Consider the following 230,686-nt stretch of genomic DNA (forward strand, 5'->3'; position numbering starts at 1 on the left):
GAGCGGATCAAGACATTGCTGGGCTTATGGGAAGACCGGGATCGTAAAAGCGCCGACGTGAAAGATCTGGCACGCCAGTATATTGCTGAGCTTGAGGAAGACATTCGCAAATTGCAGTCCATCCGCGATCAGCTGCACGAATTGTCCGATTCCTGCCACGGTAACCACAGGCCGGACTGCCCGATACTGGATGACTTGGCCACTACAACCCAGCAAGTTCCCGCTGCTGATTCCCATTCCGATCGAGCAGGCTGCCACCTGGCTCCGGATGTGCAGCAACAACCAGCCCGACGACGCAATAGGACTTGACCTTGCCATGGTTGGAAGGCCTACAGTACCAAACGAATCGTCGGATGATTTATTCGGTGGACCATGGTTATTTTGCCGAGCAGCCGATGCCTTCGTTCAACCTATCAAAGGAGTAAAACCATGTATGAGTTCCAGGTAGAGAAAATGAACTGCGGTGGGTGTGCGAGCAGTGTAAAACGTTCCGTGCAGGGCGTTGACAGCAGTGCCAAAGTGGACATCGACCTGTCGAGTCGCACCGTACGGGTCGACACCGAGGTCGATATCGACAAAGTCAAAGCCGCGATCATCGAAGCTGGATACCCGGTCGCCGGCTCCACGAAGCTTTAATCTGCCAGTCACTGTGGAACGGCTCACGCCGGTCCACGGCCGCTCATCTACACATTTCCCGGAGAATCACCATGATCCGTCATCTCGTCTCGCGCATCGCCACTGCAGGCGCTTTAATCATTCCTCTTCTTGCTCACGCGGCTGCACCAACGATTGAGGTTTTCAAGAGCGCATCTTGCGGATGCTGTGCGAAGTGGGTGAAACACCTCGAAGCAAATGGTTTCAGTGTCAAGACACAGGACGTCGCGAATCCTGCGGACTATCGCCAGAAGGCGGGCATTCCTGACTCTCTGGGTTCATGCCATACCGCACTGGTGCGCGGTTATGCGATCGAAGGCCATGTGCCAGCGGCCGATATAAAGCGCTTGTTGGCTGAAACGCCCAGAGCGAAGGGGCTAGCCGTGCCTGGCATGCCACTCGGCTCTCCTGGCATGGAGGGGCCTCGCAAGGATCCGTATGAGGTTTTGCTAGTCCAGGCTGATGGTCGGACGACCGTATACAAGCGCTATAACTAATTATGGCTGACGGCGGGGCAATCGCCAGAATGCCTCGTGCACAGGTCATGTCGATGGACTGCAGCGAATAATGCTGATCCGGACAGCAGCCATGCCGCATGCGCTTTCCAGCGACAGCGCTCGTGCAAAGACAAATTGTCAGAATTACCAAGAGAATCGCTTTTATGTTTCATTGTAGCGACTTTCTCACGGACTTCGACGAACCCTCGTCGGGCGCGGGGCGTTGGAGCTGACCGAGACGCGCATATAGTGCCGGCAAGACGAACAATGTCAGCAGCGTGGCAGAGAATAACCCGCCAATGACCACCGTTGCCAAGGGCCGCTGCACCTCCGCGCCTGCCCCGGTTGCCAGTGCCATCGGCACGAAGCCCAGCGACGCCACCAGTGCCGTCATCAGAACAGGCCGCAGCCGACGCAAGGCCCCTGCCCTGACGGCTTCACGCCATGGCATGGTCTTGGCCAGGTCGTCGATCGCACCGATCATTACCAGGCCATTGAGCACTGCTACGCCGGACAGGGCAATGAACCCGACAGCGGCCGAGATCGAGAATGGCAGTCCGCGCAGCCAAAGCGCGACAATGCCGCCGATTAGGGCCAGTGGTACGCCGGTAAAAACGACCCCGGCTGCGCGCCAGGTGCCGACCGCCGAGTAAAGTAGAACAATGATCAAGGCGAAACAGGCGGGCACGACCACCGCGAGGCGCAGGCGGGCACGTTCCAGGTTCTCGAATTGACCACCCCACGCCAGCCAGGTCCCAGGAGGCCGCTGCACTTTTGCGTCAATCGCTGCTCGGGCATCCTGAACGACGCCGGCGATATCCCGGCCGCGCACGTTAGCCTGCACAACAATTCGACGCTTACCGTCTTCGCGGCTGATCTGATTGGGCCCCTTCCCGCTCTCGAGCGTGGCGACCGCGCTCAGCGGCACGAAACTGCCCGATGGGGTCAGTATGGGAAGCTGACGCAGCGCCTCGACGTCGTTGCGGTCCTGATCGCCCAGCTTGACGACCACGTCGAAACGGCGATCGCCTTCGTAGATGGTGCCTGCTTCGCGGCCGGCAACTGCGGCGGCCAGCGTAGAAAACACGTCCTCGGCGGTCAGGCCCACGCGCGCCATCGCATCGCGGTCAGGTCGCGCGGCTAATAGCGGCAGCCCTTCGACCTGCTCGACCCTAACGTCCACGGCGCCGTCGACGGCGCGCAGCTGGGTCGCAACTTGCTCGGCCGTCTGTAGCATGGCCGCGAAGTCGTCGCCAAACACTTTGATGGCGATATCGCCACGCACACCGGCCAGCAGTTCGTTAAAACGCATCTGGATCGGCTGCGTCAATTCGTAGTTCTGGCCAGGAACGGCCGCCACCGCATGCTCGATCTTCTCGACCAATTCCGATTTGCTCAACGATGGGTCGGGCCATTGGGCCCGTTCCTTTACGATGACGAAGGTGTCCGTCACATTGGGTGGCATAGGGTCCGATGCCAGTTCGGCCGTGCCCGTGCGCGAAAACACCAGTTTGACTTCGGGCAGTTTGGCGACCGCCTTTTCTACTGCGAACTGCATCGCCTGGCTTTGGTCGACGGATGTGCCGGGAATGCGCGCCACCTGCAGTAACACGTCCTGCTCATCCAGCGTGGGCAGAAACTCCTGCCCGAGCGTTTGAAACAGCAGCAGCGCGCCGGCCAATGCGCCGGCCGCAATGCCACCTGTTACCCACGGGCGCGCGATCGCGCGGTCCAGCCACGGCGCATAGCTGCGTCCGGCGGCAGCGACAATGCGGTTGTCGGCATGGTGCACGCTGCGCGACAGCCACAGAGCGATCACGGCCGGGACCATGGTCAAGGACAGGACGAAAGCACATGTCAGGGCCAGGATGACGGTAACGGCCATCGGGGCAAACATGCGCCCTTCAACGCCCTGGAACGACAGCAGCGGCACGTACACTAGGATGATGATTGCTTGGCCATACACGCTGGGACGGATCATCTCGCGCGCCGCGGCGGCGACGACGGCCATGCGCTCGGCTTTGTCCAGCACCTTCCCTGTCGCCTGCTGCCGCTCACCGATGCGGCGCAATGCGTTCTCCACGATGATGACAGCCCCGTCGACGATCAGCCCGAAGTCGAGCGCCCCAAGGCTCATCAGATTGGCTGAAAGCCCTACTTTCAGCATGCCTGCCGAAGTCAGCAGCATCGTGATGGGAATAACGGCAGCCGCGATTAATGCCGCGCGCAGATTGCCGAGCAATGCGAACAGAACAGCGATCACTAGGAGCGCGCCCTCTGTGAGGTTCGTTGCCACGGTCCGGATGGTGGCATCCACCAGCCGCGTGCGGTCGAGCACCGGCTTGATGACCAAGCCAGGCGGCAGCGACCGTGCGATTTCCTTGAGGCGAGCATCAACGGCGGCGGCCACGGTGCGGCTGTTCTCGCCGATACGCATGACAGCAGTTCCAACAACGACCTCGACGCCACCTTCGGAGGCCGAGCCGAAGCGCATTTCCTGGCCGATGCCGACGGTGGCCACTTGCGATAGCAGGACCGGCATACCGCCGCGGGTGGCAATGACCGTCTTGCCCAGTTCTTCGACACTTCCGACGCGCGCATCCGCCTGGACAGTCAGCGCTTCGCCGTTCTGGACGAGCACGCCCGCGCCTGCGCTGGTGTTGTTGCGTTCGAGTGCTTCGGCCAAGGCCGTCAGGCTGATGCCGAGTGCGGCCAACCGCTGCGTGTCGGGCGAAACCACGTACTGCTTGACGTACCCGCCGATGACATCGACACCAGCTAACCCGGGCGTGTTTTTCAGTTGCGGCGCGACGATCCAGTCCTGCACTGTACGCAGATACGTCGCCTTATCGACCGCCGTGCGCAACGTTTGCCCCTCAGGGGTGACATAGCTGTCGTCGGGCGCCATGCCGGCACCGCCTTTTGCACCATGCGTGTTGGTGAACTCCACGGTCCACATGTACACGTCACCCAGTCCGGTGGCGATCGGGCCGATGGTGGTGGTGACGCCTGAAGGGAGCGAGCGTTCAGCCGCGCGCAGCCGCTCGGCAATCTGCTGCCGGGCAAAGTAAATGTCGGTGCCGTCCTTGAAAATGGTCGTCACCTGTGCAAAGCCGTGCCGGGTCAGCGAGCGCGTCGATTCCAGCCCCGGTATGCCAGCGAAGGCCGTTTCGATCGGATAGGTCACTTGCCGCTCAACGTCGGCCGGTGCCAGTGCGGGGGCCACGACATTGATCTGCACCTGTGTGTTCGTAATGTCGGGCACAGCGTCGATCGGCAAGCGCGCCAATGCCAGAGCGCCAATGATTGCCAGGAACAGGGTGGCCAGCAGCACATGCCAGGGCCGGGCGACGGACATGTTGACGATGCGTGCGATCATGCCGGCTCCTCCTGCAACTCGGCGGCTCGGTACCGATCAATCATGGTCTTCTCCCGCTTCGCCCTTGCCAAGTTCCGCTTTCAGGATATAAGTGTTACTGACGGCGATCTGTTCGTCGCCATGCAGGCCAGACTGCACCGTGACATAGGTACCTGCACTCTGCCCAAGCACGATGGGGCGAACCGAAAAACCGTTCTTGTCCCGAACGAACACGCTTGGCTTGTCCTCGACGGTCTGCACGGCGGTGCGTGGCACAGCCAACTGGCCGGCGCCGTCCGTGCCAAGTGCAATGGCAGCCCGAACGGTTTCGCCAATACGCCAGCGCGCCTGCGGGTTTGGCAGCAACGCGATAGCACGCACCTGACGGGTGGCCGGATCCAGAACCCGCGAGAGGTATGTGATCTTGCCAGTGCTGCTGCGACCATCGGCGGTAACGTCGATGGCTGTGCCGACGGAGACACGCGCGGCGTCCGCCTGGGTCAGTGACAACTCGACCGATAACGTGTTCAGGTCGGCGATCTCGAACAATTTCGCCTGGGCCTCAATGACGTCGCCTCGGGCAACCTGCCGCGCCGTGATGACGCCACTGATCGGCGCGCGAAGCAGTAACCGGCCGGCCTGGTCCGTGCGACCGCCGGCACTGGCGACTTGCTGCTCGGCCAGACGTTGCCGGCTGCGCGCCTCATCGTATGCCGCTTTCGCCACTTCATATTCCTGCCGAGACGAGACCTTCTCTGCGTAGAGACGCTCTTCGCGCTGGAAATTGGCCTCGGCAAGTTCGCGCTGGCGACGGGAGATCGCTGCGTCGGCACCGAACTGGGCCACTTCCCGGCTTTCGATAACAGCAAGCGTATCGCCGCGCGCGACTGTCTCGCCGAGGTTGCGCGTCGCTTCGACTACCCGGCCGCCAACGGTGCTGCTGACTACCGAGGCATGCTGCGGATCGGCCACGATGACGGCTGGAGCATCGATCGCGCCGGCAAAGCCGCGCCGCACAGGGGCAATATCGATGCCAGCAGCCTTGATTTGCTCAGCTGTGAGAGCGATAGCATCGCTATGCTCCTCTTCGTGCTTTTCGCCGTGTTCCTCGTCACGCTTGCCTTCGTGGCGGGACTCAGCCTCACCGGACGACTTGGCGGCGGACGCCGTGTTTGCAGGTGCCGCTTCGGAACGCTCAGCCGATTCAGAGGGCTGTTGGCCTTCCGGGCCGCGGGAGCAGCCGACAACAACGAGCAGCGCGGCGCACGTGCTCAAGCGCGATAACCATTGCATGGTTCAGTCCTTATAGATGGGATCATTACTGCCTTGCAGCCGTGCCAGTCGGGCCCGGGCAAGATGAAACGCTGCAAGAGCATCGACTGCCGCTTCTCGGGTTTCTGCCAGAGAGCGTTCGGCATCGATCAATTCGAGCTGGGGAAACTTGCCGCTGGCATAACCGATGCGGGCGATGCGGGCCACCTCCTGCGCGGCGGCCATGGCCGGCCCGTTCGCCGCCTGTGCAGCGGCCTGGGCATCCGCCACGGCTACCTGGGCGTGCGCAAGCTCCTGACTGGCCTCCTGCGCGGCTGCATCCCGATCAGCGAGGGCGCGGTCATACTCCGCCTTTGATCGGGCCAAGGCCGCAGTGCCCTGGTTGAACAAGGGCAGCGGCACCGAAATACCCAAGACCGCTGCCTTGTCCGAATTGTCGCCATAACGGCGCATGCCAGCCGTTACCGTCACGTCGGGCACGCGCTCGCTCCGCGCGGCGGCAACACGGGCAGCGGCGGTCGCAGCCTGTGCTTCGGCGGCCATCAGCGACAGTGGAGATACGTCAGTGCGCGGCATTGGAGTGGCCTCGGTAACGTCGAACCACGGCGCGGCAATACTGTCCTCCAGGGCACGACCTGTCAGCCGCGCAAGGTCCGCCTCCGCCAGTGCCAGCGACCGCTCTGCCTTGTCCCGTGCCACATCAGCATTGATGCGGACCACGTCTGCGCGCTGCGCCTCGATGGGCGAGGCTTTTCCCACGCCAACCCTCTCTTGTGCAACATGGGCGGCGCGCTGCGCAAGTGCCAGCGCTTCCTCGGCCAACGAAAGTTGGCGCCGCGCCGCGACCGCTGCGACGAATGCTTCAGTTACCCGCTGCACGATGTCAGATCGCGTCATGGCAATGCCCAGCCCGGCGCTGTGCTGTTCGGCCTCGGCCACGCGCCGCCGGGCTGCGCGTTTGCCACCCAGTTCCAGCGGCACCGCTACGGAAAGAGTGCGCTCACCACCACCGAAACCAGCGTAACGCCCGGAACCCATTACATTTTCATGCTCATAGCTCACGGTTGGATTGGGGCGAGCATTTGCCACTGCGATATTGGCTTCTGCGGCGCGCAGCGTGGCCTCGGCCGCAAGTTGGCTCGGCGCACGCTGCAACGACAACGCGACTGCATCTGCCAGCTTCATCGGTTGGCTTTGTGCTGTCGTGGTCGAAAACGCGCCGGCAAGAATCAGGCTGGCCAGAACCCTGGAAACGTGGATGGGCATGAGGAAAGGTCTTGACGGATAGACAGACGGACTTTATAAACCTTGAAGTCACTTCAAGGTCAAGCGCTATGTCTACCTCTTTCACGATTGGCCAGTTGGCCGCTACGGCGCAAATGCCGGCCGCAACGATCCGCTATTACGAAAAAATCGGGCTGCTCTCCGCCCCTGCCCGCACGGGTAGTAATTACCGTCAGTACGACAACGACGACCTGACCCGGCTCGCTTTTGTCCGGCGGGCCCGGGAGATCGGGTTCACAGTTGACCAGGTCCGCAGCCTGCTGACGTTTTCCGATCAACGCGAGGCCGACTGCTGCGCTGTGATGGCGATGACCGACGAGCACCTCCACGCTGTCGAGCAGAAAATCGCTGACCTCTTGCTGCTGCGAGACCATTTGCGCACGCTGCTGGCGTCGTGCCGGGGCGGTACCGTCGCGGATTGCCGCATCATTGATTCATTGTCTCCAGCGGCTTGACTGTCGGCACCTCTCCTGCTTGCGCACGCTTGACGTTGAAGCCGCTTCAAGGTTTATGCTGCGCCGATAGCGATAGCCTGGGAGTGTGCCAATGACAAGTGAAACGGTGAAGCCAGATGGGGCGCGCGTGCGCAGCGTACTGTCGGTATCGAAAATGGACTGTCCGTCCGAGGAGAACCTCGTTCGGATGGCCCTGGACAAACGCGATGACATCACCTCGCTGACGTTCGACCTCGGGGCGCGGACGGTGACGGTTGACCATGCCGGTGACGGAAATGACCTGGTGCATGCGCTCTCCCCTTTGGGGCTGGGGGCACAACTTCGTGAGAGCCATCCCTTATCAGCGGAGACGACAGGCTCGTCCGCGCTGGTTGAGACGGTCATATCGGTACCGAAGATGGACTGCCCCTCCGAAGAGAACATGATTCGCATGGCCCTGGCCAATACCGTCGGGATCCAGGCGCTGGCATTCGATCTGGCTGCGAGGACGCTCCGCGTAGTTCATCAAGGCGATGTCGACCCCATAGCGAAGCAGTTGACTCCTCTTGGTCTGGGAGCGCGCGTGGTGAGCTCGACGCCAGCGACCGGCAGCAGTTTGCCGCTGCCAGATACAGCGGGCGACGCCGCGGAGGCGCGCACGTTGCGCCTGCTGCTGGCCATCAATGGCCTGATGTTCCTGGTCGAGATGGTGTGGGGCGTCATTGCTCAATCGACGGGCCTGATCGCTGATTCCCTCGACATGTTTGCTGACGCGGCCGTGTACGGCTTGGCGCTCTACGCAGTGGGCCGTGCAGCGTCACTCAAGACGCGCGCCGCCCATATGGCGGGGTGGCTGCAGCTGGCACTGGCCTTGGGTGCGCTGGGCGAAGTTATACGCCGCGCCTTTGCCGGCAGCGAGCCCGAATCGGCGTTGATGATGGGTGTCGGTGCGCTAGCCCTGATCGCCAACGTTGCGTGCCTGGTCCTCATCGCGAAAAAGCGCGATCGCGGTGCGCACATGAAAGCCAGTTACATCTTCTCGGCGAATGACGTCATTGCCAACCTGGGTGTGATCGTCGCCGGCGCGCTCGTCACCTGGACCGGGTCGTCGTATCCGGACCTGATCATCGGGACCATCATTGCGGTGATCGTACTCCTTGGCGCTCGCCGTATTCTGGCACTGCGCTAACTTGTCACTGACGGGGCAGCTGATACACGCCCCGTCAGGATGCGCCTTCCCCACCGCTATTCCCGGAAGCAGCGACCGGCCGATCGGCGCCAAACACGGCCTGCTGCAGCTCGGTAATACGCTGCTCCAGCATCTTGGCCTGGCCCATACTGGCCAGCTGCGCTTCCAACCCTGCCTTCTGCTGACGTAGCTCGCTGCACGTCTCTTGCGAGACTGCCAACGATGCTTCGGCCTCCCTTGCGCGCGCGCCTGCGTCGGCCGCCTGGCTTTGGAGCGTAGCTGCGTGGGTTTCGACAGCCTGCAGCTGCTCTACACGACGTTCAAGACGGCGGCTGACCTCCTTCTCCAAGTAGACAGCCTGTTTGCCTGCCGCCAGTTCTGCGGCAAGGGCCGCTGCCTCTCTATTGACTTGAGTTAGCTGCTCCTGCTTCAAGGCCGCGGACGTGCGGGCATTTCAAGCCGAACATGCATGAACCATGCTTGTCGTTCGATGTCGGGATTCCGCCGATCTCGGCCGCTCGACGCAACATAGTAGATCGCTGCGCCTGAAAATTCGCAGACCGTCATCACCGACTGTTCCCCCCTGAGGAGACAGTCGAACGATAAGGTTCGGCGCCACCTAATGGCTGTTAACGGCTCACTTACCTTAGAGGCCCGAACGATCAAAACGCGCCATTCCTGCACGGTGATTGTTTTGTCGGCTGCGGCGGCATGAATAGTTGCACGGACGTCCGCCAACTTAGGAAGTAGGACCAGTGGGTGTAGAAGCCGCAAGAAGGACTCTCGCTAGAGCTCCCGTTAAAATAGCCTAGCAGCCCAACCATCAAGGAGTTTTCGATGCAGAAGATCATCCTGACCCGCCGTACCAAGTCCGACGTCTCCCGCCCCTTCGACAACGAAGTGCGCATTATTCGAAAACCAGGCGCAGTCGTGGCATTCGATACTAGTAAGAGCATCTATGCCCGCATGCTCGCCGACTTCTTGGTCCCAACGCGTCCGTCCTACAGGGGACCCGCAGCGAAAGAAAACGTCAAACCTGCGGCCAATGCCGGCGTTAGTTGCGACAATGGTGACGCATCAGGCGGTGGCTCAGACGACGGTGGTGACGATGGCGATGGGGACGACGGTGATGGTGACAGTGACGGACCCCGACCTTCTACACCCTCCCTGCGTCCTCGTTCCCCTTCATCTCGCGCCAATCGGCGCAAACCTTCCTTAAGATCTCGAACGCCATCCAATTATTGGTGGTTGCTGCTGTTCGCTTCGATCCTCGCGTACTGTGCCAGTCCTACTTTCTCACTACTGTGTGCAGAGTTAGGTCATGCTGACCTTGCCAAAGAAATGCTGCGTTTTCGGCCAGTCCTGTTGATGCCGATTCCGGCAGGTTGGTCCACTTCCCTCTGAGGTAGCTGCGCTGCCTTCTTCCCTAACACCACCTTCGCGAAGACGAGTCAGTCAGATAAGGGCGAACGTTAGCGGCTTGCCGCACAAGCTAGGCAAGCCTTGCGTGATAACAAGGATTATCATGCAAGGATACTGTTGGGCTACCCTGACACTGGCACACCCATCCAATGATTCACCGCGGCGGCCACGCCGGGCGAAAGGAAGCTCCACCAACCAGGCGTATACTGCCGCGCGGGGCGATGCGTTACCCATCCGCCCGTCACGGCTGTCCAGCCACGCCTGCCCTTCGGCCTCGGCGGTGGCGTAGCCCTCGGCCAGCAAACATGCATGGTAGGCGTCGACCGGCCGGGCTGATGCTGCCATCATCAGCCAGCGGCCGCGCTCATGTTCACTGCATCATTCCACCAGGCCGTGCCAGCGTTCGAGTCATCCAAGATTGGAAATGCCCCGCCGCCCATCTCCTCGCCATTCTCCTGTAAGCGCAGCCGCCATCCGCAGCCCAGTTCCGCCGAGCGCGCAGTGATCGCGTAGGTATAGGGGGAAGGATGGTGTCCCCAGGAGTGGTGTATAAGATGTGATTCTCAAGGGGCTGGGCCCCCGATCAGTTAATCACGGCTGAGAGCCGTGCAGGCTGATTGTCGCTCAAGGATAATAATCCTTCAAGCTGCATATAACGGCGCTGCAAGGACCACTCGTCGTCCTGTTCAAGCATCATGGCGCCGACCAGGCGGACGATGGCGGCGTCGTTAGGAAAAAATGCCGATGACGTTTGTTCAGCTTCACGCCACGCAGGCCGCGACGTGTCAGGCCGCGCAGGAAATCTGTCCAGAATGGTTCTGCTTCCGACGGACCGGTTGCGGCTTTGCAATTGCAGGAGCGTAGTGGAATGCCGGATGGCCGCACCTGCACGGGCAGCAGATGCGGTGCCCGCGTCTCGCATCCGATCCTGGCTGCCCAATAGCTCAGGCGTTCCAGGGACAGGTTATTTTGATCGGCATACGCGTGTGCGGTTAGACCGCTGGCACGCCAGTGGCCTACACGCTCGTGCCAGATTGATGCCGGCGTTCGCGGACCGGTCATGGAGGGGCCTTGAAATGGAAAACCCGGGTCTGCCAACAACGACGTTCAAATCACAGTTGGACTGGTTGGACGTATACCGTCTTCCGGCTTTGTGCTCCCTCCCAGCCTCTGCTGCGCTACTCAGGGGCTAAGAAAGGGACTGCGTACCCCAAGAACTCATTGTGCGGGCGGCGGATGACATCCCATCGCTTCTGGTAGTTTGGCGGTTTGGGCCGTTGATCCGCGTAGGTCAGCACTAGCCGGCGCTTTGCCCGCGAGACGCCGACGAAGAACACGCATCGCTCGTCGGCTGGATTGCCAAAAAATACCTCCGCCTCGGTCCCGAGTAGAATCACCGAATCAAATTCAAGGCCCTTGCTCTTGTGGATCGTCAGCAAACGCACCGCCTGATCGTCAGCGAAACGATTCAGTGCCGATGGTAGCACCGGTTCCAGTTGGAGCAACTCCTCGATCTTCGTCTTGACCTGCTGGATCACCTCTCTCAGCCGCGCATGTGCTTGATAGTCCGGCGACAGGGCCACCAGCGTCTCTAGGCCAACCGTACTGAGAAATTGCTTCGCGTGCTCCCACCAACCATCGTAGGGGTCACCTAGCAACTGCGCCACCGCGACTTCTTTCCTCTGCTGCTTCACAAATTGGTGAAAGGCGCGTCGCTTGGCGGACAGCAGGTCGTCATCGTCATATGGCATCAACTGCTCTGACAGCCGTGTCCAGGCCTTTGGCTCGCGCTGCCCATACAGGCAGGCGAGGAAATCGACAATCAGCCGCGTAACCGGTTCTGCCGACAAGTCCTGCAGCTGCGTTTCATTGCGATACGGGATGCCCAAACGTGTGAGCGCCCCCATCAAGTCGAAGGCATATTGATCTGGCAATTTGGACACCAGTACCGCGACCTCGGAGTACGCCAGCTTGCCGCCTTGCGTCCAGCCCGCGATCAGGTTGGCCAGATACTCGGCCTCTTGCCGGCTATCAGCAAAATGCCAAGCAAATACTTCGCCCCCTTCACCGGCCAGCTGTTCCGGGGGCATCACGGACGCCGGGTCCAGGACCCGAATGATATCGTTCTGCATTCGCAGGAGCTTAGGCTGCGAGCGGAAGTTGCGGTACATGTTCAGCGGTACCGCCGCGAAGTCGCGCGCATACAGTTGAAATATCCCCTCCAGCGCGCCGGCCCAGCCCATGATTTTCTGCTTGACGTCACCGACCGCGGTCATGCGGATTGGTGTTCCCATGAATGCCACCTTGATCAGCTCGTATTGGTCGCCCGTACAATCCTGGAACTCATCGAGAAACACGTCGGTGTAGGTCTGGCGAATGGCATGGCGGGCGCTTTGCGACCGCCGCAATATCTTGATGGCGAGGGGGAGGAGGTCTTGGAACGTGATTTGCGAGCGCGCGACGCGATTGTTCCCGATCTGATAGCCAGGATCGAGGGCATCGGCGCCCATGAGCACTGGACGAAACCGGTCGATAATGCGCTTGGCAAAGGCGTGGAAGGTATGACTATCAAACCGGCGCCCCAACACGGCGCCGCAGCGGCGCTTCACGCGCTCTTTCAGATTGGTACTGGCGTCCACCTTGAACGATATGGCCAAGATGCGCTTGGGATAGCGGCACGCGCCCGTTCGCAGCAGGAAGTCTGCTCGTTGCGCCAGCATTTCCGTTTTACCTGCGCCAGGCCCCGCGGTCAACGCCAGGTTCGCTTGCCGCTCCTTGGCGGCGCGCAAGGCGTTCGGTTCCAGTGTTAGCCCGTCGGCCGGCAACCATGCTTCTGGCGCGATCATTCCGGTAACTCCGCTAACCGGGCGATCACGGCGTCGGCAAGTCGCGCTAACGACGGTGGCATGGCCGCCAGCATTACCTCGTCGGTGATCTGTGCCAGTGCCTCGAGGTGCATGGCGGGTTTGCTACCGACTTTGAATAAACGGTGGTACGTGCCAAATAGCTGTAACTGCGGTTGCACGTACTGCTGTGCACCGTGGTGGCTCTTGCCCAGCACCGCCTTGACGGTATCGGCGTCCGGGTCTTCCAGTGTTGCGCCGTATTGAACGGGGAAGGCCGCAAGCAGCGCAAAGTCCAGGTCCATCGGGGAGGAGAAGAAAACACCACGTTGTTCCAACTGCTCGAAATAATTGAAAAAGGTGAGCACTTTTTGCGCGTCATCGGTCCACTCGGGTATAACGAAATTAGCGGGCAATTGCTTGGCGGGCTCGTGCTTTCCGAGCTGGTCATTTACATACTTGATCCGACCCCAGCCACCGCCGAACCTGGCCAGATCCAGATCCAACAATGTGAGGTAGGGTATCTGGAGTTCGGATAGCAGGCGCCAGAAGTGGTTGACATGGCGCCCGCCGAGCGGCGCCACCGTCACGCCCGATTCATCAACGGGCGCACCTTTTGCGTGCAGTAACTTCGGCAGGACGATTTCCTCGCTGTCGCCTTCACCAAGCACGACCAGACGCGAAAAATAGATTTCGGGGAAGGCCTGGACGGCCTCCCGGACGAATTTGTGCGCTTCGTCCTGGGCCTCTGGCAGTCGTATGGATCGCACTTGCGTAGTGCGCGCGGCGTTCAAGCGCAGATACCGGATGTTTTCCGGCGGTACGCGCCGGAGCATCGAGGGCGCATGGGTGGCGATCAGCGCTTGGGCGTCACCGTCGCTGGTAATCTTGGCCAAGGTATTGACGATACGGCCGAGAAAATGCGGCGACAAGCTGTTTTCAGGCTCTTCGATAGCGATGATGGTAAAGACCGGGGGACGCAGTTTCTCGACATCGAAACAGGTGTCTTCTCCTGCGAGGACCTTGCGACCAATGGCGTGGGATGACACCACTAGGGACAGGTACAACATGGACTTCTGGCCGTCGCTCAGCCGCGAGAAATCAGCAACGCGATCGTCGTGGGCAGGGGAGAAGGAGATCGACAGATGGCGAAGTATAGCCTCCACCTCGGAGGCCGCGAAGGTGATTTTCGGATCGGCAAAGTAGCTCCCCTTGTGCAGCGATGTCCATGTGTCGGAAAGGCACCCGCTAAAGGCGCTGATGGACGGATTGCTCGACAGGCGCTCGGTGATCTGGTCTGTCAGTTCCTTGATGCCGGCCCGTTCATTGTCCCAGTTGACCGCCCGCAGCATCCTGCCGAGTAAGGCGTTGGCGCCATACGCGATGTGATCCGCCGGATCACGGCGAGCAGGCAGATAGTGAACGTGAATTTCGTTGCGCTCGGCCTTGGGTACCTGGGCGGTACTTACGATGGTGCCGTCCTCCTTCACGTCGAGGACGTACACCAGCGACTCATCAATTTCACCCGCGTCTGACAGTGTCGCTTCCAGGCGGAAGCGCACGCGGACCAGGCCATCGGCCTCATCGAGCCGCATGTGGCCGAAATTGGGCGCGACGCCGTTGCTTTCATCACCGTCCTCCAGTTCCGGAAAGACGAAATCGACCTCAATCCAGAGCTTGCGCTCGTCCGGCACTTCGGCTTCATCGTGGGGGACATGAAAATCGGATTTCTTGATGCGACGCATAGCCGGATCGAACGCAAACAGACGGCAGATCGCTTGCAGCGCGGCGGTTTTTCCCGAGCCATTGGGGCCAATGAGGTAGCACAACTCGGGGACGGTGAAGCTGACGGGGGCAGGCCCGAAGGATTGAAAATTCGACAGGCGAATGTGGTGCAGGTTCATGGCTGGAAGAGTTACTAGATTGGAGGAGTAGTTTTTTTGTTGTGCTGCATGCCTGGCGGAGAGTATTAATGAAAAGTGATGCCCCAATTCTCTCCATTCGTCACACATGCAACCTGTTTATGACTTTTTGAGGAGATCGGGAATATCGGCGCCGCTGCGATACGCCTTCTGGCGGACGTCTCTAGGACGTCTTCCTAGGCATTGGCGATTCCTCGGGTATGTTTTGGGTTTCGCGCGCAGACGTTCTGATCACGCGAACGTTCCAGCTGTTCGGTTTGAGCAAGGTCCCTCAATTTTCCATTCTTGGGCGATACCCTGCGGGCCGTCCTCCTTCCGGGTTCGCTATGCTCCGTCCCTTGCGGGACCTGCCTGTGGCCGCCTCCAGTCCTCCTATCGCAACGGCATGTTGCCCGCAGCTGCAAGCTGCAGTGGGCACCACTCAAGCCTGAAATGATCGCGCAACGCGAAGCGCAATGCTCAATCTGCGAAGAGCAGGAAACGTCAACAGCGCACTACCCATGATGCCCGCTGCGCGAAAGGCGAGCGACGGCAACATCAACCCCCGCACTGCCCAAAATGAGGCTGGCAAGCTTTTCAAGCTTCATGCCAGCAAAAAGCGCTGTCATGCCCCTTGAGCCGCCGCTTGCGCTATGAAGCCGGCCGCCTTGCCATCCTTGAGCTGACCCCACGAAAAAACGGCGGCAGCGGGGCCACGGAGCCCATCGCGCGCCCCCCCATAAGCCCCCCGGGAAGGGTGAGGGGGAATGCCAATAGCAATCAGTCCGGCATGCCGCGCATGCGCATTTCTGTTTCGCGTTCCGTAACGATCTTCGTCAAGTGCGGTACAACCTGCAGATCATAGACCGCCTTTTGCTTGTCTGTGAGCGAGTCGTATCCTTGATCAAAGCACTGTCTGGCCACACCGTTCGCAGCGGAGCCCTCCTCGATATAGCCGCGATCGATCGTTTCCTGCAGCAGCTCGTTGGATTCTTCGTCGTAGTGGTCCATGTTTTTTCCATCATGTAAGGGTAGTTTGTTCGCGTTCCCGCTTCCGGAACTTGATCTCAGCGTGGCGCACGCCCAGGCTCTGCAGCTCAGCCAGTGCTATATCAATTATGGCAAGGCTGCAGTCGGATGGCGTAGTCTTCGCTCCCGTCACGCGCACTGCGTTTTACTCGGCTTCAGTAACTTTCCCATCCATTCCACAGCTTTGCCATCTACCTGCTTCTGAATTGCAATATGCATCATCGCAGTGTTTGGTGCTCGCCATGCCAGTGTTCGACGCCTGGCGGTGTCCAGATCACGCCGCCAGGACAGATTTCCTCGACCTTACCTGCCCAGCGCTGGACTCGCCCGACGCCTGCAGTCAAAATGAGTGTGGCCCACCGGATGACTATGTTAGGCCGACAGGGCCCCCGGTTGGAAGTTCACGCAGGCTGCTGCTGTACGCAAGGGGGCTGGCGGAAAACAGGGGATCGACGCCGACCGTTCCAGTGACATATCGCCCCGGGCCTTTACCCGCAGCCCGCGTACCGTTACGGCTGATGCCAAGTTCCCCGCCATCACCAGTGCGCACCGCTGGCATGCCGCTAACTGTTCGAAGGCTGGGGCAGCGACGAGTAATGCCATGACTGGTGCAATCAAGCGTCTCATGTTTGGTCGACACGTTGCGCGAGCTGCAGGCGCTCGTGCCTGGATCTGGGAATTGGCGGTCGAGAAAGCTCTAGCTGGTCGACACGTAGGCCATTATCCTGATTCCCAAATTCGATTCGCGGTCTGCCTGGGAGCGCTACATGCATGAACCGGGGTCACGTAGCTCTTGGCGACCGTGTCAAGGATGCGATCGATCTCTCCCGCATGACTGTCGTACAAACGGACGCGTGAACAATTGGTGATGGGATGAACTTGTATTGACGCGTCGCCCCGCAGCAAACCTCGTTAGCCCATGAGCCAACGCAACACATATGGAAGAGATGATGCCGGCATTCGCTTCGCTTGGACCTGCCTGATGTTCAGGACAATTACTTGCACCGGCAGGTGGTTGCTTACGCACACGTAGCAATCCTCTCTTGAGCCAGTAAAGGTCACATGGATTGTGCAGTACGTGTCACAGCTGACGAAAGGCCACCTTCGATTGTGCCAAAACTACAGATTGGATTACCAGCGATTTCGATGCTTGCGCTAACCCATTGATTTATCGCTTAGTCTCGCCGTCAACTGCTGCGCAGTAGCTGGTTTTACACAACCTTGGTGACTTTGCCTCGACTTGGTAGACTCCTTACTCAACTCGAGTGGCCTTTTACGTCACCCATTTGCTGCGTATTGAGGCATTTTGCCTTGGCCCACCCCGATCCGAAGCTCCAAGCGTGTGCACTTGATGCCATTGCCCAGTGTATGGTCGAAGCAAAGCTAGCACTGTAGAGGCGGCGGTAGTGTCGCCGCTCCTTTCGAGCTGTGGAACGGCATAGTGCTAGGATGGCAGCTCCACCATCTAAGAGACGACCATGAACCAAAACCAGACCACAGCGGCAGCAGGCATTTACGAACACGCTTTGATCGCTGTGCTGTACGCGGCACAGAAGGAAGGTGTCAACTTGGAAGCGCTCTTGGCACACGCTAGAAACGATACCGCTGGTCATCCCGGGTTGCGCCCGAACCCTAAAGATTTAGATTCCGTCCTGCAAGCAATCGAGCACACCATCAATGATGTAAAGCTTACAACCAAGTAATTTACTCACTTTGGAGACGCCCGCTGCGTGTTGGCCGCTGATGCCGCCGTGCTCATAGCTGTCGCGCCTGCAAACTGTCTCGCCTAGGCGTTGAGTCAACTGGTCAGCAGGCGATGCAGTCCAGATTGGAGGGAACATGCATCAGCACACGAAGCAACCACACTTCAATTTGTCAGTCGCGGGCGGCTGGCAAGTTGGGTGAAGAGCCCGTTAATCGTAGCATTGGGCGTGCCCAAGTATCGGAAAAATGTGGTTGGGGTCAGTAGATTAGCTGTTGCGTACATTGCGGCTACAGCTTTGTCGAGGAAACAGTATGATGGCCGATATTGCCTTGGATCGATACTATGACTGACCTTATAAATCAGCTGTTGCTTGAGAACGATTTTCGCCAGCAAAGCATCGATAAAATGTTGTCTATGACGGAGTGGATCACGGCGGATGAGTTACAACGGCGTCAAAATCTGGACTTCATATCTTCAAAATTGCTCCGCGAAACTTGGATAAGGCATAAGCAGATCTTTGCGGTAACTAACAGTGACAGACAATTATTTGCAAATTTTCAATTTGACGAAATGGGCAAACCATTGCAAGTAATAGCCAACACTCTCAAGTTTCTTCAGTTGGATGATGGTTGGGCGACCGCAGCTTGGTTCTTGTTCCCGAATGCTTGGGTTCCCCACATTGCTGGTACTGGTTGCGTAGCGCCGGTTGAAGTTCTAGCATTCCCAGAAAAAGTTATTTCGGCTGCTCAATGCTCGCGAAATACTCATTTTTGTTAATACAAACATAGGAACTGACATAGTTACTGTTACTCTTCCAAACGCTGATACCCGGGAATGCATTCTAGCTCATAACGATGCAAAAATTTCTCGCAACCGATTCTGCACAGCTTCGTGGCTAATCCCCGTACTATCCTCCGTTTGAACAAACCTCGATAAATAGTGCTCCGGCCAACCTTCGCAATCATCATCAATAGCACACCAGCGGGTCAAACAATGTCGCACGACGTATTGACGAACCTGCTCTCCTCGAGTAAATAACGCGAATTCATGCCTGGAAATTGCTCGACTATGATAGGTTGCTCCAATTACGCGAGATTGAAGCCCGCTTGGCAAGCAAGATCTGGCGTATTTAAAGCTTCGCATTGGTACCCATGACGTGCTGAGTACAATTTTAATTTTAGGATAAGGAAAAAGAAGCTCCTCGAGTATGCCTGCCCATTCGAACAACTGGTGCCCTTCAGCCAGCAACTGAATACCTCGGCCTGCCACTTTAAACGCTGCATCTGGATGGAGTACCCCATCAAAATCTAGGAAGCAGATGGGCGTTTCTGCGATACCTGACCTTGGACCATAATAATCAACAGCCTCGATCATTCTAGATTCCTGCACTTCATTTCCCAGTCGATCCATGGCAACGAATTAATGCACCAATCACCACCGTGCGTATTTAAGAATGGCTGCGTCCACGATAATTTCATTCTACATCTGTTTTCCGGGCCAAACTCTGATTTTTCTGACAGGCTTACCCCCGGCACGATGAGGCTCTTCGTCTACCTCGGTCCCATCAACACAAACAAACAGGTTTCTTTGCAGCCCTTGGGAGGTAGTTATTTCATAAACTTCTTTAAGATTGGTGATGCTGTATGTTTGGCTGTTTTCACGTCGAGACTGAACGCTGATATTTGCTATTGGCACTTTCTCCTGCATTGAAAAGTCAAGAATGTCACGGAACTTGCTAAATATGAACCTTCGCCAGTAGCCGCCTGCATCCCTCGGCGCAACATCTACGTGGAATACCATATTATTCAATGGTACTTCAACGAATACAAATTGCCGCAGTCCCGGCTGACCAAACAGGCCCTGAAGCAACTCGGATTTTGTCCGATCCTCCCAAGATTCATACGCATGGAACAATCTACGCCCTCCACTCAAATATGGTTTGCTATCGAACGGTTGAATAAAGGCTAAGAAGGAATATTCGTTCCGTTTCGCTCGCCCAGCCTTCGCCTCTTCAGTCATTGCTAGCCCGCAAGGACTCACCCGACATACATCACTGCTCAAGATACCGACCAATCAGGCCTGTGTGCAATCAAACGCGACCTCCCGGCAACTGCATGTATTCGATTTTGGAATAGTCTATTTTGGACTAATTCTGAACATCGCGCAAGCTGTGTTGAATTCTTCAACAACTTGCCCGAATGGAAAAATCGATTCACTCTCAACAGTACGCGCTCATGCTGCGCCTTCTCCGCGAAGAGAGGCTTGCTGCAGGTCTATCGCAAGAGCAACTCGCTACACGACTGCAGGTCACCCAGGTCTTTGTCAGCAAATGCGAGCGTGGGCAGCGGCGAATAGACCCTGTTGAGTTGAGGACATGGTGCATGGCGCTCGGAACTACAGGTGCTAGGTTCTATGAGGCTTTTGAGGAGGCTGCGTTGAAAAATGAAATTCTTTTAGGGAAGAAATCCTAGAGGTGCGCAACTCCACGCGACTAAGACAACCTGCTGTTGGCTTTTGCGTCTACAGTACCACGTCAGGTAACTACAGCGGGCCTACAGCAGTATAGCTATAGAAAAAACGGTCCGCGCGCGAAATGTCAAGAGCCGCAGGGTTCGAGGTTTAGTGCGTAGAATTGCCTCTGCTGGCGCTTTTCTTATAGCCTTCACGGCAACTATAATTATAGGCCGCTGTGGTGATAAGCATGTCAGATCACACTTCGTCAAAAACCGTATACGTCAGCGAGTAGTATTGACGGCTTACTTTACGATGAGCAACAATGGCTGTTTTTTCGTCGCGCGAAGCCAAATTCGTGGAGCTCTAATGATTTAATAACGCTCCATTTTTTGACGACATTAACTTTTCTTCTTCTTATTCACGTCATAGATGGAAACTATATCGTCGGTGCTTTGTTGCTGAGATGGCGACAATGGCTCATTTAGTTTCCTTTCCGAAATTCCTTCTTTCTCGGCATTCTTCACCCATACAAAAAACATAGCGCGATAGTTCTTGCACTCAAGGGCAAGCATCTCATTTTTGGCTTCCAGCTGAGCAATCTTCTTTTGCAGCTCAGCAACGTCGTTGACTACTGAGATAGGACGACCTGCTTCAATTTGTAGCGCACGTTTTCGTATGTTGAATGCGTCAACAATATGTTTATGGTTCGCCAGCGCCTGCCGAGTGTAATCAACCCCAATACCGTCCTTAATAGCAGCTCTCAGCAAGTCCCAGCTCAACTTACCGGACCATTGCCTAAGAATCTCATCTATTACTTCGATAATGTTGTTATCTATGGTCCGCGCCCTATTTTTTGCCATTACGCAGCCTTTCCAACAGCCTGTTTTGACGCGGTTGTCCCGATTTCTCCTCCCTCAAGAATTTCACCTGCTCGACCTTAGAAGCAGACACTACATCGTTTAGCGCAACAAGCGCCCCATCCGCAATTACCGTGCTGTCCAAGATGGAAATAAGTTGTTTGCAATGCTCTAGGGTCTGACGGTGGTGGCTAACCCATCGAGACGCGCCGTACTTAGCCTGGCCCTCGGCGGCTTCCGCCTTTGTTAGCAGCCCTTCGGTTTCATCATGCATACGCTTTATGTTGGCCAGCTTTACGTGCGCACCTTTAACACAGATATGCTCGTGACAATTAAGACAATCGCGATGAATTGGGCATGGAGAAGCGGCGAAATCATGCCGACACATACCATAGAGCGTCGCATGTGCCGTACCGGTTATCAAGCGGCCCGTAGCATCGTCACGGTGGGCCACTACGCGAATTTTCGGTATATCGGTAACTCCCGCAAATAGTTGCGATTTCCCTGCAAGCGCGATTGCTTTGGTTTTGCTTAGAAGTTCACTAGGAGTAACGTGGTCGTATGTACTATTTTGGGAAGGATCTGCGCGCCCCGACCACATTGCGATATCGAGTTGTGAAGCCCCGTTTGACTGAGCAAGAGTATTAAGATAATGGCGTGCTTGATGCGACTTCATCTCTAAAGGTTTGCCATCAGTGTCAGTGTATCCCCGATTTTCAAAGAATGATCGTGCAGTTCCACTGCTAGTTAGCCGGGATGTAATTTCCCCTGGCGAGACTCTTTCGACGATGCAGCAATACGGCATTATTTTGGCATTCAATTCGAATCGTAAGGCAATAAAGAGGCTCTCACTGTACTTGAGATTCGGCGACGGCCGGAGCAAGTCTGGCGGGAGCTTCCTGAGCACTAGTTGCTCAATGTAGGAAAAAGAGCATATCTTGGGAAATTTAAATTTGGAGCCTTTTTCGTCTGTCCAAAACAAGACCTGCCGAGGAAGGCCATATAACATGAGACCGACCTCGTCCAGATTTACATACTGTTGTTCTCGGAGATACTCATATTCTGGTTTCAGATAGATTTTCCCAGGATTCTGCTCATACCAAGCAGCCACCTTGCGTGCCTCACGAGAAGCTTCCTTGAGATTAGCGATTGCCTTGCGGGCTACAGGCTCCATTGTCTCCAAGACCCAGCGCACGGAATCCTGAAAGCCCTTAGAACCAGATTCCCTGAGACCATAATTTGGGTTATTTTCCGCGTCGTACTCGACCTCACAGTTGTACGGCAGTCTCACAACTTCATTGATTCGCTGCGGGAAACAGTACATAAGCGCAACGGCAGAGGTTACGATTCGCTCCGCAGGTGTTTCCGGATTTTGAAATATATAAGCCAACGCCTCGATAGCAGCCTTTGACGGTAGCTTCTCATCTCGAGCTTTCTCTGCCTCTACACCCACCCGAGTTCCGGAGTCCTGACTCCGCTTGAGAGTACTCTTCCAAGGAGTTTTCATTTGGCAGAAACCTAACCTGACTACCAAGTCACAAATTTCGCTTAGTTGCCCTGCAATTTTCGGCGCAGTAATGGACGCATATCCCTGCTGAATTATGCTGCACGCTCGAACGAATGTATCATGCGTCGCGCGAGTAATCCTCCCCTCTTGCCCCTCTAGGACTAACGCGTGGTCCAAAGCACGCAGAGCCGCAATTCGATTTGCCCAAGCTGAACTGCTTCTAAGACTTAGTGAATATCTAAAATAAGCCTTAGCGAAATCCTTAAATTGTGGCGACATCGCCGGCGCGTACCGCTGTGCTTTCGCAGCTTCATAGCTTGAGAAGTACGCACGATTGCGCTTAGTTGCACCCTTTACAGGATAGGTCTCGGTGATGTCCCAGATGTCCTCATCGAAAGCGAGGTCGCCCCCAAAAAGGACAAGGTTCATACGACAATATCGCACGAAGGCAGCCAGGTTTTCTTCTGCTGTTAAGTCCGCCCTCGATTTAAAGAGGAGCGTTTTATTCATGGATATCGTTCTTGTTCATCGCTCTCATACGCGCGCATTCATCAATAACATTTTTGATGGCTAGCATGGTCAAATCGTTGACTGCTGCCATCCGTTCGCCGCTAACTTCCAGCGCTACCTCGCGCTCTCGCTCCAGCTGCTCATAAAGGGCAACATGAGGAGCATCCAACCAAGCCTCGAATTTGGGGCATGTGTAGCACGCGACGGGCGCGTTAAACTTACAATTATATGTTGTACCGCATGCACCGACCTGCTCACCGCTGTTCCTGTAGTCGATAATATCGCTGCTGGCATCGCCAAAACGGGTGGCATCAGAAGGGTTAGCGATTATTTTCCCTACGAAGGCGTTTGCAATCGGCGCCAAATCTTTCGATAAGGCCCTATCGAGGCGTTTGGCGATCTCAGGCACTACAGCTACATAGCATTTGACATTTTGCGTATCTACATGCCCCAGGATCTCAGCGATAACTAGTTCCCCAAAGCCCTCTTGTGCTGCTCGTGTGCCTAGCGTATCCCTGAAGCGGCCAATCACCATATGCATCGGTGCAGAAGTGCGGGGGCTTAGCGGTACTATATGGCTAAGAGTAGACCTGAATGCACGAGCTAATGTGCTAGGCGTCCAATGCTCCGCAAAATCGCTGTCGAGCTGCTCGACCTCTGAATTCACGTCTGTTGGAAACATTGGAGCGTTCTGACCTAAGTGAGGGTAGTGAGCCCGCACATCGGATACATATGCAGCCAACCCCTCTCCAAACTGGCGTAAGAGTGGGCGTACCAGAAACTCATCCCTAATGGAAGCTCCGCGTAGCTTAGCTTTTGGAATGGAAATCTCATACGTGACTGCGCCACTGACATCCTTTTTGACGATTAGGTCACAAACCTTAAGGGCGCAGTACTGCGAGGCCCGCTGGCCGGTCAACATCGCTAGGTAAGTCAAAAAGTAGTACTTTGGAGCAAGCGCGCCATCTACGTAAGCAATATCTAACGCCTGGGTCAGCAGTTGCACTTCCAGGTCTGTGAACGGCCCCTCTATTGGATCCAGAGTTCGAACCGCCTTGCCCTTAACATTTCCCTTCTTTGTCATCCTCCGAAGGACTTCAGCTGCCTCCGCCGATAATCCAGGGAGACCAAGCTCTTCCCATCGAGCAATAAATGCTGAGAGCGTACCTTCTTCACCTTGGTTGTGCCGATGTGCTGCCACGTAATTGAGGACGTGAGCCTCAGTAATCGCCTCTACCTCATCAGTTGCCGTCATGACAATTACGTCGGCTAAACGCGAGAAAACTCGGTACATATTAACTGCGTACGTCGGAGCGTTGCGCTCAAGAAAACTGATCAACACAAATTTCGCATTAAGCACGAGCGGAAAAACTTGAGCAGGCAAATCCGTGAAGTTCATATAGACCTGGTAGATACCGTCAATGAACTTCCAATGATCCCCTTCTGGATTGAATACTGCCTTGCTCCGAAGACGAACAGACAATGGGAGCTGCGCATCAAAAAAGTTTCGCTGGAGGTCGGTTGCAATAATGGAGTTCATTGGAAGATTTTACCTTGAAGCCTCATGAATACCTCCATGGCCTTCTTTTCTACATAGCCTTTGGTATATGTTCGCGATGTATCAGAGTTCTTTGTCCAACCCATCAGATAATTCTGTATGAGCGTCACCAAGTCTGGATCCATGCCCTCGCAGAGTTTCTTGAATCTATCGTTGGTGGTGTGTCGCAAGATATGCGCACAAATCTTAACGAACTCGGGATACGACGCTCTAAGTGAAGAGAAGACGTAGTCAACACCATTGATAGCGAGGGCTCCCCCCTCATCCGAAACAATCAGATAAGGATGAGTCTCAGCAAGACGACGAGTAGAACGTACACCCTCTAAATACTCCAGCACCAGTTTCACTAGCTCATCGTTCAATGTGAGCAAGCGCGGCAGGGTTTTAGTGGTGGCAGGCCGAGTACGCTCATCATCAATGTCGTTTGTGCGTTTAGCAATAAAGATGAGACCGGCTCTGAGATTAATGTCATCTAGCTTAATGCCCAGCAGCTCTCCTTTCCGAATACCGAGCTCTAACAGCAATCTAAGTATTAAATAATTTCGTTTTCGAAGGAAATTAGTCTTCCAGGGATTTCCAGCAAAATCCGGGTGGGTGACTTGAAAAAGCCGAGCTTGCGCTTCTTCAGGTATTCCCCGTCTATCTGACCCCTTTGGAACCGTAGGCTTTTTACTCGACAACGCCTTTATGACAAGATCACTGACTTTCTGAAACTCGGCGTCTCGTGGCGGCACTTTTTGAAGACGCATTCGGTCCGAGAAGTTTTTCAAGAAATCTATGATGTAGAGCAAGCGGATCTTGGCGGTCTTGGAACTGACAGCCTCATCTTTTGAACGAATGAATCGTGCCTTCTTGCGTCTTGCGTTTGCAAGCGAAATCACTCCGAGTGCGGGGTCATCAAGCGCGTCGGCCCTTGTTTTGCACCGATCAGAGATAGCGTTGACCTCCGCTTGGGTCAGCAGTTCGCCACGTGAGGTACGCTCGTAAAGAGAAACGCCTTTCTGCTGAAGAACCTCATACAAGATGAGAACTGCCCGGACGGCAGATTCAATGGTTTTCGCCTTAAGTCCCCTGTCTCGAAGAGACAAGGCATACGTTGCTGCATCAAAATCGCCGAGCCTTGTAGACTTCCTGATGAGTAGTGGCAGTCGCTCTCCATTCCCGAAATCTACAGTTACTAGGCCAAACTCGCTCATCGCTGTTTACACTTCCTCATTAGGTAACGGTACATTTTACCTTGTTACCAGGAAATTTGCAAACAAGAAAAAAGCCCCGCAAATCAAAGACTTGCAGGGCTTTATTTACATCTTTCGCTTATTGGGTCCTAGAATGGAATATCGTCATCCATATCGGAGAAGTTCGGCGCCGGCTTCGGTGCCGGGCGCGGCGCCGGAGCGGCGGACTGCTGCGGGCGCGGGGCCGGACGGCTCGGCGGCGCATCGTAGCCACCCATTTCGTCACCACCCATCGCATCGCCACCGCCCATGCCCTGGCGGCCACCCAGCATCTGCATTTCTTGCGCGATGATGTCGGTTGCGTATTTTTCAACGCCATCCTTGTCCGTGTACTTGCGGGTCTGCAGGCGGCCTTCGACGTAGACCGACGAACCCTTCTTCAGGTACTGGCCGACGATTTCCGCCAGGCGCCCGAAGAACGAGATGCGGTGCCACTCGGTGAGTTCCTTCTGTTCGCCCGTGTTGCGATCCTTTGACTTGAAGGAAGTCGCAACGGCGATGTTGGCGATGGCATCGCCGCTCGGCATGTAGCGGATCTCCGGATCGCGGCCCAGGTTGCCGACGATGATGACTTTATTGACAGATGCCATGTAGTACTCCTGCGTGAATATTTACCAAACGATCATTATAAGACAGCGCCTGTGGACGGCACACCACGCGGCCGATGTATTTGGATGTATTTTTGGAAGCAAAGGGATGCAAAGGGATGCAAGTTAGGGACGTTTTCCGCGTGTGGTGCGCAGCGGATTTTGAATACTGGTATTATATACAGTATTCATCGGCCACGGCTAGTTCGACCCCTGACCCGCATCAAAATGTTCCAACGGTCTTGAAATCGAATCGAACGCCAGCATTGTGGCTAGGTTGGTCTCCGGACGCCGCACACGCCAAGCGGGCGACAGTTCAGGTTGGCCGTCCCTGTCGTTCCCTCGCATACTCAAGGCACATACATACATGGAAGAAATCCGCATTCGCGGCGCGCGTACCCATAACCTGAAGAACATCAACCTCGACCTGCCCCGCAACAAGCTGATCGTGATCACCGGACTTTCCGGCTCCGGCAAGTCGTCGCTGGCATTCGACACGCTGTACGCAGAAGGCCAGCGCCGCTATGTCGAATCGCTGTCGGCCTATGCGCGCCAGTTCCTGCAACTGATGGAAAAGCCCGACGTGGACCTGATCGAAGGCCTGTCGCCGGCCATCTCGATCGAGCAGAAGGCCACGTCGCACAACCCGCGCTCCACCGTTGGCACCGTGACGGAAATCCACGATTACCTGCGCCTGCTGTACGCCCGCGTCGGCACGCCGTATTGCATCAACCATCCGGACCATGCGCTGTCGGCGCAGTCGGTGTCGCAGATGGTCGACGCAGTGCTGGCCATGCCGGAAGGCACGAAGCTGATGATCATGGCGCCCGTGGTGGCGAACCGCAAGGGCGAACATGTGGACCTGTTCGAGCAGATGCAGGCCCAGGGCTTCGTGCGCTTCCGCGTGCAAAGCGGTACGCATGACGCGAAGATCTACGAAGTGGACGACCTGCCAAAGCTGAAGAAAACGGAAAAGCACTCGATCGACGTGGTCATCGACCGCGTGAAGGTGAACCCGGAGATCAAGCAGCGCCTGGCGGAAAGTTTCGAGACGGCGCTGCGCCTGGCCGACGGCCGCGCGATCGCCTACGACATCGACGCCGGCACCGAACATGTTTACTCCAACAAGTTCGCCTGCACCAGCTGCGGCTATTCGCTGCAGGAACTGGAACCGCGCCTGTTCTCGTTCAATAACCCGATGGGCGCCTGCCCCGAGTGCGACGGCCTGGGCCACATCGAATTCTTCGATCCGAAGCGGATCGTGGCATTCCCCAACCTGTCACTCGCTTCCGGCGCCGTGAAGGGCTGGGACCGGCGCAACCAGTTTTACTTCTCGATGCTGCAAAGCCTGGCGAACCATTATGGTTTCGACCTCGATGCACCGTTCGAAAAACTGAACGCCACCGCGCAGAATGCCGTGCTGCACGGGTCGGGCAAGACGACGATCCCGTTCTCCTATGTCAACGAGCGCGGCCGCGCCGTGGTCAAGGAGCACACGTTCGAAGGCGTGGTGAACAACCTGGCGCGCCGCTACCGCGAAACCGATTCGATGGCGGTGAAGGAAGAGCTGGCGAAGTTCATCAACGAGAAGAAGTGCCCTACGTGCGAAGGCGCGCGCCTGCGCGTGGAAGCACGCCACGTGAAGGTGGGTACCGGCAAGCAGGAAAAGGCGATCTACGAGATTGCCGAAAAGCCGCTGCGCGACACGCTGTCGTTCTTCGAGCAGCTGAAACTGAAGGGCGCCAAGCGCGACATCGCCGACCGCATCATCAAGGAAATCGTGGCGCGCCTGTCCTTCCTGAACAACGTGGGCCTGGATTACCTGTCGCTCGACCGTTCGGCCGACACGCTGTCCGGCGGCGAAGCACAGCGCATCCGCCTGGCCTCGCAGATCGGTTCTGGGCTGACGGGCGTGATGTACGTGCTCGACGAGCCGTCGATCGGCCTGCACCAGCGCGACAATGACCGGCTGATCGACACCCTGAAGCACCTGCGCGACATCGGCAACAGCGTGCTGGTGGTGGAACACGACGAGGATGCGATCCGCACCGCCGACTACATCGTCGACATGGGCAAGGGCGCCGGCGTGCATGGCGGCGACGTGATCGCGGCCGGTTCGCTGAAGGACATCCTGAAGAACAAGGAATCGCTGACGGCGCAATACCTGAACGGTTCGCTGAGGATCGAGGTGCCGAAGAAGCGCCAGGCGGCGGACCCGAACCGCCAGCTGGTGATTACCGGAGCCAAGGGCAACAACCTGAAGAACCAGACCCTGTCGGTGCCGGTCGGCCTGCTGACGTGCGTGACGGGTGTTTCCGGTTCCGGCAAGTCGACGCTGGTGAACGATACGCTATACCCGGTCCTGTCGCGCCACCTGTACGGTTCGCAGACGGAGCCGGCGGAACACGATTCGATCAGCGGCCTGGAACACTTCGACAAGGTGATTTCCGTCGACCAGGCGCCGATCGGGCGCACGCCGCGCTCGAATCCGGCCACCTATACCGGCCTGTTCACGCCGATACGCGACCTCTTCTCCACGGTGCCGACGGCGAAGGAACGGGGTTACAGCGCCGGCCGCTTCTCGTTCAACGTCAAGGGCGGCCGTTGCGAAGCGTGCCAGGGCGACGGCGTGCTGAAGGTGGAGATGCACTTCCTGCCGGACGTGTACGTGCCGTGCGACGTGTGCCATGGCAAGCGCTACAACCGCGAAACGCTTGAGGTGCACTACAAGGGCAAGAGCATCACCGAAGTGCTCGACATGACGGTGGAAGACGCGCATACGTTCTTCAAGCCCGTGCCGACGATCGCCCGCAAGCTGCAGACGCTGCTCGACGTGGGTCTCGGCTACATCAAGCTGGGACAAAGCGCCACCACGCTGTCCGGCGGCGAAGCGCAGCGGGTGAAGCTGTCGCTGGAACTGTCGAAACGCGATACGGGGCGCACGCTGTACATCCTCGATGAACCGACGACGGGCCTGCACTTCCACGACATCGACCTGCTGCTGAAGGTGATCCACCGCCTGCGCGACCAGGGCAACACGCTCGTGATCATCGAGCACAACCTGGACGTGATCAAGACAGCCGACTGGCTCGTCGACCTGGGTCCCGAAGGCGGTGCCGGCGGCGGACGCATCATCGCCACCGGTACGCCGGAAGACGTGGCGGCCAATCCCGACAGCGTGACGGGCAAGTACCTGGTGCCGCTGCTGAAGAAGAAGTGAGTACGGCCGGGTCGGCCCCAAGCCGGCGCTGTTAAGCGCCGGCTTTTTTCGCCCGATCGGCATATCGCAGGCCGTTTTCCTATCGAATCCTGAAGTCCAGTGGCCGGCCCAGATACACGGCGATATCGCTGTTCAGGTCCACCTCTCCGGCCGGGAAACCATCATTCCAGTTCACGATGAAGTCGCCAAACGGCGCATAACCCTGACGCCAGATCGCGTGGGGAAAATCACGCTCGAAGAAATACCGGTCCTTCAGGTTCGTACGGAAAAATTCCGCCTTGCAGCCATAGACGAAGTCCAGCACCGGCTGTGCGCGAAATGCGTAGATGGTGTGGAAATACAGGTAAGTGAAGAAATATGGCCGCTCGAACGGGAAATATCCACTCAGCTGGTCTTCGAAACGCAATTTGGATTTGCTGAGGAACAGCGAGTACGATCCGATCCGGTCCATATCGAGCACCGCCTCGACGTGCGACCGGTTCGCAAAGCGTGGCAGGAAATGGTCACGCAGCTTTTTTGACTCGACGTTGGTTGCCCCTTTCGAGTGGAACAGGTAGACATAGTCGAAATCGGTGCGACAACTGTCGCGCAGCTGCGCCAACGCGGCCTGGTAGGCACTGGCATCGCTATTGAGCGTCAACTCTGCCGGAGCAATGCGCAACTCATATGAAAGGCCCGACTGCGCTAGCAATGTCACGAACTGCTCATTGCACTCAGCCTGGTTCAGGCCGACATAAAAATGGCAATCCGAAAAATGCGCTGAAAAATAATCGATGAACTCTTTGCCGACTTGCACAGAGAACGGAGTGGGGAAATATCCGGCGAAGACGACTGCGCTTTTTTTCATATTTAGTTCGGCCAATTCGTAAGTATGAACGTTGCAGGCCATCCCGATCGATCGCGGCTTGGGTCATGCCAGCGCATGGGCTTTCGCTCCATCCGTGACGCCTGGAGTGGAACGCCGGGCCATTTCGGCGGCGCCATCATCGGTGCCAGTGAGACCTGAGCGCCGGCCGCACATTCCAGGTACGGATCGAGACATACTCCGCAAGGTTTGATTATGCTTTTGCTATGTGCCATTACAAGCCGGGAAGCATATCCGGCAGTCATTCTACACCTTGCCTTGGCCGCCCAGATTCCAACGCGCTATAGCGAACATAGCGGCCTCCGGCATGCAGGTAGACCGGCTCTTCAATAGAAGCCGAAATCGTCGTTGCAGTCAGGCAGAGAACTGATCGCTTCGGCGACGACATGCCACAACAGCCCGGCAACGGGCAGTACCAGCAACCATAGAGCGGACATTACAAACTCCTCTTCAGCCGTCGCCGGCAATATTTCGCACAGTCGTGCGAAATTGGGTCAAAAAAATGGGCGTAGTCCGCCCGCGGCACTACTCAGCTTCGTTGAAACTCTTGTACGTCGAAATCAGGCGATTGAAGGCACGTCCCATGCGGCGCGGCGCGGTGGCATCGCGCAGGAAGCGCACGTCGTGCATCACGCCGATGATCAGGCTGTAGATCTCGAACACCAGCTGTTCGGGATCGGTATCGGGCCGCAGGTGGCCTGCTTCCATGGCCTGCAGCACGGTCTTGCGCAGCGATGCGCGCCAGCGCGCCACACCCAGTTCCAGGCGGTCGCGCAGCGGTCCGGCCAGGTCGTCGAATTCAAAGGCGCCCGCGGTGTACAGGCAGGCGCCGCGCGGCGCCTCGTCACTGCCCTTCTTCAGCCACAGGTTGACCTGCATGACGAGCCGCGGCAACCCTTTGGGCGCCGCCATCGACGGCATGAATACCTCGTCCGCGAAGCGGCGGTCGTATTCGTCGAGTACTGCGGCCTGCAATGCCTCCAGCGAGCCGACCCGTGAAAACACGCCGCTCTTGCTGATGCCCGTGCGCTTCGCCAGCTCCCCCAGCGACAGCTTGCCGATGCCCTCGGCGGCCGCCATGTCCATCGCCGCGGCGATGATCGTGGCATAGGTGGTTTCGCTCTTGGCGGTGCTTTGCTGGATATTCATGCAGGAACTTTAGCACAGGTGTGCGAAACAGCAAGCCCTTTCGTCCATCTCGTGCCGGACGCCACGCAGGAAGGAATGGCCCGACAATCGACCTGGGCAGTAAGAAACAGGAAAAACAGGAGAAACAGGAGAAACATGGACGGTATCGCATTGTGGGCCCAGGCGGGCTTCTGGGGCCTGGTGGCGGGCTCGGCGCTGCTGCTGGGGGCCGCCGCCGGCTACTGGATAAGGGTACCGCAGCGGCTGATCGCCGCCATCATGGCGTTCGGCAGTGGCGTGCTGATCTCTGCGCTGTCGTTCGACCTGATGGAGGAAGCATTCCGCCAGGGCGGGTTCAACGCCACCGCGGTCGGCTTCCTTGGTGGCGCCATCGTCTTCACGGTGGCCAACCGGGTGCTGTCCTCCTTCGGCGCCAAGCACCGCAAGCGCTCCAGCGGGCGGCAGGCGGATGAGGGCAACGGGCTTGCACTGGCGGTTGGCGCGCTGATGGATGGCATACCGGAATCGATCGTCATCGGCCTGTCGCTGCTGAAGGGCGGTGCGGTGAGTACGGTAACGGTCGCGGCGATCTTCCTGTCGAACATTCCGGAAGGACTGTCCAGCGCCGCCGGCATGAAGCGGGCGGGCCGTTCGATGCACTATATCTTCGGCATCTGGGGTGGCATCGCGCTGGCATCGGGCGCCGCGGCGCTGCTTGGCTATACGGTGTTCCAGCGTTTCCCGCCCGAGGTCGTCGCTGCCACGACGGCGGTCGCCGCCGGTGCGATCCTGGCAATGCTGGTGGACACGATGATCCCGGAAGCCTTCGAGGAAGCGCACGACTATGCCGGGCTGATCACGGTGACCGGCTTCCTGGCCGCCTTTGCGCTCTCCAAGCTGGGCGGTGCCTGAGACGGCACCGACAGCCAGTCATCGCGGCGGCAGTGCTTCCAGTAACGCGGCGGTGTCGGCTGCGCCCATTTTCCGGGCGGCATCAAGGATCGATACGCCGGCGGCATCGACCGCGAACGGATCCGCTCCCCGCGCCAGCAGCAGCCGGGCAATTTCCACGCGATTGAACATGGCGGCAAACATCAGTGGCGTCTTGCCGTCGCGGCCAGGGCCGTCGGCCTGGGCACCATGCTCGAGCAGCAGCGTGGCGATTGCCAGGTCGCCCCTGAATGCGGCGCCCATCAGCGGGCTCTGGCCGGCGTCGTTCTGCAGTTCGGGATCGGCGCCGTGTTCGAGAAGCGCCCTGGTCGTGTCGGGATGGCCGTTGTAACTGGCCAGCATCAGCAAACTGTCGCCGCGTTCGTTGCGCAGGTTCGCCGGCATCCCCTGCCCCAGCAGCGTGGCCAGCGCTTCCGTCTCGCCGCCGCGGGCCATCTGGAATACCTTGCGCGCGAAAGCGAGGGTATCGTCGTCGAGTTCACTGGCGCCTGCGGTTGGGCGGCTGGATTCGTGACCGTGCATGCTTGCTCCGTGTAGTTGATTGCCTGCTGCATCTTACCGGGGGCAACATGAAAAAAAAAGCGCGCACCTTGCGGCGCGCGCCATTCATCTGTCAGCTTCGCTGGCGGTGTGCGATTACACGCCCAGGCGCTGCTCCAGTTTGGCCTTGTTGGCCAGCAGCTCTTCCGGCAGGCGATAGGCCAGCTTGTCGAACAGCTCGGTGTGCAGCTTCAGCTCTTCGCGCCAGGCATCCTTGTCGATCGACGTGATCGTCTCGAATTCTTCCGGCGAGAACGGAATGCCATCCCAGTGCAGGTCGCCATAGCGCGGCGTGGTGCCGAACAGCGTTTCGATGCCGCCGGCCGTGCCTTCGATGCGTTCCAGCATCCACTTCAGCACGCGCATGTTGTCGCCAAAGCCAGGCCAGACGAAGTGGCCGTGCTCGTCGGTGCGGAACCAGTTGACGCAGAAGATCTTCGGAAGCGCGGCCGGGTTGGCACCGGACACTTTCTTGCCGAGGTCCAGCCAGTGCTGGAAGTATTCGCTCATGTTGTAGCCGATGAACGGCAGCATCGCGAACGGATCGCGGCGCACCACGCCCATCTGGCCGGCGGCGGCGGCGGTGGTTTCCGAACCCATCGTGGCAGCCATGTACACGCCTTCGACCCAGTCGCGCGCCTCGGTGGCCAGCGGCACCGTGGTCGAGCGGCGGCCGCCGAAGATGAAGGCCGAGATCGGCACGCCGGCCGGATCGTCCCAGGCCGGGTCGATGACCGGGTTCTGCACGGCGGACACGGTGAAGCGCGCGTTCGGATGCGCCGCCTTGGTGCCCGATGCCGGCGTCCAGTCCTTGCCCTGCCAGTCGACCAGGTGCGCAGGCGCTTCCTTGGTCATGCCTTCCCACCACACGTCGCCGTCGTCCGTCAGCGCCACGTTGGTGAAGATGACGTTTTCCTTCAGCGAGGCCATGCAGTTGAAGTTGGTCTTTTCGTTCGTGCCCGGGGCCACGCCGAAGTAGCCCGCTTCCGGGTTGATCGCATACAGGCGGCCATCGGCACCCGGCTTGATCCAGGCGATGTCGTCGCCGATCGTGGTGATCTTCCAGCCCTTGAACGAAGCCGGCGGAATCAGCATGGCGAAGTTGGTCTTGCCGCAGGCGGACGGGAACGCCGCCGCCACGTAGTGCTTCTTGCCTTCCGGCGATTCCACGCCGAGGATCAGCATGTGCTCGGCCAGCCAGCCCTTGCCGCCCTGCTGCGCTTCCTGGTAGCCCATGTTCGAGGCGATGCGCAGTGCAAAGCACTTCTTGCCCAGCAGCGCGTTGCCGCCGTAGCCGGAACCGTACGACCAGATTTCACGGGTTTCCGGGAAGTGCACGATGTACTTGGTCTTGTTGCATGGCCACGGCACATCCTGCTGGCCGGCGGCCAGCGGCGCGCCCACGGTATGCACGCATGGCACGAAGTCGCCGTTCTCGCCCAGCACGTCGTACACGGCCTTGCCCATGCGCGTCATGATGCGCATGTTGACGGCCACGTATGGCGAGTCGGACAGTTCCACGCCGATGTGCGCGATCGGCGAACCCAGCGGGCCCATCGAGAATGGCACGACGTACAGCGTACGGCCGACCATGGCGCCGTCGAACAGGCCGTTCAGCGTGCCGCGCATTTCGGTCGGGTCGATCCAGTTGTTGGTGGGGCCGGCGTCTTCCTTCTTCGCCGAGCAGATGAAGGTGCGGTCTTCGACGCGTGCCACGTCGGTAGGATCCGAGCACGCCAGGTAGGAATTCGGCCGCTTGGCCTCGTTCAGCTTTTTCATCGTGCCCGCGGCCACCATCTCGGCGCACAGGCGGTCATACTCTTCCTGCGAGCCGTCGCACCAGTAGATGCGGTCCGGCTTCGTCAGTGCGGCCACTTCGGCCACCCAATTGATCAGCTTTTGATGTTTGATGTAAGCTGGTGCGTTCATTGCAGCAACGCCCTCCATCAGGGGTTGGTTCATGGTACTACCTCCAATGCCAATAAAGAATTCTGTGTCGTCCCGCGGTGTTGTCCCGGCGGCAGGATCGTCGTCAGCTTTTGGCTAGCTCGCTCGGGCCGCATTCGAAGGAAGAATGCGCGGCGGTGTACGGCGGTCTGTCGATGCGCCCGGTTGCAGATCATCGAAACCATTAAAGATCAGCAAAATCGAGGGCGCGCTCCCGGCGCAGTTGTGAGCGCTATACAGGAGAAGGAACGAATAATTGCCGGAGCACAATGATGGCGCTCAACGGCGTGATCGATTGTACACCTGCCCCTAATCCTTTCCGACAAAAATGTAGGAAAAATGGTTGACTAAAGTAGTAAGCTATTTGAGATATTCACAATCTCGTTAACTAGCTACTAATTGAAAAGGAATTTCATCTAACTCCCATGAAAATTGCCATACTCGACGATTACCAGGACGCCGTGCGCGAACTGGACTGCTTTTCGCTTCTCGACAGTCATGACGTAAAAGTATTCAATCACACGACGCGCGGCCTGGGGCAGCTGGTTGCGCGGCTCGCGCCGTTCGACGCGCTGGTGCTGATCCGCGAGCGTACCCAGCTCAACCGTGCATTGCTGGCCAAGTTGCCAAACTTGAAATTGATATCGCAAACAGGCAAGGTGAGCGGGCATATCGACGTGGCCGCCGCCACCGAATTCGGCATCGCGATCGCCGAGGGCGCCGGCTCGCCGGTTGCACCGGCCGAGCTCACATGGGCGCTGATCATGGCGGCGCAACGCAAGATCGTGCCGTATGCCGCGAACCTGAAGGAAGGCACGTGGCAGACCGTGTCGACCAGCCAGCCCTTCAATACGCTCGGCACGGCGCTGAAGGGCCGCACGCTGGCGATCTGGGGCTACGGCAAGATCGGCAAACTGCTGGCCGGTTACGGCAAGGCATTCGGCATGGACGTGCTGGTCTGGGGCAGTGCCGACAGCCGTGCCGCGGCGGCAGCCGATGGCTGGCGTGCCGCATCGTCCCGGCAGGCATTCTTCGAGGAGGCCGATGTGCTGAGCCTGCACTTGCGCCTGGCGGACGCCACCCGCGGCATCGTCACGGCGCAAGACCTGGCCTGGATGAAGCCGACCGCGCTGTTCGTCAACACCAGCCGTGCCGAACTGGTGGCGGCGGGTGCGCTGGAAGCGGCATTGCGTTCGGGCCGCCCGGGCGGCGCCGCGCTGGACGTGTTCGAGAGCGAACCGCTGCCCGCCGACTCGATCCTGCTGCGCATGCCGCACGTGCTGGCGACTCCGCACCTGGGCTATGTGGAGAAGGACAGCTACGAGCTGTACTTCAGCCATGCCTTCCGCAACCTGGTCGATTTCTTCAATGGCGGGTGCGGGGCGATCCTGAATCCGGATTACCGCAACCACCTGCGTAACGATAGAGGGTGAGCCTGTAAAGGCCGAGCTCGTACAGGCTGAGCTCCCGGAACCGGAATCCGGCAGGCCCGGTCAGGTCTCGGGAATCCCGGTGAGATTGATGCGCGGCGCCGGCGGCGCATGCACCTTCGACCACAGCCCGGCCCAGCCGGGAGGCCAGCCGATGTCGGGACCGCTGTACGGCGCCAGCCCGGCGCGCACGGGCACCACCGGCACCGGCGGCATGTCCGTCAGCGGCGTGCCCTGCGGGCGCTGCATGTCCAGGCTGTACATGTAACCCGGCAGCAGCGCATCGCAAACATTGGCGAACCACGCGGTGTGGTCTTCGTCCCGGCCCAGCGCCTGCGCCAGTCCCTGGGGATCGAACTTCGCCAGCGCATGGATCAGCTCCTCCGTGCTGGCACCTGGCGTATCGCCCCAGCCCATCACGGGATTGACGTTGTAGTCGGCACCCGAGCCATACCAGCCTTCGCGCCACGAACGCTGCATCCAGTCGCGCTGCCCGGTGAACATGTGCCAGCGCCAGTGCAGGCCGGAAGGCTTCGGCCACGAATACAGGTACAGCCTCTGGTAGCCGGCCCGGTGCAGCGCGCGCACCAGCGCCATCAGCCGCGCGTGCGGCATGCGGTCCGGCGGGGCGCGGCGGAACAGGATCGCTTCGCCGTCGGCAAACTGCACTTCGTCGGTGGACAGGTTCAGGTCGAGCGTCCGCGACTCGCTGCCGAAGCGGGCCGCGATCCAGCCCGTCAGCAGGTTGACGGCCGTGATCACGCCATAGCCGCGATGGCGATGGAAGATGACGGTTCCCGGGGCGAGCGCTTTCACGGTCATGGCGGAGGCAAGAAATCCATTGGACATGTGGCAATCGAGGTGCCAACCAAGGTGGCAACCGAGCTGGCATCTGAAGCAGCAACCAAGGTCGCAACTGAAGCAGCAACCGAAGGGCGATCGTTGCCAAGCGATCCACCAGTGTACTCAACGACGTGCGATCTTGCCAGCCGAGCACAAATAAACTTTTTGTCGATGCCGCATTGACTTTCCTGCGCACCCGCACGCTATCATTCGATTTTTCTGCAACCTTTTACGAAACACCATGACCTTGCGCATCATCGCCACGGGCGGCACCTTCGACAAGCATTACAACGAACTGAACGGCACGCTGGGCTTTGCCGACAGCCATTTGCCCACCGCCCTCGCGCGCGCCCGCATCACCGCGCCTGTCGAGCTGGAACTGCTGCCCCTGCTCGATTCGCTGGACATGACCGATGCCGACCGGGAACGTGTACTGGCCTCGTGCCAGGCCGCGCCGGAGCGCGCCATCGTCATCGTGCACGGCACCGACACGATGAAGGAAACGGCCGCCGTACTGGGCCCTGCCACGCTGGACAAGACCATCGTCTTCACGGGTGCAATGATTCCCTACGAGATCGACGGCTCCGACGCCTTCTTCAACCTGGGCTTCGCCTGCGGTGTCGCGCAGGCGCTGCCGCCGGGCGTGTACGTGGCCATGAACGGCCGCATTTTTGCGTGGGACAACGTGCAGAAAAACCGCGCGGCGGGAGTCTTCCAGCCGATGTAGCAACGGAAGCGTCTTCGCGCACGCGAAGCATGCGGTGACACCGCAACCAGCGATGCGGGCGATGACGTTCGGGGTGGGATCGGGAACCTGGCGGCTCCCTGGTGTCGAGATAACCACCGCCCGGATGATTCAGGCGGTGGTCTTGTCGAACCGACGCTTCAGGCGGTGGCTTCGCCGCCCAGTGCTTCGACGACGTCCTTCAGCAGCTGCGACAGTTCGCCCGTCATCAGCATGAAGTCGCCGTCGAAACGCTCGTCGTCGTTGCGGGTCACGGCGTCGTTTTCCTTCAGCACGTCGAGCGGCTTGATGCTCTTGATCGCCAGCGATTCGGTCAGCACGAACGAGATCTTGCTCTCCCACGTCATGGCCAGGCGGGTGCACTGCTTGCCGGCCTCGATGTGGCGGCGCACTTCCTCTGGCTCCAGCGTGTGGCGCACGTAGCGCACGGCGGCCTTGCTCTCGCCGGTCGCGCGCAGCTCGGTATCCATGTCGACGGTGAAGCCGGCCGGCGCTTCGTCTTCCTGCAGCCACGCCGTCATCACGCCCACCGGCGAGCGCTGCACGCGCAGGCTTTCCAGCGGCAGGCGGTCGACCGCCTTCAGCAGCAGCTTGATTACGTCGTCCGCCTTTGCCGGGCTCGCCGCATCGACGACCAGCCAGCCGTTGACGGGGTCGATCCACGTCCACACATTGCTGCGGATCGTGAAGGCGCGCGGCAGCAGTTCGTCATGCACGCGCTCCTTCAGTTCCTTCATCGCCTTCTTGCCGGGAGCGAAACCTTGCTGTTCTTCCATCTCGGCGGCACGGGCCTTCGCCACCTGGTTGACGACCGTCGACGGCAGCAGTTTCTTCTCGGTTCCCAGTAACAGCAGCATCTGCTGGTTCACCACGTGCACCAGCGAACCATTGCCGCGCGGCGAATCCCAGCCCTGGCGCAGCATCTCGTTGCTGCTGGCCGGCGTGAACGAATGCGGCCGCAATGCTTCGTCGAGTTTTTCGGGAGCGAATGCCCACGGAGCGGGCAGTCGGTAGATCTGTAGATTCTTGAACCACATGCTCAAATGACCTTGTTTTACGCGTTGCAAAGCTCAGCATTTTACACCCGGCCCGGCGGGGGCACTACCGCGATTTTCGCCATTCCACGCGCCTCCCGGCCATGGCAACCATGCAACTTCGCATCGCACCGGTCCGGTGGCGCTCAGACCGGAAACAGCTCCCCCTGCTCGCCCGCCCGGTACCGTTCGGCCTCGTCCAGCGGTACCAGCGCGCTGACCCGCACGCCCAGCAATCGCAGGCGCTGTTCCAGCGGCACGCGCCGCAGGCATTCGCCGGCGGCGCGCCGGATCGTGGCGGCGTCGGCGGTGGGTGACGGCAAGGTCACGTCGCGCGTCACGGTGCGGAAATCGGCATAGCGCAGCTTGATGCCCACCGTGCGGCCGGCGAAACGCTTGCGGTGCAGGTCGTCCGACAGCTTCGTGCACAGCCGCGTGAAAATCTCGGACAGGGCCTCGCGGTCGTGCTTCGCATGCAGGTCGCGCTCGAACGTGGTTTCGCGGCTCACCCCTTTCGGGTCCGAGCGCGTTACCACCTCCCGCTCGTCGTGCCCGTGCGCCACGCGGTGCAGCCATTCGGCGGAATTGAGGCCGAAATGTTCCTGCAGCAGTTTCGGGTCGGCCCCCGCCAGCTGGCCCACCGTTTCGATGCCAAGCGAAGTCAGCTTGGCAAACGCCTTCGGCCCGATGCCGTTGATCTTTTTCGCCGACAGCGGCCAGATCCGCTTCGGCACATCCTCCAGCGTAATGATCGTCAGGCCATCGGGCTTGTCCAGGTCCGAGCTGATCTTCGCCAGCAGCTTGTTCGGCGCGATGCCGATCGAACACGTCAGCCCCGTCGCGTCCTTCACGGCCGCCTTCAGCCGCATGCCGAGGGCACGCGTTTCTTCCGGATGGCCGGTCAGGTCGAGGTAGATCTCGTCGATGCCGCGGTCTTCGATGTCCGGCACGATCCCGGCCACGGCCTCCTTGAACAGCCGCGAATAGCGCTTGTACGACTCGAAGTCGGTCGGCAGCAGGATCGCCTCGGGCGCCAGCGCCGCCGCCTTCATCGTGCCCATCGCCGAAAACACGCCCAGCGCGCGCGCTTCATAGGTGGAGGTGGTGACGACGCCACGGCCGGCGTAGTCGCGCAGCTTCGAAAAGCGGCGCGTGCCGTCCGGCTGCAGCACCGGCTGGTGCCGCGAGCCGCCGCCCACCACGACCGGCAGGCCGCGCAATTCCGGATAGCGCAGCAGTTCGACCGACGCGAAAAACGCGTCCATGTCGAGGTGGGCAATGCGGCGCGGCGGAACCATGGCTGATCGAAGGCTGGGGCGGCTGTGACGGATACTGGGATTGACCGATACTGGGATTATATACAGTGCGCGGCAGGGTCCGCCAGCGCCCCGCCCAATTGTCTTATTTAGTTTATTTTTCAATCACTTAGCGTGCAATTTCATCCATCGTATTTACGCAACAGTGGCAGCGGATGGGTATCGTGCGAGGGCCGAAGGCGCGTACCATCTGGTCTTTCGACCAGTCACGCGAACATGCCGCCCAACTTCCGTCTTCATTGCCGCACATTGCTGCCTGCCTGCGCCCTGCTTGCCTGCGCCCTGCCCGCCGCGGCGCAAACTTCCATCACGATCATGGGTGGCGTCGATGCCTTCGTGGGGTCGATGAAAAACAGCGGCGATGCGGCGCGCACCACCGTGCTGGGCAGCGGCGGCATGACCACCTCGTGGTTCGGCTTCCGCGGCAAGGAAGACCTGGGAGACGGGCTGTACGCGGAGTTCTACCTGACGGGTTTTTTCCAGACCGATACGGGCGTGTCCGGCCGTTTCGCCGGCGACAACCTGTTTTCGCGCGACGCCAACGTGGCGCTCGTCGGCCGCCTCGGCCGGCTGCAGGTGGGGCGCGCCTCGGCGCCCAGCTTCCTGCCGAACATCCTGTTCAACCCGTTCGGCGATTCGTTCACGTTCTCGCCGCTCGTGCTGCATTCCTATGTGCCCACCGGCCCGTTCGGCGCGCGCACCTGGGCTTCGACGAACGCCGGCGACAGCGGCTGGAGCAACCAGGTGGTGTACACCACGCCATCGTTCGGCGGCCTGCGTGCCGGGCTGCACTACCAGGCCGGCGAGCAGGGCGGCGACTCGGACCGCAACAACCTGGCCGTCAGCACGATGTACAACAAGGGTCCGCTGGCGCTGACGGCGTTCGCGCACCGCGTGCGCGTGAGCAACCCGAACTCGGGCTTGCCCATCATCGATGCCACGCGCAGCCCGGTCGACTATGCGCGGCTGGACGAACAGCGCGCCCTGTTCGTCGGCGCCACCTACGATTTCACGCGCATCAAGCTGTACGGCACCTGGCAGCGCACCGTCAACGACGCGGCAGGCGCAGAAGGGTTGCGCGACCGTACCGTCAGCCTGGGCTTTGCCATGCCGGCCGGCCCCGGTTCCGTGCTGTTCGACGTGGCCGACACGCGCCGCGGCGGCACCCTGTTCGGCAGCGAACGGTCGCGCCGCACGGCATCGCTCGGCTACGACTACCGGCTGTCGAAGCGTACCGATTTCTACACGATCGCGATGCGCGACCGTATTACCACGCTGCCTTCCGCCATGAGCTATGGCGCGGGCGTGCGCCATTCATTCTGATCCTGGGGAACTGATCGTGACTCTTTCCAATATGCGTATCGGTGCCCGCCTGGCCCTCGGCTTCGCGGTGGCCATCGTCATCATGCTCATCATGTCCCTGGTCGGCATCAGCCGCATCCAGGAAGTGGCGGCGCGAACCGACCAGCTCGTCAACGACCGCTATGTCAAGGTCTCGCTGCTCAACAACATGCGCAGCCAGGTCAACCGCGGTGCGCAGGCGGTGCGCAACGCGATGCTGACGCCGGACACCGCGCAGGCCGAGGACTTCCTGCGCCAGATGGCATCTGCCGACGAAGCCGGCGGCGTGTCCGCCGCGGAGATGGCGAAGTCGGACCTGACACCCGACGTGCGCGCCATCTTCGACCAGCAGAACACCGCGTATTACGCCTACAAGGAACGGCTCGACAAGGCGATCGCCCAGTTCCGCGGCGGCGACCGCGACGGTGCCGTGCAAGCCCTGTTCGCCAGCGTGATCCCGGCGCAGACGGTGTACTTCCGCCACCTCGACGAGTTGTTGAAAGTGCAGCGCGACCTGATGACGCACGATGCGCAGGCGGCGACCGCGGCGGCGAAATCGGCGACCACGCTGATGATCGTGCTGCTGGTACTGGCCACCATCGTGTCGGTGGTGATCGGCTGGCTGATCACGCGCTCCGTGACCGGCCCGGTCGACGAAGCGGTGCGGGTGGCGGAAACCGTGGCCTCCGGCGACCTGACCGCGCACATCGTCACGACACGCAAGGACGAGATGGGCCGCCTGCTGGGCGCACTGGGCGACATGACCGCGGCGCTGACCGGTACCGTGCGCACGGTGCGCGACAGTACCGACACGATCAATACCGCGGCAGCCGAGATCGCCAGTGGCAACATGGACCTGTCCAACCGCACCGAGCAGCAGGCCGCCAGCCTGGAGGAAACCGCATCGTCGATGGAGGAACTGACCTCCACCGTGCAGGCCAACGCGGAAAATGCGCGCCAGGCCAACCAGCTGGTGGTATCGGCAGCCAGCCATGCGAACGAAGGCGGCCAGGTCGTCAGCCAGGTCGTCGAGACGATGGGCTCGATCAAGGAAAGCTCGTCGAAGATCGTCGACATCATCGGCGTGATCGACGGCATCGCTTTCCAGACCAACATCCTGGCGCTGAATGCCGCGGTGGAGGCGGCCCGCGCGGGCGAACAGGGCCGCGGCTTCGCGGTCGTCGCGTCGGAAGTGCGCAACCTGGCGCAGCGCTCGGCCAGCGCGGCGCGCGAGATCAAGGAACTGATCAACGACTCGGTCGAGAAGGTCGACGCCGGCAGCCGGCTGGTGGACCAGGCCGGCACGACGATGGACCGCATCGTGACGTCGGTCCAGCAGGTGGCCTCCATCATGAACGAGATCGCCTCCGCCAGCCAGGAGCAGAGCTCCGGCATCGCGCAGGTGAATACGACGATCACCACGATGGACACGGCCACGCAGCAGAATGCCGCGCTGGTCGAGGAAGCCGCTGCCGCCGCGGCCAGCATGCGCGAGCAGGCACAGCGCCTGGTGGCCGCCATCGCCGTGTTCCGCATCGACGACCGCGCCATGGCGCCGGCATTCCCCGCTCCCGTCCATGTAACGTCGCATGCGCCGGCGATTCCGCCCGCCTCCGCGGTGGCGCATCCGCCGCATCCGAAACTGGCAGGCAAGCCGCCGGTGCAGGCCCGCACGGCCGCCGGCACGGGCAGTGCGAAAGCGCGTCCGGCCAAGAAAGCGCCGGAAGGCGACGACTGGGAAGAGTTCTAAGCCGGCCGCAACGCGGCGCTCAGGTACCCTCAAGCGCGCTTAGGGGGCTCTTGCCTGCCCGGTGATTGCCCGCGTGCGAGCACCAGCAGCCCGCCCAGCACCTGGCTGGCCGCGAGCAGCGATATGCCGATGGCGGTGCTGCCGGTGGCATCGCGGATCGCGCCCACCAGGTAGGGGCTGGCGAAGCCGGCCAGGTTGCCGACCGAGTTGATCAGCGCGATGCCGGCCGCCGCCGCGGTGCCGCCCAGCAGCGCCGTCGGCAGGCTCCAGAAAATCGGGAACGTGGTCAGGATGCCGGCGGTCGCAACCGACAGCGCGGCCAGCGCCAGCACGGTATCGCCGGCCCACACGGTGGCCGCCACCAGGCCCGCCGCACCGGCGAAGCCGGCGATCGCGGCATGCCAGCGCCGCTCGCCGCTGCGGTCCGAGTGCCGCGCCGCCAGCACCATGACGACAGCCGCCACGCCATAAGGGATCGCCGTCAGCAGGCCGATGTGGAACACGTCCTGCACGCCGCTGTTCTTCAGCAGCTGCGGCAGCCAGAAACTGACGCCGTACAGTCCCATCACGAACAGGAAATACACCAGCGCCAGCAGCCACACGGTACCGCTGGCGAACACCTGCCGCAGCGGCAGGTGCTGTTTCGATACCGCTTCCGCCGCCAGCTCGCGCTCCAGCGCGGCCTTGTCGGCATCGTCCAGCCAGCGCGCGGAGCGGATACCGTCATCCAGGTAGAACAGGGTCCAGATGCCCAGCACGACTGACGGTATGCCCTCCAGCAGGAACAGCCACTGCCAGCCATGCAGCCCCGCCTTGCCGGCAAACGCCGCCATGATGGCGCCGGACAGCGGCCCGCCCAGCACGCCCGCCACGGCCACGCCGCTCATGAACAGCGCCACGATGCGGGCCCGGCGGTGCGCCGGGTACCAGTAGGTCAGATACAGCACCACGCCCGGGAAGAAGCCCGCTTCGGCCACACCGAGCAGGAAGCGCAGCACGTAGAAGCTTACGGGGCCGGTGGCGAACATGGTGGCAGCCGAGACAAGACCCCAGCTGATCATGATGCGCGCGATCCAGCGCCGCGCGCCCACCTTTTCCAGCACCAGGTTCGACGGCACTTCGAAGACGAAATAACCGATGAAGAAAATGCCCGCGCCGATGCCGTAGACGGTGTCCGACAGCGCCAGATCGGCCTGCATCTGCAGCTTGGCGAAGCCGACATTGACGCGGTCCAGGTAGGCGGCCACGTAGCACAGGAACAGGAATGGCAGCAGGCGGCGGCTCACGCGCCCGTACAGCGCATCGAGGCGGATATCGTCCCTGGCGGCGTTCATCGGTTCTCCCCTGCTGGAAAATCGCAGCGTAGCATTCACTGGATGAGGCCGGATGGAAATTATTTCGCGAAATCCCTTGCGGAATCTCAAAACAGCGCAGTAGAATACGGCCTCTTCTGAACGTTGTGACAAACGTTCGAAGCATCGAAGGTGATGAGGGCGCTTAGCTCAGTTGGTAGAGCGGATCCCTTACAAGGATTAGGTCGGGAGTTCGAGCCTCTCAGCGCCCACCACGCATTCGATGTTGAAGACCTGGAGCGGTAGTTCAGTTGGTTAGAATACCGGCCTGTCACGCCGGGGGTCGCGGGTTCGAGCCCCGTCCGCTCCGCCAGGATTCGAAGAGAGCCCGACACACCGGGCTCTTTTCATGTCGCAGCAGCGACGCAGTTTTTTTCGGTGTTTGTTCACGCAAGCATTGATTGGAGCGGTAGTTCAGTTGGTTAGAATACCGGCCTGTCACGCCGGGGGTCGCGGGTTCGAGCCCCGTCCGCTCCGCCAGCATCAGTAGAAAAGCCCGGTTCGCCGGGCTTTTTTGCGTCTGATGCTGGCGCAGCGGAGTGCTTCCCCTGCGGGAAGCACGGCGGGGATCGAATGGAGTGAGGCAGGGGTTTCGCGAAGCACTGCTTCGCGCCTGCCGAACGCCGCAGCCATGCAGGGCTGCGGCTTCGCTTGCAAGCGAATCCGCGGCCGGCAGGATGTCGGCGAGCCCCAGTCCGCGGGAGCGGCAACATCGCGAAGCAACGCTTCGCGTGCGAGCGAAGCGTGCTTCGCCAAACCCAAACCCGCAACCCCCGCTCACATCGCGCAACCCTCCCCCATCCACACCGCCAGCATCCCAAAATCCCCACCCCCGCACCTTTTTCGCTTTCCTCTCCACTGTGTGCGTCCTGCAACACCATTGCCCATGCAAAACCGGCGACAATGTGAACGCAACCATCCCATCCCTGGAGCCCTTCGTGATTTTCGGTTTTCTCAAGCCGCCCGCACTGTCGCCACGCCTGGCCAGGCTGCGCGAAACTGTCCTCCTCAATTCCCTGACACCGCTCGAACTGAAGATCGTCGATGGCCTGATGCATGAACGGCGCTACCTCGCCGGCGAGATCATTTTCGACGAAGGCGAGGAAGGCCAGGCGCTGTACCTGATCACGGCCGGCCATGTCCAGATCAACCGCCACGTCAACGGCATGCCCGAGATCATCACCGAACTGTCGCCAGGCGCGTTCTTCGGCGACCTGGCCCTGCTGGACAACTCGCCCCGCACCGCGCAGGCGCGCGCGTGGGACGACTGCGAACTGGCGGTATTCTTCCGCGCCGACTTCATGGGCCTGATGGAAACCGACGCCGTGATCGGCTACAAGATCTCGCTGGCGCTGGCACGCCACATCGGCTCCCGGTTGCGCGAACGCATGTCGATCGACTCGCCGCACATCGAGGTGCTGTAATGGTGGATCGGCAGCAGTCCGGGCCCATCGTCTGGTGCGGCATCGTCGCCGCGACCTGCGTGCTGCTTTACCTGCTGCAGCGCGTGCTGTGGCTGTCGGTGCCGTTCCTGCTGGCGATCATCCTGTATTACATGCTGCTGTCGCCGTTCCAGCGCCTGCTGCGGATGGGATTCACACGCAATACCTCCGCCATGCTGGTCGGCGCCGGCTTCGTGCTTGCCATGCTGCTGGCAGTCCTGGTAGCGGCGATATGGATACCGGCCCCGGCAACGAACTGGCAGGACATGCCGGGGCGCTACCTGGATGCGGGCGTGCGCTTCCTGCGCAACGTGCTGGCGGCGATGGAACGGCAGTTCCCGATCCTGCGGCAGGCCCGGCTGGGCGATTCGGTAAACCTGAACCTGGCCGAGTACTCGCGCGAGTTCTTCCAGCGCCACCTGGCGGACGTGGTGGTGGCCGCCGCGGCGTGGGTGCCGTCGCTGCTGCTGGCGCCCTTCCTGGCTTTCTTCTTCCTGCGCGACGGCCGCCGCTTCAAGCGCTTCCTGGCGCGCGCCGTGCCCAATGCGTTCTTCGAGAAGACGCTGTTCCTGCTGCATGAAGTCGACCAGACCGCGCGCCGCTATTTCCACGGCATGCTCAAGCTCACGATCATCGATACCATCGTGCTGGCCATCGGCCTGTGGGCCATCGGCCTGCCCTCCCCGCTGCTGCTCGGCTTCATTGCCGCCATGCTGGCCTGGGTGCCGTACGTGGGCTCGATCGCCGGCTGCCTGCTGGTGGTGCTGGTGGCATCGGCCGATGCGCCGGACAACAATGCCGCGGCCTACAGCGCGATCTTCGTGTTCATCATCGCCCGCCTGCTCGACGACTTCGTCTTCATGCCGATGACGCTGGGCCGCAGCCTGCGCATGCATCCGCTCGTGACAGTGGTGATGCTGTTCGTCGGCGGCGCGCTGGCCGGCGTGACGGGCCTGATGCTGGTGCTGCCGCTGCTGGGCGTGACCATGGTGGTCGGCGAAACCATCGGCGTGCTGATCACCGACGCTCGCCTGCAGGCCCGGCACCGCTACGCCCGCTCCCTGCGGGTCAAGCAGGCCAGCGTCGACCTCAAATAAAAATTCCACCAAAACCGGTAACAGACACCGTTTTTTTTGAAACATTTCCTGAAAACCGGTGACAGACACCAGTTGTTTTGAAACGTTTCCTCAAAACCGGTGACAGACACCGGTTATTTTGAAACATTTCCTCAGAACCGGAGCTGTCACCGGTTTTCGGGAAATAAAAAACGGGAGCCGAGGCTCCCGTTTTTGCTGGCTGCGATGACGCTTTATGCGACAGCGGCGATGGCGGCCTGCTCGGCTTCCACTTCATCGTCACCCGAGCGGATCAGGTGATCGAAGGCGGACAGCGCGGCGGTGGCGCCGGCACCCACGGCGATGACGATCTGCTTGTACGGCACGGTCGTCACGTCGCCGGCGGCGAACACGCCCGGTACCGACGTCTGGCCCTTGGCATCGATCTCGATCTCGCCATGCTTCGACAGCGCCACGGTACCTTTCAGCCACTCCGTGTTCGGCACCAGGCCGATCTGCACGAACACGCCTTCCAGGTCCACGCGGTGCAGCTCGCCCGTGGTGCGGTCCTTGTACGACAGCCCGTTTACTTTCTTGCCGTCGCCATGGATCTCGGTCGTCTGCGCCGACAGGATGATCTTCACGTTCGGCAGCGAGCGCAGCTTGCGCTGCAGGACCGCATCGGCGCGCAGTTCATTGCCGAACTCGATCAGCGTGACGTGCTGCACGATGCCGGCCAGGTCGATCGCCGCTTCCACGCCGGAGTTGCCGCCGCCGATCACCGACACGCGCTTGCCCTTGAACAGCGGGCCATCGCAGTGCGGGCAGTAGGCCACGCCGTGGTTACGGTATTCCTTCTCGCCCGGCACGTTGATCTCGCGCCACCGTGCGCCGGTGGACAGGATCACGGTCTTCGCCTTCAGCACGGCGCCGGTGGCGGTGTGCACCTCGGTCAGCTTGCCCGGCACCAGCTTCACGGCGCGCTGGGTGTTCATGATGTCGACTTCGTATTCCTTGACGTGCTGCTCCAGCGCCACGGCGAATTTCGGGCCGTCGGTTTCCTTGATCGAAATGAAGTTCTCGATCGCCAGCGTATCGAGCACCTGGCCGCCGAAGCGTTCCGCCAGCACGCCGGTCTGGATGCCTTTACGGGCCGCGTAGATCGCGGATGCCGCACCGGCAGGGCCGCCGCCGACGACCAGCACGTCGAACACGTCCTTCTTGTTCAGTTCAGCCGCTTGGCGGGCACCGGCATTGGTGTCCAGCTTGGCGAGGATCTCTTCCACGTTCGTGCGGCCCTGGCCGAAGTGCTGGCCGTTCAGGAACATCATCGGTACCGCCATGATCTGGCGCTCTTCGACTTCTTTCTGGAACACGCCGCCATCGATCGTGGTGACCTTGATGCGCGGATTGATGACCGACATCGCGTTCAGTGCCTGCACCACTTCCGGGCAGTTATGGCACGACAGCGAGATGAAGGTCTCGAATTCGAAATCGCCTTCCAGGTTGCGGATCTGTTCGATCACGGCTTCGTCGAGCTTGATCGTGTGGCCGCCTACCTGCAGCAGGGCCAGCACCAGCGAGGTGAATTCATGGCCCATCGGGATGCCGGCAAAACGCACGCCAATGTCGGTGCCGGCACGGTTGATCGAGAACGACGGCTTGCGCACGTTGGCGGCGTTGTCCTCGACCAGGGTAATCTTGTCGCTCAAGCCATCGATATCGGCGAGCAGTTCCTTCATTTCCCGCGCCTTCGCGGAATCATCCAGCGATGCAACGATCTCAATCGGCTGCACCACTTTTTCCAGATAGGCTTTCAGTTGGGTTTTGAGATTTGCATCCAGCATGACTTTTTTCCTTTTCGATGCGCTGCCGGCACATGCCGGCAGCGTACTGCTCAATAACTACTTACTTAGATCTTGCCGACCAGGTCCAGCGACGGGGTCAGGGTTGCTGCGCCTTCGGACCACTTGGCCGGGCACACTTCGCCTGGGTGGGAAGCAACGTACTGGGCTGCCTTCACTTTGCGCAGCAGTTCCGATGCGTCACGGCCGATGCCGTTGTCGTGGACTTCCAGGACCTTGATGAAGCCTTCCGGATTGATCACGAAGGTGCCGCGCAGTGCCAGGCCTTCTTCTTCGATCATGACCTGGAAGTTACGGGACAGCAGGCCGGTCGGGTCGCCGATCAGCGGGTACTGCACTTTCTTGATCGCGTCGGAGGTGTCGTGCCATGCCTTGTGAGCGAAGTGGGTATCGGTGGAGATACCGTACACTTCCACGCCCAGCTTCGAGAATTCTGCGTAGTTGTCGGCCAGGTCTTCCAGTTCGGTCGGGCAGACGAAGGTGAAGTCAGCCGGGTAGAACACGAACACGGACCACTTGCCCTTCAGGGACTCTTCGCTCAGATCGATGAACTTGCCGTTGTGGTAAGCGGTTGCCTTGAACGGTTTGACTTGGGTGTTGATCAGAGACATTTGTGTTTTCCTCGTGAGGGTTGTGAATCAATGAGATGCTAGTTTAGAGGGATCTCGGCTATTTGGAAAATTGATTGTCACAATAGTTTCAATTGAGTTTGACTATCGGAACGTCATAGCGAGACGGCTATTATCGTCGTTCTTGTCAGATCGTGAAGGTTGAGGGGACGGTAATGGCGCGGCTTCAAGGCCGTGCGCCTGCATGAGGCCAAGCGGCTGGACGATGCGATGCTTAGTGTTCCGGGCAGTCCGGCTCGATGTCATAGCCGAGGTAGTAGTAATAGCTCACGACCGGCTCCTTGTCGCGCAAGGCGCGATAAACCCTGAAGTTGATACCCTCCGTACCGCTGCAATGGCGGACGATGAGCGGCGATGCCCCCGTAAGCCCGACTTCGTAGACGTCCTTGCCAATTTTCTTTGCCGTGGTCATCCCTTCGATGCCGAATGCGAAGTCGTCGATCTCCCTCGGCTTGCCCAGGGGGCGATACGCGCCAGCGAACTGATAGGTTTCCTCACCTTGGGACGATGCCAGCGTCGATGAAGGGGCACCGCTCCGCTGGCCGTCCTTCGGCTGCGCACGTGGCACGAAACAGCATTCCTGCCGGTCATTGCCCAACACGACAAACGGCAGCTTCGCCGCGGGGACCAGTTTTTTTGCTGTCGTGTGTAGCAGGGCTGGGCTGTCGGGCGTGAGATTTAGAACATAAAACTCCGGCTCGGCGGCAAGGCAAGCTACGTGACTGACCAGACTCAATATCAATGCCATTGGCCGTTTCATCGCACCTCCTTTGTTGGGGCTGGTGATACGGGGGATGAACTCGGCTACTAACGGGCTAGCCATCGTGGCAGCCAAGGGATGATTACTTAAGTTTAATCCCGATTTTTTCCTCAAGCTCAAGAACAATCTTAGCTTGCGCAACGCCGTAACCAATCAATTGCACAAAGAATGCGATGATCAATATTGATGGAATCCCACAAGCAAAAAGGCTTACTTCGGGATACACATTTCTCAGAGCCAAACCAATCAGCATGCACGGCACCATCAATATTACACCCTCCAATTTCAACGCTTTTGTGACACGCTCCCACTCCACAGACCCTTGGTCACGATTGAAAGCCTTCTCGAAAATTACATTTCCATTCTTCGCCCACTTCACCGAAAACCTGCGAAAAGCCTCCGCAATATTGCCTAACGAAAGTGGCACGATCAACGCGAACATGAGTGCGCGCATGTACACATTTACATTATCGGCCCACGCGAGTGGCAGGATCAGGCACATCATGAACCAGATCATGGACATGGAGAACGATGCGCCGAACAGCAATTTGAAATATAACCGCTCGCGCCCGAGGATGTACAGGGACGCCTGAAAAAGTAAAATCAGGCAAATAGCCAATATCGATCCGTACGCAAAGTCATAGGAATTGTCCCGGCTGGCGATATTGTCGGTGATCGCCCACCCGCCTGCGCTTCCGATGCACATGATCACTAGTGACAATAATAAAAGCCTTGGTGTAACGTAGCTCATGCTAGCGCATCCATTCTGCACGGCACTACAATTCTAATGTAGAAGTAAATCGATAGCTTGAGGTCAATTATTTCACTAAACTTGGTGCTGTGGTAAATTATCAACCACGACTCCATATCTATCTACTACGCGCCTCGCCTGAATTTGACTTGCAGAATCTGCTGCTTCCGGGTGGCTCGGCGCGCGCGTCGTCGAACATCAGCTGATTGCAGGCGCCAGTGCCGCTCTTGCTGGCCTGCATTGCCTGCGACTTGAAGCCAGACAGCACCGCCGCATGTGCATGGGCACCAGCTTGCCCACGACCATGCTGGTGCTTTGCCATTGCAGCGTGCCGGCATCAGTACATCTTATTGAACTGATTGAATGACAGAGCCCACTTTCTTCTCCAGTTTTCGCACCACTGCGGCTTGCGCCAGATTGTAGGCGATCATTTGGAAAAAAAACGAAACGATTAACAGCGTTGGAATCCCCCACGCAAAGATACTGAAAATCGGATACACGTTGCGCAGACTCAGGCCAGCCAACATCGATGGAATTATCAAAAGCGAAGGAAGCCATACCAACCGCTGCGGAAGTCCTGGGATGAAAATGACACCCGTTAGGTTTAGTGATTTCGTCACCTGATACCAATTAACAGTTGCATGCTCGTGTTTATATTCTTTCGCAAAAAGCTGCTCTCCCCTCTCCGCCCACTTTGCCGAGAATCTACGAAATGCCTCTAAAATATTAGCAATACCGAGTGGAACAAGAAGGGAAAGCATGCCTACACGGAAACACAGGCTCACTGCTTCAATCCACATCACTGGCAACACGAGGCACATCATAAACCAAACAATGGATAGGCCAAACGCTGCCACAAAAATTAGATGAGAATATAATCCTCTTTTCGCTCGGAAACACAATACCGCCTGGATTACCAAAAGTCCGCCTGCAATCAAGATTGACCAGTACACAAATTCAATTGAATCATCCTTGCCAGCAAGCCTGTACGTGACAGCCCAACCTCCAACACTTCCAGCAAATAAAATACCGAGAGATAAAAATAGATATTTTAGGGGGATATTTCTCATATCAGCGCGCCCATCCCGCGACCGTTCCTTTAATATCAAAAATCTCATCGACTAGATCGACAACTGTAGCAGCAAGAATATACCCGCCCACTACAACTGCTACAATGCCCAAGACAGGCGCGCCGGCTGCGCCGAAGATAAACGCGGCGCCTGCCACCACGCCTGCAGATACTTGAATGGCTTATTACTCATGTAAGCGAGCCCATCCGGCAGCCGTCCCTTTGATACCGAAAATCGCATCGAATAAATCAATCCCCGTAGCAGCACCGACAGACAAAACATCAGGCCAAGGAAAACTTTACCTGAATTTTTGTCCATTTTTCGCCTCAAGCTCAAGAACAATTTTGGCTTGCGCAAGTCCGTACCCGATCAATTGAACAAAGAATGCCACGATCAATATTGATGGGATACCCCAAGCAAAAAGACTTACCTCGGGATATACATTCCTCAGAGCCAAACCAATCAACATGCACGGCACAATCAATATAGCGACAACAGATGTCAGCTTTCTTGGAAATCCAGGAATGTAGATTACACCCTCTAAATTCAACGATTTTGTGACTTGCTCCCACTCCACCGACCCCTGGTCACGATTGAAAGCTTTTTCAAAACTTATACTCCCGTTCTTCGCCCATTTCACCGAAAACCGGCGAAAAGCCTCCGCAATATTGCCTAACGAAAGTGGCACGATTAAGGCGAACATGAGTGCGCGCATGTACACATCGACATTATCAGCCCACGCGAGTGGCAGAACCAGGCACATCATGAACCAAATCATGGACATGGAAAACGATGCGCCGAACAGCACTTTAAAATATAACCGTTCGCGTCCAAGGATGTACAGCGATACCTGCAAAAGTAAAATTAGGCAAATCGCGAATATCGATCCGTATGCGAACTCATAGGAATCATCCCGGCTGGCGACATTATCGGTAATGGCCCACCCGCCTACGCTTCCGATGCACATGATTACTAGGGACAATAATAAAAGCCTCGGTGTAACGTTACTCATGCTAGCGCGTCCATTCCGCGACGTTTCCTTTGATATTAAATATCTCATCAGCCTTATCTACAATGGTTGCGGCAAGGATGTATCCAGCCACGACAACCCCTACTACAAGTGCCACAGGAGCTGCTGCCAAGCCTACGGCCGCCGCTGCAGCGGTAACACCGACAACTGCCATGGCTGCAAAGACGCTACCAATCGCTGCAGTTGCCCCTGCCTTTGCGATGGACACCCCAGCCCGCCCCAAAAATTCCGTGAAGTCCTTGCTCCCCTTCTGGTCAAAATAGACGGAATTTACATCTCCCACCAAGTCGATGACTGTGCCAATTATCTGGATTTTTAAGCCGCCGCGAAAATTATCCGCGCTGGTCAGTACCACTCGCTTGACGCCGCCGTAACCGGCTTTTCCTGTTCGTCCCAATCCACCATCTACAAAAGCTGACCCTGGCGCCCCAAGGGGTACTCTCTGGTGCACTACCTTATTGTTTGCGGCCGCACCGAGTAGTTGGCTGGCGATCCTCGTCAGTGGACGCCCCTTGAATAACACACGATATTTTCCATTTACCTTTTTTTCGATGCGAACAGTCATGGAGAGCTTATTGAGGGCTCGCCAGTGCTCTTGCATATAGCCTGCACTCTCCTTGAACCAGTTGGCGGTAAGATGCTCATTGCCAGATATGTATGTAGCTGCGGATGCCAGCGCCACATATAGCGAGGATGGGCTTTGTTCCCTCGTCGGCGCAATAAAGATCTGCTCGGGACTTCCTGCCACAGCGACGCCACTGTCGAGTTGCTTACGGACTTGTGGCTGAATTTCGTGTGGTAAGGCCTCGGTTACGGAAACATACTCCTTTATTTCCGGCACCTCTGGCGAAACCTGATAATTGTACTCGGTACCAAATTCGCGTAAGTAGGATAGCTTAGGGTCTACATAGGGCTTGAACAGTTGCTGATGTGCAACGCCAGCGCCGAACTGATCTTTAATAGTGCATTCAAAGCGTGCAAACAGCGGTTTTTGCCCCATCAAGACCAATAGGGGTTCTGGTTTGATTTTAGGATCGGAACCATATGCCTTCGAATCAAGCTGGTTAACTTTATAAGTCCCCAGCAAACTATTTCCTTGCTTGAGGGATAATTCGTCCTTGAACTCCCTGCCGACCCAGACATGAAAGCGTTCTCCGTCCTGAAAGGTCGACCGGCGCAGCAGTTTTTTATCTCTAGAGCAATAAAATTCCGCGCGGGACTCCACAGTGTAAGTCGCTCCAGGCTTGAGGTTTATCTCGAAAAAGACGTCCCTGTGCTTCCGAAGCACAACTTTAATATTATCGCTGGAGCGCCAGCATCGAACCACCTCGCCAGGCAGGTCAATGCATACTTCCTGCACCGTTGGTTTCACGCTCTGCGCTGTCTTCGACGACATTGATCTCTCCTTTTATTTTCGCCTAGGCTGTTTTGCATGAAACGGCCCTAAAGGTGCATTCTTGATCGTTGCCTTTCCGCTTGCATCAAGGGTAATTCCCTGGTCTGTACCATTAGAGAACTGCATAGCAATCGGCTCATCGGTAAGAACGTTTCCGTCAGCATCCACGTATTCGATTTCCAGATCACGTTTGATGTTCAGTTCGCCAACTTTATGAGCGATATCGACGCTTGAAACGCTTAACGGCCCCGCCAGCTCCTTCTTGCTCGCCTTGAACGCCATCGTCCCCGGCCCCTGGATCGTGATATTCCCACCCTCGATCTTCAGCGAGGCCCCCTGCGCGGTCAGCATCACGTGCGCCTTCCCACTGACCGACACGCTGCCGCCCACGCTCGCCACGGTCACCATCTTGTCGGCCGTAACGCGCACGGCATCGGACTGCGCCTGCACGCTGGCCTTGCCGCTGGCCGCATGCAGCCGGATGCCCGTTTCCTGGTTCGGCTTGGTGGCCGCGCTGGCCTTGCCGTACGTAAACAGGCCGATGCCGCCCTTCACCTGGTGCAGCAAGTTCGCCTGGGAAGCGACATTGATGTCCTGCCCCGCCGCGAAGCTGGTCGTCGTGCCGGCGGAGACGATCGTGCTGGCAGGCGTGGTGGCGGCGATACCGGCCGGGCTGGATAGCTGCAACTGCGGCTCGGTAAAGGCGATGGCATTGCCGCCGCCGCCCTCGTCCGCGCCGCCACCACCGGCGGTCGCATCCAGCACGCTGGTGCCCTTGCGCAATTCAGCAATGGCCGGCAGCTTGGCCGGTTCCGGCTCACTCTTCAGCTTGGCATTGTGCTTTTGCGCGGTATCGGCGAGCGACTGCATCAGCTCCGCGCTGGCGCCGATCTGCGAGACCGCCGCGCGCGCATCGAGCTGCTGGCCGCCGGCGGTTTGTGCTTCGGTCGACAGCAGCAGGCCTTGGCCCGCGCGCAGTGCGGCGCCGTGCGCAGTCTTCAATTCGGCGCCGAAGCCGGCCGTGTCCAGGCGCTGGTTGTCCGCCTGGTGGCGCAGATGGCCGAGGTTCAGTTCATCGGTGCCTTCGTGCGCGCCGGCGTGGCGTTGCAGCGCCACGCGCGGTTCGGCGGGCGAATCGTCGAATACCAGCTGGTTGTAGGCGCCGGTGCCGCTCCGGCTGGTTTGCAGTGCCTGGGACTTGAAGCCGGACAGCACCGCCGCGTGCGCGTGCGCGCCGGATGCGCCGGGGAACCATGCCGGCGCGTTGCCCGTGGCGGCGCCGGTGCCGGCGTTGATGCGGTTGTGCTGCGCATCGGCCTCGCCGCCGCCGTTGTACAGGCTGCCGATCACGATGGGGCGGTCGATGTCGCCGTCGATGAAATCGACCAGCACTTCGCTGCCCACGCGCGGCACGGCGACGGCACCCCAGTTGGCGCCCGCCACCGGGGCCATCGGCGTGGCGATGCGCACCCACGTGCCGCTGCGGTCGTCGGCGGGCGCGCCGGCATGGCCGTCCGGTGCCGGGTGATCGAGGCGGCTGTGGCTTTGCGCGCCGCGCTGCCAGTGGAACTGCACCTTGATGCGGTGGTCGCGGTCGGTGTGGATCACCGCGCCGGGCGGGCCGACCACGATCGCCGTCTGCTGGCCGCGGATCGTCGGTTTCGGGCGCAGCACGAGGCCATGCCCGTCCCTGCCGGTGCTGCGGTACGGCACGCTGCTGCGGATCGCATCGATGCGGTTGCGGTACAGCGGCCGTTCGCCCTTGTCCTTGCCGGTCGCGTGCAGGCTGCCGGCCTGTTCGCGTTCGATCAGCCGGGCCAGCGGGTGTTCGCCCAGCCGCTGCGCCGCATCCTTGACCTCGGCGCTCAGGTTGTTGTGGGCCAGGTGCAGCACGCGCAGTACGGCAAAGGTTTCATTTTCCTCGACCGCGGCGTGCTCGCGCAGCGTGAACGTGGTGCCGGGAACGAGCGTGCGGACGGTACCCGCGCCGACAAAGGTTTCGCGGCTGGTGCGCAGCGCTTCGAGCTGCCGGTCGGCGATGCGCTGGCCGTGCTCGGGCGACGTGTAGGCATACGCGCCCGGCGTGTCGCGCAGCACGGGGCCCGCGCCGTCCTCCGCCGCCGCGCGGCGCATGCCGAGGCCTCGGTAATCCCAGCTGCCGATGTCGACGCCGCCGGCGGTGCCGCGCACTTCGCGCCGCCAGCGGTCCATGCTGTCTTCCCGCATTACGGCGCCGGGCTGGGTGAAGCGCAGGGTGGACTGGGCGGCCGGCTGGAACGCGCCGTTATGGTCGGCGATCACCAGCCTGTGGCTGCCGAATGGGGAGCTGTCAGGCTCGCCGCTGTGCTCGAAGTAGTAGAACAGGCCTTCCTCGTGCATCAGCCGCTCCGCGAATGCCCGGTTCGATTCCTGGTACTGGCATGTCAGCGAGCGTTGCGGATAGATCGTGCGGTCGGCGATGTCGTAGCGCCACTGCGGCACCAGCTTGCCGGGGCCCTGCCAAGAGGCGAACAGCGTATCGAGGATATCGAATACCGTCATGTCCTGGAACACGCGGCTGTCGCGGCCCAGTTCCATGAACGCATACCACGGGCCGATCGTCAGTTCGTAGCGGGCCAGGCCGCCATCGGCCCCCAGCATGCCGGCAGCGGTCACGTACCCGTGGAAGGGGCGCGGCTGGCCGTGGGTCGCGGTCAGCAGTTCCAGCAGCACCGGCTGCCCGAGCAGCGATTTCAGGGCGATGCCCGCGTCGGTCGACAGCGCGGTCACTTTCAACTCGTAAGGCTGGCTGATGGCCTCCTGGGCACGCAGGCACTCGGGTATCAGCCGGTTCGGCCCCAGGGGGGTGGACAGTTGCAGGATACGGGTATCCTGCCGCAGCATCAGGTCGGGCAGTGCAAGCATGAGGAAAGCCTTACCGGGAAGTGATTATTGCAAATAAACCACTATTTTAACCGTCCTCGGCAATAAAGGACGCACCGGTAAGACGATTATTCCGCGGTGAGCATGGCCGCGTGGGAGCGCAGCAAGGCGTCGAATTCCTCGGCCGGCAGCGGCTTGTCGAACAGGTAGCCCTGGCCGTAATCGCAGCCGGCGGCGGCCAGCAGGTCGCGCTGCTGCGGCGTTTCCACGCCTTCCGCGATCACGTGCAGGCCCAGCTTGTGCGCCATCACGATGATCGCTTCCGACAGCGCCAGGTCGCTCGAATCGGGCGCCAGGTTGCGCACGAAGCTGCGGTCGATCTTCAGGTAATCGATGTCGAACTTGTTGAGGTACGACAGCGACGAATAGCCGGTGCCGAAATCGTCCAGCGCCACCTGGATGCCGCCGTCGCGCAGCTGCAGCAGCTTGTCGGTGACCATCTTGCTGGCGTCGAGCAGCAAGCCCTCGGTGATCTCGACCACGATGGCCTGGCCCGGCACGCCGGCCTGGCGCAGCGCGCGCAGCCATACTTCATAGCTGCCGCCCTCGCGCTGGAATTCCACCGGCGACTGGTTCAGGCTCACCTGGAAGTCCGGGTGGACGTCGCTGCGCCAGCGCTGTACCCACTGGATCGACTCGTTGAAGACCCACTGGCCGATGTCGACGATCAGGCCGGAGCTTTCCGCCAGCGGAATGAACTCGAGCGGGCTGACGAGCCCGCGCTGCGGATGCTGCCAGCGCAGCAATGCCTCGGCCTTGCGGATGCGGCCCGTCTCGAGATGCACGATCGGCTGGAAATACAGCTTCAGTTGGTCGCCCTTGACCGCGCTGCGCAGGTCGTTGGTCAGGCGCATGCGGTTCAGCGCCGCCACCTGCAGCGCCGGCGTGAAATAGCTGAAGCGGTTGCGGCCGGCGCCCTTGGCCGCGTACATGGCCTGGTCGGCATGCTTGAGCAGGTCGCTGACGCTCGCCGCGTCGTCCGGATACAGCGTGATGCCGATGCTGGCGGAAACAAAGGCCTGCTCCTGGCCCAGCTGGAACGGCGCCAGCAGGCTGTCGATGATGTTCTGCGCGATCGCATCGACCCGGTCGGTCAGCTGCAGTTCGGTCAGGATCACCGTGAACTCGTCGCCGCCCAGGCGCGCCACCGTGTCGGCCTGCCGCACGCAGCCGGCGATGCGGCGCGCCGCATCGACCAGCAGCACGTCGCCCTGGTGGTGGCCCAGCGTGTCGTTGACTTCCTTGAAGTGGTCGAGGTCGATGAACAGGATCGCGATGCGGGTGCCGTCGCGCCGGCTCTTGACCACGTCATGCTGCAGGCGGTCGAGGAACATGCGGCGGTTCGGCAGCTGCGTCAGCGGGTCGAAGTTGGCCTGCTGCCAGATCAGCGCCTCGGTTTTCTTCTGGTCCGTCACATCCTCGATCATGCACAGCTTCAGGTGCGGCCCGGCCTGCAGCGGCACCACGGACGCTTCCACCCACACGGTCGAGCCGTCGGAGCGGACCAGCCGCAGCGTGGTGCGGAATTCCGGCACGTCGCCGGACGCCAGGCGCGCCATCTGCACCGTCCAGTCGGTCACGTCCTCGGGATGCACGAAATCGAGCCAGCTGTGGGCGGCGAAGGCGTCTTCGGAACGGCCGGCAATCTCGCGGTAGCGGGGATTGACGTCGGAAAATGCGCCGCTGACGCCGTCGATCAGCGCGATACCGATCGGCGACGCTTCGAACATCGTGCGAAAGCGCTCCTCGCCGGCCCGGATCGCATCGGCGGAGCGGCGCCGCTCGCGCGCCAGCAGGGCGAAGTGGATCGCGGCGCCCAGCAGCAGCAGCAGCGCCGCGGCGCCACCGATGCGGTACAGCCACGCGAGGTTGGCGTCCGGTTCGGCGTTGTACAGGAAGCCATTGAACGTGACGCCTTTCGGCAGCAATCCCAGATCGACGTACACGTCGGCGATGTGCTGCCAGCGCTCGGGATTCATGTAGCCGATCTCGACCAGCACAGGCTGGACCAGCGGCACCATCTGGCGCGCTTCGTACAGCAGGTGCTGGCGGTCGTGCCGGCGCGAATACTTCGCCAGGATCAGGTCGGCGATCTCTTCCTGGTGGCTCATCGCGTATTGCCAGCCGCGCAGGCTGGCGGCGCGGAACGCCTTCACCCGTTCCGGGTGCGCATTGAGCTCCTGCTCGCTGGTGAACAGGTTGTCGCCATAGAAATCCACGCCGGCGGCACGCGGGCTGTGGATGTCGTACGCGAAGCCGGCCCGGTCGAAGTAATCCGGTTCGTTGGTGGTGTGGATCGACATGCCATCGACCCGGCCGTTGACCAGGTCGGCAGGATCGTAGGTATGCTCGACGCGGAGCAGGCTTTCCTGCGCCACGCCTTCCCGCTTCAGGTAGGCCGACAGTTCGTCGGCATGGTTCAGCGGAGCCGAGAGCGGCCCCAGCATCACGCGCTTGCCGGCCAGCCGGCGCAGGTCCGGCGTTGCGCCCTGCTGCCGCACCGCCAGCGCGTACGGCGAATGCTGGAAGATCACGCCCAGTGCGACGACGGGCTTGCCGGACAGGCGCGCCAGCAGCAGCGAACTGCTGCCGGTGCCGTACTGGGCGCGGCCGGCCAGCACTTCGCGCAGCGGCGCCTCGCCATCGATGCCCTCGGCGATCTGCACGTCCAGCCCCGCCTCGCGGTAATACCCTTTTTCCACCGCCGCGTAATAGCCGGCGAACTGGAACTGATGGGTATGCTTCAGCTGGAGCACCACGCGGTCCTCGGCATGCACGGGGAATGCAACGATCCCCACCAGCAGCGTCAGGCTGGCGAAGACACGGCGCACGGCAGGAAAGGAGATGGATTCGGGGAGCACGAAGGGCGCCGGAACGTTCGAGGGACGGCCCCTGGCCGCTGTCGTAGTGAGCTACCCGATTGTACCCCCGGCGGGCGCGACTCCATGGCTGAGCGAGTGCCGCCCTTGCCCGGGTGTGGCGTCCGGGCCGCAATCGGGCCAGCCGGGATGTCGAACCGACAACAAGTTATCGGAACCGCCATCCCGCCGGCCGGATGTGCGAACGAATGTTAGCGGCGGCCCTTGGTCGTGGACTGAGCCGGCTTCGCCGCGGTCTTCGGCTTGACCTTGATGGTATCGAGGATCGACGGCCGCGCCTTGGTTTCCACCGTTTCACGCGCCGTCATCGAACCGGTCAGCGCATTCGGGCGGCCGCCGCGTGGCGCAGGGGCGCGGCCACCGGCGGGCTGACCCGGCCGCGCACCGCGCTGTGCGCCCGGCGCCAGCGTCGGCATCGCACGCTTGCCTTCCGGGGCCGCCGTCATGTTTTCCTCGCCCGGCGTCCACGCCGGGATCAGGTGCTTCTCGCCATTGCCGATCAGGTCGCCGCGGCCCATCGCCTTCAGCGTCTCGCGCAGGATCGGCCAGTTGGCCGGATCGTAGTAGCGCAGGAACGCCTTGTGCGCCTTGCGCACCTTGGCCGTGCGCGGCGTTTCCACCACTTCCGAATCGCCGGTGACCTTCTTCAGCGGGTTCTTGCGGCTGTGGTACATCGTGGTCGCCATCGCCATCGGCGTGGGCATGAAGGTCTGCACCTGGTCGAGCCGGAAGTTGTTTTTCTTCAGCCACAGCGCCAGGTTCAGCATGTCTTCGTCCGACGTGCCCGGGTGGGCGGCGATGAAGTACGGGATCAGGTACTGCTTCTTGCCGGCCTCGATCGAAAACTTCTCGAACATCGCCTTGAACTCGTCATAGGCGCCGATGCCCGGCTTCATCATCTTCGACAGCACATTGGTTTCCGTGTGCTCCGGCGCGATCTTCAGCAGGCCGCCCACGTGATGGGTGACGAGCTCCTTCACGTATTCGGGCGAGCGCACCGCGAGGTCGTAGCGCAGGCCGGAACTGATCAGGATCTTCTTCACGCCGGGAATCGCGCGCGCCTTGCGGTACAGCTGGATCAGCTTGCTGTGATCGGTGCCCAGGTTGGAGCAGATCGACGGGTACACGCACGACAGCCGGCGGCACGATTCCTCGATGGTCTTTTCCTTGCAGGCCAGCCGGTACATGTTCGCCGTGGGGCCGCCCAGGTCGGAAATGGTGCCCGTGAAGCCCTTGGTCTTGTCGCGGATGTGCTCGATCTCGCGCAGGATCGACGGTTCCGAGCGGCTCTGGATGATGCGGCCTTCGTGTTCCGTGATCGAGCAGAACGTGCAGCCGCCGAAGCAGCCGCGCATGATGTTCACCGAGAAGCGGATCATTTCCCACGCCGGGATGCGCGCGTTGCCATAGGCCGGGTGCGGCGCGCGCGCGTAGTTCATGTCGTACACGCCGTCCATCTCGTCCATCGCCAGCGGCAGCGGCGGCGGGTTGATCCACACGTCGCGGTCGCCGTGCTGCTGCACCATCGCGCGGGCATTGCCCGGGTTCGATTCCAGGTGGAACACGCGCGAGGCGTGCGCGTACATCACCGGGTCGGTGCTGACGGTGTCATAGGAAGGCAGCCGCACCACGGTGCGGTTGTGCTTTTCCTTCGCCATCGCCTGGCGTTCCTCACGCGTCATGATGCGGATCGGTTTTACGGTCGGTTCGGGCGCGGCGTTCTCGGTGGCGCAGGCTTCCTTGTCTTCCTTGGCCATCGCGTACGGATCGGGATGCGCGTCGATACGGCCCGGCACGTCCACGCGGGTCGAGTTGTGCACGCCCCACTCTTCCGACGGCAGCCAGCCCTGCGGCACCAGGAAGGCGGTGCCGCGCAGGTCCTTGATGGCCTTGATGTCCTCGCCTTTTGCCATGCGGTGCGTCAGGTCCACCAGCGCGCGCTCGGCGTTACCGAAGATCAGCAGGTCGGCCTTCGAATCGATCAGCACCGACTTGCGCACCTTGTCCGACCAGTAATCGTAGTGGGCGATGCGGCGCAGCGATGCCTCGATGCTGCCGATGATCACCGGCGTGCCCGGGAACGCTTCGCGGGCGCGGTGCGCATACACGCTTACCGCGCGGTCGGGGCGCTTGTTCGGCTCGCCGTTCGGGGTGTACGCGTCGTCCGAACGGATCTTGCGGTCCGACGTGTAGCGGTTGACCATCGAATCCATGTTGCCGGCCGTGATGCCGAAATACAGCCGCGGCTTGCCCAGCGCGCGGAAGGCATCGGCCGATTGCCAGTCCGGCTGGCTGATGATGCCGACGCGGAACCCCTGCGCTTCCAGCAGGCGGCCGACCAGCGCCATGCCGAAGCTGGGATGGTCGATATAGGCATCGCCCGTGACGAGGATGACGTCGCATTCGTCCCAGCCGAGCTTTTCCATTTCGGCGCGGGACATGGGCAGGAAAGGCGCGACAGGAGCGCGGGCAGACCGCTTGGGGACGGTCGCGAAGAGGTTCTGGGGGGCGTTCATAAGGCAGGATTGTACCAAAAAGCGTGCCGCGGCGCGCATCGCGCCACTTTTAAGTGGCGAAAAAGCTTTTATTATTCAATAACTTGTGTTGCAGGCAGCGGAAAGGTTGGAAAAGTATCCATGGCGCCATTGCAATGCGCGGGCAGCGGCCTATAAAGAATCAATAAGCGAATCCATAAGCTTACGATACAGTGAGGAGAGACCATGCGACGCCGAATCTACTACGTGCTGCCCGACATCCCGTCCGCGCGCGCCATGCTGGACGAACTCCTGCTGGCGCGCATCGAAGAGCGGCACATCCGCTTCCTGGCCCGCGAGGGCACCCTGCCGGACGATATGCCCGGCTGCAGTTTCATGATGAAAACTGACCTGGTCCACGGCGCGCAGCTGGGCATGCTGATCGGCGGCATCGTCGGCTTCGTGGCCGGCTTCCTTCTCGTGCTGATGCCGCCGGAAGGGCTGACGATGCGTACGGCAACGATCCTGCTGATGGCCCTCGGCGGCGCGCTGTTCGGCGCCTGGGCTTCCGGCATGAACGGCAGCGCGATCCCGAACAAGAAGCTGGAACAGTTCGCGGACCGCGTGCAGCGGGGGCAGGTGCTGATGATCGTGGACGTGCCCGTGCGGCGCATGCGCGAGATCGAGGCGATGATCGCCGAGCGGCATCCCGACTTCAATTTCGGCGGCGAAGAGCCGCCCATGGTGGCGTTCCCGTAGTTCCCGGCAGCTTCCCCGCGGTGCTCCGCGGGGGCGCCGCAGTTCCTCGTCAAATTCCCATATTGCCCAGGATACGGGCCAGTTCGCGCAGCGTCGGCTCCAGGGCCGGATGCTTTGCCGCGAACTTCGCCGAAATTTCCTGGGTGCGCTCGGCCAGGCCGTAAGTCGTGGTGCCTTCCTCGCTGACCGCGCCGTCGTCCGCGCGCTGTTCCAGCACGCGCTCGATATCGCCGTCGAGCTGGCGCAGCAGGTCCTGCAACTCCTCATCCACCGGTGCCCCGCTTGCCAGCGCGGCGTGCACTTCGCGCAGCGATGCCTTCAGGTTGTTGTCCATGGCGTTCCTTCCTGAGTAACGATAACGCCACTTATACACCGAATCGGCCGCTTGCGGCCACGCTGCTCACGGCTGAGCAATACTTGCCGTTGCCGATGTCATCAATGGGTAACTTCGGCTGCTTAATATGCGCCGTCTTTCACTTTCGGCAATTGCCCATCCATGACCCAATCGAACGCACGTCGCAAGTTCATCCGCAATTTTTCCGTCGCCCTGTCCGCCATTCCGCTGGCCGCCTGCGGCGGCGACGATGACGCATCCTACGAGAGCATTACCTACGCCCACGGCGTGGCGAGCGGCGATCCGCTGGCCGACCGCGTGATCCTGTGGACGCGCATCTCGGCGCCTTCCGGCGCGGACGATCTCGACGTGGGCTGGAGCGTGGCGGAAGACAGCGACTTTGCGAAAGTCGTGGCGTCGGGCACCACGCGGACCGGTGCGGCGCGCGACTTCACGGTGAAGGTGGATGCGACGGGCCTGTCGGCCAACCGCCGCTACTACTATCGCTTCCGCTGCCAGGGTGTCGATTCGCCGGTAGGCCGCACGAAGACGCTGCCGACCGGCTCCGTCGCGCAGGCACGCTTCGCCGTGTTCAGCTGCTCGAACTACCCGGCCGGCTACTTCAACGTGTATGGCGACGCGGCCAAGTTCGACGATATCGACGTAGGCCTGCACCTGGGCGACTATATCTACGAATACGCGGCCGGCGGCTACGCCTCGCAGAATGCCGCCGCGATGGGCCGCGTGTCGCAGCCGGCCACCGAGATCATCACGCTCACCGACTATCGCCGCCGCTACCAGCAATACCGTACCGACCCGGACCTGCAGGCCGTGCATGCCCGCATGCCGTTCATCACCGTGTGGGACGACCACGAGCTGACCAACGACACCTGGCGCGACGGCGCCGAGAACCACGATCCGGCCACCGAGGGTTTGTGGGCGGCACGCCGCCAGATGGCCATCCAGGCTTACCACGAATGGATGCCGATCCGCCAGCCCGAGGCGGCACGGCCGGACCGCATCTACCGCTCCTTCGACTTCGGCAACCTGCTGTCGCTGCACATGCTCGATACGCGCGTGATCGGGCGCGACAAGCAGCTGGCCTATGCCGGCTACGTGGGCGCCGACCGCAGCTTCAACGCCGCGGCTTTTACGGCGGACGTGACGAATCCGGCGCGCCAGCTGATGGGCGCAGAGCAGACCACGTGGCTGCAGGGCCAGATGGCGAAGTCCACCGCCACCTGGCAGATCCTCGGCCAGCAGGTGCTGATGGCGCGCATGCTGCTGCCGGCGCCGATGGTGCTGGGCACCGTCGGCTACGCGGCCTACTTCGCCATCGCCGCCAAGGTGCAGGCCGGCGTGGCGCTGAGCGAAACCGAGCAGCAGCAGCTGGCCGCCACGCCGGTGCCGTACAACCTCGACGCCTGGGACGGCTACCCGGCCGCGCGCGAGACGGTGCTGGCCATGGCGCGCACGCTGAACAAGAACCTGGTCGTGCTGGCCGGCGACACGCACAATGCCTGGGCCAGCGACCTGGCCGATGCCAGCGGACAGGCGGTCGGCGTGGAGTTCGGCGTGCCGTCGGTCACCTCGCCCGGCTTCGAGAGCTACTTCCCCACCTTCCCCGCGGCGACCGTGGCACGCGGCATGGAACAGCTGATCGGCCCGCTGCAATACGCGGAAACCGGCGCGCGCGGCTTCGTGGTGCTGACCGTCACGCCAACCGAAACCCGTGCCGAATACCGCTACGTGGACACGATCCGCTCGCAGACCTACACGGCATCGGTCGGCAAGGTGCTGCGCATGCTGCCGGGAGCCGCCAACCGCAAGATCGTGGCGGGCTGACGCGCTTCGGAAGTGTTGCCAAAAATCGGGGACTGTCCCCATTTTCTGGAAACTTTTCCCAGAAATGAGAGGCTATCGACACGGTGTGCACTAGCGCGAAATCGGGCCGTCTCACTTTTGGGAATTGTTGCCAAAAAAAGGGGACTGTCCCGGTGTTGTAAAGCGACCAGCGCGGCAGTTGTGGGGGCGAAAAAAAACCGCGCCGGGTGGCGCGGTTTTGCGGGGGTGGAGCGGGTCAGTCGGTCAAGCCGCGCCGTTCCAGCAGCGGCTCGACTTTCGCGTCGCGCCCGCGGAATTCGCGGAACATCTGCATCGCATCCATCGTGCCGCCTTTCGACAGCAGCTTCTGGCGGAACCAGTCGCCGTTCTTGCGCGACAGGCCGCCGTTTTCCTTGAACCACAACACGCTTTCGGCATCGAGCTTCTCGGCCCACAGGTAGCCGTAGTAACCGGCCGAGTAGCCGCCGGCGAAGACGTGCGAGAAGTACGTGGTGCGATAGCGCGGCGGCACCGGCGCGAAGTCGACGCCGGCATCCTTCAGCGCCTGGGCTTCGAATGCCAGCACGTCGGTGGGGACCTGGCTGGCCGACAGCTGGTGCCATTTCTGGTCGAGGATCGCCGCGGCCAGGTACTCGGTGGTGCGGTGGCCTTCGTTGAACTTCTGCGCGGCCAGCACTTTGTCCAGCAGCTCTTTCGGCATCGGCGCGCCCGTCTGGTAGTGCTTCGCGTAGTTGTTCAGGATCTCCGGCCAGGTGGCCCACATCTCGTTGACCTGCGACGGGAATTCGACGAAGTCGCGCGGCACGCGGGTGCCGGCAAAGCGCGGGTACTTCACATTCGAGAACATGCCGTGCAGCGCGTGACCGAATTCATGGAACGTAGTGCGCACTTCGTCGTACGTCAGCAGCGTGGGTTCGCCGTTCGCCGGCTTGGAGATGTTCAGGTGGTTGGCCACCACCGGCTGCGTGCCGAGCAGCTTGCTCTGGCCCACGTAGGCATTCATCCAGGCGCCGCCGCGCTTGTTGCCGCGCGCATAGAAATCGCCGATGAAGATGGACAGCTGCTTGCCGTCGGCATCGAACACGTCCCACACGCGCACGTCGGCCTGGTACACCGGCAAGTCCTTGCGCTCCTTGAACGTCAGCCCGAACACCTTGTTCGCTGCGAAGAACACGCCGTTTTCCAGCACGCTGTTCAGCTCGAAGTACGGCTTCAGTTCGTTCTGGTCGAATGCGTAACGCTCCTTGCTGACCTTGTCGGCGTAGAACTGCCAGTCGTGCGCCGCCAGCTGGAAGCCACCCTCGCCTTTACTCTTCTGTTCGGCGTCGATGACCTTCTGGATATCGGCCGCTTCACGGCGCGCGTTGCGCACCGCCGGCTGGGCGAATTCGGCCAGCAGCTGGTTCACGGCCGTGGTGTCCTTGGCCGTCTGGTCTTCCAGGTGATATGCCGCATGGCTGGCATAGCCCAGCAGCGCGGCGCGCTCGGCGCGCAGTTTCACCAGTTGCAGCACCAGTTCGCGGTTGTCGAACTCGCCGCCGCGGCTGCCGCGCGCCATCGACGCGGCCAGCAGCCGCTCGCGCGTGGTGCGGTTCTTCAGCACCGACAGCGGCGCCTGGCCGGTGGTGTTGACGACCGGGATCGCGAACTTGCCTTCCTGGCCGCGTGCCTTCGCATCGGCCGCCGCCTTGGCGATCGCCGCGTCGGACATGCCGTCCAGCTCTTCCTTCGTGTCGACGACCAGCGCGGAAGCGTTCATCTCCTTCAGCACATTCTGCGCGAACGCCGTCTGCAATTCAGCCAGCTTCGCGTTGTAGGCCTTGAGCTTTTCCTTGTCGGCCGCCGACAGTTTCGCACCGGCGCGCACGTAGTCGGTGTGATAGCGCTCGAGCAGGTATTTCGATTCCGGGTCCAGCTTCAGCTTGTCGCGCTTGTCGTACAGGGCCTTGATGCGGGCGTACATCTTCGGATTGAGCAGCATCGCATCGCTGTGCGCCGACAGCTTCGGCGCAAGGGTACGGTCCAGCGCCTGCAGCGTGTCGTTGGTGTTGGCGCCGTTCAGGCTGAAGAACACGGTCGATACGCGGTTCAGCAGGCGGCCCGAGCGTTCCATCGCCACGATCGTGTTTTCGAACGTGGGCGCGGCCTTGTTGCTGGCGATTTTTTCGATCTCGGCGGCTTGCGCCTTCATGCCTTCGTCAAACGCCGGCGCGTAGTCGGCATCGCCGATCCTGTCGAACTGCGGATATTGCAGCGGCAGCGTGCTGGGCGCGGCGAACGGATTGGCGGCCGGCAGCGCGGCCTGGGCCTGGCCGGCGAAGGCCAGGCTGGCGAAGGCCAGGCTGACGGCGGAGGTCATCAGTTTCGGGTATTTCAACATTATTCCTTGGTTGGCTGGACATTCAGGCCGCGGCGTTCCAGCAGCGGTTCGATGGCGGCATCGCGGCCGCGGAAGTTGCGGAACAGTTCCATCGCATCGGCGGTGCCGCCGCGCGACAGCAGCGTCTTGCGGAACCAGTCGCCGTTCTTGCGTTGCAGGCCGCCGTTTTCCTTGAACCACAGCACGCTTTCGGCATCGAGCTTCTCGGCCCACAGGTAGGCGTAGTAGCCGGCCGAATAGCCGCCGGAGAAGCTGTGCGAGAAATACGTGGTGCGGTAGCGCGGCGGTACCAGCGCGTAGTCGACGCCGGCTTCCTTCAGCGCGGCCGCTTCGAAGGCCAGCACGTCGTCCGGCACCTGGTCCGGCTGCAGCTGGTGCCATTTCTGGTCGAGCAGCGAGGCGGCCAGGTATTCGGTGGTGGCAAAGCCCTTGTTGAACTTGCGCGACGCGGTGATCTTGTCCAGCAGTTCCTTCGGCATCGGCGCGCCGGTCTGGTGGTGCTTCGCATAGTTGGCCAGCACTTCCGGCCACACGGCCCACATCTCGTTGACCTGCGACGGATACTCGACGAAATCGCGCGGCACGCTGGTGCCCGAGAAGCGCGGGTACTTCACGTTCGAGAACATGCCGTGCAGCGCATGGCCGAATTCGTGGAACATGGTCGTGACTTCATCGAACGTCAGCAGCGTCGGCTCGCCGGCCGGCGGCTTGGGAATGCTCTGGTGGTTGCCCACCACCGGCTTCTCGCCCAGCAGCGACGATTGCGACACGTATTCGTTCATCCACGCGCCACCCTGCTTGTTCGGGCGGGCGTACAGGTCGGCCAGGAAGATCGCCAGCGGCTTGCCGTCGGCATCGGCCACGTCGAACACGCGCACGTCCGGGTCGTAGACCGGCAGGTCCTTGCGTTCCTTGAAGGTGATGCCGTACAGCCTGGTGGCGGCGAAGAACACGCCGTTCACCAGCACGTTGTTCAGTTCGAAGTAGGGCTTGAGCTGCTTTTCGTCGAATGCAAAGCGCTGGGCGCGCACCTTATCGGTATAAAAATCCCAGTCGGCCGCCGTGACGGGGGCGCCGGCGATCGCCGCCAGGTCGGCGCCTTCGCGGCGCGCATTGTCGACGGCCGGTTTCGCCAGCTCGGCCAGCAGCTTGTTGACGTTGGCCGTGTTCTTCGCCGTCTGGTTGGCCAGCGAATAGGCGGCGAAGTTTTCATAGCCCAGCAGGCGGGCCTGTTCGGCGCGCAGGCGTGCCAGTTTCTTCACGACTTCACGGTTGTCGAACTCGCCGCCGCGGCTGCCGCGCGCCAGCGATGCCGCCATCAGCCGGGCACGCACCTGTGGATTCGTCAGCTCGGCGAGCGGCGGCTGGCCGGTGGTGTTCTGCAGCGGGACCAGGTATTTACCCTTCAAACCCTTCTCGTTGGCCGCGGTGGCGGCGGCATTGATCGCCGCTTCCGGCATGCCGGCCAGCTCCTCGCGCGTATCGACGACCAGCGCGGATGCGTTGATTTCCTTCAGCACGTTCTGCGTGAAGGTGGTCTGCAGGGTGGCGATCTCGCCGTTCAGGCGTTTCAGCTTTTCCTTGTCCTGCGCCGACAGTTTCGCGCCGGCCAGCACGAAGTCTTCGTGATAGCGCTCGATCAGGTAGCGGGATTCGGCGTCCAGCCCCAGCTTGTCGCGCTTTGCGTACAGCGCATCGATACGCTTGAACAGTTGCGGGTTCAAGTGGATCGCATCGCTGTGCGCGGCCAGCTTCGGCGACATCTCGCGGTCGATCGCGTCCAGCTTGTCGTTCGTGTTGGCGCCGACCAGGTTCGCGAAGGTGCTGTGCACGCGGTGCAGCGTGCGCCCGCCCCGCTCCATCGCCACGATCGTGTTCTCGAAGGTGGGCGCCGCCTTGCTGTTGGCGATGCGGTCGATTTCCTTCAGTTCCTCGGCCATGCCGGCCTGGAACGCTGGCAGGAAATGCTCGTCGCGGATCTGGTCGAACTGCGGATAATGCAGCGGCAGCGCGCTGGCTTTGAGCAGAGGATTCATCGTGGGCACCTGGGAAGCCGCCTGTGAAGCCGCCTGGGCGGCTGGCGCGGCATGCGCTGCCGGGATGATGGCCAGCGCAAGGCTGGCCGCGAGAACGAGCATACGTGGAGGGGTCATATCGTCTTTCGATTAACCGTTGCAGCCGGCGAGATCGTCGCCGGCTCCGTGTCGGGAAACGCCTGCCCGGTGGCAAGCATGAAGGCAAGATAATAATGCAAACCGCGCTCCCCGCTCCAGCAGCGTGTAGCATGGCGGCCATGGCTTCCTTCCACCCCCATTACGACGCGATCGTCGTCGGCAGCGGCCCCGGCGGCGCCAGCGTGGCGCGCACGCTGGCGGCCACCGGGGCGCGCGTGCTGATCCTGGAACGCGGCAGCGCCGCGCCGGTGGCCGGCACGCTGACGCAGATGACGGCCATGGCGGCCATTCCCGGCAAGGGCGCATTCTTCCACCGCGACGCTTCGCTGCTGGTGCGCGGCGTCACGGCGGGCGGCAGTTCCACGATCAACTTTGCCACCGCGGCGTCCCCGCCCGCAGCCTTCGCACGCCTGGGCATCGACCTGGCGGACGACGAACGGGCGCTGCGCGCCGAACTGCCGCTCGGTCCGCTGCCCGACGACCTCATCGGACCGATGGCGCGGCGCATCATGACGGCCGCGCAGGACGCCGGCCTGGGCTGGCGCAAGCTGGACAAGATGATCCGCCCCGCCCTCTGCCGCACCGGCTGCTGGCGCTGCATGTATGGCTGCCCGTTCGGCGCCAAGTGGACCGCCCGCGATTTCCTGGACGAAGCCTGCCGCCACGGCGCGCAACTGGTGGCCGATGCGCGCGTGGAGCGGGTGATCGTGGAACATGGCCGCGCGGCGGGTGTGGAAGTCACGGTCGGCGGCACGGTGCACGCGGTGCGTGCGCCCGTGGTCGTGCTGGCCGCCGGCGGCATCGGCAGCCCGCGCCTGCTGCACCGCTCGGGACTGGCGCCGGCCGCCGTGCCGTTCTTCAGCGATCCGGTGGTGGCGGTGATGGGCAGCGTGGACGATCTCGACGGCGGCGCCGAGGTGCCGATGGCGGCCGGCCTGGCGCTGCCTGGCGAGGGGATATCGTTCGCCGACCTCGCGTTGCCGCGGCCGATGTACAGCGCATTCGCCGCCCAGGTGGGCCGCTTCGACCGGCTGCACGCCCATGCGCGCACACTGTCGATCATGGTGAAGATCGCCGACGAAGCGGGTGGCGCCGTCGCCCGCGCTGGGTCGACAAGACGCTGACGGCGCCCGACAAGGCCAGGCTGGACCGCGGCACGGCGCTCGCGCGCGACATCCTGCGCCAGGCCGGCGCGAAGCATGTATTTAGCAGCCATCACTTTGCCGCGCACCCGGGCGGCACCGCGGCGATCGGCACGGTGGTCGACAGCAAGCTGCAAACCGGCACCGCCGGCCTGTTCGTCTGCGATGCCGCCGTACTGCCGGCGCCGTGGGGCCTGCCGCCGACTCTTACGCTGCTGTGCCTGGGCCGGCGGCTGGGGCGGCAACTGGCCGCCGCTACCGGGATGACGGGGAATCAGTAATGCGGTGGCCGTTCGTTGAGCGGCGCCTGGGCGGTGTCGCGCGTGCGCATGTGCTCGATCAGCCGGGCGACCATCGCTTCGAGCTGGTCGATCTGCTTTTGCTGTTCGTAGACTCGGGCATTGAGCGACTCGACCAGGTCTTCTTGGTGGGCCAGCTTGATTTCGATGTCGACGAAGCGCGACTCTTGTTCTTCTTCCGGGTTCACGTGATTTCCTTTGGTTTCGAGGTGGCCAGCAGTTCCTTCATGCGGGCCAGGCGTTCGCGCGGCGAGATCACCTCGGTTTCCTTCGGCGGCGCATCGCCCACGTCCAGCTGCATCTCGGCGATGAAGCGGGAAACGTCGCAGTGTACCTGCTCGCCGGCGCGTTTTCGTTTCTTGCACCAGGTGAGCTGCAGCGTGCGCTGCGCACGCGTGATGCCCACGTACATCAGGCGGCGCTCCTCCTCGATGCGCTGGGCCAGCGTTTCGACCGGCGCGTCCGGATCGCCCTTGTGCGGCAGGATGCCCTCCTCCACGCCGACCAGGAACACGTGCGGATACTCCAGGCCTTTCGACGCGTGCAGGGTGGACATGCGGATCGCATCCGGGTCTTCGTCCTTCCCTTCGAGCATCGACATCAGCGCCACCATCTGCGTCAGCTCCAGCACGTTCTTTTCCTCGCCGTCGCGGTCCTTGCCGCCGCGGCCCCGGTCCTTCAGCCAGCCCATGAAATCGAGCACGTTCTGCCACCGGCTCTGCGCGGCCCGCTCCTCGAGCGTGTCGTACAGGTAGTGTTCGTAGTGGATCGCTTCCATCATGTCGTCCAGCACCTGGGCGGCGTTGTCGCCGCTGCCGGCGGCACCGGGGCGGCTGGCGCGCGATTCCAGGTCGTTGATGAAGTTGCAGAAGTCGCGCAGCGGCTGCAGCTGGCGGTCCGTCAGCTTTGCCTCGATGCCGCCCTTGAACACGGCCTCGAACAGCGAGCATTGCCACTGGCCGGAGAAGGCGCCCAGCACTTCCAGCGTGGACTGGCCGATGCCGCGGCGCGGCGTCGTCACGGCGCGGATGAAGGCGGGATCGTCGTCCTGGTTGGCCAGCAGGCGCAGGTAGGCGATGATGTCCTTGATCTCGGCCTTGTCGAAGAAGCTCTGGCCGCCCGAGATCGTGTACGGGATGCGCTGGTTGCGCAGCGCCTGCTCGATGATGCGGGCCTGGTGGTTGCCGCGGTACAGGATCGCATAATCCGACCATTTATTGCGGCGCTCGAAGTGGTCGGCCGAGATCATGATCGCCACCTGGTCGGCCTCCTGCTCGTCGTTGGCCATCGCGTGCACCTTGATCGGTTCGCCCAGGCCATGCTCGGACCACAGCGCCTTCTCGAACAGCTTCGGGTTGTTCGAGATGACCGCGTTGGCGGCCTGCAGGATGCGGGTGGTGGAGCGGTAATTCTGCTCCAGCTTGATCAGGCGGAGGTCGGGGAAGTCCACCTGCAGGTTGGCCAGGTTCTCCACCGAGGCGCCGCGCCACGCGTAGATCGCCTGGTCGTCGTCGCCCACCGCGGTAAACATCGGCTTCTTGCCGATCCCGGTCACCATCAGCTTCAGCAACTCGTACTGGCAGGTGTTGGTGTCCTGGTATTCGTCGACCAGCAGGTAGCGCAGCCGGCGCTGCCACTTGTCGCGCACCGGATCGTTGTCGCGGAACAGTTCCACCGGCAGGCGGATCAGGTCGTCGAAGTCGACCGCCTGGTAGGCCGACAGCGTGCTCACGTAGCTGGCATAGATGCGCGCCGACTGCGCCTCGTCTTCATCCTTGGCGTTGCGGATCGCCAGTTCCGGCGTCACCAGCGCGTTCTTCCACAGCGAGATGTCGTTCTGGATGCGGCGGATCAGCCCCTTGTCGGTGGTGAGCGCCATGTCCTGCACCAGCGAATAGCAGTCGTCGCTGTCCATGATGGAAAAGCGGTCCTTCAGGCCCAGGTGGTTGGCTTCCTGCCGCAGGATCCTCACGCCCAGCGAATGGAAGGTGGAGACCGTGAGCTGCTTGGCCTGCTTCGGCTGCTTCAGCAGCTTGGCGACCCGTTCCTGCATCTCCAGCGCGGCCTTGTTGGTGAACGTGAGGGCGGCGATGGTGCGGGGGTCGTAGCCGCGTTCCTCGATCATGTAGGTGATCTTTTGCGTGATCACGCGTGTCTTCCCGGAGCCGGCGCCGGCCAGCACGAGGGCGGGTCCGTCGAGATACAGCACGGCTTCGCTTTGCGGCCCGTTCAGGCCGAATCTGGGTGCATTGGACATGTTGAAAGAGGATCAAGTGCGGGGTTGAAAGCGGGGTTGCAGGCGCCGGCGAGACAAGCACGGCCGAGCACGCAAGCCCGCCATTCTAACGCCTTGGCATTGATATTTCCGGCTCCGGAGGAATATAGTGGCATTCGGCTCACGACATTCTTGCCACGCTATGAAATTCGAACATCTGATAGAAATCAACGATCCCATGAACCCGTTGATCGATTCCCTTACCCACGAGCAGGTCTGGCGCGGGCTCGTGCTGCGCGCCGAATCGCCCAAGCTGTTCGTGCCGCACCTGGACGAGGTGCGCATCGGCGAGCGCACCAGCAAGGGGTTCAAGCGCACGCAGCGCTATGGCGACCTGGTGATCGAGGATACCGTGGTGCTGGAATACCCGAACCTGATCCGCTACGAGGTGGCCGCGCAGGGGGAGATCAGCAAGTCGAGCCTGACGATGACGATCGAATCGCATGGCCAGGAGCGCCTGTTCGTGCGCTTCGAATACGAGGATGCGCACAACGCCCGCGAAGACGAGGAAAACGCGATGTTCGACGAGTTCCGCCGCTCGGCCTACCAGGAATCGGATATCGACACGATCCGCGTGCTGCGCGAACTGGCCGAAGAAGGCCGGCTGGATGCGACATTGAACTGACAAAACCCCGGAGCGCCTGACAAAGCCTCAGGGCAGCGCCGTCCTGCCCCATACCTGGTCCATCCGGATGGTGGCATCGACCTGGTCGGCGCTGAGCACGTCGCGGATGCCGGACAGGTCGGCACGCGTGTCGCGTTGCAGGAACACGTCGAGCGGCGCGCCGCGCGGGCCGATGAACGTCTGCACGTACGGCGTCGTCGAATTCAGGCCGCGGCGCGACACGACACCCACCTCGCCGTTGAGCAGCCGCACGAAGGTGCCGACGGGGTAGATGCCCAGTTCGCGGATCAGCACGGCGCCCAGCTGGGTATCCAGCGCATGGCGCGCATCGAGCAGGATATCGCGCAGCGCCGCGTTCGGCAGCATCGCCTTGCGGTAGGGCCGGTCCGAGATGCGCGCGCAATAGCGGTCGGCCAGCGCGATCAGCTTGGCCGGCAAGGCGATCGCATCGCCCACCAGCCGGTGCGGGTAGCCGCTGCCATTCTCGTTTTCATGGTGCGACAGGACGCAGGACAGCCACACCGGGTCGCTCACGCCGGCCTGGCGCAGCAGCGCCACGCCCCGCTCCGGGTGGCTGCGCACGAGCGCCCTGTCCTCTTCGGTCAGCGCGCCGCGATCGTCGTGCAGCCCCAGCATTCCCACGTTCATCGTCAGCGCCGCCAGCGACATCGACAGCGTTTCGGCAGGCGACAGCTTGACCGCGCGCGCCAGGATCTGCGCCACCACGGACGTATCGATGCAATGCCGTACCGCATACGCCGCGGCACGCTGGTTGTGCAGGATGCAGGCCGCGGCCACCTCCGAATTGATGTCCACGGCTTGCGCGACGAGCAGCGCCACCTGCTCCAGTTCGGCCTGCACGCCGCCGCCGCCGGCGGCGATCCGGTGCAGCAGCGGCGCCAGCTCCGCGACCGCGTGGTTCAGCAGGCGCAGCACGGATGGCGGCTCGGCGCTGGCTGTCTTCGCAACGGATAACGCCGGATCGTCGATGAAGCCGCGGTCGACAAGGTTGTTGGCCTGCGCATCCGAAGACGGCATGAAGCCCTTGCGCACCAGCAGTGCGCCGTTTTCGCCGTACACATCCCAGGCGAGCAGTTCGCCCACGCGGATGTCGCCGCTGCTTAGTCGCCGTATCGTCATGTTGCCCCCAAATATTGCCTGCGCGTATCACTCTAGGATGCACGTGCATTTCAGCTTTTGCTTTATATCAATAGTCTATAGCAATAAGGTAAGGCACCGACCATGTCCTTGAGGAAAATCAAGCGACATTGCTGAAAGATTCACACCAGTTTCGGCTCCGCTTATGTTCCTTCTTATGTTCCCGGCGTGCAGTCCGGGCAAGGCTGCAGCGGCTCCGGCGGCGGATGCTTCAACGCCTCGGCCAGGTCGCGCAGCGCCGTGCGCACGCCTTCTTCGACGACCGGGTGGTAGAACGGCATCTCCAGCATCGCGGCCACGGTCAGCCCGGCCTGCACGGCCCACGCCAGCAAGTGGCCGATGTGCTCGGCGCGCGGGCCGATCATTTCCGCTCCCAGGAAACGGCCGCTGCCATACTCGCCGTACACGCGCAGCATGCCGTGGTTTTGCAGCATGACGCGGCTGCGGCCCTGGTTCGCGAACGACACTTCGCCGACGGCAAAGCGGCCCTCATGGCTGTGGGACAGCGCGCGCCAGCCGGCACCCAGGGTGGCGATCTGCGGCTCGGTGAAGGCGATCGCCAGCGGCGTGCGGCGCAGGCCGGGCTGCACGTCCGGGTACAGCGCGGCATTGTGGCCGGCGATTTTTCCCTGGTCGGCCGCTTCCGGCAACAGCGGCAACTCGTCGTTGGCGTCGCCGGCGATGAAGATCGGGCTGGTGCCGCATTGCATCGTGGTGTGGTTGTACAGCGGCACGCCGCGGCGGTCGCGCTCGATGCCGGCCAGGTCCAGCCGCAGCGCCTGCACGTTCGGCGCGCGGCCGATCGCCACCAGCACATGGTCGTAAAGCTCGCGCTGCTCGTTGCCGGCGGCGTCGCGCGTGACCAGCGCCAGTGCCTCGCCTTCCGGCTGTACCGACACCACCTGGGTCTGGAAGCGTATGTCGAGCTCCTGCTTCAGCACCCCGGTGGCCTCGGCCAGCACGGCCGGGTCGCTCAACTGGGCCACGCTGTTGCCGCGGGCGTACAGCGCGACGCGCACGCCGAGCCGGTGCAGCGCCTGGCCCAGCTCCAGCCCGATCACGCCGGTGCCGATGACGGCCACGGATGCCGGCAGGTCGGTCCAGTCGAACACGGCATCGCTGTGGATCACGCGCGGCCCCGCGCGTGCCCATTCCTCGGGCACGACCGGCGTCGATCCGGTGGCGATGACGATCCGTTCGGCATGCACTTCGGTATGGTCGTCGACCAGCAGGCGATCGGGTGCCGCGAAGCGGGCATAGCCGCGGATCTTGTCGGCGGCCGGCAAGCCCTCGATATTCTCGACGACGAAGCCGACGAAGCGGTCGCGCTCGCGGCGCACGCGCGCCATCACGGCCGGGCCGTCGATCCGCACGGTCCCGGCATGCACGCCGAAGCCGGGCGCCACCTGCAGCGCATGGGCGGCCTCGGCGGCCGAGATCAGCAGCTTGCTGGGCATGCACCCCACGCGTGCGCAGGTGGTGCCGTAGGGTCCGCCTTCGATCAGCACCGCATGCTTGCCGGCCGCGCGCGCGGCCCGGTAGGCGGACAGGCCGGCGCTGCCGGCGCCGATGACAGCCACATCGCAACGAATCGTCTTCATAGTTCCTCCAGGAATGCTGACGGCATCGTACACCACCGAACCCGGCAAGCTGCGTCCGGCGCTCAGATATCGACCGGGTCCACTTCCAGCGACCATTTCACGCGCGACTTCATCTCCCGCAGCCGCGCCATCCATTCTTTCAGGAAGGCCTGCAATGCCGGCCGCGATGGCGACTCCACCAGCAGTTGCGCGCGGTCGACGTTGTACACCCGCGTCATGCTCATCGGGATCGGATCGTTGATCGTGATGCCCTCGACGATATCCTCCCCCTGCAGGCAGTCGCGGGCGGCCTGCAGGAATTCCAGCGCCTTGGCCAGTTCCGGCGCCTCGGCCCGCAGCATGGCCTGGTACAGGTAGGGCGGCAGGCCGGCCTGCCCGCGCTCGGCCAGCAGCGCGCCGGCAAAACGGTCGTAATCGTGGTTGACCACGGCGCCATACAGCGGATGTTCGGGGTAGCGGGTCTGCACCAGCACTTCGCTGGCGCTGCCGCCTTCGGCCTGCGCGGTGCGGCCGGCGCGGCCCGCCACCTGCATCAGCTGCGCGAACAGCCGTTCACTGGCGCGGTAATCCTGCGAGAACAGCGCCGTGTCCGGATTGAGGATGCCGACCAGCGTCAGCTTTTTGAAATCGTGGCCCTTGGCGACCATCTGCGTGCCGATCAGGATATCGACGTCGCCGCGGTGCACCGTATCGAATGCTTCCTGCGCGCTGCCCTTGCGGCGCGTGGAATCGGCATCGATGCGCAGGATGCGCGCTTCCGGGAACATGGCCTGCAGGCCTTCCTCGATGCGCTGCGTGCCGCGCCCCAGCGGCTGCAGGTCGATATTGCCGCAGGTGGGGCAATGGCGGGGAATGCGCATTTCCAGGCTGCAGTGGTGGCAGCGCAGCTTGAACTCGCCCTTGTGCAGCACCATGAACGCGGTGCAGCGCTGGCAGTCGCTGACCCAGCCGCAGGAATCGCAGCAGATCACCGGCGCATAGCCGCGCCGGTTCAGGAACAGCAGCGATTGTTCGCCCCGTTCGAGCCGCAGTTTCAACGCATCGATCAGGGGCGTGGTCAGGCCGTCGCGCGGCTTGTCGTGCTCCATGTTCACCAGTTTCACGGCCGGCAGCACGGCCTGCTTCACGGCGCGTTCGCGCAGCTCCAGCTTGCGGTAGCGCCCGGATTGCGCGTGGTGCCAGCTTTCCAGCGACGGCGTGGCCGAACCCAGCACGACGGGGATCTTCAGTTGCCAGGCACGCCACACGGCCAGGTCGCGCGCCGAATAGCGCAAGCCTTCCTGCTGCTTGTACGACGGATCGTGTTCCTCGTCGATCACGATCAGCTTCAGGTGCGGCAGCGAGGCGAGGATCGCCAGGCGCGTGCCGAGCACGATGCGGGCCTGGCCCTGGTGCGCGGCCAGCCAGTGCAGCATGCGCTCGCCCTCGGCAAGGCTGCTGTGCAGCGTGGCCACCATGACGCCGGGGAAGCGGGCACGGATGTTCGATTCCAGCTGCGGTGTCAGGTTGATCTCGGGCACCAGCACGAGGATCTGCCCGTCCGGCTCGCGCGCCAGCACCTGGGCGCAGGCTTGCAGGTACACCTCGGTCTTGCCGCTGCCTGTCACCCCGTACAGCAACAGCGGCGCGAATCCCTGCGCGGCGCCGATCGCATCGGCGGCCTGTTGTTGCTCGGGATTGAGCACCGGCATGCCGGCCGGCGTCGGGTCATGCCCGGGGTCCAGCTTCGCCAGTTTCTTGATGGCGCGATCCAGCGCCACGGTGGTCGGCAGGCGCAGGTTCTTCGGTACGCCCGGCAGCGCTACCTCGCCCAGCGGACGCTGGTAATACTCGGCCGCGAAACCGGCCAGCGCCAGCCATTGCGCCGGCAGCGGGGCCAGTTGCGTGCGCACCGCCAGCGCATCCTTGAGCTTTTCCTCGGGTACATCGGTATCGTCGGCAACGCCGACGATGATGCCGACGACCTCGCGCGTGCCGAACGGCACCAGTGCAAGGTGGCCTACCTGGGGCCGTGCCGTCTCGACGCACGGCCAGCGATAGTCGAACACCGCATGCAGCGGCGTGTCGAGTGCGATCCGGAGTATGCAATGCGGCATCAGATCACCGGTGAACTATCCACAAATTCTGGGGATAACTTTGTGGACATTGACGTTGTAATTGATGGAAACCGGCGTTACCGAGCCAAAGATGAAGCATGGAAACGTCAAATTTCACAATTTTTTTCTTTTAAAATCAGTTACTTAAAAATAGCCCCAGAGAGCACCGAATTTGCAGGAATTTTTAATCTTGCTGTGCATAAGTCACCTGTGCTCAATCGCCTGATCGATCGATGACAAGGTAAATCGGCCGGCGAAACCGGCTATTTTACCAAGCAGGCTCTTCCATGACGAGCGCCATTGCCTGCTTAAAATTCGTGCAGCGCCGCATAAAAAAGCTTAAGTCGCGGTTTACTAAGCGCTTTTGTCAATTTTCCACAGTTTTTGTGGATAACTTTGTGGAGAATGCCCCGACAACATTGGAACAGGGCGGGGATAAGGTTTACTTATCGCAAAGAACACTAACTTTCATCCGGGATTTTACCCAGTCAAATCAAGCACTTGTGTTTTTTGCCGCAGCCAAACTTTCCCAGTTGCCTTTTACTTTGGCAACCAGAAAAATTGTGCATAAGTCGGGTTTGCCTGCTGGCTGGAACGGCGATTCAGCCGCCGATACGCAGGTTGCGGCTATGGGAATGCACCGTGTCCACCATCACGGCCACGGACTCCGGCGGCGTGAATTGGGAAATGCCGTGGCCGAGGTTGAAGACGTGGCCGGTAGTGTGGGGGCCGTAGGCGTCGAGCACGCGGCACACCTCGGCCTGGATCTGTTCCGCCCCGGCAAACAGGATGGCAGGATCGAGGTTGCCCTGCAGCGCGACCTTGTCGCCCACCGCGGCGCGCACCTTGCCGATGTCGGCAGTCCAGTCCAGGCCGATCGCATCGGCGCCGATCGCGGCGATTTCTTCCGCCCAGTGCGCGCCGCCCTTCGTGAACACGATCGCCGGAATGCGCACGCCGTCATGCTCGCGCTTCAGCTGCGCCAGCACGCGCTGCATGTAGTGCAGGGAGAACTGCTGATAGGCGCCGTCGGCCAGCGCGCCGCCCCACGAATCGAAGATCATCACCGCCTGGGCGCCCGCCTCGATCTGCGCGTTCAGGTACTCGGCCACCGCGCGCGCATTCACGTCGAGGATGTGGTGCATCAGGTCCGGCCGGCTGTACAGCATCTTCTTGATGGTGTGGAACTCGCGCGACCCCTGGCCCTCGACCATGTAGCAGGCCAGCGTCCACGGACTGCCGGAAAAGCCGATCAGCGGCACGCGGCCGTTCAGCGCGGTGCGGATCTGCGTGACCGCCTTGAACACGTAGTCGAGCGAGCCGGGTTCGGGCATGCGCAGCGCCTGCACGTCGGCCTCGGTTTTCAGCGGCCGTTCGAACTTCGGGCCTTCGCCTTCGACGAAATACAGGCCCAGGCCCATCGCGTCGGGCACCGTCAGGATGTCGGAAAACAGGATCGCCGCATCCAGCGGGTAGCGGTCGAGCGGCTGCAGCGTGACTTCGGTGGCCAGGTCCGGATTGGTGGCCAGGCCCATGAACGAGCCCGCCTTCTCGCGCGTGGCCTTGTATTCCGGCAAGTAGCGGCCCGCCTGGCGCATCAGCCACACAGGCGTGTAATCGGTCGGCTGGCGCAGCAGCGCACGCAGGAAGGTGTCGTTCTGGAGCGGGGCGAATTGTGGCATGGATGGCAATGAAAGGCGGGACGAAAGAAGGTATTATCGCATCCCCCCGTTCTTTTCACCCGTCCCGGAAATGACCGCTCAAAGCTCCTTGCAAACCGCTTCCTTCGGTACCTGGCCGTCGCCGATCGGCGCCGCCATGGTGGCCGCCGGCGCCACCCCGCTGTCCTCCATCGCAGTGCACGGCAACGATATCCTGTGGCTGGCCGGCCGCGCCAGCGAAGGGGGGCGCAACACGCTGCTGCGGCGCCGCGCAGGGCGGGTGGACGAGCTGACGCCCCTGCCGCTGAATGTGCGCAGCCGCGTGCACGAGTATGGCGGCGGCGCCTATGCCGTGGAGGGCGACACCGTGTTCTTTTCCCATGCCGGCGACAACCGGCTGTACCGGAAAGATGGCAGCGCGAACGCGGTCCCCTTCACCGCCGAAGGCCGCCAGCGCTTCGCCGATTTCGTCGTCGACCGTGCGCGGGGCCGGCTGGTCGCCGTGCGCGAGCAGCATCCGGCCAGTCCAGCCGACCCGGCCGCCCATGCGCAGCCGGAAAACACGCTGTGCGCGGTGGCTTTCGACGGCACTGAAACGGTCCTGGCGCAGGGGCACGACTTTTATTCGTCGCCGCGGCTGTCGCCGGACGGCCGCCAACTGGCCTGGCTGACGTGGGACCATCCGCGCATGCCGTGGCAGGGCACCGAACTGTGGCTGGCCGAGGTGGCGGCCGACGGCACGCTGGCCGCACCCACCCTGGTCGCGGGCGGCCCTGAAGAGGCGGTCTGCCAGCCCGAATGGTCGCCGGACGGACGGCTGTACTTCGTTTCCGACCGCAGCGGCTGGTGGAACCTGTACCGCCACGGCGACCAGGCCGGCCAGGTCGACGCCATCTGCCCGCTGGCGGCGGAATTCGCCGGCCCGCAGTGGACCTTCGGCAACGCCATGTACGGCTTCCTGTCCGCCGGCGAAATCGCCTGCACGTATATCGAGGAAGGCGTCAGCAGGCTGGCGCGCCTGGCGATCGGCACCGGCAAACTGGAGCCGATCGCCAACCCGTACCAGGAAATCCGCGAACTGCGTACCGGCGACGGCTTCATCGTGGTGCTGGGCGGCAGCCCGACCATCCCGGCCGAGATCGCGCACATCGATCTGGGAAACGGCGTGGCCAACGGCGAACCGCAGGTGCTGGCCCGTTCGATCGAGACGCTGCCGGACGCCGGCTACCTGTCCGTTCCGGAGAGCATCCGCTACCCCAGCGCGCAAGGCCGAACCGCGTACGCATTCTTCTACCCGCCACACAATCGCGACTGCGCCGCGCCGGCCGGTGAAAAGCCGCCGGTGATCGTGATCGGCCACGGCGGCCCGACCGGCATGGCGGCCAGCACGCTGAAGCTGGCCACGCAGTTCTGGACCAGCCGCGGATTCGGCGTGCTGGACGTGAACTATGGCGGCAGCACCGGTTTCGGCCGCGCTTACCGCGACCTGCTGAAGGGGCAATGGGGCGTGGTCGACGTGAAGGATTGCGTGGCCGGTGCGCGCTGGCTCGTCGACCAGGGCCGCGCCGACGGCGACCGGCTGATCATCCGCGGCAGCAGCGCCGGCGGCTATACCACCCTGTGCGCGCTGGCCTTCCATGACGTGTTCAAGCTGGGCGCCAGCTACTACGGCGTTTCCGACCTGCAGGGGCTGGACGACGATTCGCACAAGTTCGAATCGCACTACAACGAATACCTGATCGCGCCGCAGCCGCAGGCGCGGCAGGTGTACCTGGAACGCTCGCCCAGCCACCACGCCGACAAGCTGGCACGCCCGATGATCTTCTTCCAGGGCCTGGACGACATGGTGGTGCCGCCGCAGCAGTCGGCGGCGATGGTGCAGGCATTGCGCGAGCGCGGCGTGCCGGTCGCCTACGTGGAGCTGGAAGGCGAAGGACATGGGTTCCGCAAGGCCGAGACCATCGTGCGCACGCTGGAAGCCGAGCTGTATTTCTACCGCCGCATGTTCGGGCTGCACGATACTGCGGCACCTGCGCCGGTGGAGATCCATAACCTGGACGGCGCGGCATGAACGACCGGGCTTTGCAGGACCAGTCATTGCAGGATCAATTCGGCGCGCTGCATCGCCACGAAAAAACCGTGCTGGCGCTGCTGGCGCTGGTGGGCGAGCCGATGGGCAAATCGGCGGTGCACGAGCACATCGCCAAGCTGGACCTGCAGGACGACGACGGCCATTCCATCAGGCAGGCCGCCAGCGACGAGATGCTGTTCCACCTGGAACGCCTGGCTTTCACGAGCCTCGTCGTCGGCCGCGGCTATGTCTGCAATGCCAGGCTGCGCTGGCCGGCGATCCGCGCCGCCATCAGTGCCCACATGCTCGGCGACATCTGCCAGGCCTACGAAGCGGTCACCCCGATGCGCCGCAGCTGGGATGGCACGCCGGAACCGCGCAGCTACCGGCACGGCGTGGCGCGGCTGCGCATGGCACTGCTGCGCGGCCAGCCGCCGCAGGACGTGGCGCCGCTGCTGGCGGCCTGCCTGCGCTCCTACGAAGCGGCGCAGCTGCACCCGATCGTCGACATTTTCGCGCGGCCGTTCGAAGCCGGCATGCTGCTGCTGGTGCACCCGTCGATGCAGGACGACATCCTGATGCTGCTGCTCCAGCATGCGCAGCGCGAGCCGGCGCTGGCACCGCCCGTGCGCGGTGCCGCCGAGCGCCACTTCGACCGCCGGCACAAGGCTGGCGACGACGTGTCGGGCGCGTTGCGGCTGGCGCTGGGCGAGGACGCGATCCTGTCCGGCAACCTGCCGCAGGCGGTCGCGTATCTGGAAGCGGTGCAAAGCCCGCTGGCGCTGTTCCATGCCAGCGCGCTGATGCTGCTGCGCGGCCATGTGGCCGATGCCGTCTCCGGCTTCGAAAACGCGCTGAAGTCGATCCGCCGCGAAACGGGCAAGCGCAAGCAGGTGTTCGCCGGCTTCGGCGGCTACCTGTACGTGCTGGCGCTGCTGCGCGCCGGCGATGCGAAAGCACTGAAGACGGCCGAAAGCTACCTCGAGGTGGCCGTGCACGCGCAGCAGAATCCCGACAGCAATACCTACAGCATGCTGTCGATGCTGCGCCAGGTGCGCGCCGGCACGCTGCAGGCCGACGTGGTGTTGTCCCGCGCCTGGGATACGCCGCTGCAGGCGCAACTGTTCCAGGCGCTGGTGTACTGGTGGCTGGGACTGCCGCAGCTGGAAAAGCGCCGCGCCGAATTGCAGGACCTGGCGCAGAACGCCGGCGCCGCCGGCTACACTCTCATTGCCGCGCAGGCGGAAAGCCTGCTGGGGCACCTGGGCGACGAAGCGGCCGAAGCCCGCGCCGGCGACATGCTGGCGGCGCTGGGCCTGCCGGACATGGCCACCTGGTTCGAGCGGCAGGAAGGCTGGCAGCGCCAGCTCGACGCGCTGATCAACCTGCACCAGCTGGCGTCGCCGGCCGCGAGCGAGACGCGGCTGGTGTGGATGATCACCTGGAGCGACCGCTCCGGCATCGGCGAACTCGAACCGCGCGAACAGAAGCGCAGCGCCAAGGGCCAATGGAGCAACGGCCGCCCGATCGCGCTGAAGCGGCTGGCCGAGGATGCGGCGGAGCTGGATTTCCTGACGGCGCAGGACGTCCGCCTGAGCACGCACATCGCGCCGTCGCGGCAGGCCTATTCGTCGGGCCTGCGCTACGACATCGATCCGCTCGAGGCCCTGCCGGCGCTGGTCGGCCATCCGCTGGTGTTCTGGATGGACGCGCCGGAAACCCGCGTGGAGATCGGCGGCGGCGAGCCGGAACTGCTGGTGCAGGAGACCAAGGGCAAGCTGCGCCTGTCGCTGCACCCCAGCCTGTCCAGCACCGACCGGGTCGTCACGCTGCGCGAAGCGCCGAACCGTATCCGCGTGATCGCCGTCAATGACGAGCACCGCCGCATCGCCACCATCGTCGGCGATGGCCTGACGGTGCCGCTGCATGCGAAGGACCAGGTATTGAAGGCGATCGGCACGGTGGCCGCCAGCGTGACCGTGCAATCGGACATCGGCGGCGGCAGTGCCGGTGCCGGCGCGGCCGATGCCGATATCCGCCTGCACGTGCACCTGCTGCCCTACCAGCAAGGCTTGCGGATGCAGGTGCAGGTGCGCCCCCTGCCCGATGCGGGACCCTACTATGCGCCCGGCGCGGGGGCCGAAACCGTCATCACGGACGTCGGCGGCAAGCCGGTGCAGGTGCGCCGCGACCTGGCCGGCGAGCGCGATGCCGAGCGCCAGCTGGTGCTCCGGTGCACTGCGCTGGAAGGGGCCGAGCAGGAACACGGCGAATGGCTGATCGGCCAGCCGGCGCTGTGCCTGCAACTGTTGACGGAACTGCAGGAACTGGGGCCGGAGCGCGTGCTGGTCGGCTGGCCCGAGGGAGAAAAGTTCAGGGTCTCGCCGACCCTGCATACCAAGCAGCTGAAGCTGTCGATCAAGAGCAAAAAAGACTGGTTCGCCGTCAGCGGCCAGCTGCAGGTGGACGAAGAACGCGTGGTGGACCTGCGCTCGCTGCTGGAGCTGATCCGCGCCGGCAAGAGCCGCTTCATCGAATTGAAGGACCGGCAGTTCCTGGCCCTGTCGGAAGAGCTGTACCGGCGCCTGTCGGAACTCGACGCCTATGGCGAGGACGACGATGCCGGTGCGAAAGTCCATCAGCTGGCCGCCTTCGTGCTGGAAGAACTGGCTGGCGAAGTGGGCGGCCTGGAAGCGGACAGGCTGTGGCGCGAGCATATCGCCCGCATCGCCGCCCAGGCGGAATACCGGCCGCTGGTGCCGTCCACCCTGCAGGCCGAGCTGCGCGACTACCAGCGCGAAGGCTTCGAATGGCTGGCCCGGCTGGCCCACTGGGGCGTGGGCGCCTGCCTGGCCGACGACATGGGCCTGGGCAAGACGGTGCAGGCGCTGGCACTGGCGCTGCTGCGCGCGCCGCACGGTCCGGCGCTGGTGGTGGCGCCCACGTCCGTGTGCCTGAACTGGGTCAGCGAAGCGGCGCGCTTCGCCCCGACGCTGAACGTGAAGCTGTTCGGCAGCGGCGACCGGGCGGAAATGATCGACAACGCCGGCCCGTTCGACCTGGTGATCGTCAGCTACGGCCTGCTGCAGCTGGAATCGGAGCGGTTCACCAAGCCGCGCTGGCATACCATCGTGCTCGATGAAGCGCAGGCGATCAAGAACGCCGCCACCAAGCGCTCGCAGGCCGTGATGGCGCTGTCGGGCGACTTCCGCATGGCCTGCACCGGCACGCCGCTGGAAAACCACCTGGGCGAATTGTGGAACCTGTTCCGCTTCATCAATCCGGGCCTGCTGGGATCGCTGGACCAGTTCAACCTGCGCTTTGCCGGGCCGATCGAGCGCCAGCAGGACCGCAAGGCCGAAGTGGGCGCGCGCAACCGGCTGCGCCGGCTGATCGGGCCGTTCATCCTGCGCCGTACCAAGGCGCAAGTGCTGACGGAACTGCCGGCGCGCACCGAGATCGTGCTGGAAGTGGATCTGTCGGCGGAAGAAACGGCGCTGTACGAATCGCTGCGCCGCGAGGCGCTGGACAAGCTGGCCGCCATCGATGCGCCGGCGGACAGGAAGTCGATCCAGATCCTGGCCGAGATCATGAAGCTGCGGCGCGCCTGCTGCAATCCGAACCTGGTGGCGCCGGAACTGAAACTCGACAGCAGCAAGCTGGCCGCGTTCGCCGAGCTGCTAGGCGGCCTGCTGGAAAACCGGCACAAGGTGCTGGTGTTCAGCCAGTTCGTCGACCACCTGGGACTGATCCGCGCCCATCTCGACCGCAACGGCATCGCCTACCAGTACCTGGACGGTTCGACGCCGCCGGCGGTCCGCAAGGCCCGCGTGGATGCGTTCCAAGCCGGCGAAGGCGACGTGTTCCTGATCAGCCTGAAAGCGGGCGGCGTGGGTATCAACCTGACCGCGGCGGACTACGTGATCCACATGGACCCGTGGTGGAATCCGGCCGTGGAAGACCAGGCTTCCGACCGGGCCCACCGGATGGGCCAGCAGCGCCCCGTGACGATCTACCGGCTGGTGGCGCGCCACACGATCGAGGAAGGCATCGTCGACCTGCACGGGCACAAGCGCGAGCTGGCCGACAGCCTGCTGGACGGCAGCGAAATGGCGGCGCGGATGAAAGCCGAGGACATGCTGGCGATGCTGGAGGAAGGGCTGCGGCGTTAAAAATTTTCCTGAAGCTAACGGGACGCTGCCGCCGGCCAGCCTTCGCTATGATGATTGCAATCACCTATCCCACCAGGAGAACATCATGGCCGACACCCTGCTACGCGTATTCGACAGCATGGAAGTGGCGGAGCAGGCGCGCGAGGCGCTGATCGCCTCCGGCATCGCCGCTTCCGCCATCTCCATGAACATCCATGAAGATGAAGCCGGCCCCGTCGAAGGCAATTTCGTCGTCGACCTCACCGAAAAACCCACGCCGTCGTTCGACAATCCGAACCGGCAATCCGCCAATAGCGAAATGCGCACGCCGGTCCAGCGCAGCAATTGCCTGCTGCAGGTAGAGGTGGACAACGACCGCGACGGCACGCGCGCGGCCGGCATCCTCGACCGTTTCGCCGGCCGCGACCATGCCGAGCGGCTGGACAGCCGGCAGGGACCGGTTTGAACGGTGACCGGTTGACCTGCTTGACCGGTTAGCCGGCGAAGCGCCTGCCCGCCTGCCCCTTTCCCGAAACGGCCGTTCCATGCAATCATCCGGGCATGGAACGACACAAGGAAACCGACCTCTCCGCCGCCACGCACGGCATCCCGCTGTGCCGCAAGGCCTGGACCGCCTACATCCCGCCCTTCCTGATGGCGGTGATCATGGTGTTCGTGCTGCGGCTCGCTTTCAATCATTCGCAGCTGGCCGCCGCCGGCGTACTGGCCGCGTCCACGCTGCTGATCGGCTACCGGGTATTGCTGATCCGCAGCGTGCAGCTGTATTACGACGACACGGGTGTCTGGCTGTATTCCGGCGTGCTGCCGTGGCAGCGCGGCGTGCGCGGCATCAAGTGGCGCGACCTGGACGGGGCGTCCTACGTGCAGTCGTTCCGCAGCTGGCTGCTGCGCTCGTGGAAGGTCCGCGTGTCCCACCGTTTCACGGATGCCAATGACATCGTACTGTCCGACATGGCGCGCGGCCGCGAGGCCGTGACGCTCATCAACGAGCGCCACCAGCAGGCGCTGCGGGACGACCGGCTGGCGTGAGGGTTTGTACCGTCGTGTAACATGCCGGGTCCAGGCGGGATGATTAATGATAATCTCGCCCCCTGCATGACCCCCGGTAAGAGAAAGTTACACGATGATCAAGACAAAACTCGCGCTGGCCGCCATGATGGCGGCCCTGGCGTTCGCGCCTGCCGAGGCGGCCAGGAAGCCGTCGAAGGCGAAGACCAGCAAGTCCGTCCCGTCCAAGAAGTCCTCGAAAACCAAGTCCAAGGCGAAGAAGGCCGTGGTTGCCGCCGCTGCCACCACGGTGGCCGCGACAGCGCTGGCGTCCGAAAGCCGCGCCGACCGCACCTTCAATGCGCAGTCCAACCAGTTCCTCACGGCGCTGTGGCGGATGGACCCGGAAACGGCGATCACGGTGGGCAAATACGATACCGCCGCCACGCTGACGGTGCCCGACATGGCCACCCGCCAGCTGCAGCTGGCCTTCATCGACGAGTGGCTGGGCCGCTTCGGCAAGATCGACGCGCGGCAGCTGTCGTCGCGCCAGCGCACCGACATGGCGCTGCTGGTCAACAAGCTCAATGCGGACCGCTGGTACCTGACCACGTTCCGCGAATTCGAGTGGAACCCGGCCATGTACAACATCGCCGGCCCGATCGACTACATCCTGCACACCGAATACGCGGCGCGGGCACAGCGCCTGCGCACGCTGCTGCGGCGCATCGCCAACGTGCCGGCTTATTACGAGGCGGCGCGCAACAACCTCACCACACCCACGCGCGAGCACACCCAGCTGGCGATCGCCCAGGCACCGGGCGTGATCGCGCTGCTCGACGAGCTGGGCCGGGAAGCACAGGCTTCCTCGCTGGCCGCCAACGAGAAAGGCCTGTTCGAGCAGCGCATCGCCGCGGCGAAGACCGCCGTCGAAGCCTATGCCGCCTGGCTGGGCGAGACGGACAAGCTGCTGGCGGTGTCCGGCGCCCGCCCGTTCCGCATCGGCCGCGAACTGTATGAACAGAAATTCGCGTTCGACATCCAGTCGGCCAGCACCGGCGAGCAGACCTACCGCAAGGCCCTGGTGGCGCGCGACGAACTGCTGGCGAACATGGACCGCATCAGCGACGAGCTGTGGCCGAAATACCTGGCCGGCGTGCAAAAACCGGCCGACCGCTACGCCAAGATCGGCATGATGATCGACAAGCTTTCGGCCAATCACGTGGCCCCCGAGCGCTTCGTCGAAGAGATCAAGGCGCAGATCCCGAAGCTGCAGGAATGGGTGACGAAGAACGACCTGCTGACGCTGGATGCGAACAAGCCGCTGGTGGTGCGCGAAACGCCCGCCTACCAGCGCGGCGTGGCCGGCGCCAGCATCGAGGCGCCCGGCCCCTACCGCCCGCAGGACCGCACCTACTACAACGTGACGCCGCTGACGGGCGCCACGCCGGAACAGGCCGAAAGCAGCCTGCGCGAATACAACCACTGGATCTTGCAGATCCTGAACATGCACGAGGCGATCCCCGGCCACTATGCGCAGCTGGTATATGCGAACAAGTCGCCGTCGCTGGTGAAGTCGATCTTCGGCAATGGCGCGATGGTCGAAGGCTGGGCCGTGTTCAGCGAACGGATGATGCTGGAATCGGGCTACGACAATTCGCCCGAGATGTGGCTGATGTATTCGAAGTGGAACCTGCGCAGCGTGACCAACACGATCCTCGACTACAGCGTGCACGTGCTGGACATGCCGAAGGAACAGGCGCTCGACCTGCTGACCCGGCAGGCGTTCCAGACGCAGCAGGAAGCAGCCGAAAAATGGCGCCGCGCCACGCTCACGTCGGTGCAGCTGACGTCGTACTTCAGCGGCTACAGCGAAATCATGGAATTGCGCGAACAGCGCCGCGCCGCGCTGGGCGACAAGTTCTCGCAAAAGGCGTTCAACGAGCAATTCCTCGGCTACGGCAGCGCGCCGGTGAAGGTGATCCGGGAACTGATGCAGTAACGACGCCGCGCGAATACTTCGTTCGCACAAAAAAAACGGGAGCCGGCGCTCCCGTTTTTTTTCGCCCGATGCGCGCTGCGGCGACCTTTCGCTGTCGCCGAAATATCCTGGCGGAAGCGTGTGCCGCTGCTGAAAGCGCTGGCTTAGCATGGCCTCCTTGTCAAACGAAAGGAGGAATCATGCAGTTCGAGTTGAAAGATGTACTGGGCGCTGTCGGTCCGACCGCCAGCCTGGTGTTCGCATCGTGGATCTTCATGACGTTCCTGCAGGCGCGCTACAGCGCCGCGTACGAACGGTATCGGGACATGATCGAGGAATTCAGGACCGGCAAGGACACCAGGCGGCGCGAGCTGATCGGCAACCAGATCAAGCTGTATCGCAAGCGGGTGGAGCAGATGCGCTGGGCGACCAGCCTGGGCCTGTGGGCGGCGATCCTGCTGCTGCTGGCATTGATCTCGGGCGCGCTCGACGCGGTCTTCAAGGGCAGCCCGGTGCTGAAGTACGTGGGGCTCGTCGGCACCGTGGCCGGGCTGTCCATGGTCATCGGATCGGCGACCCTGGTGATTCTTGAAAACACCTCGATCAAGCGGGCGATGGATGAGGAGCTGAAGGACGTGCCCGAACTGGAGGGCACGGCGCGCAGTTAGGCGCTTTCCTTGGGCGCCTGCGTCATCCTGACGAACATCGGCGACACCAGCAGCCCCAGTTCGAACAGCATCCACATCGGGATGGCCAGCGCGAACTGGCTGACGACGTCCGGCGGCGTGACGATCGCGGCGATGACGAACGCGCCGACGATCACGTACGGCCGCCACTCGCGCAGCTTGGCCAGCGACACGATGCCCATGCGCACCAGGATCACGACGACGATCGGCACTTCGAACGCGGCGCCAAACGCCAGGCACATCGACATCACGAAATCGAGGTAATTCTCGATGTCCGGCGTGACGGCGATCGACGATGGCGCGAACGTGGCGATGAAGTGGAACACGCGGCCGAACACGAAGAAATAGCAGAACGCCACGCCCGCCATGAACAGCAGCGAGGAGGAAATCACCAGCGGCGCGACCAGGCGTTTTTCATGCGTGTACAGGCCGGGTGCGACGAAGGCCCAAGCCTGGTACAGCACCCATGGCAGCGCCAGGATAATGCCCAGCATCAGCGTGACCTTCATCGGCACGAGGAATGGGGCGGTCACGCCGGTGGCGATGATCTTGGCGCCGGTGGGCAGCGCATCGATCATCGGCTGGGCCAGGAAATCGTACAGGACGGTGGGGCCCGGCCACGCCATCAGCAGGGCGGTGACGATCAGGACGCCGATGGAAGCCTTCAGCAGCCGGTCGCGCAGTTCGACGAGGTGGCTGATGAAGGTTTCTTCGGCGGGTTGTTCAGTGCTCATCAGTAAAAGGAGGCGGGAGGTTTACCGTTGCGCGGACGGAAGCGCGCCACGCGCGCGGCGCCGGACACCACGTGCATGCGGCCGCCGTTGCGCTGCTTGTACCACTGCGGCACGGCCGAGGTGCGCACCAGCCGTTTGCGGCGGAATTCCTTGGCCTTGCGCGCCTGGTCCTCGGTGGAGGCCGAATGGAAGTCCGGCGTATAGCTGGTCGACGCGTCGGAAGATGAGTGGATGCCGCCTTCGATATCGAAGGCGCTCTCCACTTCGGACATGTTCTTCTGGATCGAATTCTCGACATCGGCCTTGATGTTCTGCGCCTGTTCCTGCACGTTCTTTTGCAGGTTGCGCAGCTCGTCCAGCTCGATTTCGCGGCTGACCTCGCTCTTCACATCGTGAAGATAACGCTGCGCGCGGCCGTACAGCGTGCCGGCCATGCGCGCCACCTTGGGCAATTTTTCGGGACCGATGACGATCAGCGCAACGACGCCGATGATGGCCAGTTTGGAAAGACCGAGATCGATCATGAATCAGATTGCGATCAGTGCTTGTTCTTTTCCTTGGCGTCGACCTCGATCGTGCCCTTGTCGGTCACGTGCGCGGGCGGCGGCGCGGGCTGGTCGGCCGCTTCCTTGTCGTCGGTCTTCACGCCATCCTTGAAACCCTTGACGGCCTTGCCCAGGTCCGAGCCGATATTGCCCAGTTTTTTGGTGCCGAAAACCAGCATGACGACGACCAGCACGATCACCCAATGCCAGATGCTCATGGAACCCATAGTATTCTCCTTGCAGGGCGACAACGCCCGAATTCGGTAAGAACAAACAGTTTACACGACTCTTGTGTTGTCATGTTCCTGTCACGATAACGGCCGGAAATAACTCTTCCGCTTGCTTGTTCGACTATCCAGCCAGCGCCACCTGGCGCCCGGGCGCCTGCCCCGGCGCCCTGCCCGGCTCAATGCATGCCGCGCCACGGCCGCGGGCCGCCATAGATATGCATGTGCAGGTGATAAATCACCTGCCCGCCGTCCGGGCCGCTGTTGATGAGCGTCTTGTAGCCGCGCGTCGGGCTGCCATCGGCACCGTATACCACCGAGACGCCATGTTCCTCGGCCAGCTTCGGCGCCAGCGCCAGCAGCTTGCCCAGCAATGGCGTGTCTTCCGGCTGGGCCTCGGTCAGCGTCGAGATATGCTTTTTCGGGATCACCAGCAAATGCACCGGCGCGGCCGGGTTGATGTCCTTGAACGCCAGCAGGTCATCGTCTTCGTAGACGATGCTTGCCGGTACTTGTTTGGCGGCGATCTTGCAGAACAGGCAGTTATCCACGGTTATCCTTGTTTCAGCTGTCTTGACGGGCGGCTTTTTCGGCGATGCCGGAGATACCCTCGCGGCGCGCCAGTTCATCGAGCACCTGCTGCGGCGACAGGTCGAACTGCGCCAGCAGCACCAGCGAATGGAACCACAGATCGGCCACTTCGTACAGCACCTTCGCGCCATCGCCAGAGACGCGGGCATCCTTGGCGGCCATTACGGTCTCGGTGGCTTCCTCGCCGATCTTTTTCAGGATCGCGTCGTCGCCCTTCGAGAACAGCTTGGCCACGTACGACGTGGAGGGATCGGCGCCCTTGCGCGATTCGATCGTGGCGGCCACGCGGCCCAGGATGCCAGCCTCGTCATTCGGGCTGCCTGCGTTACCTGTGCTCATTTCTTCTTTTCCGTATAAATGGTGTCCGGATCCTTCAGCACCGGCTCCACGCTGTTCCAGTCGCCGTCCTTGGCATCGCCGTCGAACTGCTGGAAGAAGCATGAATGCCGCCCCGTGTGGCAGGCGATGCCGCCGGCCTGCTCCACCTTCAGCAGCACCACGTCCTCGTCGCAGTCGAGGCGGATATCGAGCACCTTCTGCACGTGGCCGGATTCCTCGCCCTTGTGCCACAGCTTCTTGCGGGAACGGCTCCAGTACACGGCCTCGTGCAGCTCCACCGTCTTGTACAGCGCGTCGCGGTTCATCCAGGCGAACATCAGCACGTCGTTGCTGCCGTTTTCCTGCACGATCACAGGCACCAGGCCATGCTCGTCCCAGTGCACGCGGTTCAGCCATTTTGCCTTGGCTACGCTAGGCGTCGTCGTCGGGATACTCATATCGTTCTCTCAGGCCTCGCGCATTGGTATGCCCTGCAGCGCCATGAAGCGTTTGGCTTCCTGTACCGTGTGCTGGCCATAGTGGAAGATGCTGGCGGCCAGTACCGCATCGGCATGGCCTTTCGTCACGCCGTCGGCCAGGTCCTGCAGGCCGCCCACGCCGCCCGAGGCGATCACGGGAATGCCCACGGCATCGGAAACGGCGCGCGTCAGCGCCAGGTCGAAGCCGCTCTTGGTGCCGTCGCGGTCCATACTGGTCAGCAGCAGTTCGCCGGCGCCCAGCGACGCCATCTTCTGCGCCCATTCGACGGCATCGAGCCCGGTGGCATTGCGCCCGCCGTGCGTGAACACCTGCCACTTGCCGGGCGCAACCTGCTTGGCGTCGATCGCCACCACGATACACTGCGAGCCGTGCTTCTGGGAGGCGTCGAACACCAGCTGGGGGTTGCTGACGGCCGAGGTATTCAGGCTGATCTTGTCGGCGCCGGCGTTCAGCAGGCGCTGCACGTCCTCCACCTTGCGCACGCCGCCGCCGACCGTCAGCGGAATGAAGACCTGGGCGGCGACCCGTTCGATGATGTCGAGGATCAGCCCGCGGTTGTCGGACGATGCGGTGATGTCGAGGAACGTCAGCTCGTCGGCGCCCTGCTCGTCGTAGCGGCGCGCGATCTCGACCGGATCGCCGGCGTCGCGCAGCTCGGTGAAATTGACACCCTTGACGACGCGGCCGTCGGTCACGTCCAGGCAGGGGATGATGCGTTTGGCCAGCATATTATTTTTCGCCCGCGTCGGACGTCTCGTCCGCGACTTCGTCGAGGATTTCGCCAGTGAGTTCGTCGGCGCGCAGTTGCGCCTCGTTCAGGTTGATCGTGCCTTCGTAGATCGAACGGCCGCAGATGACACCTTCGATGCCTTCGTCCTGCACCGCGCACAGCGCTTCCACGTCGGCCAGGTTGTGCAGGCCGCCGGAGGCGATGATCGGGATGCGCACGGCCTGCGCCAGGCGCACGGTGGCTTCGATGTTCACGCCGCCCATCATGCCGTCGCGGCCGATGTCGGTGTAGACGATCGATTCCACGCCGTACTGCTCGAACTTCTGTGCCAGGTCGATCACCTCGTGGCCGGACATCTTGCTCCAGCCGTCCGTCGCCACCTTGCCGTCCTTGGCATCCAGGCCGACGATGATGTGGCCGGGGAAGGCGCCGCACGCATCGTGCAGGAAGCCGGGGCTCTTCACGGCGGCGGTGCCGATGATGATGTAGCTGATGCCGTCATCGAGGTAGCGCTCGATCGTGTCCAGGTCGCGGATGCCGCCGCCCAGCTGCACGGGAATCTCGTCGATATCGTTCTCCAGCGCGAACTCCTGCACCGTTTTCAGGATCGCCTTCACGGCGCCTTCGTTCTTCGGCTTGCCGGCGAACGCGCCGTTCAGGTCGACCAGGTGCAGGCGGCGTGCGCCCTGCTCCAGCCAGTGGCGGGCCATCGCGGCGGGGTCGTCGGAAAACACGGTGGACTGTTCCATGTCGCCTTGTTTCAGGCGAACGCAGTGACCGTCCTTGAGGTCGATGGCGGGAATGAGCAGCATGGTGGTTTGAAAGGTCGAGTAAGTGGGTGAATGGACGCTGTCGGAGCGCTCAGGGATTCCAGTGAACGAAGTTCTTGTACAGCTGCAGTCCCGTGGCCGCGCTCTTCTCCGGGTGGAACTGGGTGGCGAAAATGTTGTCGCGCGCGATCACGCAGCAGAACGGCGTGCCGTACACGGTTTCGCCCACGCTGTGCGCCGGGTTCTCCGGCCGCGCGTAATAGCTGTGGACGAAATAGAAATAGGCGTCGTCGGGAATGCCGGCCCACATCGCATGGGGCGCGGTCTGCTTGACCTTGTTCCAGCCGATCTGCGGCACCTTGAAGCGCGAACCGTCTTCCTGCAGCTGCCCGTCGAGCTGGAAGCGCACCACCGCGCCCGGGAACAGGCCCAGGCCTTCGGCATTGCGTTCCTCGCTGCGTTCGAGCAGCATCTGCTCGCCAACGCAGACGCCCATCAGCGGTTTCGTCTGCGCGGCGCGCATCAGCGCATCGTGCACGCCCGATTCGCGCAGGTGGGTCATACAGTCGAGCATCGAGCCCTGGCCGGGCAGCACGATGCGGTCGGCCGCGTCGATATCGGCCGGTACGCCGGAAATGGACACGTCGGCTTCCGGCGCGACGGCGCGCAGGGCCTGCGCAACGGAGCGCACGTTACCCATGCCGTAGTCAACTACAACGATTTTTTTCATGGTGTGAAAGCCGAGTATCAGCTAGCGGCGGGTTTAAAGGCTTCCTTTGGTGGAGGGGATCGTGCCGGCGGCACGCTCGTCGAACTCGGCAGCCATGCGCAGTGCGCGCCCGAACGCCTTGAACACCGTTTCGCACTGGTGGTGGGCATTGGTGCCGCGCAGGTTATCGATGTGCAGCGTGATGCCGGCATGGTTGACGAAGCCGCGGAAGAACTCCAGCGTCAGGTCGACGTCGAACGTGCCGATCATCGCACGGGTGAACGGGATGTGGTACTCGATGCCCGGGCGCCCGGAAAAATCGATGACGACGCGCGACAGCGCCTCGTCCAGCGGCACGTAGGCATGGCCGTAGCGGCGGATGCCCTTGCGGTCGCCGATGGCCTTGGCCACCGCCATGCCCAGCGTGATGCCCACGTCCTCGACGGTATGGTGGTTGTCGATGTGCGTGTCGCCGGTAGCCTTGACGTCCAGGTCGATCAGGCCGTGGCGCGCGATCTGGTCCAGCATGTGGTCCAGGAAAGGCACGCCGGTATCGAGCTTCTGCACCCCGGTACCGTCCAGGTTCAGGGCGACGCGGATCTGCGTCTCGTTGGTGTTGCGGATGACTTCTGCAATGCGGGCTGCGGGCAAATTCATGGGAAACTCAGGGTTAGGATGGGGCGCGAACTCGGTTTCGACTCAGCGTCGGTTCAGCTTCTGATTCACTAAGCTTTAACTCAACCTCAGCTCAGCGAGTCTTTCAGGGCGTCGAGGAAAGCGGCGTTCTCGTCCGGCGTGCTGACGGTGACGCGAAGGCAGTTCGCCAGCACACTGTGCATTTTACTCAAATTTTTAATCAGGATTTTACGACTTACCAGTTTGGCATGGACACTGTCGGCATCCGGCACACGGATCGTGATGAAATTGGCCGCCGACGGGAACACCTGCACGCCCGGCAGCGCGGCCAGCGCGGCGGAAAGTGCCGTGCGCTGTTCGCGCAGCAGGCGGGCCTGCTCGTTCAGTACCTCGACATGGTCGAGCGCGAACTCGGCCGCCGCCTGCGTCATCACGTTGATGTTGTAGGGCGGACGCACCTTCTCGAACTGCTCCAGCAGCGCCGGCGCCGCGCTCATGTAGCCCAGCCGGATACCGGCCAGCCCCAGCTTGGACAGGGTGCGCATCACGATCAGGTTGGCGAATTCCGGCAGGCGCGGCATGAAACTCTGCTGCGCGAACGGCTCGTAGGCTTCGTCGACCACCACCAGGCCCTGCTCGCCCTGGGCGCGCAGGATCGCTTCGATGTCGGCCGTGTCGAACAGGTTGCCGGTAGGGTTGTTCGGGTAGGCCAGGAAGATCAGCGTCGGCCGGTGCCGCTCGATCGCCGCCAGCATCGCCGGCAGGTCGAGCGCCAGGTCCGCCTTCAGGGGGATGCCGACGAAATCCATGCCGGCCACCTGGGCCGAACGCTGGAACATCACGAAGGCCGGCACGGGCGCCAGCATCACGGCGCGGCGGTCCTGCCAGGCGCAGGTGGCGGCCATGATGGCGATCAGTTCGTCGGAACCATTGCCCAGAAGCACGTCGTAGCCGGCCGGGATGCCGAGCTTCGCGCGAATGCGCTCCTTCAGCGGGCCGTAGGCCGCAGCCGGGTAACGGTTCAGCGCCACCTCGGCGAGCCGGCCGGCCAGTTCGCGGCGCAGCTCCTCCGGCAGCTGGTACGGGTTTTCCATCGCGTCCAGCTTCACGAAGCCGCTCGCATCCGGCACGTGGTAGCTCTTGTCGCTGCGCACGTCGGGGCGGATGGTGTTGGCAATCAGGCTGTCGAGGGACATGCTTTCAGTTACTCCAGTTCGTTATTCGGGGCTGCCGACGGGGCGACGGCCCTGGCAGGCGTTTTCCTGACTGCGCGCTTCTTAGGCGGCGCTGCCGGAAAACCGGGATCAGACCCCGGATCGGTGGCGCGGACCTTGGACCGGCCGCGGGCCTTGGGGTCAGACCCCAGCTGCTCGGCGGGCGGTGGCTCCGCCAGGCGCTCCGCCAGGATCCTGCAATAGTCGGGATTCAGTTCAAAGCCGGTGAAGTGGCGGCCCGTGTTGCGCGCCGCGACGGCCGTGGTGCCGCTGCCCATGAACAGGTCGAGCACCACGCCGCCGGGCGGACACGATGCCTTCACCATCCGTTCGATGATCTCGAGCGGCTTTTGCGTGGGGTGATCGACCCGCTCCGCATGTTGCCTGTGCAAGCGCGATACGCTCCACAGGTCTTTCGGGTTGTAGCCCTGTTCCAGCCATTTCGCACCGATGAAGATCGAGCGCGACCGGGCCTTCTTGGTTTCGGCGTCGTACGGGATGCGCACGGCGTCGAGGTCGAAATAATAATCCTTGCGGCGCACGAACAGGCCGATCGTGTCGTGTACCGACGTAAAACTGCGCACGGTACCGCCCATCGACGGCACCCGGCGGTCCCAGATGATCTCGTTGATCATCGTCATCCGCCGTTTCAGCATCACGAAGATTTCCGGCGCCGAACGCCACGTCGTGAAGATATACAGGCTGCCGTTTTCCTTCAGCTTCGGCAGCGCGGCATCGACCCATTGCTCGGTCCACGCCAGGAAATCGTCCACCGGCTGCTGGTCGGAGGCGTTGCCGTAATCCTTGCCCAGGTTGTACGGCGGGTCCGTCAGGATCAGGTCGATCGAGCCATCCGGGATGCGGTGCAAGCCTTCCAGTGCATCCTCGCAGAACACCTGATCGAGCCAGGCGCTCATGATTTCAGCCGCAGCTCCGCGCTGCGGGCGTGCGCCTGCAAGCCTTCGCCGTAGGCCAGCTCGGCGGCGATCCTGCCCAGCGTCTGGGCGCCCGCCTCGCTGACCTGGATGACCGACGAGCGCTTCTGGAAGTCGTACACGCCCAGCGGCGACGAGAAGCGCGCCGTGCGCGACGTCGGCAGAACGTGGTTCGGCCCGCAGCAGTAGTCGCCCAGCGATTCGGACGAGAAGCGGCCGAGGAACATCGCGCCGGCATGGCGGATCTTGTCGGCCCACTGCTGCGGCTCCTCGGCGGAAATCTCCAGGTGCTCGGCGGCGATGGCGTTGGCGATCTCGCATGCCTCGTCCATGTCGCGAACTTTCACCAGCGCGCCGCGGTCGGTCAGCGACGTGCGGATGGTTTCCTGGCGCGGCATCGTCGGCAGCAATTTCTGGATCGAAGCCTCGACTTGCGCGATGTAGTCCGCGTCCGGGCACAGCAGGATCGCCTGCGCCAGTTCGTCGTGCTCGGCCTGAGAGAACAGGTCCATCGCAACCCAGTCCGGGTCCGTGGTGCCGTCGCACACCACCAGGATTTCCGACGGACCAGCGATCATGTCGATGCCCACCGCGCCGAATACGCGGCGCTTGGCGGCCGCCACGTACGCGTTGCCGGGGCCGACGATCTTGTCGACCGGCTGGATCGACTCGGTACCGTAGGCCAGCGCGGCCACGGCCTGCGCACCGCCGATGCCGATCACGCGATCGACGCCGGCGATCGCCGCGGCGGCCAATACCATCTGGTTCTTGATACCGTCCGGTGTCGGCACCACCATCACGATTTCGCCGACGCCGGCCACCTTCGCGGGAATCGCGTTCATCAGCACCGACGACGGGTAGGCCGCTTTGCCGCCGGGCACGTAGATGCCCACGCGGTCCAGCGCCGTGATGCGCTGGCCCAGGATCGTGCCGTCCGCTTCCGTGTAGGTAAAGCCCTGCAGTTCCTGCTTCTGGCGCTCGTGGAACACGCGGATGCGCTCGGCCGCGGTCTGCAATGCCGCGCGCTGCGCATCGGGCAATGCCGCCAGCGCGGCTTCCAGGTCGGCCTGGCCGATGTCGAATGCCTGCAGGTCGGCCGCGCCGCCGTTGGGGATGCGGTCGAATTTGTTGGTGTACTCGACCACCGCTTCGTCGCCGCGCGCGCGTACCTGCGCGATGATCTCGGTGACGGCCTGTTCGATGGCGAAATCGGTTTCCGCTTCGAACGCGAGCAGCGCGTCGAGCGTTTCCTGGAAGTCGATGGCGGTGGAGTCGAGCTTGCGGATCTGGATCATGATGGCTGGCTTCAGGGGTTTTACTGGCGTTTTACTGGTTTTACTTGGCTTGCGAGGCTTTTTCGAACGCCTCGAGAATCGGCTGCAGGCGGGCGCGCTTCAGTTTCAGCGCGGCCTGGTTGACGACCAGGCGCGACGAGATGTCGCAGATCTCTTCCACTTCCACCAGGTTGTTGGCGCGCAGCGTGCTGCCGGTGCTGACCAGGTCGACGATCGCGTCGGACAGCCCCACCAGCGGCGCCAGTTCCATCGAGCCATACAGCTTGATCAGGTCGACGTGCACGCCCTTCTTGGCAAAGTGCTGGCGCGCCATCTCGGTGAACTTGGTGGCCACGCGCAGGCGCGCGCCCTGGCGCACCGCGGTTTCGTAGTCGAAGCCCGCCTTCACCGCCACCGACATGCGGCAGCGCGCGATGTTCAGGTCGATCGGCTGGTACAGGCCTTCGCCGCCATGCTCGAACAGCACGTCCTTGCCGGCCACGCCGAAATCGGCGGCACCATGCTGCACATAGGTCGGCACGTCGGTGGCACGCACGATCAGCACGCGCACGTGCGGGTCGTTGGTCGGCAGGATCAGCTTGCGCGAGGTTTCCGGGTTTTCCGTGACGGTGATGCCGGCTGCCGCCAGCAGCGGCAGCGTGTCCTCGAAGATCCGGCCCTTCGACAGGGCGAGGATCAGTTGCGAGCGGTCGGTGGCCTGGGCGGGAAGTGTACTCATGGTGATCTGGCGAATTTACTTGATGCGGGTGATGTTGGCGCCGACGGCGGAGAGCTTCACTTCCATGCGGTCGTAGCCGCGATCGAGGTGATAGATGCGGTCGACCAGCGTTTCGCCCTTCGCGGCCAGGCCGGCAATGACGAGCGAGGCCGAAGCGCGCAGGTCGGTCGCCATCACAGGCGCGCCGATCAGCTGCGGCACGCCGTCGATCCACGCGGTATTGCCGTCGATGCGAATGTGCGCGCCCAGGCGATTCATTTCCTGCACGTGCATGAAGCGGTTTTCGAAGATCGTTTCCGTCACGCTGCTGTGGCCGCTGGCGATGGTGTTGACGGCCATGAACTGCGCCTGCATGTCGGTCGGGAAGCCCGGGTATTCGGTGGTGCGGAACGAGGCCGGCGTGGGGCGGCCATCCATCTGCGCGCGGATCCACGTGTCGCCCACGGTCAGGCGCACGCCCATCTCGCGCAGCTTTTCCAGCGCCGCGTCGAGGATGTCGGTACGGGTATTGCGGATCGTGACGTCGCCGCCGGCGGCCGCCACGGCGCACAGGAACGTGGCGGCTTCGATACGGTCGGAAATCACCGCATGGGCCGCGCCGTTCAGCGCCGGTACGCCCTGGATCACCAGGCGGTTGGTGCCGATGCCGTCGATCTTCGCGCCCATCGCCACCAGCAGGTTGGCCAGGTCCGTCACTTCCGGCTCGCACGCGGCGTTTTCCAGGATCGTCTCGCCTTCGGCCAGCGTGGCGGCCATCAGCAGGTTTTCCGTGCCGGTCACCGTGATCATGTCGGTCGCGACGCGGGTGCCTTGCAGTTTTTTCGCCTTCGCATAGATGTAGCCGGCGTCGATCGAGATCTCGGCACCCAGCGCACGCAGGCCCTTGATATGCTGGTCGACAGGGCGCGAACCGATCGCGCAGCCGCCCGGCAGCGACACCTTGGCTTCGCCGAAGCGCGCCAGCAGCGGGCCGAGCACGAGGATCGACGCGCGCATCGTCTTCACCATCTCGTACGGCGCTTCCAGCTTGTTGATGGCCGCGCCGTTCAGCGTGACCTTGTCGCCATCCTGCGCGACCGCCAGGCCGGTCTGGCGCAGCAGCTTGAGCATCGTGGACACGTCGTGCAGGTTCGGCACGTTCGACAGTTGCAGGTCGCCGGCGGTCAGCAGCCCCGCGCACAGGATGGGCAGCGCCGCGTTCTTGGCGCCGGAGATCTGGATGTCCCCGACCAGGCGCTTGCCGCCGGTGATGAGCAGTTTGTCCATCGATTTTCCTTGGTGTTCGTTATTCTTGTTTTTTCCTGTTACGCCTTGGCCGCGAATTCTTCGGGGGTCAGCGTCTTCATCGACAGCGCGTGGATCTCCTCGCGCATGCGGTCGCCCAGCGCCGCGTAGACGATCTGGTGGCGCTGGATCGGGCGCTTGCCCGCGAACGCGGTCGAGACGATGACGGCGGTGAAGTGCTGGCCGTCGCCCTCCACTTCCAGGTGGGTGCAGTCGAGGCCGGCGGCGATGTAGCCGTGGATTGCTTCAGGGGTCGTGGTCATGTTGGTACCTCTTTCATGTCGCTTGATGTTTCTAATGTCTGCTCAGTGCCTGAGCCTGTAGCCGCTCTTGAGCAGGCGGATCGCCAGCAGCGCCAGCACCACCAGGAAGGCGGACACGATGGCCAGGCTGGTCCAGGGATTGATGTCGGACTGGCCGAAGAAGCCGTAGCGGAAGCCGTCGATCATGTAGAAGAACGGGTTCAGGTGCGAGACGGTCAGCCAGAACGGCGGCAGCGAGTGAATCGAATAGAACACGCCGGACAGGAACGTCAGCGGCATGATCAGGAAATTCTGGAAGGCGGCCAGCTGGTCGAATTTTTCGGCCCAGATGCCGGCGATCAGGCCCATCGTGCCGAGGATGGCGGCGCCCAGCAGCGCGAACACGGCGATCCACAGCGGCCAGGCGAACGACATGTGCGCGAACCAGGCGGTGGCGATGAACACGCCCAGGCCCACCACCAGGCCGCGCACCATCGCGGCGATCGTGTAGGCCGAGAAGATTTCCCAGTGAGACAGGGGTGTGAGCAGCACGAACACCAGGTTGCCGGTGATCTTCGACTGGATCAGCGACGACGACGAATTGGCGAACGAGTTCTGCAATACGCTCATCATCACCAGGCCGGGGACCAGGAACGACGTGTACGACACGCCTTCGTACACCTGCACGCGGCCTTCGAGCACGTGGCCGAAGATCAGCAGGTACAGCATGGCGGTCAGGATCGGCGCGGCGATCGTCTGCGTGGCCACCTTGTAGAAGCGCAGCGTTTCCTTGTATACAAGGGTGCGGAAGCCCGTCGACATCATTGCGCGGCCCCTCCACCCGTGATTTCCAGGAAGATGTCTTCCAGGTCGGCCTGCTGCAGCTGCATCTCGTCGATGACGGCGCCGCTCTCGCGCAGGCGCGCCAGGATGGTTTCCACTTCCATGTATTCGTTGACCTTCAGGCTGTACTGGCGGCCGGAGGCGGACAGTTGCGAACCGGTCTCGGCGTGCAGCACCAGGTGCTGCAGGTCCTGCGGCAGGTCGCCCTGCTTCAGGTGCACGATCAGCTGCGAGCCGGAGATGCGGCGGATCAGCGACGACATCGTGTCCAGCGCCACCACCTTGCCCAGCTTCATCATCGCCACGCGCTTGCACATCGCCTGCGCTTCTTCCAGGTAGTGCGTGGTCAGCACGATGGTGTGGCCTTCGCGGTTCAGGCGCGAGATGAATTTCCACAGCGTCTGGCGCAGCTCGACGTCCACGCCCGCGGTCGGCTCGTCGAGCACGATGACGGGCGGCTTGTGCACCAGCGCCTGCGCCACCAGCACGCGGCGCTTCATGCCGCCGGACAGTGCGCGCATGTTGGTGTCGGCCTTGTTGGTCAGGTCGAGGTTCTCCATCACCTCGTCGATCCATTTGTCGTTGTTCGGCAGGCCGAAGTAGCCGGACTGCAGGCGCAGCGTTTCGCGCACCGTGAAGAACGGGTCGAACACCAGTTCCTGCGGCACCACGCCGAGCTTCCTGCGCGCCGCGCGGAAATCGGACACCACGTCGTGGCCATGGATCGACACGGAACCGCCGTCGGCGCGGATCAGGCCCGCGATGATGGAGATCAGCGTGGTCTTGCCGGCACCGTTCGGGCCGAGCAGCCCGAAGAATTCGCCTTCCTCGATCGAGAGCGACACGCCGCCCAGCGCCTGCAGCGATTGGTAGCGCTTCTGGACATTGCTGATTTGGATTGCTGTCATGCCTTGTTTGTATTCTGTGCAACGCCGACCGTTGCGCTGGCGGTTCGCCTGGTGCCAAGCTGCGGCGCCTTCATGCCGAACCGGCGCCGAGTTGGGGTCGAATCGGCGTCGAACCTGCGTCGATGCTGCGCATTGGACCTGCATCGGAGTCATTCATGCGGACGCTCCGGCCAATCTGGCAAGAGCAACGGTCAATTATATTGGAATTTCGACCCGATCATGCCCGGGCCGGCGGAAATACAGCGGAGAGGGGGAGAAGGCGAGGGTCAATGGTGGTGCAGTTCGGCAGCCGTGCAGGCTTCCGGCGAGACGAGGGAGCAGACGCCGTACAGCTTGGTCAGGCTTTGCAGCATCGGCGGCAGGTTCACGAGGCGCAGCGTGACGCCGGCCGCATGGGCGGCGCGCTGCCACGCCAGCATCACGGAAACGGCGGCCGAATCGACGGCCACCACGTTGCGCATGTCGAACACGCTCTGGCCGGCCTGCAGCGCCACGAGGCCGTGCTCCAACGCCGCCGTGGCGTTATCGACGGTCAATGCGGTCAGGGACAGCATGTTGTTGGCGGCGTCGTTCATGGTCTCGGGAGTTGGTTTTCGTCGAAGAACGGGCCGGATGCGATCCGGCCCGGGAGTGATCACTTCTTGGCGGTAGCCAGCGGCTTGTTTGCCAGCTGCTTGTTCTTCGCGGCCAGCGTCTTGATCAGGCCATCGATGCCGCCCTTGCTGATCTCGGTGTTGAAGGTGCCCTTGTAGGTTTCCACCAGCCAGGCGCCCAGCACGTTGATGTCGTAGATCTTCCAGCCGGAGGCCGTCTTCGCCACGCGGTAGTTCAGCAGGACCGGTTCGCCGCGGGTCATGTTGACCTGGGAGCGCACTTCCACTTCGGTGTCGGCCGGGTCGGCGCGCAGCGGCTTGAATTCGATCGTTTCGTTACGCACCTGCGACAGCGCGCCGGAATACGTGTAGATCAGCAGCGTGCGGAATTCGGTGGACAGCGCGCGCTTCTGTTCCGGCGTGGCTTCGCGCCAGTAGCGGCCGGCGGCCAGCGCGGTCATGCGCTCGAAATCCACGTACGGCAGGATCTTGGTTTCCACCAGGTCCATCACCTTGCGGGTGTTGCCGGCCTGGATTTCCTTGTCGTTCTTGGCGGTGTTCAGCACTTCCGAGCTGATGCGCTTGACCAGTTGGTCCGGTGCTTCGTTCGCGGTCTGCGCCGAGGCGACGCCGGTGGCGGCGAACGCGAAGGTGGCGATGGCGAGCAGTTGCTTGATCAGTTTCATGAGTTCTACCCAGGTTGGTTGTACCGATATTGGTTGCACGACAATCACAGGCCGGTGCCATGCCCGGCCGGTGCGCCATTATAGCGGCGGGCGGGCCGAGGCGCGCCCGGCCGTTACTGTCCCTTACCGTGCGTTACGGTCCGTTACGTTGCCGGCTGCGCCGTGCCTTCGCCGGTCGGGTTCACCGAAGGCTGTGCCGGCACGTTTTCTTCCGCCTTGGTCTCCGGCACGTCGCCGTCATAGACCTGGCTCTGGCGGCGCTGCAGGAAACCGTCGCGGTAGAACTCGTAGCGGTCCAGTGCGGCCTCTTCCAGCAGGGTCGACGCATCGAGCAGCGACGCGCGCTGGTCGATCACGCGCACCACGCCGCCGATCGTGCGGACATGCGTGGGATCCTTGTACGACCACGGGTCGGCCACGATGTCCAGCGGCAGGCCGGCGGTGTCACGCAAGGTGGACGGCCCCAGCAGCGGCAGTACCACGTACGGGCCGGGCTGCACGCCCCAGCGGCCCAGGGTCTGGCCGAAGTCTTCCTTGTGCTTGCGCAGGCCGGCTTCGGAGGCGATGTCGAACAGGCCCAGCACGCCGAACGTGGAGTTCAGCGCGAAACGGCCGATGTCGGACACGGCGTCGCCGCCCTTGCCTTGCAGCAGATTATTGCCGCCGGTCCACAGGTCCTGCAGGTTGCCGAAGAAATTGTTGACGCCGGTCTGCACGAACGACGGCGTGACATTCTTGTATCCGGTGGCGACCGGCTTCAGCGCATAGGTGTCGACCTTGTCGTTGAAATTGAAGACGGCGCGGTTCCAGTTTTCCATCGGATCGCGCTTGTCCGGGCCAACGGCGCAACCGGACAATGCGGCCGTGGCGGCCAAGGCGGCCAATATCGGCAAAACGGAGGTTTGACGGCGCATCGGTTTCAGTCCTTTCCTTCAGCGGCTTTGCTGTAGATGAATTGGTTGATCAGGTCTTCCAGCACCGCGGCGGACTGCGTACGGGCGATCCTGTCGCCCTGGGCCAGGTTGTTTTCGTCGCCACCGGCTTCGATGCCGACATATTGCTCGCCCAGCAGGCCGGCCGTGAGGATCTTGGCCGAGCTGTCTTTCGGGAATTTGTACGTCGAGTCCATCTCCAGCGTCACGGCCGCCTTGTACGATTTGTCGTCGAAGGCGATCCGCGCCACGCGCCCGACCACCACGCCGGAAGCCTTGACGGCCGCCTGCGGGCGCAGGCTGCCGATATTGTCGAACTTGGCGGTGATTTCATACGTCTTCGCGAGCGAGAACGTGCCGCTGTTGCCGGCCTTCAAAGCCAGGAACATCAGCGCGGCGACACCGAAGACGACGAACAGGCCGACCCACACATCCAGAGATTTGCGTTGCATTTTTACTTATCCTATCTGTTTTTCCATAAGTGCGCCGGGCATTCCCACGAAGCAATTATTTATTCATCACTTGCTGAACATCAGTGCCGTCAGCATGAAGTCGAGCCACCAGATCATCAGCGACGACACGACCACCGTGCGGGTGGTGGCACCGGCCACGTCTTCCGGCGTCGGCCGCGTCTCGTAGCCCTGGTACAGGGCGATGAAGGTGATCGCGATGCCGAACACCACGCTCTTGACGAAGCCGTTGCCCACGTCCTTCCACAGGTCGATGCCGGCTTCCATCTGCGACCAGAACGCCCCCGCATCGACGCCGATCAGGCCCACGCCGACCAGGTAGCCGCCCAGGATGCCGACCGCGGAAAAGATCGACGCCAGCAGCGGCACGGCGATCACGCCGGCCCAGAACCGCGGTGCCAGCACGCGCTGGATCGGATTCACGGCCATCATTTCCATCGCCGACAGCTGCTCGCCGGCCTTCATCAAGCCGATCTCGGCCGTCAGCGACGTGCCGGCGCGGCCCGCAAACAGCAGGCCCGTGATGACGGGACCGAGTTCACGCGTCAGGCCCAGCGCCACCAGCAAGCCCAGCGATTCGGAGGCGCCGTACTTGTTCAGCGTGTAATACCCCTGCAGGCCCAGCACCATGCCGACGAACAGGCCGGACAGCGTGATGATCAGCAGCGAATAATTGCCGATGAAATGCAGTTGCTCGATGACGAGGTGGGGCCGGCGCATCATGCCGGGCGACAGGCCCAGCATCGTGAAGAACGTGCGCGTGGCATAGCCGACGCTTTCCACGTAATCGCGCACGGTATTGCCGACGCCGGCCAGCACGCGGCGGCCGATCATTTGCGCACTCCCAGGCCGAGGTCATCGGCCAGCGACTTGCCGGGATAGTGGAACGGCACCGGGCCGTCCGCTTCGGCGTGGACGAATTGTTTCACGTAAGGGTCGGTCGATACCATCATTTCAGCCGGGGTGCCGTGGGCAACGATCTTGCCCTGCGACAGGAAATACACATAGTCCGCGATCGTGAACGACTCCTTCACGTCGTGCGACACCAGGATGCTGGTGGAACCGAGCGCGTCGTTCAGGTTGCGGATCAGGTTCGCTGTCACGCCCATCGAAATCGGGTCGAGGCCGGCGAACGGCTCGTCATACATGATCAGCTGCGGGTCGAGCGCGATGGAACGGGCCAGCGCCACCCGGCGCGCCATGCCGCCGGAAATCTCGCCCGGCTTGAGCGGCGCAGCGTTGCGCAGGCCGACGGCGTTCAGCTTCATCAGCACGAGATCGCGGATCAGCTCCTCCGGCAGGTCGGTATGCTCGCGCAGCGGGAACGCCACGTTTTCAAATACGGTCAGGTCCGTAAACAGCGCGCCATGCTGGAACAGCATGCCCATTTTGCGGCGCAGCAAATACAGTTCGTTGGTTTTCAGCTTGTGGACGATCTGGCCGTCGACGCTGACCTGCCCTTTGCTGGGCCGGATCTGCCCGCCGATCAGGCGCAGCACCGTTGTCTTGCCGCTCCCGGAACCGCCCATGACCGCGATGACCTTCCCCTTTGGAAAGTCCATGTGGAGCCCCGCCAGGATGGGGCGCTTCCCATACGAGAAGTGCAGATCACGGATTTCAACGAGGTTTGCCACGGCAGACAGTCTTTATTTTTAATGCCATATTGTAATGCAGAAAGCCGATACTCTGCTGCGCATGCCTTGAGAATGGCTTATATGACAACGGTTAAGCATTCGATGATACAACACTACCAACCGTCGATTTGGTAATTTACATCTGGCAAACCATGTTAATTTTGTGCAGAGCAGCATTCGTCGACCAAGCCCCCGCAGCAGTTGCTCTCGTTGCGGCGAAGCCATGACAAAAAACGCCAGCATCGTGCTGGCGTTTCCGGTCCGGCTGGCCTGGTTATTTCTTCTTCGCGGGTTTCTTCGCCGGGGCCGGGGCCGCCGACAATGCCGGCGTGGCCGGCGGCGTGATGCCACCCTGGACGCCCAGCGCGCCACCGGTACCCAGGCCGCCCGCCACTTCCTGCGCTTTGTAGTTGCGCACCGCCTGCACCAGCTGGTTGTACGAATCCATGAAGGCGGCGATCAGGATCTTGCCTTCAGGCGTATTCGAATAGGCGCCGCCAGTACCGAAGGCACCGCCGCCGAACAGGCCGCCGAACATATTGAAGTCGAAGTTCCTGGCGCTGCCCTCGGCGGCGGCCAGCTGCACGCCGGAGCGGTTGTCCACCATCAACAGCGTGGTCGACGCTTCATTGGCCTTCAGGCCGCCGGCCACCATGCCGGCAACGCTGCCGATCAGGCCGAAGCCGCCCAGCGCGCCGCCAACGCCCTGGGTACCCTTCTGGCTGAAGTTGATGGTCGGGCTCATCGTATAGTCCGCAGCCACCATCTGGCCCTTGCCGAACTGGCTGCCGGCGCGCATTTCGCCGGAGGCGGCCAGTTCGCGCTCGGCCATCACGTTGTTCATCGCGGCGCCCCGTTCGACAACGACGAAGCAGTTCGATTGCTGGATCAGCTTGCGCAGCACAGGCACGGTCGAGCCCAGTTTATATTGCGACAGCTGGAGGTACCACGACGAGGCCTGGTCTTCGACGACGCTCAGGGTACCCAGCGAACGGTCGCATTTTTCCAGCGCCGTGTTGGCGTTGTTCGCGGTGGCGCCGCCAGCCGAACCAGTAGCCACGGTCGGCGCGCCGCCCAGTTGGGGGGCAGTGCCGGCGCATCCGGCCAGGGTGAGCAGCGCGCCAAGTGCCAGCGCTTGGCCGGCGATCTTCGACGGTTTCAGGGAGGAGAAGGAGGTTTTCATGGAATGTGGATGCCGGCGCTGGCTTGTCAAGACGAAGCCACGATCTTAATACGCAAGCATTGCTTAAATTCTCACGAATTGTCGCAATTACAAGTTTCCACAAATTCTCGGACAAAAAAATGGGGTACCGAGACCTGTTGTAGAAATTCGGGGACTGTCCCCGATGTGGATTTACAACAAAAAAGCCCGCCGCGGCGGAACCGGGCGGGCTTTCGGGGGGCGCTGGTGGATCAGCGTGGCAGGACGGAGTGGCCCATCAGGTACTCGTCCACCGCGCGGGCGCATTGGCGGCCTTCGCGGATGGCCCACACGACCAGCGACTGGCCGCGGCGGATGTCGCCGGCCGCGAAGATGCCAGGCTTGCTGGTAACGTAGGCATTGCTGCCTTCGGTGGCGGCGCGGGCGTTGCCGCGGCCGTCTTTTTCGATGCCGAAGGCTTCCAGCACTTGTTGTACCGGCGACACAAAGCCCATCGCCAGCAGCACCAGGTCGGCCTTCATCTCGAATTCCGAATCCGGCACTTCCACCATCTTGCCGTCTTTCCACTCGACGCGGCAGGCGACCAGCTTCTCGACTTTGCCGTTCTTGCCTTCCAGGCGCTTGGTGGCCACCGCCCAGTCGCGCTCGCAACCTTCTTCGTGCGACGACGACGTGCGCAGCTTGGTCGGCCAGTACGGCCAGACCAGCGGCTTGTTTTCCTGCTCCGGCGGCATTGGCATCAGTTCGAACTGCGTGATGGCCGCGGCGCCATGGCGGTTCGACGTGCCCACGCAGTCGGAACCCGTATCGCCGCCGCCAATCACGACCACGTGCTTGCCGGTGGCCTTGATCTGGTCTTTCACCTTGTCGCCGGCGTTGACCTTGTTCTGCAGCGGCAGGAAGTCCATCGCGAAATGCACGCCCTTCAGCTCGCGGCCCGGCACCGGCAGGTCGCGCGGCTGCTCCGCGCCACCGGCGATCACGACGGCGTCGAATTCCTTCTCCAGGTCTTCCGGGAAGATGGTTTCCTTGGCCCAGTTGTTGACGTTGGCCGGGAAGTCCTTGCCCACCAGCGTGTTCATGCGGAACTTCACGCCTTCCGCTTCCATCTGCTCGATGCGGCGGTCGATGTGGAACTTTTCCAGCTTGAAGTCGGGGATACCGTAGCGCAGCAGGCCGCCGGCACGGTCCGATTTCTCGAACACGGTCACGTCATGGCCGGCGCGTGCCAGCTGCTGGGCGGCGGCCAGGCCGGCAGGGCCGGAACCGATGATCGCCACTTTCCTGCCCGTCTTGTGGTCGGCCGGCTGCGGCTTGACCCAGCCGTTTTCCCAGCCTTCGTCGATGATCTTGTGCTCGATCGACTTGATGCCCACCGGGTCGTCGTTGATGCCCAGCGTGCAGGCGCTTTCGCATGGCGCCGGGCAGATGCGGCCCGTGAACTCCGGGAAGTTGTTGGTCGAATGCAGCACGTCCAGCGCCTGGCGATAGTGGTGGCGGTACACCAGGTCGTTCCAGTCCGGAATGATGTTGTTGACCGGGCAGCCCGTGTTGCAGAACGGGATGCCGCAATCCATGCAGCGTGCGCCCTGCACCTTGGCCTGCTCGTCCGTGAGCTTGAGCACGAACTCCTTGTAGTTCTTCAGGCGCGATTCCGGGGCCAGGTAGCTTTCGTCCTGGCGCTGGAATTCCATGAAACCGGTGATTTTTCCCATTTTCTCTACTTCCTTCCTTAAGCGGCGATGGCCTGGGTTTCAGCTTCGATCGAGGCGTTATCCGCCAGTTCGACCAGAGCGCGCTTGTATTCGTTCGGGAACACCTTGACGAACTTGCCGCGGCTTTCGGCCCAGTTATCCAGCAACAGGCGGGCGCGGGTGCTGCCCGTGTGCTTGAAGTGGCGTTCGATCAGGCGCTTCAGGATCGCTTCGTCCGACTCCGGCGTGCCGTTGCGGTGCTGGGCGTGCCAGGTCGCCTTGTCGTCGTGCTCGGCGGCCGGCAGCACTTCTTCCAGGCTGACCATCGACAGGTTGCAGCGCTTCTCGAAATCGCCGTCCGGGTCGTACACGTAGGCGATACCGCCCGACATGCCCGCCGCGAAGTTGCGGCCCGTGTGGCCCAGTACCACCACCGTACCGCCGGTCATGTACTCGCAACCGTGGTCGCCCGTGCCTTCGACAACGGCCGTGGCACCCGAGTTACGCACCGCGAAACGCTCGCCGGCCACGCCGTTGAAGAAGGCTTCGCCGGCGATCGCGCCGTACAGCACCGTGTTGCCGATGATGATGTTGTTGACGGCCCAGCCGCGGAACTCGGTGTTCGGACGGACGATGATGCGGCCGCCAGACAGGCCCTTGCCCACGTAGTCGTTGCCTTCGCCCACCAGGTCGATCGTGATGCCATGCGCCAGGAAGGCGCAGGCCGACTGGCCGGCGGTACCCTGCAGCTGGATGTGGATCGTGTCGTCCGGCAGGCCGGCATGGCCGTAGCGCGCCGCCACTTCGCCCGACAGCATCGTGCCCACGGTGCGGTTGCGGTTCTTCACCGGCGAGATGAACGATACGCGCTCGCCCTTCTCCAGCGCGGCCTTGGCTTGCGCGATCAGCTTGTGATCGAGCGCGTTTTCCAGGCCGTGCTCCTGCTCTTCGTTGTGGTACATGCACAGGCCTTCGTTGACCCGCGGCTGGTAGAAGATGGCGGAGAAGTCCAGGCCCTGCGCCTTCCAGTGCGTGATCGCCTTCGACTTGTCGAGCAGGTCGGCACGGCCGATCAGTTCATCGTACGTGCGGATGCCCAGCTGCGCCATCAGTTGACGCGCTTCTTCAGCAACGAAGAAGAAGTAGTTCACCACGTGTTCCGGCTTGCCCTGGAACTTGGCGCGCAGCACCGGGTCCTGCGTGGCCACACCCACCGGGCAGGTGTTCAAGTGGCACTTGCGCATCATGATGCAGCCTTCTACCACCAGCGGTGCCGTGGCAAAGCCGATTTCGTCGGCGCCCAGCAGCGCGGCGATGACCACGTCTCGGCCGGTACGCATCTGGCCGTCGGCCTGCACGCGGATCCGGTTGCGCAGGCCGTTCAGCACCAGGGTTTGCTGGGTCTCTGCGAGACCCAGCTCCCACGGCGTGCCGGCGTGCTTCACCGACGACAGCGGCGAGGCACCGGTACCGCCGTCATGGCCGGCCACCACCACGTGGTCCGCCTTGGCTTTCGAGACGCCGGCGGCCACGGTGCCGATACCCACTTCGGACACCAGCTTCACCGAGATCGATGCGCGCGGGTTGACGTTCTTCAGGTCGTGGATCAGCTGCGCCAGGTCTTCGATCGAGTAGATGTCGTGGTGCGGCGGCGGCGAGATCAGGCCGACGCCCGGTACCGCGAAACGCAGCGTGGCGATATAGCCGGAGACCTTGTGGCCCGGCAGCTGGCCGCCTTCGCCCGGCTTGGCGCCCTGCGCCATCTTGATCTGGATCTGGTCCGCGGAATTCAGGTATTCCGCCGTCACGCCGAAGCGGCCGGAAGCCACTTGCTTGATCTTCGAGCGCAGCGAATCGCCTTCCAGCAGCGGAATGTCGACCACCACCTGGTCCTTGCCGATGACGTCGGCCATCGTCGCGCCCTGCTTGATCGGGATGCCTTTCAGCTCGGCCTTGAAGCGGTTCGGATCCTCGCCGCCTTCGCCGGTGTTCGACTTGCCGCCGATGCGGTTCATCGCGATCGCCAGCGTGGCGTGCGCTTCGGTGGAGATCGAGCCCATCGACATGGCGCCGGTGGCGAAACGCTTGACGATTTCCTTGGCCGGTTCGACTTCTTCCAGCGGGATGGCCTTCGACGGATCGATCTTGAACTCGAACAGGCCACGCAGCGTCAGGTGACGGCGGCTCTGGTCGTTGATGATCTGCGCGTACTCTTTATAGGTGTTGAAATTGTTCGCGCGGGTCGAGTGCTGCAGCTTGGCGATCGCATCCGGCGTCCACAGGTGGTCTTCGCCGCGCACGCGGTAGGCGTATTCGCCGCCGGCGTCCAGCGATTCGGCCAGCACCGGGTCGTTGCCGAAGGCCAGGTTATGCAGGCGCAGCGCTTCGTCGGCGATCTCGAACAGGCCGATGCCTTCCACGTTCGACGCGGTGCCCTTGAAGTACTTGTTCACCACCGCCTTGTTCAGGCCGACGGCTTCGAAGATCTGCGCGCCGCAGTACGACATGTAGGTGGAGATGCCCATCTTCGACATCACCTTCATCAGGCCCTTGCCGACGGCTTTCGTGTAGTTGTACAGCGCGGTTTCCGGCGTCAGGTCGCCCGGCATCGCGTGGGCCAGCTCGGCCAGCGTTTCCATCGCCAGGTACGGGTGCACGGCTTCGGCACCGTAGCCCGCCAGCAGCGCGAAGTGGTGCGTTTCGCGGGCCGAACCGGTTTCGACGACCAGGCCGGTCGAGGCGCGCAGGCCCTTGCTGACCAGGTGCTGGTGGATCGCGGACGTTGCCAGCAGCGCCGGGATCGCCACGCGGTCGGCGCACACGGCGCGGTCGGACACGATCAGGATGTTGTGGCCGGACTTGATCGCATCGACGGCTTCCGCGCACAGCGATGCCAGCGACGCTTCCACGCCTTCCTTGCCCCAGGCCAGCGGATAGCAGATCGACAGTTCGTACGACTTGAACTTGCCGCCCGTGTGCTGGCTGATGTGGCGCAGGCGCGCCATGTCATCGAACGACAGCACCGGCTGCGACACTTCGAGGCGCATCGGCGGATTGACGTTGTTGGTGTCCAGCAGGTTCGGTTTCGGGCCGATGAACGACACCAGCGACATCACCATCGCTTCGCGGATCGGATCGATCGGCGGGTTCGTCACCTGGGCGAACAGCTGCTTGAAGTAGTTATACAGCGGCTTCAGCTTGTTGGACATGACGGCCAGCGGCGAGTCGTTGCCCATCGAGCCGGTGGCTTCCTCGCCGGCGGCGGCCATCGGCGCCAGCAGGAAGCGCAGGTCTTCCTGGGTATAGCCGAACGCCTGCTGGCGGTCCAGCAGCGATGCCGGCAGCTTTTCGCCCTGGGCGGTGTACTTGGCCGCGTTGTGCGCCAGCTGGCTTTCGGCCAGCTTCAGGCTGTTCAGCTTGATGCGGACAGCGTTGATCCACGCCTTGTACGGCTTGGCGTTGGCGTACGTATCCTTCAGTTCCTTGTCGTCGATGATGCGGCCCGCTTCCAGGTCGATCAGGAACATCTTGCCCGGCTGCAGGCGCCATTTCTGGATGATCTTCGATTCCGGGATCGGCAGCACGCCCGATTCCGATGCCATCACCACCAGGTCGTCGTCCGTGACGATGTAGCGCGCGGGGCGCAGGCCATTGCGGTCCAGCGTGCCGCCGATATAGCGGCCGTCGGTGAAGGCCATGGCGGCGGGGCCGTCCCACGGCTCCATCATCGCGGCGTGGTATTCGTAGAACGCCTTGCGGTTGTCGTCCATCAGCGTGTGGTTTTCCCACGCTTCCGGAATCATCATCATCATGGCCTGTGCCAGCGGGTAGCCCGCCATCAGCAGCAGTTCCAGCGCATTGTCGAAGCAGGCGGTGTCCGACTGGCCTTCATAGATCAGCGGGAACAGCTTCTGCAGGTCGTCGCCCAGCACGGCCGACTTCATCACGCCTTCGCGGGCGCGCATCCAGTTGAAGTTGCCCTTGACCGTGTTGATCTCGCCGTTGTGCGCGATCAGGCGGTACGGGTGGGCCAGCGGCCATTCCGGGAAGGTGTTCGTGGAGAAGCGCTGGTGCACCAGTGCCAGCGCGGAGATGCAGCGCGGATCCTGCAGGTCGCGGTAGTACACGCCGACCTGGTCGGCCAGCAGCAGGCCTTTGTAGACAACGGTACGGGCCGACATCGACGGCACGAAGAATTCGTTACCGTGTTGCAGCTTCAGTGCCTGGATCGCGTGGCCGGACGACTTGCGGATGACGTACAGCTTGCGCTCGAGCGCATCGGTCACCATGATGTCCGCGCCGCGGCCGATGAAGATCTGGCGGATCACCGGCTCTTTCGCACGCACCAGCGGCGACATCGGCATTTCCGTATCGACCGGCACATTGCGCCAGCCCAGCACGACCTGGCCTTCGATGCGCACGGCGCGCTCGATTTCCTGTTCGCAGGCGATGCGCGAAGCGCTTTCCTTCGGCAGGAACACCATGCCCACGCCGTATTCACCCGGCGGCGGCAGTTCCACGCCCTGCTTGCCCATCTCGTCGCGGTAGAACTGGTCCGGGATCTGGATCAGGATGCCGGCACCGTCGCCCATCAGCTTGTCGGCACCCACGGCGCCGCGGTGGTCGATGTTCTTCAGGATCTGCAGACCCTGTTCGATGATGGAATGGCTTTTCTGGCCTTTGATATGGGCTACGAAGCCGACACCGCAGGCATCGTGTTCGTTGGCTGGGTCGTACAAACCTTGCGCGTTCATGGGCTTTCTCCGAAGCTGGAAGCCGTGAACACCTACCGTGGCGGGTACGCATGGCTCCGGTTTTGCAAATTGAAGACCGAGAATAGTGCATCGCACAAGTAAACTCAACTTAATTAATTAGGGTCGGAGTCGAATTAAATGCACTATTTTTGCGCAAAATTTTAATTAGGGACAGAGTGGGATACATGAAAGAAGATTGCTCGCCCGTTGCAATAGCGCTGTCCTGATGGCAAATATTGCCAAAAACCGGGGTCTGACCCCGATTTTTAGCAACATCCGTGAAATCAGAAGGTTAGGAACGAGGACGCGCTGTTGAGCTGGTTGTTAAACAACAGATAACACGTTTGGGCGGGGAATCAGGCCGATGGAGGCTGCTTGAATGGCCGGCCGCGCTTGGCGGGCAGGACTTGCCGCTTGGCCTTCTGCTCAAGTTCTTTCTTGTACTTGTCGGTGCCCAGCGGCCATCCTTTCAGGACGGCGGCTTCGACCACAGCGGTCTGCGCGGCGGGCAAATGCTGCGTAGAAAGCTCGATGTAGGCGGCCTCGCGCTGGAACGGCGTATTGCCGAGCGACCAGTAGGCCGGGTGATCGGTGACGACATTGTCCGACCGGATCCCGGCATGGTGGGCGTAGCTGGACCATGGATACGCGTCGACGGCCGGGACCAGCCCGGCACGCACCGGGGCCGCCTCGAGGTAGCGGCAGCAGGTCAGCAGGAAGTTCGCGGCCTCGACGACGGCAGTCTTGTAGCGCCCGTGCCACAGCGTGCCGGCGCGGCCGTATTTCTGGTTGTAGTACGGCACATAGCAGCGGCCCAGCCATTGCATCATCTGGCCCAGGCCCTCTTCGTCGGACGGCGTCGCCAGCAGGTGCAGCCCGTCCGGCAACAGCACATAGGCGTGGATGGCGACCTTGTAGGTCCGCGCCGCCGTGCGCAGCCAGGCAAGAAAGGTCGTGTAATCGTCCGTGTCCTGGAAAACGCTCTGGCCGTTCAGGCCGCGCTGGATCACATAATGGGGCTGGGAGGGAACGATGAGACGGGGGAGTCGGGCCATGCCAGGTTGGAATCGATTGAAACAGCCATGATAACCCGCTGCAACGACCCTGTCCCCGATTGCTTTCAAGAAACTAGAATTTCCCGTCGGCTCTGTCCCTATTTAGTCTTCATCCTTACCTGTCGCCGCGGCTGGACATTGCCGCCGCGGTCACGACAGGTTGAAACTGGTCGACAGGCTGTACCCCTCGCCATAGGCGCTGCGCAGCGGCAGGTCCTGCCCCAGGCCCGTACGGGCTTTCTTGCGCAGCCGGTAGACCAGCATGTCCACGCGGCGGCCCGCATCGGGATCGTCGCCGCCGATGCCGGCCACGATCACCTGCCGCGGCACGGGCCGGGTATTGATGGTCAGCAGGTGCAGGAAATTGCATTCCTTTTCCGTCAGCGTGATGGCCTGGCCCTGCAGTTCGAGCTGGCGGGCCGACAGGCGCAGTGTCCATTTGCTGGGCGCGGGCGCGGTTTCCTGCGGACCGACGCGGCGATCGAGCGCCTCGATATGCGCGGCCAGTTCCGGGAACTTGATGGGTTTGGTCAGGTAATGATCGGCGCCCAGGCGCAGGCCCAGGATGCGGCTGTCGAAATTGACACGTCCGGTAAGCACAAGCAGGCCGATCTGGGGGTACAATTGGCGCATCCTCGGTATCACATTGATACCGTCCTCATCGGGAAGACCGAGGTCCAGCACCACGACGCCGACATTGCCCTGGCTCAACGCGGACCACATTTCGCCGGCATTGTTGGTGATGCTGACACCGTGTCCCAGCTCTCCCAGGTAATCCGCCATTTCTTCGGCGTATTCCAGGTTGTCTTCCACGATCAATATCTGCGTCATCGATAGCCATTAAGTGTTGTTCGCTACTCAAAGAATTATCACGGGAGTAACGATACGGCGCAAGGTTTATACGGCGACCGGAAGCCAAATCCGGAACTTCTTGCCGCTTTCAGGCAAGTTCTGCACGCTGAGAGTACCACCGTGCACTTCGATGACCGCTTTTGCCATGTACAGGCCGATGCCGGAGCCGGCGATGCCCGCGGCGGCACTGCCCCGGTAACCCTTGTCGAACAGCCGGCCGATTTCCCCTTCCGGGATGGCCGGACCGCGATCGGCGACGGTAAACTCCACGCCGCCGCCGGTTGCCTTGCCGGCCCACAGGTCGATCGGCGAGTCCGGCGGCGTGTACTTGATGGCATTGTCCAGCAGCACGTCGAGGCACATCCGCATGCCATCGGGATCGGCGCGCACCCACGCCGGCGCATCGCCCGTGTGCACGACGATGCCGGCGCGCCGCGCCCGCACCGGCCCGGCAGCCGCTTCCATCAGTTCCGCCGGCGCGATGCCATTCCCGCGCCGGGGCCGCCCGATGGCCGCCAGCCGTTCCGGCGACAGGTATTCGTCGACCATGCCGAGCAGCCGGTCCACCGCGGACTGGATCTTGTGGTAGCGCTTCGTGGCGCCTTCGTCCGCGCCCTTGTCCGTCATCACCAGGCGCTGGATGGCGCCATCGATGGTGGCCAGCGGCGAGCGGAACTCATGCGACAGCATCGACGCGAATTTTTTCTGCTGCTGCTCGAAGTCGCGGCGCGCCGTGATATCGCGCACCACGCCGACCAGCCGGGTTTCATTGACCAGCGTCGATTCGATCTCGAAGGGAACGCCTTCCACTTCCGCTTCGCGCAGCAGGGTGCGGCGGCTGTCGTCGCCCTGCCGGAAGCGCTCCAGCCGCTCCGGCAAATCCTGCAACAGCGGCGCGGCGATGGCCTGGGCACGGGCCAGGGCGCCGTCCGGCGGCCAACCGAAGCGCCGTGCGGCGAGCGGGCTAACGTACAGCAACTGTCCCGTCGCACAGTCCAGCATCCAGGAGATCCCGGTGCCGTGCTCGAGCATCATTCTGTAGTCGGCCTCGTCCATCATGCCGCCCGTCAGTCGACCAGCGGGGCAAAGATCTGCTGCAGGTCTTCCTGCGTCAACGCCATCTTCTGCGACTCGCCTTCGGCCAGCACGGACTGCGCCAGGTCGGCTTTCTTCTGCTGCAGCACCTGGATCTTTTCTTCCAGCGTGCCCTTGGCAATCAGTTTATAGACGAACACCGGCTTGTCCTGCCCGATGCGCCAGGCGCGGTCGGTGGCCTGCTGTTCGGCGGCCGGATTCCACCACGGATCGTAGTGGATCACCGTATCGGCCGCGGTCAGGTTCAGGCCCACGCCGCCCGCCTTCAGGCTGATCAGGAAGATCGGCACCGCCCCTTGCTGGAACGCGGCCACCTGGGCGCCGCGGTCGCGGGTTTCGCCGGTCAGCAGCGCATACGGGATATCGCGCGAATCGAGCTCTTCCTGGATCAGTTCCAGCATCGACGTGAACTGCGAGAACACGAGGATCTTGCGCTTTTCTTCCAGCAAGTCTTCCAGCATCTGCATCAGGTCGGCCAGCTTGGCGGAACCGGCGGCCTGCTGCTTGCGGGTCGACAGCGACTTGACCAGCCGCGGATCGCAGCATACCTGCCGCAGTTTCAGCAAGGCTTCCAGGATCACGATCTGGCTGCGCGCCACGCCCTTGCGGTCGATTTCCTCGCGTACTTTCTGGTCCATCGCCAGCCGCACCGTTTCGTACAGGTCGCGCTGGGCGCCGGTCAGTTCGACCTTGCGCACCATCTCTGTCTTCGGCGGCAGTTCCTTGGCCACGCTGTCCTTGGTGCGGCGCAGCAGGAACGGCTTGATCCGGCGATTGAGCAACATCCTGCGCAGCGGGTCGTCCTGCCGCTCGATCGGGTGGCGGAACTGCGAGTTGAACGATTTTTCGTCGCCCAGCAGGCCCGGCAGCAGGAAGTGGAACTGCGACCACAGTTCGCCCAGGTGATTCTCCAGCGGCGTGCCGGACAGGCACAGCCGGTGCTTGGTACGCAGCAGGCTGGCGCTTTGCGCCGCCTTCGAGCGGGTGTTCTTGATGTAATGCGACTCGTCCAGGATCACCATGTGGAAATCGTGCTCGCGCAGCTTTTCCTCGTCGCGCGGCAGCAGCGCATACGTGGTCAGCACCAGGTCCGCTTCCGGAACCTTGTCGAACAGCTCGGCGCGGTCCTTGCCCTGCAACAGCAGCACCTTCAGGCTGGGCGCGAAGCGGGCAGTCTCGTCCTGCCAGTTGCCCATCAGCGAGGTCGGCGCGATCACCAGCGTCGGGTGCGTCATCCGGCCCGATTCCTTTTCGACCAGAATGTGCGCCAGCGTCTGCACCGTCTTGCCCAGGCCCATATCATCGGCCAGGATGCCGGCCAGGCCGTATTCGCGCAGGAACTGCATCCACGACAGGCCTTCGGTCTGGTAATCGCGCAGCGTGGCCTGCAGGCCGGCCGGAGTGGAGACGCGCTTGACGGACGAGAACTGATTGAGCCGGCGGCCCATGTCGCGCAGCTCTTCGCCGCCCGTCCAGTTGAACTCGCCCGTACGGGCCAGCTCGTCCAGCCGTGCCGCGTCCAGCGTGCTCATGCGCACCGAATGGCGGATCTTGTCGTTGAAATACAGTTCGCCCAGCGTGCCCAGGATCGGTTTCACGCGCGCCCACGGCAGCGCCACGCGGGTACCGCCGGGCAGCGTGGCCAGCATCTGGTCCGTTTCACCGTGGACGGACAGCGCCTTGGCGCTGAAATCGTTCGGCATGTTGCGGATCATCTGCACCAGCACCGGCAGCAGCGGCACGCGCTCGTCGCCCACGGTGATGCCCAGTTCCAGCTCGAACCACGCATTGCCCGTTTCCGCGCCCTCTTCCTCGATTTCGGCATACCACTCGTCGACCACCGTCATGTCATAGCGGTATTTCGACGTTTTCTCGACTTGCCAGCCTTGCGCCTGCAGCGCCGCGATGCCGGACTCGGCAAAGCGGATCCAGTCGGCCTGGTTCGCCAGCAGCAGGCCGCCGCGGACGGACGACAGCGGCAGCGCGGTCGGCTTGCGGAAGCCAAGGTGCGTCAGCGTATCGAGCGCGGCGTTCTCGAGTTCCTCGTTGCGGACGATGATTTCGGTGACTTCGCCGCGCTGGCGCACCACCCGCTGCGACGGATCGAACGATACGCGCTCGCCATCGTAGTCATAGGACAGCACCGCGTAGTCGTGCCATTTCTGCACCGAACCATCGGACAGCTGCGCCGCGTCGAGCACCAGGATCGGGCGCGGCTTGACGTCTTCGCGCAGGCGCTGTGGCAGCGGCTGTGGCAGCGGCATCAGTTGCTGCAAGCCATGCGCCAGCAGCAGCTGCGATACACGCATTTTGTCGTTAGGCATTAACAGTGGTGCTTGAGCAACCAGCGCCTGCAGTTCGGCCAGCGCGATATCGGCGCCGCCCTGGTTCAGGTGCAGCACGCCGCACGACAGGTTGTCGATATACCACGGCGGTTCGGTCGGCAGCATGTAGTCGATCTGGTCGGCGCCGGCGTGGCGCGCGCCGCCCGGCACGTTTTCCGGCGCTTCCACCTTCCAGCCCAGCCGCAGGCCCTTGCCCTCTTCGCGCCACGCCAGGTTGGCCGTGCGCACCTGGCCCGCCTTCATCGGGTAGACCAGGCCATTGCCGACATCCGCCCAGGAGTTGGCCCACAGCAGTTTTTCCTGCTCGGACAGCATCTGCAACAGCGCCGCGCCGATCTTGCCGCGCGGTTCCGTCGCGCTGCCGGTCGGCGAATTGGGGCCGGTGCGCATCGCCACGAAGAAACGCACCAGGTCTTCGTCGCCCGGTTCCAGGAACGGCGGCGGCGCGGACAGCAGCGAAAACACTTCGTTGACGGGGCTGGCGGCGGCCACGTCGCCGTTCGGGCGCAGCCGTGCCTTGTACAGCGCCAGCGCCACATGGCGGCCGCCCGAGGTAGGAGCGAGAACGTAGATCAGCTTGTAGCTGGTTTGCTTCGGATCGGAATCGACCGGGGCCAGTTTCGCCTTCGGGTGCGCAGCCGCGTCGACCCGCTGCAGCCAGATGGCGACCGCGTACGGCAGCTGGGTCGCTGGCGGGCTGGGGGGAGCGGAGGCAGGGGCAGCAGGAGTTGCGGGAGCTTCGTCGCGGGTCAAATCCATTGGTCGCATCGTTGTATTCAGGACGGTTCAAAAACAGCAACATGCAATATTATCCGCCAACAGCCTTCCTGTGTTTGCTTATGTTCTAACTTATGTTCCAACTTATGTTCCAGCGACCGGCTTCGCTCCATGGCGGGGTGCCGTCATGTATGATTAAAAGCTTGTCTGTTGAGAACTGAACACATGCTGCCTTCCATCGAACAACGCCTGGCCGTCGAGCTGGCCGCCAAGCCGGCCCAGGTGGCCGCCGCGATCGCCCTGCTGGACGAGGGCGCCACCGTCCCCTTCATCGCCCGCTACCGCAAGGAAGCGACCGGCGGCCTCGACGATATCCAGCTGCGCCTGCTCGAAGAGCGCCTGCGCTACCTGCGCGAGCTGGAAGAACGCCGCAATACGATCGTGGCGTCGATCACCGAGCAGAACAAGATGACGCCGGAACTGCTGGACGCCATCCTGCACGCCGAAGACAAGACCCGGCTGGAAGATCTGTACCTGCCGTATAAGCAAAAACGCCGCACGAAGGCGCAGATCGCCATCGAGGCGGGCCTGGCGCCGCTGGCCGACAGCCTGCTGGCCGATCCGGCGCTGGATCCGGAAGCCATGGCGGCCGGCTACCTGCGCGAAGCGTTCACCACGCCGGACGGCAACAATCCCGGCGTGGCCGACACCAAGGCCGCGCTGGACGGCGCCCGCCAGATCCTGATGGAGCGCTTTGCCGAAGACGCGAACCTGGTGCAATCGCTGCGCGAATACGTGCAGGACCATGGCGTCGTGGAATCCAAAGTTATCGAAGGAAAACAGGATGAAGGCGAGAAATTCGCCGATTACTTCGATTATTCGGAGCCGCTGGCCAGCGTTCCGTCGCACCGTGCGCTGGCGCTGATGCGGGGCCGCCGCGAAGGCGTGCTGGACGTGACGCTGCGCCTCGACACCGAAGCGGAAAAGCCGAAATGGGATGCGCCGCACAATCCGTGCGAAAGCCGCATCGCCGCACGCTTCGGCATCAAGGCTGCTGGCCGCCCGGCCGACAAGTGGCTGACCGACACCGTGCGCTGGACCTGGCGCGTGAAAAGCTTCATGCACCTGGAAACGGAACTGATGGGTGCGTTGCGCGAAAAGGCCGAGCTCGATGCGATCAATGTGTTCGCGACCAACCTGAAAGCGCTGCTGCTGGCGGCGCCGGCCGGGCCCCGTGCCACGATGGGACTGGACCCCGGCCTGCGCACCGGCGTGAAGGTGGCCGTGGTCGACGCCACCGGCAAGGTGGTCGATACCGCCACCGTGTATCCGCACCAGCCGCGCAACGACTGGGAAGGCGCGCTGCACACGCTGGGCCAGCTGGCCGCGAAGCACGGCGTGTCGCTGATTTCGATCGGCAACGGCACCGCGTCGCGCGAGACGGACAAACTGGCGCAGGACCTGATCAAACGCCACGCGGAGATGAAGCTGACGAAGATCGTCGTTTCCGAAGCGGGCGCGTCGGTGTACTCGGCATCCGAATTCGCGTCGCGCGAACTGCCGGACATGGACGTGTCGCTGCGCGGCGCCGTATCGATCGCGCGCCGCCTGCAGGATCCGCTGGCCGAACTGGTGAAAATCGATCCGAAATCGATCGGCGTGGGGCAATACCAGCATGACGTGAGCCAGACGCAGCTGGCGCGCAGTCTGGATGCGGTGGTCGAGGATTGCGTGAACGCCGTCGGCGTGGACGTGAATACCGCATCGGCGCCGCTGCTGGCGCGGGTGTCCGGCCTGTCCGCCAGCGTGGCGCAGAGCATCGTCAGCTACCGCGACCTGAAGGGCGCGTTCACGTCGCGCATGGCACTGAAGAAAGTGCCGCGGCTGGGCGACAAGACGTTCGAACAGGCGGCCGGCTTCCTGCGCGTGATGAACGGCGACAACCCGCTCGATGCATCCGCCGTGCACCCGGAATCGTATCCGGTCGTGGAAAAGATCCTGGCCGACATCAAGAAGGACATCAAGTCCGTGATCGGCGCGGCACCGGTACTGAAGGCGCTGTCGCCGGCGCGGTATGCCGATGAAAAATTCGGCGTGCCGACGGTGACCGATATCCTGAAGGAACTGGAAAAGCCGGGCCGCGATCCACGGCCCGAGTTCACCACCGCCACGTTCAAGGAAGGCGTGGAAGAAATTGCCGACCTGCGCCCGGACATGATCCTGGAAGGCGTGGTCACCAACGTGGCCGCGTTCGGCGCCTTTGTCGACATCGGCGTGCACCAGGACGGCCTGGTGCACATCTCGGCACTGTCGAACACCTTCGTGAAAGACCCGCACACGGTGGTGAAGGCCGGCCAGGTCGTCAAGGTCAAGGTGCTGGAAGTGGATGCGAAGCGCAAGCGGATCGCCCTGACGATGCGCCTGTCGGATAGCGCGCCCACGCCGGGTTCCCGGCCGGAACAGCGCGGCGGCAGTAACGAGGATCGCCGCAACGACCGCCGCGCCATCGGCCAGCAGCAGAAGAACACCGCGCGCGAACCGGCCATGGGCGGTTCGATGGCGGCCGCGTTCGCCAAGCTGCGCGGCTGAAGAAACACAATACGTCCCAGGGGGAGGCGCCACCCTTCCCCTCGTTCCGGTCAGGAGTCCTTCACGCTGAGCAGCCGCCCCGCCACGCGGGCCAGCGCATACAGCGCCAGCGACATCACGGCCGAAGACAGGATCAGCACTCCGGCCCAGGGCAGTTTGTCGAGCTGGCGCAGCGCCAGCGTGCCGCTGACCAGCGGCGGCACCTGGATGCCGGCAATGATCAGCATCGCGATGGCCTGGCGGCGATAGGTCGTTACGCGGGCCGGGGCATGCGTGAAGATATCGCGTGCTTCCCCCTTGGGGGCGCGCCACAGCATCCAGCTCATCGAGTGGCCCGCCAGCTTCCAGCCGGCGGCGGTGGGCGCTTCCCCGTAATGCGGGTCTTCGATTTCCCGGGTCGACGCGAAGTCGATCCGGTAGTCGTGCGGTTCGGGCAAATCGGCGTGGAAGGTATAGATGCCGAATGGCCCCACCGATTCCAGGTGCAGCCCCTGGGCTGACTGGCTTTCCAGCCAGCGCTCGATACGCTCGGGATGCCAGGTGGCGCCCAGCTTCACTTTCCTGACCCGCTTGTTGCCCCGGTCCCCGTCCATCCCGCAATCCTCCTGTCACCGTTCAGAGAGCGCTACCAGCGGATTATGGTAGCACGGAGGCAACTGTGCACCGCAGCGCAACATCTACAGTGCGGCAGCGGTACGCCACACGCCCGCGGCGTGTTGCCATGCGGTCAAGCCGGGCCGTGCGGGGCCTTTTCGCCAAGCGGCGGCGGTCTGCAGCGGGTCCGCGAATCCCTGTAAAATGCCGCTATTCCGAAGTTTTTCTTACGTTTTTTTTCTTACGAATTTTCTTATTGAGGCAGCTATGAGCGACGTACAACAGTGGATCAAGGAAACCGTGACGAGCACCCCGGTGGTGCTGTTCATGAAAGGCACCGCGCAATTCCCGCAGTGCGGTTTTTCCGGCCGTGCGATCCAGATCCTGAAGGCATGCGGCGTCGAGAACATCGCCACCGTCAACGTGCTGGAAGACGGCGAAGTGCGCCAGGGCATCAAGGAATACTCGAACTGGCCGACCATCCCGCAGCTGTATGTGCGCGGCGAATTCGTCGGCGGTTCCGACATCATGAGCGAGATGTACGAGTCGGGCGAACTGAAGAAGCTGCTGGACAATCAAGCGTGATTGCAGCTCGGCAGCGGCTGACACCATGACCGGACGTCCGCGACGGATCGTCGTCGCCATCACGGGCGCCACCGGCGCCGTGTATGGCGTCCGGCTGCTGCAGGCGCTGCAAAGCTTGCCCGGTGTCGAGACTCACCTGGTGATTTCGGACGCCGCAGTACTGACCCTGCACGAGGAAACGGGCCTGGCCCGGCGCGAAGTGGAAGCGTTCGCGCACGTCGTGCACAAGGCCCACAATGTGGGTGCCTCGATCGCCAGCGGATCGTTCCTGACCGACGCGATGGTGATCGCGCCCTGCTCGATGAAGACGCTGGCCGCCGTGGCCCATGGCCTGGCGGACAACCTGATCGCGCGCGCCGCGGATGTGATGCTGAAAGAACGCCGCCGCCTGGTGCTGATGGTGCGCGAGACACCGTTCAACCTGGCACACCTGCGCAATATGACGGCCGTCACGGAAATAGGCGGCATCGTTTTCCCACCGCTGCCTGCCTTTTATCACCGGCCGCAGACGATCGACGACCTGGTCGATCACACGGTGGCGCGCGTCCTCGACCTGATTGGCCTGGAAGGGGCAAACGGGGCGACGCCGCGCTGGAATGGGCTGACCGGCTGACGGGCTGGCCGGCTGACGGGCTGGCCGCTGGCCGGCTGGCCAGCCGGAGCCCGTGATCCCGCCTCGAGTGCCTCTTTATGGCGCCTAACTCATCGCGCGTAACGGATCACGCGTAATTTTTTACGCGTAATCCGTTTCATATAATTTATTTCGGGTAATTGACGCGCACGAGCATGCGGATGAATTCACGCGCGATCTGCCGGTGATGCTCATCGAGGCGCTGCAGGTCCGCGATCAGCTTCACGTCGGCAGACTCGAAGCGCGACGGGCTGTTGCCGCCTTCGCTGGCCGGCGCCGCCGATTCCGGCCCGCCAAACCGCAACCACTCCGCCGGCACGCCCAGCCACTGGGCGATCATGCGCAGTTTTTCCTGCGTGGGGATCGCCTCGCCGACAAGCCACTTGCGTGCCGCGTGCACGGTGATCGGCCGCCCTTCGAACCGGATGTTGAATTCCCGCGCCAGCCGTGTAGGGCTGTCCGGGGAGTAGTGGGCGTTTTTTAAAGCCTGCTGAAGCCGCTGGCTGAAGCTTTCGCGTTCATTCGAAGAATTCATAGTTGCACTATTTCATGTCACGATCTGAATGTCAGTCTCAACCATACTCAGACCAAATGTGACAAAATCGGGGTGGATACAATTAACATTGTAACCTCCAATCAATCACCGATTCCAGCCCTTCACCTACCTTTAATGCAATTATTTTGCGCAATATGTTGCTTTATTGCACGGGATTGCCAAGGTGTAAAGATGTCAGCTGGTGCCCTTGCCTGTCTAAACAGACACATCAGTTATGATTCATGCAACCACGGGAATACGACAAAACGGGGTTGCGCCTGCGGGCACATCCCATCCAGTCTATCCCCAGGAAATTGGCCAGATGCCTGCTGAAAATCCGCGAAAAATGCGCTGAAAAATTCGCTGAAAAAAACCGGCTGGCAAACCCGCCGCGTCTACCGCTGCTTTGTCGGCTTCAGGTGCGGAAACGTATCATGCCGCCACTATCCGTTTCACGTCGCACGATACCATCGCGCCATAATTTGTGAAGGTGAGCGAGCGCTTCGCCGAGCGCAAAGCTGAGCATGTGGGCGTCCAGCGGACGGCGGAACATCAGTGGGACGATTTCGGCGGCCGAGCGGGGCTGTGCGCAGGCCGCCACCACTTCCGCCAGCCGTGCGGCATGGTGGTCCTGCAACTGCCCGATCCGGGTATGCAGGCCGCGGAACGGCTTGCCATGCGCCGGCAGCACCAGCACATCGTCCGGCAGGCCGGCGAAACGCTCCAGCGAATCGAGGTACTGCTGCAGCGGATTGCCTTCCGGTTCGATGGCGAACACGGACACGTTGGTGGAAATACGGGGCAGCACCATGTCGCCGGAAATCAGTACGTTCAATGCGGCGCAATACAGCGACGCGTGTTCGGGCGAGTGACCGAACCCGGTGATCACTTGCCAGGCGTGGCCGCCGATGTCCACCTCTTGCCCATGTTCCAGGCGGAAGTAGGAATGCGGCACGGAGGGCACCAGCGATGGATAGTAATTCTTGCGGCTCTGCATTTTCTCCAGCATGTCCGGGTCGGACAGGCCATGGCGCCGGAAATGCTCGACCGCGCCGGTGCCATCGACGCCGGGCAGCGCGGCCGCCATCATCCGCGCGAAGCCGTATTCGCCGGCCGTCATCGCCAGTGGCGCGCCCCAGCGCGTGCACAGCCAGTCGGCCAGGCCCACATGATCGGGATGGCAATGCGTAACGAGCACGCGGCCCAGCGCCTTGCCGCCGAAATGGCTGGACATCACGTCTTCCCACCCGGCCCGGCTGGCATCGGTGGCGGCGCCGCAATCGACCACGGTATACGTATCCTCGGCGTCGTCGAGCAGCCACAGGTTGATGTGGTCCAGCGCGAACGGCAGCGGCAGGCGCAGCCAGCGCATGCCCGGTGCGATATCGATGGCGTCGCCGGGCGCCGGAATGATGTCGCCGAATGGATAATGCAGCTGGGCTTCGAGCGGGTTCATGATTCTCCTGGGAGGCAGTGCGCTACAATGCTCGTGACGTTTTGACGTTACGTAAACGGAAGTCACCCATTGTAAGCCATGCCAACCTATACCATCACCGAGCTGGCGCGCGAGTTCGACATCACGCCCCGCGCCATCCGCTTCTATGAAGACCAGGGCATTCTCTCGCCATCGCGCGAAGGCGCCGGCGGCCGCAACCGCGTGTACACGCCGCGCGACCGCACGCGGCTGAAGCTGACACTGCGCGGCAAGCGCCTCGGGCTGTCGCTCTCCGAGATCAAGAGCCTGGTCGACATGTATGAATCACCGAAGGACACCGCGGCGCAGATGCATCGCTTCCTCACGGTACTCGCGCAGCACCGCGAAACGCTGGAACAGCAGCGCGAGGATATCGAGATGTCGCTGGCTGAAATCGCCGCGCACGAGGACGAATGCCGGCGGCTGCTGGCGGCACAGGAGACGGCAAACGGCTGAGCTCGGAGGGTCACGAGGCCCTTGCCTGCGCGGTGGTTTACGTTTACGTTAACGTCAATGAGCGCAAATGAGCGTCAATGAGCGTAAACAAGCGTAAGGCGGCACAGATCTGCGTGGATGCGCTTCACTGAACGTCATTGAGCGTCATTGAGCGTCATTGCGCGTCATTTGCTAAAACCATTCGAGAAGACGAGGAAGACATGCTGCATCTCCCAGGCCTGACCTTTGACCATGGCGAGGACATCGCCGCGCTGCGCGAAGCCGTCCAGCAATTCGCCGCGGCGGAAATCGCCCCGCGCGCAGCGGAAATCGACCGCACCGACCAGTTCCCGATGGACCTGTGGCGCAAGATGGGCGAACTGGGTTTGCTCGGCATTACCGTCGGCGAGGAATACGGCGGCGCGGGCATGGGCTACCTGGCCCATATCGTGGCGATGGAAGAGATTTCGCGCGCTTCCGCCTCCGTCGGGCTGTCGTATGGCGCCCATTCGAACCTGTGCGTCAACCAGATCAAGCGCAACGGCAACGAAGCGCAGAAGCGCAAGTACCTGCCGAAGCTGATCTCCGGCGAACACGTCGGCGCGCTGGCCATGTCGGAGCCGAACGCGGGGTCGGACGTGGTCAGCATGAAGCTGCGCGCCGACCGCAAGGGCGACCACTATGTACTGAACGGCACGAAGATGTGGATCACCAACGGGCCGGACGCGGACACGCTCGTCGTCTACGCGAAAACCGACCTGGCGGCCGGGCCGCGGGGCATGACCGCCTTCCTGATCGAAAAAGGTTTCAAGGGCTTCTCGATCGCGCAAAAGCTGGACAAGCTGGGCATGCGCGGCTCGCACACGGGCGAACTGGTGTTCGAGGATTGCGAGGTGCCCGTCGACAACGTGCTGGGTGGCGAAGGCAAAGGCGTCAATGTGCTGATGTCCGGCCTGGATTTCGAGCGTACCGTGCTGTCCGGCGGGCCGCTGGGCATCATGCAGGCGTGCATGGATGCCGTCATCCCCTACGTGCATGACCGCAAGCAGTTCGGCCAGGCGATCGGCGAATTCCAGCTGATGCAGGGAAAACTGGCGGACATGTATTCCACCATGATGGCCTGCAAGGCCTATGTGTATGCGGTGGGCCAGGCCTGCGACCGTGCGACAGCGCCGGATCAGGTGCGCGCGCTGCGCAAGGATGCGGCCGGCGCGATCCTGTACAGCGCCGAGAAGGCCACGTGGATGGCCGGCGAGGCGATCCAGGCACTGGGCGGCAACGGCTACATCAACGAATACCCGGTGGGGCGGTTGTGGCGCGACGCGAAGCTCTACGAAATCGGCGCGGGCACCAGCGAAATCCGCCGCATGCTGATCGGCCGCGAACTGTTCGCGGAAACGATGTAATCGAAGCCCACGGCTGAGATGGCGATGATCCAGCCCGCCTTCCCCAAACTGCTGTCTTCGCAGATCGCGTTCGACATCGCGCGGACGATCCTCGAAGGCTTCGACAAGCATTACCGCCTGTTCCGCCAGGCCAGCCAGGACGCGCGCGGCCATTTCGAGCGCGGCGAGTGGGCGGTGGCGCAGGCGGCGGCGCGCGAGCGGATCGGGTTCTACGACCGCCGGGTGGAAGAATGCGTGCACTTGCTGGAAGACGATTACGCGCCCGAGGACCTGACCGATGAAGCATGGCGCGAGTCGAAGCTGCACTACATCGGCCTGCTCACGCGCCACAAGCGCCCGGAGCTGGCCGAAACGTTCTTCAATTCCGTCTGCTGCAAGATGCTGCACCGGCGTTACTTCAACAACGAGTTCATCTTCGTTCGCCCCGTCGTCTCCACCGAGTACATCGAGACCGACGAGATGGCGCCGACCTATCGCGTCTACTATCCGCAAGCCGACGGCATGCGGCCCACGCTGACCCGCATCGTCACCGACTTCCAGTTCGGCGCCCCGTTCGCCGACCTGGCGCGCGACGTCGCCCGGGTCGAAGAGCGGCTGGCGCCGTTTTTCGACGAGATGGCGCCGAATGCGCAGTTCCAGGTCCTGTCCAGCCCCTTTTTCCGCAACAAGGGCGCCTATATCGTCGGCAAGGCCGTGAACGGCGACCGCGAACTGCCGTTCGTGGTGCCGGTCCTGCACGACAGCCCTGGCCGGCTGGCCGTCGATGCCGTGCTGATCGACCGGCAGCAAGTCGAGAGCGTGTTCTCGTACACCCGGGCCTACTTCATGGTGGACATGGAGGTGCCGTCCGCCTGCGTGCAATTCCTCCGCACGCTGCTGCCCCACAAGCCCCGCAGCGAGATCTATACGGTGCTGGGCCTGCAAAAGCAGGGCAAGACGGCGTTCTACCGCGACTTCCTGCAGCACCTGAAACACTCGTCGGACCGGTTCGAGACCGCGCCCGGCATCCGCGGCCTCGTGATGCTGGTGTTCACGCTGCCGTCCTTTCCGTATGTATTCAAGGTGATCAAGGATTTCTACCCGCCGCCGAAGGACACCACGCCTGCCCAGGTAAAGGAAAAATACCTGCTGGTCAAATACCACGACCGCGTGGGCCGCATGGCGGACACGCTCGAGTACTCGTACGTGGCGTTTCCCCGCACGCGCTTCGCCGAGGCGCTGGTGGCCGAGCTGAAGCAGCACGCGCCGTCGCAGGTCGAAGAAGAAGGCGACCAGCTGATCATCCGGCACCTGTACATCGAGCGCCGCATGACGCCGCTGAACATCTGGCTGTCGCAGGCGGAAGGGTGCGGCAACGAGGCCGATCTGGAGCATGGCATCGTCGAATACGGCAACGCGATCCGCGACCTGGTGGCCGCCAATATTTTCCCGGGCGACATGCTGTACAAGAACTTCGGCGTGACCCGCCATCGCCGCGTGGTGTTCTACGACTACGACGAGATCGAGTACGTCACCGACTGCAACTTCCGCGCGATCCCGGCGGCACGCAACGAGGAGGATGAAATGGCTTCCGAACCGTGGTACCCGGTGGCCCGGCACGACGTCTTTCCCGAACAGTTCGGCCAGTTCCTGCTGGGTAATCCGAACATCCGCCGCTGTTTCCTGCGCCACCATGCCGAGCTGCTGACGCCCGGCTGGTGGCAGCAGCGCAAGGAACGCATTCTCGACGGCATTGTCGAGGATGTGTTTCCTTACCCGCAATCCATCCGATTTCGCCATTCCCCGGCACCGGCAACGGTGCCATCCTTACCGGAGACTTGAAATGAATGATCCTGTCGTAATCGTCGGCGCCGCGCGCACCCCGATGGGCGCCTTCCAGGGCGATTTTTCCAGCCTGTCCGCCAACGACCTGGGCGCCGTGGCGATCCGCGCCGCCGTGGAACGCGCCGGCATCGCGCCCGAACTCGTCGAGCACGTGTACTTCGGCAACTGCCTGATGGCGGGCCAGGGGCAGGCGCCGGCCCGCCAGGCCCTGCTGAAGGCGGGATTGCCGACTTCCACCGGCGCCGTCACGCTATCGAAGATGTGCGGTTCCGCGATGCAGGCGACCATCTTCGCGCACGACCAGCTGGTGGCCGGCAGCGCGGAAGTCGTCGTCGCCGGCGGCATGGAGTCGATGACCAATGCGCCCTACCTGGTACCGAAAGGCCGCGGCGGCTACCGCATCGGCCACGGCATGCTGTTCGACCACATGATGCTCGACGGCCTGGAAGACGCCTACAGCAAGGACGAAAAGACCGGTGGCGGCCGCTCGATGGGCACCTTCGCCGAGGAATGCGCGACGCAGTTCGGCTTTACGCGCGAGCAGCAGGACGCTTATGCGATCGAATCCGTGCAGCGTGCCAAGGCGGCAGCGGCCGGCGGCAGGTTCGCTTGGGAAATCGCGCCCGTCACGGTACCGGGCCGCGCCGGCGACACCGTCATCGACAAGGACGAAGGTCCCGCCAAGGCGAAGGTGGAAAAGATTCCGTCCCTGCGGCCGGCGTTTAAGAAAGACGGGACGATCACGGCGGCCTCGTCGTCGTCGATCAACGACGGCGCGGCGGCACTGGTGCTGATGCGCGAATCGACTGCCCGGAAACTGGGTGCACCGATCCTCGCGAAGCTGGTCGGCCATGCGACCAATGCGCTGGCGCCGAACGAATTCACCACGGCGCCCGTCGGCGCGATCAGGAAGCTGCTGGACAAGAACGGCTGGAAGGTGGCGGACGTGGACCTGTTCGAGATCAACGAAGCCTTCGCGGCGGTGCCGATGGCGGCCATGCACGAGCTGGACATCGCCCATGCCAAGGTCAACGTGCACGGCGGCGCCTGCGCGCTGGGCCACCCGATCGGCGCTTCCGGCGCGCGCATCATCGTCACGCTGCTGGGGGCGCTGAAGGAGCGCGGCGGCAGGCGCGGCGTGGCGGCGCTGTGCATCGGCGGCGGCGAAGCGACGGCGGTCGGCGTGGAGCTCGTGTAATGGCGGTGGCACTGATCATCGGCGCGTCGCGCGGCATCGGCCACGAACTGGCGCGCCAGTACGTGCAGGACGGCTGGCGCGTGATCGCCACCGCCCGCAAGACGGACGATTGCGCGGCACTGGCCGCGCTGGGCGCGGAAACGCACGTGCTGGACGTCAACAACGTCGAGGCGGTGGCGGGCCTGGGCTGGAAGCTCGATGGCGAACACCTCGACGTGGCGATCCTCAACGCCGGCGTGTACGGCCCGCGGCACGACGGCTTTCCCGTGCAGGCCGATTTCGACAACGTCATGCACACCAACGTGCTGGCGGCGATGCGGCTGTTGCCGATCGCCGCGCCGCTGGTCGCTGCCGCCGGCGGCAAGCTGGCCGTGATGTCGTCGAAGATGGGCTCGCTGAGCGAACGCCAGAGCGCAGCCGGTTCGCTGTACCGCGCCAGCAAGGCGGCGCTCAATTCCGTGCTGGTCGATACCGCGCTGGCGTTCGGCGGCCAGGGCGCCACCTGCGTGGCCCTGCACCCCGGCTGGGTGCGCACCGACATGGGCGGCGCGGAGGCCGACCTGGACCCGGCCGACAGCGCCAGCGGCATCCGCGCCACGCTCGCCGCCCTGCCCGCTTCCACCCAGCCGGTCTTCGTCGCGTACGACGGGCAGCCGATCGGGTGGTAGATGCTTCACCTGCTGCAAGGCTGGACAATAGAGAGAACAGGGAGACCTCATGGTATTGAACGAAGAACACCGGATGATCCGCGATGCGCTGCGCGACTATGCGCGCGAGCGCCTGGCGCCCCAGGCGGCGCGCTGGGACAGGGAGCATCACTTTCCGCAGGAAGAACTGAAGGAGCTGGCGGCGCTGGGCGCGTTCGGCGTGGCGGTGCCGGAAGAATTCGGCGGTGCCGGTCTCGACTACGTGTCGCTGGCCCTGGTACTGGAAGAAATCGCGGCGGGCGACGGCGGCACGTCGACCATCATCTCCGTCAACAACTGCCCGGTCTGCAGCATCGGGATGATGTACGCGAACGCGGCGCAAAAGGAGCAATGGCTGCGCCCGCTTGCGGGGGGCGCGATGCTGGGCGCGTTCTGCCTGACGGAGCCGCACACCGGCAGCGACGCGGCGGCACTGCGCACCACGGCCACGCGCGATGGCGATCATTACGTGATCAACGGCGTCAAGCAGTTCATCACCTCGGGCAAATACGCCGACGTGGCGATCGTGCTGGCCGTGACCGACAAGGCCGCCGGCAAGAAAGGCATCAGCGCGTTCTGGGTGCCGACCGATGCGCCCGGCTATATCGTTGCCGGCCTGGAGCAGAAGATGGGCCAGCATTCGTCCGATACCGCGCAGATCGTGTTCGACAATTGCCGCATCCCGGCGGAAAACCTGATCGGCGAGGAAGGCATGGGCTACAAGATCGCCCTGTCCGGCCTGGAAGGCGGGCGCATCGGCATCGCCTCGCAGGCGGTGGGCATGGCGCGGGCCGCATTCGACGCCGCGCTCGCCTATGCGAAAGAGCGTGAGACATTTGGGCAACCAATCTTCCAGCACCAGTCGGTACAATTCAAACTCTCCGAGATGGCAACGCAGATCGAGGCCGCGCGCCAATTGATCCTGCACGCGGCGTCGATGAAGGATGCCGGACTGCCCTGCCTGAAGGAAGCGGCGATGGCCAAGCTGTTCGCGTCCGAAATGGCGGAACGTGTGTGCTCCGATGCAATCCAGGTGCACGGCGGCTATGGGTATGTGTCCGACTTCCCCGTGGAACGGATCTATCGCGACGTTCGCGTCTGCCAGATCTACGAGGGCACTTCCGACATCCAGAAACTGCTGATCGCCCGGGCGCTGTGAGTTGTCACGAAACTGTATGGTTTTGTACACCAGCCGTACCGGATGATCTTTTTTTGCCATTGCTCTTATACAATAGACAAATAGGAGATTTGCTATGTATCGAGTGATGCTGGTGGAAGACGATGCCCGGCTGGCCGACCTGGTCACGGAATATCTTGCGGGCTACGAGTTCAAGGTGGACGTGGTGAGCCGGGGCGACGAAGCGCTGGCGCGCTTCAAGGCGAGCCCGCCCGACATCGTGGTGCTGGACCTGATGCTGCCCGGACTGGACGGCATGCTGGTGTGCCGCCAGCTGCGCGACATCACCAAGGTGCCGATCCTGATCATGACGGCGCGCGAGGATTCCTACGACGAGGTATCGCTGCTGGAACAGGGCGCGGACGACTTCATCAACAAGCCCGTGCAGCCGCGCGTGCTGCTGGCCCGCCTGCGCGCACTGCTGCGCCGCGCCCAGGGCAAGGGCGCAAGCGACCAGCTGACGTTCGGCGCGCTGTCGATCGCCACCAGCGACCGCACGGTGACGTGGCGCGGCGAACCCTGCGTGCTGAGCAATACGGAATACAAGCTGCTGCTGGTGCTGGCCGAATCGGCGGGCACCGTGCTGTCGCGCGATGCGCTGCTGAAGAAAATGCGCGGCATCGAATTTGACGGCCTCGACCGCAGTATCGACAACAGCATCTCGAAACTGCGCCGCAAGTTCGACGATACGGATTCCGAAAAGATCAAGACCGTGTGGGGCGAGGGCTACCTGTTCTCCCCTTCCGCGTGGGCGCAGTAAGCATCCGGCCTTCCTGGTGACGATCGGCCGCCTGTCGCGCCAGGGCGGCGATTGAACCGTCTGCGGCGCAACTGTACCGGATTGGGTACAGTCCCTGTCCAGTTACGCTCCGCCACGCATGGCATGTAATTAGCTTCAGGATAAGACTCAGCGTTATTGCCACCAGCGAGTCTTATCTTGAAGAGTCCGAAAGCCGGCCGGCCCCTCCAGCAAGTTTCCCGTCCGCTGTTACGTTTACTGGTGCGCACGCCGCTCGCCACCGGCGCGGTACTTCTTGCTCCGGCTGCCATCTCGGGCACGCCGGACTTCCCCCTCGGTCCGCTGCCCATCGTGGAAATCGTCGGCATCGCGCCGCAATCGGCCGCCGCCATCGAGCGCGACCGCCTGCCCTACGCGGTGCAGCGCGCCACCGACCAGGATGTCACGCAGGCGCGCGCCGACACGCTGGCCGACTACCTGTCGCGCCACGCGGCCGGCATCCATGTCAACGATATTTCCGGCAGCCCGTTCCAGACCGACGTCACGTTCCGCGGCTACCGGGCGTCGCCGGTGCTGGGCTCGGGCCAGGGGCTGTCCGTGTACCTCGACGGCGTGCGCGTCAACGAGCCGTTCGGCGACGTGATCAACTGGGACATGGTGCCCGAAGCGGCGCTGGGCGCGATCCTGCTGGTGCCCGGCTCGAATCCCCTGTATGGCCTGAATACGCTGGGCGGCGCGCTGTCGCTGACGACCAAGTCGGGCCGCAGCCATCCCGGCCTGATGGTGGAAGCCACGCTGGGCAGCGGCGCGCGCCGCCGGCTCGACATGTCCTATGGCACCGCATCGGCCGGATGGCATACGCTGCTGGCGGCAACGGCCTTCGACGAAGACGGCTGGCGCGACCATTCGGCGGGCCGGCTCGGCAACGTCTTCCTGAAAGTGGGCCGCGCCGCCGGCGGGTCGGACTGGAGCGTTTCGCTGCTGGGCGGACGCAGCAGGCTGCTCGGCAACGGGCTGCTGCCGGGGGGCTCGGCGGACGCGCCCGGCCTGTACGACCTGGACCGTCGCGCCGTGTATACCTACCCCGACCGCACGCGCAACCGGCTCGGCCAGCTGGCCTTCAACCTGCAACAGGAACTGGGCAGCGGCGCCGTAATGACGGCCGCCGCGTACGTCCGCCACAGCCGGCGCGACACCGTCAATGGCGATGTCAACGACGATGCCGGCGAGGAAGCCGATACCGGCGACTGTGCCGCGGAGCCGGACGATCCGGACTGCGAAGAGGCGCCCCATCCGGCGGTCCTGAATACCACAGCGTCTCGGCAGCGTGGCGAAGGCGCCAGCGTCCAGCTGGCCGTCACGCGCGGCGATCACCAGCTGAGCGCGGGCCTGTCGTTCGACCGCAACCGTGTGCGCTTTGCCCAGTTCGAGCAGGAAGGCTTCTTCAGCGCCGCGCGCGAGGTGCTGGCCGATCCGGAAGAAGAACGTGAACCGTCATCGTCGGTCACCGGCCGTGCCCGCATGGCGGGACTCTACGCGAGCGATACGTGGCGGCTGGCACCGGGTACCTATGTGACGCTGTCGGCGCGGTTCAACCACGCCCGGGTGGCCAATACGCTCACGAACGACAATGGCGTTCAGCCGCGCGAGGCATTCACTTACCGCAAGCTCAACCCGTCGCTCGGCATTGCCCGGCAGGTCGATGCCGCGCTGACGCTGTTTGCCAACGTGGCGCAAAGCAACCGCGTGCCGACCGTGATCGAGCTGGGTTGTGCCGATCCGGAGCAGCCCTGCCGCCTGCCGGTGGGGCTGCAGGCCGATCCCTACCTGAGCCAGGTGGTATCGCGGACCGTGGAAGCCGGCGCGCGCTGGCGCACGGCCAGGGCGGACGCGGCGCTGTCGCTGTACCGCACCGTGAATCGCGACGACATCCTGTTCCACAGTGCCGGCACCAGCCAGCAGGGCTATTTCGCCAATTTCCCGCGCACGCGCCACGCCGGTGTCGATGCCGGCGGTACGGCGCGGCTGGGCGACGTCACGCTGCGGGCCAGCTACAGTTACCTGGCCGCCGTGTATGCCGCCGATGGCGTGCTGTTTACCGGCGCCCGCAATGTGCGCGCAACCTCGGGGACGCGGCTGGCGGGCCTGCCGCGGCACACGCTGAAACTGGGCGCCGACTGGGCTCCCGCGCCCGGCTGGACCCTGGGCGTGGATGTGCTGGCGGTGTCGAACCTGCTCACGCAGGGCAACGAGGACGGCCTGACGGAAGACGCGGAAGACGACGAGCCGCCGCAACGGGCCGACTGGCGCATCCGCGGCCATGCCCTGCTGCACCTGCGTGCCGGCTGGCAGCCGGCGCCCGGCTGGGAAGTGTTTGTGCGTGTCAACAATGTGTTCGACCGGCGCTTTGAAACCTACGGCACCGTGGCGGACGATGCCTTCCCGGGCGGCCGGCCGCTGGCGCCCGGCGCCGATGCGGCACCGGCACGCTTTGTCGCACCCGGTGCGCCGCGCACGGTGCTGGCCGGCCTGCGCTACCGTTTCTGACACGCCCCGGAAACGGAACAGCGGCGGCGCCGGGTGATCCGATCCTGCACAACCGCGCCGCCCGATGCCGCGTTCAAGGCACGCTCCCCGCACGATCCCCCGTATTTGTCCTCTCAGGAGCATTGGCACGCAATTTGCCATTACCTCGTTGCGGCCGCCGTGCGCCGCGCCATGGCACCGGAACGGTCCGGTGCCCCAGGAGAGACAGACGATGAAGACAAAAGCTGCCATTGCGTGGCAGGCGGGCGCCCCGCTGACGATCGAGACCGTGGACCTCGCGCCGCCGCAGGCCGGCGAGGTGCTGGTGGAAATCAAGGCCACCGGCATCTGCCATACCGACTACTACACCCTGTCGGGCGCCGATCCCGAAGGCCTGTTCCCGGCGATCCTGGGCCATGAAGGCGCCGGCGTCGTGCTGGAAACGGGGCCGGGCGTGACGTCGGTGCGGGCCGGCGACCATGTGATCCCGCTCTACACGCCGGAGTGCCGTCAGTGCAAGTTCTGCCTGTCCCGCAAGACCAACCTGTGCCAGTCGATCCGGGCGACGCAGGGGCGCGGCCTGATGCCGGACGGCACCAGCCGCTTCACCCTCGACGGCAAGCCCATCCTGCACTACATGGGCACGTCGACCTTCTCGAACTACATCGTGGTGCCGGAGATCGCGCTGGCGAAGATCCGCGCGGATGCACCGTTCGACAAGGCGTGCTACATCGGCTGCGGCGTGACCACGGGCGTCGGCGCCGTCGTGTTCTCGGCCAAGGTGGAAGCGGGTACCAACGTGGCCGTGTTCGGGCTGGGCGGGATCGGGCTGAACGTCATCCAGGGCGCGAAGATGGTCGGCGCGGACCGGATCATCGGCATCGACATCAATCCGGGCCGTGTCGACATCGCGCGCCGCTTCGGCATGACGGACTTCGTCAATCCGCGCGACGTCGAGAACGTCGTCGACCACATCGTGCAGCTGACGGGTGGCGGCGCCGATTACTCGTTCGAATGCGTCGGCAATACGGCGCTGATGCGGCAGGCGCTCGAGTGCACGCACAAGGGCTGGGGCCAGTCGTTCATCATCGGCGTAGCGGCCGCCGGCGAGGAAATCGCCACGCGGCCGTTCCAGCTCGTCACCGGGCGCCAGTGGAAAGGCTCGGCCTTCGGCGGCGCGCGCGGCCGCACCGACGTGCCGAAGATCGTCGACTGGTACATGGACGGCAAGCTCAACATCGACGACCTGATCACCCACACCCTGCCGCTCGAGCGCATCAACGAAGGCTTCGACCTGATGAAACGGGGCGAATCGATCCGTTCCGTCGTCCTGTACTGACCCAACACGCATCACGAACAAATCACCACAAGGAGACAGCATGGCCATCCACATCCATCCCGCCATCGATGCGGGCATCGCCCCGGAAACGCCGGGCTTCCAGGGCGGCACGCTGGCGTGCCGCTGCGCCACCGATCCCGTCACCGTGCGCATCGGCAGCCAGGTGGCGCACAACCACGCCTGCGGCTGCACCAAGTGCTGGAAGCCGGACGGCGCGCTGTTTTCGCAGATCGCCGTGGTCGGCCGCGACCAGGTCGAAGTCACCGCCAACGGCCACAAGCTGCAGGTGGTGGACCCGGCCGCCACCATCCGCCGCCACGCCTGCACCGGCTGCGGCGTGCACCTGTATGGGCGCATCGACAACGCGCAGCACGCGTTCTACGGTCTGGACTTCGTGCACACGGAACTGTCGCGCGAAGCCGGCTGGGCACCACCCACGTTCGCCGCGTTCGTCTCGTCCGTCATCGAGTCGGGCGCCGACCCGGAACAGATGGGGGCGATCCGCGCGCGCCTGAACGAGCTCGGGCTGCCGCCCTACGATTGCCTGTCGCCGCCGCTGATGGACGCGCTGGCCGCCAACGCCGCGAAACTGGCGGGCACGCCGCGCCAGGCCGGCTGAGGAGGCGCGCATGAAGCCGATCCTTGCCGCGGCGCTGCTGCTCCCGTTGCTTGCGGGAGGGGCGCCTGTCGCGCCCGCGAATGATTTTCCCACCGTGGCACGGGTCGAGTACGTGCTCGAGTGCATGAACAACCATGGCGGCAAGCAGGAAACCCTGTACCAGTGCGCCTGCGTGATCGACCGGGTCGGCGCGCAACTGGCGTACGACGACTATGTGACGATGTCCGCCGCGCTGCGCTACCAGACGCTGGAAGGGCCGCGCGGCGCCGAGTTCCGCGACCCGCAGAGCGTCAAGACGATGGCCGCGAAGTACAAGACGATCCAGGCCGATGCGGCAAAGGCCTGCATGCTGCGCTAGCGCGTGCAAATTGACAGGAATCCGATGTGACCAAACTCTCATTTCTCCGTTGTGTACCTTGTGTACGTTGGGTACGTTGCCTGCGCTGCGCGGTGCATGGCATGGCGCTGGCCATGTGCATGGCCGCGCCGGCGGCCCTGGCCGACGCCACGCCCTACCAGGTCGTGGATGGCAACAAGGTCGATGCGCAAACCCTGAGCGGCTGGCGCACCTGGCGCGCGCTGGCCTGCGAGCGGTGCCACGGCGCGCAGCAGGAAGGCGCCGTCGGCCCCGCGCTGACCGCAAGCATGAAGGGGCTGTCGAAGGAAGACTTCAGGAAGACGGTGCTGCAGGGCCGGGTCGACAAGGGCATGCCCAACTTCGATGGCAGCAAGCAGGTGGTCGACAATATCGACAACCTGTACGCCTACCTGAAGGGCCGCTCGGATGGCGCCATCGCGCCCGGCAAGCTGCAGGAGGCCGGCAAATGACGCCCCGGCTCGCGGCGCTGCTGGGCGCTGCCATGCTGTGCTTGGCCGTGCCGGCGGCATCGCAGCCTGCCGGGCAGGCCGTGCCTGCGGTGGAGCCCACGATGGAACCCAACGCGCGGCCCGTGCTGCGGGTCTGCCAGGACCCGAACAACCTGCCCTTCTCGCGGCGCGACCTGGCCGGCTTCGAGAACCGCATCGCCGCGCTGTTCGCGCAGGAACTGGGCTGGGACATCGCCTACACATGGTTCCCGCAACGCATGGGCTTCATCCGCAACACGCTGCGCGCGAAGGAGCCGGGCACGGACCGTTTCAAGTGCGACCTGGTCACCGGCGTGGCGACCGGGTTCGACCTGGGCGCCGTGACGCGGCCCTATTACCGTTCCACCTATGCGATGGCCTATGTGGGCGGCAACGGTCTCGACGGCGTGCGCACGCTGGACGACCTGCTGGCGCTGCCGCCGGAACGGCGTGCGCGGCTCAAGCTGGGGGTATTCGGCGGCTCGCCGGTGGCGGACTGGCTGCTGGCGCACGGCATGATGGGGCAGGTCGTGTCGTACCAGCCGCAATCGGGCGATGCCGAGCAATATCCCGGCCAGATCGTCGAGAACGACCTGGCCGAGGGCAAGGTCGATATCGCCTTCGTCTGGGGGCCGATCGCCGGATATTTCGCCGGACGGTCGCCGCAGCACCGCATCGTGGCCGTGCCCCTCGCATCGCCACCGGGCAGCCGCTTCGACTTCGAGATCGCGATGGCGGTGCGCTTCGGCGACAAGGAACTGAAACAGCGCATCGACGGCCTGATCGACAGCAACCGGCAACGCATCGGCGCCATCCTTGCCGAATACGGCGTGCCGCAGCTCGATGAACAGGGACGGCTGATCGAAACGAAACTGGCGCGCTGACGCGTGGCGCCGGCACGTGCCATGGCGGAGGCCGCAGGTGGCGACATTGAAAGTCTTCGCATTCGATCATGCCTGCGCCGGCGCGGCGGGCGCGACGCGGCCGTCGGCGGCGCAGCGCTTCGACGGCGAGCTGATGCTGCGCGCGCTGTGCGCCGACCTGCGGCGGCTGCCCGGTGTCGAACTCGTAACGCTCGACGAGGCGGCCGCGCGCCCTGCCGGCGGCGCCTTCGACCGGTGCTTCACCGACTGCGTGCTGGCGGCCGACGCCGTGTGGCCGCTGGCGCCCGTGGGCAGCGGCGTGCTGGAACGGTTGTCGGGGGAGGTGCTGCGGCACGGGCGGATCCTGCTCGGCAGCACCCCCGCCGCGGTACGGCTCGCCGGCAGCAAGCGGGCAGCCTGCCATGCGTTACTGGGCGCGGGCATTCCCACCGTGGCAACCTTCGGCCAGGGCGATACGCTGCCGGCGACGCCCGGCGCCTGGGTCGTGAAGCCGGACGACGGCGCCGGCTGCCTCGATACCCGGCTGTTCCACGACCGCGGCGCGGCGCAACTGGCGGCCGCCGCGCACGCCGGGCGGGAACTCGTGCTGCAACCGTTCGTCGCCGGCCGCGTGGGCAGCCTGTCGCTGCTGTGCCGCGACGGCATGGCCAGCGTGCTGGCCTGCAACGAGCAGCGCATGGCCGTGCACGACAATCACTTCCGCTTCCTCGGCGTCACGGTCAACGGCCTGGCCGGCATCGCACCCCGGCTCGAAGCGCTGGGGATGGCCGTCGCCGCCGCGCTGCCCGGCCTGTGGGGCTACGCGGGCGTCGACTTCATCCTGGCCGACAGCGGGCCGCTGGTACTGGACGTGAACCCGCGGCTGACGATTTCGTATGCCGGCCTGCACGCCTCGACCGGCATCAATCCGGCCGGGGCGGTGCTGGCGCTGCTGCAGCCGGGGATGCCGATCTCGACACCGGGGCGGATGCCGGCGTGCATCGTGGATGTGCCGGCGTTTGCACCGGGCTAGGCATCCATTGCAGGCGCCCTCAGGAGATAAATTATTCGCCATTGTCGCGTCACGGACGTAGACTTGCTTTCTCGGAGGCCTGCGATCGGCCGGAAGCAGACCTCCGCTGACGAATGTCCCAATCACAGCAGGACTACAACGAAAGCACAATAGACGATGAGCTTGTCATTTCACATTGACTACAACGGCGAGTGCGAAGAGGCATTCAACTTCTATGCAGCGTGCCTCGGAGGGAAGATTGGTACGATGCTCAAGATCGCAGATTCACCGATCCCGGCATCGACGACGCGTCCGGGACGTCACATTGTTCATGCCAATATCTCCATCGATGGGGTTGAGCTGGCCGGTGCCGATGTTGAAGCACATAACTACAAAAGACCAACGGGCTTCTATGTTTTGCTCGGTGTCGATTCGGAAGAAAAGGTCGATTCTTATTTCAGTGCGCTACAGACCGATGGGCAGGTGATCCTGGCGCCGCAGCAGACTTTCTGGTCTTCCCGCTACGCCATCGTGATCGACAGGTTTGGCGTGCCTTGGAAGATCAATCGCGGAACGTGACAAGGTCTGCTTTGGGCCGGTAGCGGTCACCGAGCAAGGACCGCTACCGGCCTGTGTAAAAACGCGAGTTCGCTTCCCTCAATGCGCCGAACCCGGGCCGCATCACCCTCACCGCACCACCACCCCCCACGGCAGCTTGCCCACCGCAATATCGCGCAGCTTTTCATTGCGCGCCGTATCGATCACCGACACGCTGCCCGAGCGGCCGTTCGCCACGTACAGCTTGGCGCCATCGGGCGTCAGCGCCATGTTCCACGGCCGTTCGCCGACACCGACGGTGGCCACCACCCGGTTGGTCTTCGTGTCGATCACGGACACGCTGGCGGCACCGCCGTTGGACACATAGACCCGGCTGCCGTCCGGGTGCACGGCCACGCCGTTGGCGCGCAGGCCTGCCGGGATGCGGGCGACGATGGCATGGCTGGCCGCGTCGATCACGTACACCTCGTTGGCGTTCTCGGCCGCCACGTAGGCGCGGCTGCCGTCCGGCAGGAAGCCGATGCCGCGCGGCCGCGCGCCCACGGCGACCTGGGCCACCTGCTTGCGCGCCGCCATGTCGATGATGTCGACGGCGTCGCCGTTCTCGGCGCTGACGAACAGCTGCTTGCCGTCCGGGCTGAACACGGCATGTTCGGGATTGCGGCCCTTCACTGGAATGGCGAATGCGCGCGTGTTCGTGCGGGTGTCGGTGACGACGATCTCGTGCTTTTCCTCGACGGCGGCGACGACCCAGCGGCCATCCGGCGACAGCGCCACGCCCTCGGGCGATTCGCCCAGGTCCACGGTGCCTTCCGGTGCGCGGCGCTCCAGGCTGACGATCTGCAGCCGGTTTTTCGGCTGGTCGCTGACGTAGAGCCAGCGGGCATCCCGGCTTACCGCCAGACCGCGCGGCTTGCTGCCACCGGGTATCTCTGCAACGACTTCGTCGGTGGCCGTATCGATCACGGAGATCGTGCCGGATCCTTCATTCGGCACATAGGCGAATGGCGCGGCGAACAAGGAGGGTACACAGGCCAGCAGGACGGCGGGAACAAGGTGGCGGCAAAGCGGCGGCATGGGCGTTCCTTTCCAGGGAAAATGGCAATTCAGGGCAAATGGCAAATGTGGCGGCGCCGATAGCGCTCCCACGACCAGGATCGTCAGGTCAGCACGGCACGGCCTTGCCGGGATGACGGATATGCAGCCGCTGCACCTTGCGATACAGCGTGTTGCGGCTGATGTGGAGCTGCCGCGCCACCGTGGAAATGTTCCAGCCGTGCCGCTGAAGCTCGCGCAGCAAGGCATCGCGTTCGGCATGTTCCAGCGGGTTCAGGGCGTACGAATCCAGGCCATCCGGTTCAGTGGCAAGTGGATCAGGCGCAAGCGGATCGGTGCCATGTGATTCAGGGGCATGTGATTCGGCGCCAAGCAAATCGTCCAGGGGCAGGCCGGCGGCCAGCGGGCCAGCGCCGTGCAGGCCGGGATCGGGCGTGTTCGCCGCTGCCTCTCCGCTGTCCCGCGCGGGGACTTCCGGCGCCACGATACCGGTGCGGTACTCCGGCGGCAGGTCGTGCACCGTCAGGTGATCCGATTCGCGCAGCGCGATCATCGCGCGCAGCAGGTGCCGCAACTGGCGCAGGTTGCCCGGCCAGCGCTGCCGTTCCAGCGCGGCCAGCAGCATTTCGTCGAGCGACAGCGGCGCGCCGTCATCGCTTTCCTCGCTGACGATCAGGCTGATGAGGGCCCGCAAGTCGGTGCGTTCGCGCAGGGGCGGCAGCCGCAGCGTGATGCCCTGCAGGCGGTAGAACAGGTCTTCGCGGAACGTGCCGTCGGCGATCATCTGCTGCAGGTCGCAGTGCGTGGCGCTGGTCACCTGGATATCCAGCGGCAACGGGGCACCGCCGCCCAGCGGCACGATGGTGCGCTCTTCGAGCACGCGCAGCAGCCGGGCCTGCAAGGGATAAGGCATGTCGCCGATCTCGTCGAGGAACAGCGTGCCGCCATTGGCCTGGTACAGCTTGCCTTGCTGGCCTTCCTTGCTGGCGCCCGTGAAGGCGCCAGCCCGGTATCCGAACAGTTCGCTTTCGATCAGTGTTTCCGGAATGGCCGCGCAGTTGATCGCCACGAACGGCTTGCCGGCGCGCGGTCCGGACCGGTGCAGCGCCTGGGCGAAGACTTCCTTGCCCGTGCCCGTTTCCCCGACCAGCATGATCGCCACGTTGCGCTCGCACACGCGGGTGGCGATGCGCACGTTGGCGGCCATGGCCGCGTCGCCGAAATGCACGCGCTCCAATGGCGACGGCGCTTGCGTCGCCGGCACGGCCGCTTGCCTCCCGGCGGGCGACGTCACGCGCACCGGCGGCAGCATCACGCTGTAGAACCGGGCGCCATTGCGCAGGCCGAAGATCGGCACCGCGTGGAACGCCTTGCGTACCGTACTGTCCACCAGGCCCGGGAAGGAACTGTTGAACAGTTCCGTGATGTCGCGGCCGACGATGTCCGCCGGCGCCGTAAAGCCCAGCTGGAACAGCGCGCAACGGGTGGCGGCCAGCACCTTGCCGGCGGGGTCCAGCGCGATCGCCCCCTCGCTCAGCGTGCCGATGAACTCGGGGCGGTTATGGAACCGCAGGATGTAGTCGTGCCGGAAGCGGTCGAGGAAGACGCGGTTCTCGATCATCTGCACGGACATCGTGACCAGCGCCAGCGTGTGCTGCTGCGCCAGGCGCGACTCGCCGGACGCATCGAGCGCCGCGACGATTTCGCCTTCATGGTCGAAGATGGGGGCGCCGGCACAGCTGAGGCCGATGTGGCGGACCAGGTAATGCTCGTCCTGGTGGACGGTGACGGGCCGGCGCTCGACCAGGCAGGTGCCCATGCCGTTGGTGCCCTGCGCCCGTTCGCTCCATACCGCGCCGGGCATCAGGCCCGACCGGGATGCCGCGTGGGTAAAGCCGGGGTCGCCGAAATAATTGAGCAGCACGCCGGCGGCGTCGGTCAGCACGATCGCGTAGCCCGAACCGGCCAGCTGCTGGTACAGGTTGGCCATCTCGACCTTGGCGACGGCCTGCACGCCCGCCAGCCGCTCGCGCCGCTCGGCCAGTTCGGCCGCATCGACCACCTCCGGCTCCTCGCGCCGGCCGGGGTCGAGCTGGTAATCGTGCAGGCAACGGATCCACGAACGGGTAATGGCGTTGCTGGGGCCGGTCGCCTCGGAGCCGTCGCGGCCCTGGACGATCGAACGCACCCGCCGGACATGGGCCAGGGCACAATCGGACATGCTGTCTCCTTCGCCGCTGGCGGTGCCGGCATCGGCATCCTGCCGCGGCTGTTGTCTACGCGTTGCGCGTGTGTTCACGATAGTACGCTGCCGTACAAAAATAAATAAGGAAATTACAAAAATGTGGACAGCCGTGCGACACCTGCACGGTGCCGTTGCCACGGATGCGGGACAGTGGCGCACCCCGGCTGGTCTGATTTTGAACATTTCGCGCGGCGCGCGCCCTGCGTGCCGCTGGCACGTTCCATGCGCGTGTCCCTGGGCTAGTGCTCGTCCACCACCGTGCCGGGCCAAAAAACCAAGGAGACCCCCCATGTTCCTGCTGAACCGTGTCACCCGTGCCACGCGGCCCGGCCGCTGGTGGCCATGCCTCGCGCTGGCCATCCTGCCCGCATTCGCCATGGCCGACTCGGATGTCGAGAAACTGACGAAGGACCCGAAGAACTGGGCGATGCAGGCCGGCGACCTGGCCAACCAGCGCTACAGCGAACTGAAACAGATCAACGCCGGCAATGCCAGCCAGCTGACCGTGGCATGGACGTTTTCCACCGGTGTGCTGCGCGGGCACGAGGGCGGACCGCTGGTCATCGGCGACATGATGTACGTGCACAGCCCGTTCCCGAACAAGGTCTTCGCGATCGCGCTGGAAGACCAGAGCATCAAGTGGAAATACGAGCCGAAGCAGGACCCGTCCGTGATTCCCGTGATGTGCTGCGACGTCGTCAACCGCGGTGTCGCGTATGCGAACGGCAAGATCTTCCTGCAGCAGGCCGACACCACCCTCGTGGCGCTCGATGCGAAGACGGGCCAGGAAATCTGGAAGGTCAAGACGGGCGACCCGAAAAAGGGCGAAACGACGACCAACACGCCGCACATCTTCAAGGACAAGGTGCTGACCGGCGTGAGCGGCGGCGAATTCGGCGTGCGCGGCCGCCTCACCGCCTATGACATGAATACGGGCAAGCTGGTGTGGCAGGCCCACAGCACCGGGCCGGACAAGGACATGCTGATCGACCCGGCAAAGACGATGACCTGGACCAACGGCAAGATGGCGCCCGTCGGCAAGGATTCGTCGCTGAAGAGCTGGAAGGGCGACCAGTGGAAACTGGGCGGCGGCACCACGTGGGGCTGGTACAGCTACGATCCGGAACTGAACACGGTGTACTACGGCACCGGCAACCCCAGCACGTGGAACCCGCGCCAGCGCCCGGGCGACAACAAATGGTCGATGACGATCTTCGCGCGCGACCTCGACACGGGTATGGCGAAATGGGCATTCCAGATGACGCCGCACGACGAATGGGATTACGACGGTGTCAATGAAATGATCCTGGCAGACCTGAAGGTGAAGGGCAAGATGCGCAAGGCGCTCGTGCACCTGGACCGCAACGGCTTCGGCTACACGATGGACCGCGTCAGCGGCGAACTGCTGATTGCCGAGAAATTCGACCCGGCCGTCAACTGGGCCACGCACGTCGACATGAAGACGGGCCGGCCGCAGGTGGTCGCCAAGTACAGCACCGACCAGAACGGCGAGGAAGTCAATTCGAAGGGCGTGTGCCCCGCGGCGCTGGGTTCGAAGGACCAGCAGCCGGCCACCTACTCGCGCAAGACCGGGCTGTTCTACGTGCCGACCAACCACGTGTGCATGGATTACGAGCCGTTCAAGGTGGAGTACGTGGCGGGCCAGCCGTACGTGGGCGCGACGCTGGAAATGTACCCGGCGCCGAACAGCCATGGCGGCCTGGGTAATTTCATCGCCTGGGATGCCGGTACCGGCAAGATCGTCTGGTCGAAGCCGGAGAAATTCTCCGTGTGGAGCGGCGCGCTGTCCACCGCCGGCGACGTGGTGTTCTACGGCACGCTGGAAGGTTACCTGAAGGCCGTCGACCACAACGGCAAGGAGCTCTGGAAATTCAAGACCCCGTCCGGCATCATCGGCAACATCAACACGTGGGAATACAAGGGGAGGCAGTACGTGGGCGTCCTGTCCGGCATCGGCGGCTGGGCCGGCATCGGGCTTGCGGCCGGCCTGACGAAGAGCACGGATGGACTCGGCGCCGCCGGCGGCTACAAGGACCTGGCGAAATACACCGAGCTCGGTGGCGTGCTGACCGTGTTCGCGTTGCCTGAGACCGCGGTGCCTGCCGGCGAGAGGACAGCGGCGAAGGACCAGTAAGCGTCGCCGGACCGGTCAGCGCCGGATTGTTTAACGCCCCACCGTCACGGGTGCGCCAGGCGCAGTGCCTTGCGGTGCTTCGGCATCGCAAGGCACTCCGAGGCCAGCCTTACTCGATCACCGGTGCAATCGCCACCGGTGCATTCTGGCTGATCACCTGCACCTTTTCCGGCCACTCGGCAAACCGGTACACCATCACCCGGAAACCGCTGTTGGCATCGCCATCGAACGCGGCCCCCTCGCCGACCGGCAGCGCCGATTCGCGCAGCGGATCGCGTACCCGCACCGCGGCGTCGCTTTTCGGCAGGAAGGCAAAGCGCGCGCCGGCACAGTGGCGGTTGCCGTAGCTGGCATCCGTATGGCGCAGGTATTGCAGCGCCTGGTCGCACGCGGCGCGCAGGTCGGCACTTTCATACACGCCGTCGACCCGCGCGACGATCGAGATGCGCGGCCCGAAGGTGTAATGGTTGATCTTGCGATTCAGTACCAGCATCGCATTCTCGTCGTAAGCCGCTTTCAGCAGCGGGAACGTGGTGCGGCCCGTCGCATCGAGCGGCAGGTTGAGCTGCGTAGTGCGGCCGGACAGCGTCAGCCGCAGGCCGTCGAGCGGCTGGCTGCCATCCTTCGGCGCCACCTGGTAATGACTCTGCAGCAGATTCTTTGCCTTGCCGTATTTGGCGAACGCCACCATGGACCGGTAGGCATCGCGGTAGCTGACCCAGCCCGCTTCCTGTGCCTGCACCTGTGCCAGGCAGCCGCCCGCGCCGAAACACAGGGCGAGCAGCAACGGGACACGCGCGGCAAGGAATCGGGTCGCGGCCATCATCAGAACCGGTAGACCAGCGCCGTCGATACGGAAACGTTGGTCGGCCGCTCCACCAGCGGACTTTTCCTGGCATCGCCCACCAGGCGGCTGACCTGCAGGCCCGTCGTCACCATCCATGCCGGCGCCAGCGCCCAGTTCCAGCGCGCGCCGGCGCGCACATCCTCGATGCCGCCATCGGGATGGTATTCGGCATGGAAACCGAAATTGTCGGCCTCTTCCCGGGTCACGCCGAAGTACGCCATGTTGTAGGCGCGGTTGACGAGCGTGACGCCGGCCGACAGCGCCACCGTGTGGTGCGGCGCGATATCCTGCTGCAGGTGCTGCAAGGCTACGTGGACACGCAAACCGTTGCGGTCGTTGCCGGCACCGTACAGCGCATTGGTGGTCAGGCGCAGCTGCGGCGTCAGGTAGAAATTGGCGAACCCGCCATACAGCACGCGGCGTTTGATGGTGTGCACGCCGTCCAGCAGGTTGACGGTGTTGTCGGGCGTGATGCCGTCACCGCCCTGCGCGGCCTCGTCTCCCTTGACGGCATCGCCGGTTTCGGTGGGCGGCAGGTCGTCGGTGGGCGGGAACTCGGTGGTAGGCGGCGGCAAGCCGACGATTGGCGGCGGCAGCCACGTGGAAGGGCCGCCCGGATTGCCGGCGTTGTCGCCAACGGTGCCGAGCCGGAACATTTTCGTGCCCGACGCGTCGCGCCCCGGCGCCAGTGCCAGGAGGGGACCAAATTCGACGGAAGGAGAACTCGACAGATGCATGCCCATGCTCATTCCCGAAATGAAGATACCGTTGCTCCACTGGACCTGCAGCATCGGCATGGCGGTGGTACGGCGATCGGCCGCTCCCTCGTAGCGGGGAGCGTATTGCGCGCCGAGACCCACGTACATATCGCGGCTACCGTCGGGCATGGGATTGATGGCGGGAGTCTGCGCGTGGGCAGCACTGCACGCGCCCGCCAGGGCAAGTACGCAAAGCTTGTACATGTGTGCATTCTGAAAGAGCAATGCCTCCCATTTTATATGGCTTGCGGCCCAAGGTTGAACGTTGTCAAGTAACAGTGTGTCACGACACTACTTCCAGTTAGCCACCGACGCGGCACCGCCGCAGCCGGAAGCGGCAATGGGGAGGACAGTCGACAACGGCGATGGTCGTGATTGCGGGTCGATAAGACGCATCGCTAGCTCCTGGAAACAAGTCTTGCCATCCTATCCAGCGAAGCAATACCTGTCCGCACGCACATGTCGGCTTTTTGTCATAAATTTGTCGGCCTGGATTTTGACGGCATTGATTCTTATACAATGGCAACATGAATCGCCTGTTCCTACGCTTCTTCATCCTTGTGGTGCTGTCGATCAGCGTGGCGGCGTTCATCGTGTACTTCACCATCGACCGCCTGTTCGGCGACCCGCTGGAAAACATCGCCCGCAACCAGGCGGCGGCGCAGATCTTCCTGCTCGAGCAATACGTCGACCAGGCTCCGGCCGACGGCTGGCTCGACCGTCTGAACAAGGTGCGCGAAGTCTCCGAAGTCCGCTTCGACCTCGTGCCGCTCGCCGCCGTGCGCGAACACCTTTCCGCCGCCGAGCGCGCCGCGTTCGACCGGGGCGAAGTGGTGATCGACCTGGCCGACCGGTCGCTGTACCGCCGGGTCGACCTGACCGGCGACCGCTACATCGGCAGCGACGAGGAAGCGATCCACGCGCAAAACCTGCCGATCGACATCAAGGTGGCGCTGCAGATGGAAGCGGTGCGCTACCTGATCGTGGCGCTGGCGCTGCTGGTGCCGATCGGAGTCTGGTCGCGCTCGCACTGGCGCGGCCTGCAGGAGCTGATGAAGGTAGCCGACAGCTTCGGCGCCGGGCAGCTGAAGGCACGCGCGGAGGTAAAGCCGGGCGACAGCATCTACCCGCTGGCGGAACGGATCAACCACATGGCGGGCCGCATCGAAACGCTGCTGGAATCGCAGCGCGGCCTGCTGCACTCGGTCTCGCACGAGATCCGCACGCCGATCGCGCGGCTGGAATTCGCCTTCGAGCTGCTGCACGACACGGCCGGGGACATGCTGCTGCAAAAGCGCATCGGCAGCATGCAGGGCGACCTGACGGAGCTGAAGTCGCTGGTCAACGAGCTGCTGGGCATGGCCCGGCTCGACAGCGACCAGCCGCTGCACTATGAAACCTTCGACCTGACCGAGGCGCTGCGCAGCTGCGCCAATTCGCTGCCGCCCGCCAGTGTGTCGCTGGATGTTTCCGTGCCCGACGGCATGGGGACCTATTACGGCGACTGCCGCCTGCTGATGCGCGCCACCGGCAACCTGCTGCGCAATGCGCAAAAATATGGCAACAGCAAAGTGGCCCTGTCCGCCACGCGCAAGCTGGGCGGCGTGACGATCACCGTCGACGACGACGGCCCCGGCATCCCGGAAGAAGAGCGGGACAAGGTGTTCGAACCGTTTTACCGCCTCGACCGTTCACGCGACCGGAACACGGGCGGCTTCGGGCTCGGGCTGTCGATTGCCGGCAAGGCTGTTTCGCTGCATGGCGGGTCGCTGGTTATCGAGACGTCGCCGCTGGGTGGGGCGAGGTTCCTGATCAGTTTGCCGCCGGCTTAGCATGCACACTCCGTTGTGCACTGCAGCATTCACTTCCTGCACCGCAGCATTTCAGATGCTCGCTATCTTCGCTGCCAAAAGCCGGCATTTCTTCGACAGTTTCTAACCGAAAAACTGCAAATCAGCTCGCCTCCTGCGTCGGCGCCGTCAACTGCGTCACCACATCCCCCGAGCCATCCACCACCTTCTCGTACTCGGCAATCACCTGCGCGCCGAACAGCAGCAACGTCGCGCCGATTTCCAGGCTGAACATCACCACGATCGCCGTCGTCATCGAGCCATACACCACGTTCACCTGCGACAGTGTCGAGAAGTACCACACCAGCACGTGCCGGGCGATTTCCCACAGCACGGTGGCCGTCACGCCGCCGATCAGCGCGTGCTGCCAGCTCAGCCGGCCCACCGGCATCACCATGTAGATCGACGACAGCAGCAGCACTTCGCCGCCCAGCCCCAGCAGGTACAGCAACGCGCCGGACAGCCCCTCCAGCGACCACTCGACACCGAACAGGCGCACGCTTTCGGCACCGATCACCTGCAGGCTGCCGGCCACCAGGGTGACGATCAGCGCGCCGACGCCCAGGCACAGGATGTAGCAGTACGGCAGGATGGCCGAGGTCAGGTAATGGCGCCGCCGTGCGCCCACGCGGTGGATGAAGATCACCTTCATCGCGTTTTCCAGCACGGTGAAGGCCAGCGAGCTGAAAAACAGCATCGTCAGCACCAGCAGCCAGCCGACCAGGTCGCGGTGTTCAAGGAAGTGCGCCACCTCGGTCACGATCGCGCTGGACTGGCCCGGCACCAGCCACTCCAGGTAGTGGCCGATGGTTTCCAGCAGGTCGGCCGGATCGATCACGTGCGACAGCGCCACGACCACCAGCATCAGCAGCGGCACGATCGACAGCAGCGAGTAATACGCTACCGCACCGGCCAGCAGCAGGCCCTGGTTCGCGCGGAAGCCTTTCAGGCAGCGCAGCGTGAAGCGCAGCGGATGGCCGAGCACGATGGCGACGGCCTGGCGGTTGAGGATAGGCATGATGCCGATTCTATCGGGGCGGCAGCGGACGCGACGCGCTGCTGGGCCGTACCGCCCCGCTAACGCCCCATTACCGCACCGCCGCCTCCAGCAAGGTCAGCGTCTGCCGGGCCGTATCCATGCAGGCCCGGATCCCCATCGGCAACGTGAACTGGTGGCGGATATGCCCGAAAGACCAGCCGGTGACGGCCGGGATGGCCAGAGGCCGCAGGTGCTGGTCGGTGGTCTCGTCCAGCGTCAGCGACGGGCCGTCGCCGGCCGGGCCGCAGCCTTCGAAGATGCCCGGCATGATGCCGGCGGCGCTGCGGAACGGCTGGTTCAGGTTCAGCTGCATCAGCATCCGGTCGACGCGGTACGGCTCCTCGTTGACTTCCTCGAGGAACAGCAGCGCGTCGCGGATGTCGGCCGCATACGGCGTGCCGGCCAGCGCGCTGACCATCGCCAGGTTGCCGCCCATCAGCCGCCCGGTGCCAGTGCCGGGCACCACGGTGCGCAGCGCGAAATGGGCGTTGTCCGGTTCATAGAAAGCCTTGCGGCTGTTGTCCAGCGCCATCGGGATCACATAGCTGTCTTCGGGCCGCATCAGCACGTTCAGCAGATGTTCGGTCGAGTAATCGGACAGCGTGGACATGCCCACCGGGCCGTGGAACGTCACCAGCCCGGCGTGGCGGTGGATCGCCAGGTGCAGCGCCGTGATGTCGGAATAGCCGACCAGGATCTTCGGATGGCGCCGCATCAGGCCGTAATCCAGGTGGGGCAGCAGCTGCATCGCGCCGGAGCCGCCGCGGATCGCCCAGATCGCCTTCACGTCCGGGTCGGCGAACATGGCGTGCAGGTCGTCCACGCGGTGCTGCCAGGGGCCGGCGTAGTTGCCGTTCACTTCTTCCAGGTAGCGGCCCAGTTTCACCTGGAAGCCGAGCGTTTCGGTGTTGGCGATGGCCTTCTCGATCGCCGCGCGCGACACCTGGCCGGCGGGCGTCACGAGGCCGATGGTATCGCCGGGCAGCAGCCGCGGCGGTTTGATGAGTTGCATGGTTTTTTTCGGAGAGGTCGGCGTGGCCGCCGCCATCGGAAAGGCGGCGGCGGCCAACGCGGCGGCCAGCGAGCTTCCCAGTGAGCGGCCGAAGCCGCGCCGGTCCATCACACGGTCAGAAGAACTTGTACTTCAGGTTGAACGACAGCGCCCGCCCGCGCGGATCGGCCACGCGGGGATCCCAGCCGGCGCCCACCACCTCGTCCACGTTGTGCGCCGTGAACGGCGGGTCTTCGTCGAGCAGGTTCTGGATGCCGACCGTCAGCGTGGTGTTTTTAAAGCCGGTGTACGTGGCCGACACGTCGTACTTCGTGTAATGGTGCACGCGCGGATCGAAACCGGCCGGGAAGCCGCCCTTGCCGCCGTTCGGCACCTGGTCGTTGTAGCCCGAGGCATAGCGTTGCAGCAGCAGTCCGCTCCAGTTGCCTTTCGAGACCGTCACGCTGGCGCTGTGCTTCCAGCGCAGGTACACGTCGCGCGTGTTGAACTGGCTGACCTGCTCCTTGTAATCCTGGCCCTCGAACTCGGCGAACTTGAAGCTGTCCATGTAGGTGCCGTCCAGTACCGCCGCGTACTTGAAGCCGCCGAATTGACTCCCTGCTGTTCCGTCATAGCGAAGCCCGACGTCCACGCCCCGCGTCTTCAGGCCCGCCGCATTGATCCAGCCCGCCTCCACGTGGTCGATCACGCCGGAGGCCGGGTCGCGCACGATGTACTGCTGCAGGTACTGCCAGTTCTGCAGCACCACCTGCGGCGTGCGGTTCAGGATGCGGTCCTTGATGTTGATCGCCCACCAGTCCAGCGACAGCGAGAAATTCCTGAACGGCTCGGCCACGATGCCCAGCGTGCCCTGCTTCGACGTTTCCGGCCGCAGGCCCGGATTGCCGCCCGTGTTGTAGTCGAGGCGGGGGATGGCGCAGAAGTCCGGGTTACCCGGGTTGCGCGCGCAGCCTTCCTGGTCGATCACGCCGTTCGGCAGTTCCTGCGACAGCCGGCCCGCGTACAGCTGGGTGAAGCTGGGCGCCAGGAAGCCCTTGCTGGCCGAGCCGCGGAACATCAGCCGTTCGGTCGGCTGGTAGCGGAACGCCACCTTCGGGTTGGTGGTGGCGCCGATCAGGCTGTAGTTGTCCTTGCGGATGGCCAGCTGCACTTCGAGGTCCTTGATGACCGGCACCAGCGCTTCGGCATACACGGCGCGGATGTAGCGCGTGGCCTGGTCCAGGTTCGCGTTGCCCGGGGCCTGCCAGATCCGCGTGGCATCCACGACCTGCGCGAACGAATACGTTTCCTTGCGCAGGTCGAAGCCGGCCGCCATCGACACGGCGCCGGCAGGCAGGTCGAACACTTCACCGGAGATCGCGCCGTCGAACTGCGTCATTGTGGTACGCCCCTGGTTCAGGCGGCCGTAGAACTTGGCCGATTCGATCAGGTCCATCGCCTGCTGCGTCTGCGACTGCCCAGGGCCGGTCCACGGATTGATGATGCCGGTCCCCATCGCGGCGTACAGCTTGTCCGTCCACGCATAGCCGTCGACCAGGTCCACCGAAGACTTGCTGCCGGACTTCGACAGCCCCAGCTTGTAGTCGTACTTGCCGCCCAGCGTGCCTTCCAGCGCCACCAGCGCGCGGTAGTTATCCATCACCACGTCCTGCGTGCGGTTGCCGACCGGCGTGGCGCGCCATTTGTACAGGATCGGCCTGGTGCGGTCGTAGCTGGCGATGTAGGCCGACAGGTCCTGGTAGTACGGGCCACCCACCGGATAGGCGTTGCCGGCGGCCAGCGTGGTGGAAATCTGCAGCGGCGTCAGCTCGGCGGTGGTTTCCGTGCGCGAGCCTAGCAGCTCGACGAACATGCGGTGGTCGGCATTGAGCTTGAACGTACCGCGCGACACGCCCGTGGTGCGCTCGACCGGGAACGACATCACGTAGTCGCCGCCGTAGTCATAGGCGCAGGAGTATTTCGTGCGCGTGATCGGCGTGACATTGGTCCACAGTTCGCTTGCGTATTGCGACATGCCGGGCACGGAATCGCAATTGCCCTGCAGGCTCAGGAGGTTGGCCTGCAGGTAGGTGGTGCTGTCGCCCGGCATGAGGAAACCGGTGCCCAGCGCACTGCCGGCGCCGGTGAGCAGGTTGGCGTACGGCGTGCCGGTGGTGTCCGGCGACAGGCCGCGCCACGGCTGGTAGCCGTTGGCGAAATCGCGCTGGCTCGATGCCAGCTTCTCGTTCACGTCGCGCGTCACGCTGGCCATCACATTCCAGCCATCGGTGTCCAGGTTGCCCACGCCACCCAGCAGCGTGTAGCGGCGTTCCATGCCGCCACCGGCTTCGGTGCCGTTCAGCGTGGTCGACGCTTCCAGGCCTTCGTAATCGGTCTTCAGGATGAAGTTGACCACGCCGCCGATCGCATCGGTGCCGTAGATCGCCGAGGCGCCGTCCTTGAGGATTTCCACCCGCGCGATCGCCGCCAGCGGGATCGAATTCAGGTCGACGGCCTTGCCGCTGCCGCCATTGTTGCCCATGCGGCGGCCGTTCAGCAGCACCAGCGTGGCGTTCGGGCCGAGGCCGCGCAGCGAGGCGAACGAAGCGCCTCCGGAGGTACGGTCGGCGTCCGCACCGAAGACGTTGTTCCCCGACGTCATGTTGTCGGCCCCCGTGCCGTTGGCCGACACCAGCCGCAGCAACTGCTCGGCACTGGTCACGCCGGCCTTCTGGATCGTGTCGAGCGTGATCGTCTGCACCGGCAGCGCGCCTTCCTTGGCCACCCGCTTGATGCTCGAACCGGTGATTTCCACGCGCTGCATCGGCTGCGCCGCTTACTGGGCGATGGCAGGACCCACGACACCCATCAGCGCGATCATGTGCGCCAGTTTCTTTACTTTCACAAGCTTCTCCCGATGTTCAAGTGGTGCTTGCCGGCCCTCGCCTTCCGGTTCGCGTCGATCGGGCGGCGCTGTCGATGCAGCAGCCTGTCCCGCGCATTCATGTTCATGCATGGAATGCATATCTTTATGCTATTCCTTCCGGGACATTTTAGCGGCACGATCCCGGCTGGATGGCTGCACGTCCAGATATCGCCAGTTGGTGAATTCGACGGGGTGCCGCTTGTAGTTTTTTAACCACGGTTGGCGGATGTCCGCCGAGATCGGGTGCGTCAGCAGCACCCATGGATTGTAGGCATGCAGCAGGTCGGCCATTTCGCCGTACAGCTTCGTGCGGGCCGGGCTGTCGGACATTTGCCGCGCCTGTTCGTAGCGCACGTTGTAGGCCGGCAGGTTGAAGCGGGCATAGTTGGCGCGCCCCACGTTGGCGCCATACAGCAGCTGGTAGAAGTTGTCGCCATCGGGGAAGTCGGCCACCCAGTTCGTCTCGAACATCATCACCTTGCCCAGCCGGGAAGCCTTGATGATCTCGGTCTTCTTGTCGGTCACGAAGGCCACGCGCAGGTGCAGCGATTCGAACGTCTTGCGCCACATCTCGTCGCGCAGGCGGCCGACCATCGTCGGTTCGCTGTGCATCGTCAGCACCAGCGCCCGGCCGTCGGGCTGCGTGCGGTAGCCATCGCTGCCCTGTTTCAAATTGCGGCGGTAGCCATACCGGTCCAGCAGCGCGCGTGCCAGCGGCAGGTCGTGGACGACGGGGCTGCGGTACGCCGGATCGTAGCCCAGCACGTTCGGCGGCAGCGGCGACTGCGCCGGGATGGCCAGCCCCTTCTTCAGCAGGGCCACGTCCTGCGCGCCGTCGTAGGCCAGCGCGATGGCCCGGCGCAGCGCCACCTTGTCCGGCGTGTAGCCGCCGATGACGGGGTGCTCCATGTTCATCCACAGGTAATACGTCTGCAGCACGGGAAATGGTTCGAGCACCATGCCGCGGCGCGCCAGGCCAGGCTTGAGCACCGGCGTTTGCGAGCCTGGGTCGAGTACCAGGTCGCGCATCGATTCGGGCACCTGCTCGATGTAGTCGAATTCTCCGTTCAGGTAGCCGAGCACGCGCGACTGGTACTCCTCCATGATCTTCACCTCGACGCGGTCGACCAGCGGCAGTTGTTTTCCCTGCCAGCGCTGGTGGTAGCCGGGGTTGGCCAGCAGCGTGATCCGGTCGCTGCGCTTCCATTCGCCGATGCGGAACGGTCCGCTGCCGACCGGGTGGCTGCCCACCTGGCTGCCGTATTTTTCCGCCACTTCGCGGGCCACGGCGCCGGTGGCCGGCAGCGCCAGATAGAACGGCAGGCCCGGATCGGGCGCGCGCAGGCGCAATTGCAGCGTGTAGCGGTCGATGGCCCGCAGGCCGGCAATTTCCGTCGCATGGTCGAATTTTCGCCGCAGCGCATCATCGCCCAGCAGCTTGCCCTCGAACAGGAACAGCCACGGCGACTTCAGCGCCGGGTCGTACAATCGCCTGATCGCATACACGTAGTCGGCCGCCGTCACCTCGCGCGGCTTGCCGCCGAACGCGGGATCGGGGGCGAAATACATGCCGGGCCTGAGCCGCATGGTCCACGTGGTGCCGGCCGCATCGACGGACGGCATGGCCGCCAGCGAGTTGGCACGCAACTTCACCGGGCGCGCCAGGTAGTCGTAGCGCAGCATCGGATCGAACAGGTTTTCCAGCAGCGACAGGCTGGCCAGGTCCGAGGCGACGGCCGGATCGAGGCCGGTTTCACCGGTGGACAACAGCGCGCGTAACACTTTCGGTTGCGCGGCGCAGGTGCCGGCTGATATCGCTGCAAAAGCGGCGGCCAGCACGATGGCGGTCGCGAATTGGCGGACTCGGTTCATGTGGCGCAGCATAAACCAGCGGCGGGGATGGCGCCTGCCGCGACAATTTTTTCGCATGCGCGACCGGCACTTTGCCACCGAGCACTCTATACTTTGCCTGCAAAATCGCGTTCCACTATCCTTTCGCTTATGTCTCTTAACTATATCTGGGCCGGTTTCTTCCTCGTCGGCTTCGCGGCCGCCCTCGCCCAGTGGATCTTCCTCGGCGATACGGAGATCTTCAAGAAGATCATCGACGGCACGTTCGAATCGGCGCGCAGCGGCGTGATGGACATCGCACTGCCGCTGGCCGGCGTGATGACGCTGTGGCTGGGCATCATGAACATCGGCGAAAAGGCCGGCGCCATCGCCTGGTTCGCGAAGATGATCGCGCCGTTCTTCTCGCGCATCTTCCCCGAGGTACCGAAGGACCACCCGGCCACCGGCCACATGGTGATGAATTTCTCGGCCAACTTGCTCGGCCTGGACAACGCCGCCACGCCGTTCGGCCTGAAGGCGATGGAAAGCCTGCAGTCGCTGAACCCGGACAAGGATACCGCCAGCAACGCGCAGATCATGTTCCTGGTGCTGCACACCTCCGGCCTCACGCTGATCCCGCTGGCGATCATGGCGCAGCGCTCGATCCTCGGCGCGGCCGACCCGTCGGACATCTTCATTCCCTGCATGATCGCCACCTATGTCGCCACCGTGGCCGGCATCATCGCGGTGTCGATCCGCCAGAAAATCAACCTGTTCGATTCCGTGCTGCTGTCGTGGATCGGCGGCATCACGGCGGCGATCGTGGCGATGATCTGGTACTTCACCAATTTCCTGACGAAGCCGGAAATCGAAACGGTGTCGAAGGTGGCCAGCAACCTGATCCTGATGGGCGTGATCACCGTGTTCCTGGTCGGCGCGATGCGCAAGAAGGTCAATGTCTACGAGGCGTTCATCGAGGGTGCGAAAGGCGGCATCCAGACCTCGCTCACCGTGATTCCCTACCTGGTCGGCATGCTGGTGGCGATCGGCGTGTTCCGCAACGCCGGCGTGTTCGGCTTCCTCGTCAGCGGCTTCGAATGGTTCTTCTCGGCGCTCGGCATGAACACCGATTTCGTGCCGGCGCTGCCGACCGCGCTGATGAAGCCCCTGTCCGGCAGCGGCTCGAAGGCGATGATGATCGATGCGATGCAGACCTACGGCCCCGATTCGTTCGTCGGCCGCCTGGCCTGCATCTTCCAGGGCTCGGCGGACACCACGTTCTACATCGTGGCGCTGTACTTCGGTTCGGTGGGCATCCGCAGGACGCGCTACGCGATCTCGTGCGGCCTGATCGCCGACCTGGCCGGCGTGATCACCGCGATCTGCGTGGCCTACGTGTTCTTTGGTTGAGGGAGTAGCGATGCGAGTGACGATGCGGCTGCGTACACTGGCCCTGGTCGGCCTGTTCGTCTTCACGGGCGCGCGCGCCGAACTGCCCGAACCGGTGGCCAGGCTGGCCTACGCGGCCGGCATTCCCGAGGAAGCGATCGGCGCCATCGTGCTGCGCGGCGACACGATCCTCGTCTCCAACGAGGCCGACCGGCCGATGCTGCCGGCGTCGACGATGAAGGTGATCACGTCCGTCGTTGCGCTCGACCAGCTGGGGCCCGCGTTCCGCGGCCGTACGGAATTGCGCAGCAGTGGCGATATCGTCAACGGCACGCTGAAGGGCGACCTGCTGGTGCGCGGCGGCGCCGACCTGGACTTCACCGAGGATGCGCTGGTCCACCTGCTGGAGCGCCTGCGTGCCCAGGGCGTGCGCAGGATCGCCGGCGACCTGGTGCTGGACCGCCAGCTGTTCCAGCCGCCCCGCGCCGACGTGGGCAAGCCGCAGTTCGACGAGGCGCCGGAAGCGTATTACAACGTCATCCCCGACGCGCTGCTGCTGAACATGAACCTGCTGACGGTGGACATGGATTCGCACGGCAACGGTGCCGTGAAGGCGGCGATCCTGCCGGAGCTGGACCGTGTCGACGTGCGCTCCGGCCAGGCGCTGGTGAATGCCGACTGCGCCGCCTGGGAAGATGGCTGGAAGCCGCCCACCGTTGCCAGGAATGGCGGGCGGCTGACGGTTACGCTGCACGGCACCTTCCCCCGCAACTGCCGGCAGAGCTACCGCATCAACGTGCTCGATCGCGACGATTACGCGGACCGCCTGTTCCGCGCCACGTGGAAGCGGCTGGGCGGCACCATCGCCGGCAAGACGCGCACGGTGGACCTGGCCGAGCACACGTCCGCGCTGGCCGCGGCCGCCGCGGCGCAGGGCGCGATCGGCAGCGCGGACGGCACCGCGTCTTCAGCCGCGTCCTCATCCTCGTCCCCGGGCGGCACCGACGTGGACGGCACGCGGCTGCTGGCGCAGCACCTCTCGCGCGCGCTGCCGGAACTGGTGCGCGACACGATGAAGGTATCCGACAACGCGTGGGCCAGGACGCTGTTCCTGTCGCTGGGCAGCCTGCAGGGCGATGAGACGCTGGGCAGCCGCCCGCTGCCGGCCGGGCAGCGGCTGGCGATGCTGATGGCGGCGAACGGGGGCGACACGTCGATGCCGTCCAGCACGCAGGCGCGCGCCGAAGCCGTGGTGCGCGACTGGTTCAAGCGGCACGGCATCGACGACAGCGGCATGGTGGTGGAAAACGGTTCCGGGCTGTCGCGCATCGAGCGGCTGCGCCCCGTGCAGCTGGCCGCCGTGCTGGCCGCCGCGGAGGAATCGCCGTGGGCGCCGGAATTCCAGGCCAGCCTGCCGATCGTCGGCGTCGACGGCACGATGAAGCGGCGGCTGAAGGGCACCGTGGCGGCCTCGCGGGCCCGCATCAAGACCGGCACCCTGCGCAGCGGCGTGGCGGTCGCCGGCTACGTGCCGGACGCGAATGGCGAGCAGTGCATCGTGGTCGCCATCATTAACCACGACAACATCGACCACGCCACCGGGCGGGGCATCGTCGACGCGCTGATCGAGTGGACCGCCAACAGCAGCGCCGCGTCGCCGATGTAACCCGGTTCCAGCCCCAGGAAATGTTGCCGGAAAAATGGGGACGTACCCCATTTTTCGAGCAACATTTTCTTTCTACAGCACCCGGATCAGAAAAATAGGTGTCTGTCACCGGTTTTGGAGAAATGTTTCAAAAAAGCCGGTGTCTGTCACCGGTTTTCGCTACAGCACCCGGGTAAATCCTGCGCGCACGGCTTCCCGGTCGCCGCAGTCGAAATGCCACCACTCGCTGTTGATGCCGACGAAGCCGGCACCGAGCATGGCGTCGCGCAGCAGCTGGCGGTTGGCGGCCTGCTGCGCGGTCAACCGGCCGGCGGCCAGCATTTCCCGCTCCAGGGCCGGGTGCGACAGCTCCGTCATGTCGTCGAAACCGGTGCCCATGTCGAGTTCCCGGCCGGCTTCGTCGACGATCGTCGCGTCCACCGCCATGCCGTACGAATGGATCGAGCCGCGCGCCGGGTCGGCCAGGTACATGCGCAGCCCGGTGCCGGCCAGCGCTTCCCATAACTGTTCCTGCACGCGGTGGGGGCGCAGCGCGTCGAGGATCAGCAGCGTGCAGCCGGGCCGCCGCGCCGCCAGCCACGCCGCGGCGCGCTCGACCGCGTCGGCCGCCTCGCGGTGCAGCCAGGCGCAATCGAGCGGGGAGTACAGGTCGCGGCCGACGAAGTTGTGCGGCGTCGCATAGCGCAGGTCGATGCCGATGCCGGCGATCGTCGACAGGTGGCGGTAGTCCGGGTGGGCCGGTACCTGCTCGCTGGTGATCGTACGCGTCATGCCGATCCTTCCGTGCACTGTCAGGGTGGGGAAACCCTACGGTTCAACGCTTCAGGACGTGACAGCCCCGGTGGCGGCCGGTGCCGGCTGCGATGTTGGCTGAGGCGCGGCCGGAGATGCGGGCTTCGGCGTGGTCAGAACTTCCAGGATCGCCGCGCTCTCGGCATCCGGCCAGCCATCCCAGTTCGCCTGCCGGTACTTGGTCTGGAACGCCACCAGCACATTGTGCGTGGCTTCATCCAGCACCCCGGTATTCGGCACCGCGTAGCCGTGCTGTCCCAGCTTTTTCTGGAACCAGGCGATATCCGGCATGGCCGCTTCGAAGCGCGCCTTGTGCTGCGCCACCGCGTTCGCGTCCGGCCACAGGATCAGGCCGGCGTCGGCCAGCTGCTTCCACGGGAACAGCGGGCCGGGATCCTGCTTGCGCTGGGGTGCGATGTCCGAGTGGGCCAGGAAGTTTTCCGGGGCCACGTTGTGGCGCCTGGCCAGGTCCTTCAGCAGGAGGATCAGCTGGTCGATCTGCGCCTGCGGGAACGGGTAGTACTGGCGGCGGCCGTCCGGCGTCAGCGTGAAACCCGGGTTGACGATCTCGATGCCGATCGAGCTGTTGTTCAGGTTCGTGTAGCTCTTCCAGCTCGACAGGCCGGCATGCCAGGCCGCGTTCTTTTCATCCACCAGCGCGTAGAACTTCGGCTGTGCCTCGTCGGTCAGCAGGTAGTGGGCGCTGACTTCCCTCTCCGTCAGGATCATGATGGAGCGCTGCAGGTCCGACACCGTGTAGTGCAGCACGATGAAGCGCACGCGGCTCGCCTGGCCCTTCGATGTCAGCGAGTGATCGACCTTGTACGGCGGTGCCGGGGGCGTGGTGGCGCAGCCGGCCAGCGCGGCGGCGAACAGGGTGGCAAGAAGGATTTTCTTCATCGGTCAGGTCTTCGTTGGTTCGGGCCGGATGGCCAGGCGGGCGGCCGCCGCGTGCGGCCGCACCGTTCTTTGTTCGATCGACAGTATCGCGTGTCCAGGCACCTGCAGCGCTTCCCGCATCGCCTGCGCGATCAGCGGATGCAATGCCGCGGCCCGCCCCGACAGCACGATGGGCCGCACGCCGAAGCGCGCCACCAGCGCCTGCGCCAGCCGGGCCAGTTCGACGCCGGCCTGCCGCAGGATCTCGCGCGCCTCTTCATCCTCGTCCGCGCTGCGGGCCACGGCCAATGCCAGCTGGCCGATCTCGCCCCGTTCGCGCGTGTAGATGAACTGCCGCGAGAACGACCAGTCGCTACCGCCCACGTGGTCGAACACCGCGTGCGCCAGCGGCGAATCGCGCCATGCGCCAGGCTGCTCGTCCTCGCGGCGCCAGATGCGGCGCATCGCTTCGCGCGCGATCCAGAAGCCGCCGCCGCCATCGTCGAGCACGACGCCGCGGCCGCCGGCGCGGTGCAGGGTGCCCTCCGCATCGATGAACGCGGCGATCGAGCCGGTACCGGCATAAACGAGGTAGCCGGCACCCGGCTCGAACGCGTCGCGGCAGGCGATCTCGATATCGTTGCACAGGCTGACGTCTTGCGGCGCCACGCCGAGCAGTTCAGTGAGCCAGCCGGCCAGCAATGGCGCATCGCCGCCGAACCCCGTCAGCCCGGCGTTGATGCGCCGCGGCCGGCCATGCACCCGCGCCGCATCCAGTACCTCGTGCGCCAGCGCCTCGAAGGTGGCGCGCAGCCGCTCCCGCCCTGCCGCGCTGGCCATCTGCAGCGCGGACAATCCGGCCACCTGCCCCTCGGCCACGATCGCGCCGGCGGCATCGGCCAGCGCCCAGCGCGTTTGCGTGCCGCCCGCGTCGATGCCGAGACCGGTGTCCATGGGCGCCCTACACTTTCGCGCCGGCGCGCGCGCTTTCGAGGCCGACGCGGTCGACGGCCGTGACGACCACCGCGCGCGCCGGCACGCCGGCCAGGTCGCGCAGCACCACTTCGTTCTTCGTTGCCGGCATGGCGGTAAAGCGCCATTCGTCGCCATAGCGGGCCCAGATCGCATAGGTTACAGCGTTCTTCGCGGTACCCAGCGCCACCGCCAGGCCGCTTTCGCTCCGCTTCACGGCCACCGTCGGCGCCTCGGGCGGACGCTCGCCCAGCCACGGCGAGGCCGGTACCAGCGCGGCGCTCTGGTAGCTCTGCGCCTTCAGCCGGTCGTACAGGCCGCCGCGGTTCTGCATCAGCGGCGCGATCGAGAAGTGCACGTGGCCCTGCGCGGCAGGCCGGCTGCGCGTGACGTCGATCTGCTGCACGATCTCGTCCGGCCCGAACGGCTTGGCGGAACCGTCGGCGGTGCGGCTGGTGAACAGGCCGGGCCACACATGGCGGCCACGCGTGTTCTGCGCCAGCCAGTAGTCGAGCAGCACCGGGTAGGCCTGCGGCGCCTGCCTGATCGGCCAGTACAGCTGCGGCGCCAGGTAATCGAGCCAGCCCTTCTGCAGCCACAGTTCGGCATCCGCGAACAGCTTGTCGTACTGGGAGAAGCCGGCGATGCCGCGCGGCCGGCGGTCCGGGCGGCCGATGCCGAACGGGCTGATGCCGAACTTGACCCACGCCTTCTCGCGGCGAATGCCCAGGTAGATCCGTTCGATCAGCCGGTCGACGTTCTGGCGCCGCCACGACGATCGGTCGAGCGTGCCGCCGCCGCGCACGTAGCGCTGCCACGACGGTTCGTCGGGGAACGGCAGCTCCGGCTTCTGCCACGATGGCGCATCGAGTGCCGCCGCCTCGCCGCCCGCATTGGCCGGCGCCTCGATCGGGTAGGGATAGAAATAATCGTCGATGTGCACGCCGTCGATGTCGTAGCGGCGCACCACGTCGAGGATCACGTCCAGCGTGCGCTGCGCGGCCGATTCCTCGCCCGGGTCCATCCACAGCAGCCTGCCGTAGGTTTTCACGGCCTGCGGATTGGTGTTCGCGAAATGCTCTTTCGCCAGCGGCGTGCGGGCCGCCGCGTGGCGTGCGCGGTAGGGATTGAACCAGGCATGCAGTTCCATGCCGCGGGCGTGCGCCTGGGCGATCCAGAACTGCAGCGGATCCCACATCGGCGACGGCTCCTTGCCCGAGCGGCCGGTCATGAATTCCGACCACGGTTCCAGCTTCGACGGATAGATCGCATCGGCGCTGGGGCGCACCTGCAGCACGATCGCGTTCAGGTTCAGCGCCTTGGCGCGGTCGAGGATCGCGATCGCTTCCGCCTGCTGCTTGGCCGGCGGCGCATTGCTGCGGCTGGGCCAGTCGATGTTGGCAACGGTGGACACCCAGGCGGCGCGGAACTCGCGCGGCGCCGGGGGCGGTTCGTCGCCCGTGTAGCGCGGCGGTTCGGGATGCGGCACCGGGCCGGCGGCATCGGGGCCGGGGGCGGGCGCCTCGGGGCGTGTCGGGGATGTCGAGCATGCGCTCATGATTGCCGCCAGCACGCCGGCACCGCCGGCGGAAAGCAGCAGCCGCTTGTTACGATCGAAAGCCAAAGCCACTCCTGTGAAATAAGCGGCGATATTGTAATCCCAGCCAGCGCCGGGGCCGCGCCCTGATCAGTTTCGCCCGAACTGCGGGTCGATCTTCACCAGCGCCGTCATCGCGAACGCGGGGATCGTGGCCAGGCATGCCCAGATGAAGAAGTTCGGGTAGCCCATGATCTCCTGCAGGTAGCCGCTGGCCATCTGCGGCACCATCATGCCCAGCGCCATGAAGCCGGTGCAGATCGCGTAATGCGCCGTCTTGTGCTCGCCCTCGCACACCATGATCATGTACATCAGGTAGGAAGCGAAGCCGAAGCCGTAGCCGAACTGCTCGACCGCCATGGCCACCGTGATCAGGCCGATATTGTCTGGCTGGGCATGCGACAGATAGACGAACACGAGGCCGGGCAGGTGCAGGATGAACGCCATCGGCCACAGGCAGCGCTTCAGGCCGAAGCGCGCGATGGCCAGGCCGCCCAGCAGGCCGCCCACGGTCAGCGCGATGATGCCGACGGTGCCGTAGACGAAACCGACTTCCGTGTTGTCCAGCCCCAGGCCGCCTTCGGCGACGGGATCGAGCAGGAAAGGCACCGCCATTTTCAGCAGCTGCGATTCGCCGAGGCGGAACAGCAGCAGGAAGCCGAGGATCGTGAGGATGCCCTCCTTGCGGAAGAATGCCGCGAAGGTCAGGAAGAATTCGGCGAACGGACTGCCCTTCAGGCGCGCCGGCGCATCCGCGGCGGGGCGCGGCAGCATGAAGAAGTGCCAGGCGCACAGCAGCGCGAACACGCCCCCGAGCAGGCCGAACACGACAGACCATGCGGTACGCGGATCGCCGGTGCGGGCGATCAGGATGCCGGCGAGTGCCACCAGCGCGCCCTGCCCGGTGATGTTGGCCAGCCGGTAGAACGTGCTGCGCACGCCCACATAGGCCGCCTGTTCCTTCTGCTGCAGGGACAGCATGTAGTAACCGTCCGCGGCGATATCGTGCGTGGCCGATGCAAAGGCCATCAGCCACAGCACCGCAAGGCTGATCTGGAAGAACCCGGGCAGGTGGGTAGTGAAGGCCACCAGCGCCAGCGCCACGCCGACGACGCCCTGCAGCACCACCGTCCATTGGCGCTTGGTGCCGAACATTTCCACGACCGGCGCCCACAGCGGCTTGATCACCCACGGCAGGTACAGCCATGACGTATAGAACGCGATGTCGGTATTGGAGAAGCCGGTGTTCTTGTACATCACCAGCGACAGGGACATGACGGCGAAATAGGGAATGCCCTGGCCGAAGTAGAGGGTGGGCACCCACCACCAGGGACTGCGCTGCACTGCTTTCATTACATCCTTAATTGCGAAGACTGATCGATCCGCGGCGCAGGCACTGGATCAGGCATTGAGTGCCCCGCGCACGCTGCCTCCGGCTTGCGCCAGCAGGCTTTCCGCCTGCGGCACCGGCACCTTCTTCAGCAGTGCGACGATGGCCACCTTGACGTGGAACCCGCACTCTTCCAGCACGGCCCGCGCGGCGGCTTCACCGGCGCCGGTGGCATGCACCGTCAGGCGCACCGTGCGCGCGAACAGCTTGGCGTTGGTGGGTTTCAAGTCTACCATCAAGTTCCGGTACACCTTGTGCAGCCGGACCATGATGGCGCTGGAAATCGTGTTCAGCACGATCTTCTGCGACGTGCCGGCCTTCAGGCGCGTGCTGCCGGAAATGACTTCGGCGCCGGTATCGAGCACGATGCCGACATGGGCCTCGTCGGCCACAGGCGAATGGGTGTTGTTGGCGATGCCGACCGTCAGTGCGCCGGCCTCGCGCGCGGCGTGCAGGGCGCCCAGCACATACGGCGTGCCGCCCGAAGCGGCCAGCAGCAGCACCACGTCGTTCGCGGTGGGCGCCGCCGCCAGCAAGTCGCGCGCGCCCTGTTCGCGGTCATCCTCGGCTCCTTCGATGGCAACGAACATGGCGGCCTCGCCACCCGCCAGCAGCGCCACGGCGCGCTCGCGCGGCCACGAGAAAGTGGGATACAGCTCCACGCTGTCGAGCACACCGAGCCGGCCGGACGTTCCGGCGCCCACGTAGACCAGGCGCCCGCCCGACGCGATGCGGGGCACCGCGGCCTCGATCGCAGCGGCGATTTGCGGCGCGGCCGCGCGCACCGACCGCACGGCATTGAACTGGTCGTCGACGAACGCCGCCACCAGCTCGGGAAGCGGATACTGGTCCAGCTGCGGGTGTTCGCTGCTCGGGGTCTCGGTCTTCAGCATCCGGCCAGTTTAATACCAAAGTTCAGCCGCGCCGCATCTCGGCCACGAAATCGTAGTGGTCGCTGCGGCAATAGGAATGGGTCAGCTCGACCGCCTCGCCATTCGCGAGGTAGGCGATGCGGGTGATGAACAGCACGGCGTGGCCTTCGGGCACGTCGAGCTGCCTTGCCAGGTCGGCCGGGGCGTTCATCGCACGGATGTGCTGCAGCGCGCGCACCGGCGGCTTGCCGATGCTCTCGAGGTACTGGTACAGCGAATCGCCGACGGCGGCCGGATCGGGCACCACGGTGGCGGGCAGCACGCTGACCTCGTAGGCCATCGCCACGTCGTCGGCGAGGCGCAGCCGTTCCAGCCGCGCCACGCGCGTGTTCGGCGACAGCGCAAGGCTCATCTGCTCATCCGCGCCGGCGATGACGATCTCCCGCCGCAGCCAGCGCGAGCCGGGCCGGTAGCCGCGCTGCTGCAACTGCTCGGAAAAGCTGGACAGGTTCGACAGCGGCTGCTCGATGCGCGGCGCGATGTAGTTGCCGGACCCCCGCTTGCGCACGACGAGGCCCTGCTCCACCAGCTGGTCGATGGCCTTGCGCGCCGTGACGCGCGAGATGTTCAGCTGCTCGGACAGCGTGCGCTCGGACGGCAGCGCCTGGTCCACCTGGTAGCGGCCCGCGCGCACGTCGTCCGTCAGCTTGCGCGCGATCTGCATGTACAGGGGGGACGTATCCAGTTTCGACCCTTCGGGCTTCGAACCATCGCGCTGCTGGACGGCGGTTTCCTGGGCTTGCTGCAAAATCATGACAATTCTCCTATACCTTCTAGTGTAACGGCGAAGGACAATGCCCGCTTCTTTCATCCCTGCAGGAAACATCGCCGGGCATCTCCTCCTTCCGCGACGGCAGCCCGTGGCGCCCTGACAAGAGGTTACAAATGAAGCTGTTCCACACCATTTCCGCCGTGTTTCTCGCTGCCGGTATCGCCTGCTCCGGCGCGGCCGGCGCGGCAAAGCTCGATCCCGACCATTACCTGCTGTCCGCGGACGTCATGAACAAGATGAAGGCGATCGAGGTCGAGTTCGAGAAAAACGGCCATAAGTCGTCGACCAGCGACGACGAAGATGACGACGGTGCCGGCAAGCGCGATGGAAAAAACAAGAACGGCAACCCGACGCCCGAGGAACTGGTGCGCGAGATCGAGCAGGACAAGGTGGCGATGGCGGCGTTGAAGCGCCATGGCCTGACGAGCCGGGACTACGCGCTGACTTCGTTCGCGATGCTGCACGCCGGCTTCTACGTGATGTTCGAGGAGTCGATGGACAAGAAAGGCGCCGCCGACATGCTGGCCAAGTTCACCCGGGAACAGCGCGCCAACGTGGCCTTCGTGCGGGCGATGAATCCCGGGAAGAAGAAGTAATCGGCAAGGGGTGCGTGACGGGCAAGGTTTCATTGGATCGCAACGGGGTGGGCAACGGAGCGCGGCGCATCGTATCCTGCCTGGACTTCCCTCACCCGCACGGATAACGGCAGCATGCAGCAGAATGAACACCAGGTGGTCGTCATCGGCGGCGGTGTCGTCGGCCTCGCTTCGGCCTGGTGGCTGCTGGACGCGGGCTTTCGCGTCGTGCTGCTCGAACGGGCGCCCGCTGTCGGCAACGGCGCCAGCTATCGCAACGGCGGACAGCTGAGCTATCGCTACGTGGCGCCACTGGCCGATGCGGGCGTGCCATGGAAGGCGCTGCAGTGGCTGTTCCAGGAAGCGGGCCCGCTGCGTTTCAGGCCGGAAGCGGACCTGCGCCAGTGGCGCTGGCTCGGCCGGTTCCTGGCCAACTGCAACGCGGCCAGCAACCGGCGCACCACCGCCAAGCTGCTGGAACTGGGAGAGCACAGCCGGCGCATGATGGCCCAGCTGGAAGCGGCGGTACCGCTGGCGGAATTCGGCTGGCGCGACGCGGGCAAACTGGTCGTGTACCGCTCGCGGGCATCGTTCGATGCCGCCATCGCCCGGCCCGATCCCGAAAACCGCCGCCGCGTGCTGACCGGCGCGGAAACCGCTGTGCTGGAGCTGGCGCTGGCCGAGCTGGCACCGCGCCTTGCCGGCGGCATCTTCAATGCCGGCGAGGCGGTGGCGGACTGCCATCGCTTCTGCCTGGCGCTGGAACGGCGGCTGCGGGCGCATCCCCGCTTCGATGGCGTCATCCACGCCAACGCGACTTGCCTGTTCACGGAAAACGGCAAGGTGTCGGCGGTGCAGACGGAGACCGGCTGGGTGACGGGCGAGCATTTCGTGCTGGCGGCCGGCATCGGCAGCCGCGGCCTGGCCGCCACCGCGGGCATCGACCTGCCGCTGTATCCATTGAAGGGCTACAGCCTGACCGCGCCGGTCGGCGCCCAGCACACGGCGCCGGAGGTCAGCGTGACCGATTTCGACCGCAAGACGCTGTATGCCCGCATCGGCAACCAGCTGCGCGTGGCGGCAATGGTCGACATGGTCGGCGAAGACACGTCGCTGGATCCGCGCCGCATTGCCGGCCTGGCGCGCCTGGTACGCGAAACGATGCCGGCCGCCGCCGACTACTCCCGCCTCGAACCATGGGCCGGCCTGCGCCCCGCCACCCCGAACAGCGCGCCCCTCCTCGGCCCCACCCGGCACGGTAACCTGTGGCTGAACGTGGGCCACGGCCCGCTCGGCTTCACCTTCGCCTGTGGCACCGCCGCCCTGCTCGCCGACCTGATGACCGGCCGCCCCACCCCGTTCGCCCTCGACTTCCTCGCCTGGCCCCGGTAAATATTTCCTGAAACCGGGGTCAGACCCCGGTTTTGGGCAACTTTTTGGGGTGCGAGCGGTGGCGGGGCGATATGGCGGATAATGTCGCCTTTTCATTGTCCGACCTGCCATGTCCAAGACGAAGACCCCGGCCGGGTGCCCTTGCGGCGGCGGGCCGTCGCTGGCGGCCTGCTGCGGCCCGTACATCGAGGGCAGCGCGCTGCCGGCCACGGCCGAGCTGCTGATGCGCTCCCGCTACACGGCCTACACGCTGAAGAACGAGCCCTACCTGCTGGTCACCTGGCATCCCAGCACCCGCCCGACCGAGCGGATCGTCGATCCGGACGAGCCGTTGCAATGGCTGGGACTTGAGGTAAAATCGACTTTACGTTTACGTCAACGTAAAGCAGATTTCGCGGGCCAGGATCATCCGGACCAGGACTACGTGGAATTCGTGGCCCGCTTCCGCCAGGGCGGCAAGGGCCAGCGGCTGCACGAGATCAGCCGCTTCCTGCGCGAGCCCGACCCGAGCCTCGGCGGCACGCCGCGCTGGTTCTACGTCGACGGAGATTTTCCGACCAAAGAATAAAGGGGACACCGCATGCCGCACATCGACAGCAAACTCAATCCGCGCAGCGAAGACTTCCGCGCCAACGCCGCCGCCATGGGGGCGCTGGTGGACGACCTGCGCGCCCGCGTCGCCAAGGTGGCCGAAGGCGGCGGCGCGGCGGCCAGCGCGAAGCACACCGCGCGCGGCAAGCTGCTGCCGCGCGAGCGCGTGCGCCTGCTGCTCGATCCCGGCACCCCGTTCCTCGAATTCTCGCAGCTTGCTGCATTTGATATGTACGACGATGCGGCGCCGTCGGCCGGCATCATCACCGGCATCGGCCGCGTGTCCGGCCAGGAATGCGTCATCGTCTGCAACGACGCCACGGTGAAAGGCGGCACGTATTACCCGATGACGGTGAAAAAACACCTGCGCGCGCAGGAAATCGCCGACCAGAACCGGCTGCCGTGCATCTACCTGGTCGATTCCGGCGGTGCCAACCTGCCGAACCAGGACGAAGTCTTCCCCGACCGCGACCACTTCGGCCGCATCTTCTACAACCAGGCCAACCTGTCCGCGCAGGGCATCCCGCAGATCGCCGTGGTGATGGGCTCCTGCACCGCCGGCGGCGCCTACGTGCCGGCGATGAGCGACGAATCGATCATCGTCAAGGAACAGGGCACGATCTTCCTGGGCGGCCCGCCGCTGGTGAAGGCGGCCACCGGCGAAGTGGTCAGCAGCGAAGACCTGGGCGGCGGCGACGTGCACACGCGCCTCTCCGGCGTGGCCGATCACCTGGCACAGAACGACACCCATGCGCTGGCGCTGGCCCGCAACATCGTCTCGCACCTGAACCGGCAGAAACCGCCAACTGCCATGCGCGAGGTCGTCGAACCCAAATACGCGCCCGAAGAACTGTACGGCGTGATCCCCGTGGATACCCGCAAGCCGTTCGACATCCGCGAAGTCATCGCGCGCATCGTCGACGGCAGCGAGTTCGACGAATTCAAGGCCCGCTACGGCACCACGCTGGTGTGCGGCTTCGCCCACATCCACGGCATGCAGGTGGGGATCATCGCCAACAACGGCATCCTGTTCTCGGAATCGGCGCTGAAGGGTACCCACTTCATCGAGCTGTGCTGCCAGAGGAAGATCCCGCTGGTGTTCCTGCAGAACATCACCGGCTTCATGGTCGGCCGCAAGTACGAGAACGAAGGCATCGCCCGCAACGGCGCCAAGATGGTGACGGCGGTAGCCACCGCCGCCGTGCCGAAATTCACCGTGATCATCGGCGGCAGTTTCGGCGCCGGCAACTACGGCATGTGCGGCCGCGCCTACTCGCCGCGCTTCCTGTGGATGTGGCCGAACGCCCGGATCTCGGTGATGGGCGGCGAGCAGGCCGCGTCGGTGCTGGCCACCGTGAAGCGCGACGGCATCGAGGCCAAGGGCGGACAATGGTCGCAGGACGAGGAAGCCGCGTTCAAGCAGCCGATCAAGGAACAGTATGAACACCAGGGCCACCCGTACTATGCCAGCGCGCGGCTGTGGGACGACGGTATCATCGACCCGGCCGACACCCGCATGGTGCTGGGCCTGGGCCTGTCGGCGGCGCTGAACGCCCCGATTCCCGACACGAAGTTCGGTGTCTTCCGCATGTAAGGAACCAAGCATGAACTACGACACCCTCACCCTCGACACGGCGGGCACGATCGCCACGGTCACGCTGAACCGCCCCGGCGTGCGCAACGCGTTCGACGAACAGTCGATCGCCGAGCTGACGGCCGCCTTCGCGGCGCTGGGCCAGGTCGACGGGATCCGCGCCATCGTGCTGGCCGCGAACGGCACGGCCTACTGCGCCGGCGCGGACCTGAACTGGATGAAGAAGATGGCCGGCTACTCGGAAGACGAGAACCGCGCCGACGCGATGCAGCTGGCGAACATGCTGCGCACCATCCATGCGTGCCCCAAGCCGGTGGTGGCGAAAGTGCACGGCGACTGCTTCGGCGGCGGCGTCGGCCTGGTGGCTGCCTGCGATATCGCGATCGCCGCCGAGGATGCGCATTTCTGCCTCAGCGAGGTGAAGCTGGGCCTGATCCCCGCCACCATCTCGCCGTATGTCATCAAGGCGATGGGCGAGAACGCCGCACGGCGCTACTTCCTCACTGCCGAACGTTTCAATGCCAGGGAAGCGCTGCGCATCGGCTTCGTGCACGAACTGGCCACCGCGGCGTCGCTGGACGGCCAGGTGGCCGCCGTGGCCAATGCGCTGGCCGCGAACAGCCCGAACGCCGTGCGCGAAGCCAAGGCGCTGGTGCGCGAGATCGCCAGCCAGCCCGTCACGGATGCGCTGGTGGCCGACACCGCCCACCGCATCGCGCACATCCGCGCCTCGGGCGAAGGCCGCGAAGGCGTGGCCGCGTTCCTCGAGAAGAGGAAGCCTTCCTGGCTCACCTGATTTTTGGAGTTTCAGTCTTGACAGATCAAACCAGCGACTGGGTGTCGCGCAGCCTGAAGAGCGTATGGCACCCATGTACCCAGATGCAGCACCACGCGCGTGATCAAGATCGTGTGCCGCTGATTCCCGTCAGCCATGGCCGCGGCGCCTGGCTGTACGACCATGACGGCCGGCGCTACCTCGACGCGATCAGCTCGTGGTGGGTCAACCTGTTCGGCCACGCCAATCCGCGCATCAACGCGGCGCTGCGCGACCAGCTCGACATGCTGGAGCACGCAATGCTGGCCGGCTTTACCCATGAGCCGGTGATCCGCCTGTCCGAGCGGCTGTCCGCGCTGACCGGCGGCGTGCTGGGCCACGCCTTCTACGCGTCGGACGGCGCCTCGGCCGTCGAGATCGCGCTGAAGATGAGTTTTCATGCGTGGCGCAACGCCGGCCGGTCCGACAAACAGGAATTCGTCTGCCTGCAGGGCAGCTACCACGGCGAAACGATCGGCGCGCTGGCCGTCACCGACGTGGCGCTGTTCAAGGATGCCTACGGCCCGCTGCTGCGCGCCACGCAAACGGTGATGTCGCCCGATGCGCGCCAGGCCCGCGATGGCGAAACGGCCCAGGACGTGGCACGCCGCGCCGCGGCCGACGTGCAGCGCCTGTTCGAACAGAAGGCGGACCGCATCGCCGCCATCATCATCGAGCCGCTGGTGCAGTGCGCGGCCGGCATGGCGATGCACGATCCGCTCTACCTCCAGCTGGTCCGCGAGCTGTGCGACAGGCATGAAGTACACCTGATCCTCGATGAAATCGCGGTGGGCTGCGGCCGCACCGGCACCTTCTTCGCGTGCGAGCAGGCCGGCATCTGGCCAGACTTCGTCACGCTGTCGAAGGGCATCAGCGGCGGCTACCTGCCGCTGTCGCTGGTGCTGACGAAGGACCAGGTCTACCAGGCTTTCTACAGTGCCGACATCACGCGCGGTTTCCTGCATTCGCACTCGTACACCGGCAACCCGCTGGCGTGCCGCGCGGCGCTGGCCACGCTCGACATTTTCGAAGAAGACAACGTCCTCGAAGCGAACCGCGCCCGTGCCGCCAGCCTGGGCGCGGCGATGGCGCCGCTGGCCGACCACCCGCGCGTAAAAAACCTGCGCCAGCGCGGCATGATCCTGGCGTTCGATGCCGCCGGCGTGGACAAGACGTTCTCGCGCCGCTTCTTCGCCAACGCCACGCGCAACGAACTGCTGCTGAGGCCGATCGGCTCGACCGTGTACCTGATGCCGCCCTACATCCTGGACGACGAGGAAATCGCCGGCCTGGCCGCGCGCACGCGGGCCGTCTTCGAACAGACACTGGCGGAGGCATCATGAAACTGCTGGACCAGCTGGCGTCCAGCCTGGATGCACTGCGCAAGCAAAGCCTGATCCGCACGCGCCGCACGGTCGATACGCCGTGCGGCCCGCGCGTGACGGTGGAGGGCCGCGAACTGCTGGCCTTCTGCAGCAACGACTACCTGGGCCTGGCCGCGCACCCGGCCATCACGGCCGCGCTGCGCGAGGGTACCGAACTGTATGGCGCCGGCAGCGGCGCCTCGCACCTGATCAGCGGCCACTTCCGCGCCCACGCGGCACTGGAAGAGCGGCTGGCCGATTTCGCCGGCCCGCACCTCGTCGATGCGCGCGCGCTGTACTTCAGCACCGGCTACATGGCCAACCTTGCCGTGCTGACGGCGCTCGCAGTAGGCGACAGGGACACGGAAATCTTCAGCGAAGCGCTGAACCATGCATCGCTGATCGACGGCGCGCGCCTGTCGCGCAAGACGGTCAAGGTGTATCCGCACGCGAACGTCGAGGCGCTGGACGAACTGCTGGGCACCAGCCAGGCGAGCAACAAGATCGTCGTCACCGATTCGGTGTTCTCGATGGATGGCAACCTGGCCCCGCTGCCGGCATTGCTGGCGCTGTGCGAGAAACATGGCGCCTGGCTGGTCGTCGACGATGCCCACGGCTTCGGCACGCTGGGCGAGAACGGCCGGGGCGCCCTCGAGCACTTCGGCCTGCGCTCGCCTTACCTGGTCTACGTGGGCACGCTGGGCAAGGCGGCCGGGGTGGGCGGCGCCTTCGTTGCCGCGCACGCTACCGTGATCGACACGCTGGTCCAGCGCGCCCGGCCCTACATCTTCACGACCGCGGCGCCGCCGGCGCTGGCGCATGCCCTGCTGGCCAGCCTTGACATCATCGCCGGCGGCGAGGGCCGGGAGCGCCGTTCGCACCTGGCCGGTTTGGTGGCACAATGGCACGATGGCCTGCGGCTGGCACGCTGGACGGCGCTGCCGTCGCAGACCGCGATCCAGCCCGTGATCATCGGCGCCAACGACGCGACGATGGAAGCGGCCGCGGCGCTGTACGAGCGCGGCATCTGGGTCGGCGGCATCCGCCCGCCCACGGTGCCGGCGGATTCGGCGCGGCTGCGCGTCACGCTGTCGGCCGGCCACACCACGGCCGACGTGGCGCGGCTGCTCGACAACATCAATGAAGTCAATGCCCACATGGAAAGGAGCCGCGATGGCGCTTGAAGACCCGGTGATCGCTCCGGTACGGGAAGCCGCGGTGGCGGACGACGCCGTCGAAGAAGTGCAAGCCGCGCCGGCGGTGGCCGCCAGCGGCATTCCGCCCCGCTTCGCCTGCTTCGTGACGGGCACCGATACGGAAATCGGCAAGACGCTGATCTCGTCCGCCATGCTGCACGCGCTGGTCAGCCAGGGCGTGAAGGCGTGCGGCATGAAGCCGGTGGCGGCGGGCGCGGTCATGCGCGACGGCACGCTGCGCAACGACGATTGCGACCAGCTGGAATCCGCCGGCAACGTGCGCCTGCCGCAATCGATCACCACGCCGTTCCTGCTGAAGGAACCGGCCGCGCCGCACATCGCGGCCGCGCTGGAACGCGTCACCATCGACCCGGTGCCGATCCTGGCGTCGTATCTCGAGATCGCCGCCGCCAGCGACGCCACCGTGGTCGAAGGCGTGGGCGGCTTCCGCGTGCCGTTGACCGATACCTACGACACCGCCGACCTGGCGCAGCAGCTCGACTTGCCGATGGTGCTGGTGGTGGGCATGCGCCTGGGCTGCATCAACCACGCGCTGCTGACCGTCGAAGCGATTGCCGCGCGCGGCCTGAAGCTGGCTGGCTGGGTGGCCAATGCGCTGGAGCCGGAGATGGCGTTCGCCGATGAAAACATCGAAGCGCTGGCCGATCGCATCGGCGCGCCGCTGCTGGGCCGCGTGCCGCGCCTGGCCGATGCGAGCGCCGCCGCCGCCGCCGCGTACCTCGATTTCACGAGCCTGCCGAACTGGCCGGCTCACCGCAACACGAAGTAAAAAGTAAATATTAAGGAAAACACGATGTCCCTGCATGAACCGAAAACCGTCGCCCTGCACCGCCCGACCGCCGCCATCAAGCTGCCGGAATCGGCCACCTGGCCGCGCGAGGAAGTGCTGGCCCTGTTCGAACTGCCGTTCAACGAACTGATGTTCCGCGCGCAGGAAGCGCACCGCGCCAATTTCCCGGATGGCGACGTGGAACTGGCCACGCTGCTGTCGATCAAGACCGGCGGCTGCGAAGAAGACTGCGGCTACTGCCCGCAGGCCGCGCGCTACGATACCGGCGTGGAAGCCAAGAAGATCCTCGATACCGAAACGGTGCTGGAAGCGGCAAGGCAGGCCAAGCAAAACGGTGCCACCCGCTTCTGCATGGGTGCCGCATGGCGCAGCCCGAAAGAGCGCGACATGGAAAAAGTCGAAACCATGGTGCGCGAAGTGAAGGCGCTGGGCCTGGAAACCTGCGCCACGCTGGGCATGCTGGAAGCGGACCAGGCCGAGCGCCTGAAGGCCGCCGGCCTCGATTACTACAACCACAACCTCGACACGGCGCCCGAGTTCTACGACAACGTGATCTCCACCCGCCAGTACCAGGACCGCCTGGACACGCTTGGCCACGTGCGCGACGCCGGCCTGAAAGTGTGCTGCGGCGGCATCGTGGGCATGGGTGAAACGCGCGACCAGCGCGCCGGCCTGATCGCCCAGCTGGCGAACCTGAACCCGTATCCGGAATCGGTGCCGATCAACCACCTGGTGCAGGTGGAAGGCACGCCGCTGCACGGCCTGGACCGCCTCGACCCGCTGGAATTCGTGCGCACCATCGCCGTGGCGCGCATCACGATGCCGAAGGCGCGTGTGCGCCTGTCCGCCGGCCGCCGCGAACTGGGCGAAGCCGTGCAGGCCATGTGCTTCATGGCCGGCGCCAACTCGATCTTCTACGGCGACAAGCTGCTGACCACCGACAACCCGGAAGCGAACGACGACCGTGCGCTGCTGGCCAAGCTGGGCCTGTCCACCCGTGCCGCCATGCTGGAGTCGGTGCAGAAGGAAGCCTGCGGCTGCTGAGATATCGAATAGTTCGAATAGATCGAATAGTTCGACGGGATCGAATGGCCGCAGAGCCAGATTGCCGAGCCGGCGGCACATGCCGCATGCAGCGCCCAACGGTTGAATTCCCGGGCCGGACTCACGAGGTCCGGCCCGGAAATTCGCCTCGGGTTCATAAGACTGGAGACATATCGATGTTCAAGAAAATCCTGATCGCCAACCGCGGCGAGATCGCCTGCCGCGTGGCCGCCACCGCCCGCAAGATGGGCATCCGCACCGTGGCCGTGTATTCGGAAGCCGATGCCAATGCGAAGCACGTGGCGGTCTGCGACGAGGCCGTGCTGCTGGGCCCCGCGCCGGCCAAGGAAAGCTACCTGTGCGGCGACAAGATCATCGCCATCGCGCTGGCCACCGGCGCGCAGGCGATCCATCCCGGCTATGGCTTCCTGTCCGAGAATGCGGAATTCGCCGAAGCCTGCGCCGAAGCGGGCCTGGTGTTCATCGGCCCGCCCGCCGCGGCGATGCGCGCGATGGGCTCGAAATCGGCGGCGAAATCATTGATGGAAAAGGCCGGCGTGCCGCTGGTGCCCGGCTACCACGGCGACGAGCAGGAGGCCACCTTCCTGCAGCGCGAAGCGGACCGCATCGGCTACCCGGTGCTGCTGAAGGCTTCGGCCGGCGGCGGCGGCAAGGGCATGCGCGTGGTCGACAGCGCCGCCGCCTTCGCCGAAGCGCTGGCTTCCTGCAAGCGCGAGGCGATCAGCTCCTTCGGCGACGACAAGGTACTGGCCGAAAAATACCTGCAGCGCCCGCGCCACATCGAGATCCAGGTATTCGCCGACACGCACGGCAACTGCATCTACCTGTTCGAGCGCGATTGCTCGGTCCAGCGCCGTCACCAGAAGGTGCTGGAGGAAGCGCCGGCGCCGGGCATGACCGATGCGCGGCGCGCGGCCATGGGCGATGCGGCCGTGGCCGCGGCACAGGCGGTCGGTTATGTGGGCGCCGGCACTGTGGAATTCATCGCCAACCAGGACGGCAGCTTCTATTTCATGGAGATGAACACGCGGCTGCAGGTCGAGCACCCGGTGACGGAAATGATCACCGGCACCGACCTCGTCGAATGGCAGTTGCGCGTGGCGGCCGGCGAGCCGCTGCCGAAACGGCAGGACGAACTGAAGATCCGCGGCCACGCGCTGGAGGCGCGGATCTACGCCGAGAATCCCGACAAGGGCTTCCTGCCGTCGATCGGCACGCTGCGCCACCTCGACACGCCGGATGCGGTGCAGTTCGAAGTGGGCGGCACGCCCGGCCAGCCGGCCGCGGTGCGCGTCGATTCCGGCGTGCGCGAGGGCGATGCGATCTCGCCGTTCTACGATCCGATGATCGCCAAGCTGATCGTCTGGGGCGCCGACCGCAAGCAGGCGCTGGCGCGCATGGCGCAGGCGCTGTCGCAATACCAGATCGTCGGCCTGGCCGGCAACGTGGCATTCCTCAAGCGCCTGGTGGAAAGCGCCGCGTTTGCCGATGCGGACCTGGATACGGGCCTGATCGAACGCAATGTCGATGTGCTGTTCGCGCCGGCCCGTTCGGTGCCCGTGGCGGCGCTCGCGCTGGCCGCCGTGGCACTGATCGAGCATGAGAAAACCCGGGCGCGCGGCACCAACGCGGGCGACCCGTGGAGCCAGGCACTGGGCTGGCGCCTGAACTCCCGCTACGCCCGCACGCTGGCGTTCCGCGACGAAGGCGGCAGGAACTACGCGCCCGTGTTCACGTACCTGCCGCACGGCTGGGAGCTGTCGATCGAGGGCATGTCCGTCGACGTGGCGCTGCTGGCGCGCGATGGCGTGGACCTGTCGGTGCGGCTGGGCGACGCGTCGGTGCACGGCACCGTGCGCCGCGATGGCGACACCTTCCACGTGTTCACCGGCGGCGGCCATTACGTGCTGCACCATGAGGACCCGCTGGCGCATGCCGGCGAAAGCGAGGCCGATGGCGGCCGGCTGACCGCGCCGATGCCGGGCAAGGTCGTCGCCGTGCTGGCATCGCGCGGACAGGACGTCAGGAAGGGCGAGCCGCTGGTGATCATGGAAGCGATGAAGATGGAACACACGATCGCGGCGCCGCACGACGGCACCGTGGACGAGATACTGTACGCCGTCGGCGACCAGGTAGCGGATGGCGCGCCGCTGCTGGCCTTCCGGACGGCAGCCTGAGGAAACAACGATGCGTATTCTGCTGTACCGTTCGGATGACAACACCGGCCCGTGGGCCGACGATTTTGCGCGCCACCTGCCGCAGGCGCAGTGCGTGACATGGCGCGAGGGTGAGAAACTGCCACCCTGCGACTACGCTGTGGTGTGGGCGCCGCCCGAGGCGATGCTGCGCGAACTGGCCGAAGTCAAGGCGGTCTTCCTGATGGGGGCCGGTGCCGATGCGATCCTGAAGCAGGGCAGCGCCCTGCCCGCCCACGTGCCGATCGTGCGCCTGGGCGACGCGGGCATGGGCGTGCAGATGGGCGAGTACGTGGTGCATGCGGTGCTGCGCTACTTCCGCCGCTTCGACCAGTACGAGGACCAGGCGGCCGTCGGCGACTGGCGGCCGCTGGCTGCGCACGAGCGCGAATCGTTCAGCATCGGCGTGATGGGCGCCGGCGTGCTGGGCCTGCGCGTGCTGGAATGCCTGCGTCCGTTCGGTTTCCCGTTGCAGGCATGGTCGCGCAGCGCGAAGGAGATCGACGGCGTGCGCTGCTTCGCCGGCGACGACGGGCTCGACGCTTTCCTGCGCAGCACCCGCGTGGTGGTGTGCATGCTGCCGCTGACGGACGCCACGGCCAATATCCTGAACCGCGCCAACCTGGGCAAGCTGCCACAGGGCGCCTACGTGATCAACGTGGCGCGCGGCGCCCATGTAGCGGAGCCGGACCTGCTGGCGTTCATCCAGTCGGGCCACATCGCCGGCGCCACGCTGGACGCGTTCCGCAACGAACCGCTGCCGCGGCAGCATCCGTTCTGGGACGAGCCGCGCATCACCATCACGCCGCATATCGCCGCGCTGACCCTGCGTAGCGAAAGCGTGCGGCAGATCGCCGGCAAGATCGGCCTGCTGGAGCGGGGCGAACCGGTTGCCGACGTCATCGACCGCGAACTGGGATATTGATTGGGGAACTGACATGAACCTGCCGAAAAAAGTGAAGATCGTCGAAGTGGGCCCGCGCGACGGCCTGCAGAACGAAAAGGAAAACGTGCCGGCCGAGGTGAAGATCGCGCTGGTCGACCGCCTGTCCGCCGCCGGCTTCCCGAACGTGGAAGCGGCGGCGTTCGTGTCGCCGAAATGGGTGCCGCAGATGGCCACCAGCCGCGCGGTCATGGACGGCATCGCACGCAGGGACGGCGTGATCTACTCGGCGCTGACGCCGAACATGCAGGGCTTCGAAGCCGCGCTTGCAGCGAAGGCCGACGAGGTGGTGATCTTCGGCTCGGCGTCGGAAGCCTTCTCGCAGCGAAACATCAACTGCTCGATCGCCGAATCGATCGCCCGCTTCGAACCGGTGGCGAAGGCGGCGAAGGACCATGGCGTGCGGCTGCGCGGCAGCATCAGCACGGCGTTCGGCTGCCCGTACCAGGGCGAGGTCCCGCTGGAGGCCGTGGCGGACGTGGTGGCGCGGATGCGCGACCTGGGCTGCGACGAGATCGACATCGCCGACACGATCGGCGTGGCCACGCCGCGGCATGCCCAGGCGGTGATGGCAACGGCGATCCGCGCCTTCCGCGTCGATGCGCTGGCCGGCCACTTCCATGACACATATGGACAGGCGCTGGCCAACATCTACGCATCGCTGGAATTGGGGATTTCGATCTTCCACTCGTCCGTGGCCGGCCTGGGCGGCTGCCCGTATGCAAAGGGTGCCACCGGCAATATCGCCACCGAGGACGTTCTCTACATGATGAACGGCCTGGGCATCGACACGGGCGTCGACCTGGATGCCGTGGTGGATGCGGGCGCTTATATTTCGCAGTTCCTTGGGCGCAAGAGTTCCAGCCGCGCCGGGAATGCCCTGCTGGCCAAACGCAACGGCTGATATATAGCTGAGCCCGTGTCACCGTGCCTGGCACGCGGACACGCCACGAGGACATGCATAGCCCGGCTGAGCCCGTGTCACCGTGCCTGGCACGCGGACACGCATGAGGACACGGATTGTCCGGCTGAGCCCGTGTCACCGTGCCTGGCACGCGGACACGCATGAGGACACGGATTGTCCGGCTGAGCTCGTGTCACCGTGCCTGGCACGCGGACACGCATGAGGACACGGATTTTCCGGCTGAGCTCGTGTCACCGTGCCTGGCACGCGGACATGGGCTCGACAACATGGAAAACACGAGTAACACAGGCAATAACTGGCTGTGCCATAAGTTTTATTCAAAACCGTCCGCACAAACAAAAACCCCCGCAAGCCTAAACTTGCAGGGGTTCCTGATGAATCTTGGTCGGAGTACAAGGATTCGAACCTTGGACCCTCTGGTCCCAAACCAGATGCGCTACCGGGCTGCGCTACACTCCGAAGAAGCAAGATAATACCGCTCGAACTCGATTGCGTCAAGGGTCTCTTAAAATATTCGTTGTGGTGCTCACATAGCAAATGAGCAATATGCGAATATAAGCATCCCTGTTCCAGGACTTGGAGCCATGCAACAGACCCTGACTTACCCCAGTGGACCGCGCCGCAGCAGGCTGGTAGCGGGCATTGCCGTCTCGATCTTGCTGCACGCGCTGCTGCTGGCGCTGTGGCGCACGCCGGGGGTGCCGCCCGTTCAGGTCGACGAGCGGCGCTGGACGCAGCCGTTGACGATCCGGATCGTGCCACCGCCTCCGCCGCCGGAACCGGTGGTGCGTGCCGAGCCCCCGCCGCCCCGGGCGAAGCCGGACAAGCCGGCGGCCCGTCCGGCACCGGCACGCGCCGAGTCCATCACCGCCGAGCGCCCCGAGCCCGACCGCACCGGGCCGGCCATGACGGTTGTCCCGGCAAGGCCTGCCGATCCCGCCGAGCCGGCGCCGGCCGACAGCACGCCGCGCTTCGATCCCGACGCGGCGCGCTCCGCCGCCCGGGCGATGGCAAACGATCTCGATACGCCGTCGGGCAACTGGGTGGGGGAAAAACTGAAGAAGGAGCGCGAATTGCAGGAAACGCGCGAAGCCCGGCTGGGCCGCAATATTGCGAACTCGGCGCGGCCCGACTGCAAGACCGCGTATGCCGGTGCAGGCCTGCTGGCACCGCTGATCATGTTGATGGACAAAAAAGACAGTGGCTGCAAATTCTGACGAAAGGACAACAATGCTGACAATCCTCGGGAAGCTCCCATCGATCAACGTGCGCAAGGTGCTGTGGACTTGCCGCCTGCTGGAATTGCCGTACGAACTCGAACCGTGGGGCAAGGGGGAGCGCGATCCGAACGTGCCGGAATTCCTGGCGCTCAATCCGAACGCCCAGGTGCCGGTGCTGCGCGACGGCGATACCGTGCTGTGGGAGTCGAACACGATCTGCCGCTACCTCGCGCACGACAGCTTCCTGCTGCCGGCCGACCGCCTGCAGCGCGCCCGCATCGAGCAGTGGATGGACTGGCAGGCCACTGAGCTGAATGCCGCGTGGCGGCCGGCGGCCATGACGCTGCTGCGCGGCAGTACGCAATTCAGCCCGGAAGTGGTCGCCGCAAGCGTGCGCGACTGGAACACGAAGATGACCTTGCTGGACCGTCACCTGGAGCGCACCGGCGCCTTCGTGGCCGGCGACACCCTTTCCCTGGCCGACGTGGTCATCGGCGTTTCCGTGCATCGCTGGAGTGCCACGCCGATCGAACGCGCCGAGCTGCCCGCCGTGGCTGCCTACATGGAGCGCCTGGCGCAAGTGCCCGGCCATGCCGAGAACTGCGGAGCAGGAACACCATGAATTTCATTTCTGAATAATTGATCTAAATCAATAAATTTTTACGCCCGGCTTGCTTTAATGCCGGGCATGATTTGCGACATGTTCGAGGCGGCCGACCCAATAGCCGCCAACCTGAAATTCCGCCAACCGGTTCCAGCTTGCGGCGATACCTGCCCTGCCGCGATCGACGAGCGCGACGTGCGCCTGTTGCGCGAGCGCGAGGAACTGTACCGGCTGACATTCAACCAGGCCGCCGTCGGCATCGCCCACGTGGCCGCCAATGGCCGGCCGGTGCGCGTCAACCGCAAGTATTGCGCCATCACGGGCTACAGCGAGGTCGAACTGCAGCGGCTGACGACCTGCGAGCTGACCCATCCGGACGACCGCGCCCAGGACGAATCGCTGCAGCAGCGCCTGCGTTCCGGCGACATCGCCGAATATTCGCGCGAAAAACGCTACCTGCACAAGAACGGGCACGCGGTGTGGATCAATGTCACCGTGTCGGCCCTGTTCGATGCCGCCGGCGAGCGTCGCTACATCACCGTGGTGGAAGACATCTCGCGCCGCAAGGGCGCCGAGGAAACGCTGCTGCGGATGGCCAGCCACGATGCGCTGACGGGCCTGCCCAACCGCCTGCTGCTGGAAGACCGGCTGTCGCACGCGATCGCGCACGCGCAGCGCACGCAGACGCTGGTGGCGGTGATGTTCGTCGACCTCGACCGCTTCAAGAACATCAACGACAGCCTGGGTCACGATGCCGGCGACGAAGTGATCGTCGAGGCCGGCCGGCGCATCGCGCGCCACCTGCGCGACGGCGATACGGCGGCGCGGCAGGGCGGCGACGAATTCGTCGTCGTGCTGGGCGGCCTGGCGCGGGAGGCCGATGCCTGTACCGTTGCGCAGGACATCCTCGACACGCTATGCCAGCCAATGCTGCTGCGCGGACAGGAAATCTTCCCGGCCGGCAGCATCGGCATCGGCCTATATCCGCGCGATGGCACCGATACCCCGACCCTGCTGAAGAACGCCGATACGGCGATGTACCGCGCCAAGGGCGACGGCGGCAACAAGTACCAGTTCTATGCCAACAGCATGAGCCTGGATGCGCTGGACAGCCTGCGCATGGAAGGCGCACTGCGCCGCGCGCTGGAGCGTGACGAATTCCGGCTGTATTACCAGCCCCAGGTGGATATCGCTACCGGTGCCGTGATCGGCGTCGAGGCGCTGCTGCGCTGGCAGCCGCAACTGGGACCGATGATCGCGCCCGACGACTTCATCCCGCTCGCGGAGCAGACCGGCCTTATCGTGCCGATCGGCGACTGGGTACTGGCCACTGCATGCGCGCAGCAAAAGTCCTGGCGCGACGCCGGGCTGCCGCCGCTGACGGTGAGCGTGAACCTGTCCGCACGGCAATTCCAGCACCGTGACCTGGTCGGACTGGTGGCCCGGCTGGTGCGTGACACGGGTTGCGATGCATCGTCGCTGGCGCTGGAAATCACCGAAACGGCAGTGATGGAAAACCCCCAGGCGGCGGTGGCGATCTTCCGCCAGCTCAGCAAGATGGGCGTGCGGCTGGCGATCGACGATTTCGGCACCGGCTATTCGAGCCTGGCCTACCTGAAGCGCTTCCCGATCGACAGCCTGAAGATCGACCGCTCGTTCGTGCGCGACATCACGGACGACACCGACGACGCGGCCATCGTCCATTCCGTGATCGCGCTGGCGCACAGCATGAAGCTGAAGGTGGTGGCCGAAGGCGTGGAAGACGCGCGCCAGCTGCAGTTCCTGCGCGAGCACGGCTGCGACCAGATGCAGGGGTATTACATCAGCAAGCCCGTGCCACCGGCCGGCATCGAATCACTGCTGCAAAACCGGTAGGGAAGCAGGGGTTCGGGGAGCACCGCCAATCAAAACCGGTGACAGGCTCCAGTTATTCTGAAACGAATATTTCAAATTAACTGGTGTCTGTCACCGGTTTTCCGGAAACATTTCAAAAAAACTGGACGGTCCGCCGCCGCGGTCTGTCACCGGTTTTCGTCCTTCAGCGCCAGCGCGCGGTCGTACAGGGCGTTCTTCTTGGCGCCCGTGATCTGCGCGGCAATGCTGGCGGCCTGCTTGAGCGGCAGTTCGGCCAGCAGGATCTTCAGCACCCGCTCGGCCTCGGCCTCCTGCGCATCCGATTGCGCGGCGGCGCCTTCCAGCAGCACGACGAACTCGCCCTTCTCGCGGTGCGCGTCGCCGGCCAGCCATGCTTCGGCTTCGGACAGCGGGCAGCGGTGGATCTCTTCGAACAGCTTGGTGAGCTCGCGCGCGAACACCACCTGCCGGGTGGGCTCGAACACGGCCACCAGCGACTGCGCAAACTCGGCGATGCGGTGCGGCGCCTCGTAGAACACCATCGTGGCGGTCACGTTGCGCAGGGCGCCCAGCGCGGTGTCGCGCTGCTTCGGCTTGGCCGGCAGGAAGCCGACGAAGTAGAACTGATCGTTGACCAGCCCGCTGGCCGACAGTGCCGCGACGGCGGCCGATGCGCCGGGCAGCGGCACCACGCGCAGGCCCGCCGCGCGCACCGCGTCGACGATCTTCGCGCCCGGGTCGGAGACGGCCGGCGTGCCCGCATCCGACACCAGCGCGATGCGCTCGCCGGCCTGCAGGCGCCGCACGATCGTCTCGCCGGCTTCCCTTTCGTTATGCATGTGCGCGGCCAGCAGGGGCTTGCTGATACCGAAGCGCCCCATCAGGTGGGCGGTGTTGCGGGTATCCTCGCAGGCGACCGCATCGACCAGTCCGAGAACGTGCAACGCGCGCAGGCCAATGTCGGTAACATTGCCGATGGGAGTGGCCACTACATACAATGTTGCCGTAGGATACGTCTGAAGTGCGGTCTCGCCGAGCACCGGCAAGGCGGCGATCGGGCTGGATTCGTGAACTGTCATTGGGGGTAGGATGCTCGCTGAAAAGATCAAAACACTGCTGTCGTGCGTGGTGGCCGCGCTTTCCGTGTCGGCGTGCAGCACACCCTGCGGCAGTCCGGGGGCATTGTGCGCGCCAATCGAAACCGTGACAAGTCCGCCGCCGCGCGTGACCGCGCCGCCCGAACGCAAGCCGCCGCCACCGCCCGAGGAATCGGCGCAGGTCGAAACGTTCGCCGTGGCGATGCCCGGCACGGTCCCCGAAGGCCAGGATGCTGCCGCGGTGCCGGGACAGACCGTTCGCATCGGCCTGATGCTGCCGCTGCGCTCCGAAGCGCTGGGCCGCGCCGCGGACGCCGTGCGCGCCGGCTTCATGGCGGCCTGGGAACGCGACCGCGCCGGCTTCGAAGTCACCGTCGTGGAAACCGGCGATGCCGCCGGCGAGATCCTCTCAACCTACCAGTCCACGCTGGCGCAGCAGGACATCATCGTCGGCCCGCTGGCCCGTTCCGCCGTCACCGCGCTGGCCGCCAGCCCGGCGGTGACCAAGCCCACCATCGCGCTGAACCATCCCGAGGACCGCGACGGCACTGCGCTGCCGCCGCAAATGCTGTCGATCGGCCTGTCGATCGAGGACGAGGCGCGCCAGGTGGCCGAATGGGCCGCGCGCGAGCACCCGGGCGCCAACGTGATGATCCTGTCCGGCAGCGCCGCGTGGCAGGACCGCATCGCCAAGGCGTTCGCCGCGCACGCGTCGCAGGTGGGCATGGCCACGAAGACGCTGGAACTGACCGCGCTGAACGGCTACCTGAGCGACGGCGAAATGGTGGCGCTGCGCGCCCGCCTCGCCGAACAGCCGGTGGACCTGCTGTTTGCCGCGCTCGATGCCGACCAGGCGCGCCAGCTCCGCGTAGCACTCTCCGCGCCGCCGCTGGGCGATATTCCGGTGTACGGCACGTCGTCGCTGAACTCGGGCCGCGTGTCGCTGTACCAGGGCGCCGAACTCGATGGCGTGAAGCTGCTCGACCTGCCCTGGCAGATCCAGCGCGACAGCCCCACGGTGGCAAGCTACCCGCAGCCGGCGCCGCGCGACGAGGAACGCCTCACCGCCGACATGGAGCGCCTGTACGCGCTGGGCATCGACGCCTTCCGCGTGGCGCGCGAAATCGCGCTGCGCCCCGGCCAGCCGATCGCGCTGGATGGCGTCACGGGCCAGCTGTCGATCGACTTCGGCAACGGTCCGGCGCGCATGAAGCGCGTCGAGCCGACGGCGATCTACCGCAACGGCGTACCGGTTCCCGTTACCGCACCGCTCACCACGCCATGATCCATCCATGGCCCGGACCGACCTGCAGCGCAAGGGCCAGCTGGGCGAAGATGCCGCCCTCGACCACCTGCGGCTGCATGGGCTGGTGCTGGTCGAACGCAACTTCAGCTGCAAGGGCGGTGAGCTCGACCTGATCATGCGCGATGGCGCCCACCTCGTGTTCGTCGAGGTGCGGCGCCGCCGCAGCCGTGCCTTCGGCGGTGCCGCCGCCAGCATCACACCGGCCAAGCAGCGCCGCATGAAGATCGCCGCGCAGGTGTTCCTGCTGCGCTACCGGAGCCTGCCGCCGTGCCGCTTCGACGTGGTAGCGATCGACGGCGACACGATCGGCTGGCTGAAGAACGTGCTCGATTGAGCCGCCGTCACGGGGCACCAGGTTTGCAAGCCGTATTCCAGTGATACCATACCCAGCTGATCAATCACCCGCGAGTCTGCCCGGGCGGCGCATGCCCGCCCGCCTGTACCATGAAGACACGCACTTACCTCCTGATGATGCTGGTGGCGATCATCGTTCCCGTCGCCGGCCTGTCGATACTCGGACTGTCGATGCTGCTGGAATCCGAACGCGAATCGCGCTTGCGCGGCATCCAGGAGGTAGCGAATTCCACGACCCTGCTGATCGACAGCGAAGTGGCCAGGGCCGAAGGCGCGCTCCGGGTCGCCGCGAATTCCCGCGAGATCCTGACCGAGGATTTCGAAGGCCTGTACCGCCTGCTGGCGGCGACCCGGACTTCGCCGTTGACCTGGACGATGGTCGCGGATTACTCGGGCAGTGGCGTCATCAACACACTGCTGCCCTATGGCGCGCCGCTGGCGAAAAATACCGGCAAGTGGGCTGCCAATATCTACGATGGGCAGACCAGCCGGATAGGCGGCTATTTCATCGGCGCGAGTTCGAAACGCGGCGTGGTATCGGTCAACGTTCCCGTTCCAGCGGCGGCCGGCAGGAAATATGTCGTCGTGCAGATCTTCGACCCGAACTACTTCAACAAGATCCTGCACCGCGATGCGCTGAAGCCGGAATGGATCGTCGGCCTCTTCGATGCGAACGGAATCTCGATGGCACGCAACAAGGGCGCCGCGCAGTTCGTCGGCAAGCCGGTCCGTCCGGAACTGTGGGAAGCCTCGCGCCGGCAGCCGAGCGGCATGCTGAAGAACACCACACGCGACGGCGTCCAGGTCTACAACATGTTCGTGCGTTCCAGCCTGACCGGCTGGACCCTGGCAATCGGCGTGCCCGTCGAGGAGATCGAGTCGGCCGCGCGGCTGGTCACCTGGTATGCCGCCGCCGCGCTGCTGGCGATCCTGGGCGGCGCGGTCAGCATCGCGGTCTTTTTCGCGCGCCGTATCGACCGGGCATTCGAGGGCGCGACTTCGGCGGCCCAGGCATTGGCCAGGGGCACGGTGGTCACGGTCGCCCCTTCGGGCCTGCAGGAAGTGGATGCGCTGCTGCACGTGCTGCACGGCAGCGGCCTGGCGCTTGCACGTGAAAGCGCGGCGCGCGCCGCACTGGAGGAGGAGCGCGAACGGCTGCTCGCCATGGAACGGTCGGCACGCCAGCGTGCCGAGGCGCAGGACCATGCCAAGGACAACTTCATTTCCATGCTGAGCCACGAGCTGCGCAATCCACTGGCGGCGATCACCAACGGCATTGCCGTGGGCCGCATGCCGGCCATGCCGGAACCGAACCGCGAAAAGGCCTGGAACATCGTCCATCGCCAGCTCGCCCACCTGACCCACATGGTGGGCGACCTGCTCGACGTACGGCGCGTCCTGTCGGGCAAGGTGACGTTGCAGACAGAGCGCGTCAACGTCGGCGAACTGGTGAAATTCTGCTGCGATTCGAAGCGCGTGTCGAATGCCAAGGAGCACGAATGGGCGGTCTCCGTCGTCGATGCCCATGTGATCGGCGATGCCAACCGGCTCGCGCAAATCGTCGACAACATCCTGGCCAATGCCATCAAGTACACCCCGGATGGCGGAAAGATCGCGGTGCGCACCTGCTGCGCCGGAGGCACGATCGTCATCGAGGTAGCCGATACGGGCGTGGGCATCGCGCCGGAAGTGCTGCCGACGATCTTCGATTCGCTCGTGCAGGGGCCGACCACCATCGACCGCTCCCAGGGCGGCCTCGGGCTCGGGCTATCCATCGCGCGGGGCCTGGTGCTGATGCATGGCGGAACGATCGACGCCGCCAGCGACGGCCCTGGCGAAGGCAGCACGTTTACCGTCCGCCTGCCGCAGGATGCCGGGGATCGATGATCTTTCGCATCGCCGGGATCCTGCTGTTTGTTTCGATGGCCTGCCGGGGGTTGGCCTGCGCCGCGGTACCGGCACCCGCTGGTCAAGCTACGGCGGTTCAGGCATCCGCGGGCCAGGCCGGATTACTCACCGACTACACCCACACCGCCTGGACCGATCTGGATGGCGCGCCGGTGGGCGTCACGAAATTCGCCCAGGGCCCGGACGGCTGGCTGTGGATCGGTACCCCGACCGGCCTGTACCGCTACGACGGCGTGCAGTTCGAACGCACCGACACCGTGTACGGACACGCTCTCCAGTCCAGCAACATCATGGCGCTGACCACCACGCCGGATGGCGCCCTGTGGGTCGGCTACCGGGTCGGCGGCATTTCCGTGTTCAGCAAGGAAGGCACGCATACGTACATGGAGAACGACGGCGTGCAGCCGGCCGGCGTGATGCACCTGGAAGCGGCGCCGGACGGCGCGATCTGGGCAGCGATGCGCGATGGCGTGGCCGTACTGCCGCCGGGCGGCAAGCGCTTCCGTTACCTGAAGGACGAAGCCGGCCTGCCCGCCCGCGGCGTGTTCCAGGTGCTGTTCGCGCGCGACGGCACGACCTGGATCGGGACCAACTCGGGGGCGTATTTCCGCCGGCCGGGCGAAACCCGCTTCACGCAAGCGTGGCCGCGCAAGACGCTCGTCTGGCTGGCCGAAGCGCCGGACGGCACGCTGTGGGGCAACGATTTCGAACACGGCTATCACCGGGTGCATACCGCGCCGCCCGCCGGCCCGGCGGCCAGGCCTGAGCTCGCCGGTGTCGGCATGTATTTCGACCGGCAGGGGACGATGTGGATGCTGCATACCGACAGCCTGGAGCGCAAGCTGCCGCAGGATGGCGCAGGCCGGCCGGACCAGTTCCTGTCGCCGCTGAACGGCATCAGCGGCGCCATCCTGGGCGCGATCTTCCAGGACCGCGAAGGCAACCTGTGGATCGGCACCTCGCGCGGCATCGACCGGCTGCGGCCGAACCGGCTGCACACCGTACCGGTCGCCACGCAGCTCGAGTATCCAGCGCTGGTGGCCGGACCATCCGGCGACATGTGGGTCGGCGACTACGCCCGCGACCTGTGGCGCTACGGCCCCGGCGGGCGCATCGCACGCGAAGTGCCGGGCGCCCTGACGGCCAGCTACACGGCACCCGATGGCGTGATGTGGCTGGGCGGGATGGAGGGCATCGTGCGGCGCGCCCCGGATGGCACGCTGGCGACGATTCCGTACCCGGGCGGCCTGAAGACATATCGGGTCCATGCCATGCAGCAGGATCGCGACGGCGCACTGTGGGCGTCCTTCAACACCGGCGACGGCGTCTACAAGCTCGTCGCGGACAACTGGATAAAGTCGGGCGTCTTGCCGGGCATTCCCGGGCTGCTCACCACATCGATGGCCCGCGATGGCGAAGGCGCGTTATGGATGGCGCAACAGCGCAGCCAGGTTACCGTCGTCAACGGCGGCACGGTACGCACGCTCGGCCCCGCCCAGGGCCTGGCCCTGGGCACCGTCCTGTATCTCTGCTTCGACGGCAAGGCCGGCGCCGGCGCGGTATGGGCAGGCGGGGAATACGGCGTCGCCCTGTATCGCAACGGCCGCTTCATCGCCCTGCACGGCGCGCGCGACGAACGTTTCAGGGGCGTGTCGGGCATCGTCCGGCTGCCGGACGGCGACCTGTGGCTGCACGGCGCCGACGGCCTGTACCGCATCGCCGCCACCGAACTGGACGCGTGGCTGAACAGCGGACGTGCCGTGGACTTCGAGCGTTTCGATGCGCGCGACGGCATGCAGGGCCATGCGGCGCAACTGCGCCCGGTACCGTCGCTGCGGCGTTCGCGCGACGGCCTGCTCTGGTATGCCACCACGGGCTCGGTGGGCACCATCGACCCGGCCGGCATCCCGCGCAACCGGCTGGCGCCGCCGGTCGACATCACCGCCATCCTCGCCGACGGCGTGCGCCATGCCATCGCCGGACCGGCGCTGCGCCTGCCGCAGGGCACCCGCAGCCTGCAGGTCGACTTCACCGCGCTTTCCCTGTCGATCCCGGAACGGGTGCGCCTGCGCTACCGGCTGGTCGGGCTGGACCGCGCGTGGCAGGAGACCAGCGGGCAGGCCGGACGCCGCCAGGCAAACTACACCAACCTGGCGCCGGGCCATTACCGCTTCGAAGTCATCGCCGCCAACGAGGATGGCCTGTGGAACACGGAAGGCGCCGCGCTGGACATCGGCATTCCGCCCACGTTCGTGCAAAGCGCCTGGTTCAAGCTGCTGCTGGCGGCGGCCGGCCTGCTGCTGCTGTACGCCGCCTACGCCTTGCGGATCCGCTACCTCACGCGGCGCATGCGGGAGCGCCTGCACGAACGCCTGGCCGAGCGCACGCGCATCGCGCGCACCCTGCACGACACGCTGCTGCAAAGCATGCAATCGCTGCTGCTGTCGTTCGACGCGCACAGCCGCTACCTGAAGGAAGGCTCGCTGGAACGCACGCGCCTGGACCAGACGCTGGACCTGGCCGAGCGGCTGCTTGTCGAAGGGCGCGACCAGATCATGGAATTGCGCGAGACGGCCGCGCCGGAAGTGCTGGAACTGACGCTCGGCCGGTATGGCAAGGGCCTGGCCGATCACGGAACGCACGCCTTCGACATGCACGTGACCGGCACGCCGCGGCAACTGCGGCCGGACGTGCACGAGGAAATCTACGCCATCGCACGCGAGGCGCTGTTCAACGCATCGCGCTATGCGGATGCCACCCGGATCGAGCTCGGCCTGGATTACGGCAGCCGCTCGTTCGCCGTGCGCATCCGCGACAACGGCCGCGGCCTGGCCGAATCCGTCGCCGCGGCGGGCGGCCGGCCCGGCCACTGGGGGCTGGTGGGCATGCGCGAGCGCGCCGCCAGCATCGGCGCCACGCTCGATATCGACAGCAAGCCGGGTGCCGGCACGGACATCACGGTGACGCTGCCGGCCCGCAAGGCTTACTGAACGGCCCGGCCGCATGGCCGAAAGCACACTCTTAACCTTTTCATAAGCTGCTTTTGTAAGCATTATTAACAGGCGTTGCCGGTCGCGACGGTGCGCAGCACTATATAATTTCAAGACTATGACGAACCAACGCATCCTCTCGCACTTCCACGAAAGTGCCGAAACCAAGATCCAGTCCGCCACCGTGCTCGCGCAACCGCTGGCGCAGGCGATCGAACTGATGTTCTCAGCCCTTTCCAACGGCAACAAGATTCTCGCCTGCGGCAACGGCGGCTCGGCTGCCGACTCCCAGCATTTCGCGGCGGAGCTGGTGGGCCGTTTCGAGCGCGAGCGCTTTCCGCTGCCCGCGCTGGCACTGACCACCGATACGTCGCTGCTGACGGCGGTGGCGAACGATTACAGCTATCGCGAAATCTTCAGCAAGCAGGTGCAGGCGTTCGGCCAGGCCGGCGATATCCTGCTGGCCATCTCCACGTCCGGCAATTCGGCCAACGTGATGGCCGCGATCGAAGCGGCGCTGGAGCGTGAGATGCGCGTGGTGGCGCTGACCGGCAAGGGCGGCGGCGCCATCGGCAAGATGCTGACCGATGCCGACGTGCACATCTGCGTCCCCGCCGAACGCACGGCCCGTATCCAGGAAGTACACCTGACGTGTATCCATTGCATTTGCGACGGCATCGATGTCGCCCTGTTCGGAGGAGATGTGCATGAGTAATGCCTTGCTGAGCCGTCTGCAGCGCCCGGTCGCGATCGCCCTGCTGGGTGGCGTGTTGATGAGCAGCCTGTCGGGCTGCGTCGGCCTGGTGGTCGGCGGTGCCGTCGCCGGCACGATGGCGGCGTCGGACCGCCGCACGTTCGGCGCGCAAACCGAAGACAAGACCATTGGGGTCAAGGCCAGCACGCGGCTGCGCAATATCCTCGACGATACCGGCCATGTGAACGTCAATGCCTTCAACCGCAAGGTGCTGATCACCGGCGAAGTGCCCGACCAGGCGAAGAAGGATGCCGTCGAGCGCGAAGTGAAGGCCATCGAAGGCGTGCAGTCGGTCACCAACGAGCTGGCGATCGCCGGCCCGGCCAGCTACACGTCGCGCTCGAACGACGCGCTGCTGACCACGAAGGTGAAGGCCAGCCTGGTCGACGCAAAGGACATTTCCGCCAATTCGTTCAAGGTGATCACCGAGCGCGGCGAGGTATACCTGATGGGCCGCGTAACGCAGTTCGAGGCCAACCGCGCCACCGAAATCGCCCGCGGCGTCAGCGGCGTGACGAAAGTGGTGCGCGTGTTCGAATACATCTCGGAAGAAGAGTACAAGCAGTACCAGACCACGCCGGCCCCGGCGCAGGCATCGAACTAACGGCGCGAACTGACGGGCATCCAGCATGAGCAGCTCTTCCAAAGCGTGGGTCAAGCCGGCGCTCGCGGCCGCCGTGATCGCCGGCCTGGGCTTCGCCGCCTACACGTCGCTGACCAGCGCGCCGGCCGCGCCGCAGGTCACGTTCACCGGCATCAAGGGTGAACGCATCACGCCGGCTGACCTGCGCGGCAAGGTGGTGATGGTCAATTTCTGGGCCACCTCGTGCGTCACCTGCGTGGCCGAAATGCCGGAAATGGTCGACACGTACAACAAGTTCAAGGGCCAGGGCCTGGAATTCATCGCCGTGGCGATGAAGTACGACCCGCCGAACTACGTGGTGAAATTCACCGAAACGCGGCAGCTGCCGTTCAAGGTCGCACTCGACATCACCGGCGAAGCCGCCAGGGCCTACGGCGACGTGTCGCTGACGCCGACCACCTTCGTCATCGGCAAGGATGGCAGGATCATCAAGCGCTACGTGGGCAAGCCGGAATTCGCCGCGCTGCACGAGCTGCTGGCGAAGGCGCTGAAGGGATAGAAAAAAGACGCCGCGGCGTCTTTTTTTTTCATCAGCGCAGGCGGCGCACGGACGACGCCTGGTTGTTCAGCCCTTCGAGCGCCGGATAGCGGCCCGGCCCATAGACCAGGCAGCGGCCGCGGTAGTCGTCATGCTCGCAGACTTCCCACTGGCCTTCGCGCACGATCAGCGAGCCTGCGCGGTCATTGAAATCCTTCGAGCGCAGGGAGCCCGTGTCTCCCCCCACGACGACGCGGTCTCCACCGAAATTGCGGGCCGCATACAGCTCGACCGGCGGGCCGCGCCGCTCGTCGTTCCTGCGGTCGCGCCAGTCCTCCCTGCGCTCGTCGCGGTCGCGGCGGATGTCGTCCCGGTATTCACCCCGATCTTCGCCCCGACCTTCGCCCCAGTTTCCACCGCGGCCATCGCCGCGGTCGCGCCGGCGATCCACTTCCCGAACCGACGAGATCTGGTCGTTGAAGCGGCCCAGCGTCGGGTACTCGCCCCTCTCCAGCACCAGGCAACGGCCGCCGAAGTCCTTGTGTTCGCACACTTCCCAGGCACCCGAATGGACGACGACCGACGACGCGCGATCGTTGAAGCTGCGATGGACGAAGTTCGGGTCGGTGTCGCGCACGGTCACTTTCGGCCCGCGAAAATCGGCATCCGTATACAGCGATATCTCGCCGGCGGCGGCGTGGCCAGCGTGGATCATGGTTGCCAGCAAGGCTGCGGTGGCGAACAGGTGTTTCATAAATACTCCATCTGATGCGTTATCCGGCGCGATGCGCGCACGGAACGTGGTTTGCTGATTTGTTCTTGGTCGTTCCCTGATTTATTCCATAACGCAACAGCACTGCGGACGGTGCACGCGCCAGCTGTAACAAATTCCTACGGCCCGTCCGGGCCGGCATGAACCGGTCACGCAACCGATGGCCCCTGGCCGCTCGTCCCATGCTTTTCGGCCCCTGTCACAGCGGCGATTTCACCGGCGGCACGCGTCCCTATACTCGGGCTCTCCCGACATGGCGGCACCGCGCCGCATGCGATACCAAACCTGGGACCTGGAACCGATGAGACCTGGAACGACCATTTTCGCCAGCCTGTGCGCACTCCTTGCGCTGCCGCCAGCGCGCGCCGGGGAGCCGCCGATCGCGACGGTCACCGTGACGGCGAGGAAGGAGCCCGTCGTGAAGAAACTCGACAGGACGGTTTACGACGTCTCCAGCATGGCCAGGGCCGCAAACGGGACCGCGCAGGACGTACTGCAGGCAACGCCCGAGGTATCGGTAACGGCCGACGGGCACATCGCCGTCAAGGGCAATGCCCAGGTCACGGTGCTGGTCGATGGCAAGCCGACGGCGGCGCTGTCGGGCGACGAGCGGGCCGTCGCGCTGCAGACCATGAGCGGCGCCGACATCGCCAGCGTCGAGGTCATCACCAATCCCTCCGCCGCCCAGCAGGCCAACGGCGGTGCGATCGTCAATATCGTCCTGAAGCGCGACCGCAAGCCGGGCGCCCGCGCGCAGCTGCGGGGCAGCGCCGCGGACCAGGGGCTGTGGAATGCCGCGGCGTCCGGCGACATGACAACGAAGGATCTCAGCGTGCATGGCAGCCTGGCATACCGCCATGACGGCACGCGCAAATCGCGCCGGTCGGCGGTCGACCGGCACGATCCGCTCAGCGGCGAGAGCGGGCAGACACTGCAGGCTTCGGAAGTCTTCGTCCGCCGCATCGTCCAGAACGCGGCATTGGGCGTCGATTACACGTTGAGCGAAACCGATAGCGTCAGCCTGTCGGCACGGCATGACGAACGCCGCTCGCGCCCGCTGCTGGACACGCTCAACATGGTACGAACCGGGGCCGGCGACACGATCTACCACCGCATTTCGCACGGCCCCAACGAGCAGTCCGACGACAGCGCCAGCCTGGCCTATACGCACCGGGGCCGCGGCACCGCACTCAAGGCAACCGTCCAGCGCAGCAGGACGAACGGGCTGGTCGACAAGTCCTACCAGGACGTATTCGTCGCACCGCTACGCGCCGCGGGCTACGGCCGTGGCGCCACCCGGTCGGCGCGCCGGCTCGACCAGGCCACGCTCGACTGGAGCCGCAGGAGCGAACACGGCCAGTGGGGCATGGGACTGGATCTCCAGGACGAGGTCATCGACCTCGCCAACTACCAGGCGGCCGTCGATCCTGCGACCGGCGTGGAAGCCCCCGATGCCGATACGACCAACGCCTATGCCGTGACGACGCGGCTGGCCGCCGCCTGGCTGACCCGCCAGATCACGCACAGCCAATGGCAAGTGCTGCTGGGCGGCCGCTTCGAACGCATGGCGCTGCGGGTGGGGCCGGCGCAGGGCAGCGCGCTGGCCAGGCACTGGCAGGCGTTCAACCCCAGCCTTCACGTGAAATACGCGATCACCGGTAAGGCCGACCTGACGCTGGCCTATCGCCGCAGCCTGCAGCGCCCCGATCCGCGCGACCTCAATCCGTTCACCACCTACGTCGATGCGCAAAACCTGAGCCGGGGCAATCCCGGCCTGGACCCGCAACGCCTGACAGCATGGGAGATCGGCACCGATGCGGCAGGCGATCACCTGAACGGCAGCCTGGGCGCTTTCCACCGCGTCAGCCGCAGCACGGTGACCGATGCACGGTGACCGATGCACGCAGCTTTACCGATCACGTGCTGGTGACGTCGAAGCAGAATGGCGGACAGGCCCGCTCCACCGGCGTCACCGGCGCCATCGACTGGACGCCAGATGCGAAGCTGCGCCTGGGCATGGACGGCGGCATGTACCGCCTCATGCTGGCGACACCCGACTTTGCCGGCATGGTGCGCCAGGACGATATCGCGGGCTACCTCAACCTCAGGGCGGCGTACCGCGCCGGTCATGACGACGTGTCGCTCGATGCGCATGTCCAGTCGGCCACCATCGCCCCGCTCGGCCGGCGCGGGGCGACCAGCAGCGTGAACTTGACCTGGAAGCGCGCATTGACCGGCACGCTGAGCCTGACCGTCAACGCCAGCGATATCCTCGACGGCAGCAAGCGCACTTATTGGACGGACACCGGCACCTTCCGCCAGGCCGGCTTCGATCATTTCGTCGCGCGGCGCGTTTATGTGGGATTTGTTAAAAGAATGGACTAAGCAGATAACGCATATGCTTAGGAGATCACTGATCCTGAAAATCTGAATTGAATTAGAGCCGAGCTTTCTTCGAAGGGTAATTTTACCCTTAAAATAAGGTATTGGAGTAGACTTTGGCACTTCAATATACCCGGCCTATCGTACATATTGACTGCAATTCTCTAAGTAAACGCATAACCAAATAATAATTATCCGCCCACCTCATACTGTAGATAACTAGACACAAACAACTTCCAAATAAATTTACATCTCTGGACCAATGTATCGCGGCTTGACTGTGATTTTTTTAACCGATCGTTCACGTTCGGTATGTTGTTCCTTAGTTTCTACTTTGCTATCCGAATTTATATTCTTTTGTCCGGCAACAAAATTAAAAACCAAAAAACCAGCGATGTAAAGGAGTAAGAAAGACCAAAGCATTTTATTCCACCAACTGGCATACTTATCTATTTGTTTTTGCAATTGAACTTTGTTTTCGGCGATAGCTGGCGTCACTGATCTATTGATTTCATTTGGTAACAAAACGCCCTGATAATTTGTTTGCAAGACATTTGCCAGCGTAACCGATGCAACTTCAAATCTATCATTGACATCGCTGCGCATCAGCCGAAGCCAAATCCAAGATGTTGCAGATAGAAATACCACAATAATTAAGTAGGGCCAAGAAAATACTGAATTTACGCTAAGATCTTTGACACCATTTATTATCACTACTGTCAGTAAAAAAGTAATTATTATTAAGGCGTTGTTCTTAAGGGAATCTAGCATACTTTCAGACAAAACATTTGTTTTGTTAATAGCATCAAGTAACATCTCTGCTATTTTCCCTTTAACCTCTAAGTAGCTTTCAATATTTCCTTTTAAATAGATCTGGTAATTGGAATGAATGGCATCCAAAACTGCCTGACTAAAAATAGGATGGCCGTTTTGATTCAAATGTAAAGATATTACATTTCTAGCCAATCCGAGACGGTCTGCCACAGTATCGGTGTCATATACCCAACGGTAAATCTTGTACAACATCGGCGCATTTTGAATAACATAATCTGTGTCGATATTTTCAATAATTACCGCTTTGTATCCATACATCCTCAATGAAAGCTTCCCATCACGGTCTAGATCGGAAACATTCGAGAGATACACTAGTGATAGTGTTCCACAAGCAAGCGCGAAGAACCTATCGAAGGCGGCACGACCACACGGATCACGAAAATGAAAGTCGTTCGGGAGAAGTGCAAATCCGCTTACTCCAGAAAATGATGAACCTTCTTTAAAATTGCCAATTATTGCTCTTCGGTCCAAATTCTGCGTTCGTACATTGGACGGGCTTTGCCCAAAGGAAAGCGTATGCGTAGAAAATTCACCAATACTATCCATTACATTAAAATGGAGTATCCCTTCCAATAAGCTAGATAAGGTGGCGAGTACTGCAGTAAATTTAGCCGATGATAGATATTTTTCAAATTCTGCAATGGAGTAGATCGAAATAACATCATTCACCTTATTTTTCGTTATTTTCAACGATACCGATATTTCACCTACTTCCTCCGCTTCAATTGCAAAGGCGTTTACTTCGGCAGTATCGAACGGGATCGTATTAATAGTAAGGTGTGAGCCGCCAGCCTCGATGTGTAATTCAAACGTATCACGAACTGCAATTGTCGATAAGGTCGCGATTACTGCATTTACTGGCTGAACATCTTGGATTGAAATTATGTACGATAACAGAAAACTAGTAATAGTCTCCTGTACTTCAACAGTATCCGCATTAACTAAAGATGAAATGAAGTGGTTAAACATTCACTTAACCTCTGAAATCAAAATCCTTGATGTTTTCGGTCTGAATCACAAGAACATTCCGACCATCGTCCGTTTTGGACGCCCAGATTTTATCCTTTAAATTTTCGACGCCTTCCTTAATCGACAATGTAATCTCCGGTGACAGTACGACTTTTCGTTGATTATAGGAAACCACTGAAGGATCAAGCGTAAACTGCGCGTCGAAATTTTTTGTTATCGGTAAATTTCTTAGTTTTTGCTCGACAATTGCTAGCTTAGGTTTCGCATTTCCATCGATTGGGACATAGCTCTTTAATAAATTATCGACAAAATTACCGAATCGCATCTCAGATTTTTGCTTAAACGCGGCTATAGTCGCATTCCTGAGTACACTATAGTCAGCAGGGAATTCACGCTTGAGAATACCGACTGTCTTAATAACAGCATCTACCGCATTCTTGGTGTTCTCTGAATCACTTCGCTTAACAACAAGCTCTAAAAAATATTTCCACCAGTAAACAGCCGGCGTTCCATTAGTATCAAACACTTGGACATCAAATGGCCCAGAGAGTGTATCAATATTTACACTCACAGCTTTATATAGTTTTCGATCTTCAGCCAAACCTGATCGACGAATTAACGCATTTATATCGATAAACGAACTATGTTCAATTTTTACGCCAAGGTACCACGTGAACCCGGAGTCTGTATAAATAAATTGCAGCAGACTACCTTTCGTAACAGGGTTTAAGTTCGGGTGCCTAGCTTCGCTAGCAGTTTCTTCGCGCATTAATCGTTGCGCAAGTAAATCAGCAGATGGGTTAGAATCTAACCTTTGATTAACTAAAAAACTTTTTAGGCACGTCACAAATTCTGTCGCAACGCTGACAGGTGAGTAAACTCTTTTGTGAGATTGTTCTTGAATCTCATTAAGAAGTTTCGACAAATACCCATGAAGATCATTAGCCGTTGCACTGATCGGAACTTTTTGAACAGAGTTACTATGTGAATCTATATGGTGCATAACCGAGCTAAGAATACTTCTGCCAACAACTATACCTGAGCCGTCCATACCATCCTTTAGGAAATTATGTAAGATTAATCCTACATTATGCTCGTAGTGGCCAGCAAGAAATCTCTCCAATTGTCACGGAGAGAAGTAGTATTATGTCAAACTTGCTGCTTTACTCAAGAATCCGGCCTTATTCCATGCATGAGTTATGCTTTTCGCTGATCTGTAAATCGTGTGCTTTGGGTACCTAAAGAGGAATTGCACGCAATCGCTCACAGCCACATCGCCAGCGCCGAATACACCGTCAACGCCACCATCACCGCGCAGAACACCTTGCGCCACAGCGGCTGCGACAGGTAGCGCCGCAGCAGTGCGCCGGCGCCGGTCCACACGGAGATGCAGGGCAGGTTGACGGCGCAGAAGACCAGGCAGAACACGGCGATCGCGAGCAAAGCCGGCATGCCTTGCGGCAGGAAGGCCGAGCTGCCGGTGATCGCCATGACCCAGGCCTTCGGATTGCAGAACTGGAAAACGGCCGCCGCCATGAAACCCATCGGCTTGCGTGCCTGCTCGGCCTCGCCGTCGAACCGCATGTCGCGCAGTTGCCACGCCAGGTACAGCAGGTAGCCCGAACCCGCCACCCTGAGCGCGAACCGGGCCGCGGGCACCGCCATCACCAGCGCACCGATACCGGTCGCGCAAATGGCCAGCAGCACGCCGAAGCCGACCGTAATGCCCAGCATGTGCGGGATCGAACGGCGGAAGCCGAACCAGATGCCGGAAGAGGTCAGCATGATGTTGTTCGGCCCGGGCGTGATCGACGACACGAACGCGAACATCATCAGCGGCAGGTACGGGATCAGGGTGTGCATGGCATGGTTCCTTGGACGAGGATCCATGCTAATCGAACTGGCTCGTACAGTACCGATACAGTGGTGACGATCACCCCTGGCTACGTGACGGAAGTTGTACCAGTACACTTCGGCACCGCTTCAACGCCCCGGAGTGCTAATGCCGCCCGCGCTTCTCCTTCTCCTGCTTCTCCTTTTTCTCCTCATCCTTGCGCTTGCGATGCTCGCTCCATTCCCGCACGATCGGCGCCAGCGCCGCCATGATTCCCGCAACGATGATCGCTATCGCCGCGTACAGCATGTCATTTCGGGTACAGCACCATCTGCGTGCAGCGGAACAGCGCGATCGTCTTGCCGGTCGCCTTGTTGCTGACGGTGGCATCCCACACCTGGGTGGTCTTGCCCATGTGGACGGCCCTGGCCGTGACGGCGATCGTGCCTTCGCGCACGGTGCCCAGGTGGTTCGATTTCAGCTCGATCGTGGTGAAATTCTCGGCGCCTTCCGGCAGGCTGACAAAGCAGCCGTAGCCGCAAGCCGTATCGGCCAGCGTGACCACGGTGCCGGCATGGAGAAAGCCGTTCGGCGCCAGGTGATGCTTCCGGATTTCGATCTCGGCGGAGAGCTCGCCCTGCGCAGCCGCGGTGAAGCGGATATTCATGTGGTCCGGCAGCGTGCCGTTGGCGCGGCTGTTGAAGCGTTCGAGTTTTTGCTGGATGTCGTCCATGGTGTGTCCCCGGTGTGAATGCTGCATCATAAACCCGGGAACACGCCATGCCAGCCGAGCGGCTGTTCTAAACGCTCAATCGGCCTTGAAATTCTGCCCCAGCGACATCGGCTTGTTGAGCAGGATGGTCTTCGGATCGCGGCAGATGATCACCAGGATCACGATCGTGGCGAGATACGGCAGCATCGACAGGAATTGCGATGGTACATCCAGCCCCATGCCCTGGCCGTGGAACTGCAGCACGGTGACGCCGCCGAACAGGTAGGCGCCGAGCACCACGTTGCGCGGCTTCCACGTGGCGAACACCACCTGCGCCAGCGCGATCCAGCCGCGGCCGGCCGTCATGCCCTCCACCCACATCGGCGTCAATGCCAGCGACATGTAGGCGCCGCCCACGCCCGCCATGGCGCCGCCGAACAGCACGGCCGCGTAGCGCAGCTTGATCACCGGCATGCCGATCGCGTGGGCGCTGTGCGGCGCCTCGCCGACGGCACGGATCTGCAGGCCGATGCGCGTGCGCGCCAGCATCCAGCCCACCGCGGCGACCAGCAGCAGCGACAGGTAGACGACCGCATCGAAGCGGAACAGCAGCGGCCCGATGAACGGCAGGTCCGACAGGACCGGGAACGACAGCTTTGCGATCGGCTCCACCGTCTGGCCCACCAGGTCGCGGCCGAGGAAGGCCGACAGGCCGATGCCGAACAGCGTCAGCGCGAGACCCGTCGCCACCTGGTTGGTCTGCAGCGTCAGCACGAGGAAGCCGAACACCAGCGACATCGCCATGCCGGCCAGCAGCGCGGCCAGCAGGCCCATGGTGAGCGAGCCGGTGTGCAGCGTTGCCATGAAGCCCGTCACGGCGCCCACCAGCATGATGCCTTCGAGCCCCAGGTTCAGCACGCCGGAGCGTTCGGCCACCAGTTCGCCGGACGACGCCAGCACGAGCGGCGTGGCGGCACCGGCGGTGCTGGCCAGGAATGCGATTACATAGTCGGGATTCATGCGGCGATCTCCGGAGTTGCCGCCGTTTTCGCGGCGGATGCCACGCGCACGCGCGGCTTGAAGCGGTAGTGGATGAACAGGTCGGCCGCCAGCAGGTAGAACAGCAGCAGGCCCTGGAACAGGCCGGTGATGGCCGATGGCAGCTGCAGTTCGATCTGCGCGGCCTCGCCGCCGATGTACAGCAGCGACATCAGCAGCGCGGCCAGCAGCACGCCGACCGGATGCAGCCGGCCGACATAGGCGACGATGATCGCGGCGAAGCCGTAGCCCGGCGATACGGAAGGCTGCAGCTGCCCGATCGGACCGGCCACCTCCCCTACCCCTGCCAGCCCGGCCATCGCGCCGCTGACGAGGAACGCCAGCCACACGTTGCGCGGCGCCGAGAAGCCCGCATACAGCGCGGCGGCCGGCGCCATGCCGCTGACCTGCATCCGGTAGCCGGCGAACGTGTGGCGGCAGAAGAACCATGCGCCCACGACACCCACCAGCGACAGCAGGAACGCCGCATTGACGCGCAGGCCTTCGACCAGCAGCGGCAGCGTTGCCGAGTCGCCGAACATCTTCGATTGCGGGAAATTGAAACCGTCCGGGTCGCGCAGCGGGCCATGCACCAGGTAGCTCAACAGCAGGTAAGCCACGTACACCAGCATCAGGCTGACCAGGATCTCGCTGGTATTGAAGCGCGTGCGCAGCAGTGCGGGAATCGCCGCCCACGCCATGCCGCCCAGCGCGCCGGCGACCAGCATCAGCGGCAGTACCCACGGCGCCTCGACGCCATCGAAATACAGCGCCACGCAACCGGCGGCGATGGCGCCCACCGTCAGCTGGCCGTCCGCGCCGATGTTGTGCACGTCGGCCCGGAAGCCGATCGCCAGGCCCACGCCGCACAGGATCAGCGGGGTGGCTTTCAGCAGCAGTTCGCCCACGCCGTACAGCGTGGTGGCGGGCTTGATGAAGTACACGTAGAACGCGTGCAGCGGCTCCTGGCCCAGGAACAGGAACAGGATCGAACCGGTGACGAGCATCGCCAGCGCGGCGAGCAGCGGCGACGCGAGCATCATCGCGCGCGAGGGTGCGGGGCGGGCTTCAAGCCGGGACATGGCGGTTTCCTTCCTGGTTCGTGGCAGCGGGTTGCGCGGCTGTGGAAAAGTCGCCACTCATCCACACCCCGATCTGGTTGACGGTGGCGTCTTCGACGGCGACGGCGCGCGACAGGCGCCCCTTGGCCAGCACGGCGATGCGGTCGCACATCATGAACAGCTCGTCGAGCTCCTCGGAGATCACCAGCACGGCCACGCCCTGGTCGCGCAGGTCGATGATGGCCTGGCGGATCAGCATCGCCGCGCCGATGTCGACGCCCCAGGTGGGCTGCGCCAGCACCATCACCTTCGGCGCCAGCGCGATTTCACGGCCGACGATGAATTTCTGCAGGTTGCCGCCGGAAAGGCTGGAGGCCGCCGATCCCGAACCGCCGCACTTCACCTTGAAACGGCCGATGACGCTGTCGGCAAAGCCGCGGATCGCGCCGCGGCGGATCAGGCCTCCCAACAAACCGTTGCGCAGCATGCCGGCGCCGTCGGCCAGGTATCCCGTCAGCAGCGCGTTGTCGGCCAGCGACATGGCGGGTACGGCGCCGCGCCCCAGCCGCTCTTCCGGCACGAAGCCGAGGCCGAGCCGGCGGCGCGCGGCCGCGTTCAGCCGCCCCGCTTCCACGCCGAACAGGCGGATGCCTTTTGCCTGGCGCAGCGGCACCTCGCCGGAAATCGCCTTCATCAATTCCTGCTGGCCGTTACCGGACACGCCCGCCAGCCCGACGATCTCGCCGGCATGGATATCGAGCGTGATGTCGTGCAGGTCGGTGCCGAACGGATCCGGGCTGGGCAAGGACAGCTTGTCCAGCGCCAGCCGCACTTCCCCCGGTTCGCGCGGTGCCAGCGTGCAGGTCGGCAGGTCGCCGCCGATCATCAGTTCGGCCAGTTCGTGCGCGGTCTGCGTCTTTGGCGTGGCGGTGCCGGAAACGCGGCCGGCACGCAGCACGGTCGCCTTGTCGCACAGCGCCTGGATCTCGTCGAGCTTGTGGCTGATATAGAGAATGCTGACGCCCTCCGCCGCCAGCTGGCGCAGCGACACGAACAGCTTCTGCACCGCATCCGGCGTCAGCACCGACGTCGGTTCGTCCATGATCAGCAGGCGCGGCGACTGCAGCAGGCAGCGCACGATTTCCACGCGCTGGCGTTCGCCGACGGACATGCTGTGCACGCGGCGCTCCGGATCGAGCGGCAGGCCATAGCGGGCCGATACTTCGCGGATTTGCGGCGCCAGCCTGGCCGGCGAGGTCTTGCCGTCCAGCGCCAGCGCGATGTTCTCGGCCACGGTCAGCGTTTCGAACAGCGCGAAGTGCTGGAATACCATGCCGATGCCGAGCCGGCGCGCGGCGGCCGGCGACGGGATCGTGACCTGTTTGCCTTCCCACAGGATCTCGCCCGCATCGGGCCGCGTCACGCCATAGATCATCTTCATCAGCGTGCTCTTGCCGGCACCGTTCTCGCCCAGCACCGCGTGGATTTCGCCCGGCATCACCGTCAGGTCCACGCTGTCGTTGGCGACGACGGAAGGATAGATCTTGGAAATTCCCAGCAGCCGCAGCCGCGGTTCGGCTTTTTGCCGCCCGGGCGGCGTGGCCCTTGGCTGGCTGATCTCAGGTTCGCTCATCTGCGGCTCCATCAGGGGTAACGGCAAATCCTGTGCAAGTTGCATGCCATCATTTCCACTGGCAGGAAAAGCAGAGCCGGCCGTCACGGAACACTGGACGCGCCAACTTGTATACAAACTGCACCATGAAATGTGCACTATTGCGCCAATACCGTGCGTCCGCGACAGCATCGCATCGCCACTGCCGTGCACGGTTCCTGCTTTGCCATTACGATCGCGTGCGGATCGATCCCGCCCGATCCCGAACCGAAAGCGGAGACTGTCAATGACGAAGCACACCCCAGCGGAGCGCCCACCAGGCCGCCGCGCTCGTACCGCCAAACCGGCCGCCAACCCGGCGGCCGCCAATGAAGCAACCATCGAAAGCGCCATCGATGCCGCAGACACGCCCGCCGACAAGGCAGTAGGCAATACAGCAGTCAAGACAGCAGCCAAGACGGCGGCCGGCAAGCGCGGCGCCGCCGCCGTCGACCTGCGCATCTATAGCGCGGTCGTGAACGCGGTAATGAGCCACAAGCTGCCGCCCGGTACGCGGCTGGGCGAGGCCGAGTTCTGCGAACTGTATGAAGTGAGCCGCACCACGGTGCGCAAGGCGCTGCAGCGGCTGGCGCACGACCATATCGTGGTGCTGCGGCCGAACCGCGGCGCGGTGGTGGCATCGCCGTCGCCACAGGAAGCGCGCGACGTGTTTACGGCGCGCCGCGCCATCGAGCGGGCCATCGTGCCGCTGGTGATCCGCCACGTCACGCCCGCCTCGCTCGGCCGCATCCGCGCCGCGCTGGATGCCGAGGAAGCAGCGCGCCGCAGCGGCGACCGTGCGGCATGGATCCGCCTGGGCGGCGAGTTCCACCTGTTGCTGGCCGAGCTGGCCGGCAACGCGGTGCTGCAGCGCTTCATGGTGGAACTGGTATCGCGCTCGTCGCTGATCATTGCCGTCTACGAGAACCCGGGCGTACCGATGTGCGGCAACCACGAACACCACGACCTGCTGGCGCTGATCGAGCAAGGCGACGAGCATGGCGCCACCGCGATGATCGAGCATCACTTGCAGGAAATCGAGGCGCGCCTGCATTTGGGCACACCGGAACGCAAATTAAGCCTGGCCGAAGCACTGGCCGGGTGCTGAAAAATTGTATACAAAACGCTCCAAAATTGTGTGCATAATGCACCGGCAATGCACATCGGCAGCGTTGGAGCGATCCGTCTTGGTGCGGCGTGACACAGCGACGGACATTTCGTAGAGGAGACAGCGGGGTGGCCCGGTACTTGCTAAAGGTACTGTCGTGTTGCATGCAATCGATCGGCACATTGGATGCAATCCGTGACACAACACTTACAAGGACCCCGCATGAAACCCATTCGTCTTGCTGCTGCCTTCACCCTCGCCGCCACCTGCGCCTGCGCCGCCCAGGCCGCCGACTGGAGCGATACCTCGCTGAGCTACCGCTACGGCTCGAAATTCTCGGAACCGTTCAACGGCAAGGATATCGTCAAGCACGTGGTGAACTTCAGCCACGCCAGCGGCTACAAGTACGGCAGCAATTTCTTCAGTGTCGATTACCTGGTGTCGGACGAGAACGACCCGTCCGCGGTCGGCGCCCGCTCGGGCGCCCATGAAGCCTATGCGCTGTACCGCCATACCCTGGACCTGGGCAAGGTCACCGGCCGGAAGCTCGCCTTTGGCCCCGTGCGCGGCGTGGGCATCACGGCCGGCTTCGACATCAACAGCAAGACGGACGCCGGCTACAACTCGAAGAAGCGCATGCTGGTCCTTGGCCCGACGGTGATGTTCGACGTGCCGGGCTTCCTGAACGTGAGCCTGGTGGCGTTGCATGAATCCAACGCGCCGTACAACGGCTTCACGCAGACCGCCACCAACCGCTACCGCTACGACACGCACGCGGCGCTGTTCAGCTCCTGGAGCATTCCGGTGCCGAACGTGCCGCTGGAATTCGAGGGCTATGCGAACTACATCGGCGCCAAGGGCCTCAACGAGTTCGGCAGGCCGTCGGCGGTGGAGATCAACGTCGACATGAAGCTGATGTACGACGTCAGTTCCCTGCTCGGCGCCAATCCGAAGACCTTCAAGGTCGGCGTGGCCTACCAGTACTGGAAGAACAAGTTCGGTAATCCGGAGGACACGGTGCGCGGCGCCACCGCACGGACCCCGATGGTGCGTGCCGAATACCACTTCTGACCAACCTGAAAGAGGAACATCATGAATCGTCGCAAGCTGCTCGCCTTTGCATCCCTGTCCGCCGCGCTGGGCGCGGCCGCCATCGCACCGGCCCAGGCGCAGGAACCTCTGAAGGTGGGGTTCATCTATATCGGCCCGGTCGGCGATGCCGGCTGGACCTACGCGCATGAACAGGGCCGCCTGGAAATGGAGAAGGCCCTGGGCGGCAAGGTGAAGTCCACCTACGTCGAGAACGTGCCGGAAGGCGCGGACTCCGAGCGTGTGATCCGCAAGCTTGCGGCGGATGGCAACAAGCTCATTTTCACCACCTCGTTCGGCTACATGAACCCGACGGAAAAGGTGGCGAAGGCGTTTCCGAACGTGGTGTTCCAGCACGCCACCGGCTTCAAGACCACGAAGAACATGGGCGCCTACGAGGCACGCCTGTTCGAAGGCTCCTACCTGCAGGGCATCATCGCCGGCAAGATGACGAAGACCAATACCCTCGGCTTCGTGGGATCGTTCCCGGTGCCGGAAGTGATCCGCAACATCAACGCGTTCACGCTGGGCGCGCAAAGCGTGAACCCGAAGATCAAGACCCGGATCATCTGGGTCAACAGCTGGTATGACCCGGCCAAGGAACGCCAGGCGGCCGAAACGCTGATCGCCCAGGGCGCCGACGTGCTGACGCAGAACACCGATTCCCCGGCCACGCTGCAGGCGGCCCAGGAAAAGGGCAAGTACGCATTCGGCTGGGATTCGGACATGCAGCGCTTCGCACCGAAGGCGCACCTGACGGCCGCCACCAACCAGTGGGGCGGCTACTACACCGAGGTGGCGAAGGCCGTGCTGGCCGGAACATGGAAACCGGGCCACGTGCACGGCGGCCTGAAGGAAGGCATGGTGAAGATGTCGCCGCTGAACCCGGTGGTACCTGCCGACGCCGCGAAAATCTTCGACGCGAAGAAGGCGGCCTTCACGGCCGGCACGGCGGCACCGTTCACGGGACCGATCAAGGACCAGTCGGGCGCCGTCAAGGTGGCCGCCGGCGTGCAGATGCCGTGGAAGGAACTGATGTCGATGAACTTCTACGTGCAGGGCGTGGAAGGGACGATTCCGAAGTAATCACCCTGTTGCGGGGCGGGTTCGCCCGTCCCGCGTTTTTCGAGAGACCATATGACCGAAGCCACAACGCGCGACCACCAGTTCCTGACGGACGTGCTCGCGCTGGCCCAGCGCTCGCGCGACGAGGGCCATCACCCGTTCGCCGCCATCATTGCCGATGCCGAAGGCAACGTCATCGCGCAGGCGATGAACGCATCGAGCAGCGACCGCACCGCGCACGCGGAAATGAACGCGCTGCGCATCGCCTCGTCGCAGCATGCGCCGGAAAAACTCGCCGGCGCCACGATGTACACGAACGCCGAACCGTGCGCGATGTGCGCCGGCGGCACTTACTGGAGCGGCGTGGGGCGCGTGGTGTATGCGATGTCCGAAGCGACGCTGCTGTCGCTGACCGGCAGCGATCCGGAAAACCCGACGCTGTCGCTGCCGTGCCGCGAAGTATTCGCCGCCGGGCAGCGGCCCACCGAGGTCATCGGACCGCTGCGCGAAGAGGAAGCGAAGCTGTCGCACGCGGGATTCTGGCGCAAGGATCAGTAAAACAAGCCAATAGCGGTGAAGGGCCAGGTGTCTGACACTATTTTCCGGTTTTCATCGGAAAATAGTGTCAGACACCGGTTTTCCGCATCCCATGTCACGCCGCCCGCAGCCGCATCGCCAGCGGCGTGGGCCCCATCACGAAGCCCAGCACTTCCGCCGGCTCGATACGGTCGCGCGCCCGTACCTCGACGATGTCGAAGCGCCCCAGCAGCACGGCCATCGCCACCTTCAATTCCATCAGCGACAGGTAACGCCCCGGACACGTGCGCGGTCCGGCGCCGAACGGCAGCGCTACCTGCCGGTTTCCCCCTCCTCCCGGCAGCCACCGTTCGGGATCGAAGCGCTGCGGCTCGGGAAATACGCCGGCGTCGACGCTGTCGTGGCGCAGCGCACACCACAGCAGCGTACCTTTCGGCAGGTGCACGTTCATCACCGTGGTGTCGCGCAGCGCCTGCAGCGGCAGGAACGGCGCGGGCGGTTTCAGCCGCATCGCTTCGAGTGCGCAGGCCTCCAGGTAGTCGAGCGCGCCGATGCTTTCCACGGTCAGCGCAGGCGCATGCAGCCGGACTTCCCGCTGCGCGCGCGCCAGCGCTTCCGGGTTTTGCCACAACAGCCAGATCAGCCACGCCAGCGCGCTGGCCGTGGTGTCCTCGCCCGCCAGCAGCATCGTCGTGACATTGCCCGCGACGGCGCTTTCGTCCACGCCGCTGCCCGGCTGGTCGGCCGCGGCCAGCATGGCCTGCAGCATGTTGGCGGGCCGTTCGCGCAGCGTGGGATCGGCAGCCATCGCGGCGCGTGCCTCGGCGATGAAACCATCCGTGGCGTCGCGTACCGCCCGCACGCTGCGCTCCAGCCGGCGGTCCGCCGGCAGCTTGAACCAGCGCCAGTAGGCAAAGGGCAGCAGCGAACGGCGCGCGACACCGGCCATGACGGTTTCCACGTGCTCCTGGATCGCATCGCCGCCGCTGTCGAGCGTATTGATGTCGGCGCCGAACGCCAGCCCGGCAACCACGTCCACCGTATAGCGTTTCAGGTCGCCGGACAGGTCGATTTCCCGTTCGCCGGCCGCCCTCCACCGGTGCTCCAGGCGCTGCGCCACCTGCGCCATGCGCTCGAAATAGGCCCTGATCGCGGTGGGCGAAAACGCGCTCATCACCATGCGGCGCTGGTTGCGCCAGGCATCGCCCTCGGCAATGAAGACGCCCACCTGCCCGCCCAGTTCGGCCGACACCTCGGCGGTGATGACGGGGCGCCGGAAGCCGTCCGGCCGGTCGCGCAGCACGGCGGCAATGGCATCGCTGTCGGCCAATACCACCGTTTCATATCGGCCAAGCCGCGCGCGGAATATCGGCCCATAGCGGCGGCACCACCGTTCCATCGCCAGGTGCACGGTGGATGGTTTCATTTGCAGCGCATTGCCCAGCAGCGGCAGGCCGGGCGGCGCCGGCAGGTCGGCAATGGTGCGTGGGGCGGGTGCCTTCAGGGCGGCAGTGCTCATGCGGACTCCGTTTGACTCGATGTGGTGCCAGTGTGCCTCGCCGCACGGCAATTGTCTTGAACGTTTGCGACATGGGCAGGGCACCGGTCGGACGACATGATCAGCAGGTGCCGCCCTCACCCCCAGGCAATCGGTTCCTTCCCCGCCGCCCTCAGGTACTCGTTCGCCTTTGAAAACGGCCTGCTGCCGAAGAACCCTTTGTGCGCCGAGAACGGCGAAGGGTGCGGCGACGTGATGACGAGGTGCTTCTTCGTGTCGATCAGCGCCTTCTTGGCGATCGCGTAACTGCCCCACAGGATGAACACCAGCTGTTCGCGTTCCTCGGACAGCATGCGGATCGCCGTGTCCGTGAACGTCTCCCAGCCCTTGCCGGCATGCGAACCGGCGGCGCGGGCGCGCACGGTCAGCACGGCGTTCAGCAGGAACACGCCCTGCTCCGCCCAGTCGGACAGGTCGGTGCGGGTACGCCGCACACCCAGGTCGCTTTCCAGCTCCTGGAAAATGTTCTGCAGGCTGGGTTGCGGGCGGTTGCCATCGGGGACGGAAAAACAGAAGCCCATCGCGGCGCCGGGCGTGTGGTATGGATCCTGCCCGAGGATCACGACCTTGACCTTGTCGAACGGCGTCAGGTCGAAGGCCCGGAAGATATCCTTGCCCGGCGGGCAGCAGTGGCCGGCTTGGTATTCGGCGCGCACGAAACCCGTGAGCTCGGTCCAGTAAGGTTTGTCGAACTCGGCGTGCAGGTGCTGCTTCCAGGAGGGTTCGATGCGTACGGTCATGGTCGGGTCCGTTGATGAAAACGGCGGCAAGTGCCGAGGCACCCAGTGAAGCGCCGCCGTCCGTACAGACAGTCATCGATGAGCCAGCGTCGCGCAGGTCGACCGCGGTGGATCGCAGCTCGGCTGTGTGCAGCGGAGCCCCGATTATACGGGCGCCTGTCGAAACGTCCAGGCGGCGCCCGAAGCGTGCGGCCTCAGGTTCCGGAACCGGGCTCGATCGACTTCACGACCTTGCCCTGCTCGTCCAGCATCTGGATCTGCGCCTTGCCGTCGGCGCTGACCAGCAGCAGCATCCGGGTGCGGCCCCTGGCATCCTTCAACTGCAGGGACGAGCCTTTATCGCCGGTATTGCCGAGCCAGATGCGGTTCACGCTCAGGCGCCCCTCGTCCTTCAGCTTCTGCCAGTAGGCGCGCCGTTCGGCTTCGGGCAACTTGCGCGCATCCTCGCCGAAGCGCGTCACGTCCTCCATCGAGGTGACCTTATAATGCGGTACGTCATTGATGCCGAAGGCTGTCATCTGGTGGCTGGCGCTATCGGTATTGATCAGCTGTAGTGCCTGGTCCTGGCGGAAGCGGTCGAACGTCAGCGACAGGCCGGACGACACCTTGCCGTCGGCAGCGATGCTGCCTTTCTGGATCAGGCCGCCGTTTTCCGTGCCCTCCTCGTTGATGAACAACATGCCGGCGAACGCGCGGCGGTCCGGGCGCTCGCGTTCCTTGCCCTGCTGGAAATCACCGGGAAACTGGGCCTTGTTGGAAATGACGATGCGCCGGGTGCCGTCCGGCTCGACGATATTGATGCGGCCCACGGTAATTTCATCGAACGTTTCCTTGCGTTCGGTCTTGGCGCCCGTCAGCGCGGCTACGGCGGCCAGGGCGGCGGCCATGGCGGTGGCGCCGCTGAGGAAGGTACGGATCTGCGACATGCGGGTCTCCTTTCTGGTTGATTAATGAAGCTGCTTAATGAAGCTGCTTAATGAAGCTGCTTAATGAAGCTGCTTAGTGAAGCTGCTTAGTGAAGCTGATTACCGAAGCCTGGTGCGGATACGGCGCAGGCGCCATTCGATGAAGACGCCGGCGAAGCCGCTGGCAAAGACGATCGCGCCAAGGAACTGGAGGATGCGGTTGCCGAAGGCCTGCACGTGCTGGGTCTTGAGCAGGTCGAAGCGGCGATAGCCATTGCGCTCCGGCTGCCGGAAAGAGTTCCCGCGGTAGGCGGGCAACTCCACGGTCACGGGCCTGACCCGGTTGGCCTTGAAATCAGCCAGCTGGCTGGCGAACTGCTCATGCGTAATCACCCTGGCCATCTGCCGCAGGCTGAGGATTTCATCCTGCTTCTCGAAAATGGTTTCCGGTTCCCCGGCCAGGATGACCCCGAGCGAAACGTAGCGATACACCTTGTTTGAAAAGAAAATGCCATCGTTCGCGGCCAGCATCATGGCAAAGCCGAGGATCCATGCCGCCGCGGAGCCGTACACCCAGCGCCTGTAGCGATGCACCTGCACCGCCACGGCGTGCCTGTTCAACTGGTCGACCGCCGGGATATGGCGCAGGGTCGTGGCCAGGACGTCCTTGTCCACGTCTTGCAGGAATGTCGCCGTGTCCATGCCGATCCCGGCAAGGATGCTTGTCAACATCTCCGCGGAAGGCACCGATTTGTCGTTTTCCAGCTTGGAGAGATAGGACTGTTCGATGCCGAGCTGTTCCGCGAACTGCGGTTGGGTGAGGCCGCGCTGGGTGCGGATCTGCTTGAGTTTCTCGCCGAAATTCATCACATCGTTTCCTGTATGTCATCGAATAGCCGTATTCTTCGGCATTCATGCGGGACTTGGAAGCTGAATAGTGATGAATTAACAAGAATTTCAAAGAAACTCAGCGCGCCGAGCGGATGGCGCGGGGGTGGCTGCAGAGCCATCACCGGCTTTGACTGTTGTATGCAAGCCTTGTATTCCGGCTTTCTGTTAGTTCCACACGGAAACTTATCGACTTGCGAACTGCAATCCACTACAGTCGCAGTTCGCGCGGTCCCCCGATCCCGTACCGCCACCCATTGCCGAACTACCCGCAGCACGCTTGGCTGCCCCTGCTCCCTTTTTGCTAAAACAGTAGAACTTTGCCATTGCGCGCATCCCTGCGCCTGGCCCAGGAAAACATGTCATCTGATCTTCGCGTTTCATTCCAGCGCAGAGCCGGTTGCATTGCGGCGCTCGCCCTCGCGTGCGCGCACGGCGGTGCGCACGCACAGGCCAGGTGGACGTTCGGCGGCTTCGGCACGCTGGCGGCCGTCCACTCGACGGAAAAGCAGGCCGACTATACGGCCAGCCCGATTTACCGTGGCCAGGCCGGCCATGGCAAGGAATGGGCATTCGACGTCGACAGCCGGCTCGGCGCGCAGCTCGGCGTCCAGTTCGACAAGCGGTGGTCGGCCGTGGTGCAGGTGGTGCACGAAAAAGGCGTCGGGCACGCCTACGAACCGCATCTCGAGTGGGCGAACGTGAAGTTCCAGGTCACGCCGGAGCTGTCGATCCGGGCCGGCCGTATCGCGCTGCCGCTGTTCCTGGCCGCGGACTACCGCAAGGCGAGCTACGCGCTGCCATGGCTGCGTACCCCGGTCGAGTTGTACAACCTGATGCCGATATCGAGCAACGACGGCGTCGATGCGACCTACCGCTGGAATGCATGGGGTGCCAAGCATGAAACCCAGGTCACGGTCGGCGTCGCGGACGTGCAGATCACACCCGACATCCGCGGCAAGTCCCGCAACGCCTATGCCGTCACGCACAATGCGACGATGGGCGCGCTGACGATGCGTGCCACCGCCGCCTCGACGACGATGGACATCGCCGGCGCCGAACCGTTTTTCGACGCCTTCCGCAGCTTCGGGCCAACCGGGCAGGCCCTGGCGGACCGCTACGACATCGCCTCGCGCAAGATCCGCATCTTCAACGCGGGCTTCAGCTACGATCCGGGCAACTGGTTCCTGATGGGCGAGATCGGCCGCGTCAATACCCGCTCGATGCTGGGCGACCAGACCGCGGGCTACCTGAGCGCGGGATACCGCTTCGGCACGGTGGCACCGTATGCCACGCTTGCCCGGGTCGACGCCAACATGGCGACGCACGTCGAGGGGCTGCCCACCGCGGGCCTGCCGCCCGCCGTCGCCGGGCTGACCACGCTGCTGAACGACGAGCTGAACGCCCAGCTGCGCTCGATCGGCATCCAGGACACCGCCAGTATCGGCATGCGCTGGGACGTTGCGCCCGATTACGCGGTGAAGGCGCAGTTCGACCGCGTGCGCCCGCGCGGCGGGTCGACCGGCACGCTGACCAATGTGCAGCCGGGCTTCCGCTCCGGCCAGGCGTTCGGCGTCGTCAGCGCCGGCGTGGATTTCGTTTTCTGAACGGGGCCGGCATGCTGAAGCGCAAACTCCCTTTGCCAGGACTCTGTTGTGCACTGGCGGCCATGCTGGTCTTCGGCAGTGCCGGCGCCGCCGACCTGGTGGTCATTGTCTCGGCCCGGGCGCCGGTGCCGGCCCTGCGTGCCGAGCAGGTCGCCGATATCTTCCTTTCCGAGTCGCACCGCTTTCCGGACGGGAGCGAAGCGACGCCGGTCGACCAGCAGATCGGCACGGCGCCGCGCGATGAATTCTATGAAAAGGTGGTCCGGCGCTCCCCTGCGCTCCTGCGGGCTTACTGGACCAAGATGATCTTCACCGGCCGCGGCCAGCCGCCCCGTGAAGCGTCCGGCAATGCGGGGGTGAAGAAACTGGTTGCCGAGAACCCCGGCATGATCGGCTACATCGATCGCTCGGCGCTCGATCCGACCGTGCGTGCGGTGCTGACGGTGCACTGATGGCAGCCGGGCGCCCCGCACCCCGCAAGATGCGATGGCTCCGGCTTGGTCTGGAGACCTATGTCTCGCTGCCGCTGTTCACGCTCGTCCTGCTGGGCGTGATCTGGACCGCGACCCTGCATTTCATCCGCAACGAGCGGACGGCCGCGCAGGAGGCGGCACGCGACTCCGTCAACGAGCTGCTCGACACGTACGAAGCGCAGATGGCGCGCAACCTGAACGGCATCGACCAGACGCTGAAACTGATCAAATATGCTTCCGAGCGCAAGGGCGCAACCGCCGCGCTGCCGGAACTGGCGCAGGAAGGCCTGCTGCCGCCGGCCCTGGTGTTCGCCGTCAGCATCGCCGATGCATCCGGCCGCATCGTTGCCAGCAACCCCGCGTCGCCCGAACAGACGGTGGCCGGCCAGGGATATTTCGAGTATCACCGGCAGCGCGATACCGGTCAGGCCTACGTGGCCGAAACGCAGCGCGATACTGCCCGCAACGACTGGCACATCCACTTCACGCGCCGCCTGAACGGCCCGGACGGGCAGTTTGCCGGCGTGGCGATCCTGGAAGTGGATCCATCGTATTTCACCAGCGGCTACGAGCGTTCGCGCCAGGGCGACCATGGCCTGCTGGCCATCGCCGGCACGGACGGCGTGGTGCGCACCGCACGGATCGGCGAGCGTACCTCGTGGGGACAGCTTCTCGACCTGGCGGCGTTGCAGCAGGCATCCGGGCTGCCGCGAACCACCCTGCTCGACGGCGTGCACCGCTACACCGCCATGCGCACGCTGCGCACGTATGGCCTGGCGGTCGTGGTCGGCCTGGCCGAGGCCGAGCAGATGGCGGCCTTCGACGCAAGGCGCGTGACCCACCTGTGGGAAGCCGGGACGGCATCGGCAGTGCTGCTCATCCTGGTCGCGCTGGTGTGGATATGGTCATGGCAGGGGGCGAAAGCCCGCCGCCGCGTGCGCCGTGCGCAGGAAACCTACGCCGCCGCGTCGGAAGCGAACCTCGACGCCTTCTTTGTCCTGCGCGCCGTGTACGACAAGGACCAGCGGATCACCGACTTCCGCATCGTCTCGACCAATACCCGTGCCGAGCTGATGACGGCGCGCAGCAAGGAACAGATGCGCAACAGCACGCTGCTGCAATGGCTGCCGCGCGCGCGCGAAACCGGCATGTTCGATACGCTTTGCCGCATCGCGGCCAAGGGCGGCGTGCACCAGGAAGAGTGGCACAACGACATGCCCGAGTTCAGGGCCGAATGGCTGCACTGGCAAGTGGTGGGCGTGGAACGCGGCGCGGTGGCGATCCTGCGCGACATCACCGAAAGCAAGCGCGATGCGGAACGCATCTTCCACATGGCGCAGCACGACGCGCTGACCGGGCTGCCGAACCGCAACCTGATCGGCGACCGCATCGAGCAGTCGATCCTGCATGCGGAACGCGAGCGGCAGGAAGTGATGGTGGCGTTCGTGGACCTGGACAGCTTCAAGCTCGTCAACGACACGCTGGGCCACACGGCCGGCGACGAACTGCTCAAGACAGTGGCCAGCCGCATGGTCGACTGCGTGCGCAAGAGCGACACCGTGGGCCGCTTCGGCGGCGACGAGTTCGTGCTGGTGCTGCCGCAGTCCGATGCGGACGATACCGACCGCGCGGTGCTGCTGGAAAAGATCCTCGCCGCCGTGGTGCGGCCGGTCGTGCTGGACGGGCAGGAAGTGCAGGTCAGCTGCTCGATCGGCGCGGCCATCTATCCGCGCGACGGCGGCAACCGCGATACGCTGATGATGAATGCCGATGCCGCCATGTACCGTGCCAAGGAAATGGGCAAGAACAACTGCCAGTTCTATGCGCACGAGATGAACGCATCGCTGGAGGAAAAGCTGGCCCTGATGGAAGGGCTGCGCCGCGCCGTCGACGAGAACCAGCTGCGCCTGCTGTACCAGCCGAAGGTGGACCTGGCGACGGGACGCGTGTTCGGCGTCGAGGCGCTGGTGCGCTGGCAGCATCCGGAACGGGGCATGGTGCGCCCGGACGTGTTCATTCCGCTGGCCGAAGAGAGCGGCATGATCGTCGCGATCGGCGAATGGGTGCTGCGCGAAGCCTGCCGCCAGGCGCGGCGCTGGCAGGACGCCGGGCTGCCGCCGATCGGCATGTCGGTCAACGTGTCGCCGCGCCAGTTCGACGACCCGCGCCTGGTGAAGCGGGTGGCAGCCGCCCTGGCCGAAGCGGGCCTCGATGCACGGTGGCTGGAACTGGAGGTGACGGAAAGCCTGATCATGCGCGACGTGCAGCAGGCCGTCGACAAGATGCGCGAACTGGAAACGATGAACATCGCGCTGTCGATCGACGACTTCGGCACCGGTTACTCGAGCCTCGCGGCATTGAAGTCGTTCCCCATCAGCCGCCTGAAGATCGACAAGTCGTTCGTGCGCGACCTGGCGCACAGCGCGGACGACCAGGCGATCGCGCGGGCCATCATCTCGCTGTCGCACCAGTTGCAGATGCGGGTGATCGCCGAAGGGGTGGAAACCGAGCAGCAGCGCGATTTCCTGGTGCAGTACGGCTGCGACGAGATGCAGGGTTACCTGTTCAGCAAGCCGGTACCGCCGGAGGAGATCGAGGCCATGCTGGCGTAGGCCGGCGTGGCTGCCCGGGCAGGCGTGTCTCAGCCGTGCAGGGCGTGATTCAGATAGATCACGGCGGGATAGGTGGCGACGAAGGAGAAGACGAAGCTGTTGAGCCCCATGAGGAAGGCATTCGCCACGTGAAAAGCCGCGCCGAGGAACAGCAGGAGCGACATCACTTGCTGGTCCGCCCCGAGCACCAGGACAAACAGGCACTGGAAAGCGATCACGCTCCACGACACGGCCATTCCGGCGCCAGGATAGGCACGAAACAGGTGCCCGGCGAACTTGCGGCCATAGATCTGCGTGCTGAACACGCCAGCCAGGGCGGTACCTCTTCGCCACTCGGGACCGGACAGCTTGGCCAGCCCTGACACGAGATACGACGACACCGACTGAAGGCCCACGTAGAACAGGCAGGCATTGCGTGCGAACGAGTCCGCCGGGCTTGCGTAGAAAAGTGTCGCGGCAAGGAATATCACGATATTCATGTGGTCCGACCCGTCCATGCCATAGCTGGTTCGCGCCTTGAGGATCAGCAGCGTGAACAGGACGGTGCCACACAGGATGGCGGTCGGCACAGGACTGGCCGGGCCCAGGGCGAGCGAGCATCCGAGCAATCCTGCCGCGATCAGCTTGACCGACAGGATGTAGTGGAAGTCGACGGATGAGAAAAACCGGTTCGTCAACCATGAGAACCATCGCGGGACGCCGCTTCCGCCGGCATAGCGCAGGACCGACCAGCTCAGCAGTCCGGTCTCGCTGAAGACGTCGCGCCGGTGCAGCTCTTCGGCCGCGGAAATACAGATGCCGGCCACCGCGATGAGCACCACCAGGCCCATGGCGTCTTCAGCGGAGGTGAGCGGCAGCATGCTCATAGCCGGTGCAGCTCCGAGCAGAACAGGACCTGGCAGGGCTCGTCGAGATACTTCTTCATCACGAGAAATTGCGTTTCCCGGGAGTCGGCAATTCTCGGCAGTGCCGCGAGATGACTGATGATGAGCAGGTACGCGGTCGTCAGTTTGAACAGTTGCGGGTCCGTCTCGTTCAAGGGGTAAGGCAGGCTCGTGATCAAGTCATGCAGGGCCTTGCGAAGCCTTCTGTCCGGGTTCCAGATAAAGGTGTACCAATCCCTGTCGTGGTCCATGGCATGCAGGATCAGCCAGGGTGTCAGCGATCCATCGGCACATCGGTCGCGATACAGCAGATAGAGATTGAACGTGCCGGGGTTGGGCGCGAAGAATTTCCACTTGGGCACGAGCGCCAGCGCCTCGAGACGAGCAAGTGGCCGGCCATGCAGGCCGATATTGTGCGCCAGCGTCGCCAGCAGCAAACCTGCGAGCGCCGCCGTGACCAGGCAATCCCATGCGGTAATGCTCATCCCGCCTCCCGGACTCCACCGTCTCGCATCGGAAAACCCGTCCGTCAGAATCCGTACTGCTCGAAAACCTCCCGGCGCACCGCCAGCAGTTCGCTGGCCGAAGAGAGCGGCCCGAGCTGGCGAAGCTGGTCTGCCGTCAGCGAGATTTTTCCCAGTTGCCTCTCGAGTTCCGCGCACCCGCCGGCGCAGGTGACCAGCGCGATCACGATCGCGGCGATGCCGACGCACGCCACGGGACACATGGTGGCATGCCCGATATTCGATTCCCAGGACTCCGGCGGCACCAGCGCAAGCGCTTCCCGCTCGATCTCCGAAAGCTCCGGTGGCACCTTCACGATCAGGGTTTCATAGCCCTGCCGCTCGAACGGCTTGCTGTACTCGAGCAGGGCGAAGCTTTCGTTTCTCAGGGAGCCGCCGTTGTAGGCGAACCCGACGGCGCCATATTCGATCCCGTCCGGCAGGGCCAGGCGGGAGATCAACTGCTTGGCGCCATAGACCAGATCAAAATACATCGTCGTCGCGAAGAGTTTTTCGAATCCCTCCTTCAGCGGCACGACGGGCCGGCGTTCGAACTGATCGGCAAAGCCGGCGCTGATACGCTCCAGTGCCGCTTCGTCCCCGGTCGCATAAGCTCGTTCGAGTGCCGGAATCAGGTCGGAACATTGCCTGCCCCAGAAAAGCATGACGGAGCCCTGGATCGGCTTGAGCCAGTAACTTTTCTTCGACAAGGTCAAGTCACGCGAAGCGGTGACGATGGCACCCGGCTGGGTCTTTCGCAGGACGCGGCGCTGTTCGTCCGCCCGCATTGCCGCCAGTTGCCTTGCCAGCTCCGGCTTGTCGTATTCGCTGCGGATCAATTCGATCTTGCTCTTTTTTTGTTTGGCCACGATGAATCTCCTTGCGCCCCGAAAGGCCAAAAGTCGATCGACAACGAAAGCTGCAAATCAAAGACCCGGCAGCATCCAATCTAAGGCAGGAAACGTTCGCGCAATTGTTGGCCCAATTCTTCCGGCGGTAACGTGCAGTGATCGCGTTTGCCGAACAGGGCGTATCGGCGCCGGGCAAACTGCCTGTAGCAAAAATCGCGCACCTTCCTCGGCACTATCCGGAGCACCGAAGCCATGGCCCACATACCGCCAAGGCGTGAAACGATGGCCAGGACCGCGTCCGAATTCAACAGCCGGCGATCGCCGTCGACCAGGATGATGGACTCCACGTCATCGGGGTCCATGCCGGCCGCACGAACGATCGGCGATCCGGTGATGGAATGGGTCGTCGCGAAATTGAACAGACCAGCTTTGTCGCGTTTCGCTACGAAACGAACCCATCCGTTACAGAAGTTGCAGTGGCCGTCAAAGATGATGAGCATGGTTGGTTTGAAGGGCGCGCCACTGGGCGGAACAGGACTTTCCGGAGGCTGCCAATCGGCTCGCGAATGGACATTTCGATCATCAGCTTAGTGAGCATCCGGCTAAACAACAATGCCGGCACCGATATTTCCATTGCCGAGTAGCGCCTCAACCACACGGGCTGTGGGAGCGCCGGAGAAGCAGCATGAAGGGAGGGGAATTGGAGGACGGAAGGCGGGATCGACCGGTTCGGGAAGGCCGGTTCACCGAACCGATCGATACGCCATGAATTTCCGTCTTTGGGCGGGGCCCGGACTGAAGGTCGGTGGCTGTCTCACCAACCTCCGATTTATCGCATTAACTTTAACCGTTGACCGCTTCCAGCAGGTTATGCGCCTGCACATCCGCATGGTACGAGCTGCGCACCATGGCGCCCACGGCGGCGTGGCCGAAGCCCATCTTGTAGGCTTCTTCCTCGAACATCTTGAACACGTCCGGGTGCACGTAGCGGCGCACCGGCAGGTGGCTGTTCGACGGCGCCAGGTACTGGCCGATCGTCAGCATGTCGATGTCGTGCTCGCGCATGTCGCGCATCACCTGCAGGATTTCCTCGTCCGTTTCGCCCAGGCCGACCATCAGGCCGGACTTGGTCTTGACGTGCGGGTAGCGTGCCTTGAAGTCCTTCAGCAGCTTCAGCGAGTGCAGGTAGTCGGCGCCGGGGCGGGCTTCCTTGTACAGGCGCGGCACCGTTTCCAGGTTGTGGTTCATCACGTCCGGCAGGCCGCCGGCGAAGATGTCCAGCGCCTTGTCGAGGCGGCCGCGGAAGTCCGGCACCAGCACTTCGATCTGGGTTTTCGGCGACAGCGCCTTGGTCTTCGTGATGCACTCGACGAAGTGGCCGGCACCGCCGTCGCGCAGGTCGTCGCGGTCCACCGACGTGATCACCACGTAGGACAGGCGCAGCTTGGCGATCGTGTTGGCCAGGTTGCCCGGCTCGTCCACGTCCAGCGGGTCGGGGCGGCCGTGGCCCACGTCGCAGAACGGGCAGCGGCGCGTGCACTTGTCGCCCATGATCATGAAGGTGGCCGTGCCCTTGCCGAAGCACTCGCCGATGTTCGGGCAGGACGCTTCCTCGCACACCGTCACCAGCTTGTTCTCGCGCAGGATGTCCTTGATCTCGTAGAAGCGGCTGGAAGCCGATGCCGCCTTGACGCGGATCCACTCCGGCTTCTTCAGGCGCTCCACCTGCTCGATCGGCACGATCTTGATCGGGATGCGCGACGTCTTGCTGGCGCCTTTCTGCTTTTCGCTCGGGTTGTAAGCGGGGGCGGCGGTCGTGGTTTCGGTCGTCATAAGGTTCTCTAGTTGATACGTTCAGGCGGCGGCGGAGAGGCTGGACGGCGCGGTGTCCTGCGCAACGTCGAGCTGGCGCACCAGTTCATCGGCCAGCGCCAGCTGCACGGCGGCCAGTGGTACGTCGACACCCATCGAACGCATGTCGATGGTTTCCAGGCCGGCGTAGCCGCAGGGGTTGATCCAGGTGAACGGCGCCAGGTCCATGGCCACGTTCAGAGATACGCCGTGGTAGGTGCAGCCGTTGCCCCGGACTTTCAATCCGAGCGCGGCGATTTTCGCGCCGCGCTTCGGGCCGTCGGCGATGTAGATGCCGGGCGCGCCTTCGACGCGTTCGCCGGCCAGGCCATGGGCGGCGAGCACGTTGATGATCGCCGCCTCGATGCGGTGCACGAACTGCCGGGCATACAGCTTGCCGCCCGGCTTGTTGCGGCGCAGGTCCATCAGCAGGTAGATGACGACCTGGCCGGGGCCGTGGAACGTCACTTCGCCGCCACGGTCCGTCTGCACCACGGGAATCCGCGCGGCACCGCCCAGCAGGTGGCCCCGGTCGGCGCCCAGGCCCAGCGTGTAGACGGGCGGGTGCTCGACGATCCACAGCTCGTCGGGCGTATCGGGCGTGCGCGCGTCCGTGAACGCGCGCATCGCGGCGAACGTGGGTTCGTAGTCGGCGTGGCCAAGGTGGCGAATGACGGCCGGTCCGGGTTGTGCCGGCCCGGGTTCTACCGGCCGGGGTTCTACCGGTTCTGGTCGTGCCGCTTCAAGGCGTGCCGCTTCAAGGAGTGTCTCGGACATGGCGGGGCTGCGGGTGGCTACAGGAGTCAAAGCCCTGCCATTATACGCCTGGGACCTTGCGCTTGCTCAAAGACCGGGCAGTTGCGCTGTTGCAATTACAGTACGATCTTGACCATCGGGTGGCCGGACAGTTCGGAATACAGCGCGTCGAGCTGTTCGCGGCTGGTGGCCCGCACGGTCACGGTCAGGCCCGTGTACTTGCCGCCGGACGACGGACGCGTTTCGACCTTGCCTTCATGGAAAGTCGGATCGTGCTTCGTGATGACTTCGATGATCGTGACGGTGAAGGCATCGTGGGTGGGGCCCATCACCTTGATCGGGAAGTCGCTCGGGTATTCGATGAGGGACTCTTTCGGAGGGAGCGCAGCCATATTATTTCCAATCGACGGTGAGACAAAACAGCGGATGAGTGAGCGGCGCGCATCGCGATGCGCCGCCGCGCCAATCCTCTATTTTATCCAAACGCACCGGGACCGGGGCGCGGCAAAAAAAAGGCCAGCCCTGAGGCTGGCCGAAAAACTATTCTGGGCTGAAAAACTGCGCTCGGAATAGTTGGGACATCGGTACAGTCACGGGATTGGCTTGCTGCGGACCATCGGGGGCCTGTCGTGCGTGCTTTCCCGGCATTTCCACACTGTAGACAGTGTACAAATCGTCCGCTACGGCTTTGTGACAGGCTGCACGAAAATGCGGATGAACGAACAAAATTCCGGACTGGGCCGCAAAACCGGGGCCCAGCCGTGGAATGTTCCGCTTATTCCGATTGTTAGCGCTCGCGGACGCCTTCCGAACGGTCGGGACGTCCACCGCGCGGCTGCACGCTGGGCGCCGGCGCCGCCGGTGCCGGCTGGGCAACCGGTGCGGGACGGGGTTGCATCGCGGGCGGCGGAGGTGCTGGCTGGGCAACCGGTGCCGGACGTGGCTGCATGACCGGCGCCGGCATCGGCACTGGTGCCGGCCGCGGCTGGGCGGCCGGTGCCTGCTGCTGGATGGACATGCGCTGCTGGGCCGCAGCCGCGGCTTGCCGGCGGCTTTCCATGTCGCGGAACGCTTCACCGCGCTCCTGCGCCCGCTCCTGCATCCGCTCTTCCCTGATTTCGCGCTGCCGCTCCAGGCGCTCGTTCCGGAAGGCGCTGGCCGGCGCCTGCTCCAGCTGCGGGCGCGGCTGGGGTGCGGGCTGCGGTGCCGCCACCGGCGGAGCGTTGAAGACCGGCTGGCTCACGGGCCGTTCGATCTGCGGACGTTCGACTTGCGGCCGCTCCACGCGCGGCCGTTCGGTAACGATCACGTTGCCGCGGTTCGGCGCCTCGAAGCGTTCCCGCTGCATCCGTTCGGCTACGCTGTCGACGCTGCGCTCCGCCTGGAACCGGTTGACCGTGGCATCGCGGCCGCGGTCGATGCGGTCCGGCGTACCGTCGCCATCGCGATCCGTCTGGATGCGGTTGACGGCCGGTGCCTCGCGATTGCGGTCGGTCTGCAGCCGATCGGGCGTGCCGTCACGGTTGCGGTCGGTGTAGGGGCGCTCGGCAATGCTTTCGCGCTCGGTCTGCAGCCGGTTTGTCTGAGGTCCATTGATTGGAGCGCCATTAATCTGTGTCCCGGTGATCTGCGGGCGGTTGACCTGCACGCCGCCCGCCTGCGGCCGGTCGGCGATGCCGTCGCGGTTGCGGTCCGGCGAGCGGGCGAAACCGGGCACCACCGGCGCGGCGACCGGCAGGTTGCCCGGGTTCGCCGCCACGGAGGCACGCGGCAGATTGTTGACGCGCACGCTGCGGCGGTCTTCGAACTGCTCACGCGGCACGATCGTGATGCCTTCCCTGCGCACCTGCGTGTTCTTCCACCGCTCGTTGCCGCGGTATTGCCAGCCCAGGCGGCGCTCATGCTCCGGCGACACCTGGTAGTGCGGCACGTAGCGGTCGCGCGGCGTCAGCGGATACCAGCCCAGGCCGGGACGGCGGCGGCGGTCGTTGAACGCCACGGACCAGCCGTCGCCGCCCACCCAGCCCACCAGCGCCGGTGCCCACACGGGCCGGCCGACGATGCGGCCGGGCGCCCAGTACCAGCGGTTGCGCACCGTCACCCAGCGGCCGTAATGGAACGGGGCATAGCCCCACGGCGCATTGTCGACCCAGGTCCAGCCCCACGGTGCCACCCAGGCCCAGCGGCCATCGCTGTACGGCGACCAGCCCGAAGAGATGGAGCTGGGCGCCCACAGCGGGCCGTAGTCGTCGTTGACCGTCCAGCTGCCGTAATGGTCCAGCTCTTCGTAGCCGGTCACGTAGCTGGGAATGTAGCGGGTGGCGATCGCGGCATCGTCGCGGCGGTCGCGCGCGAAGGCCCAGGAATCGAACGAGTCCTGCAGCGCCTGCCCGGTGCGCACGTCGTCGCCCCGGATCTCGGCGCGTTTGCCGGTGCGCAGCGTGAGCGCCGTGCCCGCTGCTTCCAGCCGGGCGATGCCCGTCAGCACGGAAACGGTAGTGGTGTCCGGCTCGCGGTCGGTATCGACGCGCACGGTGCCGGGTTCGGTCAGCAGTACGCGGCCGTGCGGGGTGGCCAGCTCGAAGCCGGACAGCGCCTGCGCATCGCGGATGCGCACGCTGGCCGCGCCATAGTTCAGGCGCAGCCGCATCACGTCTTCGTCCAGCTCCTCGATATCGAGCGCGCTGTCGCCGTCGAGGCGCACGGCCACCGGCCCCACGCGAAATTCGGTGCGGGCGCCGCGCGCGGTGGCGATGCGGTCGCCGCCCTTGACGGGCCAGTTCAGCAGGTTACCGGTTTCGTCGCCGTCATCGGTCCGCACCGTGACCTGGCCCTCGGCAGCGGAAATGCGGCCCACCAGCGTCGGCGGCTCGGCGGCCAGCGCCAACGACGAGGCGGCCACCACGGCCGCCAGCAACAGGAAGTGCAAGAATTTGCGGGACATCAGTATCTCCGGCGACGTTATGTGGATCGTTATGTGGTTCAGCTACCTACCTGATATAACGCCGGAAACACGCCGAAGTGGACGTCCGTTACAAATAATTTCCAATCGTCGTTCAGGCGTTACGTTTGACGAAGAACAGCGCGGCACCCACCCCCATCAGCAGCCCGCCGAACACGCGGTTCTGCAGGCGCATGGCCCGCGCATCGCGGAAATAGCCTTGCATCGTGGAAGCCAGGAACGCATAACCATGCATGACCGTCATGTCGATCGCCACCATCGTCGCGGCCAGGATCAGCAGCTGCGGCAGCACCGGTTCGCCCTGCGTGATGAACTGGGGCAGCACGGCGACCATGAAGATGATGCCTTTCGGGTTCGTGGCGTTGGTGAGGAAGCCCGTCAGCAGGCGGCGCTTCACGGACGGCGCCGCGGCACGCGCCACCGCCACTTCCGCGCCTTCCTTGACCTTGGCGCGCCATTGCGACAGCCCCAGGTAGATCAGGTACAGCGCGCCCACCGTCTTGACAATATTGAATGCCACTTCGGACGCCAGCAGCAGCGAACCGACGCCGGCGCCGGCGATGAACAGCACCAGCAGCAGGCCCAACTGCAGGCCGATCACCGTGGCGCTGGCTTTCTTCACGCCATACGACAGGCCGTGCGACATCGACAGCACCGCGCCGGAGCCGGGCGACAGCGCGATGATGATGGCGGAAATGGCGAAACCGAGCCAGGTGGCGAAACTCATATCGATCCTTGGTAAAGAGGTCCTGCTGAAAAGAGGCGATTGTAGCGTGGGGCTGGCCGGCGAACGAGTAAGGTAAGATTGCCGCATTATCATTATTGAGAGATTTTCCGATGGCCGGATCCAGCCTGCTTGCCCTGATCGACGATATTGCCACCATCCTCGACGACGTTGCCGCCATGAGCAAAATCGCCGCGAAGAAAACCGCCGGCGTGCTGGGCGACGACCTGGCCCTGAACGCGCAGCAGGTCGCCGGCGTGAAAGCTGACCGCGAACTGCCGGTGGTGTGGGCGGTGGCCGTCGGCTCGATGAAGAACAAGGCCATCCTGGTGCCCGCCGCGCTGGCGATCAGCGCCTTCGCACCGTGGGCCATCACGCCGCTGCTGATGATCGGCGGCGCCTACCTGTGCTTCGAGGGGTTCGAGAAGCTGGCCCACAAGTTCTTGCACAGCAAGGAAGAAGACGAGGCGCACCATGCCGAACTCGTTTCCGCCGTGGCCAACCCGCAAGTGGACCTGGTGGCGCTGGAAAAGGAAAAGATCAAGGGTGCCGTGCGCACCGACTTCATCCTGTCCGCCGAGATCATCGTGATCGCGCTGGGCACCGTGGCCGGCGTGCCGTTCAGCCAGCAGGTGGCGGTGCTGGTCGCCATCGCGCTGGGCATGACGGTCGGCGTGTATGGCCTGGTGGCGGGCATCGTCAAGATGGACGATGCCGGCCTGTACCTCACGCAGCGCACCGGCGCCGGCATGGCGGTGCCGCGCGCCATCGGCCGCGGCCTGCTGGCCGCCGCGCCGAAACTGATGAAACTGCTGTCGGTGCTGGGCACCGTGGCGATGTTCATGGTGGGCGGCAGCATCATCACGCACGGCGCGCCGTTCCTGCATCACGCGATCGAAAGCGCCGCGGCGGCCGGCGGCCCGGTCCTGGGCGCGATCACGCCGCACGTGGCGGACATCGTCGTCGGCGTCATCACCGGCGCGATCGTGCTGGCGGTCGTGACCGTCGTTGGCAAGATGCTGCGCGGCATCAAGCGCAAGGCGTGATGGTTCTGGTCTGATCCGGAAGCGGCGCATCCGACGCCGCTGTCCGCATCGACACCATTCCTGAAGGAGTATCCATGGCAATCACGCAACGTCCCACTTCCGCCTTCGTCGGCGCTTCCTGGCTGGCACTGCTGGTCGGCGTCATCACCTACCTGGCCGGCCTGTGGAATGCCACGATGCAGCTGAACGAAAAGGGCTACTACTTCACGCTGCTGCTGTATGGCCTGTTTGCCGCCGTCTCGCTGCAAAAGTCCGTGCGCGACCGCCTGGAAGGCATCCGCGTCACGTCGCTGTACTTCGGCCTGTGCTGGGTTTCCGTGCTGGCCGCGCTGGTGCTGCTGGGCGTGGGCCTGTGGAATGCCGCGCTGGCGCCGAGCGAAAAAGGGTTCTATGCGATGTCGTTCGCGCTCAGC

The 230,686-nt window shown here is 63.7% G+C and carries 199 protein-coding genes, 4 tRNA genes and 2 pseudogenes (2 of these 205 only partly in view); 87 read left to right on the plus strand and 118 right to left on the minus strand.

Annotated elements, in window-relative coordinates:
• The 3 genes from cueR to FHS02_RS14430 all read left to right on the plus strand — a co-directional run.
• On the plus strand, positions 1-309 hold the 3' portion of the coding sequence (gene cueR, locus FHS02_RS14420) for a Cu(I)-responsive transcriptional regulator (RefSeq protein ID WP_137315174.1). 180 nt of this gene lie to the left of the window's left edge; only the last 309 of its 489 coding nucleotides appear in the window; its start codon lies beyond the left edge, outside the window; the stop codon is at positions 307-309.
• A gap of 120 nt (positions 310-429) precedes the next feature.
• The gene (locus tag FHS02_RS14425) at positions 430-636 is read left to right on the plus strand and encodes a heavy-metal-associated domain-containing protein (RefSeq protein ID WP_137315175.1); all 207 of its coding nucleotides are present in this window, start codon (positions 430-432) and stop codon (positions 634-636) included.
• Between the two features lie 71 nt (positions 637-707).
• On the plus strand, positions 708-1,151 hold the full coding sequence (locus FHS02_RS14430; RefSeq protein ID WP_137315176.1) for a DUF411 domain-containing protein: 444 nt from the start codon (positions 708-710) through the stop codon (positions 1,149-1,151).
• A 169-nt stretch (positions 1,152-1,320) separates the two neighbouring features.
• On the opposite strand, the gene FHS02_RS14435 is transcribed toward FHS02_RS14430, so the two are convergent.
• Genes FHS02_RS14435 through FHS02_RS14445 form a run of 3 tightly spaced genes read right to left on the minus strand, consistent with a single transcriptional unit; the run spans position 1,321 to position 7,047 of the window.
• Positions 1,321-4,530, minus strand: a complete 3,210-nt coding sequence (locus tag FHS02_RS14435) for an efflux RND transporter permease subunit (RefSeq protein ID WP_137315177.1) — start codon at positions 4,528-4,530, stop codon at positions 1,321-1,323.
• 36 nt (positions 4,531-4,566) lie between these two features.
• Entirely contained in the window at positions 4,567-5,802 is a 1,236-nt protein-coding gene (locus tag FHS02_RS14440) for an efflux RND transporter periplasmic adaptor subunit (protein ID WP_137315178.1), read from the minus strand.
• Positions 5,803-5,805: 3 nt separating this feature from the next.
• Positions 5,806-7,047: a TolC family protein gene (locus FHS02_RS14445; protein ID WP_137315179.1), complete on the minus strand. Its 1,242-nt coding sequence runs from the start codon at positions 7,045-7,047 to the stop codon at positions 5,806-5,808.
• A 68-nt stretch (positions 7,048-7,115) separates the two neighbouring features.
• Between FHS02_RS14445 and FHS02_RS14450 the strand changes: the two genes are divergently transcribed.
• On the plus strand, positions 7,116-7,520 hold the full coding sequence (locus tag FHS02_RS14450) for a MerR family transcriptional regulator (protein ID WP_137315180.1): 405 nt from the start codon (positions 7,116-7,118) through the stop codon (positions 7,518-7,520).
• A 91-nt stretch (positions 7,521-7,611) separates the two neighbouring features.
• Positions 7,612-8,688, plus strand: a complete 1,077-nt coding sequence (locus FHS02_RS14455) for a cation efflux transmembrane domain-containing protein (protein WP_175424864.1) — start codon at positions 7,612-7,614, stop codon at positions 8,686-8,688.
• A 34-nt stretch (positions 8,689-8,722) separates the two neighbouring features.
• On the opposite strand, the gene FHS02_RS14460 is transcribed toward FHS02_RS14455, so the two are convergent.
• Positions 8,723-9,121, minus strand: coding sequence for a hypothetical protein (locus FHS02_RS14460; protein WP_137315181.1), 399 nt, complete (start codon positions 9,119-9,121; stop codon positions 8,723-8,725).
• Between the two features lie 404 nt (positions 9,122-9,525).
• Between FHS02_RS14460 and FHS02_RS14465 the strand changes: the two genes are divergently transcribed.
• A complete protein-coding gene (locus FHS02_RS14465; protein ID WP_137315182.1) occupies positions 9,526-10,092 on the plus strand; it encodes a hypothetical protein in 567 nt (188 codons plus the stop codon).
• Positions 10,093-10,693: 601 nt separating this feature from the next.
• On the opposite strand, the pseudogene FHS02_RS14470 reads toward FHS02_RS14465, so the two are convergent.
• From FHS02_RS14470 to FHS02_RS14485, 5 genes and pseudogenes are all read right to left on the minus strand, one after another.
• Positions 10,694-10,846, minus strand: a pseudogene (locus FHS02_RS14470) (IS256 family transposase); the annotation flags it as partial.
• 194 nt (positions 10,847-11,040) lie between these two features.
• Positions 11,041-11,172: pseudogene (gene tnpA / locus FHS02_RS32180) on the minus strand (IS66 family insertion sequence element accessory protein TnpA); the annotation flags it as partial.
• Positions 11,173-11,288: 116 nt separating this feature from the next.
• Positions 11,289-12,956, minus strand: a complete 1,668-nt coding sequence (locus FHS02_RS14475; protein ID WP_137315183.1) for a UvrD-helicase domain-containing protein — start codon at positions 12,954-12,956, stop codon at positions 11,289-11,291.
• A complete protein-coding gene (locus FHS02_RS14480) occupies positions 12,953-14,857 on the minus strand; it encodes an ATP-dependent nuclease (protein WP_137315184.1) in 1,905 nt (634 codons plus the stop codon). Before FHS02_RS14480 ends, FHS02_RS14475 begins: the two co-directional genes overlap by 4 nt.
• Before the next feature lie 777 nt (positions 14,858-15,634).
• Complete coding sequence (locus tag FHS02_RS14485; protein ID WP_137315185.1) at positions 15,635-15,865, minus strand: hypothetical protein; 231 nt, start codon at positions 15,863-15,865, stop codon at positions 15,635-15,637.
• A 1,496-nt stretch (positions 15,866-17,361) separates the two neighbouring features.
• Between FHS02_RS14485 and FHS02_RS14490 the strand changes: the two genes are divergently transcribed.
• Complete coding sequence (locus tag FHS02_RS14490) at positions 17,362-17,586, plus strand: hypothetical protein (protein WP_137315186.1); 225 nt, start codon at positions 17,362-17,364, stop codon at positions 17,584-17,586.
• Positions 17,587-17,930: 344 nt separating this feature from the next.
• The gene (locus FHS02_RS14495; RefSeq protein WP_137315187.1) at positions 17,931-18,365 is read left to right on the plus strand and encodes a hypothetical protein; all 435 of its coding nucleotides are present in this window, start codon (positions 17,931-17,933) and stop codon (positions 18,363-18,365) included.
• 69 nt (positions 18,366-18,434) lie between these two features.
• Here FHS02_RS14495 and FHS02_RS14500 read toward each other — a convergent pair whose 3' ends face one another.
• Together FHS02_RS14500 and FHS02_RS14505 are read right to left on the minus strand one after the other, a co-directional pair.
• Positions 18,435-18,962 (minus strand): HAD domain-containing protein, encoded by a 528-nt coding sequence (locus tag FHS02_RS14500; RefSeq protein ID WP_137315188.1) that lies wholly within the window; start codon positions 18,960-18,962, stop codon positions 18,435-18,437.
• A gap of 105 nt (positions 18,963-19,067) precedes the next feature.
• A complete protein-coding gene (locus tag FHS02_RS14505) occupies positions 19,068-19,607 on the minus strand; it encodes a hypothetical protein (protein WP_137315189.1) in 540 nt (179 codons plus the stop codon).
• Positions 19,608-19,822: 215 nt separating this feature from the next.
• Between FHS02_RS14505 and FHS02_RS14510 the strand changes: the two genes are divergently transcribed.
• Positions 19,823-20,059, plus strand: a complete 237-nt coding sequence (locus FHS02_RS14510; protein WP_229422856.1) for a helix-turn-helix domain-containing protein — start codon at positions 19,823-19,825, stop codon at positions 20,057-20,059.
• A 381-nt stretch (positions 20,060-20,440) separates the two neighbouring features.
• On the opposite strand, the gene FHS02_RS14515 is transcribed toward FHS02_RS14510, so the two are convergent.
• The 5 genes from FHS02_RS14515 to ssb all read right to left on the minus strand — a co-directional run bounded on the left by FHS02_RS14515 (position 20,441) and on the right by ssb (position 26,299).
• Entirely contained in the window at positions 20,441-20,902 is a 462-nt protein-coding gene (locus FHS02_RS14515; protein ID WP_137315191.1) for a hypothetical protein, read from the minus strand.
• The gene (locus tag FHS02_RS14520) at positions 20,889-22,916 is read right to left on the minus strand and encodes a hypothetical protein (protein WP_137315192.1); all 2,028 of its coding nucleotides are present in this window, start codon (positions 22,914-22,916) and stop codon (positions 20,889-20,891) included. The genes FHS02_RS14515 and FHS02_RS14520 overlap by 14 nt, the downstream gene beginning before the upstream one ends.
• A complete protein-coding gene (locus FHS02_RS14525) occupies positions 22,909-24,456 on the minus strand; it encodes a site-specific integrase (RefSeq protein WP_137315193.1) in 1,548 nt (515 codons plus the stop codon). Before FHS02_RS14525 ends, FHS02_RS14520 begins: the two co-directional genes overlap by 8 nt.
• On the minus strand, positions 24,453-25,670 hold the full coding sequence (locus tag FHS02_RS14530) for a tyrosine-type recombinase/integrase (RefSeq protein WP_137315194.1): 1,218 nt from the start codon (positions 25,668-25,670) through the stop codon (positions 24,453-24,455). The genes FHS02_RS14525 and FHS02_RS14530 overlap by 4 nt, the downstream gene beginning before the upstream one ends.
• 128 nt (positions 25,671-25,798) lie before the next feature.
• Positions 25,799-26,299 (minus strand): single-stranded DNA-binding protein, encoded by a 501-nt coding sequence (ssb, locus tag FHS02_RS14535; RefSeq protein ID WP_137315195.1) that lies wholly within the window; start codon positions 26,297-26,299, stop codon positions 25,799-25,801.
• Between the two features lie 364 nt (positions 26,300-26,663).
• Here ssb and uvrA point away from each other — a divergent pair, with 364 nt between their 5' ends.
• A complete protein-coding gene (uvrA, locus tag FHS02_RS14540) occupies positions 26,664-29,516 on the plus strand; it encodes an excinuclease ABC subunit UvrA (RefSeq protein WP_137315196.1) in 2,853 nt (950 codons plus the stop codon).
• A 79-nt stretch (positions 29,517-29,595) separates the two neighbouring features.
• On the opposite strand, the gene FHS02_RS14545 is transcribed toward uvrA, so the two are convergent.
• Positions 29,596-30,363, minus strand: a complete 768-nt coding sequence (locus FHS02_RS14545) for a hypothetical protein (RefSeq protein WP_137315197.1) — start codon at positions 30,361-30,363, stop codon at positions 29,596-29,598.
• A gap of 543 nt (positions 30,364-30,906) precedes the next feature.
• Positions 30,907-31,530, minus strand: a complete 624-nt coding sequence (locus FHS02_RS14550; protein ID WP_175424865.1) for a TetR/AcrR family transcriptional regulator — start codon at positions 31,528-31,530, stop codon at positions 30,907-30,909.
• 135 nt (positions 31,531-31,665) lie between these two features.
• Between FHS02_RS14550 and FHS02_RS14555 the strand changes: the two genes are divergently transcribed.
• On the plus strand, positions 31,666-32,421 hold the full coding sequence (locus FHS02_RS14555; RefSeq protein WP_137315198.1) for a ZIP family metal transporter: 756 nt from the start codon (positions 31,666-31,668) through the stop codon (positions 32,419-32,421).
• Between the two features lie 18 nt (positions 32,422-32,439).
• Here FHS02_RS14555 and FHS02_RS14560 read toward each other — a convergent pair whose 3' ends face one another.
• Both FHS02_RS14560 and FHS02_RS14565 read right to left on the minus strand, forming a co-directional pair.
• Complete coding sequence (locus tag FHS02_RS14560) at positions 32,440-32,982, minus strand: ankyrin repeat domain-containing protein (protein ID WP_137315199.1); 543 nt, start codon at positions 32,980-32,982, stop codon at positions 32,440-32,442.
• A 114-nt stretch (positions 32,983-33,096) separates the two neighbouring features.
• Entirely contained in the window at positions 33,097-34,962 is a 1,866-nt protein-coding gene (locus FHS02_RS14565; protein ID WP_137315200.1) for a phosphoenolpyruvate carboxykinase (GTP), read from the minus strand.
• Positions 34,963-35,372: 410 nt separating this feature from the next.
• Between FHS02_RS14565 and FHS02_RS14570 the strand changes: the two genes are divergently transcribed.
• Complete coding sequence (locus tag FHS02_RS14570) at positions 35,373-36,380, plus strand: D-2-hydroxyacid dehydrogenase family protein (RefSeq protein WP_137315201.1); 1,008 nt, start codon at positions 35,373-35,375, stop codon at positions 36,378-36,380.
• 60 nt (positions 36,381-36,440) lie between these two features.
• Here the strand turns inward: FHS02_RS14570 and FHS02_RS14575 are convergent, their stop codons facing one another.
• A complete protein-coding gene (locus tag FHS02_RS14575) occupies positions 36,441-37,193 on the minus strand; it encodes an L-asparaginase (protein WP_137317571.1) in 753 nt (250 codons plus the stop codon).
• Positions 37,194-37,461: 268 nt separating this feature from the next.
• Between FHS02_RS14575 and FHS02_RS14580 the strand changes: the two genes are divergently transcribed.
• Positions 37,462-37,947 (plus strand): asparaginase domain-containing protein, encoded by a 486-nt coding sequence (locus FHS02_RS14580; protein WP_137315202.1) that lies wholly within the window; start codon positions 37,462-37,464, stop codon positions 37,945-37,947.
• 158 nt (positions 37,948-38,105) lie between these two features.
• On the opposite strand, the gene FHS02_RS14585 is transcribed toward FHS02_RS14580, so the two are convergent.
• Positions 38,106-39,002, minus strand: coding sequence for a recombination-associated protein RdgC (locus tag FHS02_RS14585; RefSeq protein WP_137315203.1), 897 nt, complete (start codon positions 39,000-39,002; stop codon positions 38,106-38,108).
• A 143-nt stretch (positions 39,003-39,145) separates the two neighbouring features.
• Positions 39,146-40,297 carry a DNA polymerase IV gene (gene dinB / locus FHS02_RS14590; RefSeq protein ID WP_137315204.1) on the minus strand — a complete coding sequence of 384 codons (1,152 nt, stop codon included), beginning with the start codon at positions 40,295-40,297 and terminating at the stop codon, positions 39,146-39,148.
• 234 nt (positions 40,298-40,531) lie between these two features.
• Between dinB and FHS02_RS14595 the strand changes: the two genes are divergently transcribed.
• Together FHS02_RS14595 and FHS02_RS31955 are read left to right on the plus strand one after the other, a co-directional pair.
• Positions 40,532-41,638 (plus strand): porin, encoded by a 1,107-nt coding sequence (locus tag FHS02_RS14595; RefSeq protein WP_137315205.1) that lies wholly within the window; start codon positions 40,532-40,534, stop codon positions 41,636-41,638.
• A 16-nt stretch (positions 41,639-41,654) separates the two neighbouring features.
• Positions 41,655-43,406, plus strand: coding sequence for a methyl-accepting chemotaxis protein (locus FHS02_RS31955; RefSeq protein WP_137315206.1), 1,752 nt, complete (start codon positions 41,655-41,657; stop codon positions 43,404-43,406).
• 29 nt (positions 43,407-43,435) lie between these two features.
• On the opposite strand, the gene FHS02_RS14605 is transcribed toward FHS02_RS31955, so the two are convergent.
• The gene (locus FHS02_RS14605; RefSeq protein ID WP_137315207.1) at positions 43,436-44,740 is read right to left on the minus strand and encodes an MFS transporter; all 1,305 of its coding nucleotides are present in this window, start codon (positions 44,738-44,740) and stop codon (positions 43,436-43,438) included.
• Between the two features lie 157 nt (positions 44,741-44,897).
• Between FHS02_RS14605 and FHS02_RS14610 the strand changes: the two genes are divergently transcribed.
• From FHS02_RS14610 to FHS02_RS14630, 5 genes are all read left to right on the plus strand, one after another.
• Positions 44,898-44,973: transfer RNA gene (locus tag FHS02_RS14610), tRNA-Val, on the plus strand.
• Positions 44,974-44,994: 21 nt separating this feature from the next.
• Positions 44,995-45,071: transfer RNA gene (locus FHS02_RS14615), tRNA-Asp, on the plus strand.
• A gap of 90 nt (positions 45,072-45,161) precedes the next feature.
• Positions 45,162-45,238: transfer RNA gene (locus FHS02_RS14620), tRNA-Asp, on the plus strand.
• 458 nt (positions 45,239-45,696) lie between these two features.
• The gene (locus FHS02_RS31575; protein WP_137315208.1) at positions 45,697-46,182 is read left to right on the plus strand and encodes a cyclic nucleotide-binding domain-containing protein; all 486 of its coding nucleotides are present in this window, start codon (positions 45,697-45,699) and stop codon (positions 46,180-46,182) included.
• On the plus strand, positions 46,182-47,297 hold the full coding sequence (locus FHS02_RS14630) for an AI-2E family transporter (RefSeq protein WP_137315209.1): 1,116 nt from the start codon (positions 46,182-46,184) through the stop codon (positions 47,295-47,297). Before FHS02_RS31575 ends, FHS02_RS14630 begins: the two co-directional genes overlap by 1 nt.
• Before the next feature lie 212 nt (positions 47,298-47,509).
• Here FHS02_RS14630 and ahpF read toward each other — a convergent pair whose 3' ends face one another.
• The 11 genes from ahpF to FHS02_RS14685 all read right to left on the minus strand — a co-directional run bounded on the left by ahpF (position 47,510) and on the right by FHS02_RS14685 (position 63,073).
• Complete coding sequence (ahpF, locus tag FHS02_RS14635; RefSeq protein ID WP_137315210.1) at positions 47,510-49,102, minus strand: alkyl hydroperoxide reductase subunit F; 1,593 nt, start codon at positions 49,100-49,102, stop codon at positions 47,510-47,512.
• Positions 49,103-49,167: 65 nt separating this feature from the next.
• Entirely contained in the window at positions 49,168-49,731 is a 564-nt protein-coding gene (ahpC, locus tag FHS02_RS14640) for an alkyl hydroperoxide reductase subunit C (protein ID WP_131148669.1), read from the minus strand.
• Between the two features lie 232 nt (positions 49,732-49,963).
• Positions 49,964-50,509, minus strand: a complete 546-nt coding sequence (locus tag FHS02_RS14645) for a hypothetical protein (protein WP_137315211.1) — start codon at positions 50,507-50,509, stop codon at positions 49,964-49,966.
• Positions 50,510-50,591: 82 nt separating this feature from the next.
• Entirely contained in the window at positions 50,592-51,260 is a 669-nt protein-coding gene (locus FHS02_RS14650; protein ID WP_137315212.1) for a hypothetical protein, read from the minus strand.
• A gap of 347 nt (positions 51,261-51,607) precedes the next feature.
• Complete coding sequence (locus tag FHS02_RS14655; protein WP_137315213.1) at positions 51,608-52,330, minus strand: hypothetical protein; 723 nt, start codon at positions 52,328-52,330, stop codon at positions 51,608-51,610.
• A gap of 99 nt (positions 52,331-52,429) precedes the next feature.
• A complete protein-coding gene (locus FHS02_RS14660; RefSeq protein ID WP_137315214.1) occupies positions 52,430-52,648 on the minus strand; it encodes a hypothetical protein in 219 nt (72 codons plus the stop codon).
• Complete coding sequence (locus FHS02_RS14665; protein ID WP_137315215.1) at positions 52,629-53,342, minus strand: hypothetical protein; 714 nt, start codon at positions 53,340-53,342, stop codon at positions 52,629-52,631. Before FHS02_RS14665 ends, FHS02_RS14660 begins: the two co-directional genes overlap by 20 nt.
• Before the next feature lies 1 nt (position 53,343).
• On the minus strand, positions 53,344-54,756 hold the full coding sequence (locus FHS02_RS14670; protein WP_137315216.1) for a hypothetical protein: 1,413 nt from the start codon (positions 54,754-54,756) through the stop codon (positions 53,344-53,346).
• A 12-nt stretch (positions 54,757-54,768) separates the two neighbouring features.
• Entirely contained in the window at positions 54,769-57,660 is a 2,892-nt protein-coding gene (locus FHS02_RS14675; RefSeq protein WP_137315217.1) for a type VI secretion system Vgr family protein, read from the minus strand.
• A gap of 86 nt (positions 57,661-57,746) precedes the next feature.
• Positions 57,747-60,539, minus strand: coding sequence for an EAL domain-containing protein (locus FHS02_RS14680; protein ID WP_137315218.1), 2,793 nt, complete (start codon positions 60,537-60,539; stop codon positions 57,747-57,749).
• 209 nt (positions 60,540-60,748) lie between these two features.
• Positions 60,749-63,073 (minus strand): YgiQ family radical SAM protein, encoded by a 2,325-nt coding sequence (locus FHS02_RS14685; protein WP_137315219.1) that lies wholly within the window; start codon positions 63,071-63,073, stop codon positions 60,749-60,751.
• 204 nt (positions 63,074-63,277) lie between these two features.
• On the opposite strand from FHS02_RS14685, the gene FHS02_RS14690 reads away from it, so the two are divergent.
• A complete protein-coding gene (locus FHS02_RS14690; protein WP_175424867.1) occupies positions 63,278-63,790 on the plus strand; it encodes a DUF1269 domain-containing protein in 513 nt (170 codons plus the stop codon).
• 49 nt (positions 63,791-63,839) lie between these two features.
• On the opposite strand, the gene FHS02_RS14695 is transcribed toward FHS02_RS14690, so the two are convergent.
• Positions 63,840-64,124: a DUF4404 family protein gene (locus tag FHS02_RS14695; protein ID WP_137315220.1), complete on the minus strand. Its 285-nt coding sequence runs from the start codon at positions 64,122-64,124 to the stop codon at positions 63,840-63,842.
• A gap of 162 nt (positions 64,125-64,286) precedes the next feature.
• Here FHS02_RS14695 and FHS02_RS14700 point away from each other — a divergent pair, with 162 nt between their 5' ends.
• Positions 64,287-65,969, plus strand: coding sequence for an alkaline phosphatase D family protein (locus FHS02_RS14700; protein WP_137315221.1), 1,683 nt, complete (start codon positions 64,287-64,289; stop codon positions 65,967-65,969).
• A gap of 235 nt (positions 65,970-66,204) precedes the next feature.
• On the opposite strand, the gene FHS02_RS14705 is transcribed toward FHS02_RS14700, so the two are convergent.
• Both FHS02_RS14705 and FHS02_RS14710 read right to left on the minus strand, forming a co-directional pair.
• Positions 66,205-68,349, minus strand: a complete 2,145-nt coding sequence (locus FHS02_RS14705; RefSeq protein ID WP_137315222.1) for a M3 family metallopeptidase — start codon at positions 68,347-68,349, stop codon at positions 66,205-66,207.
• On the minus strand, positions 68,349-70,502 hold the full coding sequence (locus tag FHS02_RS14710) for a M3 family metallopeptidase (RefSeq protein ID WP_307722161.1): 2,154 nt from the start codon (positions 70,500-70,502) through the stop codon (positions 68,349-68,351). The genes FHS02_RS14705 and FHS02_RS14710 overlap by 1 nt, the downstream gene beginning before the upstream one ends.
• 140 nt (positions 70,503-70,642) lie before the next feature.
• On the opposite strand from FHS02_RS14710, the gene FHS02_RS14715 reads away from it, so the two are divergent.
• Positions 70,643-71,647: a GMC family oxidoreductase N-terminal domain-containing protein gene (locus FHS02_RS14715; RefSeq protein ID WP_229422274.1), complete on the plus strand. Its 1,005-nt coding sequence runs from the start codon at positions 70,643-70,645 to the stop codon at positions 71,645-71,647.
• A 53-nt stretch (positions 71,648-71,700) separates the two neighbouring features.
• Complete coding sequence (locus FHS02_RS31580; protein ID WP_229422858.1) at positions 71,701-71,946, plus strand: GMC oxidoreductase; 246 nt, start codon at positions 71,701-71,703, stop codon at positions 71,944-71,946.
• Here FHS02_RS31580 and FHS02_RS14720 read toward each other — a convergent pair.
• Positions 71,940-72,152, minus strand: coding sequence for a SlyX family protein (locus FHS02_RS14720; protein ID WP_137315223.1), 213 nt, complete (start codon positions 72,150-72,152; stop codon positions 71,940-71,942). The genes FHS02_RS31580 and FHS02_RS14720 overlap by 7 nt on opposite strands.
• Complete coding sequence (locus tag FHS02_RS14725; RefSeq protein WP_137315224.1) at positions 72,149-74,221, minus strand: UvrD-helicase domain-containing protein; 2,073 nt, start codon at positions 74,219-74,221, stop codon at positions 72,149-72,151. The genes FHS02_RS14720 and FHS02_RS14725 overlap by 4 nt, the downstream gene beginning before the upstream one ends.
• A gap of 160 nt (positions 74,222-74,381) precedes the next feature.
• On the opposite strand from FHS02_RS14725, the gene FHS02_RS14730 reads away from it, so the two are divergent.
• Positions 74,382-74,864: an AtaL-like protein gene (locus FHS02_RS14730; RefSeq protein ID WP_137315225.1), complete on the plus strand. Its 483-nt coding sequence runs from the start codon at positions 74,382-74,384 to the stop codon at positions 74,862-74,864.
• 27 nt (positions 74,865-74,891) lie between these two features.
• On the opposite strand, the gene FHS02_RS14735 is transcribed toward FHS02_RS14730, so the two are convergent.
• From FHS02_RS14735 to FHS02_RS14745, 3 genes are all read right to left on the minus strand, one after another.
• Entirely contained in the window at positions 74,892-76,004 is a 1,113-nt protein-coding gene (locus FHS02_RS14735; protein WP_137315226.1) for an HD-GYP domain-containing protein, read from the minus strand.
• 173 nt (positions 76,005-76,177) lie between these two features.
• Positions 76,178-77,623: a dihydrolipoyl dehydrogenase gene (locus FHS02_RS14740; protein WP_137315227.1), complete on the minus strand. Its 1,446-nt coding sequence runs from the start codon at positions 77,621-77,623 to the stop codon at positions 76,178-76,180.
• Positions 77,624-77,685: 62 nt separating this feature from the next.
• A complete protein-coding gene (locus tag FHS02_RS14745) occupies positions 77,686-79,719 on the minus strand; it encodes a primosomal protein N' (RefSeq protein WP_137315228.1) in 2,034 nt (677 codons plus the stop codon).
• Here FHS02_RS14745 and FHS02_RS14750 point away from each other — a divergent pair.
• Positions 79,711-79,956 carry a hypothetical protein gene (locus FHS02_RS14750; protein WP_137315229.1) on the plus strand — a complete coding sequence of 82 codons (246 nt, stop codon included), beginning with the start codon at positions 79,711-79,713 and terminating at the stop codon, positions 79,954-79,956. The genes FHS02_RS14745 and FHS02_RS14750 overlap by 9 nt on opposite strands.
• A 365-nt stretch (positions 79,957-80,321) precedes the next feature.
• Here the strand turns inward: FHS02_RS14750 and hemE are convergent, their stop codons facing one another.
• On the minus strand, positions 80,322-81,401 hold the full coding sequence (gene hemE / locus FHS02_RS14755) for a uroporphyrinogen decarboxylase (protein ID WP_137315230.1): 1,080 nt from the start codon (positions 81,399-81,401) through the stop codon (positions 80,322-80,324).
• 70 nt (positions 81,402-81,471) lie between these two features.
• Between hemE and FHS02_RS14760 the strand changes: the two genes are divergently transcribed.
• The 6 genes from FHS02_RS14760 (at position 81,472) to FHS02_RS14785 (ending at position 91,259) form a co-directional block, all read left to right on the plus strand.
• Positions 81,472-83,451, plus strand: a complete 1,980-nt coding sequence (locus tag FHS02_RS14760) for a S9 family peptidase (RefSeq protein WP_137315231.1) — start codon at positions 81,472-81,474, stop codon at positions 83,449-83,451.
• Complete coding sequence (locus FHS02_RS14765) at positions 83,448-87,623, plus strand: DEAD/DEAH box helicase (RefSeq protein WP_137315232.1); 4,176 nt, start codon at positions 83,448-83,450, stop codon at positions 87,621-87,623. Before FHS02_RS14760 ends, FHS02_RS14765 begins: the two co-directional genes overlap by 4 nt.
• Before the next feature lie 85 nt (positions 87,624-87,708).
• The gene (locus tag FHS02_RS14770; protein WP_137315233.1) at positions 87,709-88,068 is read left to right on the plus strand and encodes a hypothetical protein; all 360 of its coding nucleotides are present in this window, start codon (positions 87,709-87,711) and stop codon (positions 88,066-88,068) included.
• A gap of 95 nt (positions 88,069-88,163) precedes the next feature.
• Complete coding sequence (locus tag FHS02_RS14775) at positions 88,164-88,652, plus strand: hypothetical protein (RefSeq protein WP_137315234.1); 489 nt, start codon at positions 88,164-88,166, stop codon at positions 88,650-88,652.
• A gap of 94 nt (positions 88,653-88,746) precedes the next feature.
• Complete coding sequence (locus tag FHS02_RS14780; RefSeq protein ID WP_137315235.1) at positions 88,747-90,612, plus strand: DUF885 domain-containing protein; 1,866 nt, start codon at positions 88,747-88,749, stop codon at positions 90,610-90,612.
• Between the two features lie 179 nt (positions 90,613-90,791).
• Positions 90,792-91,259, plus strand: coding sequence for a DUF2721 domain-containing protein (locus FHS02_RS14785; RefSeq protein WP_175424868.1), 468 nt, complete (start codon positions 90,792-90,794; stop codon positions 91,257-91,259).
• On the opposite strand, the gene tatC is transcribed toward FHS02_RS14785, so the two are convergent.
• From tatC to FHS02_RS14940, 31 genes are all read right to left on the minus strand, one after another.
• Positions 91,256-92,011, minus strand: a complete 756-nt coding sequence (tatC, locus tag FHS02_RS14790; RefSeq protein ID WP_137315237.1) for a twin-arginine translocase subunit TatC — start codon at positions 92,009-92,011, stop codon at positions 91,256-91,258. The genes FHS02_RS14785 and tatC overlap by 4 nt on opposite strands.
• A complete protein-coding gene (gene tatB / locus FHS02_RS14795) occupies positions 92,011-92,535 on the minus strand; it encodes a Sec-independent protein translocase protein TatB (protein WP_137315238.1) in 525 nt (174 codons plus the stop codon). Before tatB ends, tatC begins: the two co-directional genes overlap by 1 nt.
• Positions 92,536-92,549: 14 nt before the next feature.
• On the minus strand, positions 92,550-92,783 hold the full coding sequence (tatA, locus tag FHS02_RS14800) for a Sec-independent protein translocase subunit TatA (protein ID WP_137315239.1): 234 nt from the start codon (positions 92,781-92,783) through the stop codon (positions 92,550-92,552).
• A gap of 179 nt (positions 92,784-92,962) precedes the next feature.
• Entirely contained in the window at positions 92,963-93,334 is a 372-nt protein-coding gene (locus FHS02_RS14805) for a histidine triad nucleotide-binding protein (protein ID WP_137315240.1), read from the minus strand.
• Positions 93,335-93,347: 13 nt separating this feature from the next.
• Positions 93,348-93,713, minus strand: a complete 366-nt coding sequence (locus FHS02_RS14810; protein ID WP_137315241.1) for a phosphoribosyl-ATP diphosphatase — start codon at positions 93,711-93,713, stop codon at positions 93,348-93,350.
• A complete protein-coding gene (hisI, locus tag FHS02_RS14815) occupies positions 93,710-94,150 on the minus strand; it encodes a phosphoribosyl-AMP cyclohydrolase (RefSeq protein ID WP_137315242.1) in 441 nt (146 codons plus the stop codon). The genes FHS02_RS14810 and hisI overlap by 4 nt, the downstream gene beginning before the upstream one ends.
• 9 nt (positions 94,151-94,159) lie before the next feature.
• Positions 94,160-94,921 carry an imidazole glycerol phosphate synthase subunit HisF gene (gene hisF, locus FHS02_RS14820; RefSeq protein WP_137315243.1) on the minus strand — a complete coding sequence of 254 codons (762 nt, stop codon included), beginning with the start codon at positions 94,919-94,921 and terminating at the stop codon, positions 94,160-94,162.
• 1 nt (position 94,922) lies between these two features.
• Positions 94,923-95,735 carry a 1-(5-phosphoribosyl)-5-[(5-phosphoribosylamino)methylideneamino]imidazole-4-carboxamide isomerase gene (gene hisA / locus FHS02_RS14825; protein WP_137315244.1) on the minus strand — a complete coding sequence of 271 codons (813 nt, stop codon included), beginning with the start codon at positions 95,733-95,735 and terminating at the stop codon, positions 94,923-94,925.
• Positions 95,736-95,784: 49 nt separating this feature from the next.
• On the minus strand, positions 95,785-96,423 hold the full coding sequence (hisH, locus tag FHS02_RS14830) for an imidazole glycerol phosphate synthase subunit HisH (RefSeq protein ID WP_137315245.1): 639 nt from the start codon (positions 96,421-96,423) through the stop codon (positions 95,785-95,787).
• A gap of 33 nt (positions 96,424-96,456) precedes the next feature.
• The gene (gene hisB / locus FHS02_RS14835) at positions 96,457-97,059 is read right to left on the minus strand and encodes an imidazoleglycerol-phosphate dehydratase HisB (protein ID WP_137315246.1); all 603 of its coding nucleotides are present in this window, start codon (positions 97,057-97,059) and stop codon (positions 96,457-96,459) included.
• Positions 97,060-97,145: 86 nt separating this feature from the next.
• A complete protein-coding gene (hisC, locus tag FHS02_RS14840; protein WP_137315247.1) occupies positions 97,146-98,234 on the minus strand; it encodes a histidinol-phosphate transaminase in 1,089 nt (362 codons plus the stop codon).
• Between the two features lie 8 nt (positions 98,235-98,242).
• Positions 98,243-99,169 (minus strand): DNA-methyltransferase, encoded by a 927-nt coding sequence (locus FHS02_RS14845; RefSeq protein WP_137315248.1) that lies wholly within the window; start codon positions 99,167-99,169, stop codon positions 98,243-98,245.
• A complete protein-coding gene (hisD, locus tag FHS02_RS14850) occupies positions 99,166-100,485 on the minus strand; it encodes a histidinol dehydrogenase (RefSeq protein WP_137315249.1) in 1,320 nt (439 codons plus the stop codon). Before hisD ends, FHS02_RS14845 begins: the two co-directional genes overlap by 4 nt.
• Positions 100,486-100,522: 37 nt before the next feature.
• Positions 100,523-101,200, minus strand: coding sequence for an ATP phosphoribosyltransferase (gene hisG, locus FHS02_RS14855; RefSeq protein WP_131148621.1), 678 nt, complete (start codon positions 101,198-101,200; stop codon positions 100,523-100,525).
• A 15-nt stretch (positions 101,201-101,215) separates the two neighbouring features.
• Positions 101,216-102,466 carry a UDP-N-acetylglucosamine 1-carboxyvinyltransferase gene (gene murA / locus FHS02_RS14860; RefSeq protein WP_137315250.1) on the minus strand — a complete coding sequence of 417 codons (1,251 nt, stop codon included), beginning with the start codon at positions 102,464-102,466 and terminating at the stop codon, positions 101,216-101,218.
• A 38-nt stretch (positions 102,467-102,504) separates the two neighbouring features.
• Positions 102,505-102,747: a BolA family protein gene (locus FHS02_RS14865; protein ID WP_137315251.1), complete on the minus strand. Its 243-nt coding sequence runs from the start codon at positions 102,745-102,747 to the stop codon at positions 102,505-102,507.
• Positions 102,748-102,789: 42 nt separating this feature from the next.
• Entirely contained in the window at positions 102,790-103,551 is a 762-nt protein-coding gene (locus FHS02_RS14870) for an ABC transporter permease (RefSeq protein ID WP_137315252.1), read from the minus strand.
• Complete coding sequence (locus FHS02_RS14875; RefSeq protein WP_137315253.1) at positions 103,548-104,477, minus strand: ABC transporter ATP-binding protein; 930 nt, start codon at positions 104,475-104,477, stop codon at positions 103,548-103,550. The genes FHS02_RS14870 and FHS02_RS14875 overlap by 4 nt, the downstream gene beginning before the upstream one ends.
• A 266-nt stretch (positions 104,478-104,743) precedes the next feature.
• Positions 104,744-105,052: an STAS domain-containing protein gene (locus FHS02_RS14880; RefSeq protein ID WP_137315254.1), complete on the minus strand. Its 309-nt coding sequence runs from the start codon at positions 105,050-105,052 to the stop codon at positions 104,744-104,746.
• 59 nt (positions 105,053-105,111) lie between these two features.
• The gene (locus FHS02_RS14885) at positions 105,112-105,756 is read right to left on the minus strand and encodes an MlaC/ttg2D family ABC transporter substrate-binding protein (protein ID WP_137315255.1); all 645 of its coding nucleotides are present in this window, start codon (positions 105,754-105,756) and stop codon (positions 105,112-105,114) included.
• Positions 105,757-105,899: 143 nt separating this feature from the next.
• The gene (locus tag FHS02_RS14890; protein ID WP_137315256.1) at positions 105,900-106,670 is read right to left on the minus strand and encodes an MlaA family lipoprotein; all 771 of its coding nucleotides are present in this window, start codon (positions 106,668-106,670) and stop codon (positions 105,900-105,902) included.
• 5 nt (positions 106,671-106,675) lie between these two features.
• Positions 106,676-107,140: an outer membrane lipid asymmetry maintenance protein MlaD gene (mlaD, locus tag FHS02_RS14895; protein ID WP_137315257.1), complete on the minus strand. Its 465-nt coding sequence runs from the start codon at positions 107,138-107,140 to the stop codon at positions 106,676-106,678.
• A gap of 66 nt (positions 107,141-107,206) precedes the next feature.
• Positions 107,207-107,992 (minus strand): lipid asymmetry maintenance ABC transporter permease subunit MlaE, encoded by a 786-nt coding sequence (gene mlaE, locus FHS02_RS14900; RefSeq protein ID WP_137315258.1) that lies wholly within the window; start codon positions 107,990-107,992, stop codon positions 107,207-107,209.
• A complete protein-coding gene (locus FHS02_RS14905) occupies positions 107,989-108,792 on the minus strand; it encodes an ABC transporter ATP-binding protein (RefSeq protein ID WP_137315259.1) in 804 nt (267 codons plus the stop codon). The genes mlaE and FHS02_RS14905 overlap by 4 nt, the downstream gene beginning before the upstream one ends.
• 274 nt (positions 108,793-109,066) lie before the next feature.
• The gene (locus FHS02_RS14910; RefSeq protein WP_137315260.1) at positions 109,067-109,975 is read right to left on the minus strand and encodes a CsgG/HfaB family protein; all 909 of its coding nucleotides are present in this window, start codon (positions 109,973-109,975) and stop codon (positions 109,067-109,069) included.
• Positions 109,976-110,205: 230 nt separating this feature from the next.
• The gene (locus FHS02_RS14915; protein WP_137315261.1) at positions 110,206-111,669 is read right to left on the minus strand and encodes a glutamate synthase subunit beta; all 1,464 of its coding nucleotides are present in this window, start codon (positions 111,667-111,669) and stop codon (positions 110,206-110,208) included.
• Positions 111,670-111,686: 17 nt separating this feature from the next.
• The gene (locus FHS02_RS14920; protein ID WP_137315262.1) at positions 111,687-116,402 is read right to left on the minus strand and encodes a glutamate synthase-related protein; all 4,716 of its coding nucleotides are present in this window, start codon (positions 116,400-116,402) and stop codon (positions 111,687-111,689) included.
• Positions 116,403-116,758: 356 nt separating this feature from the next.
• Entirely contained in the window at positions 116,759-117,457 is a 699-nt protein-coding gene (locus FHS02_RS14925) for a transposase (RefSeq protein WP_137315263.1), read from the minus strand.
• Positions 117,458-117,607: 150 nt separating this feature from the next.
• Positions 117,608-118,288: a response regulator transcription factor gene (locus FHS02_RS14930; protein ID WP_137315264.1), complete on the minus strand. Its 681-nt coding sequence runs from the start codon at positions 118,286-118,288 to the stop codon at positions 117,608-117,610.
• Between the two features lie 66 nt (positions 118,289-118,354).
• Positions 118,355-119,368 (minus strand): PAS domain-containing sensor histidine kinase, encoded by a 1,014-nt coding sequence (locus tag FHS02_RS14935; RefSeq protein ID WP_137315265.1) that lies wholly within the window; start codon positions 119,366-119,368, stop codon positions 118,355-118,357.
• 8 nt (positions 119,369-119,376) lie between these two features.
• A complete protein-coding gene (locus FHS02_RS14940; protein WP_137315266.1) occupies positions 119,377-122,508 on the minus strand; it encodes a DEAD/DEAH box helicase in 3,132 nt (1,043 codons plus the stop codon).
• Between the two features lie 183 nt (positions 122,509-122,691).
• On the opposite strand from FHS02_RS14940, the gene FHS02_RS14945 reads away from it, so the two are divergent.
• Positions 122,692-125,055: a Tex family protein gene (locus tag FHS02_RS14945; protein WP_137315267.1), complete on the plus strand. Its 2,364-nt coding sequence runs from the start codon at positions 122,692-122,694 to the stop codon at positions 125,053-125,055.
• 50 nt (positions 125,056-125,105) lie between these two features.
• Here the strand turns inward: FHS02_RS14945 and FHS02_RS14950 are convergent, their stop codons facing one another.
• Positions 125,106-125,648 (minus strand): DUF2812 domain-containing protein, encoded by a 543-nt coding sequence (locus tag FHS02_RS14950; protein ID WP_137315268.1) that lies wholly within the window; start codon positions 125,646-125,648, stop codon positions 125,106-125,108.
• Positions 125,649-125,916: 268 nt separating this feature from the next.
• Between FHS02_RS14950 and grxD the strand changes: the two genes are divergently transcribed.
• Both grxD and FHS02_RS14960 read left to right on the plus strand, forming a co-directional pair.
• Entirely contained in the window at positions 125,917-126,234 is a 318-nt protein-coding gene (gene grxD, locus FHS02_RS14955; RefSeq protein ID WP_137315269.1) for a Grx4 family monothiol glutaredoxin, read from the plus strand.
• 25 nt (positions 126,235-126,259) lie between these two features.
• Positions 126,260-126,847 carry a UbiX family flavin prenyltransferase gene (locus tag FHS02_RS14960; protein WP_137315270.1) on the plus strand — a complete coding sequence of 196 codons (588 nt, stop codon included), beginning with the start codon at positions 126,260-126,262 and terminating at the stop codon, positions 126,845-126,847.
• Between the two features lie 145 nt (positions 126,848-126,992).
• Here FHS02_RS14960 and FHS02_RS14965 read toward each other — a convergent pair whose 3' ends face one another.
• Positions 126,993-127,400 (minus strand): hypothetical protein, encoded by a 408-nt coding sequence (locus FHS02_RS14965; RefSeq protein WP_137315271.1) that lies wholly within the window; start codon positions 127,398-127,400, stop codon positions 126,993-126,995.
• Positions 127,401-127,815: 415 nt separating this feature from the next.
• A complete protein-coding gene (locus tag FHS02_RS14970; RefSeq protein WP_137315272.1) occupies positions 127,816-128,856 on the minus strand; it encodes an MBL fold metallo-hydrolase in 1,041 nt (346 codons plus the stop codon).
• Between the two features lie 78 nt (positions 128,857-128,934).
• Here FHS02_RS14970 and FHS02_RS14975 point away from each other — a divergent pair, with 78 nt between their 5' ends.
• The 15 genes from FHS02_RS14975 to FHS02_RS15045 all read left to right on the plus strand — a co-directional run bounded on the left by FHS02_RS14975 (position 128,935) and on the right by FHS02_RS15045 (position 144,123).
• Complete coding sequence (locus tag FHS02_RS14975) at positions 128,935-129,330, plus strand: MerR family transcriptional regulator (RefSeq protein ID WP_137315273.1); 396 nt, start codon at positions 128,935-128,937, stop codon at positions 129,328-129,330.
• Positions 129,331-129,530: 200 nt separating this feature from the next.
• Entirely contained in the window at positions 129,531-130,715 is a 1,185-nt protein-coding gene (locus FHS02_RS14980) for an isovaleryl-CoA dehydrogenase (protein WP_137315274.1), read from the plus strand.
• A gap of 24 nt (positions 130,716-130,739) precedes the next feature.
• Positions 130,740-132,536 carry a bifunctional isocitrate dehydrogenase kinase/phosphatase gene (gene aceK, locus FHS02_RS14985; protein WP_137315275.1) on the plus strand — a complete coding sequence of 599 codons (1,797 nt, stop codon included), beginning with the start codon at positions 130,740-130,742 and terminating at the stop codon, positions 132,534-132,536.
• A 1-nt stretch (position 132,537) separates the two neighbouring features.
• The gene (locus FHS02_RS14990; protein WP_137315276.1) at positions 132,538-133,737 is read left to right on the plus strand and encodes an acetyl-CoA C-acyltransferase; all 1,200 of its coding nucleotides are present in this window, start codon (positions 132,538-132,540) and stop codon (positions 133,735-133,737) included.
• Positions 133,737-134,405: an SDR family oxidoreductase gene (locus FHS02_RS14995; protein ID WP_137315277.1), complete on the plus strand. Its 669-nt coding sequence runs from the start codon at positions 133,737-133,739 to the stop codon at positions 134,403-134,405. The genes FHS02_RS14990 and FHS02_RS14995 overlap by 1 nt, the downstream gene beginning before the upstream one ends.
• A 49-nt stretch (positions 134,406-134,454) precedes the next feature.
• Positions 134,455-135,582 (plus strand): acyl-CoA dehydrogenase family protein, encoded by a 1,128-nt coding sequence (locus tag FHS02_RS15000; protein ID WP_137315278.1) that lies wholly within the window; start codon positions 134,455-134,457, stop codon positions 135,580-135,582.
• Positions 135,583-135,676: 94 nt separating this feature from the next.
• Positions 135,677-136,360 (plus strand): response regulator, encoded by a 684-nt coding sequence (locus FHS02_RS15005; protein ID WP_137315279.1) that lies wholly within the window; start codon positions 135,677-135,679, stop codon positions 136,358-136,360.
• Positions 136,361-136,537: 177 nt separating this feature from the next.
• Positions 136,538-138,886 (plus strand): TonB-dependent receptor, encoded by a 2,349-nt coding sequence (locus tag FHS02_RS15010; protein ID WP_229422275.1) that lies wholly within the window; start codon positions 136,538-136,540, stop codon positions 138,884-138,886.
• 211 nt (positions 138,887-139,097) lie between these two features.
• Positions 139,098-140,204: an S-(hydroxymethyl)glutathione dehydrogenase/class III alcohol dehydrogenase gene (locus FHS02_RS15015; protein ID WP_137315281.1), complete on the plus strand. Its 1,107-nt coding sequence runs from the start codon at positions 139,098-139,100 to the stop codon at positions 140,202-140,204.
• 40 nt (positions 140,205-140,244) lie between these two features.
• On the plus strand, positions 140,245-140,823 hold the full coding sequence (gene gfa / locus FHS02_RS15020; protein WP_137315282.1) for an S-(hydroxymethyl)glutathione synthase: 579 nt from the start codon (positions 140,245-140,247) through the stop codon (positions 140,821-140,823).
• Between the two features lie 10 nt (positions 140,824-140,833).
• Complete coding sequence (locus tag FHS02_RS15025; protein ID WP_137315283.1) at positions 140,834-141,181, plus strand: hypothetical protein; 348 nt, start codon at positions 140,834-140,836, stop codon at positions 141,179-141,181.
• Positions 141,182-141,282: 101 nt separating this feature from the next.
• Positions 141,283-141,651, plus strand: coding sequence for a c-type cytochrome (locus FHS02_RS15030; protein ID WP_137315284.1), 369 nt, complete (start codon positions 141,283-141,285; stop codon positions 141,649-141,651).
• Entirely contained in the window at positions 141,648-142,553 is a 906-nt protein-coding gene (locus FHS02_RS15035) for a quinoprotein dehydrogenase-associated putative ABC transporter substrate-binding protein (protein WP_137315285.1), read from the plus strand. The genes FHS02_RS15030 and FHS02_RS15035 overlap by 4 nt, the downstream gene beginning before the upstream one ends.
• 46 nt (positions 142,554-142,599) lie before the next feature.
• Positions 142,600-143,565 carry an ATP-grasp domain-containing protein gene (locus tag FHS02_RS15040; RefSeq protein WP_137315286.1) on the plus strand — a complete coding sequence of 322 codons (966 nt, stop codon included), beginning with the start codon at positions 142,600-142,602 and terminating at the stop codon, positions 143,563-143,565.
• A 156-nt stretch (positions 143,566-143,721) separates the two neighbouring features.
• The gene (locus FHS02_RS15045) at positions 143,722-144,123 is read left to right on the plus strand and encodes a VOC family protein (RefSeq protein ID WP_137315287.1); all 402 of its coding nucleotides are present in this window, start codon (positions 143,722-143,724) and stop codon (positions 144,121-144,123) included.
• 108 nt (positions 144,124-144,231) lie between these two features.
• On the opposite strand, the gene FHS02_RS15050 is transcribed toward FHS02_RS15045, so the two are convergent.
• Positions 144,232-145,179 carry a beta-propeller fold lactonase family protein gene (locus FHS02_RS15050; protein ID WP_137315288.1) on the minus strand — a complete coding sequence of 316 codons (948 nt, stop codon included), beginning with the start codon at positions 145,177-145,179 and terminating at the stop codon, positions 144,232-144,234.
• Positions 145,180-145,267: 88 nt separating this feature from the next.
• On the minus strand, positions 145,268-147,379 hold the full coding sequence (locus FHS02_RS15055; protein WP_175424869.1) for a sigma-54-dependent Fis family transcriptional regulator: 2,112 nt from the start codon (positions 147,377-147,379) through the stop codon (positions 145,268-145,270).
• A 313-nt stretch (positions 147,380-147,692) separates the two neighbouring features.
• On the opposite strand from FHS02_RS15055, the gene FHS02_RS15060 reads away from it, so the two are divergent.
• The gene (locus FHS02_RS15060; RefSeq protein ID WP_137315290.1) at positions 147,693-149,558 is read left to right on the plus strand and encodes a methanol/ethanol family PQQ-dependent dehydrogenase; all 1,866 of its coding nucleotides are present in this window, start codon (positions 147,693-147,695) and stop codon (positions 149,556-149,558) included.
• Positions 149,559-149,667: 109 nt separating this feature from the next.
• Here FHS02_RS15060 and FHS02_RS15065 read toward each other — a convergent pair whose 3' ends face one another.
• Both FHS02_RS15065 and FHS02_RS15070 read right to left on the minus strand, forming a co-directional pair.
• The gene (locus tag FHS02_RS15065; protein ID WP_229422276.1) at positions 149,668-150,384 is read right to left on the minus strand and encodes a hypothetical protein; all 717 of its coding nucleotides are present in this window, start codon (positions 150,382-150,384) and stop codon (positions 149,668-149,670) included.
• Complete coding sequence (locus tag FHS02_RS15070) at positions 150,384-151,367, minus strand: MipA/OmpV family protein (RefSeq protein WP_137315291.1); 984 nt, start codon at positions 151,365-151,367, stop codon at positions 150,384-150,386. Before FHS02_RS15070 ends, FHS02_RS15065 begins: the two co-directional genes overlap by 1 nt.
• Before the next feature lie 323 nt (positions 151,368-151,690).
• Here FHS02_RS15070 and FHS02_RS15075 point away from each other — a divergent pair, with 323 nt between their 5' ends.
• A complete protein-coding gene (locus tag FHS02_RS15075) occupies positions 151,691-152,995 on the plus strand; it encodes an ATP-binding protein (protein ID WP_137315292.1) in 1,305 nt (434 codons plus the stop codon).
• 121 nt (positions 152,996-153,116) lie between these two features.
• Here FHS02_RS15075 and FHS02_RS15080 read toward each other — a convergent pair whose 3' ends face one another.
• The 5 genes from FHS02_RS15080 to FHS02_RS15095 all read right to left on the minus strand — a co-directional run bounded on the left by FHS02_RS15080 (position 153,117) and on the right by FHS02_RS15095 (position 159,841).
• Positions 153,117-154,031 carry a YihY/virulence factor BrkB family protein gene (locus tag FHS02_RS15080; protein ID WP_137315293.1) on the minus strand — a complete coding sequence of 305 codons (915 nt, stop codon included), beginning with the start codon at positions 154,029-154,031 and terminating at the stop codon, positions 153,117-153,119.
• A 70-nt stretch (positions 154,032-154,101) separates the two neighbouring features.
• Entirely contained in the window at positions 154,102-155,064 is a 963-nt protein-coding gene (locus FHS02_RS15085; RefSeq protein ID WP_229422277.1) for a S66 peptidase family protein, read from the minus strand.
• 115 nt (positions 155,065-155,179) lie between these two features.
• A complete protein-coding gene (locus FHS02_RS15090; RefSeq protein WP_229422278.1) occupies positions 155,180-157,867 on the minus strand; it encodes a TonB-dependent receptor domain-containing protein in 2,688 nt (895 codons plus the stop codon).
• 12 nt (positions 157,868-157,879) lie between these two features.
• Positions 157,880-158,059 carry a hypothetical protein gene (locus tag FHS02_RS31585; protein ID WP_229422279.1) on the minus strand — a complete coding sequence of 60 codons (180 nt, stop codon included), beginning with the start codon at positions 158,057-158,059 and terminating at the stop codon, positions 157,880-157,882.
• An 18-nt stretch (positions 158,060-158,077) separates the two neighbouring features.
• The gene (locus FHS02_RS15095) at positions 158,078-159,841 is read right to left on the minus strand and encodes an ABC transporter substrate-binding protein (RefSeq protein WP_137315295.1); all 1,764 of its coding nucleotides are present in this window, start codon (positions 159,839-159,841) and stop codon (positions 158,078-158,080) included.
• A gap of 129 nt (positions 159,842-159,970) precedes the next feature.
• On the opposite strand from FHS02_RS15095, the gene FHS02_RS15100 reads away from it, so the two are divergent.
• A complete protein-coding gene (locus FHS02_RS15100) occupies positions 159,971-161,209 on the plus strand; it encodes a spore maturation protein (protein WP_137315296.1) in 1,239 nt (412 codons plus the stop codon).
• Between the two features lie 10 nt (positions 161,210-161,219).
• Positions 161,220-162,854, plus strand: coding sequence for a D-alanyl-D-alanine carboxypeptidase/D-alanyl-D-alanine endopeptidase (dacB, locus tag FHS02_RS15105; protein WP_229422280.1), 1,635 nt, complete (start codon positions 161,220-161,222; stop codon positions 162,852-162,854).
• 159 nt (positions 162,855-163,013) lie between these two features.
• Here dacB and FHS02_RS15110 read toward each other — a convergent pair whose 3' ends face one another.
• The 7 genes from FHS02_RS15110 to FHS02_RS15140 are packed head-to-tail and all read right to left on the minus strand — an operon-like array spanning position 163,014 to position 170,080.
• A complete protein-coding gene (locus FHS02_RS15110) occupies positions 163,014-163,625 on the minus strand; it encodes a M15 family metallopeptidase (protein WP_137315297.1) in 612 nt (203 codons plus the stop codon).
• Positions 163,626-163,676: 51 nt separating this feature from the next.
• Positions 163,677-164,546: an N-acetylmuramoyl-L-alanine amidase gene (locus FHS02_RS15115; protein ID WP_137315298.1), complete on the minus strand. Its 870-nt coding sequence runs from the start codon at positions 164,544-164,546 to the stop codon at positions 163,677-163,679.
• Between the two features lie 3 nt (positions 164,547-164,549).
• Complete coding sequence (locus FHS02_RS15120; RefSeq protein WP_137315299.1) at positions 164,550-165,479, minus strand: N-acetylglucosamine kinase; 930 nt, start codon at positions 165,477-165,479, stop codon at positions 164,550-164,552.
• A 7-nt stretch (positions 165,480-165,486) separates the two neighbouring features.
• Positions 165,487-167,127 (minus strand): glycoside hydrolase family 10-like protein, encoded by a 1,641-nt coding sequence (locus tag FHS02_RS15125; protein WP_229422281.1) that lies wholly within the window; start codon positions 167,125-167,127, stop codon positions 165,487-165,489.
• Positions 167,128-167,184: 57 nt separating this feature from the next.
• Entirely contained in the window at positions 167,185-168,447 is a 1,263-nt protein-coding gene (locus FHS02_RS15130) for an MFS transporter (protein WP_137315300.1), read from the minus strand.
• A gap of 48 nt (positions 168,448-168,495) precedes the next feature.
• Entirely contained in the window at positions 168,496-169,377 is an 882-nt protein-coding gene (locus FHS02_RS15135) for an N-acetylmuramic acid 6-phosphate etherase (protein ID WP_137315301.1), read from the minus strand.
• Positions 169,378-169,399: 22 nt separating this feature from the next.
• The gene (locus tag FHS02_RS15140; RefSeq protein WP_217496982.1) at positions 169,400-170,080 is read right to left on the minus strand and encodes a GntR family transcriptional regulator; all 681 of its coding nucleotides are present in this window, start codon (positions 170,078-170,080) and stop codon (positions 169,400-169,402) included.
• 221 nt (positions 170,081-170,301) lie between these two features.
• Between FHS02_RS15140 and FHS02_RS15145 the strand changes: the two genes are divergently transcribed.
• From FHS02_RS15145 to FHS02_RS15200, 12 genes are all read left to right on the plus strand, one after another.
• Positions 170,302-170,784: a hypothetical protein gene (locus tag FHS02_RS15145; RefSeq protein ID WP_137315303.1), complete on the plus strand. Its 483-nt coding sequence runs from the start codon at positions 170,302-170,304 to the stop codon at positions 170,782-170,784.
• Positions 170,785-170,898: 114 nt separating this feature from the next.
• Positions 170,899-172,155 carry a D-amino acid dehydrogenase gene (locus FHS02_RS15150; protein ID WP_137315304.1) on the plus strand — a complete coding sequence of 419 codons (1,257 nt, stop codon included), beginning with the start codon at positions 170,899-170,901 and terminating at the stop codon, positions 172,153-172,155.
• A gap of 109 nt (positions 172,156-172,264) precedes the next feature.
• Positions 172,265-172,723, plus strand: coding sequence for a YchJ family protein (locus tag FHS02_RS15155; RefSeq protein ID WP_137315305.1), 459 nt, complete (start codon positions 172,265-172,267; stop codon positions 172,721-172,723).
• Between the two features lie 12 nt (positions 172,724-172,735).
• The gene (locus FHS02_RS15160) at positions 172,736-174,340 is read left to right on the plus strand and encodes a carboxyl transferase domain-containing protein (protein ID WP_137315306.1); all 1,605 of its coding nucleotides are present in this window, start codon (positions 172,736-172,738) and stop codon (positions 174,338-174,340) included.
• Between the two features lie 10 nt (positions 174,341-174,350).
• On the plus strand, positions 174,351-175,136 hold the full coding sequence (locus tag FHS02_RS15165) for an enoyl-CoA hydratase/isomerase family protein (RefSeq protein ID WP_137315307.1): 786 nt from the start codon (positions 174,351-174,353) through the stop codon (positions 175,134-175,136).
• 17 nt (positions 175,137-175,153) lie between these two features.
• Positions 175,154-176,497 (plus strand): adenosylmethionine--8-amino-7-oxononanoate transaminase, encoded by a 1,344-nt coding sequence (locus FHS02_RS15170; RefSeq protein ID WP_137315308.1) that lies wholly within the window; start codon positions 175,154-175,156, stop codon positions 176,495-176,497.
• On the plus strand, positions 176,494-177,702 hold the full coding sequence (bioF, locus tag FHS02_RS15175) for an 8-amino-7-oxononanoate synthase (RefSeq protein ID WP_137315309.1): 1,209 nt from the start codon (positions 176,494-176,496) through the stop codon (positions 177,700-177,702). The genes FHS02_RS15170 and bioF overlap by 4 nt, the downstream gene beginning before the upstream one ends.
• Complete coding sequence (bioD, locus tag FHS02_RS15180) at positions 177,692-178,504, plus strand: dethiobiotin synthase (protein WP_137315310.1); 813 nt, start codon at positions 177,692-177,694, stop codon at positions 178,502-178,504. The genes bioF and bioD overlap by 11 nt, the downstream gene beginning before the upstream one ends.
• 24 nt (positions 178,505-178,528) lie before the next feature.
• The gene (gene bioB, locus FHS02_RS15185) at positions 178,529-179,569 is read left to right on the plus strand and encodes a biotin synthase BioB (protein ID WP_137315311.1); all 1,041 of its coding nucleotides are present in this window, start codon (positions 178,529-178,531) and stop codon (positions 179,567-179,569) included.
• Between the two features lie 176 nt (positions 179,570-179,745).
• The gene (locus FHS02_RS15190; RefSeq protein ID WP_137315312.1) at positions 179,746-181,767 is read left to right on the plus strand and encodes an acetyl/propionyl/methylcrotonyl-CoA carboxylase subunit alpha; all 2,022 of its coding nucleotides are present in this window, start codon (positions 179,746-179,748) and stop codon (positions 181,765-181,767) included.
• 10 nt (positions 181,768-181,777) lie between these two features.
• A complete protein-coding gene (locus FHS02_RS15195; RefSeq protein WP_137315313.1) occupies positions 181,778-182,710 on the plus strand; it encodes a 2-hydroxyacid dehydrogenase in 933 nt (310 codons plus the stop codon).
• Between the two features lie 13 nt (positions 182,711-182,723).
• The gene (locus tag FHS02_RS15200) at positions 182,724-183,632 is read left to right on the plus strand and encodes a hydroxymethylglutaryl-CoA lyase (RefSeq protein ID WP_137315314.1); all 909 of its coding nucleotides are present in this window, start codon (positions 182,724-182,726) and stop codon (positions 183,630-183,632) included.
• Positions 183,633-184,035: 403 nt separating this feature from the next.
• On the opposite strand, the gene FHS02_RS15205 is transcribed toward FHS02_RS15200, so the two are convergent.
• Positions 184,036-184,112, minus strand: a tRNA-Pro gene (locus tag FHS02_RS15205).
• A gap of 125 nt (positions 184,113-184,237) precedes the next feature.
• Here FHS02_RS15205 and FHS02_RS15210 point away from each other — a divergent pair.
• Genes FHS02_RS15210 through FHS02_RS15220 form a run of 3 tightly spaced genes read left to right on the plus strand, consistent with a single transcriptional unit; the run spans position 184,238 to position 187,352 of the window.
• Positions 184,238-184,870, plus strand: a complete 633-nt coding sequence (locus tag FHS02_RS15210) for a hypothetical protein (RefSeq protein WP_137315315.1) — start codon at positions 184,238-184,240, stop codon at positions 184,868-184,870.
• A 13-nt stretch (positions 184,871-184,883) separates the two neighbouring features.
• Positions 184,884-185,495, plus strand: coding sequence for a glutathione S-transferase family protein (locus FHS02_RS15215; RefSeq protein ID WP_137315316.1), 612 nt, complete (start codon positions 184,884-184,886; stop codon positions 185,493-185,495).
• A 57-nt stretch (positions 185,496-185,552) separates the two neighbouring features.
• The gene (locus tag FHS02_RS15220) at positions 185,553-187,352 is read left to right on the plus strand and encodes a putative bifunctional diguanylate cyclase/phosphodiesterase (protein ID WP_137315317.1); all 1,800 of its coding nucleotides are present in this window, start codon (positions 185,553-185,555) and stop codon (positions 187,350-187,352) included.
• A 146-nt stretch (positions 187,353-187,498) separates the two neighbouring features.
• On the opposite strand, the gene rsmI is transcribed toward FHS02_RS15220, so the two are convergent.
• Entirely contained in the window at positions 187,499-188,410 is a 912-nt protein-coding gene (rsmI, locus tag FHS02_RS15225) for a 16S rRNA (cytidine(1402)-2'-O)-methyltransferase (protein ID WP_137315318.1), read from the minus strand.
• A gap of 124 nt (positions 188,411-188,534) precedes the next feature.
• Here rsmI and FHS02_RS15230 point away from each other — a divergent pair, with 124 nt between their 5' ends.
• From FHS02_RS15230 to FHS02_RS15260, 7 genes are all read left to right on the plus strand, one after another.
• Positions 188,535-189,713, plus strand: a complete 1,179-nt coding sequence (locus FHS02_RS15230) for a penicillin-binding protein activator (RefSeq protein WP_229422282.1) — start codon at positions 188,535-188,537, stop codon at positions 189,711-189,713.
• Between the two features lie 7 nt (positions 189,714-189,720).
• Complete coding sequence (locus tag FHS02_RS15235) at positions 189,721-190,068, plus strand: YraN family protein (RefSeq protein ID WP_137315320.1); 348 nt, start codon at positions 189,721-189,723, stop codon at positions 190,066-190,068.
• Between the two features lie 110 nt (positions 190,069-190,178).
• The gene (locus tag FHS02_RS15240) at positions 190,179-191,975 is read left to right on the plus strand and encodes a sensor histidine kinase (protein ID WP_137315321.1); all 1,797 of its coding nucleotides are present in this window, start codon (positions 190,179-190,181) and stop codon (positions 191,973-191,975) included.
• Positions 191,972-194,986 (plus strand): sensor histidine kinase, encoded by a 3,015-nt coding sequence (locus tag FHS02_RS15245; protein ID WP_137315322.1) that lies wholly within the window; start codon positions 191,972-191,974, stop codon positions 194,984-194,986. Before FHS02_RS15240 ends, FHS02_RS15245 begins: the two co-directional genes overlap by 4 nt.
• A gap of 118 nt (positions 194,987-195,104) precedes the next feature.
• Positions 195,105-195,701: a phosphoheptose isomerase gene (locus FHS02_RS15250; protein ID WP_137315323.1), complete on the plus strand. Its 597-nt coding sequence runs from the start codon at positions 195,105-195,107 to the stop codon at positions 195,699-195,701.
• On the plus strand, positions 195,694-196,344 hold the full coding sequence (locus FHS02_RS15255) for a BON domain-containing protein (RefSeq protein ID WP_229422283.1): 651 nt from the start codon (positions 195,694-195,696) through the stop codon (positions 196,342-196,344). Before FHS02_RS15250 ends, FHS02_RS15255 begins: the two co-directional genes overlap by 8 nt.
• Before the next feature lie 25 nt (positions 196,345-196,369).
• Positions 196,370-196,882, plus strand: a complete 513-nt coding sequence (locus FHS02_RS15260) for a peroxiredoxin family protein (RefSeq protein WP_137315325.1) — start codon at positions 196,370-196,372, stop codon at positions 196,880-196,882.
• Between the two features lie 31 nt (positions 196,883-196,913).
• Here the strand turns inward: FHS02_RS15260 and FHS02_RS15265 are convergent, their stop codons facing one another.
• A complete protein-coding gene (locus FHS02_RS15265; RefSeq protein ID WP_137315326.1) occupies positions 196,914-197,615 on the minus strand; it encodes a beta/gamma crystallin family protein in 702 nt (233 codons plus the stop codon).
• Between the two features lie 289 nt (positions 197,616-197,904).
• Between FHS02_RS15265 and FHS02_RS15270 the strand changes: the two genes are divergently transcribed.
• Together FHS02_RS15270 and FHS02_RS31855 are read left to right on the plus strand one after the other, a co-directional pair.
• A complete protein-coding gene (locus tag FHS02_RS15270) occupies positions 197,905-199,527 on the plus strand; it encodes a TonB-dependent receptor (protein ID WP_175424870.1) in 1,623 nt (540 codons plus the stop codon).
• Entirely contained in the window at positions 199,524-200,018 is a 495-nt protein-coding gene (locus FHS02_RS31855; RefSeq protein ID WP_175424871.1) for an outer membrane beta-barrel protein, read from the plus strand. Before FHS02_RS15270 ends, FHS02_RS31855 begins: the two co-directional genes overlap by 4 nt.
• A gap of 243 nt (positions 200,019-200,261) precedes the next feature.
• Here the strand turns inward: FHS02_RS31855 and FHS02_RS15280 are convergent, their stop codons facing one another.
• From FHS02_RS15280 to FHS02_RS15315, 8 genes are all read right to left on the minus strand, one after another.
• Positions 200,262-201,818: a hypothetical protein gene (locus FHS02_RS15280; protein WP_137315329.1), complete on the minus strand. Its 1,557-nt coding sequence runs from the start codon at positions 201,816-201,818 to the stop codon at positions 200,262-200,264.
• Positions 201,819-201,822: 4 nt separating this feature from the next.
• Positions 201,823-202,869, minus strand: coding sequence for a nucleoid-associated protein (locus FHS02_RS15285; protein ID WP_137315330.1), 1,047 nt, complete (start codon positions 202,867-202,869; stop codon positions 201,823-201,825).
• Positions 202,870-203,081: 212 nt separating this feature from the next.
• Entirely contained in the window at positions 203,082-203,681 is a 600-nt protein-coding gene (locus FHS02_RS15290) for a LysE family translocator (RefSeq protein ID WP_229422284.1), read from the minus strand.
• A gap of 136 nt (positions 203,682-203,817) precedes the next feature.
• Positions 203,818-203,961, minus strand: coding sequence for a hypothetical protein (locus FHS02_RS15295; RefSeq protein ID WP_175424872.1), 144 nt, complete (start codon positions 203,959-203,961; stop codon positions 203,818-203,820).
• A 1-nt stretch (position 203,962) separates the two neighbouring features.
• Positions 203,963-204,385 (minus strand): PaaI family thioesterase, encoded by a 423-nt coding sequence (locus tag FHS02_RS15300; protein WP_137315331.1) that lies wholly within the window; start codon positions 204,383-204,385, stop codon positions 203,963-203,965.
• Positions 204,386-204,460: 75 nt separating this feature from the next.
• Positions 204,461-205,384: an ABC transporter permease gene (locus tag FHS02_RS15305; protein ID WP_137315332.1), complete on the minus strand. Its 924-nt coding sequence runs from the start codon at positions 205,382-205,384 to the stop codon at positions 204,461-204,463.
• Complete coding sequence (locus tag FHS02_RS15310) at positions 205,381-206,484, minus strand: ABC transporter permease (protein ID WP_137315333.1); 1,104 nt, start codon at positions 206,482-206,484, stop codon at positions 205,381-205,383. Before FHS02_RS15310 ends, FHS02_RS15305 begins: the two co-directional genes overlap by 4 nt.
• Entirely contained in the window at positions 206,471-208,096 is a 1,626-nt protein-coding gene (locus FHS02_RS15315; RefSeq protein ID WP_137315334.1) for an ABC transporter ATP-binding protein, read from the minus strand. The genes FHS02_RS15310 and FHS02_RS15315 overlap by 14 nt, the downstream gene beginning before the upstream one ends.
• 265 nt (positions 208,097-208,361) lie before the next feature.
• Between FHS02_RS15315 and FHS02_RS15320 the strand changes: the two genes are divergently transcribed.
• The 4 genes from FHS02_RS15320 (at position 208,362) to FHS02_RS15335 (ending at position 211,934) form a co-directional block, all read left to right on the plus strand.
• The gene (locus FHS02_RS15320) at positions 208,362-209,222 is read left to right on the plus strand and encodes a GntR family transcriptional regulator (RefSeq protein ID WP_137315335.1); all 861 of its coding nucleotides are present in this window, start codon (positions 208,362-208,364) and stop codon (positions 209,220-209,222) included.
• A 222-nt stretch (positions 209,223-209,444) separates the two neighbouring features.
• Positions 209,445-210,293, plus strand: a complete 849-nt coding sequence (locus FHS02_RS15325; RefSeq protein ID WP_137315336.1) for an outer envelope protein — start codon at positions 209,445-209,447, stop codon at positions 210,291-210,293.
• A gap of 21 nt (positions 210,294-210,314) precedes the next feature.
• Entirely contained in the window at positions 210,315-211,397 is a 1,083-nt protein-coding gene (locus tag FHS02_RS15330) for a BMP family ABC transporter substrate-binding protein (RefSeq protein ID WP_137315337.1), read from the plus strand.
• A 51-nt stretch (positions 211,398-211,448) separates the two neighbouring features.
• Positions 211,449-211,934, plus strand: a complete 486-nt coding sequence (locus tag FHS02_RS15335) for a nucleoside deaminase (RefSeq protein ID WP_137315338.1) — start codon at positions 211,449-211,451, stop codon at positions 211,932-211,934.
• Positions 211,935-212,028: 94 nt separating this feature from the next.
• On the opposite strand, the gene FHS02_RS15340 is transcribed toward FHS02_RS15335, so the two are convergent.
• From FHS02_RS15340 to FHS02_RS15355, 4 genes are all read right to left on the minus strand, one after another.
• A complete protein-coding gene (locus tag FHS02_RS15340) occupies positions 212,029-213,432 on the minus strand; it encodes a cytochrome P450 (protein ID WP_137315339.1) in 1,404 nt (467 codons plus the stop codon).
• Positions 213,433-213,548: 116 nt separating this feature from the next.
• Complete coding sequence (locus tag FHS02_RS15345) at positions 213,549-214,211, minus strand: uracil-DNA glycosylase (protein WP_137315340.1); 663 nt, start codon at positions 214,209-214,211, stop codon at positions 213,549-213,551.
• A 194-nt stretch (positions 214,212-214,405) separates the two neighbouring features.
• Positions 214,406-215,137, minus strand: coding sequence for a hypothetical protein (locus tag FHS02_RS15350; RefSeq protein WP_137315341.1), 732 nt, complete (start codon positions 215,135-215,137; stop codon positions 214,406-214,408).
• Positions 215,138-215,236: 99 nt separating this feature from the next.
• Positions 215,237-215,983 carry a helix-turn-helix domain-containing protein gene (locus tag FHS02_RS15355; protein ID WP_137317578.1) on the minus strand — a complete coding sequence of 249 codons (747 nt, stop codon included), beginning with the start codon at positions 215,981-215,983 and terminating at the stop codon, positions 215,237-215,239.
• A 380-nt stretch (positions 215,984-216,363) separates the two neighbouring features.
• Between FHS02_RS15355 and FHS02_RS15360 the strand changes: the two genes are divergently transcribed.
• The 3 genes from FHS02_RS15360 to FHS02_RS15370 are packed head-to-tail and all read left to right on the plus strand — an operon-like array spanning position 216,364 to position 220,696.
• Positions 216,364-217,611, plus strand: coding sequence for a hypothetical protein (locus FHS02_RS15360; protein ID WP_137315342.1), 1,248 nt, complete (start codon positions 216,364-216,366; stop codon positions 217,609-217,611).
• A gap of 11 nt (positions 217,612-217,622) precedes the next feature.
• Positions 217,623-218,063 (plus strand): type 2 periplasmic-binding domain-containing protein, encoded by a 441-nt coding sequence (locus FHS02_RS15365; protein WP_229422285.1) that lies wholly within the window; start codon positions 217,623-217,625, stop codon positions 218,061-218,063.
• A complete protein-coding gene (locus FHS02_RS15370) occupies positions 218,063-220,696 on the plus strand; it encodes a bifunctional diguanylate cyclase/phosphodiesterase (RefSeq protein WP_137315343.1) in 2,634 nt (877 codons plus the stop codon). The genes FHS02_RS15365 and FHS02_RS15370 overlap by 1 nt, the downstream gene beginning before the upstream one ends.
• A 29-nt stretch (positions 220,697-220,725) precedes the next feature.
• On the opposite strand, the gene FHS02_RS15375 is transcribed toward FHS02_RS15370, so the two are convergent.
• From FHS02_RS15375 to FHS02_RS15415, 9 genes are all read right to left on the minus strand, one after another.
• Positions 220,726-221,556 carry an HTTM domain-containing protein gene (locus FHS02_RS15375; RefSeq protein WP_137315344.1) on the minus strand — a complete coding sequence of 277 codons (831 nt, stop codon included), beginning with the start codon at positions 221,554-221,556 and terminating at the stop codon, positions 220,726-220,728.
• A 2-nt stretch (positions 221,557-221,558) separates the two neighbouring features.
• Positions 221,559-222,065 carry a hypothetical protein gene (locus tag FHS02_RS15380; RefSeq protein WP_137315345.1) on the minus strand — a complete coding sequence of 169 codons (507 nt, stop codon included), beginning with the start codon at positions 222,063-222,065 and terminating at the stop codon, positions 221,559-221,561.
• A 44-nt stretch (positions 222,066-222,109) separates the two neighbouring features.
• Positions 222,110-222,952, minus strand: coding sequence for a hypothetical protein (locus FHS02_RS15385; protein WP_137315346.1), 843 nt, complete (start codon positions 222,950-222,952; stop codon positions 222,110-222,112).
• 80 nt (positions 222,953-223,032) lie between these two features.
• Positions 223,033-223,434, minus strand: a complete 402-nt coding sequence (locus tag FHS02_RS15390) for a thiol-disulfide oxidoreductase DCC family protein (protein ID WP_137315347.1) — start codon at positions 223,432-223,434, stop codon at positions 223,033-223,035.
• Positions 223,435-223,777: 343 nt separating this feature from the next.
• Positions 223,778-224,767: a lipoyl synthase gene (gene lipA / locus FHS02_RS15395; RefSeq protein ID WP_137315348.1), complete on the minus strand. Its 990-nt coding sequence runs from the start codon at positions 224,765-224,767 to the stop codon at positions 223,778-223,780.
• A 21-nt stretch (positions 224,768-224,788) separates the two neighbouring features.
• Positions 224,789-225,562 carry a lipoyl(octanoyl) transferase LipB gene (gene lipB / locus FHS02_RS15400; RefSeq protein ID WP_137315349.1) on the minus strand — a complete coding sequence of 258 codons (774 nt, stop codon included), beginning with the start codon at positions 225,560-225,562 and terminating at the stop codon, positions 224,789-224,791.
• A 95-nt stretch (positions 225,563-225,657) separates the two neighbouring features.
• Positions 225,658-225,933, minus strand: a complete 276-nt coding sequence (locus tag FHS02_RS15405) for an HP0495 family protein (RefSeq protein WP_137315350.1) — start codon at positions 225,931-225,933, stop codon at positions 225,658-225,660.
• Positions 225,934-226,328: 395 nt separating this feature from the next.
• Positions 226,329-228,485: a DUF6600 domain-containing protein gene (locus tag FHS02_RS15410; protein ID WP_137315351.1), complete on the minus strand. Its 2,157-nt coding sequence runs from the start codon at positions 228,483-228,485 to the stop codon at positions 226,329-226,331.
• Positions 228,486-228,597: 112 nt separating this feature from the next.
• Positions 228,598-229,230 (minus strand): LysE family transporter, encoded by a 633-nt coding sequence (locus FHS02_RS15415; protein ID WP_137315352.1) that lies wholly within the window; start codon positions 229,228-229,230, stop codon positions 228,598-228,600.
• Between the two features lie 110 nt (positions 229,231-229,340).
• Between FHS02_RS15415 and FHS02_RS15420 the strand changes: the two genes are divergently transcribed.
• Both FHS02_RS15420 and yiaA read left to right on the plus strand, forming a co-directional pair.
• Positions 229,341-230,273 carry a DUF808 domain-containing protein gene (locus FHS02_RS15420; RefSeq protein ID WP_137315353.1) on the plus strand — a complete coding sequence of 311 codons (933 nt, stop codon included), beginning with the start codon at positions 229,341-229,343 and terminating at the stop codon, positions 230,271-230,273.
• A gap of 74 nt (positions 230,274-230,347) precedes the next feature.
• On the plus strand, positions 230,348-230,686 hold the 5' portion of the coding sequence (gene yiaA / locus FHS02_RS15425; RefSeq protein WP_137315354.1) for an inner membrane protein YiaA. The gene runs 87 nt beyond the window's last position; only the first 339 of its 426 coding nucleotides appear in the window; the start codon lies at positions 230,348-230,350; its stop codon lies beyond the right edge, outside the window.

Source organism: Pseudoduganella umbonata (assembly GCF_014192225.1).
Classification (GTDB): Bacteria; Pseudomonadota; Gammaproteobacteria; order Burkholderiales; family Burkholderiaceae_D; genus Rugamonas; species Rugamonas umbonata.

Bases quoted from the DNA above. Each gene is read 5' to 3' on its own strand.
- FHS02_RS14425 (WP_137315175.1), top strand. From the start codon at position 430: ATGTATGAGTTCCAGGTAGAGAAAATGAACTGCGGTGGGTGTGCGAGC.
- FHS02_RS14430 (WP_137315176.1), top strand. From the start codon at position 708: ATGATCCGTCATCTCGTCTCGCGCATCGCCACTGCAGGCGCTTTAATC.
- FHS02_RS14435 (WP_137315177.1), bottom strand. From the start codon at position 4,530: ATGATCGCACGCATCGTCAACATGTCCGTCGCCCGGCCCTGGCATGTG.
- FHS02_RS14440 (WP_137315178.1), bottom strand. From the start codon at position 5,802: ATGCAATGGTTATCGCGCTTGAGCACGTGCGCCGCGCTGCTCGTTGTT.
- FHS02_RS14445 (WP_137315179.1), bottom strand. From the start codon at position 7,047: ATGCCCATCCACGTTTCCAGGGTTCTGGCCAGCCTGATTCTTGCCGGC.
- FHS02_RS14450 (WP_137315180.1), top strand. From the start codon at position 7,116: ATGTCTACCTCTTTCACGATTGGCCAGTTGGCCGCTACGGCGCAAATG.
- FHS02_RS14455 (WP_175424864.1), top strand. From the start codon at position 7,612: ATGACAAGTGAAACGGTGAAGCCAGATGGGGCGCGCGTGCGCAGCGTA.
- FHS02_RS14465 (WP_137315182.1), top strand. From the start codon at position 9,526: ATGCAGAAGATCATCCTGACCCGCCGTACCAAGTCCGACGTCTCCCGC.
- FHS02_RS14475 (WP_137315183.1), bottom strand. From the start codon at position 12,956: ATGATCGCGCCAGAAGCATGGTTGCCGGCCGACGGGCTAACACTGGAA.
- FHS02_RS14480 (WP_137315184.1), bottom strand. From the start codon at position 14,857: ATGAACCTGCACCACATTCGCCTGTCGAATTTTCAATCCTTCGGGCCT.
- FHS02_RS14485 (WP_137315185.1), bottom strand. From the start codon at position 15,865: ATGGACCACTACGACGAAGAATCCAACGAGCTGCTGCAGGAAACGATC.
- FHS02_RS14490 (WP_137315186.1), top strand. From the start codon at position 17,362: ATGAACCAAAACCAGACCACAGCGGCAGCAGGCATTTACGAACACGCT.
- FHS02_RS14495 (WP_137315187.1), top strand. From the start codon at position 17,931: ATGACTGACCTTATAAATCAGCTGTTGCTTGAGAACGATTTTCGCCAG.
- FHS02_RS14500 (WP_137315188.1), bottom strand. From the start codon at position 18,962: ATGATCGAGGCTGTTGATTATTATGGTCCAAGGTCAGGTATCGCAGAA.
- FHS02_RS14505 (WP_137315189.1), bottom strand. From the start codon at position 19,607: ATGACTGAAGAGGCGAAGGCTGGGCGAGCGAAACGGAACGAATATTCC.
- FHS02_RS14510 (WP_229422856.1), top strand. From the start codon at position 19,823: ATGCTGCGCCTTCTCCGCGAAGAGAGGCTTGCTGCAGGTCTATCGCAA.
- FHS02_RS14515 (WP_137315191.1), bottom strand. From the start codon at position 20,902: ATGGCAAAAAATAGGGCGCGGACCATAGATAACAACATTATCGAAGTA.
- FHS02_RS14520 (WP_137315192.1), bottom strand. From the start codon at position 22,916: ATGAATAAAACGCTCCTCTTTAAATCGAGGGCGGACTTAACAGCAGAA.
- FHS02_RS14525 (WP_137315193.1), bottom strand. From the start codon at position 24,456: ATGAACTCCATTATTGCAACCGACCTCCAGCGAAACTTTTTTGATGCG.
- FHS02_RS14530 (WP_137315194.1), bottom strand. From the start codon at position 25,670: ATGAGCGAGTTTGGCCTAGTAACTGTAGATTTCGGGAATGGAGAGCGA.
- ssb (WP_137315195.1), bottom strand. From the start codon at position 26,299: ATGGCATCTGTCAATAAAGTCATCATCGTCGGCAACCTGGGCCGCGAT.
- uvrA (WP_137315196.1), top strand. From the start codon at position 26,664: ATGGAAGAAATCCGCATTCGCGGCGCGCGTACCCATAACCTGAAGAAC.
- FHS02_RS14545 (WP_137315197.1), bottom strand. From the start codon at position 30,363: ATGAAAAAAAGCGCAGTCGTCTTCGCCGGATATTTCCCCACTCCGTTC.
- FHS02_RS14550 (WP_175424865.1), bottom strand. From the start codon at position 31,530: ATGAATATCCAGCAAAGCACCGCCAAGAGCGAAACCACCTATGCCACG.
- FHS02_RS14555 (WP_137315198.1), top strand. From the start codon at position 31,666: ATGGACGGTATCGCATTGTGGGCCCAGGCGGGCTTCTGGGGCCTGGTG.
- FHS02_RS14560 (WP_137315199.1), bottom strand. From the start codon at position 32,982: ATGCACGGTCACGAATCCAGCCGCCCAACCGCAGGCGCCAGTGAACTC.
- FHS02_RS14565 (WP_137315200.1), bottom strand. From the start codon at position 34,962: ATGAACCAACCCCTGATGGAGGGCGTTGCTGCAATGAACGCACCAGCT.
- FHS02_RS14570 (WP_137315201.1), top strand. From the start codon at position 35,373: ATGAAAATTGCCATACTCGACGATTACCAGGACGCCGTGCGCGAACTG.
- FHS02_RS14580 (WP_137315202.1), top strand. From the start codon at position 37,462: ATGACCTTGCGCATCATCGCCACGGGCGGCACCTTCGACAAGCATTAC.
- FHS02_RS14585 (WP_137315203.1), bottom strand. From the start codon at position 39,002: ATGTGGTTCAAGAATCTACAGATCTACCGACTGCCCGCTCCGTGGGCA.
- dinB (WP_137315204.1), bottom strand. From the start codon at position 40,297: ATGGTTCCGCCGCGCCGCATTGCCCACCTCGACATGGACGCGTTTTTC.
- FHS02_RS14595 (WP_137315205.1), top strand. From the start codon at position 40,532: ATGCCGCCCAACTTCCGTCTTCATTGCCGCACATTGCTGCCTGCCTGC.
- FHS02_RS14605 (WP_137315207.1), bottom strand. From the start codon at position 44,740: ATGAACGCCGCCAGGGACGATATCCGCCTCGATGCGCTGTACGGGCGC.
- FHS02_RS14630 (WP_137315209.1), top strand. From the start codon at position 46,182: ATGGTGGATCGGCAGCAGTCCGGGCCCATCGTCTGGTGCGGCATCGTC.
- ahpF (WP_137315210.1), bottom strand. From the start codon at position 49,102: ATGCTGGATGCAAATCTCAAAACCCAACTGAAAGCCTATCTGGAAAAA.
- ahpC (WP_131148669.1), bottom strand. From the start codon at position 49,731: ATGTCTCTGATCAACACCCAAGTCAAACCGTTCAAGGCAACCGCTTAC.
- FHS02_RS14645 (WP_137315211.1), bottom strand. From the start codon at position 50,509: ATGAAACGGCCAATGGCATTGATATTGAGTCTGGTCAGTCACGTAGCT.
- FHS02_RS14650 (WP_137315212.1), bottom strand. From the start codon at position 51,260: ATGAGCTACGTTACACCAAGGCTTTTATTATTGTCACTAGTGATCATG.
- FHS02_RS14655 (WP_137315213.1), bottom strand. From the start codon at position 52,330: ATGAGAAATATCCCCCTAAAATATCTATTTTTATCTCTCGGTATTTTA.
- FHS02_RS14660 (WP_137315214.1), bottom strand. From the start codon at position 52,648: ATGGACAAAAATTCAGGTAAAGTTTTCCTTGGCCTGATGTTTTGTCTG.
- FHS02_RS14665 (WP_137315215.1), bottom strand. From the start codon at position 53,342: ATGAGTAACGTTACACCGAGGCTTTTATTATTGTCCCTAGTAATCATG.
- FHS02_RS14670 (WP_137315216.1), bottom strand. From the start codon at position 54,756: ATGTCGTCGAAGACAGCGCAGAGCGTGAAACCAACGGTGCAGGAAGTA.
- FHS02_RS14675 (WP_137315217.1), bottom strand. From the start codon at position 57,660: ATGCTTGCACTGCCCGACCTGATGCTGCGGCAGGATACCCGTATCCTG.
- FHS02_RS14685 (WP_137315219.1), bottom strand. From the start codon at position 63,073: ATGAACGCCCCCCAGAACCTCTTCGCGACCGTCCCCAAGCGGTCTGCC.
- FHS02_RS14690 (WP_175424867.1), top strand. From the start codon at position 63,278: ATGCGACGCCGAATCTACTACGTGCTGCCCGACATCCCGTCCGCGCGC.
- FHS02_RS14695 (WP_137315220.1), bottom strand. From the start codon at position 64,124: ATGGACAACAACCTGAAGGCATCGCTGCGCGAAGTGCACGCCGCGCTG.
- FHS02_RS14700 (WP_137315221.1), top strand. From the start codon at position 64,287: ATGACCCAATCGAACGCACGTCGCAAGTTCATCCGCAATTTTTCCGTC.
- FHS02_RS14705 (WP_137315222.1), bottom strand. From the start codon at position 68,349: ATGTTGAAATACCCGAAACTGATGACCTCCGCCGTCAGCCTGGCCTTC.
- FHS02_RS14710 (WP_307722161.1), bottom strand. From the start codon at position 70,502: ATGACCCCTCCACGTATGCTCGTTCTCGCGGCCAGCCTTGCGCTGGCC.
- FHS02_RS14715 (WP_229422274.1), top strand. From the start codon at position 70,643: ATGGCTTCCTTCCACCCCCATTACGACGCGATCGTCGTCGGCAGCGGC.
- FHS02_RS14725 (WP_137315224.1), bottom strand. From the start codon at position 74,221: ATGTCCAATGCACCCAGATTCGGCCTGAACGGGCCGCAAAGCGAAGCC.
- FHS02_RS14730 (WP_137315225.1), top strand. From the start codon at position 74,382: ATGAAATTCGAACATCTGATAGAAATCAACGATCCCATGAACCCGTTG.
- FHS02_RS14735 (WP_137315226.1), bottom strand. From the start codon at position 76,004: ATGACGATACGGCGACTAAGCAGCGGCGACATCCGCGTGGGCGAACTG.
- FHS02_RS14740 (WP_137315227.1), bottom strand. From the start codon at position 77,623: ATGAAGACGATTCGTTGCGATGTGGCTGTCATCGGCGCCGGCAGCGCC.
- FHS02_RS14750 (WP_137315229.1), top strand. From the start codon at position 79,711: ATGCGGCATCAGATCACCGGTGAACTATCCACAAATTCTGGGGATAAC.
- FHS02_RS14745 (WP_137315228.1), bottom strand. From the start codon at position 79,719: ATGCCGCATTGCATACTCCGGATCGCACTCGACACGCCGCTGCATGCG.
- hemE (WP_137315230.1), bottom strand. From the start codon at position 81,401: ATGCCACAATTCGCCCCGCTCCAGAACGACACCTTCCTGCGTGCGCTG.
- FHS02_RS14760 (WP_137315231.1), top strand. From the start codon at position 81,472: ATGACCGCTCAAAGCTCCTTGCAAACCGCTTCCTTCGGTACCTGGCCG.
- FHS02_RS14765 (WP_137315232.1), top strand. From the start codon at position 83,448: ATGAACGACCGGGCTTTGCAGGACCAGTCATTGCAGGATCAATTCGGC.
- FHS02_RS14770 (WP_137315233.1), top strand. From the start codon at position 87,709: ATGGCCGACACCCTGCTACGCGTATTCGACAGCATGGAAGTGGCGGAG.
- FHS02_RS14775 (WP_137315234.1), top strand. From the start codon at position 88,164: ATGGAACGACACAAGGAAACCGACCTCTCCGCCGCCACGCACGGCATC.
- FHS02_RS14780 (WP_137315235.1), top strand. From the start codon at position 88,747: ATGATCAAGACAAAACTCGCGCTGGCCGCCATGATGGCGGCCCTGGCG.
- FHS02_RS14785 (WP_175424868.1), top strand. From the start codon at position 90,792: ATGCAGTTCGAGTTGAAAGATGTACTGGGCGCTGTCGGTCCGACCGCC.
- tatC (WP_137315237.1), bottom strand. From the start codon at position 92,011: ATGAGCACTGAACAACCCGCCGAAGAAACCTTCATCAGCCACCTCGTC.
- tatB (WP_137315238.1), bottom strand. From the start codon at position 92,535: ATGATCGATCTCGGTCTTTCCAAACTGGCCATCATCGGCGTCGTTGCG.
- tatA (WP_137315239.1), bottom strand. From the start codon at position 92,783: ATGGGTTCCATGAGCATCTGGCATTGGGTGATCGTGCTGGTCGTCGTC.
- FHS02_RS14810 (WP_137315241.1), bottom strand. From the start codon at position 93,713: ATGAGCACAGGTAACGCAGGCAGCCCGAATGACGAGGCTGGCATCCTG.
- hisI (WP_137315242.1), bottom strand. From the start codon at position 94,150: ATGAGTATCCCGACGACGACGCCTAGCGTAGCCAAGGCAAAATGGCTG.
- hisF (WP_137315243.1), bottom strand. From the start codon at position 94,921: ATGCTGGCCAAACGCATCATCCCCTGCCTGGACGTGACCGACGGCCGC.
- hisA (WP_137315244.1), bottom strand. From the start codon at position 95,735: ATGCTGCTCATTCCCGCCATCGACCTCAAGGACGGTCACTGCGTTCGC.
- hisH (WP_137315245.1), bottom strand. From the start codon at position 96,423: ATGAAAAAAATCGTTGTAGTTGACTACGGCATGGGTAACGTGCGCTCC.
- hisB (WP_137315246.1), bottom strand. From the start codon at position 97,059: ATGAATTTGCCCGCAGCCCGCATTGCAGAAGTCATCCGCAACACCAAC.
- hisC (WP_137315247.1), bottom strand. From the start codon at position 98,234: ATGTCCCTCGACAGCCTGATTGCCAACACCATCCGCCCCGACGTGCGC.
- FHS02_RS14845 (WP_137315248.1), bottom strand. From the start codon at position 99,169: ATGAGCGCCTGGCTCGATCAGGTGTTCTGCGAGGATGCACTGGAAGGC.
- hisG (WP_131148621.1), bottom strand. From the start codon at position 101,200: ATGAGTACACTTCCCGCCCAGGCCACCGACCGCTCGCAACTGATCCTC.
- murA (WP_137315250.1), bottom strand. From the start codon at position 102,466: ATGGACAAACTGCTCATCACCGGCGGCAAGCGCCTGGTCGGGGACATC.
- FHS02_RS14865 (WP_137315251.1), bottom strand. From the start codon at position 102,747: ATGACCACGACCCCTGAAGCAATCCACGGCTACATCGCCGCCGGCCTC.
- FHS02_RS14870 (WP_137315252.1), bottom strand. From the start codon at position 103,551: ATGATGTCGACGGGCTTCCGCACCCTTGTATACAAGGAAACGCTGCGC.
- FHS02_RS14875 (WP_137315253.1), bottom strand. From the start codon at position 104,477: ATGACAGCAATCCAAATCAGCAATGTCCAGAAGCGCTACCAATCGCTG.
- FHS02_RS14880 (WP_137315254.1), bottom strand. From the start codon at position 105,052: ATGAACGACGCCGCCAACAACATGCTGTCCCTGACCGCATTGACCGTC.
- FHS02_RS14885 (WP_137315255.1), bottom strand. From the start codon at position 105,756: ATGAAACTGATCAAGCAACTGCTCGCCATCGCCACCTTCGCGTTCGCC.
- FHS02_RS14890 (WP_137315256.1), bottom strand. From the start codon at position 106,670: ATGCGCCGTCAAACCTCCGTTTTGCCGATATTGGCCGCCTTGGCCGCC.
- mlaD (WP_137315257.1), bottom strand. From the start codon at position 107,140: ATGCAACGCAAATCTCTGGATGTGTGGGTCGGCCTGTTCGTCGTCTTC.
- mlaE (WP_137315258.1), bottom strand. From the start codon at position 107,992: ATGATCGGCCGCCGCGTGCTGGCCGGCGTCGGCAATACCGTGCGCGAT.
- FHS02_RS14910 (WP_137315260.1), bottom strand. From the start codon at position 109,975: ATGAAAACCTCCTTCTCCTCCCTGAAACCGTCGAAGATCGCCGGCCAA.
- FHS02_RS14915 (WP_137315261.1), bottom strand. From the start codon at position 111,669: ATGGGAAAAATCACCGGTTTCATGGAATTCCAGCGCCAGGACGAAAGC.
- FHS02_RS14920 (WP_137315262.1), bottom strand. From the start codon at position 116,402: ATGAACGCGCAAGGTTTGTACGACCCAGCCAACGAACACGATGCCTGC.
- FHS02_RS14925 (WP_137315263.1), bottom strand. From the start codon at position 117,457: ATGGCCCGACTCCCCCGTCTCATCGTTCCCTCCCAGCCCCATTATGTG.
- FHS02_RS14930 (WP_137315264.1), bottom strand. From the start codon at position 118,288: ATGACGCAGATATTGATCGTGGAAGACAACCTGGAATACGCCGAAGAA.
- FHS02_RS14935 (WP_137315265.1), bottom strand. From the start codon at position 119,368: ATGATGGACGAGGCCGACTACAGAATGATGCTCGAGCACGGCACCGGG.
- FHS02_RS14940 (WP_137315266.1), bottom strand. From the start codon at position 122,508: ATGGATTTGACCCGCGACGAAGCTCCCGCAACTCCTGCTGCCCCTGCC.
- FHS02_RS14945 (WP_137315267.1), top strand. From the start codon at position 122,692: ATGCTGCCTTCCATCGAACAACGCCTGGCCGTCGAGCTGGCCGCCAAG.
- FHS02_RS14950 (WP_137315268.1), bottom strand. From the start codon at position 125,648: ATGGACGGGGACCGGGGCAACAAGCGGGTCAGGAAAGTGAAGCTGGGC.
- grxD (WP_137315269.1), top strand. From the start codon at position 125,917: ATGAGCGACGTACAACAGTGGATCAAGGAAACCGTGACGAGCACCCCG.
- FHS02_RS14960 (WP_137315270.1), top strand. From the start codon at position 126,260: ATGACCGGACGTCCGCGACGGATCGTCGTCGCCATCACGGGCGCCACC.
- FHS02_RS14965 (WP_137315271.1), bottom strand. From the start codon at position 127,400: ATGAATTCTTCGAATGAACGCGAAAGCTTCAGCCAGCGGCTTCAGCAG.
- FHS02_RS14970 (WP_137315272.1), bottom strand. From the start codon at position 128,856: ATGAACCCGCTCGAAGCCCAGCTGCATTATCCATTCGGCGACATCATT.
- FHS02_RS14975 (WP_137315273.1), top strand. From the start codon at position 128,935: ATGCCAACCTATACCATCACCGAGCTGGCGCGCGAGTTCGACATCACG.
- FHS02_RS14980 (WP_137315274.1), top strand. From the start codon at position 129,531: ATGCTGCATCTCCCAGGCCTGACCTTTGACCATGGCGAGGACATCGCC.
- aceK (WP_137315275.1), top strand. From the start codon at position 130,740: ATGATCCAGCCCGCCTTCCCCAAACTGCTGTCTTCGCAGATCGCGTTC.
- FHS02_RS14990 (WP_137315276.1), top strand. From the start codon at position 132,538: ATGAATGATCCTGTCGTAATCGTCGGCGCCGCGCGCACCCCGATGGGC.
- FHS02_RS14995 (WP_137315277.1), top strand. From the start codon at position 133,737: ATGGCGGTGGCACTGATCATCGGCGCGTCGCGCGGCATCGGCCACGAA.
- FHS02_RS15000 (WP_137315278.1), top strand. From the start codon at position 134,455: ATGGTATTGAACGAAGAACACCGGATGATCCGCGATGCGCTGCGCGAC.
- FHS02_RS15005 (WP_137315279.1), top strand. From the start codon at position 135,677: ATGTATCGAGTGATGCTGGTGGAAGACGATGCCCGGCTGGCCGACCTG.
- FHS02_RS15015 (WP_137315281.1), top strand. From the start codon at position 139,098: ATGAAGACAAAAGCTGCCATTGCGTGGCAGGCGGGCGCCCCGCTGACG.
- gfa (WP_137315282.1), top strand. From the start codon at position 140,245: ATGGCCATCCACATCCATCCCGCCATCGATGCGGGCATCGCCCCGGAA.
- FHS02_RS15025 (WP_137315283.1), top strand. From the start codon at position 140,834: ATGAAGCCGATCCTTGCCGCGGCGCTGCTGCTCCCGTTGCTTGCGGGA.
- FHS02_RS15030 (WP_137315284.1), top strand. From the start codon at position 141,283: ATGGCGCTGGCCATGTGCATGGCCGCGCCGGCGGCCCTGGCCGACGCC.
- FHS02_RS15035 (WP_137315285.1), top strand. From the start codon at position 141,648: ATGACGCCCCGGCTCGCGGCGCTGCTGGGCGCTGCCATGCTGTGCTTG.
- FHS02_RS15045 (WP_137315287.1), top strand. From the start codon at position 143,722: ATGAGCTTGTCATTTCACATTGACTACAACGGCGAGTGCGAAGAGGCA.
- FHS02_RS15050 (WP_137315288.1), bottom strand. From the start codon at position 145,179: ATGCCGCCGCTTTGCCGCCACCTTGTTCCCGCCGTCCTGCTGGCCTGT.
- FHS02_RS15055 (WP_175424869.1), bottom strand. From the start codon at position 147,379: ATGTCCGATTGTGCCCTGGCCCATGTCCGGCGGGTGCGTTCGATCGTC.
- FHS02_RS15060 (WP_137315290.1), top strand. From the start codon at position 147,693: ATGTTCCTGCTGAACCGTGTCACCCGTGCCACGCGGCCCGGCCGCTGG.
- FHS02_RS15065 (WP_229422276.1), bottom strand. From the start codon at position 150,384: ATGATGGCCGCGACCCGATTCCTTGCCGCGCGTGTCCCGTTGCTGCTC.
- FHS02_RS15070 (WP_137315291.1), bottom strand. From the start codon at position 151,367: ATGTACAAGCTTTGCGTACTTGCCCTGGCGGGCGCGTGCAGTGCTGCC.
- FHS02_RS15075 (WP_137315292.1), top strand. From the start codon at position 151,691: ATGAATCGCCTGTTCCTACGCTTCTTCATCCTTGTGGTGCTGTCGATC.
- FHS02_RS15080 (WP_137315293.1), bottom strand. From the start codon at position 154,031: ATGCCTATCCTCAACCGCCAGGCCGTCGCCATCGTGCTCGGCCATCCG.
- FHS02_RS15085 (WP_229422277.1), bottom strand. From the start codon at position 155,064: ATGCAACTCATCAAACCGCCGCGGCTGCTGCCCGGCGATACCATCGGC.
- FHS02_RS15090 (WP_229422278.1), bottom strand. From the start codon at position 157,867: ATGCAGCGCGTGGAAATCACCGGTTCGAGCATCAAGCGGGTGGCCAAG.
- FHS02_RS31585 (WP_229422279.1), bottom strand. From the start codon at position 158,059: ATGCATGAACATGAATGCGCGGGACAGGCTGCTGCATCGACAGCGCCG.
- FHS02_RS15095 (WP_137315295.1), bottom strand. From the start codon at position 159,841: ATGAACCGAGTCCGCCAATTCGCGACCGCCATCGTGCTGGCCGCCGCT.
- FHS02_RS15100 (WP_137315296.1), top strand. From the start codon at position 159,971: ATGTCTCTTAACTATATCTGGGCCGGTTTCTTCCTCGTCGGCTTCGCG.
- dacB (WP_229422280.1), top strand. From the start codon at position 161,220: ATGCGAGTGACGATGCGGCTGCGTACACTGGCCCTGGTCGGCCTGTTC.
- FHS02_RS15110 (WP_137315297.1), bottom strand. From the start codon at position 163,625: ATGACGCGTACGATCACCAGCGAGCAGGTACCGGCCCACCCGGACTAC.
- FHS02_RS15115 (WP_137315298.1), bottom strand. From the start codon at position 164,546: ATGAAGAAAATCCTTCTTGCCACCCTGTTCGCCGCCGCGCTGGCCGGC.
- FHS02_RS15120 (WP_137315299.1), bottom strand. From the start codon at position 165,479: ATGGACACCGGTCTCGGCATCGACGCGGGCGGCACGCAAACGCGCTGG.
- FHS02_RS15130 (WP_137315300.1), bottom strand. From the start codon at position 168,447: ATGAAAGCAGTGCAGCGCAGTCCCTGGTGGTGGGTGCCCACCCTCTAC.
- FHS02_RS15135 (WP_137315301.1), bottom strand. From the start codon at position 169,377: ATGCTGAAGACCGAGACCCCGAGCAGCGAACACCCGCAGCTGGACCAG.
- FHS02_RS15140 (WP_217496982.1), bottom strand. From the start codon at position 170,080: ATGCAGATCGCGCGCAAGCTGACGGACGACGTGCGCGCGGGCCGCTAC.
- FHS02_RS15145 (WP_137315303.1), top strand. From the start codon at position 170,302: ATGAAGCTGTTCCACACCATTTCCGCCGTGTTTCTCGCTGCCGGTATC.
- FHS02_RS15150 (WP_137315304.1), top strand. From the start codon at position 170,899: ATGCAGCAGAATGAACACCAGGTGGTCGTCATCGGCGGCGGTGTCGTC.
- FHS02_RS15155 (WP_137315305.1), top strand. From the start codon at position 172,265: ATGTCCAAGACGAAGACCCCGGCCGGGTGCCCTTGCGGCGGCGGGCCG.
- FHS02_RS15160 (WP_137315306.1), top strand. From the start codon at position 172,736: ATGCCGCACATCGACAGCAAACTCAATCCGCGCAGCGAAGACTTCCGC.
- FHS02_RS15165 (WP_137315307.1), top strand. From the start codon at position 174,351: ATGAACTACGACACCCTCACCCTCGACACGGCGGGCACGATCGCCACG.
- bioF (WP_137315309.1), top strand. From the start codon at position 176,494: ATGAAACTGCTGGACCAGCTGGCGTCCAGCCTGGATGCACTGCGCAAG.
- bioD (WP_137315310.1), top strand. From the start codon at position 177,692: ATGGCGCTTGAAGACCCGGTGATCGCTCCGGTACGGGAAGCCGCGGTG.
- bioB (WP_137315311.1), top strand. From the start codon at position 178,529: ATGTCCCTGCATGAACCGAAAACCGTCGCCCTGCACCGCCCGACCGCC.
- FHS02_RS15190 (WP_137315312.1), top strand. From the start codon at position 179,746: ATGTTCAAGAAAATCCTGATCGCCAACCGCGGCGAGATCGCCTGCCGC.
- FHS02_RS15195 (WP_137315313.1), top strand. From the start codon at position 181,778: ATGCGTATTCTGCTGTACCGTTCGGATGACAACACCGGCCCGTGGGCC.
- FHS02_RS15200 (WP_137315314.1), top strand. From the start codon at position 182,724: ATGAACCTGCCGAAAAAAGTGAAGATCGTCGAAGTGGGCCCGCGCGAC.
- FHS02_RS15210 (WP_137315315.1), top strand. From the start codon at position 184,238: ATGCAACAGACCCTGACTTACCCCAGTGGACCGCGCCGCAGCAGGCTG.
- FHS02_RS15215 (WP_137315316.1), top strand. From the start codon at position 184,884: ATGCTGACAATCCTCGGGAAGCTCCCATCGATCAACGTGCGCAAGGTG.
- FHS02_RS15220 (WP_137315317.1), top strand. From the start codon at position 185,553: ATGCCGGGCATGATTTGCGACATGTTCGAGGCGGCCGACCCAATAGCC.
- rsmI (WP_137315318.1), bottom strand. From the start codon at position 188,410: ATGACAGTTCACGAATCCAGCCCGATCGCCGCCTTGCCGGTGCTCGGC.
- FHS02_RS15235 (WP_137315320.1), top strand. From the start codon at position 189,721: ATGGCCCGGACCGACCTGCAGCGCAAGGGCCAGCTGGGCGAAGATGCC.
- FHS02_RS15240 (WP_137315321.1), top strand. From the start codon at position 190,179: ATGAAGACACGCACTTACCTCCTGATGATGCTGGTGGCGATCATCGTT.
- FHS02_RS15245 (WP_137315322.1), top strand. From the start codon at position 191,972: ATGATCTTTCGCATCGCCGGGATCCTGCTGTTTGTTTCGATGGCCTGC.
- FHS02_RS15250 (WP_137315323.1), top strand. From the start codon at position 195,105: ATGACGAACCAACGCATCCTCTCGCACTTCCACGAAAGTGCCGAAACC.
- FHS02_RS15255 (WP_229422283.1), top strand. From the start codon at position 195,694: ATGAGTAATGCCTTGCTGAGCCGTCTGCAGCGCCCGGTCGCGATCGCC.
- FHS02_RS15260 (WP_137315325.1), top strand. From the start codon at position 196,370: ATGAGCAGCTCTTCCAAAGCGTGGGTCAAGCCGGCGCTCGCGGCCGCC.
- FHS02_RS15265 (WP_137315326.1), bottom strand. From the start codon at position 197,615: ATGAAACACCTGTTCGCCACCGCAGCCTTGCTGGCAACCATGATCCAC.
- FHS02_RS15270 (WP_175424870.1), top strand. From the start codon at position 197,905: ATGCGATACCAAACCTGGGACCTGGAACCGATGAGACCTGGAACGACC.
- FHS02_RS15280 (WP_137315329.1), bottom strand. From the start codon at position 201,818: ATGTTTAACCACTTCATTTCATCTTTAGTTAATGCGGATACTGTTGAA.
- FHS02_RS15285 (WP_137315330.1), bottom strand. From the start codon at position 202,869: ATGGACGGCTCAGGTATAGTTGTTGGCAGAAGTATTCTTAGCTCGGTT.
- FHS02_RS15290 (WP_229422284.1), bottom strand. From the start codon at position 203,681: ATGCACACCCTGATCCCGTACCTGCCGCTGATGATGTTCGCGTTCGTG.
- FHS02_RS15295 (WP_175424872.1), bottom strand. From the start codon at position 203,961: ATGCTGTACGCGGCGATAGCGATCATCGTTGCGGGAATCATGGCGGCG.
- FHS02_RS15300 (WP_137315331.1), bottom strand. From the start codon at position 204,385: ATGGACGACATCCAGCAAAAACTCGAACGCTTCAACAGCCGCGCCAAC.
- FHS02_RS15305 (WP_137315332.1), bottom strand. From the start codon at position 205,384: ATGAATCCCGACTATGTAATCGCATTCCTGGCCAGCACCGCCGGTGCC.
- FHS02_RS15310 (WP_137315333.1), bottom strand. From the start codon at position 206,484: ATGTCCCGGCTTGAAGCCCGCCCCGCACCCTCGCGCGCGATGATGCTC.
- FHS02_RS15315 (WP_137315334.1), bottom strand. From the start codon at position 208,096: ATGAGCGAACCTGAGATCAGCCAGCCAAGGGCCACGCCGCCCGGGCGG.
- FHS02_RS15320 (WP_137315335.1), top strand. From the start codon at position 208,362: ATGACGAAGCACACCCCAGCGGAGCGCCCACCAGGCCGCCGCGCTCGT.
- FHS02_RS15325 (WP_137315336.1), top strand. From the start codon at position 209,445: ATGAAACCCATTCGTCTTGCTGCTGCCTTCACCCTCGCCGCCACCTGC.
- FHS02_RS15330 (WP_137315337.1), top strand. From the start codon at position 210,315: ATGAATCGTCGCAAGCTGCTCGCCTTTGCATCCCTGTCCGCCGCGCTG.
- FHS02_RS15335 (WP_137315338.1), top strand. From the start codon at position 211,449: ATGACCGAAGCCACAACGCGCGACCACCAGTTCCTGACGGACGTGCTC.
- FHS02_RS15340 (WP_137315339.1), bottom strand. From the start codon at position 213,432: ATGAGCACTGCCGCCCTGAAGGCACCCGCCCCACGCACCATTGCCGAC.
- FHS02_RS15345 (WP_137315340.1), bottom strand. From the start codon at position 214,211: ATGACCGTACGCATCGAACCCTCCTGGAAGCAGCACCTGCACGCCGAG.
- FHS02_RS15350 (WP_137315341.1), bottom strand. From the start codon at position 215,137: ATGTCGCAGATCCGTACCTTCCTCAGCGGCGCCACCGCCATGGCCGCC.
- FHS02_RS15355 (WP_137317578.1), bottom strand. From the start codon at position 215,983: ATGAATTTCGGCGAGAAACTCAAGCAGATCCGCACCCAGCGCGGCCTC.
- FHS02_RS15360 (WP_137315342.1), top strand. From the start codon at position 216,364: ATGTCATCTGATCTTCGCGTTTCATTCCAGCGCAGAGCCGGTTGCATT.
- FHS02_RS15365 (WP_229422285.1), top strand. From the start codon at position 217,623: ATGCTGAAGCGCAAACTCCCTTTGCCAGGACTCTGTTGTGCACTGGCG.
- FHS02_RS15370 (WP_137315343.1), top strand. From the start codon at position 218,063: ATGGCAGCCGGGCGCCCCGCACCCCGCAAGATGCGATGGCTCCGGCTT.
- FHS02_RS15375 (WP_137315344.1), bottom strand. From the start codon at position 221,556: ATGCTGCCGCTCACCTCCGCTGAAGACGCCATGGGCCTGGTGGTGCTC.
- FHS02_RS15380 (WP_137315345.1), bottom strand. From the start codon at position 222,065: ATGAGCATTACCGCATGGGATTGCCTGGTCACGGCGGCGCTCGCAGGT.
- FHS02_RS15390 (WP_137315347.1), bottom strand. From the start codon at position 223,434: ATGCTCATCATCTTTGACGGCCACTGCAACTTCTGTAACGGATGGGTT.
- lipA (WP_137315348.1), bottom strand. From the start codon at position 224,767: ATGACGACCGAAACCACGACCGCCGCCCCCGCTTACAACCCGAGCGAA.
- lipB (WP_137315349.1), bottom strand. From the start codon at position 225,562: ATGTCCGAGACACTCCTTGAAGCGGCACGCCTTGAAGCGGCACGACCA.
- FHS02_RS15405 (WP_137315350.1), bottom strand. From the start codon at position 225,933: ATGGCTGCGCTCCCTCCGAAAGAGTCCCTCATCGAATACCCGAGCGAC.
- FHS02_RS15410 (WP_137315351.1), bottom strand. From the start codon at position 228,485: ATGTCCCGCAAATTCTTGCACTTCCTGTTGCTGGCGGCCGTGGTGGCC.
- FHS02_RS15415 (WP_137315352.1), bottom strand. From the start codon at position 229,230: ATGAGTTTCGCCACCTGGCTCGGTTTCGCCATTTCCGCCATCATCATC.
- FHS02_RS15420 (WP_137315353.1), top strand. From the start codon at position 229,341: ATGGCCGGATCCAGCCTGCTTGCCCTGATCGACGATATTGCCACCATC.